Consider the following 230168-nt stretch of genomic DNA (forward strand, 5'->3'; position numbering starts at 1 on the left):
GGATTCAGACAACCGTGGACGCGCAAGGCCGTGGGCGGGCGGACAACATCGACCCCGCAGACCAGTGGGTACTCAACCCGAGCACCGGCGAATACGAACTGCGACTGACCCCTTCCGCACCGCAGTCAGGGGTACCGAGACCGCGGCGGGGCGCCCCCGCGGGAGCGCGTGCCCGCACCGCGCCCGGCCGGGACCGCGAGGTTCCCGGTCGCGAGACTCCGAGCCGCATTGTGCCGGGGCAGCGCCGCCGCCGCGCGGAGCCGCCGGAGCCCGTTCCGGGCCGCCGCCGGGGGCGTACGAAGCCCAAGAAGTCGAAGGCGAAGAAGATACTGCTGTGGACCGGCGGCACCATGGCCTTCGTGCTGGTCGCCGTCTCGGCCGCCGCGTACGCCTACCTCAAGCACCTTGAGGGCAACGTCAACACGACGGACATCGGCAGCGCGGGCAAGAAGGGCTTCAGCAAGGACGAGGCCTTCAACATCCTGATCATCGGTACGGACAAGCGCACCGGTAAGGGCAACGAGGGCTACGGCGACAAGAACAGCGTCGGGCACGCCGACACCAACATCCTGCTGCACGTCTCCAAGGACCGTACGAACGCGACCGCGATGAGCATTCCGCGCGACCTGATCGTCGATGTCCCGGACTGCCCGACCGTTCAGTCCGACGGCAGCACGAAGGTCATCGGGGGCACGCAGAACGTCCGCTTCAACACGAGCCTCGGCCAGGCGAACCGCGACCCGGGCTGCACCATGAACACGGTCAAGGCGGTCACCGGCATCGCACCGGACCACTTCATGATGGTCGACTTCAACGCGGTCAAGACGCTGACCACGGCGGTGGGCGGTGTCGAGGTCTGCGTGGCCCACGCCGTCAACGACAAGGAGTCGAAGCTCAAGCTGCCCAAGGGCAAGTCCGTTGTCGAGGGTGAGCAGGCGCTGGCCTTCGTGCGGACCCGGCACAGCTTCGGCAACCAGGGCGACCTCGACCGCATCAAGGTGCAGCAGCAGTTCATGGGCTCCCTGATGCGCAAGATGAGCTCCAGCAACACCCTCACCAGCCCCACCAAGCTGATAAAGCTGGCCGAGGCCGCCACCAAGGCGCTCACCGTGGACACCGGCATCGGCAAGGTGAGCACGCTCAAGGACATCGCCCTGGAGCTGAAGAAGGTGCCGACGAAGAACATCACCTTCACCACGGTGCCGGTGATCGACAACCCGACCGAGAAGGTCCACGCGACGGTCGTCGTGAACCCGACGACGGCACCCGAGGTCTTCGACGCCATCAAGAACGACGTCTCCTTCACCGCGGTGAAGGCGAAGGAGAAGAAGGAGAAGGCCGCGGTGGCCGCCCGCCTCAAGGGCACCCGCTCCGCCGCCGCCGACATCCGCGTCGACATCTACAACGGCGGCGCCGATGCCGGCTCCGCACAGGCAACTCTTAACTGGCTGCAGAATGATGAGGGCGTGCTCAAATCCAGCCAGCTCGGAAACGCTGACGAAACACTCAGCAAGACGACCCTGGAGTACTCTCCCGACCAGGCCGACCAGGCACGCAAACTGGCGGATCTCATGGGGCTGTCCGCTTCGGCGATGAAGCCTGGCAAGAGCGAGAAGAACTCACAGGGTCTGCCCGCGATCGTGCTGACCCTGGGCAAGGACTTCAAGGGCGCCGGGGTGTCGATGACCACCCCGACGAAGGCGCCCGACGTCGACAAGTCGACGGCGGACAAGACGGTGTGCGCCAGTTGATGACCTAACGGGTCTGTCAGGCGTCTAACAGGACGCGAGAAGCGTCCTGCCGGGCGCTGCAAGCGTCCGGCTGGGCGCGTGACGGACCCGTTTGTCAGGCGCAGGGTGGGGAGGGCGGAGAGATGGCTCAAAGCGGTGTGCGTGGGGAGGGAGCACGACCACGCGTCCGGCACGCCGGCGGGTCCGGCGGAGCCGGTGCGCACGGCTGGGACGACAGTCTTTACGACGAGAACGGTGATCCCGTTCACCGGGTGGACGACGGTTCGGTACGGACGGCCGACGGCCATGGGGCTCGGACGGCCGACGGCAACGGAGTCCGTGCGGCCGACGACACGATGCCGCTGAAGCCGCAGGGCCACGGGCGGCACGGCGGCGGTGGCGGCCGTCGGCGCGGGGGCGGGGGGCGCCCGCGTCGCAGACGTCGCATCCTGCGCTGGTCCGCGATTGTCCTGGCGGTCCTGATACTTGGCACCGCGGGTGCCGGCTATCTCTACTACCAGCACCTGAACGCGAACATCAAAAAGAAGGACCTGAACATCGGCGACCCGAAGGACCGGGCCGCCAAGTCGAAGGCGAACGCGGCGGGCCAGACCCCGCTGAACATCCTGCTGATCGGTTCGGACGCCCGGGACTCCACGGAGAACCAGAAGCTCGGCGGCGCCAAGGACACCTTCGGCACACCGGCCCGCGCGGACGTCCAGATGCTGCTGCACGTGTCGGCGGACCGCAGCAACATGTCGGTGGTGAGCATGCCGCGCGACACGCTGGTGGACATCCCCAAGTGCACGGACCCGGACACCGGCAAGGTCTACGCGGCCGAGACGAACGTGATGACGAACGACTCGCTGGGCCGCGGTGGCCCCGGCTGCACGGTCGCCACCTGGGAGAAGCTGACCGACATCCACATCGACCACTTCATGATGGTCGACTTCTCGGGTGTGGTGTCGATGGCGGACGCCATCGGCGGTGTCCCGGTCTGTGTGGACGCCAACATCTACTCGCACACCTCCACGGGCCACGGCTCCGGTCTGAAGCTGGAGGAGGGCACCACGTCCATCAAGGGCAAGCAGGCCCTGCAGTGGCTGCGCACGCGCTACGGCTTCGAGGACGACACGGACATAGCCCGCACCAAGGCCCAGCACCAGTACATGAACTCGATGGTGCGCCAGCTGCGGGAGAACGCCACGCTCGGCAACCCGGGCAAGCTGCGCAAGCTCGCGGAGACGGCCACCACCTCGCTCACCGTGGACGACGCCCTCGGAACCGTGACGAAGCTGTACGACCTGAGCAAGGAACTGAAGAAGGTCCCCACCAAGCGCATCAGCATGACGACGATGCCGTGGCAGTACGCGTCGCCCACCAGCGGCCGGGTGGTACCCAAGCCGACCGACGCGGCGAAGGTCTGGCGTCTGCTGCGCGAGGACATCGCGCTGGACGGCAAGGACAAGAAGAAGACCACCAAGGACAAGGCCTCGTCCGACCCGGCCGCGGCGGACGACGCGATCGCGGTGCAGGTGCAGAACGGCACCCGGACCTCGGCGCTGGCCCCGGTCAGCGGGCGCGCGAGCGCGGTGAGCGAGCTGCTCGTCGGCAAGGGCTTCACCCAGGCCAAGGCCGACACGACGACGGCGACCACCGAGGCCACGACGGTCATCCGCTACCCGAGCGCCGACCTGGAGGGTGACGCCCAGCGGATCGCCAAGTCCCTCGGCATCCCGTTCAGCGCGGTGAAGAAGTCGACGGACGTCTCCGGGGTCACCCTGGTCGTCGGCGCCGACTGGCGGTCGGGCACCACGTACACGGCGCCGGAGGACGACGACTCGACGCCGGCGTCCGCGAAGCTGGACAAGGGCACGGACACCAAGGCGTGCATGCACGTCGACCCGGACTACATCTGGTCCTAGCTGGCGGCAAGCACAGACGAGTGGGGCCCCTCTCGGTTTCGAGAGGGGCCCCACTCGTCAGTACAGAAGCTCAACTCATACGCGCTGAAGCTCAGTTGGAGCTGCGGAGCACCGCCGGTCGCCGCGACGCGATGACCTTCTTGGCCAGCGCCTTCGGGCTGGTGAGGAAGCCGAAGCCCCACGACATGTGCATGGTCGCGAGGGCGACGGGAATCTGGAGGCGCGCCTTCAGCGGCAGCCCCTTGCCCGCGGGCAGCGAGCCGAGCGCGATGGCCGCGAGGTAGCCGCCGGGGACGAGGAAGCCCCAGGGGGTCAGCGCGGCGCCCACGACGACACCCGCCGCGATCGCGCACACGGCGGTCGGCGGGGCGAGGTAGCGCAGGTTGATGGAGCCCTCGTGGTAGCGGGCGACGACGTGCCGCCAGCGCCCGTAGTCCTTGTACTGCTTGGCGAGGGCGCGCACGCTCGGCCGCGGCCGGTACGACACCCGCAGCTCGGGCGAGAACCAGATGAGGCCGCCCGCTTCCCGGATCCGGAAGTTCAGCTCCCAGTCCTGGGCGCGGATGAACTCCTCGTTGTAGCCGCCCTGCTGCTCCAGCGCCTCGCGCCGGAAGACACCGAGGTAGACGGTCTCGGCGGGAGCGGCCTCGCCGCCCGTGTGGAAGGCGGCGTTCCCGACGCCGATCTTCGAGGTCATCGCGGCGGCGACCGCGTGCTCCCAGTCGTTCTCGCCCTCGGCGTGCATGATGCCGCCGACGTTCTGCGCGCCGGTCTCCTCCAGGAGGCGTACGGCGGTCGCGATGTAGTTCGGCGAGAGCATGCCGTGCCCGTCGACGCGTACGACGATGGGGTGCCGGGACGCCTTGATCGCCGCGTTCAGCGCGGCGGGCGTGCGCCCGGTCGGGTTCGGCACGGTGTGCACACGCGGATCTTCGGCCACGAGCTCGGCGGCGATCTCGTCCGTACGGTCCGTGGAGGGACCGATGGCGATCACGACCTCCATCTCGCCGTCGTACTGCTGCGCCAGGATCGCTTGGACGGCCCCGCGCAGATGCCGCTCCTCGTCGAGGACGGGCATGATCACAGAAACGGCGGGGGGCCGCACGTCAGACTTCTCGCTCATCGGACGTCACGTTACCGCGAATGGGGGACACGGGCGCGCGCCGCCCGGCCTAAGGCCCGGGCTGCAGATCGTATGGGCCTACCGTGCTCACGGATCCCCACGCCCAGCCTCGCGGAACGCATCCCTCCCGCGTCCTCGCGGAACGCATCCCCCGTCCAGCCTCGCGGAGGTGTCCCCCTTGTCCACGCCGCCCCGCTCCCCCGTCCGCCCCCAGCGCCACCCGCAGCCGTCCCGCTCCCGGCGGCCACCTGTGCAGCCGCCCGTACGGCGCAAGAAGCCGCGCTGGGCCATGCGGATGGTGACCACCCTCTCCGTGGTGGTCCTCGCCTCGGCGGGCATCGGGCACGCGGTGGTCACCAGCCTGGACGCGGACATCGCCCGGGTCGACCCGTTCAAGGACATGAAGAACCGCCCCCGGGCCGGCCACGGCATGAACGTGCTCCTCGTCGGCACCGACGGCCGGGAAAAGATCACGGAGGCGGAGCGGCTGAAATACCGGCTGGGCGGCGCGCCCTGCCACTGCACCGACACGATCATGATCGTGCACATCTCGGAGGACCGGGGGCGGGCCAGCATCGTCAGCCTGCCGCGTGACTCGTACGCCGAGACGCCCGCGCACATCGACGAGACCACCGGCGAGCGGCACCGCTCCCACCCGGTCAAGCTCAACGCGGCGTACGCGGAGGGCGGCCCGAACCTGACCGTGCGGACCGTCGAGAACATGACCCACGTCAAGATCGACCACTATCTGGAGGTCGACTTCACCAGCTTCATGAAGACGGTGGACGTGCTCGGCGGCGTGCGGATCTGCACCGCGCAGCCGCTGAAGGACTCGTACACCGGACTCGATCTGACGGCGGGGACGCACGATCTGAACGGCGGGGAGGCCTTGCAGTACGTCCGCTCGCGGCACGCCGACGGGTCCTCCGACCTCGGCCGGATGCAGCGCCAGCAGCGGTTCCTGGCGGCGCTGGTCTCGCAGGCGACCTCGTCCGGGATGCTGATGAACCCGATGAGGTTCCGCGACGTGACGCGGGCTGTGCTCGGCTCGGTGCGGGCCGACAAGGGCTTCGGCACGGACGAGCTGCTGGACCTGGGCCGGGCGATGCGGAACTTCTCCCCCTCCTCGTCGGAGTTCACGACCGTGCCGATCGGGCAGATGGGATTCGCCGTGAAGGGCATCGGTTCGACGCTGAAGTGGGACCCGGCGAAGTCGCAGAAGCTCTTCCAGGCGCTGCGCGACGACAAACCGCTCGCGGTGCACAAGTCAGGACCCAGGGCCCTACGCGTCGATGTGGCCCCTCAGCAGATCCAGGTCCAGGTGGAGAACGGGACGGCCACGGCGGGCCTCGGCAAGCGGGTCGACAGCGCGCTCGCCGCCACCGGGTTCCGTACGACGCACCGGCCCACCAGCGCGGTGGACCGGACTCTGCGGCGCACCGTCGTCTCGTACGACCCCCGCTGGGACCGCTCGGCGCAGTCCCTCGCGACCGCGCTGCCCGGCGCCGAGCTGCGCGCGGTCCAGGGGCAGGGGCCGGTGCTGAAGGTGACCGCCGGGGCGGACTTCAAGGAAGTCAGGCGGGTGCGGGCGGAGGATCCGTCTCAGGGGGAGTTCGGGGTCGTGACGGGGGATCAGGTGATGTGTCCGTAGGCCTGGTGTGCACGGGCAGCCATGGCCCGGCTTGTACGGGCAACCGTCCGCAGAGCCCCGGTCTCCGTATCCCTCACGGGCGTCGCTAGTCGTCGAGGCCTTCCGCCGCGCGCTTCTCGCGCAGTTCCATGATCGCGCGGCGGCGGGCCAGGCGGTGGGTGCGGCGGATCTGGGCCTCCTGGCAGCGGCGCTCGTCGCGGTCGGTCTCCGGGAGCACCGGGGGGACGCGGCGGGGCTTGCCGTCGGCGTCGACGGCGGCGAAGACGAGGTAGGCCGAGCCGACCTGCTGGGCCGGCGCGGCCTCGTTCCAACGCTCGGCGAGGACGCGGACGCCGACCTCCATGGACGTACGTCCGGTCCAGTTGACCTGAGCCTTCACATGGACGAGGTCGCCTACGCGGACGGGTTCCAGGAAGGCCATCTCGTCCATGGAGGCGGTGACGGCGGGCCCGCCGGAGTGCCGCCCGGCCACCGCGCCCGCCGCGTCGTCGACGAGCTTCATGATGACGCCGCCGTGCACCGTTCCGAGAAGGTTGGTGTCGTTGTGGGTCATGATGTGGCTGAGGGTGGTCCGGGACGCGGAAGTCGGCTTGCCTGGAATGTCGGATTCCGGGCTGGAGGCCTGGTCTGTCATGGCGTCCACCCTATGCCGGGGCGCGCAAGGGTTGCTTTGCATCAGGTCTGCAACAGGCGTGACCCAGATCTCCCCACTCTCTTGTAAGGCTCACAGTGGTGCCCTGCACACTGGTCGGCATGAACGATTGGCCCGACGGGTGGTCCGGAGACAACCGCAGCAACGGCGGCAACGGCGGCAACCGCTACGGACGCGGCAGCGCAGGCGCACAGCCTGAGAGCGCGCGCGTCATGCGGCAGGTCCGGCGTGGTCCGGCAGCGCCCGCTCCGGGCAGCCCGGCCGCGCCGCCGCCGTCGTACGGCGGGGTGCCCCAGCAGCCGACGTACGTCGACGGGCAGGGGTACGACGACCAGTACGACTCCGGCTACAACACGGGCCAGGTGTACGGGTCCCCGAACGGGCCCGGCGGTCCGCAGGGCCCCGGCGGTGGCGGCTCGCGCGGCCCGCGCCCCGCGCCGAACTGGCGGCGCCGGATCAAGTGGACCGCGATCACGCTGGTCACGGTGATGGTCGTGGTGTCCGTGAGCACGTACTTCTGGGCGGACTCCAAGCTCCACCGTGACGTGGATCTCTCGACGGTCATCGACCGGCCCGACGCGGGCGAGGGCACGAACTATCTGATCGTCGGTTCCGACAGCCGCGCCGGCATGTCCGCCGCGGAGAAGAAGAAGCTGCACACCGGGTCCGCCGAGGGCAAGCGCACGGACTCGATGATGATCCTGCACACCGGCGACAACGGCTCGACCCTCATCTCGCTGCCCCGCGACTCGAACGTGACGATTCCCACGTACAAGGGATCCACGTCCGGCAAGACCTTCCAGGGCACGGGCCGTCAGGTGAAGCTGAACGCGGCGTACGCGGAGGACGGGCCGACGCTGCTGGTCCGCACCATCGAGGCCAACACCGGTCTGCACATCGACCACTATGTGGAGATCGGCTTCGCCGGCTTCGCGAGCATCGTCGACGCGGTCGGCGGTGTGGAGATGAACCTCGACCAGGGCTTCAAGGACAAGTACTCGGGCGCGGACTTCAAGAAGGGCAAGCAGACCCTCAACGGCGAGCAGGCCCTCGCCTTCGTCCGCACGCGGCACGCCTTCGCGGCGTCGGACCTCCAGCGCACGAAGAACCAGCAGAAGTTCCTGGCGGCCCTGGCGCACCAGGTCGCGACGCCGGGCACGGTCCTGAACCCCTTCAAGCTGTACCCGACGATGGGCGCGGGCCTCGACAGTCTCACCGTCGACAAGGACATGAGCCTGTGGGACCTGGCCGACATGTTCTGGGCGATGAAGGGCGTGACCGGCGGCGACGGCAAGTCCATGAACATGCCGGTCTCCGGCTCCACGGGCGGCAACCTCGTCTGGGACAAGGCCAAGGTGAAGACGCTGGTGAACGAGTTGCAGAACGACGAGAAGGTGACGGTCAGCAGCAACTGACGCCGTCACCGCCGCCTCGGCGGCCCCCGCCTACGCCCGCGCGCGGGCGAGCAGCGCGACGTGGGGCAGGGCCAGCCGCCCGCCCCCGTCCGCGAACTCGCCGCTCAGCCGCTCGTACTCCCGCCTGATCCGTACGATCGTCTCCGGTTCCTGCGAGGTGACGACGAGGCCGATGGTGGCGACGCCGGCCGCGGCGCCACCCCACCACTCCTCGACGGTGGCTCGGTGGTCCCACTCCAGTTCGGTGGAGTCCATCACGGTGAACGCGGCTTCCTCCAGCAGCTCCGCGAGCCCTTCCGGCGTCCGGGCGAAGTCATCGGCCGGGTCGCGGCGAGGCAGACAGGCCGGTGGTACGGCCCCGCCCGCCTCGCAGGCCCGCACGAGCAGGTCCTGCCCGGCACCGCGCCGCGCGCTCCACAGGGTCAGCGCGAGCCGGCCGCCGGGGCGCAGCACGCGCCGCAGCTCGGCGAGCGCGGCGCGTGGGCTGCCTACGTGGTCGAGGACGAAGTTGCCGACGACGGCATCGAACTCGCCGTCGGCGAAGGGAAGTTCCGGCAGGACGGCGATGCGGGCATCGACACCGCCGGAGCGTGCGGCCGCCACCATCCCCGCATCGGCGTCCACAGCACGGACGCGCGCCCCACGCCGCCGCGCCGCCATGGCCGCCGTACCCGTCCCGGTGCCGACATCGAGGACGTACGTCCCCGCAGCCACCTCCGCCGCGTCGAGCAGCGCCCCCACCGGGTACGCGCACAGTCGCGCGAAGCTTTCCGCGTAGGCCTGCGCCCGCCCGTCCCACATGTTCCGCTCAACGGCGTCGAAGGCCTCTGTCGGGCTCCTCATGTGAAGTCCGCGTAGGCCAGGTGCCGTGCACAGTGACGGCAGCGGAAGAGGTAGGCCGTGGGCCGGCCGTCGGCGTCCAGAGCGGACAGGAACTCCTCACCGAAGTCCGCTGCCAGGGCCTCCAGGACGTCCGGGTGCGGCGTCAGTTCGCGGATCCCGGCGCGGCCGAGGAAGACGGCCGCGTCCTCGCAGTGAGTCAGCCACCGCTCCTGCTGCCAGCCACCGAAGCCCGGGGTGCGCTGCTCGACCGTGCGCACGACATCCGCCGGCACGCGGCCGTCCACCTCGGTGAACTGCGCCTCGTAGCGCGCGGCGGCGCTGCCGTCCGCGAGGCACCACGGGCACAGCGCGTGGCTGAGGTCGGCGACGGCGTACACCGGGCCCGCGTACACGTAACCGCGCCGCTGCCCGCAGCACGCGCAGCGCGTGCCCGACGGCACCAGCGAGCCCGTGGTCAGCGGGTCGGGGTGGTACGGGAAGCAGGGCAGGGGTGGCGGGGCGACGGGGTCGGTCACTGCGCCATCCTGCCCCACAATGGATCAAGGACACCCGGTCGGGTGTCCTTGAGGCCGGTCAGGCAGATGTCACATCCTCGCGCCCGCCATCGCGCGGCACATCTCCGCGCAGCGGCGACAGGACTCGGCGCAGCGCATCATCTGGGGATCGTCCGGCATGGACATACACGCCTCGGCGCACATGTCGCACGCCTTGGCGCACATGGCGCACATCTCGGCCGACATGGGCGACCTGCGCATCATCATGTCGGCGCACATGCGGGTCATCTCGGAGCAGTCCATGAGTGCGCGCATGATCTGCATCTGGGCCTGTCCGCCCATCTGCATGCAGGAGCTCATGGTCTCCTCGCACATGGTGTGGCAGGACATGCACGCCTCGACGCAGTCCTGCATCTCCTTGGTCATGGCAGTCATGGTTCCGTGCTGCTGCATGGCTCCTCCTCGGAGTGGTGGGGCCCGGGTCGGGCCCGGGGTGCCCTTCCGTGGTACGCCTGCCGACCGTCCCGCGCCAACGGGCAGACGTGAACAATCCGCTACAAATACCTCACCGGCAAAGGGGCAAAAGACCCCGGAATCTCCCTGAGGGCCGCGTTGCCAATACGCCGATCGGTACCGCGGGCGGGGCGTGCCGGGGTCCGATCGGGGGCGAGGCCGTGGCCGAGTCCGTGACCGAGGCCGGGTAACTGCGCCCTGGGCGGTGGCCCGCCGGGGGCGGATGTCAGGGTGTTCCCCATGACGATCTCCCCGCCCCCGGCTCCGGCTCCGCCGTCCGGCAGACCGCCTTTCGACGCGGTGCTCTGCGACGTCGACAACGTGATCCGGATCTACGACCCGGCCCCCGTGTCCGCGCTGGAACAGGCCGCCGGACTGGCCGCGGGCACCGTCATGAAGGTGGCGTTCGCGCCGGAGACGGTACTGCCGCTGCTGGTCGGCCGGATCACGCCGGACGAGTGGGCGGAGTCGGTCGCGCGCGGCCTGACCGGCCTCGTGTCCCAGGTGACGGCCCGGGAACTAGGCACGGCGCTCGCCCGCTCCCCCTTCCGGGCCGACGGGACGGTCGTGGCCCTGCTGCGCGGGGCCCGCGCCGAGGGGCTCCGCCTGGTCCTCGTCTCCAACGCCACCGTCCAGCTGGAGGAGGACCTGGAGGTGCTGGGGCTGACGGACTTCGCCGACGACGTCGTCAGCAGCGCACGCGTCGGGATCGCCAAGCCCGACCGGCGCATCTTCGAGATCGCCGTCGAACGAGCCGGGGTCCCCGCCGAGCGGTGCCTCTTCGTGGACGACACCATCGAGAACGTGGAGGCGGCGGCCGCGCTCGGCATGCGAGCGGTCCACTACCGCGAACCGGAGGACCTGCGGCGGGCGCTGGCCGGCCTGTAACCGCGTACTCCTCAGGTGTTCGACCCGCACCGCCAACACCCCTAGCACGGCCCGCAGTTCGGCCGCCACGTCACTGTGCGGTGCGCTCCGCGATGAGCCGGCGGCACTGCTGTGCGCGGGCTGCCGGTTCGTCGTCCGTTGAGGAGAGCTCCGGCAGATGGTGACCCGCCCCTCATCTTGCCGCGCGCAAAAGAAGAGAGGCACCCTTTCGGATGCCTCTCACCTGAGCCTGCTGCCGGAATCGCGGTTACGGCAGGTTGCGGGCCATGACGATGCGCTGGACCTGGTTCGTGCCCTCGTAGATCTGGGTGATCTTGGCATCGCGCATCATGCGCTCGACCGGGTAGTCACGGGTGTAGCCGTAGCCGCCCAGCAGCTGGACCGCGTCCGTCGTGACCTCCATGGCGACGTCCGAGGCGAAGCACTTGGCCGCCGCGCCCTGGAAGGTGAGGTCCTTGTCGCCGCGCTCGGACTTCGCCGCCGCCTGGTACGTCAGGGCGCGGGCGGCCTCGATCTTCATGGCCATGTCGGCGAGCATGAACTGGATGCCCTGGAAGTCGGCGATCGGCTTGCCGAACTGCTTGCGCTCCTGGACGTAGCCCTTGGCGTAGTCAAGGGCGCCCTGGGCGATGCCGAGGGCCTGGGCCGCGATCGTGATGCGGGTGTGGTCCAGGGTCTTCATGGCGGTGGCGAAGCCGGTGCCTTCGTCGCCGATCATGCGGTCGGCCGGGATGCGGACGTTGTCGAGGTAGACCTCGCGCGTCGGGCTGCCCTTGATGCCGAGCTTCTTCTCCGGGGCGCCGAAGGAGACTCCCTCGTCCGACTTCTCGACCACGAAGGCCGAGATGCCCTTGGAGCGCTTGCTGGGGTCCGTGACCGCCATCACCGTGTAGTACTCGGAGACGCCGGCGTTCGTGATCCAGCGCTTCACGCCGTTCAGGACGTAGAAGTCGCCGTCGCGGACCGCCTTGGTCTTCATGCCCGCCGCGTCCGAACCGGCGTCCGGCTCGGAGAGGCAGTACGAGAACATGCCGTCGCCCTTGGCGAGCGGGGTCATGTACTTCTTCTTCAGGGCCTCGGAGCCGGACAGGATGACCGGGAGCGAGCCCAGCTTGTTCACCGCCGGGATCAGGGAGGAGGACGCGCAGACCCGCGCCACCTCTTCGATCACGATGACCGTGGCCAGCGCGTCGGCGCCCGCGCCGCCGTACTCCTCGGGTACGTGCACCGCGTGCAGGTCGGAGGTGACCAGCGCGTCCAGGGCCTCCTGGGGGAAACGGGCTTCCTCGTCCACCACTGCGGCGTACGGCGCGATTTTCGCCTCGGCCAGCGAGCGGATCGCGTCCCGGAGCATGTCGTGCTCCTCGGACGGGCGGTACAGGTCGAAATCAGCCGATCCGGCCAAGGTCTCTCACGCTCCAAGGATGCTGTGATGGTGGCGCTAACTACCGTTAAGTAACCCAAATTTTAGGGGCCCGCCCACGGGAGTGATACGTGAGCTTGGCGACAGAGGGAAAACAAGGGGAGAACTGCCCCGTGAGGGGGCTCCGCACGCCCCGACTATGCTCGGGCAGCGCACCTATGCCGTAGACCCCAGGAGCATCCATGGCCCTCAAGATCACCGTGATCGGCACCGGCTACCTCGGCGCCACGCACGCCGCGGCCATGGCCGAGCTCGGTTTCGAGGTCCTCGGGCTGGATGTCGTGGAAGAGAAGATCGACATGCTGCGGCGGGGCGAAGTACCGATGTACGAGCCCGGGCTCGAGGAGCTGCTGCGCAAGCATGTCGCGGGGATCGAGGGGTCCACCGGGCGGCTTCGGTTCACCATGGACTGGGCCGAGGTCGGGGAGTTCGGCGACGTCCACTTCGTCTGTGTGAACACGCCGCAGAAGCACGGTGAGTACGCGTGTGACATGTCGTACGTCGACGCCGCCTTCGAATCGCTCGCGCCGCATCTGCGCGGGGCCGCCCTCGTCGTCGGCAAGTCCACCGTGCCCGTCGGCTCCGCGGAGCGGCTGGCCGCGCGGCTCGCCGAACTCGCGCCCGCCGGTGAGGACGCCGAGCTCGCCTGGAACCCGGAGTTCCTGCGCGAGGGCTTCGCCGTGAACGACACGCTGCACCCCGACCGGATCGTGGTGGGTGTGCGCAGCGAGCGGGCGGAGAAGCTGCTGCGCGAGGTGTATGCCACGCCCGTCGAGGCGGGGTCGCCGTTCGTCGTGACCGACTTCCCGACCGCCGAGCTGGTGAAGACCTCCGCGAACTCCTTCCTCGCCACCAAGATCTCCTTCATCAACGCGATGGCCGAGGTCTGCGAGGCCGCCGGCGGCGATGTCGCCAAGCTGGCCGAGGCGATCGGGCACGACGAGCGGATCGGGAAGAAGTTCCTGCGGGCCGGGATCGGCTTCGGCGGTGGCTGTCTGCCGAAGGACATCCGCGCCTTCATGGCCCGTGCCGGTGAGCTCGGTGCGGACCAGGCGCTGACCTTCCTGCGCGAGATCGACTCCATCAACATGCGGCGCCGCGGGCAGATGGTGGAGATGGCCCGGGAGGCGCTGGGGGGCGGCTCCTTCCTCGGCAAGCGGGTCGCCGTACTCGGCGCGACCTTCAAGCCCGACTCGGACGACGTCCGGGACTCGCCCGCGCTGAACGTCGCCGGGCAGATCCACCTCCAGGGCGGCCAGGTCACCGTCTACGACCCGAAGGGCATGGCGAACGCCAAGCGGCTCTTCCCGACGCTCGGGTACGCCGACTCCGCCGTCGAGGCCGTGCGCGGCGCCGACGTCGTACTGCATCTGACGGAGTGGCGCGAGTTCCGCGAGCTGGACCCGGCGGTGCTCGGCGAGGCGGTCACGGCCCGGGTGGTGCTCGACGGGCGCAACGCCCTCGACCCCGAGGTGTGGCGCCGGGCCGGGTGGACGTACCGGGCGATGGGGCGGCCGACCGCCTGAGACTTGGCGATGGGGCGGTCCACCGCCTGAGACTTGGCGATGGGGCGGCCCAGCGCCCGAGACTTTCAAGGCGACGCCGGTCCGGCCGAGGCTCAGTCGGCCGGACCGGCGTCTGTTGCATTCTGCACCACGTCGCTGTGCGTCGAGCGGTGTCCGCCCGACTCCCCGTGACCGAGCGCTACTTGGCGCGGTATCGGCGCATCTTCGCGCGCGCCCCGCACACCGACATCGAGCACCAGCGGCCCCTGCCCGCCGGGGAGCGGTCGTAGTACGCCCGGTGGCAGTCAGGAGCCTCGCAGGCCTTCAGGCGCGGCCAGGTGCCGTCGACGAGGGACGCGGCGATCGCCGCCGCGACGCGGGAGGCGAGGGGTGCGGAGCCGGCGGGGGCGAACCCCGCGCTGCCGTCGCGTTCGTCGACCGTGATGTGCAGGGGTGCCCGGGCCAGCAGCTCACCGAGGGGGACGACGGTCCGGTGCGCCGGGTGGCCCGCGTGCGCCAGGCAGACCACGCGCAGCGACTCGCGCAGCTCGCGTGCCGCTTCCGCCTCGCCCTGCGCCAGGCCGAAGCGGGCCAGCCCCTCGGCCGTGTCCAGGGAGTCGGCGCCCGATTCGAGGTCGAGGGTGTTCACCAGGGACTGGATCAGGGCCAGGCCGCCGGGTGCGGGCGCGCGGTCATTCATGGTTGCGACGTTACCTCTTGTGCGGGAGCATGCAGTAACCGTTACCCCTTACAAGGTTCTACGGGTAACCCATCTTCCCTAGGAGGAGTCATGGCTCTCGCCAAGCTGGGTGTCGTCGTCCTGGACTGTCCCGACCCGGGTGCGCTCGCCGGGTTCTACGCCGAGGTCTTGGGCGGCACGGTCCAGGGCGAGGGCGACTGGGTCGACCTCGACGTGCCCGGCGGTCAGCCACTGGCGTTCCAGGCCGCGCCCGGTCACGTACCGCCGAAGTGGCCCGCGCCCGACGACTCGCAGCAGTTCCATCTGGACCTGACCGTCGACGACCTGGACGCGGCGGAGAAGGGCGTACTGGCGCTCGGCGCGAAGCCGCTGGACGCCGAGGACCGGTCGCGGTCCTGGCGTGTGTACACCGACCCGGCGGGGCATCCGTTCTGTCTGTGCGCCTGCTGACCCTGTCGGGACTTCCAGGTGTACGCCGATCCGGCGGGACACCCGTTCTACCTCTGCCGGATCGAGCACCCCTGAGAGACGGGTGGATCGAGCACCCCTGGGAGAGGGCCGGATCGTGCACCCCTGAGAAACGGGTGTCAGCCGTCGAGTTCCGCGATCTTCGCCGATGACGGTGCGCGGCGCTGCTGGGCGGCGCGGGCCGTGAAGTCCGCGCTGCGCAGGACCCGTTGGACATTGCCCCAGGTGAGCAGGGCGAGGTCGGTCTCGGACCAGCCGCGGGAGAAGAGCTCGGCGATCAGGTTCGGGTAGCAGGACGCGTCGGCGAGGTCCTGCGGGTGGGCGGCTCCGGAGTCGTACGTCCCCGAGAGGCCGACGCACTCCGGCCCGGCGAGGGTGCGGACGTGGTCGAGGTGGTCGGCGACGTCCCGTACGGACGGGCCCGTCTGCTCGGCCGTGAGCGGGACGAGGCACAGGCCCTTGGCGGCGCCCAGTTCGGCGAGGACGTCGTCGGGGAGGTTGGCCGGGTGGGGGCGCAGCGCGCGGGCCGCGGAGCGGGTGAAGAGGACCGGGGCCTTGGAGGCGACGAAGGCGCGGCTGATGGTGGCTTCCGAGGTGCCGGAGAGGTCGGCGAGCACGCCGAGGCGGTTCATCTCGCGCAGCACCTCCTCACCGAACCGGGTCAGGCCCGCCTCGCTCGCCCAGGAGGCACCCGCGAGGGTCAGGACGCGCAGGCCGAGCGCGTGCAGGCCGCGCAGAATACCGAGCGAGTCGCCGAGCGCGGGCGCTCCGGCGGGGCCGAGCACGACGGCGACACGGCCGCAGTTGCGGGCGTCGGTGACCGCGGAGGCGCTGCGCGTCATACGCAGGCCCTCGGGGTGCGCCTGGACCACCGTCGTCACCAGGTCCAGCTGCTCCAGGGTCGCGCCGACGGCCCGGTCCCCGGCGAGGCCCTCGGGCAGGTGCAACGACCAGAACAGCGCGCCCACATGGCCTTCCCTCATCCGGGGGACGTCCGTGTCCACAGCGCTCTCGCCCAGCTCCAGGTCGAACCAGGGCAGATGACGCAGCGCCCAGGGCAGACCGCTGTAGCCGTCGGCGACGGGGTGGCCGGCGAGGAAGGCGTGGGCCCGCTCCAGCGGGTCGGCAGCGGCGTCGGGCTCGGGCTCGGCGCTCTCAGGAAGCTCGGGGGACTTGGGGAACTCGGAGGGCTTGGCGAGCTCGGGGAGCTCGGGAAGCCTTGGAAGCTCGGGGGAAAGCTGCTCGGCCTCCGGCCAGACGGCAGCGGGCCGGTCGAGCTCTCCCACCTCCGCGGTGGTCTTCAGTTCGTCCTGCAGGTCTGCCATGACGGGACTCCGTGGGGTGGACGGTGATCTGATCGCAGTACCGTCACCGTGGCACGGAGCCCGGGGGGCTTCCTGGTGGGTGGGGCGTTCGGGGGTACGTCCCACGGGTGCACCCCCGGGTACGTCGCACGGGTACGCCCCACCCACCAGCGGGGATGTCAGCCGTCCAGCTGCTCCAGCGTCGCGTTCGACGGGGCCCGCCGCGCCTGGAGGTCGCGGGCCACGTCCTCGGCCGCGCCCAGCACCCGTACCGCGTTCTGCCAGGTCAGCTTGGCGAGGTCGGCCTTCGACCAGCCGCGGCCGTACAGCTCGGCGATGAGGTTCGGGTAGCCGGAGACGTCGTCCAGGCCGTCCGGGGTGAACGCCGTGCCGTCGTAGTCGCCGCCGACGCCGAGGTGGTCGATGCCGGCGACCTCGCGCATGTGGTCGAGGTGGTCGGCGACCGTCGAGACCGTGGCGACGGGGCGCGGGTGGGACTCCTCGAAGACGCGGTGGACCTTCATGCCCTCGGGGGTGGTGTCGAGGTGGTGGAAGCCGTTCGCCCGCATGTTGTCGTCGGCCGCGGCCGTCCAGTCGACCGCCGCCTGGAGGACGAACTTCGGCACGAACGTCACCATCGCCACTCCCCCGTTGGCGGGCAGCCGCTCCAGGACGTCGTCCGGGATGTTGCGCGGGTGGTCGCAGACCGCGCGCGCGGAGGAGTGCGAGAAGATCACCGGCGCACTGGTCGTGTCGAGCGCGTCCCGCATGGTCGTCGCCGCGACGTGCGAGAGGTCCACGAGCATGCCCTCGCGGTTCATCTCCCGTACGACCTCACGGCCGAAGGCCGTCAGGCCGCCCACGGCGGGGACGTCCGTCGCCGAGTCCGCCCACGCGATGTTGTCGTTGTGGGTGAGGGTCATGTAGCGGACGCCCAGGGCGTACAACCCCCGCAGTGCGGCGAGGGAGTTGTCGATGGAGTGGCCGCCCTCCGCGCCCATGAGCGAGGCGATACGGCCCTCCGCCCGCGCCGCCTCCATGTCGGCCGCCGTCAGCGCGGCGCGCAGGTCCGACGGATAGCGGTCGATCAACTGCCGTACGCAGTCGATCTGTTCGAGCGTCGCGGTGACCGCGCCCGGCAGGTCCGAGCGGACGTACACCGACCAGTACTGGGCGCCGACCCCGCCCGCGCGCAGGCGGGCCAGGTCCGTGTGCAGATGCGCGCTCTGGTCGGTGGCGATGTCGCGGGCGCCGAGGTCGTAACGGACCTGCTGGCGCAGCGCCCAGGGGAGGTCGTTGTGGCCGTCGACGACGGGGAACTCGGCGAGGAGCGCGCGGGCCTGGTCGAGAGGCGGCATGCGCGTCACTTCCCGAAGCCGAAGCCGCCGGCCGCGCCCTCGACCTTGGCGCGCAGCCGCTTGCCCTTCTCGGTGGCCTGATCGTTCAGTTCCTGCTGGAACTCCCGCATCCGGCCGAGGAGTTCCTCGTCGTACGTGGCGAGGATCCGGGCGGCCAGCAGGCCCGCGTTGCGCGCACCGCCGACCGAGACGGTCGCGACCGGGACACCGGCCGGCATCTGCACGATCGACAGGAGGCTGTCCATACCGTCGAGGTACTTCAGCGGGACGGGTACGCCGATGACGGGCAGCGGGGTCACGGACGCGAGCATGCCGGGCAGGTGGGCGGCGCCGCCCGCGCCCGCGATGATCGCCTTGAGCCCGCGCTCGGCGGCCTGCTCGCCGTACGCGATCATCTCGTGCGGCATGCGGTGCGCGGAGACGACGTCGACCTCGTACTCGATCTCGAACTCGTCGAGAGCCTGGGCGGCCGCTTCCATGACGGGCCAGTCGGAGTCCGACCCCATGACGATGCCTACAACGGGGCTCATTCTGTGATCGTGCCTCTCAGGTAGCCGGCTGCGTGGTGGGCACGCTCAAGGACGTCGTCCAGGTCGTCGCCGTAGGTGTTGACGTGGCCGACCTTACGGCCGTGCTTCACGTCCTTGCCGTACATGTGGATCTTCAGCTGGGGGTCGCGGGCCATGCAGTGCAGGTACGCGGAGTACATGTCCGGATAGTCGCCGCCGAGGACGTTCGCCATGACCGTCCACTTGGCGCGCGGGCGCGGGTCGCCGAGGGGGAGGTCGAGGACCGCGCGGACGTGGTTGGCGAACTGGGAGGTGATCGCGCCGTCCTGGGTCCAGTGGCCCGAGTTGTGCGGGCGCATGGCCAGTTCGTTGACGAGGATGCGGCCGTCGCGGGTTTCGAAGAGCTCCACGGCCAGGTGGCCGACGACTCCGAGTTCCTTCGCGATGCGCAGGGCGAGTTCCTCGGCCCGCAGCGCCAGCCCGTCCGCTATGCCGGGGGCCGGGGCGATGACCGTGTCGCAGACACCGTCGACCTGCCGGGACTCGACGACGGGGTACGCGACCGCCTGGCCGTGCGGGGAGCGGACGACGTTCGCCGCGAGTTCCCGTACGAAGTCGACCTTCTCCTCGGCGAGGACGGGGACGCCCGCGCGGAAGGGTTCGGCCAGGGCCGCGTCGTCGGCGGAGCGGATGAACCACACGCCCTTGCCGTCGTAGCCGCCGCGGACGGTCTTGAGGATGACGGGGAAGCCGTCGCCCTCGTCGCCGTCCGAGAGGCCCTCCGCCGCGAACGCCACGACGTCGTCGGCGTCGCTCACGATGCGGTGCCTCGGGCACGGCACGCCGATCTCGTCGAGCTTCGCCCGCATCACGCCCTTGTCCTGGGCGTGCACGAGTGCGTCGGGCCCTGGGCGGACGGGGATGCCGTCCGCCTCCAGGGCACGCAGGTGCTCGGTGGGTACGTGTTCGTGATCGAAGGTGATCACATCGCAGCCCCTCGCGAAGTCACGCAGCGTGTCGAGGTCGCGATAGTCGCCGATGACGACATCGCTGACGACCTGCGCCGCGGAATCCTGAGGGGTGTCACTGAGGAGCTTGAACTTGATGCCGAGCGGGATGCCCGCCTCGTGTGTCATACGAGCGAGCTGCCCCCCGCCGACCATGCCGACTACCGGGAACGTCACGCTCCAAGAGTATCGGCCGCGCCACGGTGGCCGGTTTCCGTGCCGGTAAGCCCGTCTTTCCGCGCCGGTAGGCCGGTCTTCCCGCGCCGGTGACCGCAGGTTTTCTTTGCCGGTGACCGCATCTTTTCTTACCTGTGAGCCCGTGCACAGGCATCGGCGAGGGCCGCTGGTTAGCATTGCTGCGTTGACGTACGTGACGTGAACGACCGACAAATCCGACCGACGGGGGCTGGCGACACCATGGGCAGTGCTTCATCGGGGGCTCATGCGAGGCCTCGCAGCGCGGTTCGCCGCCGGTTCGACCTGCTCATTCGTGAGGCCGCCAAGTTCGGTGCGGTCGGCGGGGCGGGGCTGCTCGTCAACCTGCTCGTGTTCAACCTCGTACGCAACGTCACCGGGCTGCAGGTCGTGCGGGCCAGTGTCATCGCCACCGTCGTCGCGATCATCTTCAACTACATCGGGTTCCGCTACTTCACCTACCGGGACCGTGACAAGGGTGGGCGCACCAAGGAGCTGACGCTCTTCCTGCTGTTCAGCGCGATCGGGCTCGTCATCGAGAACGGGGTGCTGTACGCGGCGACGTACGGGTTCGGGTGGGACAGCCCGCTGCAGAGCAACGTGTTCAAGTTCCTCGGCATCGGGATCGCGACGCTCTTCCGGTTCTGGTCGTACCGCACGTGGGTGTTCACGGCGCTGCCGGCGCGGGAGGCCGTGGCGAGTGCGGAATCGTTCCTTGACGCGGGGGCGGAGTCGCGGCCGCGGGCCAGGGTGAACTGAGCCTCAGCGATTCGACCGCTCCGCGCCCGACGCCTCCCGGCGCTCCGCGCCACCTCTTCGCCGCTCCGCGGCGGGGTTTTCCCACCCACCGACCCGTGCGGGTGGGGCGTGGGGCTGGGGTTTGGGGGCTGGGGCTTGGTCCAAGGCTGGGGCTTGGTCCAGGGCTGGGGCTTGGTCCAGGGCTGGGGCTTGGTCCAGGGCTGGGGCTTGGTCCAGGGCTGGGGCTGAATCACGGGGCGAGGCCGAGACCGGGGCTGGAGCTGAGATCCGGGCCGGAGCCGAGACCCAGGCTGGAGCGGAGACCCGTGCCAGGCCCCGTCGGCCTTCGCTCTACCTGACCGTTCGCTCGTCGTCCTCCGTCATCGGTGGCCTCTTCATCGGCGTGCGGGACAGGAACAGGCCGAAGACCGGAGGCTGAGCCTGGAGCATCTCCAGGCGGCCGCCGTCGGCCTCCGCGAGGTCGCGGGCTACGGCGAGGCCGATGCCCGTGGAGTTGCGGCCGCTGATGGTGCGCTCGAAGATGCGGGCGCCCAGGTCGGTGGGGACGCCGGGGCCCTCGTCCGTGACCTCGACGACCGCCTGGTTGCCGGTGACGCGGGTGCGCAGGGCGACCGTGCCGCCGCCGTGCATGAGCGAGTTCTCGATCAGCGCCGCCAGGACCTGGGCGACCGCGCCGGGGGTGCCCACCGCCCGCAGGTGCCGTTTGCCCGAGCTGACGACGGCGCGGCCCTCGCTCCGGTAGGCCGGGCGCCACTCCTCCAGCTGCTGCTTGATGACCTCGTCGAGGTCGAAGGAGACGGCCGAGCCGGTGCGGGGGTCGCGGGCGTTGGTGAGGAGTCGTTCCACCACGTCCGTGAGGCGTTCCACCTGCGTCAGCGCGATGGTCGCCTCTTCCTTCACCGTGTCGGGATCGTCGGTGAGGGTGATCTCCTCCAAGCGCATGGAGAGCGCCGTGAGAGGCGTACGGAGCTGGTGGGAGGCGTCGGCGGCGAGGCGGCGCTCGGCGGTCAGCATCCGTGCGATCCGCTCCGCGCTGCCGTCCAGGACGTCGGCGACGCGGTCCAGCTCGGGGACGCCGTACCGCTTGTGGCGCGGGCGGGGGTCGCCGGAGCCCAGCCGTTCCGCGGTCTCGGCGAGGTCGGTGAGAGGGGAGGCGAGGCGGTTGGCCTGGCGGACGGCCAGGAGCACGGCGGCGACGATCGCGAGCAGGGCGACCGCGCCGATGATCAGAAGCGTACGGCCGACTTCCCTCGTCACCGACGAGCGTGGCTCCTGGACGGTGACCGTCTCGCCCTCCTCGCCGTCGGCGGTGTAGTGGATGACCTCGCCGGTGGGCTTGGTGCCGACCTCGATGGGCGGGCGGCCGGGGATCCTGATCACGGCGTAGCGCTGGTCCGTGACCTGGTTCTTGAAGGTCTCCGCGGTGATGTTCTCGTCGCCGAGGATGCGGCTGTCCACGATGCTGGCGAGGCGGAGTGCCTCGGAGTCCACGCGTTCCTGGGCGCTGTTGCTGATCGTGCGGGTCTCGACGATGACGAGGGATACGCCGAAGACGGCGATCACGACGAGGACCACGGCGAGTGTGGACTGGATGAGACGGCGACGCACGGGGCCCTCCGGGCAGGTGGCTGGTCGTGCTCCAGTGTGCCTTGCCGCTGCGCTGGGCTGGAGCGAGTGCGTGGCCTGCGCCCCCGGGCCCCCTAAAAGATTGCGCAGTTCCCCGCGCCCCCTAAAGACGGGGTGGTTCGTCGGCTGCGGGACGGTGGGGGTTGCTCGCGCAGTTCCCCGCGCCCCTATAGGGGCGCGGGGAACTGCGCAATCTTTTAGGCGCGCCCCCACCCACCCGCAGCCAAACAGACAACCCCCACCCGCCCAACCCAGCGGAGCGGATCAGCTCTTCTCGAAGCGGAACCCGACGCCCCGTACCGTCGCGATGTACCGAGGGTTCGCCGCGTCGTCGCCGAGCTTCTTGCGGAGCCAGGAGATGTGCATGTCGAGGGTCTTGGTGGAGGACCACCAGGTGGTGTCCCAGACCTCGCGCATGAGTTGGTCACGGGTCACGACGCGTCCGGCGTCGCGGACAAGGACCCGCAGCAGGTCGAACTCTTTGGCCGTGAGCTGGAGTTCCTCGTCGCCCATCCAGGCGCGGTGCGACTCGACGTCGATCCGCACGCCGTGCGTGGCGGGCGGCTGCTGGGGCTCGGCGGCGCCGCGCCGCAGCAGCGCCCTTACGCGGGCGAGGAGTTCGGCGAGCCGGAACGGCTTGGTGACGTAGTCGTCGGCGCCCGCGTCGAGGCCGACGACGGTGTCCACCTCGTCGGCGCGCGCGGTCAGGATCAGGATCGGGACGGTGTGTCCCTCGGCGCGCAGTCGGCGGGCCACTTCCAGGCCGTCCATTCCGGGCAGGCCCAGGTCCAGGACGACCAGGTCGACGCCGCCCTGCATTCCTGCGTCGAGCGCGGTGGGGCCGTCCTCGCGCACCTCGACCTCGTAACCTTCCCGGCGCAGTGCGCGGGCCAGCGGCTCCGAGATGGACGCGTCGTCCTCGGCGAGCAGTACACGGGTCATGGGGTGATGGTAGTCCGCCTCGGACGACAGCTGTGGGGTGATCGGCCTCCGTGATTCACACCCGCCACCCGTGTGATTCTTACCTGCGGCTGTGGGATGTGATCCTGGCAAGTGCCTTCGAATGCGCGATCTTGGTTCCATGATCGCCTGTGATCCATCTCTCAAGTCCTTCCATATGCCACATTGGCATGTCGTATGGTGACCAGACGCCTGTAGCACCACACCGGGACCTTTGGCGAGCTATTGATGCTAAAGGTCTCTTTTGTGTGCGGGCTGGTGTTCGCCAGCCTTGAAAGGAATGACCTGTGGCCGGGCCCGAGCGCATCGACGCGTGACGGGCGTGGATCCCGGTGGTCGTCGTCCACCGTTTCGTAATCCGGAGCGGACTCCCCCGTGGGCGTGGGGGCGGACGATCGAATCCCGCCGGTGCCGGCCGCCCCCCACCGGGCGCGCGACGCTCAAGCAGCGCGTCCCGACCAGCAAGGAACGACCATGGCGTCCAGCCTGACGAAGGACTCGGTGACTCCGGGCACCCCCGGTTCCGAGAGGACCTTCTTCGGCCACCCCCGCGGACTGGCCACCCTCTTCATGACCGAGATGTGGGAGCGTTTCTCCTACTACGGCATGAAGGCACTGCTCCCGCTGTACCTGGTGGCACCGGGCGGCCTGCACATGAGCGCGGCCTCCGCGACCGCGATCTACTCGGTGTACCTGTCGCTGGTGTACCTGCTCGCCCTGCCGGGCGGCTGGTTCGCCGACCGTGTCCTCGGCCCCCGTAAGACGGTCGCCGTCGCGGGCATCATCATCATGCTGGGCCACCTCACGTTGGCCCTGCCCTCCGCCGGCACCTTCTACGCGGGCCTCGGGCTCGTCGCGATCGGTTCCGGTCTGCTGAAGGCCAACATCTCCACGATGGTCGGCCACCTCTACGACGGCCCGGACGACCCGCGCCGTGACGGTGGCTTCACCCTCTTCTACATCGGCATCAACCTCGGTGCCTTCGCCGCTCCGCTGATCATCGGCACCGTCGGTGAGAACGTGAACTGGCACCTGGGCTTCGCGCTCGCCGCGCTCGGCATGGCCCTCGGCCTCGCCCAGTACCTGCTCGGCAGCCGTCACCTCAGCGCGCGTTCCAGCGACATCCCCACGCCGCTGTCCGCCGAGGAGAAGGCCGCGACGCTGCGCAAGTCCGCGATGTGGGCCGCCGTCGCCGTCGTCTTCTACTGCATCGTCGGTTTCTCGGGCCACTACACGCTGAACTGGCTGCTGGTCCCGATCACGATCGCCGGTCTGATCATCCCGATCATGGTCATCGCCCGTATCAAGCGGGACAAGGACCTGAACCGCGTCGACCAGAAGAAGATGTCCGCGTACATCTGGTTCTTCGTCGCCGCGGCCGTCTTCTGGATGATCTACGACCAGGGTGGTTCGACCCTGTCGATCTTCGCCGACTCCTCCGCCGAGAACACCATCTTCGGCTGGGAGTTCCCGGTCTCCTGGTACCAGTCCGTCAACCCGGTCATGATCATGGCGCTCGCCCCGGTCTTCGCCTGGGCGTGGCTGGCGCTGAACAAGCGCGGCAAGGAGCCGAGCACGGCCACGAAGTTCGCGACGGGTCTGATCCTGATCGGCGCGTCGTTCTTCCTCTTCCTGGCCCCGCTGACGATCGCCCAGGACGGTCACAAGGCCGCCGCGATGTGGCTGGTCGCGATCTACTTCGTGCAGACCGTCGGTGAGCTGACCGTTTCCCCGGTGGGTCTGTCGGTCACCACGAAGATGGCGCCCGCGAAGTACGCCTCCCAGATGATGGGTGTCTGGTTCCTGGCCGTCACCGCCGGTGACGCCACGACCGGTCTCCTCTCCATCGCCGAGGTCGACCTCAACAAGACGGGCATCGTCGCCCTGGAGGCCACGCTCGCCGTGATCGCCGGTGTCGCGGTGTGGATGTACCGCAAGAAGGTCAAGGAGCTCATGGGCGACGTGCACTGACGCACGCGCGTAACGCTTCTCCTGCCGGAGGGCCCCGCACCACTTGGTGCGGGGCCCTCCGTAGTTCGTCGACTGCGGGCCGGTGGGGGCCGTTCGCGCAGTTCCCCGCGCCCCTAAAGGGGGCGCGGGGAACTGCGCGATCTTTTAGACCAGCCCCCACCCATCCGCACCCGACACACAACCCCTCAGCGCAGGCGTCGCCTCGGCATGAACGTGAAGACCGCTCCGCCGAGCAGAATCGCCGTGCCGGCCACAAAGCCGAGGGCCCGAAGCCCGCCGTGATCGTTCGCGCCGGTCTCGGCCAGGCCTCCGCTGGAGGAGGACGAGGAAGAGGACGAGGACGAGCCCGACGTCGTCGCGCCGGAGACGCCGCCCGCCTGCTTCTGGACGTCGAGTTCCAGTGAGACACCGGTCTTCGTCGCCTTGCAGGGGATCGTGATCGGGTCGGACCCGGCACTCAGCGTCACGACGATCGTCAGATCGCCTGGGCTGAGCGTGGCCTTGCCGTCCGCTCCGGGCTTGTACGTGCCCGTCATATCGCTGAGCGAGACCGGGTCGCCCGTGTTGAGGGCGTCCTTGTTGGCAGGGCCGTTGACCGTGACCGAGCCGCTGTCGTCGCCGCCGACCGTGATGACCATGGAGGGCTTCAGCGCGCCCGCGGGCAGCGGTGCGGGGCTGTCCATCACGCCCTCGGCGGTCTTCACCGTGAGGTCGTAACTCCCGCCGTTCTTCTTGGCGTTGATCGTCGCCGAAGAGTCGATCTTGGAGGGTCCGGGCGAGGTGCAGGCGAAGGACGTGGTCACCGTCTTGCCTTCGAAGTCGGTCTGACCGTCATCGCCGCCGGAGGTGGAACCACCGGAGGTCGAACCACTGGACGTCGTGCCACCGTCGGTCGTCGTGCCACCGTCGGTCGTGTCGCCGGTCGTGGATCCACCCGAAGTCGTACCGCTGGTGTCACCGCCCGTCGCCGTACCTCCGGAGGTGGTCGTATCGCCCGAACCGCCCCCGTCGTCCGTCACCTTGATGGTGGCGGCGGCCGGCACCGTCTCCTGGGGTGTGCACTTGGTGTCCGTCGAGTAGGCGGTGATGGTGTACGCGTCCGGGGTCAGCGTGACATCGCCCGCCGTCGTCAGCTTGATCGTGCCCTTCATGTCGGACAGCACCATGTCGCCGCCCTTGGGAATCGCCGGGTTCTCCTGCGGCCCCTCCATCGCGATGTCCTCGGTCTGCGCACCGGACGCCTTGAGGGTTCCCGTGGGCTTGACCGAGTCCTTCGGCAGGTCGATGAGGTCCGGGTTCTTGGACGCCGCCTGGGTGAACTTCCACACGACCTCGACCTCGTCACCCACCTTCGCCGTCGCCGGTGCGGTGATGTCCACCTTGGTGGTGCCCTCGACGGGGTCCAGGCCGGAGGCCGAGGGCGGTATGCACTCCGTCTTGAACGACACCTCGGCGGCCTGTGCCGGGGCCGCGGTCACACCCAGCAGGATGCCCGCGCCGCCGAGCATCAGCGCGACCCCGGCCGCGCTCAGTCTCCGTCCGGCTGCCGGTGCCACTCTCCGTTGCGTGCTCACGAATGTCCTTTCGTCGTCGGGCTGTTCTCTTGCGGTGCGGAGAGCTGACCGTTCGCCACGGTCCCCGGATCGCTGTCGGGGGTGAACCACGGCAGGGACGGGGTCGTGGAGGTCTTCGGTGACACCGGCGGGGAGGCCGGTGAGGGACTCAACTTCGGTATGCGTACGGTGAGTTCGGGCAGCCGGAAGCCACGGTGACGGCCGCCGCGCCCGTTCGGCCTGTGCGGCCGCACCCGGTCCACCACGGCCATCCCGATACGGAACACCGCGCCCGGTACGACCACGCAGAGCAGGATCCAGAAGAGGGTCACGCCCCAGGGGCGGCCCACGCCCCACGGCTGTTCGGCGAGCACCTTCCCGCCGTACTTCAGCGAGACCGTGTAGTCGCCGTGCGCCCCGGCCGACAGTTCGACCGGAAGTTTGATCTGCGCCTTGCGGCCGGGCGCGATCGTGCCGCGCCACTGCTGTTCCTCCCACTGCGGGGCGAACACCCCGTGGGAGGTGCCGACCTGGAAGACGGGGTTCTTCACGGGGGCGGTGCCGACGTTGCCGACGGTGAAGACGAGGGTGCGGGAGGGCGGCGAGCCGAACCAGGTGAGCAGACCGCTCGACCCGTCGAGGCGCGTGTCCGTCAGCACGGAGAGCCGGCCGCCGCTCTCCTCCTTCGGCAGCGGCTCGACCGAGTGCCCGGCCACCATGAAGATGGCGTCCGCGTCCGCCTTCTCCCCCGTGACCGTGGCGACATGCACCACGCACGGACACGGCTTGGGCGGCTCGGTGACCGGCAGCTGCTTGCTGAAGTTCCCCTTCGCGTCGGTGGTGACGGCCCGGCCGTCGGAGTTGGCACAGGAGTTGGTGCCGCCGATCACTCCCCGGGACGGCACGGACTGGCCGCAGATCAGCATCATCAGCAACGTCTTCGGCCGCCAGCCACTGCCGGTCACCGTGATCGAACCACCCGTCCCCGCCTGGGACTTGGACAGTTTCACGCTCGGCTTCCCGGCGGCGGACGCGGAGGACACCGGCCCCACCAGGGGGGCCAGGACGAGCGCGAGCACCGCCACGAGTGCCGCAATCCTCAGCCTGCCGTTCACGACACCGCTCACGACACCGTTCACGACACCGCTCCCGTCAACTCGACTTCCGTACGCGGCTCTTCACTCGCCCCACCGTCCGACGCGGGACGCCCGCGTCGCCGTACGCCCCATCCCGTACGACGCCTGTGACGCCGTACGGCCCACCAGGCACCCACCGCCGCGAGGCCGCCCCCGGCCCCGGCCACCGCGCCCCACGGCACGAACCGGGCCGACGAGGTCGCCGTGTCGTGCGCGCCGCCCGCCGCCGTCACCGTCAGCCGTACGTCGACCGCGTCCAGCGCCGGGGTGTCGCGCCACGGCTCGCTGAGCGTGACGCGGCGGCCCGGCAGGAGTTCGACGGGCAGGGTGCGCGGGGCGCGGTCGAGGAGCGTGCCGAAGACACCGTCGGCGTGCACCGCGAGCTTCGGGGTCAGGACGGTGGTGCCGCGGTTGACCAGTTCGTACGAGATCCGGCCGCCGCGCACGGTGACGTGCTCGACAGTGAGCGCCGACAACGTCGGTCCGCTCACCCGCAGTTGGACCCGCACCGCCGCGGACCGTCCGCCGCCGCTCGCGACGATCGCGCCGGGGTGGTCGCCGGGCGCCGCGCCCGCCGGGACGCTCAGGGTGAACGGCACGTCGGCGCGGGTGTGCGCGGGGACCCGTACGGACACCGAACGCACCGCCGCGCGCCGCCCGCCCGTCTCCCGCGCGAAGCCGATCCACGCACCCGTGTCCGTCGACTTGGTCCGTACGGTGAAGCCGCCGCCCGCGGTGTTGTCGGCGTCCGCGCCGCGCAGCCGGACGGTGAGCGGCTCGGCGCCCGGGTTGAGCACGGACACCGCGTCCTGGAGGACCGTGCCGGGCGCGCCCTCCGCGTAGACGTACGGCCGGCCGGCCGCCGCGTCCGGCGTACTCGTGGACGGCACGACGGACCAGCCGTCGTCGGCCAGGGCCGGGGTCGCCGGTGCCGTGATCGACAACATCAAGGTCAGGCCCAGCACGCGGGCAGCGGAGAGTGCGTACGGCATCGAGCGGCTCCTGATCGTCGTACCCGGAGATCTCAGCGGCGTGCCGCCTGATGCCTCCGCGTCAGCCACAGGACGCCCGCCGCGCCCGCGAGCAGTACCGTGCCGCCGAGCGTGCCGAGGGCGATCGCCGAGTCCTCGGGGCCGGTCTGCGGGAGCTGGCCGGAGTCCGATCCGCTCTGGGTCCCGCTCGTCGACGAGCCCGAACCGCCGCTCGCGGCCGTGACGTCGAGGGTCAGCGAGGGCTTGGGGCTGTTCGTAGGAGAGCACGTGGTCGTCGTACCGAGCGCCTTGATGGTGAGCACGCCCGCGGTGAAGGTGACCTTGCCGGACTTCTTCGGCGTGTAGGTGCCGCTCAAGTCACTGATTTTGATGGGGGTGTTGGCGGGGATCGCGGCCGCGTTGGCCGGTCCGCTCACCGCCACCGTGCCGCTGCCGGCGCCGCCCAGCTTGATGACGGCGCTCGGCTTCATCGCGCCCTTGCCCAGCTCGACCGGGCTGGAGGAGACGCCCTTCTGCCAGGACATGGTGAGCTTGTAGCCGCTGCCGCTCTTGACGCTCTTGATGTCGATGGGCGAGACGGCGCTCTTGTCGCCGATCGGCGTCTTGCAGTGGTAGTTGACGTTCACCACGGCGGCCTGGGCGGCGGGGGCTGCCATCAGCACCGCCGAGCCGGCCAGGGCCGCGGCGAACGCGAGCGCGGCGGTTCGTTTCTGGTACGTCCGGTACGACACCTCGAAGTCCCCTCGTCGCCGAAATCACTGACGGCATTTACTGACGGCACATCAGATTGGGCGCTCAAAGTACGCCCGGTCACTTGTGGAGGGAAGACAAAGTGCGCGCCGGATCTGAGGAGATCCGGCGCGCATACGATGACGTACGAAGAGAGATTCGAACGCTGGTCGAACCATGGGTAACCCCTGGTAGGAGTTACGTGGGGCTACGCGGGTGCCCCAAGTTCTGCCCACACGGTCTTGCCCGCGACCCCCGGAGTCCGTACGACCCCCCAGTCGAGGCACAGCCGCTGCACGATGAACATCCCGTGGCCGCCCGGGCGTCCGGCGCGGTGCGGGGTGCGCGGGGCGGGCTGGCCGGCACCCCGGTCGGAGACCTCGACGCGAAGCACCTTGCCGTCACAGGCGATCCAGAGCTCGTCCGGGCCCTCGGCGTGCAGACAGGCGTTGGTGACGAGTTCGGAGACCACCAGCAGGACGTCCTCGGCGGCGGCCCGCCGGTCGGCGCTCGCGGCGGGCAGCCAGCCCCACGCGTACAGCGCCTGACGGGCGAAGTCGCGGGCGAGCGGTACGACACCACTCGCGCCGTCGAAGCTCAGCCTGCGGGCCTGGCGGCCGGCCGAGGGTACGGCGGCGGCGCCGTCGCCCGGCTGGGGGCCGCGGTCGTCCGGCTCCGGGCCGCGGTCGTCCGGCGAGTAAGGCCGGGTGGTGCTCATCAGCGCTTCACCTCACCGATTCACCAGTTCATGATTCAAGACTCGACACTCAGTACGTATGGATCGACGGCGCGTTCGCCGCCTGGGCTGCCGGCACATGCGCTGCCGACATATTCAGGATGTCTCCTGCCCGACCGAACCGTGCGAACACCCACGTTTTCGGCACGGAACATGTGACGCGAGTAACGCGAGCAACACGAGTGATGCGCAGATCACACAGGGGCAGCCGGAGCGCGGCCGCGGCGGAGGGGTGAGCGGCCGGGGGCCGCTCAGTCGGCCAGGGCCGCTTCGAGCGTCTCGTGGACGGTGAAGACGGCGTCCACCCCGGTGATCTCGAAGACCCGGGCCACCACCGGCTGCATCCCGGTCAGATGGACCCCGCCACCCGCGGCCTCGGCCTTCAGCCGGGCGCCGAGCAGCACGTTGAGCCCGGTGGAATCACAGAACTCCAGGCGCGAACAGTCGACGACCAGACGGGCGAACCCTTTTTCCAGGCAGTCGTCGAGTGGCTCACGCAACACATCGGCCGTGTGGTGATCCAGCTCACCCGAGGGGGTCACGACGGCGCTTGAGCCCTCTTCCCTCACCTCGACAAGGAGCCGGCCCGACTGTGCGCTGCCGACCGTCCCGCGGTCCATGCCGTCCATCTCCAAAGCGTCGCGACTGCTGATGTACGCCCTCGAACACTACGCCTTCCTCACACACCCCGACACCCGAACAACCCCCCGAAAAAGGACATTTCATAATGAAACGCACTTGCGGCGACCTCGCGAAAGCGGGTAGGGCTAGTAGAGACACCTATTCACCACGACCGGCTACGGAGGCGCCGCACACCGCAGCGCACGCATTGGCATCGGCGGCCATATGCCGAGAACGATGGAGGACACCATGTCACCCCGGCTCGACGCATCGCAGACCCAGACGGCGACGTCGACACCCTCTCCGGAAGGACTTGAGGGGCTCCCGGAGATCCCCCCGTACGACGAGGTGGGGCCGGTGGACGCGCGGGCCCTGTCCAAGACACTCTTCGAGCGGCTGGAGTCCCTCGAAGAAGGCACCCACGACTACGCGTACGTCCGCAACACACTCGTCGAACTCAACCTCGCGCTGGTCAAGTTCGCCGCCTCCCGCTTCCGCTCCCGCAGCGAGCCGATGGAGGACATCATCCAGGTCGGCACCATCGGCCTGATCAAGGCGATCGACCGCTTCGAACTGAGCCGCGGCGTCGAATTCCCCACCTTCGCGATGCCGACGATCGTCGGCGAGATCAAGCGCTTCTTCCGCGACACCTCGTGGTCCGTGCGCGTACCGCGCAGACTCCAGGAACTCCGCCTCGACCTGGCCAAGGCCGGCGACGAACTCGCCCAGCAGCTGGATCGCGCCCCGACGGTGGGCGAGTTGGCGGAGCGCCTCGGCATCACCAACGACGAGGTCGTCGAGGGCATGGCGGCGTCGAACGCCTACACGGCCAGTTCGCTGGACGCCCAGCCCGAGGAGGACGACTCCGAGGGCGCGCTCGCGGACCGCATCGGCTACGAGGACCACGGGCTCGAAGGCATCGAGTACGTCGAGTCCCTGAAACCCCTGATCGCCGAACTCCCGCCGCGCGACCGGAAGATCCTCGCGCTGCGCTTCGTCGCCAACATGACCCAGTCCGAGATCGGCGACGAACTCGGCATCTCGCAGATGCATGTGTCGCGCCTGCTGTCGCGGACGCTGGTGCGGCTGCGGAAGGGTCTGACCGTCGAGGAGTGAGGGCCGTACGTCAGCTGTGCTCCGTACGTCAGTTGTGAGTCGGCCGTACGTCGTTGACCGCGTCCGGTGCCCCCATCGCCAATCGCCGGGGCACCGGACGCAGTTATGGATGGGCCTCGGACGCAATCACAGCTTGGCATCAGGCCGGGTTACTCCGGGAAACCCCTTTTCCCACAGGTTCACCTCCATCACTATGGGCACCCCCCCATACCCGCCGGTAGCTCAAGGCTCCGGCCGGCAGAGCGACGGGGATGCGAGTGCGAGGAGGCACGGGAATGGCTGGGGCCGGCCGGACCGACGCTGAGGACGAGGACGCTGGGGCCGAGGGCGGCATACACGCCACGGCGTCCGACGCTCAGCTCACCGAACTGTTGCGTGCCGACACTCCGACCGCGTATCCGGCGCTGCGCGAACTGCGCGGGCGACACCGGCCCGCGGTCCTCACGTACGCACGGCTGTGCACCGCGGACGAGACCGCCGCCCGGCAGCTCACGGCGCAGGCGTTCGCCCTCGCGGCGCGCGACACGGCGCGGGGCATCGACCCCAGGGGGCCTTGGCGGCACCAACTGCTCCTCCTGGCAGGGCAGGTGGCCGCTTCCTGGGCGATGGACGAGCGCGGCAGCCGCCTGGACCCGGGCCTGCTCACCCACCTCGCCGAGGCGGGCCCCGAGGGACGCGACCCGGTGATGCTCGACGCGTTCCAGGCGCTGCCGACCCGCATACAGGGACTGGTCTGGTACGGCGTCGTCGACGAGGAACCCGACGCCAGGACCGCGATGCTGCTCGGGGCCACACCCCAGGACGTGAGGTACGGCAAGGAGCCCGCGTTCCAGACCCTGCGCCAGGCCTGCCTGAAGGCCCGCCTCGCCCGGTCGGGCAACCCCCGCTGCCAGGACTTCCGCCGGCTGATCGAGGAGGCGGCGCACCCCGAGAACCCGCGCTACAGCGCCGACCTGCACGCCCACATGGCGCACTGCGGGCACTGCGCCGCCGCGTACGAGGAGCTGGGCGCGCTGCGGGACACCCCGCGCGAGGCGCTGGCGGAGGGGCTGCTGCCGTGGGGCGGGGCGGCGTACGTCATGACGGGGGCCGAGACCCGAACTCCCCGTGAGCCGGCGGCCGGCTGGGCCTGGCTGCCCTCGCGGCGCGTCGTCCTCGCCGCGGTCGGGCTCGGCGTCGCGGCGGCGCTGCTGTTCCTGCTGACGTCGGGCGGTTCGGAGCCCGCGCGGACGGCCGGGGTGGTCCGCACTCCGCAGGCGCCGCCCCCGGTGACGGTGACCGCGACGGTCTCGGTCACGCCGTCCCCGTCGCCGTCGCCGTCGGCCACGTCCAAGTCCCCCTCGCCCACGCACACGTCGAAGCGATCCGCGTCCCCCACGCCCTCGAAGACACCGAAACCCTCGCCGACACACACCGCCCCGCACCCCCCGAACGGCACCTTCGCCCAGGTGGTGAACGCCGGCTCGGGCCTCTGCCTGGACATCCGCGACGGCGTCATGGACCTGGGCACGGACGTCATCACGGCCCGCTGCACCTCGTCCCGCACCCAGATGTGGCGCGTCGACTCCGACCGCGGCGTCCTCCAGTCGTACGCCGACCCGGACTTCTGCCTCGACAGCCGCGGCTCCACCGACCGGGGCGTCGGCATCTGGGAGTGCAGTTCGGTCTACGGCTCCAACGGCCAGAACCTGCGCTTCACGGTCGACTCCCGCGGCGAGATCCGCCCGGGGATCGCCCCGGACCACGTGGTCACGCCGTACGGCGACGGGCTCGTGCTCGCCTATGACCAGGGGCGGGACGACCAGCGGTGGCGGGCGGGCTCCGCCGCGTGACCCCGCCTACCCGACCGGGACTCCGCGCCGCCACACCTGCGACACCAGCGGCACGCCCGGCCGGTACGCCAGGTGCACATGGCTCGGGGCGTCGAGGAAGGCCAGGTCGGCGTAGGCGCCGGGGGTGACGCGGCCGATGTCGGTGCGGCGCAGGGCCGCCGCGCCGCCCGCCGTCGCCGACCAGATCGCCTCGTCGGGCGTCATCCTCATGTCCCGTACCGCCAGCGCGATGCAGAACGGGACGGACGAGGTGAAGGACGAGCCCGGGTTGCAGTCCGTGGACAGGGCGACGGTCACGCCCGCGTCGAGGAGGCGGCGGGCGTCGGGCCATTCGGCGCGGGTGGAGAACTCGGCGCCGGGGAGCAGCGTCGCCACGGTGTTGCCGTTCGCCAGCGCGTCCACGTCGGCGTCAGTCAAGTGCGTGCAGTGGTCGGCGCTCGCCGCGTCGAGTTCGACGGCGAGCTGGACACCGGGGCCGTACGACAACTGGTTGGCGTGGACGCGCGGGTGCAGGCCCTTCGCCTTGCCGGCGGTGAGGATCGCGCGGGCCTGGTCGCCGTCGAAGGCGCCCTTCTCGCAGAAGACGTCGATCCAACGGGCGTACGGGACACAGGCGTCGAGCATCTGGCCGGTCACCAGGGCCACGTACCCGGCCGGGTCGTCGGCGTAGTCGGGCGAGACGATGTGCGCGCCGAGGTAGGTGACCTCGTCGGTGTGCGCGGCCGCGATGCGCAGGGCACGGGACTCGTCCTCGACGGTGAGGCCGTAGCCGGACTTGGTCTCGAAGGTGGTGGTGCCCTGGCGGAGGGCCTCGCCGAGATAGTGGACGAGGTTGCGCTCCAGGTCCTCGTCAGTCGCCGCCCGCGTCGCCGCCACCGTCGTACGAATGCCGCCCGCCGTGTAGCCGCGCCCCGACATACGGGCGTTGAACTCCTCGGTGCGGTCGCCCGCGAAGACGAGGTGCGAGTGGGAGTCGACGAAGCCCGGGATCACCGCGCGGCCACCGGCGTCGACCTGATTGTCAGTGGCGGGTGCTTTGCTTTTCTCACCGGTCCACGCGATGCGGTCGCCGTCGATGACGACGGCCGCGTTCTGGATCAGACCGAGAGGGGACCCGTCACCGAGGGAGGGATCGTTGGTGACCAGGCTGGCGATGTTGGTGATGAGCGTGTTCGTGCTGGTCGTACTGGTCCTGCTGCTCATGGCGTCCTCGTGGGGGCTCGGGCTGCGGCGGGCGGGGGTGAGCCGCGCGGGCGTGCTGCTGGGCGTCAGGCGCGCAGGGCGTCGATGGCGTCCGCGAGAGCGGTCGGCACCTGCGGTACGAGGGTGTGCTCGCCGTCGCGTACGACGTGCCGGCCGGCCACGACCGTATGGCGTACGTCGGCTCCCGTCGCGGCGAATACGGCCGTCTCGGCACCGAGGCGCGGCAGCGGTCCCGCTGTCCTGACCGAGTCGAGGGCGATCGTCGTGAAGTCGGCGAGCGCCCCCGGCTCCAGGATGCCCGCGTCGTCCCAGCCCAGGGCCGCGTGGCCGTCGGCGGAGGCGGCGCGCAGCAGGGCGGCCGCCGTCCAGTGACCGCGGGTGCGGGTGCGCAGGCGCTCGTTCAGCTCCATCGCGCGGGCCTCTTCGAGGAGGTCGATGACGGCGTGGCTGTCGGAGCCGAGGGAGAGGGGCGAGCCCGCTCTTTGCAGAGCGACCGCCGGGCCGATGCCGTCCGCCAGGTCCCGCTCCGTCGTCGGGCACATGCAGGTGCCCGTCCCGGAGCCGCCGATCAGGGCGATGTCCTCGTCCGTGAGGTGCGTGTTGTGGACGCCCGTCGTGCGCGGGCCGAGGACACCGTGGTCGGCGAGCAGCCGGGTGGGTGTGCAGCCGTGCGTGGCCTGGCAGGCGTCGTTCTCCGCCGTCTGCTCGGACAGATGCACATGCAGCGGGGCCCGCCGCTCCTCGGCCCAGCGCGCGACCGTCGCCAACTGCCCCGCGGGAACGGCCCGTACGGAGTGAATGGCCGCACCGATCCGTGCGTGATCCCGGTCCTTGAGAACTGAACAGCGTTCCGCCCAGGCGTCGGCCGTGCCGTCGGAGAAGCGCAGCTGGTGCTGGTTGGGCGGCTGGCCGAAGCCGGCGGAGAGGTAGGCGGTGTCGAGGAGGGTGATACGGATTCCGGCTTCGGCGGCGGCGGCGATCAGTGCCTCGCCCATCGCGTTGGGGTCGGCGTAGGGGGTGCCGCCCGGGGCGTGGTGCACGTAGTGGAACTCGCCGACGGCCGTGACGCCGGCCAGCGCCATCTCGGCGTACACGGCGCGCGCGAGCGCGTGGTAGGTCTCCGGGGTCAGCCGGTCCGCGAAGGAGTACATGATCTCGCGCCAGGTCCAGAAGGTCCCGGAGCCGACCTGGACGGTACCGCGCAGGGCGCGGTGGAAGGCGTGCGAGTGGGCGTTCGCGAGCCCGGGGAGGGTGAGTCCGCGGAGGATCTCGGCGCCCGGGGGCGGGGTGTCGACGCCCGTGCGGACGGCGGTGATGCGGCCGTCCGCCACCTCCAGGGCCACGCCCGGCTCGACGTGGGTGTCGAGCCAGGCGTGTTCCAGCCAGTACGTCTGCGTCACCTGCAGGCCAGCCCTTCGAGTACGTCGGCGAGTGCGGTCACCCCGGCCACGCAGTCGTCCTCGGCGGCGTACTCGGCCGGGGAGTGCGAGACACCCGTGGGGTTGCGTACGAACAGCATGGCGGTCGGGACGGTGCCGGAGAGGATTCCGGCGTCGTGTCCGGCACCCGTGCCCAGAACGGGGACCGTGAGTCCCGCGTGCTTGTCCTTGCCCAGGATGCGGGCGAGCTCGTCGCGCAGGGCGTGCTCGAACTCCACGACGGGGGTGAACGACTCACGGACGACGTCGAGTTCGACGCCGTGCGCCTCCGCGTACTCGCGGGCCGCCTTCTCGACGCCGGTGACGACCGTGTCGAGGGTCGGCTGGTCGGCGGCGCGGGAGTCGAGCCAGCCTCGGACGAGGGAGGGGATGGCGTTCACGCCGTTCGGCTCGACGGAGATCTTGCCGAAGGTGGCCACGGCGCCCGCGAGTTGGGCCTCGCGGCGGGCGGCCAGCACCGTCTCCGCGTACGACAGCATCGGGTCGCGGCGGTCCACGAGCCGGGTGGTGCCCGCGTGGTTGGCCTCGCCGCGGAAGTCGAACCGCCAGCGGCCGTGCGGCCAGATGGCGCTCGCGATACCGACCTGGTCACCGCTCAGGTCGAGGGCGCGCCCCTGCTCGACGTGCAGCTCCACGAAGGCCCCGATCCGGCCGAGCCGCTCGGGGTCCGGGCCGATGGTGTCGGGGTCGTACCCGGCGCGCTCCATGGCCTGCGGCAGCGTGACGCCGTCGCCGTCCGTGAGCCGGTGCGCCTGTTCGACGGTGAGCTGTCCGGCGGCGAGCCGCGACCCGACGCAGGCCAGCCCGAACCGGGCGCCCTCCTCGTCACCGAAGTTCACGATGGCGAGGGGCCGGGTGAACTCCACCTGCCGGGCGCGCAGTTCGTCCAGCGCGGCGAAGGACGACACGACCCCGAGGGGCCCGTCGAACGCCCCGCCGTCCGGCACGGAGTCCAGATGCGACCCCGTGACGACAGCGTCCCCTTCGGCGGGGTCCCCGAGCCAGGCCCACTGGTTCCCGTTGCGGTCCAGTTCGTAGGTCAGCCCGCGGGACTCGGCCTGTGCCCGGAACCATGCCCGGCAGTCGGCGTCGGCCCCGGTCCAGGCGAAGCGGCGGTAGCCGCCGGAGGCGGAGCTGCGGCCGATCGGCAGCAGCTCCGCCCACATGCTGTGGAAGGTCACGCGTCGCCGCCCTCGCGCATCGGCACGCGCACGCCGCGCTCGTCGGCGACCGACTCCGCGATGTCGTACCCGGCGTCCACGTGCCGGATGACGCCCATGCCCGGGTCGTTCGTCAGCACCCGGCGGATCTTCTCGCCGGCGAGCTTGGTGCCGTCGGCGACTGAGACCTGGCCCGCGTGGATGGAGCGGCCCATGCCGACGCCGCCGCCGTGGTGGATGGAGACCCAGGAGGCGCCCGACGCCACGTTCACCATGGCGTTCAGCAGCGGCCAGTCGGCGATCGCGTCGGAGCCGTCGAGCATGGCCTCGGTCTCGCGGTACGGGGAGGCGACGGAGCCGCAGTCGAGGTGGTCGCGGCCGATGGCCAGCGGGGCCGCCAGCTCACCCGAGGCGACCATGTCGTTGAAGCGCTCGCCGGCCTTGTCGCGCTCGCCGTAGCCGAGCCAGCAGATGCGGGCCGGGAGGCCCTGGAAGTGGACGCGCTCGCCGGCCATCTTGATCCAGCGGTGCAGGGACTCGTTCTCCGGGAAGAGGTCGAGGATCGCCTTGTCCGTCTTGTGGATGTCGGAGGCCTCGCCGGACAGGGCCGCCCAGCGGAAGGGGCCCTTGCCCTCGCAGAAGAGGGGGCGGATGTAGGCGGGGACGAAGCCGGGGAAGGCGAACGCCCGCTCGTACCCGGCGAGCTGGGCCTCACCGCGGATCGAGTTGCCGTAGTCGAAGACCTCGGCGCCGGCGTCCATGAAGCCGACCATCGCCTCGACGTGCTTGGCCATGGACTCACGGGCGCGGGTGGTGAAGCCCGCCGGGTCCTTGGCAGCGGCGTCGGCCATGTCGTCGAAGTCGATGCCGATGGGGAGGTAGGCCAGCGGGTCGTGGGCCGAGGTCTGGTCGGTCACGATGTCGATGGGGGCGCCCTCGGCCAGCATCTGCGGGAGCAGCTCGGCCGCGTTGCCGAGCAGGCCGATGGAGAGCGGCTTGCGGGCGTCGCGCGCCTCGACGGCCAGCTCCAGCGCGTGCCGCAGGTTGTCGGCCTTGACGTCGAGGTAGCGGTGCTCGATGCGGCGCTCGATGGCGCGCGGGTCGACGTCGATACAGATCGCGACGCCGTCGTTCATCGTCACGGCGAGCGGCTGGGCGCCGCCCATGCCGCCGAGACCGGCGGTCAGGGTGATGGTGCCCGCGAGCGTGCCGTTGAACTTCTTGGCGGCGACGGCGGAGAAGGTCTCGTAGGTGCCCTGGAGGATGCCCTGCGTGCCGATGTAGATCCAGGAACCGGCGGTCATCTGGCCGTACATGGTGAGGCCGAGGGCCTCCAGGCGGCGGAACTCCTCCCAGTTCGCCCAGTCGCCGACCAGGTTGGAGTTGGCGATGAGGACGCGCGGGGCCCACTCGTGGGTCTGCATGACGCCGACGGGGCGGCCGGACTGGACGAGCATCGTCTCGTCCTGCTTCAGGGTGCGCAGCGTGCGGACCATGGCGTCGAAGGAGCGCCAGTCGCGGGCGGCCTTGCCGGTGCCGCCGTAGACGACGAGCTTGTCGGGGTGCTCGGCGACCTCGGGGTCGAGGTTGTTCTGCAGCATCCGCAGGGCGGCTTCCTGCTGCCATCCCAGGGCGCTCAGTTCCGTACCGCGCGGCGCTCGTACGGGGCGGGGTCCTGACATGGTCTGCCTCCTGTGCGGACTGTTCCGGCTGATGGTGCAGCGGAGTGTTCGGAGTGTTGCAGTAGCTATTCACATCCTGACTTCTTGAATAGAGCTAGTCAATAGCTGCATGGGCCAGCGCGGCCACGTCGTGGGTGTTTGGCTGGGATGTATGGGCGCAGACAGGGACAGGACGGGGAATCCGGTGGGCGACGCGGCGGGCAGGTCCGGGGTGTCTTCGCACGGCTTGGACGAGGAGGGCTCCGACCGCGTCGCCCGGCGCGACGAAGCCGTCCGGGCCACCTTGGAGCAAGGGCTCCTCGGGCCGAGAACCCCCATCGTCGCGCTCCTCGACGTCCCCGGCATCCGGGCCTCGGCGGCCTCCCTGCGGGCCGCCTTCGACACGGTGACCGCTCCCGGCACCCCCGTGCTGCACGCCTTCGCGGTGAAGGCGACCCCGCTCGTGCCCGTCCTGCGGCTGCTGCACGAGCAGGGCATCGGCGCGGAGGTGGCGAGCCCCGGGGAGCTCGCCCTCGCCCGGGCGGCCGGGGTGCCGCCGGCCCGCACCGTGCTCGACTCCCCCGCCAAGACGCCCGCCGAACTGCGCGAGGCGCTGGCGCTGGGGATCGCGGTCAACGCGGACAATCCGCAGGAGCTGGACCGCATCGACGGCCTGGTGCGGTCCGCGAACACCCGCTCCCCCCTCGGAATCCGGGTGAACCCGCAGGTCGGCGGGGGTTCCATCGAGGCGCTGTCCACCGCCACGGCGACCTCCAAGTTCGGAGTCGCGCTGCGGGACGAGGGCGCGCGGGAGTGGATCGTCGGGGCGTACGCCGACCGCCCGTGGCTGACCCGGCTGCACGCGCACACCGGGTCGCAGGGCATGCCGCTCTCGCTGATGGCGCGGGGCGTGGCGGAGACGTACGCGCTGGCCGAGGAGATCAACCGGCGGCTCGGGCGGCGGCAGGTCGACACGATCGACATCGGCGGCGGGCTGCCGGTGAACTTCGGCTCGGAGGCGACGGGCCCGACGTACGCGCAGTACGCGCGGCTGCTCGCCGAGTCGGTGCCCGGGCTCTTCGACGGGCGGTACGGGCTGGTCACCGAGTTCGGGCGGTCGCTGCTCGCCAAGCACGGGACGGTGCTCGCACGGGTCGAGTACACGAAGTCCGCCGGGGGCCGGGCGGTCGCGGTCACGCACGCGGGCGTGCAGGTGGCGGCCCGCACGGTGTACGCGCCCGCGTCCTGGCCGCTGCGGATCGCCGCGTACGACGCGAAGGGCCGGCCCAAGGCGGGACCGGACACCGTCCAGGACATCGCGGGCCCCGCCTGCTTCGCGGGCGACCTGCTCGCCGAGGGGCGCGCGCTGCCCCTGCTCGAACCGGGCGACTACGCGGCCGCACTGGACACGGGCGCGTACTACTTCGCCCACCACTACGCGTACAACTCCCTCGCCCGGCCGGGCATTTACGGCTTCGCACCGGACGGGGAGGGCGGGGTGCGCTTCGCGGTCGTACGGGAGCCGCAGACCCTCGACGAGATCGTCGCGGAGTCGGGCGGGGCACAGCCGTCGGCACTGACGGGCCTTTAACCTCCGCCAGACGGGCACACCCTGGGCTTCGCCCCACCGGACCGGCCGCCACGGGCCTTCACCCTCCGACGGACCGGCTCCCGCGGGGCGTTGGCCCCCGACGGGCCGACTCCCACGAGCCTTCGGCCTCCGCCGGACCGGCGCACCCTTCGCCCCCGGCAAACCGCCTCCCGCAAGGCCTCGGCCTGCGACGGACGACTCCCTCGGGGCCTCGACCTCCGGCGGACGGGCGCTCTGCGGGCTTTCGCCCGTCTCCGGCGAGCCGCGCGAGCCTGTTTGCCCGCATTCCCGTTCGCGCACCCCACCGACCCGCGCTCACCCCGGCGGGCCGGCGGCGCCCGCCACGCCTCCGCGCGCCCCCGCACACCCTTGCGCGCCCACGCGCACCCCCCGGCAAGCCTTCGAAGCGGCTCGAACAGGCCAGAAAATATGGTCAGTTGACCCACCTTAGTCACCAGGGGCATGTTCCACAGGAAAATGCCAGATCCCTCACCCCTCGCGCACACGTTGCGTAACTTCGGCGTCACTCGGCCGAACCCTTGGCGGGAGGGGAGACACGGTGCCCGGAATCGACGAGTGCCTACTGGAAGCCATGACACTGCCCGGTGCCCGGGGTGCCGCGGTGGTCGACTGGACCAGCGGCCTGGCCCTGGGCACCGTCGGGGAAGCGCCGGGCGGTGATCACGAGACGACCGCGGCGGAGGCCGCCGAGCTCGCCCGGCTCGCCGCCGAACACCGCGCGTTCGCCCCGGCCGACGGCTCCGACTGGTCCGAGCAGGAGACACCGGTCGAGGACCTGATCATCAGCAACCGGGACAGCTACCACCTGCTGCGGTTCGTGCGGACGACCTTCGACAGCAGTGTGTTCCTGCATCTCTGGCTGGCCCGCGCCGACGGCAATCTCGCGCTGGCCCGCATCCGGCTCGGCGACCTGGCCGGACGGCTGGTGCTGGGATGACGACGGTCAGGACACCTCCCCCGCCCCGGCTCCCCGTCCGGGACAGAGCGGCGGACCCCTCCGGCGGCGTCTCGCCGATGCTCAGCCGGCTCGCCGCCGAGCGGGCCACCGGCGTCCTGATGCGCGAGCGCGGCACGCTCTACCTCGCCGACGGCGACGTGGTGCACGCCGAGAGCCCCGCCACTCCCGGGCTGGAGGCGCTGTTCGCCGCCCGGGGAGTGCTGGACGCCGAGGTGTGGCGGGAGGCCGTCGCCGCGGCCGGGGCGCGCCGCGAGGTCGGCCGCTTCCTGGTCGACAGCGGCCGGATCGCGGAGGGCGCCCTGGAGCTGTGCCACCTCGGCTCGCTGTACGACGCGGCGTACTTCGTGCTCGGGCCGAGCAGCACCCCGACCCGCTTCCGGTACGGGGCGGCGCACTGGCTCGGCCCCGTGCGCCCGGTACCGGTGGCCGCGCTGGAGCGCGAGACCGTGCGCCGTCGCGAACTGCTGCACCGCATCTGGCCCGACCCGGCGACGGACACCGCACCGCTGGTGCGCTCCCGGCTCGCCGCCGGGCCGCCGGTCCCGCTGCGCCAGGAAGCCGTCCTCGGCCGGGTGGACGGTGTGCGCACCGCGGCGGACGTCTCGCTCGCGCTGGGGCGGCCCGCGTTCCACACCCTGGTCGAGCTGCGACGGCTGGCCGCCGCCGGGCTCGTGACGGCGGCACCCCCGGCCGAGCCGCCTCCCGTGCCCCGTGTGCTCACGCAGTCCTCCACCGATCCCGACGTCGCGTTGCTGCGGCGGCTCAGAGACGCACTGGAGGCCCTGTGAGCCCCAACCCGCGGGAGGCCTTGTGATCCGCGCGCTACGACAGCGTGCCGAGAGGAGACTGCTGATGGCGGCGGAGCCCGAAGTCCTCGACGAACTGCACCGGCTGAGGGCCCGAGTGCCCCAGCTGACCGGGGCGCTGGCTGCCAGCGCCGACGGTCTGGTCCTCGCCCACGACACCCCCGGCGTGGAGCCGGACGGCCTGGCCGCGCTCACCGCGGCCGCGCTGGGCGTCGCCGTTCGGATGGCGGACGCCACCGGGCAGGGCGACTTCCGCGAGCTGCTGGTGCGCGGCGTCCACGGCTATGTGGCGACGTACGCGGCGGGTGCCTCCGCCGTGCTGACGCTGCTGGCCCAGGACCGGGTCAACGTCGGCCGGCTGCACCTGGAGGGGCGCCGCTCCGGCACCCGGATCGGCGAGCTCGTGGACGCCGCGACGGCGCGCGGCGAACCGGTCGCCCCGGCGCGGGCTCCCGCGAAGACCGCCTCCCCGCCCTCACGTACCCGCACGGCGCGCGGCACGGCAAGTTCCCGCGCCACCACCCAGACCCCCAACACCCCCACCACATCGGAAAGTTGAAAGGAACCGGCACCATGGCCAACACCGAAACCGCGCTCAAAGAGGCGCTCGCATCCATCGAGGGCGCGACCGGAGCCGCTCTCGTCGACTACACCAGCGGAATGGCGCTGGGCACGATCGGCGGCAGCAAGGGCTTCGACCTCACCGTCGCGGCGGCCGGCAACACCGACGTCGTACGCGCGAAGCTGCGCACCATGGAACACCTGGGGCTGAAGGGCGACATCGAGGACATCCTGATCACGCTGACCGACCAATACCACCTGATCAGGCTGATCAAGGGGCGCGGCGGCAACGGCCTGTTCCTGTATGTGGTGCTCGACGCCAAGCGGTCCAACCTGGCGATGGCCCGCCACCAGTTGCGCAGGATCGAGGCGGACCTGGAGGTGTAGCCGACAGCAGCCGCCGTCAGCGGCGCCGCGCTCCGCCGGGCGCGGCGTCGCCTGCCGAGACACCGGTGGCCCGGCAGGCCTTGACCGGCTTGCCCGCGGGGGCGCCCGCGCGCCGGCCGAGCCAGTCGACGCGGACCCAGATCAGCGCCTGCTCGGCGCGTTCGCGGCGCCCGAGCCAGCCGGCCTTCAGCCACAGCCCGACGCCCGCACCGGCGAGCATCATGCCGCCCGCGGCGGGCATCACGAACGAGCTGCCCAGCGCGGCCACGGAGGCGAGGACAAGCCACCAGCGGTGGCCTCGGCGCCAGTTGCGTACCGTCACGGCGCGGTCCTTGAGGACGTCGTGCTTGCCGGCGCGGGCGGCGGAGCGGACCAGGGCGGCGTACCGCTTCCTGTGCCAGTACGCCACCACGGCGGCCGTGACGATGAACAGCACGGCCCCGGCCATGACCCCGATCCGGCGCCCGGTCAGCCCCGGCACCAGCACTCCGATCCCGGCCGCGAACACCCCGAACCACCACAGTGGGGCCGCCCCGGCCCTCACGACGACGGCCACCCGAGCCAGCCCTTGCCCTCCGCGCGCCACGTTCCGCCTCCCGTCCAGCGTTTCCAGCGTTCTCAGCGCTTCTTACAGCGCTTCCTTCAGCGTCTTCGGGCGCGCACGCTAGCGAGGGAAGGTGAGACGAGTCTGAGAAGCACCGCCGCTCCACCGCAGGGTGACTACTCCACGAACAGGCCTCGCGCGGCGGCCCGCGCGTCGAACTCCTCCAGCCGTGCCTGCGCGTCCGGCAGGTCGTCGCACATCGCCTCCAGCAGGACGCGACCCAGCAGCATCGGGGCACAGGCCGTGTCGAAGGCGAGGCCGGTGCCGACGGCGGCGGGGAGCAGCAGGTCCGACACCTTCGCCACCGGCGCGAAGGCGGAGTCCGCGACCGTGACGACGGTCAGCCCGGCCTCCTTCGCGTACGCCAGCGAGTCCACGACCTCGCGCGGGTGCCGGGGCAGGGCGAAGCACAGCAGGGCGCTCGCCCCGGCCCGGACCGCCGCGTCGATACGGTCCTGGAGCATCGTGCCGCTCTCGTGCAGCAGCCGTACGTCGGGGTGGACCTTGGCGGCGAAGTAGGCGAAGCCGTACGCCTGGGAGGCCGCGGCCCGCAGGCCGAGCACCGGGAGCGGGCGGGACGCCGCGAGCAGCCGGCCCGCCCTGGCGACCGGGCGCGGGTCGGCGAGCACCTCCGCGAGATGCTTCAGGTTCTCGATCTCGGCCTCGACGGCCTGCTGGTACTCGTTGTACGAGGCGGTGTCCACGGCCGGTTCGGCGGGCGCGACCTCACGCAGGTGCTTGCGCAGCGCGGGGTAGCCGTCGAAGCCGAGCGCGACCGCGAAGCGGGTGACCGAGGGCTGGCTGACCCCGGCGAGCTCGGCCAGCTCGACGCTGGACAGGAACGGCACGTCGGCGGCGCGCCGCACCATGCTGTGCGCGATGCGCCGCTGGGTCGGCGTCAGCCGGTGCCCCTCGAAGAGCGCCTGAAGCCGCGCGGCGGGACTGTCCGTCACGCCCATGTCCCTGTTCCTGTCCCCGTCCACGCCCGTGCTCCTGTCCATGCTCATGACGCGCTCCCCCTCCAGATGTCCGTGAACCGGTCGAGCACTGCGGCCGCCGCCGTCACATCGTCCGTGAGCGGGCGGTCGGCCTGGTCCGGTTCGAGGACCGACTCGGCCAGCTCCAGCGCGCGGCCGGCCGGCAGTTCCGGTTCGGGCCGCAGGTCGCGCTGGCGCAGCGCCCGTACGGCGGCCACCAGTTCACAGCCGACGACGAGACGGTACGCACCGCACGCCCGCAGTGTCTGACGTGCGGCGAGCGAGGCGAAGCTCGCCTGCTCCTCGACGCCCCGGGAGAGTACAGCGTGCCCGAGCGAGGCGGGTGCGGAGAAGGCCCGCAGATCGCCGAGGGCGGCAGCGGCGGCGTACTCCAGGATCATCACGCCGGACGAGGCGGGCTCGTGGTCGGCGAGGAAGGGGCGCAGCCGGGTGTAGGCGGGTTCGTTGAGGGTGGAGAGCCGCGAGGTCGACAGACGCGCCACCTGGGTGACCGCCAGCCTGAAGTGGTCCAGGGCGAGGGCGAGTTGGGCCTGGTAGAAGCCGCCGTGGTGGTACGCGGCCATGTCCTCGGGGGAGATGAGGGGGTTCTCGGCAGCGGCATTGATCTCAATATTGAGGACCCCTTCGAGCGCGTCCGCCGCGTCGTGCGCGGGCCCGTGGATCTGCGGGACGCACCGGAAGCCGTACGGGTCCTGGATCCGCCCGAGCGGCGGCGTCGGCCGGTCCGCCGCGCCGATCAGCTCCCGCATCCGGCGGGCCACTTCGACCGAGCCCTGGTGCGGGCGGGCGGCGTGCACGGGCGCCGCGTACGCCTCGTGCGACCCGTCGACGGCCAGCAGCGACAGCGCGGCGACGACCTGGGTGGCCCCGATGAGCCCGCGCAGCTCGTGCAGCGCGAGCGCCGCCTGGCCGAGGGTGAGCGCGTTGCTGCTGATGAGCGCGAGGGCGTCGTTGTTGTCGAGGGCCTGGGGTTCGGGGGCGAGATCCTGCGGGGAACGCCCACCCTCCAGGGCGAGGTCCGCGAGGGAGTGCCCGCCCTCCGGCCCCCGCCAGGGATGCTCACCCACCAGCGCGAGGCCGACCTGCGCCAGCGCCGCGATGTCGCCCGTGCCCACGGACCCGAACTCGTTCACAACGGGATACACCCCCGCCTCCAGCGCCTCGCACAGCGCCGTCACGACGGTGGGGCGCAGGCCCGCGCCGCCCGCGAGGAGCTGGTTGGCGCGGACGGCGAGCATCGCCCGGACCTGGCGGGCGGGGAGCTCCTCGCCGATGGCGCCGGCGTGGCTGCGCAGCAGCCGCAGACCGTGCCCCGCGGCGGCCTCGGTGGGCACGTCCTCGTTCCGGTTGGCGCCGACGCCGGTGGAGCGGCCGTAGACGCGGCCGGTCGCGGCGATCTGCCGGGCCGCGTCCCAGGACTCCTCGACGCGCTTCATCGCATCGGTGCCGGGCACCGGCCGCGCGGCCCCGTCGGCGAGCCGTACGACGTCCTCGACCCCGGTGCTCTGTCCGTCCAGGACCACGAGACCGACCGACGCCGGGGGTGTCACCGCATTCGCCGTGTCCACAATTCGAGACGACATAGCGTCCAAACTCCCCTCAATCCGGACATTCGATCTTGCCTGGCGGTCATAAGTAACCGGTGATTAACACCGAACCGTTGACAACCTATTCAGGTACAGAGAACTCTGCATGACGATATGCAGACCGGGCAAGGGACACCTCATGATCCAGTTCGATACGGTCCACAAGCGCTTCCCGAACGGCACGACAGCCGTCCACGACCTCTCCCTGGAAATGCCGGAAGGCGGCGTGACCGTCCTCGTCGGATCTTCCGGTTGCGGTAAGACGACCACCCTCAGGATGATCAACCGGATGGTCGATCCGACCTCCGGCACCATCCGGGTCGGCGGCAAGGACGTCCTGGAGCAGGACGCGGCCGAGCTGCGCCGTTCCATCGGTTACGTCATCCAGCAGTCGGGGCTCTTCCCGCACCGCACGGTGCTCGACAACATCGCCACCGTGCCGCTCCTCCTCGGCTGGGGCCGCAAGAAGGCACGGGCGAGGGCGGCCGAGCTCCTGGAGACCGTCGGCCTGGCCGCCGACGCCGGGAAGCGGTACCCGCACCAGCTCTCCGGCGGCCAGCAGCAGCGCGTCGGCGTCGCCCGCGCGCTCGCCGCCGACCCGCCCGTCCTCCTCATGGACGAGCCCTTCGGCGCGGTCGACCCGGTCGTGCGCACCCAGCTCCAGGACGAACTGCTCCGACTCCAGAAGGAGTTGAGCAAGACCATCGTCTTCGTCACGCACGACATCGACGAGGCGGTACGGCTCGGCGACCAGATCGCGATCTTCCGCACCGGCGGCCATCTGGTGCAGTGCGCGACGCCCGCGGAGCTGCTGGCCCACCCGGCGGACGACTTCGTGGCGGACTTCCTCGGCGCCGAGCGCGGCCTCAAGCTGCTCTCGCTGAAGTCCCTCGCGGACCTCCCGCAGGGCCCGGCCCCCGAGGGCGGCGCCTGGACCCTCGTCCTCGACGAGGCCCGCAAGCCGCTGCACTGGGCGTCGACGTCCTCAAAGTCCTCGACGGGCACAGAACTCCCCGTACGGCCACTGAAGGACACCGACTCCCTGCTGGCGGCCCTCAACGAGTCGATCGCCTCCCCCACCGGCCTGATCGCCCGGGTCGACGCGGCCGGAGTCCTCACCGGTGTCTCGTCCCGGGACGACATCCACGAGCAGGCGGGCCGTGCCCACACGGAAGCGAGCGTGCCCGCATGACCATCGACTGGTCGTGGATAGGCGACCACACGGACGACCTCACCACGCTCACCCTCTCCCACCTCCAGGCCGCCCTCTCGGCAGTCTTCTTCGGCCTGCTGATCTCGCTCCCCCTGGCCGTCGTAGCCCACCGGGTCCGCCCGCTGCGCGGCTTCCTCCTCGGCCTCTCGAACGTCCTGTTCACGATCCCGTCGATCGCGATCTTCGTACTCCTGCTGCCGGTAAGCGGTCTCACCCGCACCACGACGGTCATCGGCCTGACGGTCTACTCCCTGGTCGTCCTCCTGCGGAACACGGTCGAGGGCCTGGACTCGGTCCCGGCCAAGACGAAAGAAGCCGCGAAGGCGATGGGCACGCGCCCTCTGCGCACCCTCCTGACCGTCGAACTCCCCCTCGCCCTCCCGGTGATCATGGCGGGAGTCCGGATCGCCACGGTCATGTCGATCTCCCTGGTCTCCGTGGCGACCTACATCGGCGACGGCGGCCTCGGCCAGCTCTTCACCGACGGCTTCCAGCGCGACTTCCCGACCCCGGTCATCGCCGGTGTCGTCCTGACCCTGCTCCTTGCCCTGGTCGCGGACGCGCTGCTGGTCGCGATCCAGTACGTACTCACCCCGTGGACGAGGCGGCGAGCCTGATGTACGAACTCTTCAAGAACCTCGGCAGCTGGCTGATCAGCGGCGACCAGTGGTCGGGCACGGACGGCATAGCGCACCGCCTGGTCGAGCACCTGGAGTACTCCCTCTTCGCCACGCTCATAGCGGCCGCCATAGCCCTCCCGCTGGGCCTGCTGATCGGCCACACCGGCAAGGGCGCGTTCCTGGCCATCAACCTCGCGTCCTTCGGCCGCGCGCTCCCCACCGTCGGTCTGGTGGTCCTGGTCTTCCTGGTCAGCGGCCTGTCCCTGTGGTCGGTGTACGTGGCCCTCGTCGTCCTCGCCGTACCGGCCATCGTCACCAACACCTACGCGGGCATGAGCGCGGTGGACCCGGAGGTGAAGGACGCGGCACGAGGCCAGGGCATGCGAGGCCACCAAGTCCTCTTCCAGGTGGAAATCCCCCTGGCCCTCCCCTTGATCATGACGGGCCTGCGCCTCTCCCTCATCCAGGTGGTGTCCACCGCCACGATCGCCGCGTACGTCAGTTTCGGGGGCCTCGGCCGGTACGTCTTCGACGGCCTGGCCCAGCGCGACCTCGTCCAGGTTCTCGGCGGCGCGGCCCTGGTCGCGATCGTCGCCGTCGTACTCGACCTGGCGCTGGCCGGACTCCAGCGCTACCTCTTCCGCCACCGCCGTACCGCAGCCCACTGAGGAGCCGAAGAACCATGAACCGTAGGACCCTGCTCGGCGGCCTCTTCGCCGCCGCCTCCGTCCCCGCCCTCGCCGCCTGCGGCAGCGGCATCACCTCGCTCGACGGCTCCGGCAGCGCGGACAGCGGCGGCTCCGGATCCAGCGCCGGCGGCGTGACCATCGGCACCGCCAACTTCACCGAGAACCAGATACTCGGCTACCTGTACGCGGGTGTCCTGGGCGCCGCGGGCATCAAGACCAAGGTCCGCCCCAACCTCGGCTCGCGCGAGATCGTCGTCCCCGCGCTCGAGGGCGGCGACATCGACCTGCTCCCCGAGTACCAGGGCAGCCTCCTCCTCTACCTGGACGAGAAGGCCACGGACACGGAGGCGGGCGCCATGCAGAACACGCTGACCACCGTGCTGCCCAGCGGCCTAGAAGTCCTCCCCTACGCGGCCGCCGAGGACCGCGACAGCTTCGCCGTCACCAAGGAGACCGCCGACAAGTACGGCCTCACCTCCCTCGCCGACCTGCGCAAGGCCAACGGCAAGCTCATCCTGGGCGCCGCCGCCGAGATGAAGAAGCGCGTCGTCGGCGTCGTCGGCCTCAAGGACCGCTACGGCGTGGAGTTCAAGGAGTTCAAGTCCCTCGACTCCTCCGGCCCGCTGGTCAAGGGCGCCCTGAAGAAGGGCGACATCGACGTCGCCAACGTCTTCACCACGGACGTCGACGTCATCGAGAACGGCTGGGTAGTCCTGACGGACCCCCTCAACCTGATCCCGTCCCAGCACATCGTCCCCCTCATCGCCTCCCGCAAGGCCGACGCCAAGGTCCGCAAGGCCCTCGCCACCCTCGGCAACGCCCTCACCTCGGAGGAACTCACCAAGCTCAACCGCCTGGTGGACAAGGACAAGAAGGACCCGGACGAGGTGGCTGCGGCCTGGCTGAAGGGGAAGAAGCTGGCGTGAGGGGTCATGAACGGGGCTGGTCACGCAGTTCCCCGCGCCTCTTAAAAGCACTAGGGGCGGGCCGGCAGTTGTTTAGAGGCGCGGGGAACGGCGCGAGCAACCCCCACCGCCCCGCACCCGAGGAACCACCCCGCATTTCAGGGGCGCGGGGAACTGCGCAATCTTTTAGCGGGGTCTGGGGGCGCAGCCCCCAGGGATGGGACGGGTAGGGGCGGCGGGGGCGAATCCCAGCAGGCCTACACCCGCACCGCCGACCCCCGCTCACTCATCCGCGGCGCACAAAGAATCCTCTTCTTCCGCACCCGCTTTCCCTCGATCGCCGCAACGGTCAACCGAGCCGCCTCCGCCGCGATCTCGGCCAACCCCCAGTCGACCGTGGTCAACGGAGGCGTAAGCACCCTCGACACCGGGTGATCATCGAAGCCGACCACGGAGACATCGCGGCCCACCTCCAGCGAGGCCTCCGCCGCGGCGGCGTACACCCCGTACGCCAGCGAGTCGGAGAAGCAGAAGACGGCGGTCGCGGGCCGCGCCCCGTCCAGCACCCGTCGCGCCACGACCGTCGCCTCGCCCAACTCCTGCGGGCAGGGGACCAGTTCGGCATGCAGCCCGAGGCGGTCGGCGGCCTCACGGACGTATACGTCGGCGGGGCGGTCGGGCGTGCTGGGCCGTGTCGGGGTCAGTACGGTCACACGGCGGTGGCCGAGGCCGTGGAGGTACTCCAGTACGGCGTCGATGCCGGCCCTGTTGTCGAAGATGACCTGTCCGGCCGTGCGGGCCGCGCTCAGGGAGTCGCCGACGGCCACCACCGGGAGCGCGTCGGCGATGGCGGCCCAGCCCTCCGCTGAGGGGTTGACGGGGGACACCAGCAGCGCGTCGACCCGCTGGTCGCGCAGCTGCTTGGCGAGGACCAGTTCGCGGTCGGGGTCGCCGCCCGCGTCCAGGATCAGCGCGTAGCGGTCGCCGGCCAGCAGTTCCCGGCCGATGGCGGCCATCAGCTGCTGCTGCCAGAGGTCCTGGAGGTCGCCCGCGAGGACGCCGACCATGCTGGTGCGGCCGCTGGCGAGGGCGCGGGCGATGGGGTCGGCCTCGTAGCCGAGTTCGGCGGCGGCCTTGCGTACCCGCTCCTCGGTCTCCTTCGAGACGTGCTTGCCGCGCAGGGCATAGGAGACGGCGGCGGTGGAGAGGCCCGTGGCCTCGGCCACCTCCCGGAGGGTGGTGCGCTTGTTGGGCCTGGCCATGCCGGGAAGCCTACCGGGACCCGTCCACATTGTGGGCACGCGGCGTCGTCCGCTCCATGGCCGCACGGTTGACAGATCGGCAGCCATACGGTTGACAGATCGGCTTGTTAACCGCTTAAGTTAACCGCATAAGTGAAGCGTTTAACCACCGTCTGACCCCGCCTCCCGAGGACCGCCGCGTGCCCACCGACGTCCACCAGCACATCTGGCCGCCCGCCTTCGTCGAGCTGCTGCGCGCCCGCACCACGCCGCCGTACCTCGACGGCTGGACCCTGCACCTGACGGGCGAGCCGCCGTACGAGGTCGACCCGGCCGACCACGACATCGCGGCCCGCACCCAGCTGGCCCACGACGACGGCCTCGACCTGGCACTGGTGTCCCTCTCCAGCCCGCTCGGCATCGAATACCTGCCGCCCGCCGAAGCCGCCCCGCTGCTCACCGCCTTCCACGACGGCGCCCTCGCCCTCCCCGCGCCCTTCGGCGTCTGGGCCTCGCCCTGTCTGTCGGCACCGGACCCCGAGGCGGTCGCACGCGAACTGAGCCGTGGCTGCGCGGGCCTCCAGCTCCCCGCCACCGCACTGCTCGACGCGGCCGGCTGGGAGCGCTGCGCCCCGCTTCTCGACGTCCTCACCGACACCGGTCACGACAAGCCGCTCTTCATCCACCCGGGCACCGCCCCGCCCACCCCCGACGCCCCGCCGTGGTGGCCCGCCCTGGTGCCGTACCTCCACCAGATGCACGCGTCCTGGTTCGCCTTCCGCGCCTTCGGCCGTGCCCGGCACTCGCGCCTGCGCGTCTGTTTCGCGGCCCTCGCGGGCCTGGCCCCGCTGCACGGCGAGCGGCTCGCGGCCCGTGGCGGAGGGCGCGGCGAGGTCGACTTCGACGCCTTCTACGAGACCTCGTCCTACGGAACACGCGCCGTCGACGCACTCGTCCGGGCCGTCGGCATCGACGTGGTCGTCAGCGGCAGCGACCGCCCCTACGCACCCCCCGTCATCCCCGACCTCGGCGCGGACGCCGCCGTCCACGCCCTGCGCACCGCCAACCCCGCCCGCCTGCTGAAGGGAGCCACCCCATGACGTACGAGGCCCTGCCGGACCGCACCCTCGACAAGCGCGAGCTCCAGGCGCTCGCCGACGACCTCGCCGCCCGCCCCGAACTCTGGCGCGCACAGGTCGCCTTCTCCGACGAGGAGCGGCACTACGCGTCGCTGTACCGCGACGAGTACGTCGACGTCTGGCTGCTGTGCTGGACCCGGCAGAACGACACCGGCTGGCACGACCACGACATCTCCTCCGGCGCGGTCGCCGTCGTCCAGGGCGCGCTGAACGAGTCCAACCCGCGCATCGGCGGCAGCCATCTGTCCGTCACCGTCGGCGCGGGCGAGTCGTTCTGCTTCGGCCCCGAGCACATCCACCGCCTCACCGGCGCGACCGACGACACGGTCTCCATCCACGCGTACTCGCCGCCGCTGTGGCGCCTCGGCCAGTACGACATCACCGAGGACGGCCTGATGCGCCGGATGTCCGTCTCGTACGCCGACGAACTGCGGCCGCTGGACATCCCGGCCGCCTGACCACCTGACCAGGGGGCGCAGGCCCCGGCTCCCGATCAAGAACCGGTATCGCGGGGGCGATGATCCGGCGATGAGATAACCAAGTGTCGCTAAACGAACACTCAGGGTGATGTGCGCGTGCGTACGGTGAATGAGCGCTACAAGCACAACTCCTGAGGGAGCGTCATGCCCTCGAACCGCAGGGCCTTTCTGGCGGCGACCACCGCCGCGCTCACCGCGACCCCGACCGCTTCGGCCGCCGCCGCACCGCATCCACATCCACATCCGTACCGGGATCCGGACCCACATCCGCATCAGCACCCGACGACCGCCCGCGGGGCGCTCGCCGAACTCCTCGCGGGCAACCGGCGGTACGCCGCCGGGCACTCCCGTCATCCGCACGAGGGGCGCTCCCGGCGGCATGTCCTCGCCGCCGAGCAGCACCCGTTCGCGGTCGTCGTCGGGTGCATCGACTCGCGTGTGCCGCCCGAGCTGGTCTTCGACCAGGGGCTCGGGGACCTGCTCTGCATAAGGACCGCCGGCCAGGTGCTGGACGAGGCGGTGCTCGGGTCCATCCAGTACGGGGTGGCGGAGCTGCACATTCCGTTGGTGCTGGTGCTTGGCCACGAGCGGTGCGGGGCCGTCGCGGCGACGCTCGCGCATCTGCGCGACGGGACGCCCGTGCCGGGGCATCTCCGGCTGCTGGTGGACGAGATCGCCCCCGCCGCGCGGCGGACCCGGGGGCTGCCCGGGGACTGGGCCGATCACACCGTGCGGGCCCACACGGCGTGGGTCCGCGATGTGATCCGGGCGGATCCGGCGTTCGCCACGGCGCAGGTCGCCGCCGCGCGGTTCGACCTCGATACCGGGCGGGTGGGTCTGCTGCCCTGAGCCCCTCTTGTCGCCACGCATCTCTCTCCCCTCCCTTTCCGTACCCCCCATCTCCGTACCCCCCATCTCCGTACGCGAAGAAGTCACGCACCCCCCATGAAGCACTCCCCCGCCCTCACCCGGGCGCTCTCCGTCCTGCCCTCCTCCGCCGACTTCCGTTCCATGACCCGCGCCCCGCGGCGCGACCTCCTCTGTGGGCTCACGGTCGCCGTGGTCGCCCTCCCCCTCGCCCTCGGATTCGGGGTCACGTCCGGGCTCGGGGCCGCCTCCGGGCTGGCGACCGCGATCGTCGCGGGGACGCTCGCCGCGCTGTTCGGCGGGTCGGCGAGACAGGTCAGCGGTCCCACCGGGGCGATGACCGTCGTGCTGGTGCCGATCGTTCACGAGTACGGCGCCGACGGCGTGCTGACCGTCGGGCTGATCGCGGGTGTGATCCTGCTGGCGCTCGCCTTCGCCCGGGCGGGGGCCGCGATGGCGTACGTGCCCGCCCCTGTCATCGCCGGGTTCACCGTCGGCATCGCCTGCGTCATCGCCTTGCAGCAGGTGCCGTCGGCGCTGGGGGTGCCCGTGCCGGGCGGTGACCAGGTCGCGGAGGTGGCGGCGCGGGCGGCCGAGGAGTTCGGGCGGGGCCCGCAGTGGGCGGCGCTCGCGCTGTCGCTGGGGTCGGCGGCGGTGATGCTGGCCGGCGCCCGCTGGAAGCCCGGGGTGCCGTTCTCCCTCGTCGCCGTGGCCGCCGCGACGCTCGTCGCGGAGGGGCTCGGCCTGCACGTGACCCGGATCGGCAGCCTGCCCGCCTCCCTCCCCGCCCCCTCACTCGCCTTCTTCGACGTCTCCCGCGTGCCCTCCCTCCTCGCACCCGCCGCCGCGGTCGCGGCCCTCGCCGCCCTGGAGTCCCTGCTCTCCGCCTCGGTGGCGGACGGCATGCGCCCGGGTGAGCGCCACGACCCCGGCAAGGAACTCTTCGGCCAGGGCATCGCCAACCTCGCGGCCCCGCTGTTCGGCGGCGTACCGGCGACGGGCGCGATCGCGCGTACGGCGGTGAACGTCCGTACCGGCGCGGCCTCCCGTCTCGCGGCGCTCACGCACGCGGTGATCCTCGCCGGGATCGTCGCGGCGGCGGCCCCGCTGGTGGCGCGGATCCCGCTGGCCGCGCTGGCGGGTGTGCTGCTCGCGACCGCCGTACGGATGGTGGAGACGGGCGCGGTACGGGCGATGGCGCGCGCCACGCGCGGGGACGCCCTCGTGCTGGCGCTCACCGCGTGCGCGACGCTCGCCCTCGACCTGGTGCGGGCGGTGCTGCTCGGCCTCGGAGTGTCCGTGCTGCTCGCCCTGCGCGCGGCCGTGCGCGGCACCCGGCTCACTCCGGCGGCCGGCGACGAGGAGCCGGGGTGCGCGGAGGTCACGTACCGCTTCGACGGGCCCCTCCTGTTCGCCGCGGCCCACCGTTTCCGGCGCAGCCTGGCGGATGTGCACGGGGTGTCGGCAGTCGACCTGCGGATGTCGGGCCTGACGGCGGTCGACGCGACGGGCGCGCTGGCGCTGAAGGACGCGGTGGGGGATCTGCGGGGCCGGGGCATCGAGGTCCGCATCACCGGGGTCGAACGGGGTCACCGCAGGGTCCTGGAGTCGCTCGGGGTGCTGCCGCCGGGGGTGCAGCCCAGTGCGAACAGGGGGGTTGTCCCCAGTGCGACGGGGGTCCCGGCTCCCTAACGTGAGCACCATGACCGGTAGGGAAGCCCACGGCGACGCCGAACTGAAGAAGGAACTCGACGCCACTCTGCATGCGCGCAGGGAGCTGGGCGACGAGTACGAGTCCGCGCTGGTCGACTCGTTCCTGGAGAAGGTCGAACAGCGCCTCGACGGCGCGGTCGACCGCCAGGTGCGGCGACAGCTCGCCGAGCAGCAGATGGTGGTGGCCCGCGGCGCGCGCTCCGCACAGGGGTCCGACACCTGGGGTGAGCGCTTCGGGTTCGGGATCGTCTCGCTCGTCCTCGCGATCCCGTTGTCCGCGATCGGCGGCGGGGTGGCGGACCTGCCCGGCCTGCTGGTCGCCTGGGCCGGGATCGTAGGAGTGAACGTGGTCCAGGCCGCGCGTCTGTCCCCGAACTTCTTCGGCCGCCGCAAGGACAAGTCGCAGGGCTCGGACTGGGACGAGTAACGGCCCGGTTCAGGCGCAACGGAAGGGCCCGGCACCTGTGTGAGGTGCCGGGCCCTTCCGACGTGTTGCGCGGGGACCGCCGCACCCCCCGTTGCCGGGAGGGCGGGACGACGGCGGTCCCCGCGAGGGACGCGTGCCGGGTCAGGGCCGGGCTTGCGCGTCCGTGGCGTCCATGGAGGTCCGGGAGCCGCTCCGGAGGTCCTTGGCGCCGTTTTGGTGTGTCGCCGGGGCGGGGAGCCGCTCCCGCCCTGCCGACACCCACTAATGTGCCGGACCCGTGTTAAGCGGGTGCTGCGCGGACGTGACACGCTCGTACCACTTCCGCGAAGTTCCCCGCCGAAACAGCCGGAAGATCCCTTTCCGTGGCGGTACTTCAGGAGATTTCTTCCTGTGGCCCGGCGTATCCCTACTGCTTGGCGCCGCCCTTGGCGAGGAAGGACAGCAGGTCCTGGCGGCTGACGACGCCGGTGGGCTTGCCCTCGACGAGGACGATCGCGGCGTCGGCGGTGCCGAGCACGGACATCAGGTCGCCGACCGGCTCGCCGGAGCCGACCTGCGGCAGCGGCGACGACATGTGCTTCTCCAGCGGGTCCTCCAGGGAGGCCCGCTTGGTGAACAGCGCGTCGAGCAGCTCGCGTTCGACGACGGATCCGATGACCTCGGCGGCCATCACGTCCGGGTGTCCGGCGCCCGGCTTCACGATCGGCATCTGCGAGACGCCGTACTCGCGCAGCACCTCGATCGCCTCGCCGACCGTCTCCTCCGGGTGCATGTGGACGAGGGAGGGGATGGAGCCGCCCGCCTTGTCGTTGAGGACGTCGGCGACGCGCGCGCTCGGGCCGGTGTCCTCCAGGAAGCCGTAGTCGGCCATCCACTCGTCGTTGAAGATCTTGCTGAGGTAGCCGCGCCCGCTGTCGGGGAGCAGGACGACCACGACATCGTCCGGCCCGAGCCGCTCGGCGACCCGCAGCGCGGCGACGACGGCCATACCGCAGGAGCCACCGACGAGCAGCCCCTCCTCCTTGGCGAGGCGCCGCGTCATCTGGAACGAGTCCTTGTCGGACACGGCGACGATCTCGTCCGCGACGGTCCGGTCGTACGCCGTCGGCCAGAAGTCCTCGCCGACGCCCTCGACGAGATACGGCCGCCCGGAGCCGCCGGAGTACACGGACCCTTCCGGGTCGGCGCCGACGACCTGGACCTTGCCGTCACTGGCGTCCTTCAGATACCGCCCCGTACCCGAGATGGTTCCGCCGGTGCCCACGCCCGCGACGAAGTGGGTGATCTTCCCCTCCGTCTGCTCCCACAGCTCGGGGCCGGTGGAGTGATAGTGCGAGAGGGGGTTGTTCGGGTTGGAGTACTGGTCGGGCTTCCAGGCGCCCGGGGTCTCCCGCACCAGCCGGTCGGAGACGTTGTAGTACGAGTCCGGGTGCTCGGGATCGACGGCGGTCGGGCAGACGACGACCTCGGCACCGTAGGCGCGCAGCACGTTGATCTTGTCGGTGGAGACCTTGTCCGGGCAGACGAAGATGCACTTGTAGCCCTTCTGCTGGGCCACGATGGCAAGCCCCACACCGGTGTTTCCACTGGTCGGCTCGACAATCGTGCCCCCCGGCTTGAGGGCGCCGCTCTCCTCCGCGGCCTCGATCATGCGCAGGGCGATGCGGTCCTTCACGGACCCGCCGGGGTTGAAGTACTCAACCTTCGCCAGGACGGTCGCCTGGATGCCCGCGGTCACGTTGTTGAGCCTCACCAGCGGGGTGTTGCCGACGAGACTGATCATCGAGTCGTGGAATTGCACCGTTGTCTCCGGAGCTGCGTTCTAAAGGGATGGTCCCGTCAGCCTACGGCCCTGGGGGACCGTTCACGCGCCGTTGAGATTGGCCGACGTACTCCACGGGGCAAGCAGTGGTTGTACGGCTACGAGGAGGTGGCGGCGACGGATGACGAGCTTGTCTAGGGCGAGGGTGGCTCGGCGCATCGCGGCGGGCGCTGCGTACGGCGGCGGCGGGATCGGCCTGGTCGGGGCGGCCACCGTCGGACTGGTGCTGGCCGAGGTGCAGCTGGCGAAACGTCACGTGGGCAACGGGCACGCGCACGCGCCGCGCGCGGACGGCCTGTACGGGTACGCGTACACCGGTCCTGGCGAACAGCCCCTCCGTCTGACGATGCTCGGTGACTCCACGGCCGCGGGCCAGGGCGTGCACCGGGCCCGCCAGACGCCGGGGGCGCTGCTGGCCTCCGGGCTCGCGGCGGTGGCCGAGCGGCCGGTGGAGCTGTGCAATGTGGCGCTGCCGGGGGCCCAGTCGGACGACCTGGACCGCCAGGTGGCGCTCGCCCTCGCGGACACCACGCGGGTGCCCGACGTCTGCGTGATCATGATCGGCGCGAACGACGTGACACACCGGATGCCGCCGACGCGCTCGGTGCGCCATCTGTCGTCGGCGGTACGCCGGCTGCGCACCGCCGGTGCCGAGGTCGTGGTCGGCACCTGTCCCGACCTGGGCACGGTCGAGCAGGTGCAGCAGCCGCTGCGGTGGCTGGCCCGGCGGGCGTCGCGTCAGCTGGCGGCGGCCCAGACCATCGGTACCGTCGAGCAGGGCGGGCGGACGGTGTCGCTGGGTGACCTGCTGGGCCCGGAGTTCGAGGCGAACCCACGCGAACTGTTCGGCCCCGACAACTACCACCCCTCGGCGGAGGGGTACGCCACCGCGGCGATGGCGATCCTCCCCACGGTGTGCGCGACGCTGGGTCTCTGGCCGGCCGAGGAGGAGCGCCCGGACGTTTCGCGCCGCGAGGGGTTCCTGCCGGTCGCCCGTGCCGCAGCCGAAGCGGCCTCGGAACCAGGCACCGAGGTCACCGCAGCCATGCCCACGGGCCCCCGAGGCCCCTGGGCCCTCCTCAAGCGCCGCCGCCGACGCCGCCTCCCGGCCACGGACCCGGCCCCGGCCACGTCCCCATAACCACCGGCCGGTTTCCTCGCCCCCGCCGCCCCTACCCGTCCCATCCTTCTGGGGCTCCGCCCCAGACCCCGTGGGCCGGTTCTTCGGCTGCGGGTGGGTGGGGGCTGGTCCAAAAGATTGCGCAGTTCCCCGCGCCCCTAAAAGCGGGGGCGGGCGGGGGATCGCGGGGCGCAGCCCCGCTTTCAGGGGCGCGGGGAACTGCGCGAGCAACCCCCACCCGCCCGCAGCCAAAAAAACCACCCAGGGGGGTCTGGGGGCGCAGCCCCCTGGGGATGGGACGGGTAGGGGCGGCGGGGGCGAAAAAAGCAAGCGCTTAGAAAAGTGCGGTCCTAGTCACACCCCGACACCCGTGACCTCGACCATACGTACGGGTAACTTCCCAACCAGCCCTGCCCAACCCCCCGTACGCCAATGGAGCCGTGATGCCCGAAGCCGTGATCGTCTCAGCCACCCGCTCCCCGATCGGCCGCGCCTTCAAGGGCTCCCTGAAGGACGTGCGCCCCGACGACCTGACCGCCACGATCATCCAGACCGCCCTCGCCAAGGTCCCCGAGCTGGACCCGAGGGACATCGACGACCTGATGCTCGGCTGCGGCCTCCCCGGTGGCGAGCAGGGCCACAACCTCGCCCGCATCGTCGCCGTACAGATGGGAATGGACCACCTCCCGGGCTGCACCATCACCCGCTACTGTTCCTCCTCCCTCCAGACGAGCCGCATGGCCCTGCACGCCATCAAGGCGGGCGAGGGCGACGTCTTCATCTCGGCGGGTGTCGAGACGGTGTCGCGCAGCATCAAGGGCACCTCCGACGGAATGCCGGACACCCACAACCCCCTCTTCGCCGACGCGGAGGCCCGCACCGTCGCCGTCGCGCAGCAGGAGGGCACCACCTGGCACGACCCGCGCGAGGACGGCCTGATCCCGGACGCGTACATCGCGATGGGCCAGACCGCCGAGAACCTGGCCCGCCTGAAGGGCGTCACCCGCCAGGACATGGACGAGTTCGGCGTCCGCTCGCAGAACCTCGCCGAGGAAGCCATCAAGAACGGCTTCTGGGAGCGCGAGATCACCCCGATCACGACCCCGGACGGCACGGTCGTCTCCAAGGACGACGGCCCGCGCGCCGGCGTCAGCCTGGAGGGCGTTCAGGGCCTCAAGCCCGTCTTCCGCCCCGACGGCATGGTCACGGCCGCCAACTGCTGCCCGCTGAACGACGGCGCCGCCGCCCTCGTGATCATGTCCGACACCAAGGCCCGCGAGCTCGGCCTCACCCCGCTCGCCCGGATCGTGTCCACCGGCGTCACCGGCCTGTCCCCCGAGATCATGGGCCTCGGCCCGGTGGAGGCCAGCAAGCAGGCGCTGCGCCGCGCCGGCCTCACCGTCGACGACATCGACCTCTTCGAGATCAACGAGGCGTTCGCCGCCCAGGTGATCCCCTCCTACCGCGACCTGAACATCCCGCTGGACAAGCTGAACGTGAACGGTGGCGCCATCGCCGTCGGCCACCCCTTCGGCATGACCGGCGCCCGCATCACCGCCACGCTCATCAACAGCCTCCAGTTCCACGACAAGCAGTTCGGCCTGGAGACGATGTGCGTCGGCGGCGGCCAGGGCATGGCGATGGTCATCGAGCGCCTCAGCTGACCGTTCCCGTAACGGTAGTTGAACCCAGCGTGACCGAATCGGCCCAGAGCCCCGCAATCACCGGGACTCTGGGCCGATTTGTGATCCAATCCCCCCCAAGATGTGACCTATCTCCCTCCGGGGAGGCATTTCCGCAGGTCAGAGCCGTTGCGCAACTAAACCCCGGGCCCAAAGTCCTGTCCCATTCGTGACGTTACGCACTGACAGCTGGATGGTTCTCCCTTCAAGCTGATGTAGGAAGTCGGGGGTCGACTTTGAACCGGGAGTACGTCAGTGAGCGCCATGCCAATTGCTTTGCTGCTCACCACCGCCGCGACCGCGGCCGTGGGCGTCGCCGTTCTGCGCACCCTGCAGGGTCTGCGCCGGCAGGTCGCGGCCCTGCACACCGAGCTCGCCGAGAGCCGCGCCACGACCGCCGCACGCGGCCTGGTGCCCGCTGCTCGCTCGGCCGCCGACGCGGACGAGATACGCGCTGCGGTGGCCGAGGCGCTCGCGGAGGAGCGGGAGCGGGAGCTTGCCGAGGCACGGGCGTTCTGGGCCGCCCAGGAGGCGCGTGACGCCTCGGACGCGCCCTCGCTGCTCGGCCTGCCCGACAGCGAACTGTTCCTGCCGCGCCACTCGGACTTCGCGGGCCTGGAGCACCTGGAGCCGGTGACCGAGGCCGGCCTGGACGCCGAGGAGTTCGCCGGGGACTCGCCCGAACTCGCCGCGGCCCGCCGCCGCCACCCCTCCCACCCGGACTTCGTGCCGGTCCAGTCACCTGTCGTGAACGACCATGAGCGCACGGTGGCCTGCCTGGAGGAACTCGCCGAGTCCCGCACGGAACTGGCGGACGTCCGCCCCGGCCCCCTCGGCACCCTCGACGTCTACGTCTTCGCCGACGGCACGACCCTCTGCATGACCCCGGGCCACCGCGAAACCGCCGAACAACTCGCCGCCGCCCTCCGCGCCGGCGAAACCCCGGTCCTCCTCGGCGGCTCCGGAGTCTCCGGCGCCTACGCCCTGACGTTCGCCTTCGGCGACCAGAACATCTACATCCTGGCGGACCGGGTCATCGCGTCCCTGTAACGAGGCGTCCTTGTAACGAGGGCCCAGCAAGAGCGCCCCGTAAGGGGCGCGGGGAACTGCGCGAACGGCCCCCACCGGCCCGCAGCCAACCAACTACCGCAGTTCCCCGGCACCACCAGCGGAGCGCCCACGCGCTGGAGTCGATCGAGAGATCAGACCCCGGCGCGTTTCTGCGCCTCCGCAACAAGCCCCACCGCGTCCGCCAGTTCCCCCTCGTCTTTCAGTACGACCGACAAATCGTGCGCGGCAACAGTGATTTGGTCCGCGGCGGCGAACATCCCCGCGTCCGGCATCTCCCGACCCTCTCCGGAAGGGTCCTCCAACCGCTGGGCACGCAGTGCCAACTCCCTGGCCAGCCCCAGCGCCTCGGCGGCAGCCCCACGCTGGAGACGGCTCTGCGGCGCGGCCCTCAACCGGTCGGCGAAATGATCCACGGCACGAGTCAAAGGCGTCGTATCAAGCACGCGGCGAGCGTACGCGCCGTACCAGGACTGTTGCCAACAACCCAACCCTCAGGCACGGTGGCGTGAAGGACCGGCTTACATCCCCTTTGCGTCCGGAGGCGCCGATGTCCCACGTCCTCTCCGAGGAGACCCACCGCAACATGCTCGCCCGAATCCCCCACTGCACCGGTCGTGAAATCTCCGACTGGCTTCGCACCGTCGACGAAGGCCCCGCCCTCTTCCGCTTCGAGGAGAAGGTCAGCTGGCTCCGCGCCGAGCACAATCTCGCGTACGGCCACGCCAAGGCGATCATTCACGAGTACGACCTGAGGAGGGCCGCGCGCAAACTGCTCTGAGCGCGCACCACCGTGACGACACAGTCATCCCACGACAAAGGGCCCGCGAACCGGTGGTTCGCGGGCCCTTCAGTTCAGTCACCAGCCCTCAGGGGCCGGCCCGTCTAGTCGTCGCCGCTGAAGATGGCGACCAGGCGCAGCATCTCGACGTAGATCCACACGAGGGTCATGGTCAGGGCGAACGCCGCGATCCAGGCCTCGTCCTTCGGCGCGCCGTACGTGATGCCGTCCTCGATCTGCTTGAAGTCGAGGGTGAGGAAGAACGCGCCGATCAGGATCGCCAGGATGCCGACGATCGCGCCGAGCGGGCCCATGCTGCGCAGTCCGCCGTCCTCGGCGACACCGAAGACGACCAGCAGCAGGTTGACCGCCATGACGACGATGAAGGCGATGGCGATGGTCATACCGATGCGCGCGTACCGCGCGGTCACGCGGATCCAGCCCGCCTTGTAGACGAGGAGGGTCGCGCCGGCGACCGCCATGGTGCCCAGGACCGCCTGGAAGGGCGCACCCGACCAGCGGCTGTTGTACATCTCGCTGATGACCCCGAGGAAGACGCCCTCGAAGGCGGCGTAGCCGAGGATCAGCGCGGGCGAGGCCGTGCGCTTGAAGTTCTGCACCATGGCCAGCACGAAGGCGACCAGGGCGGAGCCGATGGCGAGCCCGTAGCTGGTGCTGGACACCGGCAGCAGCGCCCAGGCCAGGATGGCGCCGACGGCGACGGTGCCGAGCGTCATGGCCGAGCGCATGACGACGTCGTCCATCGTCATACGGCCGGTGGTGACCGGGGCCTGCGGCGGAGCGCCGTACTGCGGGGCCTGCTGTGCGTACGGGTTCTGCGCGTAGGGGTTGCCGCCCTGCTGGGCGTACGGGTTGCCCTGGGCGTACGGATTGCCCTGGGTGCCGACAGCGGGTCCCCCGGCCTGCGGCGCCGCGTTGAAGCCCGCGTAGCCGTTGTCGCGGCTGAACCCCCGTCGCGAGAAGACCGGGTTACTGCTCCTCATTTCACTCCTCCATGGCCACCCTGAGCGGCCTTGGCCTCAAGAGTAATAGGTAGGCAAAAGATTGACCCTACTGCTTGGGGAGGATCTTTCCCTTGCGGTGCCACCGTACGCGTGTGTCCCATGCCCTGCCCGCACTGGTACGAAGCCGTGACACCGGCCTCAGCCTCCTTTTCTCACGAGTTATTCCAGGGGAAACCCCGTGTACCCCTCCGCGAGGTCGGTCTCGGCCGCCCGTGAGCTCGCGATCCGCTCCAGACGGGCCAGCTGGACGCGGTCCTCGAAGCCGGTCGCGCCGGGATCGCGGTGCAGCAGGGTCGTCATGTCGTACGAGAACCTCTCGGCCTGCCAGACCCGGCGCAGACACGTCTCGGAGTAGGCGTCGAGCAGCTCGCCGGAGCCGGTCTCCTTCTCGTACGCGAGTGCCCGCGCGAAGGTGACGACGTCGCCGACGGCGAGGTTGAGCCCCTTCGCTCCGGTCGGCGGCACTATGTGCGCGGCGTCACCGGCGAGGAAGACCCGCCCGTGCCGCATGGGCTCGTGGACGTAACTGCGCATCGGAGTGACGGACTTGGAGGTGATGGGCCCGCGCTCGAGCTGCCAGCCGTCCGTCGTCTCGAAGCGCCGGTCCAGCTCGTCCCAGATCTCCTCGTCGCTCCACGCCTGGGCGTCCGTGCCCTGGGGCACCTGGAGGTAGAGGCGGGAGACGCTGGGCGAGCGCATGCTGAGCAGGGCGAAGCCGCGGTCGTGACGGGCGTAGACCAGCTCGTCGTGCGAGGGCGGGACATCGGCGAGGATGCCGAGCCAGCCGAAGGGGTACGTCCGCTCGAAGACGCGGGAGAGCTCGGCGGGCACGGCCCCCCGTGCGACGCCCCAGAACCCGTCGCACCCGACGACGTAATCGCACTCCAGCACGTCCTCGCGCCCGTCGTACGTGAACCGCACCCGTGGCCGCTCGCTCTCGGCGTCCTCCACGGCGAGCGCCTCGGCCCCGAAGAGCAGCGGCCCGCCCTCCTTGAGCTGGAGGGCGATGAGGTCCTTGCACACCTCGGTCTGCGCGTACACCATCACGGAGCGCCCACCGGTGAGGGCCGGGAAGTCGACGCGGTGCCGCCTGCCCGCGAACCGCAGCTCGATCCCGTCGTGCCGCAGCCCCTCCCGGTCCATCCGCTCACCGGCCCCGGCGGCCCGCAGCACATCCACGGTCCCCTGCTCCAGGATCCCGGCCCGCTGCCGCTGCTCCACATACGCCCGGTCCCGGCTCTCCAGCACGACGGACTCGATGCCCGCGTTGTGCAGCAGCCGCGCCAGCAGCAGCCCGGCCGGCCCGGCCCCGATGATCCCGACGGTGGTACGCATCGGCACGCCCCTTCGCGTTCCTCTGTTCGTGTAGTGAAATTTCCTTCACCATTTCCTGAAGGGAGTCTCCGACCGCACGCGCTTGCTGTCAACGGTCGGCGACGAGGTCCTTGAGGGGCCTGGGGAGATCCCCGGGGAAGGCCGCGGCCGAAGTGAGGGGTCGGAGGTGCCCGGAACCGGACTTGAACCGGTACGCCCGCGAGGGGCAGCGAGGTTTAAGCTCGCCGTGTCTGCATTCCACCATCCGGGCAGGCCATGGGCTCCGCATCGAGGTTCCGAGCCTATCGGGGCGCGTCCCCCGAACAGCGGACGGGCGGCCCGATGTTGTCTTATTTTATTGACGTCTGAGGGTGCATCAGCCCTCGGTACGGGCCATCCGCACTTGCCAACAGCCTTTCGGACGGTCCACGGCGGCGTATACGGAATGACGGAATTTCACCGTCCGAACAGTCTCCGAACACTCCGTCCGAACACTCCGAACGAGCGGACACCACGACGCCGTACCCGGAGATCGCTCAGGGCGGCCCCGTCATCCCCAGGTATGACACGACCGCCTCTGGTCCGACCGCAGGCTGCCCCCGGAACCAGAACAGCGGCTGACTACTTCGCCCCGAACGGCAACGAGGATGGAACACGTCCCGAAAGCATCGCCGGAAACGTCGTCGTCCCGACAGGAGCACCCTCCCGTGACCACCACTCCCCTCGCCGACCGAACCACCGCCGTGGCAGCCCGTGCCTCGGAACTGTCGAAGGTCTATGGACAGGGCGAGACCCAGGTGGTCGCCCTCGACCGGGTCACCGTCGACTTCCGCCAGGCCGAGTTCACCGCGATCATGGGCCCGTCGGGGTCCGGCAAGTCCACGCTGATGCACTGTGTGGCGGGCCTGGACACCTTCTCCTCCGGCTCCGTCCGCATCGGCGAGACCGAGCTGGGCTCCCTCAAGGACAAGCAGCTCACCAAGTTGCGCCGGGACAAGATCGGCTTCATCTTCCAGGCGTTCAACCTGCTGCCGACGCTGACGGCCCTGGAGAACATCACGCTCCCGATGGACATCGCGGGCCGCAAGCCCGACAAGGAGTGGCTGGACAAGGTCATCACGATGATCGGCCTCGCCGACCGCCTCCGCCACCGGCCCTCCCAGCTCTCCGGCGGCCAGCAGCAGCGCGTCGCCGTCGCCCGCGCTCTCGCCTCCCGCCCCGACATCATCTTCGGCGACGAGCCCACCGGAAACCTCGACTCCCGCTCGGGCGCGGAGGTGCTCGGCTTCCTGCGCAACTCCGTACGGGAGTTGGGGCAGACCGTGGTCATGGTGACCCATGATCCGGTGGCCGCCGCGTACGCGGACCGCGTGATCTTCCTCGCCGACGGCCGCATCGTCGACGAGGTCCACGGCCCGACCGCCGACTCCGTCCTCGACCGCATGAAGCAGTTCGACGCCAAGGGCCGCACCAGCTGAGCCAGGGGTAGTTCGCCCCCGCCGCCCCTACCCGTCCCATCCCTGGGGGCTCCGCCCCCAGACCCCAAAAGATCGCGCAGTTCCCCGCGCCCCTTTTGGGGGCGCGGGGAACTGCGCGAGCAACCCCCACCGGCCCGCAGCCGACGAACTACCCACGGGGTCGAAGGGGCAGAGCCCCTGGGGATGGGACGGGTAGGGGCGGCGGGGGCGAAAAACGCTACGCGCAGCCACACCCTCCACCCGCCGACAGCCTCCCTCTCCTGGACTGAGAAACAATGTTCCGTACCGCCTTGCGCAACGTCCTCGCGCACAAGGCCAGGCTCCTGATGACCGTCCTCGCCGTGATGCTCGGCGTGGCGTTCGTGTCAGGCACCCTGGTCTTCACCAACACCATCTCCGACGCCTACCAGAAGAGCTCAGCCAAGGGCTTCGACCAGGTCGACGTCGCCATCCAGCCGGAGAGCCAGGCGGACAAGGGCGACACCGTCGGCAAGGACCCGAAGCTCACGCAGCCGCTGCTCGACAAGGCCGCCAAGGTCCCGGGCGCGGCCTCCGCGATCGGCGTGGTGAACGGCTTCACCGCCATCGCCGACAAGGACGGCAAGCTCATCGGCGGCGGCTTCCAGTCGCAGGGCGGCAACTACTGGGGCGACAAGGACCCCCGGTATCCGCTGACGAGCGGTCACGCCCCCAAGGGCACGGACGAGGTCGCGATCGACTCGGAGACCGCGAAGCGCGCGGGCTACAAGGTCGGCGACACCGTACGGCTGTCGGTCGACGGCCCGGTCCTCACGCCCACCGTCACCGGCATCTTCACCACCGACGACGGCAACGTCGCCGCGGGCGGCAGCCTCGCCCTCTTCGACACGAAGACCGCGCAGCAGCTCTTCGACTCGGTCGGCTCGTACGACGAGATCGACGTGAAGGCGGCGGCCGGCACCAGCCAGACGGCGCTGCGCAACGCCTTGGACGACGTCGTACCGAAGGACACGGCCTCCACCACCACCGGCAAGCAGCTCGCCGACGACCAGGCCACCATGATCTCCTCGGCGATGAGCGGCATGAAGACGGGCCTGCTGGTCTTCGCCGGCATCGCGCTGTTCGTCGGCACGTTCATCATCGCCAACACCTTCACCATGCTGGTCGCCCAGCGCACCAAGGAACTGGCCCTGATGCGCGCCGTCGGTGCCTCCCGCCGGCAGGTCACGCGTTCGGTGCTGGTCGAGGCGTTCGTGGTCGGGGCGGTCGCCGCCGTCGCGGGTCTGGCCGCGGGCATCGGCATCGGCGCCGGTATGCGCTCGCTGATGGGCACGCTCGGCGCCACCGTGCCGGACGGCCCGCTGGTGATCTCGCCGGGCACGATCGGCACCGCCCTGCTCGTCGGCATCCTCATCACGATGCTGGCCGCCTGGCTGCCGGGCCGCCGCGCCGCGAAGATCCCGCCGGTCGCCGCGATGAGCAGCGTGCACGCGAAGGCGACGACGAAGTCCCTGGTCGTACGGAACACGCTCGGCGCGCTCTTCTCGGCGGCGGGCGTCGCCGTGGTGCTGTACGCGACGACGATGGACGGCTCGGACGGCCAGGCCCCGATGGGTCTCGGCGCGGTCCTGCTCATCATCGGCGTCTTCGTCCTCACCCCGCTGCTGTCCCGCCCGCTGATCGCGGCCGCCGCGCCCGTCCTCCGTGTCTTCGGAGTCTCTGGCAAGCTGGCCCGCCAGAACTCGGTCCGCAACCCGCGCCGCACGGCCGCCACCGCCTCCGCCCTGATGATCGGCCTCACACTGATCACCGGCATGACGGTGATGGCGGGCAGCCTGCAGAAGTCGATCGACAAGATGGCCAGCTCCGCGATCAAGGCGGACTACGTCATCTCGATGGCGAACGGCAACGCGCTCTCGCCGGACGTCGCGAAGAAGCTCGCCGGCGTCGACGGGGTCACCGACACCAGCTCGCTGCGCGACGCGCCCTCGCGCATCGACCAGCAGACCGAGTACCTGACGGGTGTGAACGGCGGCTCCATCACGAAGCTCACCGACCTCACGATCGCGGACGGTGCCTTCAAGGTCGGTGGCACGCAGGTCGTCGTGGACAAGGACACCGCCAAGTCCCACCGCTGGACGGCCGGTTCGCACTTCACGGTCTCGTACGAGGACGGGAAGAAGGAGAAGCTGTCCGTCGCCGGTGTCTACGAGGGCAACCAGATGATCCACGGCATCATCGTGGACAACGCGACGCTCTCGCCCCACGAGACCGGCACCGCCTCCGACCTCCAGGTCATGGTGAAGACGGCGGGCGGCGCGTCGGACGCGGCCAAGGACAAGCTGGAGAAGGCCCTCGGCGACAACCCGGCCATCCAGGTCCAGGACAAGAAGGACATCTCCGACGGCATCGCGCAGATGTTCACGCTGATGCTGAACATGCTCTACGGCCTGCTCGCAATGGCGGTCATCGTCGCCGTCCTCGGTGTCATCAACACCCTCGCGATGTCGGTCTTCGAACGCTCGCAGGAGATCGGGATGCTGCGCGCGATCGGCCTCGACCGCAAGGGCATCAAGCGCATGGTCCGCCTGGAGTCCCTGGTCATCTCGCTCTTCGGCGGCGTACTCGGCATCGGCCTCGGCGTGTTCTTCGGCTGGGCGGCCGGTGAGCTGCTGGGCACCAAGATGTCGACGTACGAACTGGTCCTGCCCTGGGGCCGGATGGGCGTCTTCCTGCTCCTCGCGGCCACGGTCGGCGTCCTGGCGGCACTGTGGCCGGCCCGGCGGGCGGCTCGCCTGAACATGCTGACAGCGATCAAGTCGGAGTAATCGGAGTAATCGGAATAGCGCGCCTCGGCGCCTTGGTGGTACGTGAGGAGGGGCCCCGTTCAGCTGGAACGGGGCCCCTCTTCACGTACTCACTCACCTACGTCGGTCAGTTCCAGGTACGGGCCCGAAGGGGCATCCCGGCCCCGCCGGGCACCTCCGGTGTCCTGACCGCCAGCACCTGGTTGACGCCGATGCGGTTGCGCTCGAAGGCGAGCGCGCTGGCCGCCATGTACAGGCGCCAGACGCGGGCCCGGCCGGGGCTGGAGAGCTTGACGGCGCGCGGCCACTGCGCCTCCAGGTTGGTGACCCAGCGGCGCAGGGTGAGCGCGTAGTGCTCGCGGATGGACTCGACGTCGCGCACCTCGAACCCGGCACGCTCCAGCTGCGTCACGGTGGTCCCGATGGGCGCGAGCTCACCGTCGGGAAAGACGTACGCGTCGATGAACTCGTCGACGGAGTACGCCGATTCGTCCCGCTGCGGCCGCCGCGCGATCTGGTGATTGAGCAACCGCCCACCGGGCTTGAGGAGTTGGTACAGCACCTCGGCGTATTCCAAGTAGCGCTCGGCGCCGACGTGTTCGGCCATGCCGATGGAGGAAATGGCGTCGTACGGCCCGTCGGCGACGTCCCGATAGTCCTGCACGCGGATCTCGACCTTGTCCGTCAGCCCCTCGTCGGCGACCCGTTTACGGGCGTACGCGGCCTGCTCCTGCGACAAGGTCACCCCGACGACGCTCGCGCCGTGCTCGCGGGCGGCGTGAATGGCCATCGAGCCCCAGCCGCAGCCGACGTCGAGGAGCCGCTGACCGGGCTTCAGGTCGAGCTTGCCGGCGATGAGTTCGAGCTTGTCACGCTGGGCGTCCTCAAGGGTGCCACCCTCGTCCCAGTAGGCGCACGAGTAGATCATGGACGGCCCGAGGACGATCTCGTAGAAGTCGTTCCCCACGTCGTAGTGGTGGCTGATGGCTCGTTTGTCGCTGCGCTTGGTGTGCAGGTGGCGGCGCCCGCGGACCTCCTCGCGGGGCGGGGCGGGCGGCAGCGGGGATCCGGCCATCTTCACCAGCCCCCGGACGGCGGCGCGCACCTCGGGGTCGCGCAGGGCCTCGGCGACGCCCCTCGCGTCCTCGCCCCGCTCCCACAGCAGCCCGGACACCAGGTCCAGGGCGGCGTACAGATCACCCTCCACACCCAGATCACCGGCCACCCAGGCCCGGGCGAGCCCCAACTCGCCGGGTTTCCACAACAGTCGGCGCACGGCCTTTCGGTTGCGTACGACGAGGGCGGGGGCATCGGGGGGCCCTGCGACCGAACCGTCCCAGGCGCGGATGCGCACCGGGAGCGGGGTCCCCAGCAACTGTTCCACAAGGCTCTTCAGCCGCAGCGCGGCGTCCTGCATGGCGTACACCTCCGAGACAACACTCCCGAACGCTCCAACACCACGTAAACACCAACACGTCCCGCGCGCAGTCCCCCTTCCGCGTTACACCTTCGCAAAATAGATGCACCCACCACGTTTTTCGCCCCCGCCGCCCCTACCCGTCCCATCCCGTTCCTGGGGGCTTCGCCCCCAGCCCCCTAAAAGATTGCGCCGTTCCCCGCGCCCCTGAAGAGAGTCGTCTGCGGGACGGTGGGGGCTGGTCGCGCAGTTCCCCGCGCCCCTTAAAAGCACCCGGGGTGGGCCGGCGGTTTTTAGGGGCGCGGGGAACTGCGCGAGCGACCCCCACCGGCCCGCAGCCAAAGAACCGGCCTACGGGGTCTGGGGCGGAGCCCCAGGAACGGGATGGGACGGGTAGGGGCGGCGGGGGCGAAAAACCCCGAAGGGGCCGCTCGCACCACGGATGGCGAGCGGCCCCTTCGGGCAAAACGGTGACCGGAGGTCAGGAGGCCTTGGCCTTCTCCTCGGTCTTCGCGGCGGCAGCCGGAGCGGCGGCAGCAGCGGCAGGCGCCGGCTTGGCAGCCTCGTAGAACTCCTCGCGAGGAGTCTCCATGGCCCCGAGCGAGACAACCTCACGCTTCAGGAACATCGCGAGCGTCCAGTCCGCGAACACGCGGATCTTCCGGTTCCAGGTCGGCATGGCCAGACCGTGATAGCCGCGGTGCATGTACCACGCCAGACGACCCTTGAGCTTGATCTTCATCTTGCCCATGACGATCATCGCGACGCCCTTGTGCAGGCCGAGCCCCGCGACAGCACCCTTGTTGGAGTGCGCGTACGACTTCTGCGGGAAGCCCCGCATACCGGAGACCACGTTGTCGCCGAGGACCTTCGCCTGACGCAGCGCGTGCTGCGCGTTCGGCGGGCACCAGGCGTTCTCGACGCCGGCCTTGCGGGCGGCCATGTCCGGAACCTGGGAGTTGTCGCCCGCGGCCCAGATGTAGTCCGTACCGGTCACCTGCAGCTTGTCCGTGCAGTCCACGTGACCACGCGGACCGAGCGGCAGACCGAACCGGGAGAGGACGGGGTTCGGCTTGACGCCGGCCGTCCACACGATCGTGTTGGAGTCGACCTCGAGGCCGTTCTTCAGAACGACGTGGCCGTCGACGCAGGAGTCCATGGACGTGGAGAGGTAGATCTCCACACCGCGGCTCTCCAGGTGCTCCTTGCCGTACTGACCGAGCTTCGGGCCGACCTCGGGAAGGATCTTGTCCGCGGCGTCGACGAGGATGAAGCGCATGTCCTCGCGGGACACGTTGGTGTAGTACTTCGACGCGTCGCGGGCCATGTCCTCGACCTCGCCGATGGTCTCGGCGCCGGCGAAACCGCCACCCACGAAGACGAAGGTGAGCGCCTTGCGGCGGACTTCCTCGTCCGTCGTGGAGTCGGCCTTGTCGAGCTGCTCAAGGACGTGGTTGCGCAGGCCGATGGCCTCCTCGATGCCCTTCATGCCGATGCCCTGTTCGGCGAGGCCGGGGATCGGGAAGGTGCGGGAGACCGCGCCCATCGCGATGACGAGGTAGTCGAAAGGCAGCTCGTACGCCTCACCCACGAGGGGGGCGATCGTGGCGACCTTGCGGTCCTGGTCGATGGTGGTGACCCGGCCGGTGAGAACCTCCGCCTTGGGCAGCACGCGTCGCAGCGGGACGACGACATGCCGCGGGGAGATGCTGCCGGCGGCGGCTTCGGGGAGGAAGGGCTGGTAGGTCATGTACGACCGGGGGTCGACGACCGTGACGGTCGCCTCTCCGTAGCGCATCTTCTTGAGAATGCGCCGAGCTGCGTACAGGCCTACGTACCCACCGCCTACTACGAGGATCCTGGGACGCTCCGTGGTGCTCATGCCATCGAGTATCCACCCGGTCATGGGGGGTCGCTCGTGCGCCCCTTCACAAGCTCCTACGGGGGCTCTGCTACACTGCGCCGCCCACGTGACCCAGGTCATGGTGACAAAGGGGAACCACCGTGCTCCGTGGACCGTTGTCAACACCGCGTGAGCTGCCGCTCCGGCCTTTCGGACCCCTCTCGGACCGACTGGACCAGACCCTCGCCTCACCCGTCGGCGACACCCTCGGAATGCTCCTGTGAGCACGCTCCCGGACCGCCTGAGCCCTCCACGGCAACCCTTGGGGCTCAATCCTCGCCCAGCAGGGCTTTTTTCCTTGTGAAGAACTTCACGAACTTTCCCGACGGCACCTCACCGAGGGGCTTTTCAGTGCCCCTCAGGCGCGCTCATACGTTATCCGACCTGCTCAGCCGAGGGCTACCGACAAGTAGCCAAGGAGACCCAGGCCACGGCCGGAACATGGCCTGCGCCACGGCCGCACCATGGCTTACGCCACGGACCACGCGATCCCGTCGAGGATGTCGTGCTCGCTGACATCGACCTCCCGCGCCCCGATCCGCTCCATGATCGAGAGCAGCACGAGGGCGCCCGCGGCGATCACGTCGACGCGCCCCGGGTGCATGGAGGGGACGGCCGCGCGCTCGGCGTGCGTCGACGCCAGCAGCCACTCGGTGATCTCGCGGACACGGTCGTAGGAGACGCGCGAGTGGTGGATGGCCTCGGAGTCGTACTCGGGCAGGTTCTGCGCGATCGCCGACACGGTGGTGACCGAGCCGGCCAGCCCGACGAGCGTGTGCGCCTCGCGCAGCGGGACCGTCTCCTCGGCGAGGTCGAGGGCCGCCTCGATGTCGGCGCGCATCGCCGCGATCTGCTCCTCGGTGGGCGGGTCGGTCACGACGCCGTCGTGCACGAGGTGCCGCTCGGTCATCCGCACGCAGCCGACGTCCACGGAGCGCGCCGCCCGCACATGGTCGTCGCCGACGACGAACTCGGTCGACCCGCCGCCGATGTCCACCACGAGGTACGGCTTGGCGAGGTCGTCACGCCCCGTCAGCTCCTTCGTCGCGCCCGTGAAGGAGAACTCGGCCTCCTGGTCACCGGAGATGACCTCGGGCTCGACCCCGAGGATGTCCAGCACCCCGCGCACGAACTCGTCCCGGTTCTCCGCGTCGCGGGACGCCGAGGTCGCCACGAAGCGCAGCCGCTCCGCGCCGTGCTCCTTGATGATCGCCGCGTACTCCCTGCACGCCGCGAAGGTCCGCGCCAGCGCCTCGGGGGCCAGCCGGCCCGTCCGGTCGACGCCCTGCCCGAGCCGCACGATCGTCATCCTGCGGTCCAGCTCGACGAGTTCCCCCGTCTCCGGGTCCGCGTCGGCGACGAGCAGCCTGATGGAGTTGGTACCGCAGTCGATGGCAGCGACCCTGGTCATGAGCTCTGGTCTCCTGTCGTGGGTGGGGGTGCGTGGGGGTGGTTCTTTGGCTGCGGGGCGGTGGGGGCTGGTCGCGCAGTTCCCCGCGCCCCTTAAAAGCACCCGGGGCGGACCGGCAGTTGTTTAGGGGCGCGGGGCTGTGTCGATATGCGGCTCCGCCGCGTGGGCGCGACCAGCCCCCACCGGCCCGCACCCGACACACAACCGAGAGGCCCTCAGTCCCCGTCCGGCACAACCACACACGCACCCTTGCGCCACCACTCCGGCAGCATCGCGATCGCCTCGTCACCAAGGGGATTCACCCCCGGCCCCGCGGCCAGAGAATGCGCCACGAGCACGTGAAGGCACTTCACCCGGTCCGGCATACCCCCCGCACTGGGAAAGCCCTCCAGAACCTCGATGGAGTCGCGCCGCGCGATGTAGTCCTCGTGGGCAGCCCGATACGCGGCGGCCAGCTCAGGATCCGTCGCCAGCCGCTCCGTCATCTCCTTCATGACCCCGTTGGCTTCGAGCGTCCCGATCGCGGACGCGGCCCGTGGACACGTCAGGTAGTACGTCGTCGGGAACGGCGTCCCGTCGGGAAGACGCGGCGCCGTCTCGACGACGTCCGGCTGCCCGCACGGGCACCGGTGCACGATCGCGCGCAGCCCGCGCGGCGGCCGCCCGAGCTGCTGCTTGAAGGCCTCGACATCCGCGTCGGTCGGCTCGGTGCGCGGGGTGGTCGGCGGTGGCGTTTCCATGCCGTGAGTCACATGTCTTTCTGGTCAGTTCATGGTGCTGGTCAGCTCATGGGCCGTCACTGGTCGGCGGCGTCGGACTTGTCCACGCCGTCCCAGACGTTGGAGTACCAGGGACGGTCGGCCGCCCCCTGGTCGGCACGGGCCTGCTTCGCCGCGTCCGGGTCGATCACGACGTAGCCGGTCTCGCCCGGCATCACATAGTGCAGCCGCTGCCGGATCTGCTGCTCGGCGTACGCGTCGTCCTGCCAGCGTGCCTTGAGGTCGCGCAGCCGCTCGACCCGCTCGCGGGCCTGTGCCCGCTGCCGCTCCAGATCCGAGATCTCGGCGCGCTGGGACACGTACTGCCTTATCGGGTACGCGAGGGCGACGACGAGGGAGCAGAGGACGAGGGCGAGGAGCGCCGCCCGGCCGGTCAGCCGGGAGCGACGGGCTTGCCGTTTGGTCTGGGAGCGGTAGACCCGGGCCGCCGTCTGCTCGCCGAGCAGCTTCAGCCTGGTCGCGGTGGAGAACCGGTCCCGGTCCTTCACGGCCATGAATCCCGCCTCCCCAGTACAAGCCCGTCACGTGCGTACGTCCCCGCACACGGTACGGGACCGAGTACGGGGACGTACGTACGACGCTTCCTAAGCCGTTACAGCTCAGCCCTTGAAGCGGGGGAACGCCGAACGACCGGCGTACACCGCCGCGTCGTCGAGGATCTCCTCGATGCGCAGCAGCTGGTTGTACTTGGCGACGCGGTCCGAGCGGGCCGGGGCACCGGTCTTGATCTGGCCGCAGTTCACCGCGACGGCGAGGTCGGCGATGGTGACGTCCTCGGTCTCGCCGGAGCGGTGGGACATCATGCACTTGAAGCCGTTGCGCTGGGCCATCTCGACGGCGTCCAGGGTCTCGGTCAGCGAGCCGATCTGGTTCACCTTGACGAGCAGGGCGTTCGCGGAGCCCTCCTCGATGCCACGGGCCAGGCGCTCCGGGTTGGTGACGAAGAGGTCGTCGCCGACGATCTGGACCTTGTCGCCCAGCTTGTCGGTGATGACCTTCCAGCCGGCCCAGTCGTCCTCGTACAGCGGGTCCTCGATGGAGACGAGCGGGTACGCGGAGACGAGCTCCTCGTAGTACTCGGTCATCTCGGCGGCCGAGCGGGACTTGCCCTCGAACTCGTACTTGCCGTCCTTGTAGAACTCGGACGCGGCGACGTCGAGCGCGAGCGCGATCTGCTCGCCGGGGACGTAACCGGCCTGCTTGATGGCCTCGATGATGAGGTCGAGCGCGGCGCGGTTGGACTCCAGGTTCGGGGCGAAGCCGCCCTCGTCGCCGAGGCCCGTGGACAGGCCCTTGGTCTTCAGCACCTTCTTGAGGGTGTGGTAGACCTCGGCGCCCCAGCGCAGCGCCTCGGAGAAGGACTCCGCGCCGATCGGGGCGATCATGAACTCCTGGATGTCCACGTTCGAGTCGGCGTGCGACCCGCCGTTCAGGATGTTCATCATCGGAACGGGCAGCAGGTGCGCGTTCGGGCCGCCCAGGTAGCGGAAGAGCGGGAGGTCGGACGCCTCGGAGGCGGCGTGCGCGACGGCGAGCGAGACGCCGAGGATGGCGTTGGCGCCGAGCGAGCCCTTGTTGTCGGTGGCGTCCAGGTCGAACATGGCCTGGTCGATCAGGCGCTGCTCGGTGGCGTCGTAACCGACGAGCTCCGGGCCGATCTGCTCGATGACGGCGAGGACGGCCTTCTCGACACCCTTGCCCTGGTAACGGTTGGGGTCACCGTCGCGGAGCTCGATGGCTTCGAAGGCACCCGTGGAGGCACCGGACGGGACGGCGGCACGACCGGTGCTGCCGTCGTCGAGGCCGACCTCGACCTCGACCGTGGGGTTGCCTCGGGAGTCCAGGATTTCCCGGGCTACGACGACGTCGATGGACGGCACGAGCATCTCCTTCTGGGATGTGACGCGGGTAACGCGGAACCTGTGATGGCGCCGCGACATGAGCCTAACCGCCCCGGGGGGATCGGCCAGCCGGTCGCCCACCCCTTGGGCAGAACCGAGAGTAAATTGTTTCCGAACGGAACAAAAACCTGCGGCCCCGCACATGAACCCGTACATGAACCCGTACATAAAAAAGCCCCGCCCCGGTGCGTACGGGGGAAGACGCACCGGAGCGGGGAGCCCGTGGGGACGGGGGGACCCTCACGAGGCCTCCACTATGGAGACCGCGTATAGGAGAGGACTGTGGTTCAGCTGCGAGCCCGTTGTCAGCTTTCCGCCGAGAGCCGTCGACAGGCGTCAGCCGCGAACCGTTGTCAGCTCAGGTGAAGCTGCTGACCCGGGTAGATGAAGTCGGCGTCGTCGACGATGTCCTTGTTCAGCTCGAACAGTTGCTGCCAGCCACCCTTGACGTGCTTCTTCTCGGCGATCGAGCTGAGGGAGTCACCCTTGACGACCTTGTACTCGCCGTCACCCTTCTTGACCTTCTTGCCGGTCGGGGTGGTGACGGTCTTCGTGGCGGCCGGGCGCTCCGCGGAACGGGAGGCGGGCTGCTCCGTCGTCCGGGTGGTGGAGGTGGTGGTGCTCGACGGGGTGGTCGAGGCGCTGGACGAGCTGGAGGTCGTCCCACCGGTGTACGCGGCGCTGGACAGGCCCGTGCCGCAGGTCGGCCAGGCACCCTTGCCCTGCGCGGCGAGGACCTTCTCACCGATGGTGATCTGCTCCGACTTGGACGCCAGGTTGGCGGTGGAGGCGTAGGCGGTGCCGCCGTACGCCGCCCAGGTGGAGGCCGAGAACTGCAGGCCGCCGTAGTAGCCGTTGCCGGTGTTGATGGACCAGTTGCCGCCGGACTCGCACTGGGCGACGGTGTCCCACTCGGACGCGGTCGCGGCGGAGGCGTTGCCGGCCGCCATCAGCGGGGCGGCGATGGCGACACCGGTGACGCCGGCGAGCGTGGCGACACGGGCGGCCTTGGACGGGCGGCGGTGCTTGCCCTTGCTGGAAAACAGCATGGAGTGATCCCCTCACCGACGCCTGCGAGGTGAGCTGTCGGGTTCGGGCGGGTGAGTGCCCGGTCGTACGGCCTCCGTCTTCACGACGTCGGACGTACGGCTTCACCCCAAGCCACTCCCGGTGAACTACCGGGCGCGGCGCTTACCTTGGGTCCCCCGCTCCTGCCTACGGCGCTTGACGCGACGACTGTTCCCGTACGGCCGTTGGCAGGATTCGGCGTTGCAACCGTCGGGGCCCGCTGTGGCGAGCGGTCACGACCGTAAGCAGTCGATACCCGGAATTTCAAAGACGATCAGGGCTTCTGAGACTCATGTCTCACTCTCACCAAACCGGACATTCCGCAGCGAACCGTGACGCGAACTCCCGCTACTTTTCGCCCGATTCAGCACCAACTGCAAGGCTCTGACCGGGCACGATGAGGTCAGGATCGGTGCCGATCGTCTTCTTGTTCTCGGCGTACAGCCCGGCCCATCCGCCTTCGAGGTCAAGGGCATCGGCGATCGTCCAGAGACTGTCTCCGGTGCGGACGACGTACGAGCCGTCGGCGGCGTCGCGCGAGGCGCTGGAGCCGCGCGAGGCATGCCGCCCGGAAGCGCTGTCCGTACGGCCGTCGGTCACGTCCTCCGTCACACCCTCGTCGGCGGTGTCACCACGGTGACGTCCGGCACCGGTCGTCGCACTGTCGGACGCACTCGAAGAGTCGCCGTTCTGCCCGGACTTGTCCGAGTCGTCACTCTTCGCCGTCTCTGTGTCCGAGCTGTCGGAATCCTGAGAATCACTGTCGCCGGAGGAGGTGTCGGACTTCGTCGTGTTCTTGGCCGCATCCGGGGAGGAGTCGGATGATGAGGATGAATCAGATGAACTGGACGAGGATGACGAGTCCGACAAACCGGACGACTCCGAGGAGCTGGAGGAATCGGACGAGCCGGAGGAGCCCGAGGAGTCGGAGGAGTCGGAGGAGTCGGAGGAACTCGACGAGTCGTCCGCCACGCCCGTGTCGACCTCGACGGAGCCCGAGTGCTTGCTGAGCCCGGAGAGCGGTCCACAGGTGGGCCAGGCGGCGAGGCCCTGGTCGTCGAGGATCTTCTCGGCGATGGCTATCTGCTGCGAGCGGCTGGCCTGGTCGGCGCTCGGGGCGTACAGGGTGCCGCCGTACGACTCCCAGGTCTCCTGGGTCAACTGCAGCCCGCCGTAGTACCCGTTCCCGTCGTTCGCGCTCCACGATCCCGCGCTCTCGCACTCCGCGACCCGGTCCCACGTGGTGCCGTCGGCCGCGCTCGCACTGGTGGCGCCGAGCAACGGGATCGCGATCGCCGATCCGGTCACCCCTGCGGCAACGATGAGGGCCGGGGCCTGACGCGGGCGACGATGACGGCCGTTCCCGGAGAGCATGCGGAAGCCTTTCGAGTGACAGCAAGTGACAACAGCGGCCACTGCGATAGGCGGGCCGCGTTGGTGATCGAACGTATCCGCACTCGAACGCTTGTCACAAGTCGATGCAGCACAGATCACGTGAAGATCACGGAGTTGAGGGACCGTCACCTTTTCGCAGGTGGGCGCCCGTTGTCCGGCACACCGGAGGGCCGTCCTCCGGCATGCCTACCGACCTGGTGTGAACTCCACGGGAAGCGTGCGCAATCCCCGCATAATGAGCCCGCCACGCCAGCGCAAATCGGCAGAATCTCCCGCGAGTTGGAGATCGGGGAGACGGGTGAGCAGCGTGGCGAGCGCGGTCTGCCCCTCCAGGCGGGCGAGCGGCGCGCCGAGACAGTAGTGGATGCCGTGGCCGTACCCGAGGTGCTGATTGTCACGCCGCGAGAGGTCGAGCGTGTCCGGCTGCTCGAACCGCTCGGGGTCACGGTCCGCAGCCGCCAGTACGACGAGGACGGGGTCGCCGGGCGCGATGTCCTGCCCGCCGATGCGCACGGCCTCGGTCGCGAACCGCCAGGTGGCCAGTTCGACGGGACCGTCGTAGCGGAGGAGTTCCTCGACACCGGTTTCGAGGAGTCCGGTGTCCTTGGCGGCGAGCGAGGCCTGGAGGCGTGCGCGCTGCTCGGGATGGGTGAGGAGGGCGTACGTGCCGTTCCCGATCAGGTTGACCGTGGTCTCGAAGCCGGCGAAGAGAAGGATGAAGGCCATGGCGGCCGCCTCGTTCTCGCTGAGGTGCTCGCCGTGGTCCGAGGCGCGGATGAGCCCGGAGATGAGGTCTTCGCCGGGGGTGGGGTGCTCGAGCAGCGCTTCCCGCTTCCGGTGGATCAGCTCGGCGAGATAGCCGCGCATCTTCTTGACGGACCGCGCGACGCCTCCTCGGGGCCCTCCCCCGTGCCGGATCATCATCCCCGCCCAGTCCCGGAAGTCGTCCTGGTCCTCGCGCGGGACGCCGAGCAGATCGCAGATGGCGTAGATGGGGAGCGGGAACGCGAAGTCGTGGATGAGGTCGGCGGAGCCCTTGTCGGCGAACTGGTCGATGAGGTGGTCGGTGAGTTCCTGCACGCGCGGCGCGAACTCGGCCACGCGCCGGGGGGTGAAGGCCTTGGAGACGAGCCGTCGGAGCCTTGTGTGGTCCGGCGGATCGATGTTGAGCAGATGCGTCATCAGCTCGGCCTTGCGCTCACCCGGGATACCCGTCTTCCCCTTCGCGTGGGCGGGTTCGTCGTGGTGGGCGGGGTTCTTGGACAGCCGCTGGTCGGCGAGCGCCTGCTTGGCGTCCGCGTACCGGGTGACGAGCCAGGCCTCCACCCCGCTGGGGAGGCGCGTCTTGCGCACGGGGGCGTGCTCGCGGAGCCAGGCGTACGCCGGGTAGGGGTTGGTGGCGAACTCCCAGGTGAAGAGTTCGGGGGCAGGGGCGGGGGCGGCAGGGTCCTGGTGCTCGGTCACTCCTTGACGGTATCCGGAGGTCCTCGAAGCCCTGAGTCGCCGCCCCAGCTCCCCATCGGACAGCCTCCGCATCGGACAGCCTCCGCATCACGAGCGACGCGAACGGTCCCTGGCCCTCTCCCGGCCCTCCCCCTTCATCACCTCGGCAATGACGCCCTCGCTCCCGTGGCCGCCGACCCCACCAACTCCCCTTCCACCACGCCCCCTTGCCGACCGGACGCCCTGAGGCGACGGTACTCGGCAGAGGCCCTCCCGAGCCCCGCACACTTCACCCCAGGCTGTCCATAAATCGCCTGCTGTTTGACCTCACGGCTCGAAAACTCCATACATTCACGCAGTGGACCCCGAAATACTCAGATCCAGCTTCGCGGTCGTCGAGAGACGGGCCGAGTTCGCGGTCAAGTACTTCTACTCGCACCTGTTCCGGCACAACCCGGACGTCCGCGGGCTGTTTCCGCTGGACTTCCCGGAGGACATGGAGCGGCAGCGGGACAGACTGTTCGCGGCGCTCACGTATGTGATGGAGCGGCTGGAGGACCCACGGCTACCGGGGTATTTACGGGAACTCGGGCGGGACCACCGCAAATATCTTGCGGAGCCGGAGCACTACGCCGCCGTGGGGGCGAGTCTGATCGCCGCGTTCGCCGTCGTCGCGGGGTCGGCGTGGAACGCGGAGGTCGAGAAGGCCTGGGGCGAGGCATACGGGGCGATCACGAACCTGATGCTGCAGGGCGCCTGGGAGTCGCAGCACGAGGGCGAACCGCCCTGGTGGGACGCCGAGGTCACCGCCCGGACCCGGCACGGCGACGACCTCGTCGTGCTGACCCTGCGCCCACACCGCCGGCTCCACTACTCCCCCGGCCAGTACGTCACCGTCAACGTCCCCCATCTCCCAGGCATTTGGCGCCCGTACTCGCTGGCCAACGCCCCCCGCGCCGACCACACCGTCGACCTGCACATCAGCCGGGTCGCGAACGGCGTGCTCTCCACCGCCCTCGTCCGGCAGACCCGGGAGGGCGACGTCCTGCGGCTGGGCGCGCCCGGCGGCGGACTGATCCTGCGCACTCCCGCGGAACGGCCCCTCACCCTCATCGCGGCCGGCACGGGATGGGCACCCGTGAAGGCGCTGCTGGAACAGCTCGACGAGACCCACGAGGCCCGCCTGTTCCTCGTCGCCCGCGACACCTCCTACCTGTACGACCGGGACGCCGTCGAGCGACTCCAGGCCCGGCTTCCCCGGCTCGCCGTCACCTTCATCACCCCCGCGCCCGGCCGTCCCAGGGCCCAGGCGACCGAACGCCTCCTGACTGCGCTGGGCAACCGCGCCGGCTGGACCCAGCACGATGTCTATCTGGCCGGTCCGCCCAGTCTCGTCGAAGAGATCGGCGAGGCCCTCCCCACGCTCGGCACACCGACCGAGCGCATCTTCCACGACGCCCTGCCACCGACCGCTCAGGAGCGGCCCCGGCCGGTGGGCACAGCGGAATGGCTCCTCGACCGCCCCGAGCCGACCTGGCACAACCCGTCGAGCCGAGCCCCACAGGCGTAACTCCGGCCCCGATCCCTGACCGTCAGATGCCTGCCGCTCGGATTTCCGGCCCACGTCTGTCAAGCCTCCCCGGCACCCCGCCCTCAGCCCCTCAGTCCTCCGCGTCCAACTCCGCAGCGCCCTCCTCCGCAATGCCTTCCTCCGCACGAATCGCGTCCCGGTACGCCCGTCCCGCCGCCCGCAGTGCCGCCTCCGGGTCCACGCCCTCGGCCTCGGCGCGCGCGGCTATGGCGAGCAGTTCGTATCCGACTCCCTCCCCCGTCGGAAGTGGCACCTCAAGTCCCGCCGTACGCACTCGCGATGCCAGCTTGGCCGCCAGGGCGAGGCCCGGCTGGCCGAGCGGGATGCCCTCGGTGACGGACGTCCGCTGCTTTTCCTCCGCCTTCGTGCGCAGCCAGTGCTCCTTGACCTCCTCGGGGGTGGTGGCCGTCTCTTCGCCGAAGACGTGCGGGTGGCGGTGGATGAGCTTGGCGACGATGGCGCCGGCCACGTCGTCGATGGAGAAGGGGGCTTCCTCGTCCTCCTCGGCGATGCGGGCGTGGAAGACGACCTGGAGCAGGACGTCGCCGAGTTCCTCGCGCAGCTCGTCCCGGTCTCCCTCCTCGATCGCCTCGACGAGTTCGTACGCCTCCTCGATGCCGTACTTGGCCAGGCCCTTGTGGGTCTGCTGGGACGACCAGGGGCATTCGAGGCGGATGCGGTCCATGACCTGGACGAGGTCGAGGAGGCGGGCGCCCGGCAGGTCGTACGAGGCGGGGAGCAGCTCCAGGTCCGGCATCTGTATGCGGCCGGAGCCGGCCAGGCGGGCCAGGCCGTCGGTGAGCCGGGGCTCACCCTCGCCGGTGGCGACGACGACCAGGGTGCGGCCGTCGGCGCAGGCGTCGACCAGCTCCTGGGCGGAGGGGGACGCCTCGTCGACGGTGATGCCGGCCTCGCGCAGGTACGGCAGCTGCGGGTGTGCGCCGTCCGCGCACAGGACCTGGTCGGCGTCGCGGAGCGCCTGCCAGGCGGGCCAGGACAGCAGCCCGGGTGCGACGCGGTGGCTGGTGGTGAGCAGGACGATACGGCCGGGGTCGGTGGCGGTCGGGTCGCCGTCGGGGCCGGTCGTGGTCGGGTCTCCGTCGAAGCTGCTGGTTGCGTTCACCCCTCGAACGTAACCCACGCCGCCGACAGCCCCCGAAGTTATCCACAGGCCGCGTGGCCGACCCGTGGATCAGCGGGTGGGCGCGGCTTCAAAGCTCCTCGGGCCGGGGCCCGGACAGCCGCAGCAGCAGGCTGGACAGCCGCACCACTCTATCCGCGAGCCGCCCGGCCGAACCGTTTATCCACAGCCCCCGCGCCGCCCCCGTACCCGTTATGTCGTCTGCTGGGTCGCCGCCGCGGTGACTTCCCGCAGCCACGGTGTCTTCGCGTCGACGCGGCTGCTCTTCTGCACGTCCCAGGCGCCGTAGCGCGGGTTCAGGTCGACGTGGAGTTCCTTGGAGGCGGCGGACATCGCGTTCCAGAACGTGGTCTTGCCCTCGGTGGTGTTCATGTCGGCGCCGAGCGTGGCGGCCAGCTTCTGGGCCTCGATCTCGGTGCGGAGGCTGCCGTCGAGACGCGTCGGCGCCACTCCGTAGTTCTGCAGCCAGGCCGTTTCCAGCGCCTTCGCGCCGCCCGCCTGCTGTTCGAGGGCCGTGCGCATCTGCTGGGTGTCGTTGCGGGTCACGGTCACGCCCGCGTTCTTCGCGGCCCGGTCCAGGACGCGGTCGAGGACCATGCCGTGCAGGGTGTCGCGGGTGAGGCTGCCGGTCTTGGCGATGGCCTGCTCGTACTGGGCCTCGTCCTTGGTGGCGGCCCGCTGCGCCGCACGCACCTCGTTCACCCGGCTCTCCAGCTGCGCGACCGTGATCCGCTGACCGCCGACGACGGCCGCGGCGCCTGGATGCGCCCCGCCGCCGCATGCGGTGAGAAGGGGGGCCGCGGCGACGATCGCGGCGGAGAGGACGAGCGCGGTGCGACGGCGGCGGTGCAAGGAAGCCTCCCGAGGAGATTGTGCGACGGTGCACAAAGTCTTGCGGTGATCGATGGTAGGCAGTGGCCCAGCTCTCGGCCACCCTTTCGACCAACGATTCGCCCAGCCTTCAGGCACCGTCGCACCATCACATCGGCATCAACGGCATCACAGGGGCGTCAGCCCGTGATCGCCACCGGCGCGTCCCACGCGTCCCGGTCCACGGTGATCGTGTAACCGCCGCGGGTCTCCTTGCTGTTCACCATGTACTGGTGGGCGCGGCTGTGCGGGGTGAACTGGGTGGAGCTCCACGGCCAGTCCGTGGTCGTGGTGTTCGTCTTGTCCCACAGCGCGTACCAGAGGTTGCCCGGCAGGTCCGTCTTGTCGGTCGCGGTCGCGATGGCCTTGGCGCTGGAGCTGGTGAAGCCGTAGAAACCGGTGCGGTACGTCTTGGCGTGCAGCGCCTTGTCGAAGGCGCGCACGTACGTCAGCACGGCGTTGTTGCAGGTCGTGTCGGTGGTGTCGTACGCCTCCATGTCCAGGTAGACCGGGCTGCCGGCCTTCATGCCGAGCGCGGAGGCCTTGGCCACCGCGTCCGCGCCGTCGGTGGCGCCGAGCGAGGCGGCGGTGGAGGCGGTGAGCTTCTCGGGGCTGGACCCGGTCTGGCAGGACGGCTGGGCGCCGACGTACAGCGGGATGAGTTTCCAGCCGGCCGCGCTCACCGACTTCACCCAGGAGGCGGTCAGGTTGGGCTGGCTGCAGCCGCGGTTCTTCCCGCCGACGTAGACGGCGGCGGCGCCGTAGAAGCCGGTGTTCCAGGCCTTCATCGCGGAAAGCGAGGGCGCGGCGCAGGTGTCGAAGGCGCGCCCGGTGAACGTCCGCTGCGCGGGCCACGTGGTGGCGGCCATCGAGGTCTGCGCGGCGATCCCTGCTCCGGCGACCACGGCGGCGCCGGCCGCGGCCCATGCCACGTATCTGCGCTTCTTGGAATGCCGATGGCTGGACATGAAATCCCCACCCCATGGTTCAAGTGACGGGTGCGCGGGGCACGCGCGCGTGCCCCGCGCATTCGATGCGTATGCGATGCGTATGCGATGGGCGGCGTGCACGCGGGCGCGTGGCGCACAAAAACGGATCGCAACCTATCCGGCGCGCCCCCACTGTTCGGGAAACCCCGCACCTTGATCACTACAAGAATCGGCCAAGGTGACGCAAAGCTTGCGATGCCTCAAGGTTCTGACCCCCGACCCCGGACCCCGGACCCCGGACCCCGGGCCTTGGGCCTTGGACCTTGGGCTTGAGTCAGCCCCGCACCTGCCCCAGCCATTGCAGCGTCCGCCGGATCTCCGCCGCCATCGGGTGCCCGGGTCCGCGCAGCCGTTCCACGTCGTGCAGCAGCCGGACCAGCGTGTCGTGGGCGGCGCCGCGGTCGCCGAGGGCGAGCAGCAAGTGGCCGATGCGGCGGCGGACTTCGAGGGAGATCTCGGGGTCTCCGGCGACGTACTGGTTCTCGTAGTACGGCAGCAGCGCGCGGTACTCCGCGAGCGCCGCGGCTGGTTCGCCGAGTTGCTCCAGGCACTGGGCGGCCTCGTAACGGAAGCGCAGGGACTGCGGGTCGGCCTGGCCTGCCTCGGCGGCGCGTTCGTCGGCGAGACGGCGCAGTTCGGGCAGCGCGCGCCGGTACTGTCCGTCGTCCATGAGCGTGGCGGCGTACTGCTTGCGCAGGGTGCGCACAACGGGCGAGTGCTCCCCGTGCTCGGCGGCGGCCGCCGGGAGGATCGAGCCGAGGATGTCGACGGCCTGCGTGATGCGGCCCTCGCCGAGCAGCCGCTTGACCTCGTCGACGGCGCCCGCGACATCGGGTTTCTCCACGGCGGGCGCGGGCTGCGGTTGGGGCGCCGGCGTGCGCGCCCGGTCCGGCCACGGGGCGTGCGGGCGCAGGAAGGGGCGCGTGGGATCCAGAGGGGCGCCCGTGGGCATGCCGCGCGCCGGGAGCAGCGGGAGCAGTTGCTCGTACGTCTCCTGCGCGGACGCCGGCCGGTGCTGCGGGTCCTTGGACAGCAGGCGCAGGACGAGACTCTCCAGCGCGGGCGGCACCTCGGGGCGCAGACGGCGCACCGGGAGCGGCGGCTCGTAGAGGTGGCGGTGCAGCACGCCGAGCGCTGTCGAGCCGGAGAACGGCACGTCTCCGCTGAGGAGTTCGTGCAGCAGCACGCCGAGTGCGTACAGGTCGGTGTACGGGCCGACCGCGCCGCCCATCGCCTGCTCGGGGGCCATGTAGGCGGGTGAGCCGATGGGCGAACCGGTGTGGGTGAGCCGGGTCGTGTCCGTGTCCATGACGGAGGCGACACCGAGGTCGAGGACGGTGACCGTGCCGTCCTGCTTGACCATCACGTTCCGCGGCTTGAGGTCGCGGTGGACGATCGGCACGGCGTGCACGGCGCTCAGCACGGCGCACAGTTGCGCGGCGACCGCGACCGCCCACTGCCAGGGGTACGGGTCGTGTTCGGCGAGGTGGTCGGAGAGGTCGGCCCCGTCGACGTACTGCATGACGAGGAACAGCTCCTCGCCCTCGCTGCCCGCGTCGTGGACCGTGACCAGGCCGGGGTGGTCGACCTGTGCGGTGACCCGGCACTCGCGCACGAAGCGGCGGCGCAGCTCGTCGGCCTCCTGGCCCGCGACCTTGTCAGGGCGAAGGAGCTTGACGGCGACACGCCGGTCGAGGCGCTGGTCGTAGGCCGTCCAGACCTGGCCCATGCCGCCCTGCCCGATGAGCGTGGACAGTTCGTAGCGGTTCGCGACCACACGCCCCGTCGCCACGCTCACCTGCCGTCCCTGCCGTCGTCGTGATGACCGTCGTGCTTGCGGAGATAGTCACTGAGCTCGTCGAGCTCGGCGCGCACCTGGTCGATCCGCGCGGGCGCGGGCCGCTGGAGCGGCGGGGACGACACAGGCGGCACGGGCGGCTGAGCCTGGGGTATCGGCGGCACCGGGGTCTGCGGCATCTGGGCCTGAGGCATCTGGGTCTGCGGAACCGTCGTACCGGTGTACGGCTGCTGCGGCGGGTAGCCGTAGGCGGGCGCCGGGAGCTGCTGCGGGGCATATCCCGCGAAGCGGAGCTGGTGGAAGTGGCGGATGTCCGCCGCGAGGTAGTACGAGATCGCGATCACGAGCGAGCCCAGGAGCAGGGCGAGTCCCGTCCAGCCACCCGCGGTGTGGATCTCGTCGCCGGGCTCCGCGGCGAGCAGGACGAGGCTGAGTACCTCGGCCGCGATCGCGGCCACGAACAGCCCCCAGTCGAGCGACTTGCGGGTCACGATCGCCAGGCGCAGCATCATCGTCCAGGCGAGCAGGCCGAGGGTGAACACCGAGATCACCACGAAGAACACGCGCAGGAAGACCAGCCACCCGGTCGGGGGTGGCGGTTTCACCGGATGCGCCTGGCCGTGGCCTTGCATGGCTGCTCCTGGAGGCCTGATGGGGACGGACGTACGAGTTCGGAGTCCGAGCGTATAGGCCGACAAGGACAACCGGTCACGGGTTGTACCGAACCGTTGTCGTGCTGATCACTTCGCCCGTCCCACCGCCGCGTGTTCGCCCGTTCCGCCGCGGCTCCTTCGCCCGTCCCCGGGGCCTCAGTGGGGCGCGACCGTCCCGTCCGTCAGCCCGTCGTACATGCCGCGCACGAGCTGTTCGCCGAGCCGGCCCGCACGCCGGAGCGCGTCCTCGAACTCGGCGAGCGCGCGGAAACGTGCGCCATAGCGGCGCTGTTCGTCGAGCGGCAGCCGGGGCAGTTGGAGACGGCGCACGTCCAGCCGGGTGGCGGTGGACGCATAGCTGCTGGCCTGGCGGTTGTTGGCGGTGCCGCGCAGGAAGCCTGCCAGGAACCACGGGTCGAGCGCGGCGGGATCGGGGCGCAGGAGCGTGAGGTTGCGCCCCAGGGCGGCGCCCGCCGTGTTCTCGTCGACCACGCGCGCGATGGAGCCGCCTCCGAGCACCGGGACGACGACATCGCCCGTCTCGACCAGCACGGCTTCCTCCTCCCCTTCGGGGAGGCTTCCCGAGGGCGCGGTTCCCGCGAGCACGTCGTGGTCGGTGAGCACCGGCACGCGCGCGGGGGCGCCAATTCCTCCCGTGCGCAGCAAAAGCGCGCCCCCGCGCGCCAGTTCGCCGACGGTGATGAGGGGCCAGCGCGCGGGCTGCGCGCGCTGCGCCTCGGGGGGCGTGAGATCGGCGGTCAGGCGCAGGGTCTCGCCGAGGCGCTCGCGCACGCTCGCGAGCTGCTCGCTACCGCCCCCCGCGGCGGCCGGCGGCAGATGGCGTGCGGGGGCCAGATCGACGTCGTCGTCGAGGAGTTCGATGACGGGCACCGCACGGCTGAACCCCGGTTCCTCCCGCGCGCCGCCGGTGCGCTCGAAGGGCCGCCAGGCGTCGAGGACCGCGGTGCGCACCGCCGGCCAGTCGAGGCCGCCCCGGCTGTCGGTGGCCAGCGCACCGGTGTCGACGAGCAGCAACTCGGGCTGCGCGGGCGCCTTCTCGGGACGGCGCAGCACCCAGATGTGCAGCGGGATGTTGTACGGGGGTGCCGCACCGATCGGCAGGGCGATCACCGCGCGCAGGGCGCCGCGGCGCAGCAGGTCGGCGCGGATCCGGCGGCCCGAGCGCCGCGAGGCGGCGGCCGGAGGCATCAGCATGACGGCGCTGCCGCCGTCCTTGAGGTGGGCCAACGCATGCTGCACCCACGCCAGTTCGGACTCCGTACGGGCCGGGAAGCCGTACTCCCAGCGGGCGTCGTAGGCGAGTTCGTCGTGCCCCCAGTTGCGCTCGTTGAACGGCGGGTGGCACAGCACGGCGTCGGCCTGGAGCGTGCGGTGCGCGTCGGCGCGCAGGGTGTCCCCGGCGGCGGTGCGGACGGCGGCCTTCCCCTGCAGGGCGAGCCGCAGCGCGGAGAGGGCCGCCAGCTCGGGGGCGCTGTCCTGGCCGTACAGCTCCTGGTCCGGCCTGGGCGCCACGGCGCGCAGGAGTGCGCCGGTGCCGCACGCCGGATCGAGCGCCGTGCGCGCCGGTCCTGCGAGCTCGGCCATCAGCGTGGCGAGGTCGGCCGGCGTGAGCGTGTACTGGCGCGGGTTGTTGTCGAGGTGCCGCCCCAGCAGGAACTCGTACGTCTGCCGCGCCCCCAGCTCGGCGGCGAGCTCGGCGGCGCCGCGCAGGAGCGGGGCGGAGGGGAGGAGCTCGGGGCCGGTCGGGGTGTTCACAGCGCGCTCGCGGGGCGCGCCGAAGCGCGGGGTGATCACCTGGTCGAGCGCGGCGGGCAGCATCGCGGCGAGGCGTTCGTCGGAACCCGCGCTCAGCTCCAGCCAGTCGGTGGGGCGGTCGTTGATGAGCAGAAGGGCGCAGCCGGCGTGCACAAGGGCGGTGACCGGGCCCTCGGGGTGTCCGGCGAGTTGCTGCCAGACGCGTTCACGCAGCGGGACCTCGGCGAGTTTGCCCTGGTCGCGCAGCCATGCCTCGACTTCGGCGAGCGCGAAGGAGGGGCTGGTCTCAGTGCCGCCGACCGGTTTGGGGAAGTCGGCGTGGCGGCGGCGCCAGTTGCTGACGGCGGCGCGGCCGACCCCGGCGAGCCGCGCGATCCCGGCAGCGGTCACCTCTGTCGCGTTGTCCTGCACCCGCCTGGCTCCCCTCGTTCCGGCCTGCGACGCGCGTGGCTCCGTCCTGGCCTGTGACGCCCGTTGCGTCGTCTCCGGCCTGTGACGCCCGTAGCCCCGTCCACGTCTGTGACGCCGAGCATACCGACGTATGCAAGATCTACCCCTTCACATGCGTGTACACAACCTTCCGCGTGAATCGTGTTGACTCGGTTCACACGCTCTGCTGTTATTGACCCATCGAACGAGCGGTCGCCGGGAAGCGGCGGTCGCCGCCGTTGGGGAGGGGACTGTCATGGGGATGAAGGGCAAGATCGCGCTGGGGGCCGTCGTGGGCGTGGTCGTCATCGGTGTCGTCTCGGCGAACGCCGGCAGTGACAGCGGCTCCGGAGACAAGGGCAAGGACACCTCCGCCTCCGCCGACCGCGAGTCCGGCAAGAAGACCGACGCCAAGACCGGCGCCAAGGCGGACAAGGCCGAGAAGAAGGTCGCGTTCAAGGGGGACGGCGACTTCCAGGTCGGTTCGGACATCAAGCCCGGCACCTACCGGACCACGGGCAACACCGACGACATGTGCTACTGGGAGCGCGCCAAGGACGCCTCGGGCGAGGTGGACTCCCTGCTCGCCAACGACAACGTCAGCGGCACCAGTTACGTGACCATCAAGGCGAGCGACAAGCTCTTCAAGTCCAGCGGCTGCAAGGACTGGGAGGCCGTCGACGCGAAGGCGTCCGGTTCACCGGCCTCGCAGATCAAAGGCAACGGCGGTATGTACAGAGTGGGCGCGGACATCGCTCCCGGCACCTACAAGTCCACCGGCAACGCCGACGACTCCTGCTACTGGGAGCGCGACAAGGACGCCACGCACTCCATGGACTCGATCGTGGCCAACAACAACGTGACCGGCACGGCCGTCGTCACCATCAGCGCCGGCGACGGCTACTTCAAGACCACGGGCTGCGGGGACTGGAAGAAGACCGGCTGACGCCACCGCCGCCCCACCCGCGGTCCGTCCCCACCCCCCACTTCCCCCACTTCCCCACATCTCTTCACCACCTCACATCACTTCAAGGAACTCTCATGCGTCGCACCGCACTTGCCGCCCTCTGTCTCGCCGCCGCGGCCACCGCGGGCCTCACCGGCTGTCTGTCCGGCGAGAACAAGGCGGACAGCAAGCCGAAGGGCCCGTTCGCCGGGCTGACCGGGGGCGAAATCGCCGACCGCGCCGTGAAGGCCACCACGGGCGCCAACTCGCTCCGTATGAAGGGCGATGTCCCCGACGACGAGGACGGCGGCACGATCGGCATCGACATGGCCCTCAACAAGAAGGGCGAGTGCGCCGGCACGATGAGCATGGCCGGCCAGGGCAAGGCCGATCTCATCAAGACCGGCGACACCGTCTACATGAAGTACGACGAGGCGTTCCTGCGCGCCCAGGGCAAGGGCCAGTCGAAGTCCGAGACCGACGGGGTCGTGGAACTGCTGGCCGGCAAGTGGACCAAGATGTCCGCGACCGGCTCCGACGCCAAGGACATCGCGAGCTTCTGCGATCTCGACAGCGTGCTCGCCGACGCGAAGAACGTGAACTCCGACGCCACCCGCGGCAAGACCACCACCATCGACGGCACCCCGGCGATCGTCCTGCACGAGAAGGACGGCAAGGACCGCTACACCCTCTACGTCGCCACCGAGGGCAAGCCCTACCTGCTGCGGGTCGACAGTACCTCCGCCAAGGACCCGGGCACGCTCACCTTCAGCGAGTACGAGAAGCCGGTCCCGGCCGAGAAGCCCGCCGGCAAGATCCTCGACCTGGACAAGCTGGGCGGCTGAGGCCCCGCACGTCGCAAGACACGGGCGTCACAGCCGTACGTCTCACGAACGACACGTCGCACGCGCCACGCATCGCACGAACCACACATCGCACGCGCCATACGTCGAGCTCACAGGGTGTGCCGCACCCACACATTGGGCTCGACGTATACGGCGTATCCGCGCCCCGGTTCGCAGTGCACCGGCACCAGCGCGCCGGGCACCTCGATGAGGCCCTCGGTGCCGAAGGGCAGCCCTGTCCAGCCGCGCCACTCCTCCAGCGAGGCCGCCACCGTCATGGAGGCCGGCGCCACCGCCTCGATGACGCCGCCCGCCCGGACGTGGACGCGCAGCCATGGGTCGTGGGGCAGCCCGTCGGCCCGCTCCCGGAACGCGTACTCCTCCATCGGCGTGCGCGGTTCCAGGTGTTTGCCGCTGGGGCGGACGGGGGCGACGACCTCGTCGAAGCCGTGCGCCCGGGCGTTGTCCCGCATCGCGGAGAGCATCCGGGCCGACAGGCCGCCGCCCTGGGCGTGCGGGGCGACGACGATCGAGATGGCGCTCACCGTGTCGGGCGGTGTGCCGCGGCGCCGGTCGGCGAACGCCCAGGCCAGCACCTCGTCCCAGCCCCGGGCGGGCAGTTCGCCCCGGTCGTCGTCCGCGTCCGCGAGGGCGAACGGCACGCTGTACGCGTGGGCGACCACCTGTCCGTGCTCGTCCTCGGCGAACAGCACGTACTCCGGAAGCTCGGTGGCGATCCGGCCGTAGTGCGTGTCTCCCACCGGGTCGTGGAGCAGGAACTCCGGCCAGCTGTTGGCCATACCGACCACCTGCCCGAGCATCTCGGGACGCTCGGCGAGACTAGACACCTTCAGCCGCATGTCGGACACGGTAGGCGGGGAATCGGCCCGGGTGAAACGGTTTTGCCGCGTCGGCCGCCACGACATCACGGCGTCCCGGTGCCGGTTCGCGACAGGCTTCCGGGCGACAGTGGCCGGGCGACGGCTAGTTCGCGTGGAACCGCTCCGGGGCCTGTGTCGGGTTGCCGCCCGAGGGGAGCTTCTGGCCGGGGCAGCCGGAGAGCACCTTCTTCATGGCCGCCTTCTCGGCGGCGGTGACCCACAGCCCGTACTTCTGCTTCACGGCCACCTGGGAGGCGACATACGTGCAGCGGTACGCCTTGTTGGGCGGGAGCCACGTCGCCGTGTCGCCGTCGCCCTTGCTGCGGTTGGCGCTCGCGCCGACGGCACGGAGGTTGAGCGGGTCGTTGGCCAGGGCTATCCGCTTGCTCGCGTCCCAGTACTTGGCGCCCTTCTGCCAGGCGTCGGAGAGCGCGACGAGGTGGTCTATGTCCACCAGGCTGCGGCCGCGCGCGAAAGTGACGTCCTGACCGCCGTACGGGTCCGGGGCGAGAAGCCCGGAGGTCACCTTGCACTTCCCGTCGCTGAACTTCACGTCCTTCAGGTCCCGTTTGAGGATGTCGTCGCGGGTGTCGCACCGGTTCGAGTCCGTGTCGGCCCAGGCCGTGCCGAACCGCTCCCGGCTGTACCCCGTCTTGGGTGCGCGCCCCTTGACGGTCAGTGAGTCCACGGCGGTGAGCGCGGCACCGCCGGCCACCGTCTCCTCCGGACCCGCGGAACCCTTGGTCTCCTTCTTGCAGCCACTGACACCGGCACCGACGGCGAATATCACCAGCGCGGCCACAGCCGCCCCACCCCTCAGACGCAGCACGGCGCCCCTCCCCTTGCCTCCCCGGGTCCGCCCTGTACGGGCGCGTTTCCCCTGGTCCCACGGTAGCGGCCGGGAACCCTCGGCCATACCCGTCCTCAACGGGCAATCGGCGCACGCCGGGCGTATCGTCGGTGGTGAGTCACCTCCGGAAGGAGCTCTGGATGGGCATCTTCGACAGATTCAAGAGCCACGGGCACAACAAGGCCAAGGACATGTCTGACGCCGCGGAAAAGGAAGTCAACGAGAAGACGGGCAACAAGTACACGGGACAGGTCGACGACGCGCAGCAGAAGATCGAAGGCTCGATGGGCATCGATCGCGACCGGCCCGATCACTCATAGCCCGGAGACGCACGGAGGCTCGCGCCGACTGAACCACCCCTGAACCCTTTACGACGAAGGCCGTCCGCGGACATCTGTGTCCTGCGGGCGGCTTCGCTTGTTGAGCGATACTTCCGCCCTCGGGGCCCTCCCGGCGAGAAGGCGAGCAGCTCGAACGAGCCTCCTCCCTCTCCGCGTTCGCCGCCCTGGCCGACACGACCTCACAGGCCTGATCCGACAAGAAGATCGCCCAGGGAAAGCACTACACCCCGGCCCTGCCCTGCCTCGCAAGACGCCGGGTCGATGCCCTCTTCGTGATGCTCCGCGACGGAACCCGTCCCCGAACCGCGCCCTGCCCGGTCCGCCGCCCGGTGGACCTAGGCCATGGACAGGAGGTGGTCCGCGGGGCCGTAGTCAATCTTCCAGTCCGCATAGACGCCAGAGAATCCGTCCTGGACGCATCGCAAGCCCACGGTCACCCAGCGGACCGACCCGTCGTCGGCGAGCGAGAACGCGACCGCGGCCTCGAACTCCTCATTCGCGCACGGGCAGCCGGCCGCACCAGGCTCGTCGTCCTCCCAGGCTTCCGCGTTCCAGCACTCCTCGCTGTCCGCGATGAACGCACGGCTGCCACAGCCCGAACACTCCCGTTCCGCTCCGGACGCATTGACCAGCACGAAGAACAGCCGGCCATCGCACCCCCCACAGACGGAAGGGACGATCTTCACCCGACGGCCGTCGACAGCACCCCGGAGAAACACCGCGAGCTCCGCAGAGACACCCTCGCCAACCTGATCATCAGCATGCACGAGCACATCGTTCCAGGCACCCTGAACCACCTGCCGACCAGCTTGACCAAAGGCATAGGGGCTCCCCCCCCCGCCCCCTTACACCTTCCCGATCCCCAACGTCGTCTCCGAAGGCAGCAGTCCCGAGCTCAGCGCCGCAACCCAGAACTCGCCGAGCAGGTCGGCAAGGCGGGTGGTGGCGTCCGGGCCGAGGGTGCGCCAAGGGGTGGTGGCGAGTTCGTCCGTGTGCTGTTCGACCTGGCGGCGCAGTTCGTGGCCGGTGGGTGTGGCGGTGCCGTCGTCGTTCAGCAGGCCGCGGGCGGTGAGGCGTTCGCGGGCGGCCGTCCACTCTTCGGGGGTCCAGCCGCGGCTCTCGAAGCGTTCCACGGAGGCCGCGCCTATCGCCGCGAAGGAGACGAGCGACTCGACGGGGTCCAGGCCGGCGATGAGGAGTGCCGCGAGGTGGCCGTCGCCTCGGTGTTCGCGCAGGACCGTCGCCGCGTGCCACAGCTGGAGGTGGGGGGCCTCGGGCCACGCCAACTCCGCATTGGCGGCGGCGAGTGGGCGGCCCGCGGTGTTCGCGGCCTCGGCGGCGCGGCGGGCCAGCGCGGCGGCCTCGGCGAGTTCGGGGCTCGCTATGCGGTCGCCGAGTATCACGCGGTACGCCCGGTCGACGGCTCGCTCCCGGGCCCGCAGCATCTGCTCGGGGCTCGCGGTCTGCCAGGCGGACTTCATGTGTTCGGCGACCATGCGCGGGCTGAAGCTGTAGAAGGCGGAGGTCACGCGCTCGCTGCCGGCCGCCCCCAACGGCGCCGCGCGGTAAGGGAAGTAGCTCGGCCAGCGTTCCTCGGTGTCGTACCCGAGCGCGGCCGCCTCCTCGAAGGTCTCCGGCGCGTAGTAGAACACGGCGTGCAGGGGTTCCAGCAGGTGCCAGAGCTGGCGCACCCGGCCGAGGTCGACCCTCGCGCCTGCTTCTTCTTCCGTTCGACTGGTCTCGCTGACGTTCTCCGACATGACTCGACCCCTCGTCCCGTTCCGGCTATGCGCCGGACCCTCCACAACTTGACACTGACTAGATTGCCCGAGCCCGTCGAACTTGTCAATGCCTAGATTCGGCGTACGCTGCTGACCATGAACCCCGCGAAGACCAGCGGCTCCGCGCGGCCGTACCACCACGGTGACCTGCGCCGAGCGATCCTGAGCGCCGCCCTCGACGTCATCACCGCCGAAGGTCCCTCCGCGCTGAGCCTGCGCGACCTGGCCCGTCGCGCGGGCGTCTCGCACGCCGCCCCCGCCCACCACTTCAAGGACCGCACCGGCCTGCTCACGGCGATCGCCGCCGAGGGGTACGAGCTGCTCGCGGCCGCGCTCGCCACGGCCGACGATCTGCGGGACGCGGGCGTGCGCTACGTACGGTTCGCGCGCGAGCATCCCGCCCATTTCCAGGTGATGTTCTCCCCGGAGCTGCTCCGCGAGAACGACCTGGAGCTGACGACGGCCAGAACCCTCGCGGGCGAACGCCTGCGCACCGCCGTCTCCGCACTGCCCGCCGAGGGCCGCGGCCCCGACACCCGCCTCGCCGGTGTCGCCGCCTGGTCCCTCGCCCACGGCTTCGCCACGCTGCTCCTCAGCCACAACCTGGACGGCCAGGTGGGCGACGAGGACCCCGACGAGGTCTTCCACGCGCTGACGGGGATGCTCTTCCAGTCCAAGTCGCCCTGAACAAGCACTAGTTCAGGGCGACTTGGACTGGTGCCCCCAGGGTGGCAGCCAACCAGGCGCGGCGCCTCACCCGAGCAGGCGAATCACCTTGCGTGAGCAGGTACGTCACGACCCCAGGACGGACGCCAGGAACTCCCCGGTCCACCCCAGCAACTCCCGTCCCACCAACGGCTTTCCGCCGACCTTCGCCGTCTTGGGGCGGGGGACGAGGATCTGGTGGGCGGCCGGCTTGATGACGGTGCCCGGGTACAGCCGCTTCAGCCGCAGTTCCTGCGACTCCCTCAACTCCACCGGTGCGAAGCGGATGTTGGTGCCCTGCAGCACGATCTCGCCGACGCCGCACGCCCGCGCGAGCATGCGCAGGCCCGCCACCAGCAGCAGGTTCTCCACCGGCTCGGGCAACTTGCCGTAGCGGTCGACAAGTTCCTCGCGTACGGCCTTGACGTCCTCCTCCGTGTTGGCGGAGGCGATGGAGCGGTACGCCTGGAGGCGGAGCCGCTCGCCGGGCGCGTAGTCGTGGGGGACGTGCGCGTCGACCGGGAGCTCGATCTTGACCTCCAGGGGCGGCTCCTCCTCGACGCCGCCTTCCAGGGAGGCGCGGTAGTCGGCGACCGCCTCGCCGACCATACGGACGTACAGGTCGAAGCCGACGCCCGCGATGTGGCCGGACTGCTCGCCGCCCAGCAGGTTTCCGGCGCCGCGGATCTCCAGGTCCTTCATCGCCACGTACATGCCCGCGCCCATCTCCGTGTGCTGGGCGATGGTCGCGAGCCGCTCGTGCGCCGTCTCCGTCAGCGGCTTCTCCGGGGGGTACAGGAAGTACGCGTAACCGCGCTCCCTTCCGCGGCCCACCCGGCCGCGCAGCTGATGCAGCTGCGACAGGCCGAAGTTGTCGCCGCGCTCCACGATCAGCGTGTTGGCGTTGGAGATGTCGATGCCCGACTCGACGATCGTCGTGGAGACGAGCACGTCGAACCTCTTCTCCCAGAAGTCGACAACCACCTGCTCCAGGGCCGACTCCCCCATCTGGCCGTGCGCCGTCGCGATGCGGGCCTCCGGGACGATCTCCCTGAGACGCGCGGCCGCGCGGTCGATGGACTCGACGCGGTTGTGGATGTAGAAGACCTGGCCCTCGCGCAGCAGTTCACGGCGGATCGCCGCGCCGATCTGCTTCTCCTCGTACGGGCCGACGAAGGTGAGTACCGGGTGCCGCTCCTCCGGAGGAGTGGTGATCGTGGACATCTCCCGGATGCCCGTCACCGCCATCTCCAGCGTGCGCGGGATCGGGGTCGCGGACATCGTCAGCACGTCGACGTTGGCGCGCAGCTTCTTCAGCTGCTCCTTGTGCTCGACGCCGAACCGCTGCTCCTCGTCGACGATGACCAGGCCCAGGTCCTTGAACTTCGTCTCGGACGAGAACAGCCGGTGGGTGCCGATGACGACGTCCACCGAGCCTTCGCGCAGGCCTTCCAGGACCGTCTTCGCCTCCGTGTCGGTCTGGAAGCGGGACAGCGCCCGTACGTTCACGGGGAACTGGGAGTAGCGCTCGCCGAACGTCCCGAAGTGCTGCTGCACCAGCAGGGTCGTGGGGACGAGGACGGCGACCTGCTTTCCGTCCTGTACGGCCTTGAAGGCGGCGCGGACCGCGATCTCCGTCTTGCCGTAGCCGACGTCGCCGCAGATCAGGCGGTCCATCGGAACCGTCTTCTCCATGTCCTCCTTGACCTCGGCGATCGTCGTCAGCTGGTCGGGGGTCTCCGCGTACGGGAAGGCGTCCTCCAGCTCGCGCTGCCACGGCGTGTCGGAGCCGAAGGCATGCCCCGGGGCCGCCATGCGCGCGCTGTACAGCTTGATCAGGTCCGCGGCGATCTCCTTGACCGCCTTCTTGGCGCGCGCCTTGGTCTTCGTCCAGTCGGCGCCGCCCAGGCGGTGCAGGGTCGGGGCCTCTCCGCCGACGTACTTGGTGATCTGTTCCAGCTGGTCGGTGGGGATGTAGAGGCGGTCGCCGGGCTGGCCGCGCTTGGCCGGCGCGTACTCCACGACCAGGTACTCGCGGGTGGCGCCCTGGACCGTGCGCTGCACCATCTCGATGTAGCGGCCTACGCCGTGCTGCTCGTGCACGATGTAGTCGCCCGCTTCGAGGGTCAGCGGGTCGATGGTCTTGCGGCGGCGGGCGGGCATCCGCGCGCCGTCCTTGCCGGCCGCCTTCTGGCCGGAGAGGTCGGTCTCCGTCAGGACGGCGAGCTTCAGCGCGGGGTCGACGAAGCCGTAGTCGATCGAGCCGCAGGAGACGTGCACGACGGAGGGGCTGATGTCGGTGAGGTCGGTCTCGAGGCGGGCTGCGATGCCCTCGCCGCCGAGGACCTCGACGGTACGGGCGGCCGGGCCGTGCGCCTCGGTGACGTACACCGTGCGCCAGCCGTCGGCGAGCCAGCCCTTGGTGTCGGCGAGTGCGCGGGCGGTGTCGCCGCGGTAGGTCTCGGGGGCGTGCATGCCCAGCTTGAGGGTGTCCGCGTCGAGCTCTTCGTCGGCGGCGAAGGGCGACACCGACCACCACATCATGTCCAGCTCGCGCGCCCGGTCCCGTACGTCCGCGATGGACCACAGGGAGGCCGCGCCCACGTCGATGGGTGCCTCGCCGCCGCCTGCCGTGGCCGCCCAGGACGCCTGGAGGAACTCCTGTGACGTCGTCACCAGGTCCGCGGCCCGCGTCCGCACCCGCTCCGGGTCGCACACGACGGCCATCGAGCCCTCGGGCAGCACATCGAGCAGCAGCTCCATGTCGTCGACCAGGACCGGAGCCAGCGACTCCATTCCCTCTACGGCGATGCCCTCGGCGATCTTGCCGAGCAGCTCGCCCAGCTCCGGGTGCTCCTCGGCCAGGCGCGCCGCCCGCTGCCGTACGTCGTCGGTGAGCAGCAGTTCGCGGCAGGGCGGCGCCCACAGGCCGTGCTCGGCGACTTCCAGGGAGCGCTGGTCGGCGACCTTGAAGTAACGGATCTCCTCGACGTCGTCGCCCCAGAACTCCACGCGCAGCGGGTGCTCCTCGGTGGGCGGGAAGACGTCCAGGATGCCGCCGCGGACCGCGAACTCGCCGCGCTTCTCGACGAGCTCGACCCGGGAGTACGCGGCTGCCGCGAGCGCCTCGACGATCTCGCCCAGGTCGGCGGTCTGACCCGTGCGCAACGCCACCGGCTCCAGGTCGCCGAGGCCCTTGACCTGCGGCTGGAGCACGGAGCGGACGGGGGCGACGACGACCGAGACCGGGCCGGTCTCCGGGTCGTCGGGGCGGGGGTGCGCCAGGCGGCGCAGGACGGCGAGGCGGCGGCCGACGGTGTCGCTGCGCGGGCTCAGCCGCTCGTGCGGGAGCGTCTCCCAGGAGGGGTACTCGACGACTCCCTCCTCCGGGAGGAGGGAGCGGAGCGCCGCGGCCAGGTCCTCGGCCTCGCGGCCTGTCGCCGTCACCGCCAGTACGGGGCGGCCGGACTCCCGGGCCAGGGCCGCCACCGCGAAGGGGCGGGCTGCGGGTGGGCCGACCAGGTCGATGTGCATACGGTTGCCGTCTGTGGCGGCCTTCACCGCTTCCGCGAGGGCGGCGTCCTTGACGACGGCGTCGAGCAGACCGTGCAGGCTCATGAAGGGCTTCCATCCCGGGGAGTGGGCAACGCGAACCGCCCGACACGTGGGACGGGCCGGGGGGTTCCCAGCCTACGTCGCCCGGCTGCGGCGTGCCGGGCCTGTGGATAACGCCTGCCCTACCCGTCCGATCCCGTTCCTGGGGCTCCGCCCCAGACCCCGTAGGCAGGTTCGTCGGCTGCGGGTGAGTGGGGGCCGGTCTAAAAGATCGCGCAGTTCCCCGCACCCCTTAAGAGGCGCGGGGAACTGCGCGAGCAACCCCCACCGCCCCGCACCCGACAAACCACCCGGTGGGATCGAAGGGGCGGAGCCCCTGGAGGATGGGACGGGTAGGGGCGGCGGGGGCGAGACACCCACGGCGCCCGCAGAAGCCGCCCAGCCCCAGCCGCCCAAGGATCCGCCCCACGTGCACGCGCCCCTCGTCACCCCACAGGACCACGCCCCGGCAGCAGCCCACATACCCCCGCCGGTCACGGCCACCCCCGCCCGTGACCGGCGCCCCCGCGACCCGTACCTCCTGGCCGTGCTGTTGTTCCTCGCGTACGCGGCGCTGTCCCTCGGCCGGTACCGGCATCTGGCCACCAAGTCCTGGGACCTCGGCATCTTCGAGCAGGCGGTCCGCGCGTACGCCCACCTCCAGGCCCCGGTGGCCGATCTGAAGGGCCCGGGCACGAACATCCTCGGCGACCACTTCAGCCCGGTCACGGCCCTGCTCGCGCCCGTGTACCGGATCTTCCCGACCCCCGTCACCCTCCTGGTCGCACAGGCCGCACTGCTCGCCCTGTCCGCCGTACCGGTCACCCGGGCGGCGGCCGGGCTGCTCGGGCGGCACCGCGGGCTGGCGCTGGGGGTGGCGTACGGGCTGTCGTGGGGGCTTCAGCGGGCCGTCGACTTCGACTTCCACGAGGTGTGCTTCGCCGTCCCGCTGATCGCCTTCGCCCTCGAAGCGCTCCTGGCCCGGCGCTGGCGCGGGGCCCTGCTGTGGGCCCTGCCCCTGGTGTTCGTCAAGGAGGACCTGGGGTTCACGGTCGCCGCGATCGCCGTGGTCGTCGCGATGCGGGCCCGGCGCTCGTCCCGGCGGGCGGCCCTGTGCGCGCTCGGGGTCGCCGCCCTCGGCGTACTGGCCGCGGTGGTCACTCTCACGGTGGTGATACCGGCCTTCAACACCGCGGACACCTACGCCTACTGGGACAAGGTCGGCGCGCCGGGCAACCCCCTCACCGGCGGCAACCCCTTCAGCGGCAGTCACCTCCTCGACGGCATCGGCACCAAACTCCGTACCGTCGCCTGGCTGCTGATCCCCACCACCGGCCTGCTCGCCCTGCGCTCCCCGCTCCTCCTGGTCACGCTGCCGACCCTCGGCTGGCGTTTCCTCTCCTCCGACGCGCACTACTGGGGCACGGACTGGCACTACAGCGCGGTCCTGATGCCGGTCCTCTCGCTCGCCCTCGCCGACGCGCTCTCCCGCGCCCGCTACAGCCCGCGCCCGTGGCTGCGCTCGTACGCGCTGCACCTGCCCGCCGCCGTCGCCGCGGCCTCCCTCGCGCTGACGACCACCCTCCCGCTGTCCCTGCTGACCGACCCCGAGGCCTATCGCAAACCCGCGCGCGTGAGCGCCGTCGAGCGGATGCTGGCGCGCGTCCCGGACGGGGCGAGTGTCGAGGCGAACACCGGGCCGAGCAGCCGGCTCACCTCGCGCTGCCGGGTGTTCTGGGTCGGCACCGCCCACGGAATCACCCCGGACTTCATCGCCCTGGACAACACCTCCCACGGGATCCACGACGTCCAGGCGTACGCCCGTCAGCTGCACCCGCACGCCGAGTACGCCGTCGTCGGCGCCCGCTACGGCTACGTACTCCTCAAGCGCCAATAGCGGACACGCCGCGGGCCCGGTCCGAGGAGATCGACTCTCCTCGGACCGGGCCCGCGTCCCCCGCAACCCCCGTTCGCGGTGGCTGTGCGGCGGCCTCTCGGCCGCTGGTCAGTGGCGACTGTTCGGTGGCGATCAGTCGCTGGCGATCAGTCGGTGGCGATCGCGTTCAGCACATTCATCCGGCCCGCCCGGAACGCCGGGATCAGGGCGGCGAACAGGCCCACGAACGCCGAGCCGATGAAGACGCCGATGATGGTCGGCCAGGGGATCTCCAGGACCTTCAGGCCCTCCAGGGCGAGGAGCTTCTGGGCGGTGGCGCCCCAGCTCATGCCCAGGCCGAGGCCGAGGAGGGCGCCGAAGAGGGCGATGACGACCGACTCCAGGCGGATCATGCGGCGCAGCTGGCGGCGGGAGAGTCCGATGGCGCGCATCAGGCCGATCTCGCGGGTGCGCTCGACGACCGACAGGGCCAGGGTGTTCACGACGCCCAGGACCGCCACGACGATCGCGAGGGCGAGCAGGCCGTAGACCATGTTCAGGAGCTGGCCGATCTGGTCCTTCAGCTCCTGCTTGTAGTCCGTCTGGTCGCGGACCTGGTACTGCGGGTACTTCTCCATGGACTTCTTCAGGGCCGCGTACGCCTGCTTCTCCTGGCCGTCCTTGGCCTTGGCGAACATGATCGTGTTCGGCGGGACCTTGCTCGCGGGCAGGTACTTCTTCATCGTCTCGATGCTGGTGTACCGGGCGCCCTGGTCGATGGCGACGTCGTCGTCGGTGATGGCCGCGACCTTGAGCTTCGCCGTGCTGCCGCCCTTGAAGGCGACGGTCAGGGTGTCGCCGAGCTTCACGCCGTGTTTGTCGGCGTACTTCGAGCCGACCGACATGGCGTCCTTGCCGTAGGCCGCGGACAGTTCACCGGCGGTCGTCTTGCGGCGCAGGTCCTGGGCGTAGGAGGGATCGGCGGCGGTGAGCCCGTCCTCGTCGACCTTGCCGTCCGGGGAGGTCAGCTCGGCATTGAGTTCCTTGTAGCGGGTGACGTGCGCCAGGCCCGGCGTCGCCTCCATGGCCTTCTCGGCCTGGAGCACGATCTTCTGGTTGCCCTGGACGATGAAGTCCGCGCCGACGGACTTGTCGAGCTCGTCCGTCGCCGAGGCCACCATCGACGAGCCGACCACGGACAGGCAGGCGACCAGGGCCAGCCCGATCATCAGGGCCGCGCCGGTGGCGCCGGTGCGGCGCGGGTTGCGCAGGGCGTTGCGTTCGGCGAGCCGGCCTACGGGGCCGAACACCCGCAGCAGTACGGCGCTGATGACCCGGACCACGCCGCCCGCGAGCAGCGGGCCGATGATCACGAAACCGATCAGGGTGAGGACGACACCCGCGCCCAGCACCAGCGAACCGTCGGTCGCCTTGTCGGCGGTGGCCGCCAGGTAGAGCGCGAAGGCTCCGGCGCCGGTCAGCACCAGACCGATCAGACCGCGTACGAGACCGGCCTTGCCGTCCGCCGGGGTGCCGGCGTCGCGCAGCGCGGCCATCGGGGAGACCTTGCCGGCGCGGCGGGCCGGCAGGTAGGCGGCGAGGACCGTGACGACGACACCGAGGATCAGGCCGATGACCGGAGTGGTCGCCTTCACCGTCAGGTCGCGGGTCGACAGGTCCATGCCCATCGACGACATGATCTTCATCAGGCCGACCGCGAGGCCGACGCCCGCGCCGACACCGAGGACCGAGCCGAAGAAGCCGAGCAGCAGTGCCTCGACCAGCACGGAGCGGTTGATCTGCTTGCGGGAGGAGCCGATGGCGCGCATCAGGCCGATCTCGCGGGTGCGCTGGGCGACCAGCATCGAGAAGGTGTTGATGATCAGGAAGATGCCGACCAGGAACGCGATCCCGGCGAAGCCGAGCATGGCGTACTTGATGACGTTCATGAACTCGCCGACGCCCTTGCGGTTCTCGTCGGCGTTCTCCTTCTGCGTCTGGATCTTGTACGACCCGGTCAGCGCCTGGGAGACGTTCTGCTTGAGTTTCGCGTCGCTGACACCGGCCGCGGCGGCGAGGTTGACCTGGGTGAACCGGCCGGTGGCGCCGAGCAGTTCGCGCTGCGCGGTGGCGGTGTCGAAGTAGACGACCGCCGCACCCGGGTTGGTCACCTTGAAGGTGGCGATACCGACGATCTTCGCGTTGAAGTCACCGGTGACCGAGATGGTGCGCAGTTCGTCGCCCATCTTCAGGTCGTGCTTGTCGGCGGTGTCGGCGTCGACCATCACCTCGGTCGGGCCGCGCGGGGCGTGCCCGGAGGTGATCTCCATCGACCGCAGGTCGTTCTTCGTCCAGTTGCCGGCGATGGTCGGGGCGCCGTTGCTGGACCCCATGTTCTTGTTGTCGCTGTTGACGACGGTCACGTTCATCGAACTGACCGCGCCCTCGGCGGACTTGACGCCGTCCGCCTTCTTCGCCTGCTCCAGTACGGAGGCCGACAGCGACTCGGGCTTGCCGTTCTGCGGGGTGTCGTCGCTCTTGGCCGCCTTGGGCAGGACCGTCACATCGGACGAGGTGACCGCGAACAGCTTGTCGAACGTCGTGTTCATCGTGTCCGTGAACACCAGCGTGCCGCAGACGAAGCCCACCGACAGCAGGACCGCCACGGCCGACAGGGCCATACGTCCCTTGTGCGCGAAGAAGTTGCGCATCGAGGTCTTCAGGACGGTCATGACGTACGCCCCCGGGCGTCGAAGTCCTTCATCCGGTCCAGGACCTGATCGGCCGTCGGCTGGTACATCTCGTCGACGATGCGGCCGTCCGCGAGATACAGCACACGGTCCGCGTACGAGGCCGCCACCGGGTCGTGCGTGACCATCACGATGGTCTGGCCGAGGTCGTCCACGGAACGGCGCAGGAAGCCCAGCACCTCGGACCCGGCACGGGAGTCCAGGTTTCCGGTCGGCTCGTCACCGAAGATGATCTCGGGCCGGGCGGCCAGCGCACGGGCCACCGCCACACGCTGCTGCTGGCCTCCGGAAAGCTGGTTCGGGCGGTGCTTGAGGCGGCCGGCGAGCCCGACGGTCTCCACGACCTGGTCCAGCCAGCCCTTGTCCGGCTTGCGGCCCGCGATGTCCATCGGCAGCGTGATGTTCTCCAGCGCGTTCAGCGTCGGCAGCAGGTTGAACGCCTGGAAGATGAAGCCGATCCGGTCCCGGCGCAGCTGCGTGAGCTTCTTGTCCTTGAGCCCGGTGATCTCGGTCTCGTCCAGGTGGATCTGTCCGCTCGTCACGGTGTCGAGCCCGGCGAGGCAGTGCATCAGCGTGGACTTGCCGGACCCCGAGGGGCCCATGATCGCGGTGAACTGGCCCCGCGCGATGTCCACGTCGATGTGGTCCAGGGCGACGACCCGGGTCTCCCCCGACCCGTACGCCTTCACGACCTGCCGCGCCCGCGCGGCAACGGCCGTACGCCCTCCAGTGCCCCCGTGCCTGGGAATGGTCACAGCCGATGTCACGGTATATCTCCTATTTCGGTTAGCGGGTAAATCGCGAGAACTGGTTACGCCGATGAGTCTGGTCCCGCACAGGGGTCGAGCGCGCTGGTGCTCAGCGCAGTCTTTTGCTGGGGAAAACCCCACCCTCGCGGGTTCGGTGCGCCGCCCCCCAGCGGCGTAAAGCCAGGTTAAGGAGGGCATGTACGCGGTCTCCTCCTCCAGTGGGAGGAACCCGCCCCGACCCCTGGTACGGAGATCCCCCTAGGGGTCCTCCACCCTTCGGAGGAGTCCCTCTCGGGGTCGCCTCCACCCTTGAGCCCGCCGAGCGTCCACCCTCCCGCGGCGGGAGACTCAAGTGGGAGAGTGGCCTTCGGCAGATAGATGCAGGGGGAAGGAATCTCGTGGACCAGGGGGAGACCGGTATACAGGCAGCGGATACGGGCACGGTCGGCGCGTCACCTGACACCCGCCGGCGCCGCGCCGTCGTCGCCGCCCTCATGCTCGCGATGGCGCTGGCCGCGCTCGACTCCACCATCGTCTCGACGGCCGTACCGCAGATCGTCGGCGACCTCGGCGGCTTCTCCGTCTTCTCCTGGCTGTTCTCGGGATACCTGCTGGCCGTGACGGTCACGCTCCCCGTCTACGGCAAACTCTCCGACACCTTCGGCCGCAAACCGGTCCTCGTCGCGGGCGCCGCCCTCTTCCTCGCCGGCTCCCTGCTCTGTGCCACCGCCTGGAACATGGCCGCGCTCATCGCCTTCCGCATCGTGCAGGGCCTGGGCGGCGGCGCCCTCCAGGGCACGGTGCAGACGCTCGCCGCCGACCTCTACCCGCTCAAGGAACGCCCCAAGATCCAGGCCAAGCTGTCCACCGTGTGGGCGACCTCGGCGGTCGCGGGTCCCGCGCTGGGCGGAGTCCTCGCGGCGTACGCCGACTGGCGGTGGATCTTCCTCATCAATCTGCCGATCGGCGCGCTCGCGCTGTGGCTGATCGCCCGCCATCTGCACGAGCCCGTACGCGAGACGACTCACCGCCCCCGGATCGACTGGGCGGGCGCCCTCGCCGTCTTCGCCTGCGGCGGCGTCCTGCTCACCGCACTGGTGCAGGGCGGCGTCGCCTGGGACTGGCTGTCAGCGCCCTCGATCGCCCTGTTCGGTACGGGACTCGCCCTGGTCGCGGTCGTCGTGGTGGTCGAGCGGTGGGCCGCCGAGCCGATCATCCCGGGCTGGGTGTGGCGCCGCCGTACGATCGCGGCAGTGAACCTGGCGCTCGGCGCGCTGGGCCTGCTCATGGTCGCGCCCACGGTCTTCCTGCCCACGTACGCGCAAGCGGTCCTCGGCCTTGCCCCCATCGCCGCCGGATTCGTCCTCTCCGTATGGACGTTGAGCTGGCCGGTGTCCGCCGCGCTCAGCCAGCACGTGTACCGGCGCATCGGCTTCCGCAACACCGCGATGCTCGGCATCGGCACGGCCACCCTGCTCCTGCTCGCCTTCCCCTTCCTGCCCTATCCGGGCGAGCCGTGGCAGCCCGCCCTGCTGATGCTCCTGCTGGGCGGCGCGCTGGGCCTGTTCCAGCTCCCCCTGCTCATCGGCGTCCAGTCGACCGTCGGCTGGGCCGAACGCGGCACGACCACCGCGTCCGTCCTCTTCTGCCGCCAGACCGGACAGACCATGGGCGCCGCCCTGTTCGGCGCGGTCGCCAACGGGGTGCTGGCCGCGCGGCTCGGCGGCGCCGGGGATCTCGACTCGGTGACCCGCGCCCTGGACTCGGGCGTCCCCACCGAACATCTGCGCCACGCGGTCGCCGACGCCGTCCACGCCGTCTATCTGGGCGCCGCCTGCGCGGCCGCGCTCTCCTTCCTGGTCCTGCTGTTCGTCGCACCGCGCCGCTTTCCGGTGCTCAACAACCCTGGGGACTGAGGGAGTCCGAGGGAGTCATGGCCCGGGCGGTCCCGATGGCTGGGACGGCTCTTCAGACGAGGCGGTGGCCGCCGTCCGCGTGCAGCACCGTCGCGGTGATGAACCTGTTGTGCATCAGCGCCAGCAGGGCCTCGGCGATGTCGTGCGGCGTACCAACCCGGCCGACCGGCAGCCGCTGCGCCATCGCGTCGAGCCGCGCCTGCTTCCCGTCACCGGCGATGGTGTCCCAGATGGGGGTGTCGACCCAGCCCGGCGACAGGGCGTTCACGCGGATCGGCGCGAGCTCCAGGGCGAGGGCGTACGTCAGCGAGGCGAGGGCACCGTTGACCGCGGCGACCATCGAGCCGCCGGGGGCCGGACGGTAGGCGGCGATCCCCGAGGTGAAGGTGATCGATCCGCCCGAAGTGAGGTGCGGCGCGGCGTACTTGGCGAGCAGCACGGCTCCGAACAGCTTGGAGTCGACGAGCCGGCGTCCCGCCTCCAGGTCGAAGGAGGTGATCGGCTGATAGGCGCCGGTGGCGTCGGCCGCGGTGAGGACGACATGGTCGATCGCGCCGACCGTCTCCCCGACCGTCTTGAAGAGCCGCTCGGTGTCGGGCTCGCTGGTGATGTCGGCGGCGACCGCGCGCAGCCGGCCGCCCCCGCCCAACCGCCGGTCGCCCCCGCTCAACTTCCGTTCGGCCGCGGCGAGTCGCTCCGGGGACCGGCCGACGATCGTGACGTCGGCGCCACCGGCGAGCGCGCTCTCGGCCAGGGCCAGGCCCATTCCGGAACTGCCGCCGACTATGACGATGCGTTCGGGCGTGGTGTCAGCTGTGACATCGGGTGTGGCGTCAGGTGAGGGTACGGATGCAGACATGCCCGCAGGAGATCACCGGCGTCGCCCGAGCGTCCATGTCGTATTCCTGAAGTGGCGTGAGGCGCAGGCTAACGCCACTGGTCAGGAGGGTTCCACCCGGCCGCCGGACAGGGCCGCGAGGACGGCGTGCACCGCCGGGTCCCGGCTCTCGGAGTGCCAGGCGGCGGCGTATCCGACCACGAGCGGCCGCCCCCGCAACGGCCGCCACGCGAGGTCGGGCAGGGCGGCCCCGCGCGCCGAGCTCAGCCCGATCGCGGCGGGGAGCAGCGGAAGTGCCGACCGCAGCTGCGCATGGCCCATCGCGCTGTCGCTGAGTGCGATGCCGGCGCCGCCGGACCGCAGAGTCTCCAGCACCCGGTCGTGCAGGCCCGGTGCCGAGTCCCGGGGAAACAGGATGAGTTCCTGCCCCGCCAGATCGGCGAGGTCGAGGGTGTCGCGCTCCGTCAGCGGATGCCCGGCCGACATCAGCACCCCGAGTTCCTCCTCGGCGACCGGCGTCTGCCGCAGGGCGGCGGGCAGGGTCACCGGGGAGCGCAGCAGCGCCAGGTCGACCTCACCGGCGTCGAGCAGCCGCACCTGCGCGGCCGTGGTGCCGCCCGTCATGACCGTCCGGCAGCCGGACACCCGGGCCGCCAGTACGTCCTCGATCCGGGCGGGCAACCACGGCGGCACCCCGTTGAGCAGCCCGAGCCGCAGCACCGGCGCGGCGACACCCGCCGTACGCCGGGTCGCGCGCAGCGCCTCCTCCGCGGAGCGCAACACGTCCTGGGCCGCGCGCAGCAGGACCTGGCCGGCGGGTGTGAGGTCGACACCGCGGCTGTGCCGGATCAGCAGCGACGCGCCGACCTCACGCTCCACCGCCTTGATCTGCTGGCTGAGCGTGGGCGTCGAGATGTGCAGTCGCGCCGCCGCGCGCCCGAAGTGAAGCTCCTGGGCGACCGCCACGAAGTACCGCATCTGCCGGAGTTCCACCGGATCATCGTAGAAGGACCCGGCTCGACCCGGCTGCCCCACCAGCACATCGCACCCCTTCAGCCACGCGGGCGGATGAGTGTAAACGCGGGTAACACCCCAGGTCACAGAAGTAAGCGCATACCGACCACTCAGTTTGGCGAAAGCGCCGCGCATCCCGGCTACCTGCGAGTAGCGTGCGCGCTGCTCACCCCCCAGCTCCCTGCGGTCCGCACCGGGCCCGAGCCACGCAAGGAGAAACGGGATGCCAGACGCGTTCTCGTCCCCCGAGTACCAGCCACCACGCCCACCGCCGTACCGATCCCCGTCGCCACCGCCGCACAGTCCGTCGTACCGATCCTCATCACCACCGCCGTACCGCCCGCCGTCCCCACCGCCGTACCAACCGTCGTACCAGTACCCACAGTTCGCGGATTCCTCGGAGTTCCCGGAGTTCCCTGAGTCGCCGGAGTTCCCTGAGTCCCCGACCAGCTCCTCCCCCTCCTACGTCACCTATCCCTGGCAACCCCCGCCACCCGAACCCGCGAGACAGCGCCTGCCGCGCCACCACGCGCTGGGGCACCACAGCGACATCCGGCTCCTGCGCGGCGCGTACCGGTGGCAGCGGCGCGTGGCGACGCTCACCGCGCTCGGGTACTTCACCCTCTTCCTCCTCCTGTCGGCGTTCGCGCCGGCGCTGATGACGAGCACAGTGTCCGGCGGGCTGTCGACCGGGCTGCTGCTCGGGCTGCTTCAAGTGCCCGTCACCTGCCTGGCGATCGGGCTGTACGAGTACACGGCGCGCCGGCGCGTCGACCCGATCGCGGACCGGATCCGCAAGCAGGCCGAACTGGACGCGAAGCGGGAGGCGGCACGATGACGGGGTCGAACGGATTGAACGGCTTGAGCGGCTTGAACGAGTTGGCCGGCTCGAACGGGGTGACCGGCTTGAACGGGCTGACCGGGTTCAGCAGTTCCGCGCAGGCCATGTCGCTGGTGGCGTTCACGGCGGTGGCCACGATCACGCTGCTGCTGTGCGTGATGACCGGCCCCGACCGTGACGACCTGGACGAGTTCTACACGGGGTACGGATCGCTGTCGCCAATGCGCAACGGCCTTGCCATCGCCGGGGATTACATCTCCGCGGCGACCGTGCTCGGCACGGGCGGAGTGATCGCGCTGGCCGGCTACGACGGTGTCGTACTGGCGCTCAGCACGGCCCTCTCCCTCATGCTGCTGATGTTCCTGCTGGCCGAACCGCTGCGCAACGCGGGCCGGTTCACCATGGGCGACGCGCTCGCGCGACGGATGCCGGGCCGCGCCGTTCGCATCACGGCGTGTGCGGTGACCCTCGTCGCGCTGCTGCCGCTGATGCTGGTCCAGCTGGCGGGCGCCGGGGACCTGTTGGCGTTCATCCTCGGCTTCTCCAACGACTCCCTCAAGACGGGGTGTGTCATCGGGCTGGGCGCGCTGATGATCAGCTACGCGGCGATCGGCGGCATGAAGGGCACCGCCCTCATCCAGATCCTGAAGATCGTGATGCTCCTCGGTTCGGGCGCCGTCGTCGCCGTACTCGTCCTCAGCCGCTTCGACTGGAACCCGGGCGCCCTGCTGGACGCGGCAGCCCAGAACAGCGGCGTGGGCTCCGCCTTCCTCCACTCGGGCCTCCAGTTCGCGGGCGGCTCCAACCCCCGCCTGGACATGATCACTTCGGAGATGACCGTCGTGCTCGGCGGAGCCTGTCTCCCCCACGTCACCATGCGCATGTACACGGCGGGCAGCGCCCGGCAGGTGCGCCGCTCGATGTCCTGGGCGGTGCCGTGCGTGGCACTGTTCGTGCTGGTCATCACGGTCGTCGGCTTCGGCGCCACGGCGCTGATCGGGCGTGGGACGATCGCGGGCGCGGATCCGCAGGGCAACACGGCGTATCTGCTGGGCTCGCGTGCGGCGTTCGGTCCGGACGTCTCGACGTTCGAGACCCTCCTGTTCACCACCGTCACCACGGCGATCTTCCTGACGCTGCTGGCCTCGGTCGCCGGGATGATCCTCGCCTGCGCCAACTCCCTCGCCCACGACGTCTTCGCCCACAGCGGGCTGCTGCGGGCCCGCCGCCACGACGACGAGCTGTCCCCCCGGCGCGAGATGCTCCTGGCTCGCCTCTCCGCCCTGGCGGTCGGCGCCCCGACGATCCTCCTGGCCACCCTCGTCCAGCACCGCAGCCTGCAGCCCCTGGCCACCCTCTCCTTCTGCCTCGGCGCCTCCGCGATAGCGCCCGCGCTGGTCTACAGCCTCTTCTGGCGCCGCTACACCCGCACCGGCCTCCTCGCCACCCTCATCGGCGGCACCCTCACCGTCCTCCTCCTCATGCCCGGCACCAACCTCGTCTCCGGCTCCCCCACCTCCGCCTTCCCCGAAGCCGACTTCAACTGGTTCCCGTTCACCACGACGGGCCTCGTCTCCATCCCGCTGGGCTTCGCGTACGGGTGGCTGGGGACGGTGGCGTCGGGGCGGCGGAAGGCGGAGGAGCAGAGGAGGCAGTACGAGGCGGTGGAGGGGTGGATTCTGGCGGGGGCGGTGAGGAGAGGGAGTTAAGGGGGAGTTGGACGGAGCGATCCCGGCGAACCGAGTCGGCACTTGGAACGGGGTCCCATCCAGCCAACCGAGACGGGTGGGCCGGCGGGAAGCTCGCCGCGGAGCGGCGAAGAAAGGCCCGCGGAGCGGGCGGGTCCGGGGCCGCGGAGCGGGCGGGTCCGGGGCCGCGGAGCGGGCGGGTCCGGGGCCGCGGAGCGGCGAAGGCACCGGCGGCCGCCTACTCCGCGGGCGCGCGCCCCGTCAGGGCGGTGAGACTCGTCCGTACATGGTCCATATGTGCCCGTACGTCGTCCCACCGCTCCCCGTGCTCACGCAACACCCGCTCAGTCTCCCGAGCGATCCGCTCCTCGCGCACCCGCGCCTCCACCAGCACTTCCCCCGCCCGCGCCACGGCATCCTCCTGCCGCCGCCGAGCCGACTCCTCCGCCTCGGCGAACGCCCGCTCCGCCTCGGACAGCCCCGCCTCGGCACGCGCCGCCCGCTCGACATGGTGCGCGTCGAGCGCGGCCTCCCGCTCGACGGCCGCGCGTTCCGTCTCCGCCCACCGCTCGTCGTACTCCTTCTCCTGCTCACCGAGCAGCCCCTCCGTACGCTGCCGCATCTCCCGCAACGCGGCCAGCGCCTCCCCACGGCTCTCCTTGATGTCGCGGCGGGCCGAGATCCGCGCCTCGTCGGCCTCGGCACGGGCGGCGAGCATCCGCTGCCGGGCGCGTTCCTCGGCGTCGCCGCGCACCTCGTCGGCGTACGCCTGCGCGGCCTCTCGCACCCGCCGCCCCGCCGCCTCCGCCTCGTCGACGACCCGCTGGGCCTCGCCGCGCGCGGTGTCACGTACGGACGCGGCCTCCTCCTCGCCGAGTTCGAAGATCCGCCGGGCACGCTCCCCGAGCTTCTCGTACGTCTGCGGAGCGAGCCGCGCCACGACCTCGCGCAGCCGCTCCGCCTCCGCGTCCATCTCCTTGGCCAGCACGGTCAGCCGCGCGGCCCGCTCCCACGCGGCGTCGCGGTCCCGGGAGAGCGCCGCGGCGTATGCGTCGACCTGCTCGGGACGGTAACCACGCCCCCGTACGGCCATGAAGCCGTGCGGCGACATCGATGCGCTGCTCATCCTTGGACCCCTCTCCACCTGACACACACGAAATGACGAATGATTTCGCGCACATCCTGATGGATCACACGGAAGTGTTCATAACGCGACACTCCGCCCATCCATCCGACCAAGGATGAGTCATTTGAGGTCAGAAGCCGGAATCGCGCCGTCGCGAGGCACCACCGACGGGAACCGTTCGACCTTCATACGGCCCTACCACGACGACATCGCCGCCCGGGAATCCCCGCACTCATGACCACACGAACGAGGCGCCCGACCCGTCACACAGGTCGAGCGCCTCATCAACACGTCTGCCTACTTATGCCCACTCATGCCGGCGGACTTACAGCAGCCCGTCCCACATCTGCTCCAGCAGGACCGACCACCAGCTCTCCGGCGAACCGAGCGCCGCCGGGTCGAGGGAGGCGAGCTGGGCCTGGAAGTCGACGGTCCAGCGGCCCGCCTGCTCCTGGTTGAGCCCGAAGCGCAGCCGCCACATACGGCCGAGCAGGGCCAGGCAGCGCGCGAACTCGGGCAGGCCCGTGTTCACGAACTGCGGCGCCACCGGGGCACCGCCCGGCCCCGCCTCCACCGGCACGGCCACGATGTTCGCCGTGCCGTACTGCACACAGATCGCCTTGCCGAAGTCGCTGCCCATGACGAGGTACGAGCCCGCGTCCGAGGCCGGCTGCACCCCACGCTCCTGCGCCAGCTCGGCAAGCGTGGGCACCGGACGTCCCGGCTGGGCCTGCGCCCAGAAGAACGGCCCCATGTCGACCGGAAGTCCGGCCACCACCAGCGTGTGCGCCACGATGTTCGGCACACCCTGCCGCGACACCGCCGCCTGGTCGAACCGGAACACCCCCGGCCCGAACGCCGCCGCCATCTCCTGCCCGATCGCCTCCGGCGGGATCGGCGGCGCGGGCTGCACCGGCGGAATCGGCGCCCGCACCGGCGCCGGACGCGCCGGCCCGTCCGCCACCTGATGCAACTCACCCTGGTGCGCCAGCAGTTGGTGCATGCCCTGCTGACGGCTCGCGTGATCCGTACCGTACGGCGCGATGCTCGTGATCCGCGCCTGCGGCCACGTCTCCCGGATCATCCGCGCACAGTACGCGCCCGGCAGCTCACACGACTCCAACTCTGTGTGCAGCTCCAGCACTTGCTGCGGCGGCACATTCATCGCCCGCAGCTCATGCAGGATCTGCCACTCCGGATGCGGCGTACCCGGCGCCGAACGCCGAATCAACTGCTGCTCCGAACCGTCCTGCGCGCGATACCGCAGTACGGCCTGATAGCCGGGCCCGACCGTCGGCTGCCCCGCCTGCGGATAGCCGTACGCCGGCGGCTGCTGACCGGGAGGCATCGGCTGCCCCGGCATGGGCTGTCCCGGCAACGGCTGGGGGGCGCCCATCGGCATACCGGGGGCTTGCGGGGGCGGCGGCGCGCCGGGACCGCCAACGGGCGGCCCCGCCAGCATCGTCGCGGCATGGTGAACACCACCCGAAGGCGTACCCCCCGGAGGCTGCGGTGCACCAGGAGCGCCCGGCGCACCAGGCATACCCGGGGCGCCCGGCGGCAACGGCGCGCCGGGCCCACCCACCGCAGGCCCCGCCAACATCGTCGCAGCATGGTGAACACCACCCGGAGGCGTACCACCAGGAGGCTGCGGCGCACCAGGAGCACCAGGCGCGCCGGCCTGCCCCGGAGCACCAGGCACACCCGGCGCACCGGGAACACCAGGAGCGCCCGGAGGCATGGGCGCGCCCGGCGCACCAGGCATACCCGGGGCGCCCGGCGGCAACGGCGCGCCGGGCCCACCCACCGCAGGCCCCGCCAACATCGTCGCAGCATGGTGAACACCACCCGGAGGCGTACCACCAGGAGGCTGGGGCGCACCAGGAGCGCCGGGCGCCCCGGGCGCACTCGGTGCGCCGGGCGCGGAAGGCGCACCCACAAGCCCCTCGGGTCCGTCCGGACCGAGCTGCGAGACAAGCTGTGTCGGCACGTACCCGCCCGCGGGGGTGCCCGGAGCTCCGGGCCCGGACGGCGGAGGCGGCGTACTCCCCGGCCGCGCACCCGGCACACCGGGGGCGCTCGGCGGATGCGGCGCGCTCGCTCCAGCACCGCGCGCCCCCCGAGGCGGCGCCTGCGCCTTGCTGGTCGCGGCGTCGGCGATGTCACCGGCGTTGGGCGGCAGGGGGCGCGAGGGTGCGGCGGGCGGAGGTGTGCCGGGGGCGCCCGGAACCTGCGGTGCGCCGGGCGGAGGCGTACCCGGCACTCCACCCGGCCCCTGCGGGAACCCGTACGCGGGCGCACCAGGCGGAGGCGTGCCCTGCACACCACCAGAAACCGGCGCACCCGGCGGAGGCGTACCAGGGACAGCCGAACCCTGCGGAGCACCCGGCGGAGGCGTACCCGGCACTCCACCCGGCCCCTGCGGATAACCGTACGAAGGCGCACTCGGCGGCGGCGTGCCCTGCGGACCGCCGGGACCCTGCGGATAGCCGTACGAGGGCGCGACCGGCGGCGTCGCGCCCTGAGGCGCACCGGGACCCTGCATACCCGGCCCCTGCGAAGGGCCGGACGGGAGCGGCGCGTTCGGGCCGTCGACCGCGGGCGCCATCGCCGTGCGCGGAAGTTGGCTGCCCCCGGACATCAGGGCGGTCTTGGCGTCCGGCGTCGCGGCGGGCGGCGGGGTGTGGGCGTCGTCGAGATCGGTGAGCGGCGGCGCGAACACGGTCGCCGGAAGCGGTACCGAACGGTCGTCACCGGCGTCGGCGTTCGTGTCGGTCCCCGCCCACGGGGTCGCCGCGGAGGGCACACCCGGCGTCACGGCGTCCCGCGGACCCGAGCCCGGTTCGTCGGCGGCCGCGGCCGCGGGCCACGGCGTACCCCCACCGGGAGCCGAAGGCGCACCCGGCGCGGAAGGCGCAGCGTGCACACCCGGCGCGGAAGGCACCCCGTGCGCCCCCGACTGCCCAGGCACACCCGGCGCCGAACTCCCGCTCCCGGAAGCCCCGTTCACGGACCCGCCACCCAAGGACGCGTCCCCGCCCGGAACAGCACCGGCAGCGGCAGCGGCGGCAGCCGGACGAGACCCAGCCCCGTCGGACGCGCCCGCACCCGCCCGCCGATCCGGAATCCCCAACTTGTCCGCGGCCTCCTGCAGCCACTCCGGGGGACTCAACAGGAACGACGTCTGGTTCAGGTCGACCCGGGCCGGAGGCGCCGGCGCCGGTTCCGGGGACGCGTCCGGTACCCCGTACTCCTCCTCGTACCGGCGAATCACCTCACCCACCGGCAGCGCGGGCCACAGTGTGGCCTCACCGCTGTCCCGCGCGATGACGAGCCGCTGCGCGCCCCCGTCGGAGCGCGGACCGTCCACACGGTCCTCGGCCCACACCACGAATCCGAGTTCGAACTCGCGCACCCGCACCTCACGATGCTGGTACCCGGGCACATCCCCGTTGATCCACTCTTCCGCGCGCTCCTGCGCCTGCGCGAAGGTCACCATCGGAAGTTCACTCCCCCACCGAGGACGTCGAAGACACTGAAGACACCGAAGACACCGAAGACACCGAAGAGACGGGCACGGCGCGCGCGAAGCCGCCGTCCACCATCAGGTTCGCCACCGTCTCCAGCTCCGGCGGATTGCCCGCGAGCCGGGACAGGAACTGGTCGAAGTCGTCACCGCAGCGCAGCAACAGCCGCTGCACCCGCTCCGCCGGCGCCCAGGCGTCCTGGTCGCGGGCATCGTCGTACGCGCAGAACCAGACCGACCCGATCGAGTCGCCCTTCACCTTCACGGCCAACAACCCGCCCTGGACGAAACCAACACCCAAGTAGTCCTTGGTCAGATGGTCGCGCAGGCACTTGTTGACATAGACGAGGTCATTGACGGCCGCCTCGTCGCGCACCGTGAAGAACGGCTGATCCACCAGCAGCCCCAACTCGGCATCGAGAGCGGCACCGACCGGCGCACACCCGCCCGCCGCCTTCAGGAAGGACCGATAGGCACCCGGCAGCCGATAGCCGAGATCCTCCTCGACCCCCAGCACCTGCTGCTCGGTCACCGCGACCGACGCCTTCGGCAGCCCGAAGTGCGCGGGCCGCGTCTCCTGCAACGGCCGCGTACCCCGCTTGTTCTGGTCCACAGCCGAGGTCGCGATACCGCCGTGATGCCGCAGCAACGCCTTCACCTCGACGGGCACCAGCTCCACCCGCCGCGTCCCCGGCACGTGGTGCCAGGTCCAGCCGTGCGGGGTCGCCACCGACGGAATCGTGTCCCACAAGTCATGCCCGGTGGCGGCCAGCGCGGCGTTCGCCGAGACATAGTCGGTCAACCGCAACTCGTCGACACCGAAGCCCTCAGGGGGCTCGGCGATCTCCGCCGCGGCACGCGCGTAGAGCGAGAAGTCGGGGTAGCCGTGCTCGTCGATCCGCACACCTCTGGGGTGGCGGGCGGCCCGGACCGGATCCGGGAAATGCACGACCTGCCCGGCGTAGGCCGCGTTCGGCGGCGCGGCTTGCTGCCCGAGCCGACCTGTCGTCATGGCGGTTGCCCCCTGCGGCGTTCTCAATAGCGGTATGGATCGTGGATGTCGACAGCCTATGCGGTAGGACGACACCGGTCACCGGGCCTCCGGTTCCGTGACCTGCCGTCACCCCGCCGTGACGGTACGACGAAGACCGGGCGTGTCGCACCGCCCCAGCTTCCGCACCCGCCACGCCATTTGGCAGTCTGTCTCCGCACCGGGGGATGCATGGGAGGGAAGAACGATCATGAACGCGACGCATACGGGCACGTCCGGGGACCCACGGGTCGGCTGGAGCAGCGCCGAGGCACCCCATGCCCCCACCCTCCTGCACCGCCGCGACGGCATACTTCCCACCGTCGCCGCCGCCCTCTCCGTACGCGGCGCGACCCTCACCGGCACAGCGGCCCGCGGCGACCAGCCCCCTGCCCTCCACCCGCTGGTGCAGGACTTCCTCGACACCCTCACCAGCGCACAGCGCGACCGCTTCACCGGCCGCTGCGCCGAGGCCATCCTCATCTCCCGGCACATCGCCTCCGTCGACGCCGCCCGTAGCAAACGCGCCGCCCGCAAGCCGATGACCAACGGCGAGGCCCGCAAGGCACTCAAGCAGGCCAAACTCACCGCCCGCCGCATCCGCGAGGACGGCGACCCCCTGCACGGCAGCTTCGCCGCACCCTGCCGCTCCTGCACGGCACTCAGTGACCACTTCGGCGTACGCATCGTCGACCCGGCAGCCCCGGACGCCTGACACCCACTCACGCACGACTACGACGGCGTCCCGCCACGCCGATGTCCCAACCCTCGACGAACGAAGGGCAGATGCACGCCGACCGCTCCTCCTCCACACGCTTCTCCGTCCCCGTGGACGCCGCGCTGCGCTCCGCGGGATGGCAGCCCGGGCGCTGGGACATAAAGCAGGCCGAGTACTGGGCCGACGCGCTGCGCGGACACGCGTCGCCGGCCGGGCACCGGCACTCGGTGTTCCCCGCGGCCGTGGAAGCGTGGGCGGAGTTCGGCGGCCTCCGGGTCACCGCGCAGGGCCCCGGCCGTCAGGTCGCCCCTGCCGCCCTCCATCTCGACCCCCTGCACGGCCTCCACATGGCCCGCACCCTCGGGGACCTCGGCCGCGCCCTGGACACCGAGGTGTGCCCTCTCGGCGAGGAGCCCGACACCCGCGCACTCCTCGCCATCGACGCCGAGGGGCGCGTCTACACCCTCGACCACACCGGCGACTGGTACCTCGGCCCCGACATCGACACCGCCCTCACCACCCTCCTCTCAGGCATAGAACCGCCCCGCCTCACCGCCGGCTGACCCCACAGACTTCCTTCGCCCCCGCCGCCCCTACCCGTCCCATCCCGTTCCTGGGGGCTGCGCCCCCAGCCCCCCCTAAAAGATTGCGCAGTTCCCCGCGCCCCTGAAAAGACCGGGGTTGTTCGTCGGCCGCGGGACGGTGGGGGCTTGTCGCGCAGTTCCCCGCGCCCCTGAAAACACGACCCCGCACCCGGCGACGCACAGGGCCCCACCCACCCCCAGCCAAGACGGCGGCGCAGTCGGCGACGCAGCGAAGGGGCCGTGCCGGTACGTCCAGCCCGTCGCATACGTGGTTATGGCCAAGTTCATGCCATGGCAGCAAACAGCAATGCCCACCGGCGACGGGCTGGACGTACCGGCACGGCCCCGACCCACAACGGACGAACCGCCGAACCGCCCCACCAGCGGAGCGCCTACGTCGGGATCACCGCAGACACCCGAAACCCACCCCCATCAGTAGGCCCGGACACAAACACGCCCCCCAACGCGGCAACCCGCTCCTTCATCCCCAGCAGGCCGTTCCCCCCACTGGGCAGATGCACCGACGACACCGCCCCCGGCTCCGGCGGACACTCGTTCTCCACCTGCATCGCGATCTCGGAAACCCGATGAGCCAGCCGGACATGCGTCTTCGCACCCGCCGCGTGCTTGTGGACGTTCGTCAACGCCTCCTGCACCACGCGGTACGCCGTCTGCTCGACCTCCGGCGCATAGGCCCGCGCATCACCCTCCACCGACAGATCAACCACCATCCCCGCAGCCGCCGACTGCCCGATGAGCTCGTCCAGCTCAGCAAGGCACGGCCCCTCCGCGGACCCGGAATCACCGGCCGCCCGAGACGCCGCCGCAGCGGCAGCCACCCCCACCGCCGCCAGCGGCACAGAGGGCACGGACGGCACAGACGGCACCGGCTGCACCCGCACCGCCGACCCCGCCCCCGCCCCGTCCCCCGTACGCAAAACCCCCAACATCTCCCGCAACTCGGTCAGCGCCTGCCGCCCCATGTCCCCGACCAGCGCCGCGTTCCTCACGGCCTTCTCGGGATCCTTCCGAGCCACGGCCTGCAACGCCGCCGCATGCACCACCATCAGACTCACCCGATGCGCGACCACGTCATGCATCTCACGAGCGATCCGCGTCCGCTCCTCGTTCCGCGCCCACTCCGCCCGCTCCTCCGCCCGCTCGGCAAGCAGCATCAGCTCCCGCTCCAACGAGTCCGCCCGCTCCCGCAAGCTCTCCATCAGCCGCCGCCGCGCCCCCATGTACAGCCCGAGCAGAACGGGCGGAGCCGTCATCCCGATCGCGGTCGTCAGAGAAGCGAAGGGGACGAACCAGTCCCCCATGGTCACGTCCCCGCGCACCACACCCTGATGCGCCCGCACGAACGTCACGATCAGCATCCCGGCGAAGGACATCCCCGCCAGCGCCCCGATGATCCGCCGCGGCAGCTCGGACGCGGCGAGCGTGTACAGCCCGACGAGGCCCATGAGGTACCCCATCTGGGCGGGCGTGATGGCGATGGACACCAGCACAACAGCGATCGGCCACTTCCGCCGCAGCAACAGCACGGACCCGGCGACAACCCCGAACCCCACCCCCACCGGAACGGGCAGCCCCGCGTCATGGGCGAACCGAATCCCCTCGGCCGCGCACTCGACCGCCGACGCCAGCGCCAGACTCGCGTCGAGCACCGCACTGCGCCACCTGACCCACCACCACGGCCCGGTCCCGGCCGCGGTGTGCTCTTCCCCCGTCGTGGTCATGCCTCCAGCCTACGGTCGGCCCCCGCCCCTTTTCCGGTGAGTTTCGGCTACTGGCCTACACCACGCTCCGCAATCGAACAGAAGCGAAACCTGCCGGTATCCCTCGAACTGCTGAATCGCTCACCGTTCGACCCCGGAAGCCTCCATTCCGCCCGGGCGGAATGCCTTTGGCCCACACACAGGGCAAGCATCCGGATTTCGAGGGGTCTACGTTCGCCAGGGTGCCGATCTGTACCGTCGCATTGAAGGCGCCTGGTACGGCATAGTGTTGGGTGCCGACTCGGCGGCCTGACCAAATATCCGGTTTAGTCGAGCTTCATCCCCCGTGGTGTAATTGGCAGCACTGTGGCTTTTGGTGCCATCTGTCCGGGTTCAAGTCCTGGCGGGGGAGCCACGCTCAATTCGGGCCCTGACAGCTCTGTCAGGGCCCGCTCTCATGTCACCCCTGATGCGCCCCGGTATCCTGCGGATGTCCACACCCCAGCCATCCGAAGCCGAAGGGCATACCCGTGAGCGCCAATCGCCCGGCAGCCGTCGTCGTTCTCGCAGCGGGTGAGGGCACCCGTATGAAGTCGGCCACACCCAAGGTCCTGCACGACATCTGTGGCCGCTCCCTCGTCGGCCATGTACTCGCCGCCGCGCGCGCGTTGGACCCCGAGAACCTGGTCGTCGTGGTGGGCCACGCCCGCGAGAAGGTCGTCGCGCATCTCACGGAGACCGACTCGGGCGTACGGACGGCCGTGCAGGCCGAGCAGAACGGCACCGGTCACGCCGTACGCATGGCCCTGGAGGAGCTGGGCGGCACCGTGGACGGCACCGTCGTCGTGGTCTGCGGCGACACCCCGCTGCTCAGCGGCGAGACCTTGCGGAGGCTCGCGGCCACCCACACGACCGACGGCAACGCCGTCACCGTGCTGACCGCCGAGGTCCCCGACGCCACCGGCTACGGCCGCATCGTGCGGGACGGTGCCAGCGGCGCGGTCACCGCGATCGTGGAGCACAAGGACGCCGGCGAGTCGCAGCGCGCGATCCGGGAGATCAACTCCGGGGTGTTCGCCTTCGACGGGCAGCTCCTCTCGGACGCCCTCGGGAAGGTGCGGACGGACAACAGCCAGGGCGAGGAGTATCTGACCGACGTCCTCGGGATTCTGCGCGAGGCCGGGCACCGCGTCGGCGCGGCCGTGGCCGCCGACCACCGTGAGATCGCCGGCATCAACAACCGGGTGCAGCTCGCCGAGGCCCGCCGCATTCTCAACGACCGGCTGCTGGAGCGGGCGATGCTCGCCGGGGTGTCGGTCATCGATCCGGCCACCACCTGGGTCGACGTCACCGTCACCTTCGAGCAGGACGCGATCGTGCACCCGGGGACCCAGCTCCAGGGCAGGACGCACCTGGGTGAGGGCGCCGAGGTCGGCCCCAACTCCCGTCTGAAGGACACCAGGGTGGGCGCGGGGGCCCGTATCGACAACTCGGTCGCCGACGGCGCCGAGGTCGGGCCGCGGGCGAACGTGGGGCCGTACGCGTATCTGCGGCCGCGCACCCGCCTCGGCGTGAAGGCCAAGATCGGTGCGTTCGTCGAGACGAAGAACGCGCGGGTCGGCGAGGGCACGAAGATCCCGCATCTGTCCTATGTGGGCGACGCGACGATCGGCGAGTACACCAACATCGGTGCCGCCAGCGTCTTCGTGAACTATGACGGACAGGACAAACACCACACGACGGTCGGCTCGCACTGCCGTACCGGTGCGGACAACATGATTGTGGCTCCTGTCACGATCGGGGACGGCGCGTACACCGCGGCGGGCTCGGTCATCACCAAGGATGTGCCGCCCGGTTCGCTGGCCGTGGCCCGTGGCCAGCAGCGGAATATCGAGGGTTGGGTGGCCCGTAAGCGTCCGGGGAGCGCGGCCGCGAAGGCGGCGGAGGAGGCTTCCCGGGAGCCGGAAGGCGAAGCCTGACCGGAAACAGGTGCGTCTGACACGGCGTACCGTGATAAGTGCACACCCGCACCCCCCAGCTGAGAAGGCCTCTCGCACTCCAGTTGAGAAGGCCTCTTCATGCACCGGCTGAGACACCTCTGAGGAGACAGTGCTGTGACCGGGTTCAAGACGACCGGCGAGAAGAAGATGATGTTCTTCTCCGGCCGCGCCCACCCCGAGCTTGCCCAGGAGGTCGCCCACAAGCTGGGTGTCGGGGTTGTCCCGACGAAGGCCTTCGACTTCGCGAACGGCGAGATCTACATCCGCTACCAGGAGTCCGCCCGCGGCGCCGACTGTTTTCTGATGCAGAGCCACACAGCTCCCATCAACAAGTGGATCATGGAGCAGCTGATCATGATCGACGCGCTGAAGCGCGCGTCGGCCCGCTCCATCACCGTGATCGTGCCCTTCTACGGTTACGCCCGTCAGGACAAGAAGCACCGTGGGCGTGAACCGATCTCGGCGCGTCTGATCGCCGACCTGATGAAGACGGCGGGCGCGGACCGCATCCTCACCGTCGACCTGCACACCGACCAGATCCAGGGCTTCTTCGACGGTCCGGTCGACCACCTCTTCGCGCTGCCGATCCTCGCGGACTACGTGGGCGCGAAGGTCGACAGGGCGAAGCTCACGGTCGTCTCCCCGGACGCCGGCCGTGTGCGCGTCGCCGACCGCTGGTGCGACCGTCTCGACGCGCCCCTCGCGATCGTGCACAAGCGCCGCGACAAGGACGTCGCCAACCAGGTCACCGTCCACGAGGTCGTCGGTGACGTGAAGGGCCGCGTCTGCGTCCTCGTCGACGACATGATCGACACCGGTGGCACGATCTGCGCGGCCGCCGACGCCCTGTTCGCGCACGGCGCGGAGGACGTCATCGTCACGGCCACGCACGGTGTCCTCTCCGGCCCGGCCGCCGACCGTCTGAAGAACTCCAAGGTCAGCGAGTTCATCTTCACGGACACCCTGCCGACGCCGGGCGAGCTGGAGCTCGACAAGATCACGGTGCTGTCCATCGCGCCGACGATCGCGAACGCGGTGCGTGAGGTCTTCGAGGACGGTTCGGTGACGAGCCTCTTCGAGGAGCAGTAAGCCTCCGCTCCTCCCGCTCCACCGGTCGATCCCGTAGATCGATTTCTGGTACGGCCTCCCCGCCGAGTAAGCTGTCACAGTTGCTCGGCGAGGGAGGCCGTACCGCTTTACGAGGCGGGTACGGCGGTCCGTTATCGACGCGCTCTTCGTAGCAGGCCGATTGTTTTTGGCCGGGTGACCACCTTCCCCAACTGATCTACGAGGAGTGAACATGTCCGAGGTCAAGCTCGCCGCCGAGACCCGCACCGAGTTCGGCAAGGGCGCCGCCCGCCGCATCCGCCGCGAGAGCAAGGTTCCCGCGGTTGTCTACGGCCACGGCACCGAGCCGGTCCACATCGCGCTGCCGGGCCACGAGCTGCAGCTCGCCCTGCGTACCCCGAACGTCCTGCTCACCCTGGACATCGAGGGCAAGACCGAGCTCGCGATCCCGAAGGCCGTCCAGCGCGACGCCATCAAGGGCTACCTCGAGCACGTCGACCTGCTCCTCGTGAAGCGCGGCGAGAAGGTCACCGTCGAGATCTTCGTCCAGACCGAGGGCGAGCTGGCGCCGGGCTCCTTCCTGGTCGAGCACGTGCTGAACACGCTGACGGTCGAGGCCGAGGCCACCCACATCCCGGAGTCGGTCACCGTCTCCATCGCGGGTCTTGAGGCCGGCGCGTCCATCCTCGCCAAGGACGTCCCGCTCCCCGCGGGCACCACGCTGGCGATCGACGAGGACGCGGTCGTCCTCCAGGTCCTGGCCGCCCAGGCGGAGGAAGCCCCCGCCGAGGGCGAGGCCGAGGCCGGCGCCGAGGCCTGATTCCCCCGGGAATCTTCATCCGTGTCAGCCGCCGCTCCGACCGGGAGCGGCGGCTGCCGCGTATCAAGGACACGGCCCGTTTCAGGCGCCCGGGCGAGGACATGGCCCGTTTCAAGGACACGGCGCGTATCAAGGACACATGGGAGACACGGACGTGACGACCGATGCCAATGCCCCCTGGCTGATCGTGGGCCTCGGCAACCCCGGCCCCGAGTACGCCATGAACCGGCACAACGTGGGCTTCATGGTGGCCGACCTGCTGGCGGAGCGGATCGGCGGCAAGTTCAAGCGGGCCGGCAAGGCGCAGGCGCAGGTGATCGAGGGCCGTATCGGCCCGCCCGGTCCGGCGAACCGTCGGGTGATCCTGGCCAAGCCGATGTCGTTCATGAACCTGTCCGGCGGTCCGGTGAACGCGCTGCGGGAGTTCTACAAGGTGCCGGTGGCGAACATCGTCGCCGTCCATGACGAGCTGGACATCGACTACGGCGTGCTGCGCCTGAAGCTGGGCGGCGGCGACAACGGCCACAACGGCCTGAAGTCCATGACGAAGGCGATGGGCCCGGACTATCACCGGGTGCGGTTCGGCATCGGGCGCCCTCCGGGCCGTATGCAGGTCGCGGATTTCGTTCTGAAGGACTTCGCGTCGGCGGAGCGCAAGGAGCTCGACTACTTCGTGGACCGCGCGACGGACGCCGTGGAGGGTCTCGTGATCGACGGCTTGGAGCGGGCGCAGGGCACGTACAACTCGTAGCCGGTCGATACAAGTCGTAGCCGGCCGAAGCAGCCGGCCGATACCACTCGCGGCCGGTCGAAGTACGCGCACAACTGCCGACTTGTCCCCCACCGGAGTTGACCGGGTGCACGGCCATGGCCAATGATCCCCGCCATGCCTGCCGTCACCTCAAGTCAAGGCTCCCGTCAGGGCGCGTACGCGGCGCTGCGGTTCGGGCGGCTCGCGGCGATGGGCGCGGTCGCCGGGCTGATTCTGATCGCGGGCGTCTGGGCCTCCTGGGGCACCGCCCAGCACGTGATGCTGAGCAAGGGCCGCGAGCAGGGCACGATGGCGGTGAAGGCGTGCTCGAAGGGGGTCTGTACGGGTCCGTACACCCCGGCGTCCTCGGGTTCGAAGGCGCGGGCGCGGGTGCGTATCGAGCAGTCGGTGGCGGTGAAGAAGGGCCAGGTCTACACGGTCACCGTGAAGCCCGGCAGCGATGACGTCGTCCGCTCCGGCCCGGCCGGGATCCTCTTCGCCTGGGTCCCTCTCGCGGGCGCCCTGCTGCTCGCCTCGGTGGTGGTCGCGGGGGGTCTGCGGATGACCCGGGTGGCCTGGGTGCTGGGCGGGGCGGGGCTGGCGCTGCTGACGGTGACGTTCCTGGCGCTGTGACCTGGGGTACGTCCGCATGTCACTGCGTCCGCATGTCCGGCATCCACATGCTCATGGGAAACCTGTGCGTTCTCTGATTGTTATGCGCGATTACAGGGGCGATCCGCAACGCATGGTGCACGGGGGACGTTCTGCCGCTTGACCCGTCCCCATCGGAAATGGATGCTGAGCCGCCCCCTCCACATCTTCCGTTTCCCCGCTCGAAGATGGACTGCCCATGCGTACCCTCACTCGCGCCGGCGCGCTTGTCGCCGGCATCTCCGCAGCGCTGCTGATCGCGCCCACCGCCGCCCACGCCACCGTTCCCGGCGACAACGGCACCGTCAAGATCCACGACGCCACCACCGGCGACGAGCTCCGCAAGAACGAGCCGCACGTCTGCACGTTCTATCTCGACGCGTTCGGCTTCGACGGCGTCCAGGAGGTCGACTGGCACATCGAGGCCTGGGCTCCGACCGCCGACTCCAAGGGCGAGACCGTGAAGTCCGGCGAGATCACCCTCGACGCCGAGGGCCACGGCCGTACGAACGACCTGTCGCTGCCCGACGGCCACTACAAGCTGTTCTGGAACTTCGACGGCGAGAAGGGTGCCGCCAAGCACAAGGTGTTCTGGACGGACTGCGAGGACTCGGGTGGCGGCGGCAGCACGCCGTCGACGTCGGCCACGCCGTCCGCGTCGGCCTCGCCGTCGAGCACGGTCGGCGAGAGCGCTTCCCCGACCCCGTCGGCGTCCTCCGGTGAGACGGCGCCCTCCGTCTCCTCGTCCCCGTCCGCCCAGGGCGGCGGCGACCTCGCGGAGACTGGCAGCAGCGCCCCGGTCGGTCTCCTCTCGGCTGCCGCTGCCGCGCTGGTCGGTGCGGGCGGCTACCTGGTGTTCCGCCGCCGCAAGGCCGGCCAGAACTAGCCACAGCCGTGAAACGGGCGGTGCCCCCATGCTTCGTACGAGCATGGGGGCACCGCCCGTTTGCGGAGGGGGTGCTCAGCCGGTGTTGCGCAGGCCCGCCGCCACGCCGTTGACCGTCAGGAGCAGGGCCCGCGAGAGCAGCGGGTCGGGCTCGGCGCCGGCGGCAGCCTCGTCGCGCTGGCGCTTGAGGAGGGCGACCTGGAGGTAGGAGATCGGGTCCAGGTAGGCGTCGCGGATGGAGAAGGTCTGCTGGAGGACGGGGTGGGTGTCCAGCAGCTTTTCGCCGCCCGTCACGCGCAGTACCTCGCGGACGGTCAGCTCGTGCTCGGCGCGGATGGTGTCGAAGACGTGCTTGAGCTCGTCCGGCACCAGGGTGTCGACGTAGTGCGTGGCGATCCGCAGGTCGGTCTTCGCGAGGGTCATCTCGACGTTGGAGATGAAGTTCTGGAAGAAGTGCCACTGCTCGTGCATCTCGTCGAGCACGGTGTCCAGGCCCGCTTCGCGCAGCGCCTTGAGGCCGGAGCCGACGCCGAACCAGCCCGGCACGATCTGCCGTGACTGGGTCCAGCCGAAGACCCACGGGATGGCCCGGAGTCCGTCGAGACCCGCGCCCGAGTCCGGCCGGCGGGAGGGCCGCGAGCCGAGGTGCAGGTCGGCCAGCTGGTCGACGGGGGTGGCGGCGAAGAAGTACGAGGGCAGGTCCGGGTCCTCCACCAGCCTGCGGTAGGCGGAGTGGGCGGCGTCGGACACGACGTCCATGGCCGCGTCCCAGCGGGCCAGGGCCTCGTCGGACTGCCGGGGGGCGGTGTGCAGGGCGGACGCCTGGAGGGTGGCGGCGACCGTCAGTTCCAGGTTCTCGCGGGCCAGCGAGGGCACGAGGTACTTGTCGGAGATGACCTCGCCCTGCTCGGTCACCTTGATCTCGCCCTCCAGCGTGCCCCAGGGCTGCGCGAGGATCGCGTCGTGGGAGGGGCCGCCGCCGCGGCCGACGGTGCCGCCGCGGCCGTGGAAGAGCCGCAGCCGTACGCCGTAGCGGTGGGCGACGTCGCGCAGGCGCCGCTGGGCGCGGTGGATCTCCCACTGGGACGTCGTGATGCCACCGAACTTCGACGAGTCCGAGTACCCGAGCATGACCTCCTGGACGTCCCCGCGCAGCGCCACGAGACGGCGGTACGACGGGTCCGAGAGCATGTCCTCAAGGATCGTGTCGGCGGCCTTGAGCTCGTCGGTGGTCTCCAGCAGCGGCACGATGCCGATCTTCGCCCAGCCGCCGTGCAGGTCGAGGAGCCCGGCCTCGCGGGCGAGGACGGCGGCGGCGAACACGTCGTCGGCGCCCTGGCACATCGAGATGATGTACGACTCGATGACCTCGGGTCCGAAGATCTCCAGCGCCTTCTTGACCGTCTGGAAGACGCCGATGGTCTTCTCGCCGGCCGCGTCGACCGGCGCCGGGGTCGGTCCCAGCGGGCGCCGCGAGCGCAGTTCCTTGGCGAGCAGCTTGGCGCGGTACTCGCGCGGCATGTCCGCGTAGCGCCACGACTCCTCGCCGAGGCGGTCGAAGAGCTGGCCGAGCGCGTGGTGGTGGGCGTCGGCGTGTTCGCGTACGTCCATGGTGGCGAGCTGGAGGCCGAAGGCGGCGAGCGTACGGATCGTACGGTTCATGCGGCCGTCGGCGAACAGGGCGCCGCGGTGCTCGCGCAGTGACGTCTGGATCAGCGTCATGTCGTGGAGCAGCTCGCCGGTGCCCAGGTAGTCCCGGCCGGCCTCGTGCGGGGTGCCCTTGGCCAGGCGCTGCTTGGTGTTCTCCAGCTTCTGCCGGACGCAGGTGGCCTTGAGGCGGTAGGGCTCCTCGGCGTTGAGGCGCTTGTAGCGGGGGCTGATCTCGGGGAGGAGCTCCAGGTCGGTCTGGAGGGATTCCAGGAGTTCCTCGGTGGCGCCGGTGTAGCGGATGGAGTTCGACAGGAAGCCGCGCAGCTCGTCGATGAGTTCCAGGGCGTCGTTGATGCCGTGCTCGTGCTGGAGGATCAGGACGTCCCAGGTGACGGCGGGGGTGACGTTGGGGTTGCCGTCGCGGTCGCCGCCGATCCAGGTGCCGAAGGTGAGCGGGCGGGCCTCGGCCGGGAGGACGACGCCGACGCGCTCCAGTTCGGCGGTCAGGTCCTCCAGTACGTCGCCGACGGCGCCGGCGTGCAGCTCGTCGAGGTAGTAGATGGCGTTGCGGGCCTCGTCGGTGGGCTCGGGGCGGACGACGCGCAGTTCGTCGGTCTGCCAGACGAGGTCGATGTTCTCGGCGAGGCGGGTGTCGTAGCGGCGGCGGTCGGCCTCGATGACCGGGGTCTCCAGGAGCGCGGCGATCCGGCGGAGCTTGTTGAGGACGGAGCGGCGCGCGGCCTCGGTCGGGTGCGCGGTGAAGACCGGGCGGACGTTGAGGTTCTTGACCGTCTCGCGCAGGTGTTCGGGGTCGGCGTCCTTGAGCCGGTCGGCCGTACGGGCGAGGAGTCCGCCCTCGGCGGCGCGCTTGGCGCGCAGCTCGCGGCCGCGGTGCACCTGTTCGGTGACGTTCGCCAGGTGGAAGTAGGTCGAGAAGGCGCGGACCAGCTTGGCCGCGGTCTCCAGTTCGGTGCCGCGCAGCAGCTCGGCGGCGGCCTCGCCGTCCTCACGGGTCAGGCGGCGGACCTTCTCGACCAGTTCCAGGAGCTCGGGGCCCTCCTGCCGGACGAGGGTCTCACCGAGCAGATCGCCCAGGCGGCGGATGTCGGCGCGCAGCTCGCTGCTGGTCGTCGTGGTCTGGTCGTCGGCACTGCTCACAGGTGCGGCTCCTTGCAGTGTGGAAGCTCGTCTGAAGAGTTCTGAAGAGTCTGGAATCTCGTCTGAAGGCTCGTCTGGGAGGGAACCCGGGTGGCGACCGAACGGCGGGTGCCGCTTAGGGGACGTGGCATCCGGGAAGAATTCAGAACGGACCGCGCTGTCCGACCGACTCCAAGGATAGGTGTCCATGCGGACGCGCAGGCTCACGGGCTCTTGCCGCCGGGCTACGCGCTGCCATACTTACGACGCCGTAGGTTACGGACCCGTAGGTCTTCCCGTCAGACGCCGGGAGGACCGTGGAATCCCGCACCCGGCCACTCTCCGCACCCTCGAACCCCACAGGGGACGCCCATGACCACGAGCTCCGATGTGATCGACGACGCCCCGCGGGCGCAGGACGACGGCACTCCGCTCCCGTCCGCCACACTGGGCGGCGAGAAGAAGGGGTCACTCGAACAGATCACGCTTCTCCTCTTCATCACCGCCCCGTTCCTGGCGCTGCTCGCGGCGGTGCCGCTGGCCTGGGGCTGGGGGGTGAGCTGGCTGGATCTCGGCCTGATGGTCTTCTTCTACTACCTCGGCTGCCACGGCGTCACGATCGGCTATCACCGCTACTTCACGCACGGTTCGTTCAAGGCGAAGCGCCCCCTGCGGATCGCGCTGGCGATCGCCGGTTCGATGGCCGTCGAGGGGCCGCTGGTGCGCTGGGTCGCCGATCACCGCAAGCACCACAAGTTCTCCGACGCCGAGGGTGACCCGCATTCGCCGTGGCGTTATGGCGAGACGGTTCCGGCGCTGATGAAGGGCCTGTGGTGGGCCCACATCGCCTGGATGTTCGATGAGGAGCGGACGCCGCAGGAGAAGTACGCGCCGGATCTGATCAAGGACCCGGCGATCCGTGCGATCTCACGCCATTTCATCTACTGGACCATGCTCTCGCTGGCCCTTCCGCCGCTGATCGGCGGTCTGGCGACGATGTCGTGGTGGGGCGCGTTCACGGGTTTCTTCTGGGGCTCACTCGTTCGAGTGGCGCTGTTGCACCACGTGACCTGGTCGATCAACTCGATCTGCCACGCGGTGGGCAAGCGCCCCTTCAAGTCGCGTGACCGTTCGGGCAACGTGTGGTGGCTGGCCGTGCTGTCCTGCGGCGAGTCCTGGCACAACCTGCACCATGCCGACCCGACGTCCGCGCGGCACGGTGTGATGCGTGGCCAGGTGGACTCCTCGGCGCGGATCATCCGCTGGTGCGAGCAGCTCGGCTGGGCCTCTGACGTGCGCTGGCCATCACGCTCGCGTATCGATTCCCGCCGGAACACCGACGGGAGCGGCTCCCGAGGCAAGACGGAAACCGCCGACGCGGCATGATTGAAGGCGTGGCGACCGACTCCAGCAGCACCCCGAGCAGCAATGAAAAGCCGCGGCGTGCTCGCCGCACCCGCATGACCGGTGCCGAGCGCCGTCAGCAGCTGCTGGAGATCGGCCGCACCCTGTTCGCGGCCAAGGGGTTCGAGGGCACGTCGGTGGAGGAGATCGCGGCGAAGGCAGGCGTCTCGAAGCCGGTGGTGTACGAGCACTTCGGCGGCAAGGAGGGCCTGTACGCGGTGGTGGTGGACCGCGAGATGCGCCGCCTGCTGGACGGCGTGACGGGTTCCCTGACGGCGGGCCACCCCCGCGAACTCCTCGAACAGGCCGCGTTCGCCCTCCTGGACTACATCGAGGAGTACACGGACGGTTTCCGCATCCTCGTCCGCGACTCCCCGATCCCCCAGTCGACGGGTTCCTTCGCGTCGCTGATCTCGGACATCGCGACGCAGGTGGAGGACATCCTGGGCCGCGAGTTCAAGAGCCGCGGCTTCGACCCGAAGCTCGCCCCGCTCTACGCCCAGGCCCTGGTCGGCATGGTCGCCCTGACCGGCCAGTGGTGGCTGGACGTCCGCAAGCCCCGCAAGGCGGAGGTCGCCGCCCATCTGGTGAACCTGGCGTGGCACGGCCTGGACGGCATGGAGCCGAAGCCGCGGCTGATAGGTCACCGGAAGAACTGAGCGACGGTCCTGCTGTCGAGGTCGGATCAGCCCTGCGCCTCGGGCTTCCTTACAGCGGCTCCAGGAACTCCAGCCGGTTGCCCACAGGATCCTCGGAGTAGAACCGCCGGTGGCCGGGCAGGTTGTCGTCCCAGGTGACGGGGGCGTCCAGGGCTTCGAGCCGGGCGGCGTACGCCTCGATGGCGGTGACGCGCAGCCCGGGGTGGGCCTTCTTGGCGGGGCAGAAGTCGGTCTCGATCCCCAGGTGCAGCTGCACGGCGCCTGCCCGGAACCAGCAGCCTCCGCGGGCGGCGAGGACGGGCGGCTTGGGTATCTCGGTCATGCCGAGGACATCGACGTAGTACGTACGCAGCCGGTCCTCGGAGCCGGGCGGGGCGGCGAGCTGCACATGGTCGACGGCGGCGAGCATCAGGCGGCCTTTCTGGCTACGGCGAACAGGCGCTGGAACGGCAGTACCGTGCCGTACGGCTGCGCCGGGTAGGCGTCGCGGAGCAGTTCCCGGTACTCGGCGACGAAGGCGTCGCGGTCCGCCGGCCGGTCGGCGAGTGCGGTGAGGACGGGCCGCAGCCCCGTGCCCTTCGCCCAGTCCAGGACCGGGTCCTCGCCGGCCAGCAGCTGCATGTACGTCGTCTCCCAGACGTCCACGTCGCAGCCGAGCCGGGTCAGCCGGTCCAGGTAGACGAGCGGGTGGTGGACCGAGTCCTCGTGGCGCAGGACGCCGTCGAGGAGGTCCTTCCAGCGGGCGGTGGCGGCGAGTTCGCGCATCAGGGCGTGCAGGGGCGCGTCGATGTTGTCGGGGACCTGGAAGGCGAAGGTGCCGCCGAGGGCGAGCGCGTCGAGCCAGGCCGGGAAGGACTCCAGGTGCCCCGGCACCCACTGGAGCGCCGCGTTCGAGACGATCAGGTCGTACGTGTCCGCCGGCGCCCATCTCGTGAGGTCGGCGTGGGCGAAGTCGAGGCGGCCGCCGCCGGTCGTGGGGCCCGCGTGCTCCTCGGTCCTGGCGAGCATCTCCGGGGAGTTGTCGTAGCCGGTGATGTGCGCGGCGGGCCAGCGCTCGGCGAGCTGGGTGGTGACGTTGCCGGGGCCGCAGCCGAGGTCGGCGATGCGGGCCGGGTCGCGGGGCAGTCGCGGGACGCGGGCGAGGAGGTCGGCGAAGGGTCGGGCGCGGTGCTCGGCGTGACGCAGGTACTGGCTGGGGTCCCAGGTGGGGTTGGTGCTGGCAGGCATGGGGGGCCTCCTCGAATGTCACGTCACCGGCGTCGTGGGAGTGATGGCCCGTTCGGGCCTCCACTCCCGCCACTCTCACAGCAAACTATCTCGACGTCAAGACTCTCTATATCAAGAGACTTCATGTCGACACAACCACTACACTGATCGTCATGGAGGACGAGGTCGATCGGCTGGTCGCAGCATGGCGCCGGGAGCGCCCGGACCTCGACGTGGAACCACTAGAGGTGCTCAGCCGGGTGAGCAGACTGGCCCGGCATCTGGACCGTGCGCGCCGTCTGGCGTTCTCCGAGCACAGCCTGGAACCCTGGGAGTTCGACGTCCTGACCGCGCTGCGGCGCGCGGGATCCCCGTACCAGCTCTCGCCGGGTCAGCTGCTGACGCAGACCCTGGTCACCTCGGGCACGATGACGAACCGCATCGACCGGCTGACGAAGAAGGGCCTGGTGGAGCGCCTCCCCGACCCGAGCGACCGCAGGGGCGTGCTCGTACGCCTCACGGAAGAGGGCCGCGACCGCGCCGACCAGGCGCTGGCCGGTCTCCTCGACCAGGAGCGCGCGATCCTGGCGGAGCTCAGCAGGGCCCAGCGAGGTGAACTGGCGGGTCTGCTACGCCAGTTGACCGCCCCGTTCGACAACATCCCCGGTTAGGTCGACGGGACCGACCCCGGCCCGCCGGGCGAGCGCCACGGCGGCGAGGGTCGAGTGCACACCGAGCTTCCCGAGGACGTTCTGCATATGCGTCCGTACGGTGTGCGGCGAGAGGAAAAGCCTCTCCGCGACGGCCTTCCGCCCCAGCCCGGCGACCATGCACCGCAGCACTTCACGCTCCCGGGGCGTGAGCGACTCGACGAGCCGCTCGCTCTCGGTGCGGTGCTTGCGCGCGGCGGTGAGCTCGCGCAGCACCCCGGTGAGCAGGGCGGGCGGTAGATGCGTCTCGTCCCGCAGCACCCCCCGTATGACGGTGAGCAGCCGCGACAGCGAACAGTCCTTGGCGACCCAGCCGGAGGCACCGGCCTGCAGCGCCAGAGCCGCCCGCCGGGGATCGTCCTTCTCGGCCAGCACGACGGTCCGTACGCTCGGCTGCCCGGACCGCACCCCTGCGACCAGGGAGATCCCGTCCACCAGCCCGTCCTCGTTGCTCTCCTGGACGGGCACCGCCGGACGCATGCCGGGCAGATTGCCGCCCAGGTCCGCGTCGACGAGCAGCACATCGAATCTGCGGCCTTCCGCCGCCGCGCGCTCCAGGCAGCGCAGCGCGGCGGGACCGCTGCCCGCTGCGGACACGTCGACGTCGGGCTCGGCCGCGAGGGCGGCAGCGAGCGACTCGGCGAAGATGCGGTGGTCGTCGACGACCAGTACTCGGATGCGAACCACTCTGAAACCCCCACTGTCGGGGGACGGCCGGTGCGGGTACGGCGCCCGAAGTGATCCCGAGCCGTTGACGACTCGGAAAGCAGGGTGCCGCAGCCACACGGCCGCCGCCGTGCTGGAACTGCTACCCCCACTACGGGCGTCGTACCCGACTGTCTCGCCCCCTGATCAGCACCGGCCCCCACCGGTGCTGTTCATCAGGGTAAGGCCGGGGGCGGGGAGCGGAAGGTAATTTGCAGAACTGATTGGCCAGCGCGTTTATGGTGAGCCGTATGTTTCGTATTGAGACAGGAGACGACAAGGACCGCCGCGATCTGCTCCGCAAGCGACTGCGGGACACCAACACGGCGGCGTCTCCGATCCTCCGCGCCCTGCGGGGAACCCCCGGTGAACGCGAACTTCCGCTCCATATCTGGGCGTTGGACGAGGCAGGCGCCCTCGCCGGCGGCCTGGTGGGACACACCTGGGCGACCTGGCTCCACGTGACGTACCTCTGGGTGGACGACCTCCACCGCGGCGCGGGCCTCGGCTCCCGGCTCCTGTCCCACGCGGAACACTTGTCCCACCAGGAACGCGGCTGCCTCAACTCCCGCCTGGAAACCTGGGATTTCCAGGCCCCGGAGTTCTACAAGAAACAGGGCTACGAGGTGGTGTGCGTGATTCCCGACTATCCACCGGGGGTTACGGAGTACACCCTGACAAAACACCTGCCCTGACCAGGACTTTCCTCGCCCCCGGCCTCAGCTCAGGCGGCGGGCCCCGGCCGACGGCACCGCCGGGAACACCCGCGGCGCCGTGAAGCCCGCCGCCGCGAAGGCCTCCGTCACCGCCTTGGTGACGGTGTCCACGTCGCCGGACTCGACCAGGACGATCGCCGAGCCACCGAAGCCACCCCCCGTCATACGCGCGCCGAGCGCACCGGCAGCGTTGGCCGTGGAGACGACCAGGTCCAGCTCGTCGCAGGAGATCCGCAGATCGTCCCGGAGGGAGACGTGGCCATCGGTGAGGACGGGCCCGATGGCCCGGACGTCACCCGCGTCCAGCAGCGCGATGACCTGATCGACACGGTGGTCGTCGGAGACGACATGGCGCACGTAACGGCGCACGCGCTCGTCCGCCAGGCGCGCGAGGGCCGCGTCGAGCCCCTCGTACGCAACGTCGCGCAGGTGCGACACCCCGAGCTGCCGCGCGCCCTCCTCGCACCCTTCGCGCCGCTCGGCGTACGCCCCGTCGCCGAGCGCGTGCTTCACGCGGGTGTCGACGACCAGCAGTTCGAGCCCCTGGGCGGCCAGGTCGAAGGGGACCTGGCGGATGGACAGGTCACGGCAGTCGAGGTGCAGGGCGTGCCCCTCGGTGCAGCACGCGGACGCCGTCTGGTCCATGATCCCGCAGGGCACGCCGACGAAGTCGTTCTCGGCGCACTGGGCCAGGCGGGCCAACTCGGGGCGGGTGAGGCCGAGTTCGTACAGGTCGTTGAGGGCGAGCGCCGTCACGACCTCCAGGGCGGCCGAGGAGGACAGGCCCGCGCCGGTCGGCACCGTCGAGGCCAGGTGGATGTCCGCGCCGGTGACGGCGTGGCCCGCCTCGCGCAACGCCCACACCACACCCGCCGGATACGCGGCCCAGCTGGTGTTCGTCAGCGGCACCAGCTCGTCCACGTGCAGTTCGACGACCGGTCCCTCGATGTCCGCCGAGTGCAGGCGCAGGACCCCGTCGGCGCGCCGCGAGACCGCCGCGAGCGCCGTGTGCGGCAGCGCGAGCGGCATCACGAAGCCCTCGTTGAAGTCGGTGTACTCACCGATCAGGTTGACCCGGCCGGGCGCGGCCCAGATCCCCTGGGGCGCGGCCCCGTACAGCTCCTCGAAGCCCTCACGAATACCGGCCTGCCCGACGCCCTGCTGCCCCACGTGCCCCACCTGTTCGCTCCTCGGTCCCTAGTCCCTGTTCTGCGCGAACGCCCACGCGTCCGCGACGATCCCCGCGAGATCCGCGCGGGACGGGTTCCAGCCGAGCCGCTCCCGGGCGGCCTCCGCCGAGGCCACCAGGATCGCCGGGTCGCCGCCGCGGCGCGGCGCGACGACCTCGGGGATCGGGTGCCCGGTCACCTGGCGCACCGTCTCGATGACCTCGCGGACGGAGAACCCGTTGCCGTTGCCGAGGTTGCAGATCAGGTGCTCGCCCAGGGACGCGGCCTCGACCGCCAGCAGGTGGGCCTCGGCCAGGTCCGCGACGTGGATGTAGTCGCGGATGCAGGTGCCGTCGGGCGTCGGGTAGTCGTCGCCGTAGATCGAGATCGCGTCACGGCGGCCCTGCGCGACCTGGAGGACCAGCGGGATGAGGTGCGACTCGGGGTCGTGGCGCTCGCCGCACTCCCCGTACGCGCCCGCCACGTTGAAGTACCGCAGGGACACCGCGCCCAGTCCGTGCGCCGCCGCCTCGCCGGTGATCATGTGGTCGACGGCGAGCTTGGAGGCGCCGTACGGGTTGGTGGGCTTGGTCGGCGCGGTCTCGACGATCGGGGTCGTCTCCGGCTCGCCGTACGTGGCGGCCGTGGAGGAGAAGACCAGCTTGCGGACGCCCGCCTCGCGCATCGCGGCGAGCAGCGCCATGGTGCCGCCGACGTTGTTGTCCCAGTACTTCTCGGGTTTCACGACCGACTCGCCGACCTGCGAGAACGCGGCGAAGTGGAGCACGGCGTCGAACGAGGAGTCCAGCCATTTGGCGGCATCGCGGATGTCGCCCTCCACGAAGGTCGCCCCGGCGGGCACACCCTCGCGGAAGCCGGTCGACAGGTTGTCGAGGACCGTGACCTCGTGACCGGCCTCGATCAGATGCTGCGCGACCACGCTGCCGACATATCCCGCGCCGCCGGTGACCAGGTACTTCCCACTCATGAACTCGCTACCTCTCGCAGTCGCTGGGCCGCGGTCTCCGGCGGCACGTCGTTGATGAACACGCTCATGCCGGACTCGGAACCCGCGAGGAACTTCAGCTTGCCGGAAGTGCGGCGAATGGTGAAAAGCTCGAGGTGGAGCGCGAAGTCGTCCCGGTTGACGCCTTCGAAGTCCTCCAGCGGCCCGAACGGCGCCTGGTGCCATCCGGCGATGTACGGCGTCGGGGGCTCCCCTTCACCGAAGATCCGGTCGAAGCGCCTCAAGAGTTCCAGATAGACCTTGGGGAACTCTGTGCGCGCTGCCTCGTCCAGGCCGAGCAGATCCGGCACGCGGCGCCGCGGGTAGAGGTGGACCTCGTACGGCCAGTGCGCGGCGTACGGCACGAAGGCCACCCAGTGGTCGGTCGACAGGACGATCCGGGAGCCGTCCGCCTCCTCGCGGGCGACGACCTCGTCGAAGAGGTTGCCGCCGCCGGTGGCCTCCTTGTGCACGGCGATCGAGCGCAGCATCAGGGCCGTACGCGGAGTGGTGAAGGGGTAGGCGTAGATCTGCCCGTGCGGGTGGCCGAGGGTGACGCCGATCTCGGCGCCGCGGTTCTCGAAGCAGAACACCTGCTCGACGGAGGGGAGGTGCGACAGCTCGGCCGTCCGGTCCGTCCACGCGTCCAGGACGAGGCCCGCCTGCTCCTCCGTGAGGTCGGCGAAGGACGAGTCGTGGTCGGAGGTGAAGCAGACGACCTCGCAGCGGCCGGAGTCGCCGGCCAGCGAGGGGAAGCGGTTCTCGAAGACCACGACGTCGTACGAGGAGTCGGGGATCTCGCTGAGCCGGTCACCGGAGGACGGGCACAGGGGGCATTCGTTCGCCGGCGGGTGGTACGTGCGGCCCTGGCGGTGCGAGGCGATCGCGACCGAGTCGCCGAGCAGCGGGTCCCGGCGTACCTCCGAAGTGGTGACGGTGGGGTCGAGCGGGCGCCGGTCCACCGCGTCGCGCACGACGTCGTCGCGTGAGTCGTAGTAGATGAGCTCACGACCGTCGGCCAGCCGGGTCGAGGTCTTCTTCACAGTCGGACTCCCCATCCGCACCCATTCAAACCTTCAAACAGAACCGAACACAACAAACCACAATGCAACAGCGACGTCAATGCCTGCGGTGGTTTGGGGGGTGTCTGTGGAGCTTGAGCAGCCTTCCGGGACCCATGGGGCATAGATACGGGCATGCAAACCCCCGCATACACGGCCAACCAGCTGGCCGGCACTCTGGCCGAGGGACTCCGGCTCCCCACGAACGGGCTCGACTACACGATCCTCGGCATCTACTTCGTCGTCGTGCTGGGCATCGGCTTCGCCGCCCGCCGCTCGGTGAAGACGAGCCTCGACTTCTTCCTGTCCGGGCGCTCACTGCCCGCCTGGATCACCGGCCTCGCGTTCATCTCGGCCAACCTGGGCGCCACGGAGATCCTGGGCATGGCCGCGAACAGCGCGCAGTACGGCGTCTACACCGTGCACTGGTACTGGATCGGCGCCATCCCGGCGATGGTCTTCCTGGGCCTGGTGATGATGCCCTTCTACTACGGCTCGAAGGTCCGCTCGGTCCCGGAGTTCCTGCTGCTCCGGTTCGACAAATGGGCGCACCTGCTGAGTTCGATCCTGTTCGCCTTCGCCGCGATTCTGATCGCCGGTGTCAATCTCTACTCACTGGCGATCGTGGTCGAGGCGCTCCTCGGCTGGCCGCAGTGGGTGGCGATCGTGGTGGCCGGCTTCTTCGTCCTCGCCTACATCACGCTCGGCGGCCTCTCCTCGGCGATCTACAACGAGGTGCTGCAGTTCTTCGTGATCCTCGCCGCGCTCATCCCGATCGCCGCGCTCGGTCTGAAGCGGGTCGGCGGCTGGGACGGCCTGACGCACTCGCTCGACCAGACCCACGGCGCCGACTTCACCACCGCCTGGGGCGGCACGGGCATCGGCAGCGACAACCCGCTCGGCGCGAACTGGCTGACCATCGTGCTCGGCCTCGGCTTCGTGCTCTCCTTCGGCTACTGGACGACGAACTTCGCGGAGGTGCAGCGCGCCCTGTCCGCGAAGAACCTGTCGGCGGCCCAGCGCACCCCACTGATCGCCGCATACCCGAAGATCTTCATCGTCTTCCTGGTGATGATCCCGGGCCTGGTGGCGGCCGTCCTGGTCCCGAAGATCGGCACGAGCGGCTCGGACCTCCAGTACAACGACGCGATCCCGTACCTGATGCAGGAGCTCCTGCCCAACGGCGTACTCGGCATCGCGGTGACGGGCCTCCTCGCGGCCTTCATGGCAGGCATGGCGGCCAACGTCTCGTCCTTCAACACGGTCTTCACGTCGGACATCTGGAGGAAGTACGTGGTGACCGACCGGGAGGACACCTACTACGTCCGCTTCGGCCGCCTGATCACGGTGGTCGGCGTAGTGGCGTCGATGGGCACGGCGTTCCTGGCGTCGTCCTTCTCCAACATCATGAGCTACCTGCAGACGCTGTTCTCCTTCTTCAACGTGCCGATGTTCGTGGTCTTCATCGTGGGCATGTTCTGGAAGCGCGCGTCGGTGAAGTCGGGCTTCTGGGGCCTGCTGGCAGGCACGACGGCGGCGATGGTGAACTACTTCGTCCTCTACAAGCGGGACATCATCGGCTTCCCCTCCGACCAGGGCGCCAACTTCGTCTCGGCGATCGCGGGCTTCGTGGCCGGCGCGGTCGTGATGGTGGCGGTCTCGCTCGTCACAGCCCCCAAGCCGGCGGAGGACCTCGAAGGCCTGGTGTACGGCACCCGCTCCCCCGGCATGGCCGAGCCGCCCGCCGCCGGCGACGACGCCTGGTACCGCAGGCCGGCGCTGCTGGGCTGGGGCGCGCTGATCCTGGCGGCTGCCTGCTACATCCCGTTCTCGTTCTGATCGCGCCTGATCCCATCTGACGAGGGAGGATTGATCAACCATGTCCGACCATTACTCGGACCGCGACGTCCAGCGCGAGGTCACCGAGCTGGAGAAAACGTCCGCGACCGCCACGCGCCTCTTCGACATCCGCCTCATGATCGGCGGCCTGTTCGTGGTCTACGGCATCATCGTCACGATCGCCGGCATCACCGTCTCCGACGCCAACCTGGAGAAGGCCGGGGGCGTCAACATCAACCTCTGGACGGGCCTGGGCATGCTGGCGTTGGGGCTTTTCTTCCTGGGGTGGCTGTGGCTGCGGCCGCTGGCGCCACCGGTGCCGATGTCCGACGGGGAGGAGCCGCCGTCGGAGTAACGCCCTCGGGAGGGGCCGGAGTCCTTGAGGGGACTGCGGCCCCGTACGGCTAATCGGGCTCTACGGCTATTCAGGCTGTGCGGAGAACAGGTCCTCGGCGTCGGTCACGTGGAGGGCCCGTTCCAACCAGGCCTTGAGCTGGTCCAGGTCAGAGCACGCCTCTACCCGGAGCCGGACGGACTCGGGGACTTGGAGGCCGCGCAGCTCCAGGATCCTCAGAGTCATCGCGACGCGCTCTTCAACTCGCCCTTCAACTCGCCCTTCAACGCGCCCTTCATCGCGCGTCCGTTCGGCCACCAGGTGCCTGAAGAAGTAGTTCACCGGTGACATCAGGTCCCTCCAAATCCCCTTCGCCTGGTCATCCACCAGGCCAGACGTCAAACGAGCTACGCGGCAGCAAGGTCGCACCACACGTACTTGCCTGTGTCGCCGCCCTGCCGCAGCGGATGCCAGCCCCAGTTGTCAGCGCAGGCCCGCACGAGGGTGAGGCCGCGGCCCGCCTCCGCGTCGGGGGTCAACGTCAGTTCGTACGGCGGTGGTTCGGGGTTCGCGTCCCACGCGCCGATGCGCAGGACTCCGTCCCGCCAGTGCAGCCGCAGGGCCGCGGGGCCCTTCGTATGCCGTACGGCATTGGAGACCAGCTCCGCCGCGAGCAGCTCGGCGACGTCGGCGAGGCGGATCAGGCCGTGCAGGGTGAGGATGAGGCGGACGGTGCGGCGGCAGACGGTGACGGCGCGAGCGTCGTGGGGGATGTGGAGGGCGTACTCCCAGGGAGCGGGTTCGGGTTCGAGCTCGATTTCTGGTTTGGGCATGACTGAACTCCGTTCGTGGGGTGGGGAGTTGGGGGGCATCTGCGGATGTCGGGCGGTGGCATGTCACGGCCGTCGTGGCAGGACGGAGTGGTGCGCTTCCGGTGATCCCGTGGTTCCGCAGCGTGTGCGTCGCGTCACTGACGGTAGGTCTGAAAATTGCTACCACGCAAGTCGTTCGCGTAATCTCGCACCCGAACGGGGCATCCCGGAGTGCAAGTTGAACCAGGGAGCTGCACATGGCAACACGGCGAAATCCCACGGCACGGCAGATGCGCCTGGGCGCCGAGCTGCGCAAACTTCGGGATGCCGCAGGGCTGAAGGCCACCGAAGCGGCGACCCTACTGGGGGTGAACTCCGCCCAGATGAGCCAGATCGAATCCGGAGTCGCAGGCGTCAGCGAGGAACGTGTGCGGCGCCTGGCCGCCCAATACTCTTGCGCTGACGAAGAGTTGATCGACGCGCTGGTGGCGATGGCGACCGATCGGACCCGCGGTTGGTGGGAGAAGTACCGAGGGCTGCTACCTATGCCATTCCTGGATCTCGCCGAGTTGGAGTACCACGCCACCTACCGGCACAACGTGGAGTTCCTGTACATCCCCGGCCTGCTTCAGACAGAGGACTACGCCCGCGCCATCTTCTCGTACAAGGTCCCCGAACCGCCCTACGGCGAGCTTGAGTTGCGCGTCCGCCATCGGATGGACCGGAAGGTTGCCATCGAGGGCCCCAACCCGGTCCTGTACAAAGCAGTGATCCACGAATCGGCGCTGCGTATCAGAGTCGGCGATCGAGCCGCTTCACGTACGCAGCTCGCCAACATCCTGGAACTCTCCGAAGCAGATCACATCACCGTACGCGTCATCCCCTTCGACCTGGACGGCTTCGCCGGCGCCGCAAGCGCCATGACGTACGTGGGCGGGACCGTACCCAAGCTGGACACCGCCTTGCGCGACACACCCCATGGCACGGCCTTCATCGACTCCGAGCCTCAACTCCACGCCCTTCGAACGCTTTTCCGTAAGGTGGAAGCTGTGTCACTCGAGCCCGAACGTTCGCGTGACTTCATCCACAGGCTGACGAAGGAATTGTGAGGCGTGCCATGACGACCCCCGACAACTGGCAGAAGTCGTCCTACTCAGGCTTCGGCGACGGCAACGACTGCGTGGAAATAGGCACCACCGACCCCCGCTCCCTCCACCTCCGCGAGAGCGACACCCCAGCCACTCACCTCACCACCACCCCCACCCCGCTCGCCGCACTCCTCCACCACATAAAGTCCGGCACGCTCACCGCGTGATCATTTGTCAGGCACGCCATGGCGACCCGTGTCGGCCTCCTGCACGGCAGCCGAGCGCGCCGCCTCGGCCACAGCCCGAAGCGCGTCGAGATGGGCGGCCAGTGCGTCGCGCCCCTCGGGAGTCAGGGAGAGCCACGTACGGGCCCTGCGGCTGACGCGCCCCTTGCGGACGTCGACGTAGCCGGCCTCTTCCAGCGTTCTGGTGATCTTGCTCAGCGCCGAGTCGGACAGTTCGCACCGGTCGCGTACGAGTGCGAAGTCCGCCTCGACGCAGCCGGAGAGGAAGGCCAGCACGGCCAGTCGGCTCGGGTGGTGGATGAGCTCGTTGAAGCCCGCTTGGGACAGGCCTCCCTCAGCGGGCATGGTCCCTCCTGGCGTCAGGCGACTGGGAACGGTTGCGGCGGGCGAACACGGCCCAAGCCCCTGCGGCACCCACGACGGCGGGGACCACGACGCACGCCATGTCACCGGCACCGCCGAGTCGGCACACCGCCCAGACGGCGACGCTCAACGCCATGAGCCCCAACGCCTCGCTCATGCGCCGTACGTTGCGGAGGCGCTGGGAGAGCGCAACCTGCACCCCGGTCACCTGAACGTTCATCCGAACGAACATCCATGCGATGCAGCAGGTGAACACCGCCACCGGCAGCGCCAGGAGCCGCTCCTCCTGCATGGCGGCCCACCCCGCCACGTCCAGACCGAAGACCAGACCTCCCACCGCCGGGAACCACCCCGGAGCCCGCCACCCCCGCACCCCGGCCCGTACCGACTCCACCTGAGCCAGCGTGTCGGTCGCCTGCGCCGGGGACACCCCCACCCGCTCCGCACCGCCGTCATGAGCACCAAGAGACACGAGACCGCTACCTTTCCGGCCGACAAGACCCTGAGGTTGCCAGCATGGCACACACTTTCCTACACGGAAAATGTGTGCTCGATTCGCAAGCAAGGCCCGCCCATTGGTGACGTCGACGAGCGTTGGCACGTACCACCGCATACCGTGCCAAGAGCACCCCTCCGGGTGCCCAACATCGTGCAGGGGCCGTCAGCAGAAGGAGTTCGTCCGTGGCGAAGGCATACCTGGTGGGCAGCGGCGTCGCCGCGCTGTCGGCGGCGGCTTTTCTGATCCGCGAGGGCGGGTTCGCGGGGTCCGACATCGTGCTCCTGGAGGAGCAGGACCGGGAGGGCGGCAGTCTGGACGCCGCAGGGTCACCCGAGACCGGGTACACCATGCGCGGTGGCCGTATGTTCGAGGTGCACTTCGACTGCACGTACGACCTGCTCGGCTCGATCCCCTCCCTGGACGATCCCTCGAAGTCGGTCACCGAGGACACCTTCGCCTTCCACGACGACTTCGCCTGGAACGATCACGCCCGGCTGGTCGACGCGTCGGGCACCGTGGTCGCGTCGCACTCGATGGGCTTCACGGAGCGCGACCGCGTGGAGCTCGTGAAGTGCGTGGCCACGCCCGAGGGGCAGTTGGACGGCAAGCGGATCACCGACTGCTTCAGCCCGGAGTTCTTCACCACCAACTTCTGGTGGATGTGGTGCACCACCTTCGCGTTCGAACCGTGGCACAGCGCGATCGAGTTCCGCCGCTATCTGAACCGGTTCGTGCATCTGTTCAAGACCTTCGACACCATGTCCGGGATCTACCGGACACGCTTCAACCAGTTCGACTCGATCGTCCGCCCGATGATGAAGTGGCTCACCGAGCAGGGGGTGACCTTCCAGTTCGGCACGCGGGTCACCGACCTGCGGCTCGCCGACGGCGACGCGCTCACCGTCACCGCGCTCACCCTGACGCGCGGCGGCCGCACCGAGGAGATCACGCTCGGCCCCGACGACCTGGTGATGGTCACCAACGGCTCGATGACCGCCGACTCCACCCTGGGCTCCACCGACACCGCACCCGTCCTGGACACCTCCGGCTCCAGCGGCGCCTGGGCCCTGTGGGACACCCTCGCGGCCAAACGCCCCGGCAGCCTGGGCAACCCGGCCGTGTTCCACTCGTCCGTCCAGGACTCCACCTGGGCGTCCTTCACCGTCACCACCCAGGACCCCACCTTCTTCAAGCTGATGGAGGACTTCAGCGGCAGCGAGGCGGGCAAGGGCGGCCTGATCACCTTCAAGGACTCCAACTGGCTGCTGACCATCGTCCTCAACCACCAGCCGCACTTCCGTGACCAGCCCGAGGACACCTTCGTGTGGTGGGGATACGGCCTGTTCCCGGACAAGGAGGGCGACTTCGTCAAGAAGCCCATGCGGCACTGCACCGGCCGCGAGATCCTCGACGAGGTCCTGGAGCACCTGCGCTTCGAGCAGGCCCCGCAGATCCTCGACAACTCGATCGTCGTCCCCGCCCTGATGCCGTACATCACCAGCCAGTTCCTGGTGCGCGGCGCGGGTGACCGGCCGCCGGTGGTGCCCGAGAAGTCGACCAACCTCGCCTTCATCGGCCAGTACGCGGAAGTCCCCGACGATGTCGTCTTCACCGTCGAGTACTCCGTGCGCACGGCCTGGACCGCGGTGGCCGGGCTGCTCCACCTCGACAGGCAGCCACCGCCGGTCTACAAGGGCCAGCACAATCCGAGGGTTCTCGTCGAAGCACTGGAAACGCTGCACCGACGCTGAGCGCCCCGCCCGTGCCGCTTAACGCTTCACCGGCGCCGAACGCTCCGCCGGCGCCGGACCTGCTCGCCGTTCACTCCAGCGGCCGGGGCTCCTGAGGTCCGGGCGAATGTGCCGCCACGGGCCCCGCCCGGTCCAGCAACCCCGTCCGCGCCGCCAGCGCGGCCGCCTCCAGCCGCGACCCCACCCCCAGCTTCATCAGCACCCGCTGGACATGGGTCCGGGCAGTCGACGGAGCGATCCCCATCCCGGCGGCGATCAGCCTCGTATCCTCACCGTCCGCGACCCGGACCAGGACCTCGACCTCCCTCGGCGTCAGCATCTGGAGCAGTCGCTGGCCCTCGTCGTCCGGCTGGGCGGCGGGGTTGAGGAGTTCACTGAAGGCGCCCTGGAGCAGTTGCGGGGCCACGGCCGCCTCGCCCGCGCGGGCCTTCATGATCGCGCGCTCGACTCCCTCTATGCGTTCGTCATGGCGTACGTAGCCCGAGGCGCCGGCGGCGAACGCGGCGGCGATGCCGCGTGGGTTCGGTACCGGGCCCAGGACCAGGACCGCCACCTGCGGGCGCTCCCGTTTGATCCTCACCACCGGGTCGAAGATTCCCGGCTCGGCGGGTGTCGCCGTACCGATCAGGCACACCTCGGGTGCCCGTGTGATCACCAGCTCCGCCGCTCCAGCGGCGGGCGCCGCCGCGGCGAGCACGCGGTGCCCTCGCAGCTTCAAGGCCGAGGCCAAGGCCTCGGCGAGCAGTCGGTGGTCGTCGACCACCATGAGCCGCACTCCCATCAGGCAACCCCCCAGTCCCCCCAAGCATCCCCACTGGTTCCCCGTGGATTAGGAGCCCCCCGGCTCTCCATCCCCCGGAAGCTACACGCTTGTTCGACGTTGCGCTTCCCCTACTGGAGAGAAGTGCCCCGGAATATCGAAATCCCTACCATTCGGGAGTGATGAGGGGTACGCGCACGGCCCCGCCCCTGAACAGGGACGGGGCCGTGGGAGACGTAGGAGAGAGAGATCCAGAGGCTCAGCCTCGGCTACTTCGCTCCGAAGGCGATCGCCAGGTACTCCTTGTCGTCCGACGCCGACAGCTTGCTGGCGTAGGGCGCGGACATATACAGGTGGCCGTCCTTGTAGATGACCTCCGCGTACTCCGGGAGCATGCTCGTCTCCACGTCGCGGGTCGCCTCCGTCGACGGGTTCTCCAGGAGCTTGGTCTCCTTGAAGGACGTGCCGTCGATGCTGACGATCTGCCCGCCCTTGTCGTACGGCGGAGACTTGTACGCGAGGAGGTTGCCGCCGTCCATGCGCAGCGGGGTGATGGAGTAGCCGTCACCCGCGTCGGCGCGCTGGCCGGTCTGCTTTCCGGTCGCCAGGTCGAATGCGATGATCTCGTTGGTCCGGCTGTAGTCGCCGGAGCCGTCGTGCTCCTCGGTCGGGATGTAGAGCTTGTCGTTGCCGACGGCGAGCGAGAAGCAGTACTCGATCCTGGTGATGCCGTCGCACCGGGCGGCGTACGTCTTCCCGGGCGCCGAGATCTTCGTACGCAGCTTGCCGGTCTTGCTGTCGATGGAGAAGAAGTCCGAGATGCCGCTGCCGTCACCGGCGGAGTCGCCGACGTCGGCCGCGACGACCAGCGGGTTCGTCGACACGACGCTCGCGTACTCGATGCCGGGCGACATCTTGTACTCGGAGATCACCGTCCCGGACTTCGGGTCGATGGTCTGGATGTGCAGCTGACGGGTGCTCCCGTACTCACCGCACTTGCGGACCGCGACCAGCTTGTCGCCGCCGCCGTACCCGGCGTCGTAGCAGCTGTCGGTCGGCTTCGGCGCCCACAGCTGCTTGCCGGTGGAGATGTCGAACGCGGCGCCGCCGCTGGTGCTGCCCGCGGCGACCGTGTTCGCGCTCACGGTGACGTTGTCGAGGCTGATGTCCTGGTCACCGGACTTGACCGTCTTGGTCCACAGCTTCGTGCCGGTGTCGAGGTCGAGGGCGGCGAGCTGGCTGCAACCGTGGGAGGGGTCCTCCTTGGTCGGCATGGCGGGCTCGTAGATGATCGCCGTCCGGTTGGCGTCGGTGCTGTGCCGGCTGGCCTGGCACACCGGGCCGGGGAGCTTGATCGTCCACAGCTTCGCGCCGGACTCGGGGTCGTAGCCGTCGACCTCGGCGTTGCCGCTCTTGGCGTACACCTTGTCGGTGAGCCAGGAGCCGACCGTGGTGACGCTGCTGTCGTCCTTGTTCACGGCGGGCGCGGGGATCTGGAACAGCACCGAGGAGCCGGTGTTGGACGGGACCTTCTCCTTGCCGGTGGAACCGGTGGTCTTGCCGTCGTCCTTGCCGTCCTTGCCGCCGGTGCCGCCGCTCGCACCGGCGGAGGTGTTCTTGCTGTCGTCCTCGCCGGACAAGCCCGCGTACCAGATACCGCCGCCGACGATCAGCGCGACGGCCACCACGGCCGCCACGATGATGACCATCTGGCTGTTGAACTTCCGCCCGCCGCCTCCCCCTTGGGGAGCCTGCGGCTGCATCGGCATGGTCTGCGGCTGCGGGTAGCCGTACGGGGTCTGCTGACCCGGAGCGCCATACGGCGGCTGCTGGCCCGGGGCACCGTACTGCGGCTGCGGCTGCTGGCCCGGGTAGCCGTAGCCGGGCTGGGCCGGGGGCGGCGGCGTCTGCGGGTAGCCGTACGGCTGCTGGGGCTGGCCCTGCGGCGGGGTGGGCGGGGGCGACTGCGGAGCCGCGGGCGCCTGCGGAGGCGGGGGCGTCTGCGGGTAGCCGTAGCCGGGGCCCTGCGCGGGCGGCGGGGGTGTCGGGGCGCCGAAACCGCCGGGGGGCGGGTCCTGCGGGGCACCGAAACCACCCGGCGGCGGGTCCTGGGGCGCGCCGAAACCGCCCTGCGGGGGCTGGTTCGGCGGCGGCGGGGGCGGCGGCTGACTCATGACGTGTGTACCTCGGATACGAAGGGGCCGAACGGGACGGAGGTGCGGTGGGCCCGGAGAGTGAAGAACCGGACGGGAGGGAGAAGCGGCGACGGCAGCGGCGGCAGAGGCAGCGGCAGCGGTCGGCTCACTTGCCGTAGGCCAGCATCAACTTCTCCTTCGCCTCGTCATTGCCCGTCAGCCGGGTGGTGGAGATGTAGAAGCGCCCGTCCACGTAGTCGACCGCCTTCGAGAAGAAACCGTTCTCGATGTCGGCGGTGCCCTGCGGGTTCTGCAGCAGCTTCGTCGTCGTGTGGCTGCTGCCGGTCGTCGGGATCGACACGATCCGGCCGCCGGCGTCGTACGACGGCTCGACGTACGCGATGAGGTTCGTACCGTCCATCTTCAGCGGCATCATCGACTCGTCCGCCGGGGACTTGACGCGCCACTTCTCCTTGCCGGTCTCCAGGCTGAACGCGACGACCTCGTTGGCGCCGCTCTTCGCCTCGGTCGGCAGATAGAGGGTGTTGGCGTCGGCGACGGCACCCTGGCAGCCGGTCAGATCGCGGTCGAGGATGGCGTAGCCGCACTCGGGCGCGAAGGTGTCCTGGCTCTTGAGCTGCGAACGGACGTCGCCGTTGTTCTTCAGCGCGGTGACGTTGACCGTCTTCTTGTCGTCGTTGGTCATGTAGAGGACGACGGGGTTGACGGAGTACGTGCGCTCGACCCGCCAGCCCTTGGGGATCTTCGTGGTCCACTTGGTCTTGCCGGTGACCGGGTCCAGCTCCTGCACCTCGTCGTGCTCGGTGTCGCTGCCGGCCCCGCAGGACGCCACGGACACCAGCTTGGCACCGCCCGCGAACCCTGCCGGGTAGCAGCTCGAACCGTACTTCTCCTTGTCCCACAGCTTCTTGCCGCTGCTGACGTCGTACGCCGTACCGGACATCGAGCGGCCGGCCACCAACGTGTCACCGGCGATGGACAGTTCGAGGGAGAGCGTGCTGTCGAAGAGCGCGCCGTCGGCGACCTTCCCGCTCCAGCCCTTGGCGCCGGTGTCGAGGTCGATCTGCTGGAGCTGGTTGCACTTGGCGCTGTCACTGGAACCGCTCATGTACGCCACGACGACCTTGTCGTCCGACGTCTTCTGCGGAGTGGCCGCGCAGATCTTCTGCGGGAAGGTGATCGCGTCCCAAGTGGGCTTTCCATCCCCGACGTTGTACGCGAAGACCTGCTTGTACGCCGCCTTCACCGCGGCCTTGCCGGTGATCCACAGACCGGGGGCGTCGGCACCCGAACCGGGCGCGTCCGGCGCCTCCTTGTACCAGAGCACCTTCGCCTCACCGGCCTGGCGGCCCTCGTTGAGGTTCTGCGGGTCCTCACCGCCGTTGCCGCTGCCGTCACCGGGGTTGACCGGATCGTCCGAGGCAGAAGCCTTCGGGCTCTGGCTCGGGCTCTGGCTCTTGTCCGCGCTGGACTTCTTGCCGTCGTCACCACTGCTGCCGACGGCCCATACGGTGCCGCCGACCACGAGCAACGCGGCCACGGCGGCGCCGATGACCACGGCGGGCTTGCCCTTGAAGGGGTTCTTGGAACCACCGCCGGGCCCACCGGGCGGCGGGGTGCCGGGCGCGCCCGGGTACTGCGCCTGGGGCGGATATCCGTACCCCGGCTGCGACTGCCCATAGGGACCGGGCTGGCCGTACGGCCCCGGCTGCGGCGGCTGTTGCGGCTGCGCGTACGGGCCCGGCTGGGCGTAGGGGCCCGGCTGCTGGGGGTATCCGTAACCGGGCTGCGGCTGCGATTGCGGAGGACCGGCGGGCGGAGCCTGCGGGGGCGCGGGCGCCTGGGGCGGCTGCGCGGGCGGAGGGGGCGTGCCCTGGGGCGCGTGGGGCGAGTTGGGGGGCGCGCCCTGCGACCGCGGGTCCTGCGGTGCGTTGGGGGGCGCGCCGAATCCGCCTTGCGCCCGCGGGTCCTGCGGCGCGCCGAAACCCCCCGCCGGCGGCTGATCCTGTGGTGCTCCAAAGCCGCCCTGCGGCGGCTGATTGGGCGGCTGACTCATCAGCGGCTCCCCCTCTTCACTGATGTGGCGCCCCACCGGCGGCGCTGGATTCGCGCCACGGCCAGTGGTTCTCAGACTGTTCTCAGACGGCTCTTTCTATCACTCCGGCGCACAGGAACAGGGGGTCGGTCCTTTCCCTGTTCCCAAGGGAGAACCGGCCCGTGATGCCGTCGTTACGCGCCTTCACGCGCCCTTCACCCACGCGCGCGCCGCACGTTCATGCGCTGTGCGCGGCACGGTCGTTGGGCGTGCACGGCTCGCACGTGGGACGTACCGCGGCTCGCACGTGGGGCGTGCGCGCTGTACTGGTGGGCGTGCGCGCCCTGTTCGTGGGGCGCGAGGTGGGCGTGTGGCGCCGTCGCAGGGCGCGGGTGTGCCGTGGCTTGAGTGACATACGCGTGTGGCTTGCGCGCCGTGCACGTATGGCTTGCGCAGGGCGCGCGTTGACTTCAGAGGGGCGCGTTTCCCACGTACGAGCTCATCCACGCGCCGTGCACCCAGTGGCTGACGCGCCGCCCGCTCACCTCGCTGCGCGCCGTCCATCTCGCTTACGCGCCGCCCAACTCCCGCCGCGCCGCCCGCCTAGTGACGGGCGCGCGCCCGCCCAGCTACGCGCCGCCCGCCCAACTGCGCGCCGCCCCCTCGCTTACGCGTCCTCCGCGAGCTCCAGCCAGCGCATCTCCAGCTCCTCGCGCTCCCCGGCCAACTCGCGCAACTCGGTGTCGAGTTTGGCGACCCGGGCGAAGTCGGTGGCGTTGTCGGCGATTTGGGCGTGCAGCTTGGTCTCCTTCTCGGAGATCTTGTCGAGCTGCCGTTCGATCTTCTGGAGCTCCTTCTTGGCGGCGCGGGCGTCGGCGGCGGACGCGGCCTTGGCGGGCGCGGGCGCGGCGGCGAGTACGGCGGCCGCGGCGACCTCCTCCATGCGCTTGCGCCGCTCCAGGTACTCGTCGATGCCGCGCGGCAGCATCCGCAGGGTGCCGTCGCCGAGCAGCGCGAACACGTTGTCCGTCGTGCGCTCGATGAAGAACCGGTCGTGGGAGATCACGATCATCGAGCCGGGCCACCCGTCGAGCAGGTCTTCCAGCTGGGTGAGGGTCTCGATGTCGAGGTCGTTGGTGGGCTCGTCGAGGAAGAGGACGTTGGGCTCGTCCATCAGCAGGCGCAGCAGCTGGAGGCGCCGCCGCTCACCACCGCTCAGGTCCCCCACGGGCGTCCACTGCTTCTCCTTGTTGAAGCCGAACGTCTCGCAGAGTTGCCCCGCGGTCAGTTCGCGCCCCGTGCCGAGGTCGACGCGGTCGCGGACGGCCTGGACGGCCTGGAGCACACGCCAGGTCGGGTCGAGTTCGGCGACTTCCTGGGAGAGGTAGGCGAGCTTGACGGTCTTGCCGGTGGAGATGCGCCCGGCGACCGGCTGCTGCTCGCCCTCGCTGCGGGCGGCCTCGGCCATGGCGCGCAGGAGGGAGGTCTTGCCGGCGCCGTTCACACCCACGAGCCCGACGCGGTCGCCGGGGCCGAGCTGCCAGGTGAGGTGCTTGAGCAGGACCTTCGGGCCCGCCTGCACGGTCACGTCTTCGAGATCGAACACGGTCTTGCCGAGCCGTGAGCTGGCGAACTTCATCAGCTCGCTCTTGTCGCGGGGCGGCGGCACATCCGCGATGAGTTCGTTGGCGGCCTCGACGCGGAAGCGCGGCTTGGAGGTACGGGCGGGGGCGCCGCGCCGCAGCCAGGCCAGTTCCTTGCGCACGAGGTTCTGCCGCTTGACTTCCTCCGTGGCGGCGATGCGCTCCCGCTCGGCGCGCGCGAAGACGTAGTCGGAGTACCCGCCCTCGTACTCGTACACCGCACCCTTCTGCACGTCCCACATGCGGGTGCAGACCTGGTCGAGGAACCACCGGTCGTGGGTGACGCACACCAGCGCGGAGCGGCGCTCGCGCAGGTGCTGGGCGAGCCAGGCGATGCCCTCCACGTCCAGGTGGTTGGTGGGCTCGTCGAGGATGATCAGGTCCTGCTCCTCGATGAGCAGCTTGGCGAGCGCGATGCGGCGGCGCTCACCGCCGGAGAGCGGACCGATGACGGTGTCGAGCCCCTGCGGGAACCCCGGCAGATCGAGCCCGCCGAACAAGCCCGTCAGTACGTCCCTGATCTTGGCGTTGCCCGCCCACTCGTGGTCGGCCATGTCGCGGATGACCTCGTGCCGGACGGTGGCCGTGGGGTCGAGGGAGTCATGCTGCGTCAGTACCCCCAGGTGCAGGCCGCCGGAGTGCGTGACGCGGCCGGTGTCGGCCTCCTCCAGCTTGGCGAGCATCCGGATGAGCGTCGTCTTGCCGTCGCCGTTCCGGCCGACCACGCCGATGCGGTCACCCTCGCTGACGCCGAGGGAGACTCCGTCGAGCAGGGCACGGGTGCCGTACACCTTGCTGACGGACTCGACATTGACCAGGTTGACGGCCATTTCTCTCCTGACGAGGGGGACGATCGACCCTCAAGGGTAGTCCGCGCGCCACAGGAGCCGAGCCGCGAGGTTTTTCGCCCCCGCCGCCCCTACCCGTCCCATCCCGTTCCTGGGGGCTGCGCCCCCAGACCCCCCTAAAAGATTGCGCAGTTCCCCGCGCCCCTGAAGAGAATCGTCTGCGGGACGGTGGGGGCTGGTCGCGCAGTTCCCCGCGCCCCTAAACAACCGCCGGCCCGCCCCGGGTGCTTTTAAGGGGCGCGGGGAACTGCGCGACCAGCCCCCACCCACCCGCAGCCGAAGAACCCACCCCCGGGGTCGAAGGGGCGGAGCCCCTGGGGATGGGACGGGTAGGGGCGGCGGGGGCGAACCCCAAGGCCCGCACCCCCGCCGGCCAGGCGCTACGCCCCGTTGCCAGAAAGCCTCTGCCGAGGGATCAGTGCCGACGCCGGAGCCAAGGAACGGCCCCGCCCCTGTACGCCCCCTTCGGCGACCGCACGGTCATGCACCGGCATGTCGTCACGGAGCAGCTGCTCGGGGATGAGCACCGCCGCGGTGACGCCACCGTTCGGCGACTGCCTCAGCTCCACCCGCAGGCCCTGCCGCTCGGCCAGCCGGTTCACCACGAACAGACCGATCTGCTTGGCGTCGAGCAGGTCGACCTTCTGCGCCTGGATCTTCCGGTTGGCGTCGGCCATGGCCTCGTCGTTCATACCGAACCCGCTGTCCTCGACCTCGATGAGGACACCGTCCCGCATCCGCGCGGCCCGCAGCTGCACCTTGGTGCTGGGCGGCGAGAAGGCGGCGGCGTTCTCGACGAGCTCGGCGAGGAGGTGGATCACGTCGGCGACCGAACCGCCGGCCACCGAGACCCGCGGTACGGCCCAGATCTGGACCCGTGTCGCGTCCTCGATCTCCGCGACGGCGGCGCGCAGCACGTCCGCGAGGGGGATCGGGGTGCGCCAGCTACGCCCGGGCGCGATGCCGGAGAGGATGAGGAGGCTCTCGGAGTGGCGGCGCATACGGGTGGCGAGGTAGTCGACCCGGTAGAGGTCCTGGAGTTCGAGAACGTCCTGCTGGCGCTGCTCCATCGTCGAGAGCAGGTCCAGCTGGCGGTGGAGCAGCACCTGGCTGCGGCGCGCGAGGCTGACGTACACGCCGGAGATCCCGCTCAGCAGTTCGGCGCGCTCGGACGCGGCCTTGAGCGCGGCCCGCTGCACGGCGGTCAGGGCGGTACCCACCTGTGCCAGTTCGTCGCCCACCAGTCGCCGCATGGGCGCCTCGAGGTCGATGTCGACGCCCTGCCCGGCATGCAGTCGCCGCATGGCCTGCGGCAGCCGTCGCCCGGCCACCTCCAGCGCGGAGTTCCGCAGATCCAGCAGTTCCACGATCAGCCCGCGGCCGACGAGCACGGACACCAGCAGCGACAGCAGCACACCGACGAGGCCTAGCACCACCGCGATGCCGGACGCGCCGAGCGTGTCCCAGCCGAACGGGTTCGCCTTCGCGGCGGCCGCGGTCCCGGCCCCCGCCTCGGCCTTGGTCAGGCCCTTCAGCACGGCCGAGACGGAGCCGTCCCAGCCCGCGACGAGACCCGCGGACACGGCGGAGGCCCCCGGCCCGGCGCTGCGTACACGGTTCTCGACGGCCTGGAGCCGCGTGTAACTGTCGCTCTCCAGGACGGAGTTGTACGCCGCCCGGTGCTCGCTCTTCAGATCGGCGACCGCGGGCTTCAGCAGCGACCGCTGCGTGGCGACGGCCCCGGCGAACAGCGCGTACTGGTTCGTGGTCAGCGTCCCGGTCCCCCGCCCGGCGGTCAGCAGGGCCTGCTCCTGGGAGACGGCCTCGCGGGCGCGGGAGAGTTCGAGGACGACGCGGGCCTCGCTGGTCGCGTCGGTGTTCTGGTCACCGGTGAGCGCCCCGGTGACGGAGAAGCCGTGCTCGATGATCGCGGAGTACTTCGTGAACGCGGCGGAGGATGCCGCGCCCTTCACGCCGACCTCGGTACGCAGGGCCGGAAGGCCGCCCGCGTCGTTCTGGAGGCGGGTGATGCGGGCGGGCAGTCCGGTGTCCAGCAGCGCTGCGTCGGAGCTGGACGCGTTGACGCCGTCGAGGAGCGCGGAGGCGGCCTTGTCGGTGGTGGTCCGCGCGGTCTTGAGGGCGGCGAGACCGCTGCCGCTCGGCGCGGCCACGTACCGCAGCGTGGCGGACCGCTCGCCCTGGAGGGCGGTGACGAAGTCGCCGACGGGCGCGAGGAGTTCGGAGTTGACGTCCTTGGCCGTCTCCAGCGCGCCGATGCTGGAGGCAGTGGTCACGGCGGCGAAGCCCCACAGCGCCATGAGGGACACGATGGGCAGCATGAGCAGGGCGACGATCTTCGCGCGAACCGATCTGGGACGCAGCCGGTCGGGCGTGCGGGGGACACGCATGGGGGGACCTCGTTCAGTGAGGGAGTTGCGGAGAAGGAGTTACGGGGGGAGGACGTACGGACGGCACGGGCGGCACGGGCGGCCGCAGTTGCCGACGGACGGCCGTAACGGCGGCCGCGGGGACGTGAACGACCGGAACGGCGGGCTCAAGGCCGTAAGAGGAGAGGAAGTGAACGCACGAGGCCACCTGGGGGAAGTCGTACGACTCAGGCCGTGGAGAGCTCGACCTGACGCAGCAGTTCGACGGCGGCGGCCGACTCGTCCCGCTTCCCGGTCGGGGACAGCGCGACGTACGCGGAGGTCAGGAAGAGGAACGAGCCGAGCACCACGGCGAGCGGGAAGATGAACTCGGTGGCCGTGGCCCCGGACAGCGACGCGCTGCTGGGCGCGAGGCTGATGCTGACGGCCCACATGCCGGTGTAGTGCATGCTGACGACCGCGAGGCCCATGACGAGCGCGGCGGCGGTGGCGAGGATCGGCCCGCGCACGATGAGGGTGAGCGTGAGCGCGGCGGTCGCGGCGACGACGGCGATGATGACGGAGGCGATGACGAGGGTGGGGTCGTAGTTGACCTCGCCGTGCAGGTTGAGCGCGGCCATGCCGGTGTAGTGCATGGCGGCGACGCCGACGCCGGTACCGAGCCCGCCGAGCAGCACGGCCCGTACGGGAGACCGTCCGAACCCGGCGGTGAAGACGCCCGCGCCGACGACCGCGATCGACATCAGCAGGCTGAGCACGGTGAGCGGGACGTCGTAACGGATGGGCGTCCCTTCGACCGAGAAGCCCATCATGGCGATGAAGTGCATGGTCCAGATGCCGGACCCGATGGCGATGGAGGCCAGCAGCAGCCAGTTGCGCTTCGAGGCGCCGTCGGCCTCAAGGGCCCTGACCGTGCACCTCAGTCCGAGTGCCGAGCCGACGCAGGCCATCGCGTAAGAGAGGACGGGAGTGACCCATCCTGCGCTGAAGTGGTCCATGTGTCCCATGGGGAAACCCCTCTCGCCGTCGCGCGGGCATGGCCGCGCACACGGAAGTACCGCCGGTAACAAGAGACCGGGGACGGCTGATCATGCCAGCACCACCTGAGGAGCAGACGGCGCGAAAGGGACCATGGGGGTGATAGATGAGAATTAAATTACGGTGACGTAGGTTACACCCGCGTTGCATACTTATGCAGCGACAGACGTCCTCGCCCCGCCCGCTCCACCAGCAGCCACCCCACGAGCGTCATCGCCACGGCCACCGGAGCCGTCACCCGCACCGCGATCAGCATCGCCGTACGGCCTTCCAGAAGCCCCCCGAAGCCGACCATGGACAGCCCGAGCACACCGAAGAGGCAGAGGGCGACACCGACCGCGGCAGCCGGGCCCGCTCCACCGGAGAGGACATCCGCGGACACTTCTGGGGAGACCTCCGGGGATGCCTCCGGAGAGGCCTTCAACTTCCCTCCCGCAGAAGATCGTTCGAACCGCCGGAACGCCGCGACGAGCACCCCCGTGACCACCATCGCCGCCGCGATCCGCAGCGGCACCTGCGCCCACCAGCCCCCCGTCGCAGGCTCCGGCAGCCGCGCCCCCGCGGCAAGCAGCACCCCGTACACGCCGAGCATCGCCGTGAGGTGCCACAGGAAGGCCGTCATGGACACACCGTTGGCGGCGACGACGGTCCGCCACACCCGCGGCCGGCGCAGCCACCGCCCCGCGGGCTCCCGCAGCAGCTCCACCGCGCCGACCAGCCACAGCCCGTGACACAGCAGCGCGAAGGTCGGCGGTGCCATGTTGGAGATCCTCTCGCCGGGCATCCCGACCATCGACAGCGGATACGGCCCGTACGCCACCAGCAGCGCGGCCCCCGCGAGTCCGGCGCCCGCGAGGACGTACGGCCGCCCCAGCCGCCCGTCCGCGCGCAGGAATCCGAGCTGGTGGACCGCGAGCCAGACGAAGGCGAAGTTGAGGAACTCGACGTACGGCACCCCGAACGCGAACCGCAGCACGTCCACGGACGCGGCCGCCGCGACCAGCCCGCCGAACGCGCCCCAGCCGTACCGCTCGTGCAGCCGCAGCAACGGCGGCGTGAAGGCCACCATCGCCAGATAGATCCCTATGAACCACAACGGCTGCGCCACCAGGCGAAGCGACACGTCCAGCAATCCGCCGCCCTCACCCGCGAGTTGCAGCGCGAGAGCGCCCGCGCCCCACACCCCGATGAACACGACGGTCGGCCGCAGCAGCCGCTGCAACCGAGCGCGCAGGAACACGGAGTAGACCGGGGAACCCTCCGACCGCCTCCGCAGCGAGCGGTACGACAGCGCGTGCGAGAAGCCGCCCACGAAGAAGAACACCGGCATGATCTGCAGCACCCAGGTGAGCAGTTGGAGCCCCGGCTCCACCGCGAGCAGATTGCCGACCTCGGCCCGCCCGTCGTCCCCGACGGTCACGGCGGCCATCAGCCAGTGCCCGAGCACCACCGTGCCGAGCGAGGCGACCCGCAGCAGGTCGATGTACTTGTCGCGCGAGGCGGGTGTGGCCGCGGCGAGCTCATGAGCGCTTGATCCCATACGGGTACGGTGGCGCCGCACACCCGGCGGGCGGCAGCGCTCCCGTACTCAACTCACTTCTGAGTACCTGCCGTCACAGCACCGTCGCGCCCGGCGCGGGGCTCTCGGTGACCCGTACCGAACGGCAGGTGCTCGAGGCCAGCAGCGTCTCGGCGACCGTGTGCGCGGACTCCGCGTCCGGCGCGAGGAAGGCGGTGGTCGGGCCCGAGCCTGAGACGAGCGCGGCGAGGGCGCCGGCCGCGCGGCCCGCGGCGAGGGTGTCGGCGAGGGCCGGGAAGAGGGAGAGGGCGGCGGGCTGGAGATCGTTGGAGACGGCGCGCGCGAGGGCTCCGGCATCCCCCTTGGCCAGGGCGTCGAGCAGCTCCTGCAAGGCGACCGGCTCGGGGATCCGCACCCCCTCGTTCATCCGGTCGAACTCCCGGAAGACCGCGGGAGTCGAGAGCCCCCGCTCGGCCATCGCGAAGACCCAGTGGAAGGTGCCGCCGACCTCCAGCGTCCGCAGCTGCTCGCCCCGCCCGACGCCGAGCGCCGCCCCGCCCACCAGGCTGAACGGCACGTCGCTGCCCAACTCGGCGCAGATGTCGAGGAGTTCCTCGCGCGAGGCCCGCGTACCCCACAGGGCGTCGCAGGCGAGCAGCGCACCGGCTCCGTCCGCACTGCCGCCGGCCATGCCGCCGGCGACGGGGATGTCCTTGGCGATGTGGATGTGGACGGCGGGGTCGAGGTCGTACCGCCGGGCGAGTTCGAGGGCCGCGCGGGCCGCGAGGTTCGTACGGTCCAGGGGCACCTGCGCGGCGTCCGGCCCCGCACAGGTGATGCGCAGCTCGTCCGCCGGCGTGACCGTCACCTCGTCGTACAGGCCGACGGCGAGGAAGACATTGGCCAGGTCGTGGAAGCCGTCGGGGCGGGCGCCGCCCACCGCGAGCTGGACGTTGACCTTGGCAGGGACGCGGACCGTCACCGTCACGGCTGGCTTGACTCCTTGTTCTCGGCCTTGTCCTCGCCCTTGCTCTCGGCCTTGTTCTCGGCGATACGGGCGAACTCTTCCACCGTGAGCGACTCCCCGCGGGCCTGTGGCGAGACACCGGCGGCGACGAGTGCGACCTCGGCGGCCGCGGCGGATCCCGCCCACCCGGCGAGGGCGGCGCGCAGGGTCTTCCGCCGCTGGGCGAAGGCGGCGTCGACCACGGCGAACACCTCGCGCTTCGTCGCCGTCGTCTTGAGGGGCTCGGCGCGCCGGGTGAGCGCCACCAGCCCGCTGTCGACGTTGGGCGCCGGCCAGAACACGTTCCGCCCGATGGAACCGGCCCGCTTCACGTCGGCGTACCAGTTCGCCTTCACGGAAGGGACGCCGTACACCTTCGAGCCGGGCGGGGCCGCGAGCCGGTCCGCGACCTCCGCCTGCACCATCACCAGCGTGCGCTCGATGGTCGGGAAGGTGTCGAGCATGTGCAGCAGGACGGGTACGGCGACGTTGTACGGGAGGTTGGCGACGAGTGCGGTGGGGGCGGGGCCGGGCAGTTCCCGCACCTGCATCGCGTCGGAGTGCACGAGCGCGAACCGCTCCGCGCGCTCCGGCATGCGGGCGGCGATGGTCGCCGGCAGCGCTCCGGCGAGCACGTCGTCGATCTCCACCGCCGTGACCCGGTCGGCGACCTCCAGCAGAGCCAGCGTCAGGGAGCCGAGGCCGGGGCCCACCTCCACGACCACGTCGTCGGGCCGCACCTGCGCGGTACGCACGATGCGGCGCACCGTGTTCGCGTCGATGACGAAGTTCTGGCCGCGCTGCTTGGTGGGCCGCACGCCGAGCACATCCGCGAGCTCGCGGATGTCGGCGGGGCCCAGGAGGGCGTCGGGGGTGGGGCTGGTCACGGACCAAGGGTACGGGTGCGGTGGGCCGGCGGATGTTTTCGCCCCCGCCGCCCCTACCCGTCCCATCCCGTTCCTGGGGGCTCCGCCCCCAGACCCCCTAAAAGATTGCGCAGTTCCCCGCGCCCCTGAAGAGAGTCCGTCTGCGGGCCGGTGGGGGTTGCTCGCGCAGTTCCCCGCGCCCCTTAAGGGGCGCGGGGAACTGCGCAATCTTTTAGGCGCGCCCCCACCCACCCGCACCCGACACCCAACCGAACGGGGTCGAAGGGGCGGAGCCCCTGGAGGATGGGACGGGTAGGGGCGGCGGGGGCGAAAACCCCTCAGCTGTGCAGCCGCATCCCGCAATGCGGCCAAGGGCTCGCCCCCCGCCGCACATACAGCTTCTTCGCCCGGAACGTCTGCTCGGCGGCAGGCGCGTCCTGGGGCCGCCCGGAACCCCCAAGGGCATGCCACGTCCGGCCGTCGAACTGGTAGAGGCCCCCGTACGTGCCGGACGGATCCACGGCCCCAGGACGCCCCCCGGACTCGCACGCCGCAAGACCGGACCAGTTCAAGTGATCGGCCCCGGCGACGGACGGCGGATGGGGCTTCGTACCGACCTTCACCAGCTGGGCCCCCGGCTGACGCACCACCTCGGACTTGATCCGCCGGGGCCTCTGCTTGACCCCGTTGACGGTCCGCAGCGAGTACGTGACCCGCCGGGCCCCCAGCTGCCCGGCCCGCTCCACGACCTCGGTGCCCTTGAACAGCGAGGGATCCAGCGTCCGCTCCACCTCGAACGGAATCACCTCCTCGCGGACCTCCTTGGTCCCGGTGATCCGCATGACAGTCACCGTCTGCCCGTCGCGCGGAAAACTCCCCGGCGCGACGGACGTCGTGTCCTGCCCGCGCAGGGTGATCCCGGCCTCCTCGACGGCCTCCCGCACGCTCGCCGCGTTCGTACGGATCGTGCGCGCCCGCCCGTCCGCCATGATCGTCACCGTGCGCTCGGTGCGCACATCGAGCGCGAGGCCCTCACGCCCGATGCGCTGGGAGCGCGAAGTCGACACGTACGCGCCCTCCGCGCGCACCCCCAGCTGCCTGAGCGCCCCGTCCACGGTGTGCGCCGTCGTCCACACCTTGCGCCGGTGCCCGTCGAGGGTGAGGTGCACAGGGCGCCCGTAGTGAACCGCGACCTCATCGCCACTGGCGAGCGCCGTGCCGGGGGCGGGCGCCACCACGTCGTGCGCCCCCACCCGCACTCCCTCGTCGGCGAGCAGCTCGGTCACGTCGTCGGCGAAGGTGTGCAGGGTGCGCGGCTTCCCGTCGACGCTGAGCTCGATCGCCTTGTCGTTGGCGACGAACGCGGAGGTGCCGCCGGCCAGGAACGCCACGACCAGCGCCTGCGGGAGCAGCCGCCGCAGGGGGTCGGGACGCTCGGTGCCGCGCTTGCGCCGCGCCCCGCGCCGGGCGGCGGCGCGACCGCCGGGCGTGGGCGCCCCAGGCGCCGGCGCACCATGCTCCGCGCGCGCCCCTCCCAGCCCGTACGCCTCTCCCGCCCTGTACGCCCCGAACACCGGCGCACCACGCTCTTCGTGCGCCCCTCCCGGCGTTCCGTACGCGTCGTACGCCCCGTAGGCCACCTCCACCCCCTCCGCCTGCCGCGGGAGCCCCCGCCCCGGCCCGGGCTCCGCCGGGACCTCGGGCTCGGGCGCGCGCGCCTCGTACGCGGGCTGGTACGTGTCCGGATAGCCATGGCCGTTCGGCGACGCATAGGCCTCGTTGGGCTCGTAGTCCTCGTACGACGTTCCCGTCGCACCAGTGACACCAGTGACACCAGCCGGTCCATACGTCTCGTACTGCGAGCTGCTCACGACGACACGCTCCAGGGTTGCCGGATCGGGCGACCAGAACCTAGCGGAGCGGTCGTCACTCTCCAAAGCAACGCGGCTACGCTGTGTCGCGACACTCCCCTGAGGTGCGCCCCCGGAAATACCCCGGAACCGTTATGCGTCAGTAATCGAATGCGCGCGCGGTGTTCGCTGCGATCGAGGTCGCCAGCGCGTCCTCGTCGATGCCCCGTACAGCTGCCATGGCGCGAACCGTGACCGGAATGAGATACGGGGCGTTAGGCCGTCCGCGGTACGGCGCGGGGGTCAGGAAGGGCGCGTCGGTCTCGACGAGGACGAGTTCCAGGGGCGCGACGGCGAGCGCGTCGCGCAGCGGCTGGGCGTTCTTGAAGGTCATGTTGCCGGCGAAGGACATGAAGTAGCCGGCCTCGGCGCAGAGCTCGGCCATCGCGGCGTCGCCGGAGTAACAGTGGAAGACGGTCCGCTCGGGGGCGCCCTCTTCCTTGAGGACGCGCAGCACATCGGTGTGGGCGTCGCGGTCGTGGATGACCAGGGCCTTGCCGTGCCGCTTGGCGATCTCGATGTGGGCGCGGAAGGACCGTTCCTGCGCGGCCTTGCCCTCGGGTCCCGTACGGAAGTAGTCGAGCCCGGTCTCGCCGACGCCCTTGACGTGCGGGAGGGCGGCGAGGCGGTCGATCTCCGCGAGCGCCTCGTCGAGGGCGGCGTCCCCGCCCGGCTGCCGCGCGCCCTGCCGGGACCAGCCGTCGGGGTCGCCGTGGACGATGCGCGGGGCTTCGTTGGGGTGCAGCGCGACCGTCGCGTGGACGGCGTCGTACGCGGCCGCCGTCTCGGCCGCCCAGCGCGAGCCCTTCACGTCACAGCCGACCTGGACGACCGTAGTCACCCCGACCGACGCGGCCTTGGCGAGGCCTTCCTCGACCGTGCCGGACTGCATGTCGAGATGGGTGTGCGAGTCGGCGACGGGCACACGCAGCGGCTCGGGCAGGGGCGGGGCTTCGGTCTTCTCGGAGGGCATGCCCCGATCCTACGAAAGGGGCATGCCACGCCTCACCCGAGTTACCTCACCAGGCCTTGCGGCGCCTCACCGGAGCAGGCGCCCCACCTGAGCAGGCGCCTCACCGGAGGAAGGCGGTCATCCCGCCTTGCGGTGGTGGAACGGATGCAGCAGATCCGAGAGGTGCCAGTGATGCGGCTCCCTGGGCTCGGCCTGGGGCTCCGCGAGGGCCTCCTCGGACGGGCGGGACGGCACCGGACGGGGGGTGCGGTGCATGGAGTCGAGGACGGAGGACACCTGGCCGGCGCGCATGATGCGCACCACATGGCTGTCGCAGTTCAGGCAGTTGGGCCGACTCAGCGGCGACGGCACGACCTGGCCGTTCGCCACGTACATCACGAACTCGCTGCCTTCGGCGTCGAGGTGGTGCTCTATCTCGTACGACTGCTCCCAGCCGTGCCCGCAGCGCATACAGGCGAAGGAATACGACTCATGGACGACGGCGGTCGCCGCGCTGCGATGCCCGGTCTGTCCTGCGATCTCACTCATGCCAGCTCCTCTGTCCGCTGGACAAGCGCCTCCGCCGACGGGATTCCCGCTGAAGCCGTCAGCCGACCGCCGACAGCCGAAATCCCACCGAACACCGAAGCTCCGAAATCCGAAGGTCCGAAACTCCGAAGGCGAGGGACGGGTGCGTCCCTTCAACCAGTGGACGCTTCTCCCGGCGAGAACGCATCAGGCCTGTCGACTATTGGAGTCGTTTTGGTCTTTCCTTGTCGGAAGGCTCCCGCTACCCGGCCTGAGCTTTGCCTTTCGCGACAGTCCTTTGCTCTTCTATGGGGCGCTTCGTGCGGCATTCTTTGCCGCGACCACGGCATCGAAGACGTCACGCTTGGGAATTCCCGCCTCCGCGGCGACGGCGGCGATGGCCTCCTTGCGCCGCTCCCCCGCCTCTTCGCGCACCTGCACTCTGCGCACCAGTTCGGTGGCGTCCAGTTCCTCGGCGCCCTTGTCGGCGGCGCCCTCGACGACGACGGTGATCTCACCGCGTACACCCTCGGCGGCCCAGGCGGCCAGCTCGCCCAGCGGGCCGCGCTTGACCTCCTCGTACGTCTTCGTCAGCTCGCGGCAGACGGCGGCGCGCCGCTCCGCGCCGAACACCTCGGCCATCGCGGCGAGCGTGTCGTCGAGCCGGTGGGGCGCCTCGAAGTAGACGAGGGTGCGCCGCTCGTCGGCGACATCGCGCAGGCGCGACAGGCGCTCGCCCGCCTTCCTGGGCAGGAAGCCCTCGAAGCAGAAGCGGTCGACGGGCAGCCCGGACAGCGCGAGCGCGGTGAGCACGGCGGACGGGCCGGGTACGGCGGTGACCTTGATGTCCTTCTCGACGGCCGCCGCGACCAGCCGGTACCCGGGGTCCGAGACGGACGGCATCCCGGCGTCGGTCACCAGCAGCACCCGCGCCCCGCCGGCCAGCGCCTCGACCAGCTCGGGCGTACGGGCCGCCTCGTTGCCCTCGAAGTACGACACGACGCGCCCGGCCGGCTGCACGCCCAGCGCCTGGGTGAGCCGGCGCAGCCGCCGGGTGTCCTCGGCGGCGACGACATCGGCCACCGCCAGCTCCTGGGCCAGCCGCGGAGGCGCGTCCGCGATATCGCCAATGGGGGTGCCTGCGAGTACGAGAGTTCCCGGCGTTCCTGTCACGGTTCCATCCTCGCAGGGCCCAGGCACGGGACTCCCACAGACGTGTTCCCTACGATGGCGCGGTGACCAGTACCGCGTCCTCCACGGACACCCGGCAGGGCCAGGCCGCCGAAGAGCAGCGGCCGTCGTGGCAGCAGCGGCTGCGCCGCTTCGGATATTCGGCGCCGCCGAGAAGCGATGTGCGCGACCGGCTGGTGCCGCCGTACGCCGAGCCCGGGCCGCGCGTCTGGGCGGCGCTCGGGCTGCGCCACGAGGTCGCCGAGCGCGTCACGCGCTGGTCGGGCTGGGGCGGCCCGCTCCTGGTGACGCTGCTGGCCGGGCTGCTGCGGTTCTGGAACCTGGGCAGCCCGAAGGCGGTGATATTCGACGAGACGTACTACGCCAAGGACGCCTGGGCGCTCATCCACCGCGGCTACGAGGTCAATTGGGCGAAGGACGCCAACGACCTGATCCTTCAGGGCAACGGCAACGTGCGGATCCCGAGCGACGCCGCCTATGTCGTGCACCCGCCGGTGGGCAAGTACATCATCGGGCTCGGCGAGTGGATGTTCGGGTTCAACCCGTTCGGCTGGCGCTTCATGACGGCGGTGCTCGGCACGCTGTCGGTGCTGATGCTGTGCCGGATCGGGCGCCGGCTGTTCCGTTCGACGTTCCTCGGCTGCCTGGCGGGCGCGCTGATGGCGGTGGACGGCCTGCACTTCGTGATGAGCCGCACCTCGCTGCTCGACGGCATCCTGATGTTCTTCGTGCTGGCCGCGTTCGGCTGCCTGGTCATCGACCGCGACAAGGCACGGGCCCGGCTCGCGGCCGCGCTGCCGCAGGACGAGGACGGGGTCGTACGCCCCGACGCGCACATCGCCGAGACGACCCGTATGGGCTGGCGCCCGTGGCGCTGGACGGCCGGCCTGATGCTCGGCCTGGCCCTCGGCACCAAGTGGAGCGGCCTCTACGTCCTCGCCGCGTTCTGCCTGATGGCGGTCCTGTGGGACGTCGGCTCCCGCCGGGTCGCGGGCGCGCGTCAGCCGCACCTGGCGGTGCTCAAGCACGATCTGGGCTGGGCGTTCCTGGCGACGGTCCCGGTCGCCATCGCGACGTACATCGTCTCGTGGACGGGATGGATCCTCTCCTCCACCAACGGCTCCGGCGGCTACTTCCGCAACTGGGCGGCGGGCGACGGCAAGAACAGCAACTGGTCCTGGCTGTTCCCCGACTGGTGGCGCAGCCTGTGGCACTACGAGCACGAGGTGTTCGAGTTCCACGTCCACCTCTCCTCGCCTCACACCTACCAGTCCAACCCGTGGAGCTGGATCGTCCTGGGCCGGCCCGTCTCGTACTTCTACGAGTCCCCGGCGCCCGGCAAGGACGGCTGCCCCGCCGACGCCGGCGAGAAGTGCGCCCGCGAGGTCCTGGCCCTCGGTACCCCGCTCCTGTGGTGGGCGGCCTGCTTCGCGATCGCCTATGTGCTGTGGCGCTGGGCGTTCCGCCGCGACTGGCGCGCGGGCGCGATCGCCTGCGGCATCGCGGCCGGCTACCTCCCCTGGTTCCTGTACCAGGAGCGCACGATCTTCTTCTTCTACGCCATCGTCTTCGTGCCCTTCCTCTGCCTGGCCGTCGCGATGATGATCGGCGCGATCCTCGGCCCACCCGGCGCCAGTGAACGCCGCCGTGTCATCGGTGCGGCGGGCGCGGGCGTCCTGGTCCTGCTGATCGTCTGGAACTTCATCTACTTCTGGCCGCTGTACACGGGCACGGCGATCCCGATCGACCAATGGCGATCACGGATGTGGCTGGATACCTGGGTCTAGCCGGCGGCACGTGCGCGGGGCGGGGCGGGTCCGGCCGCGTATGCGTCGGCCGGGCTCACTCTCACCCGGCCGGCTGTCCGGCCCCCTCACCACGCGCACAGCCACGCGCACAGCCACTCTCACCGTCCAGCATCCCGACCGGCGTTCATGGATGTGACGGAGTGCGCCGGGGCCTAACAATTCGGAGAACCTCCGCCCCATGAGCCCCACCCGCGCCTACAGTGCGGTGTAGACCAACTTTTCTGAACGCGTTCAGAAGTTCGGGGGAGGGTCCACGGGGAGGGATTCGCGCGATGCGCAAGGGGGCAAAGGCAGCCGTCATCGGTGGTGTGTTCGCCGTGATGGTGGGGGGCGCCGGGTACGGCGCGTACAACGTGGTGACCGCGATCAGCGGGGACGGCGGCACAGGTGCGTCCGGGCCCGCGGCGGTGAAGACCGGGCCGCCGAGCAGCGGCGAGGTCAAGGAGACCAGCGCCAAGTTCTTCGCGGCGTGGGAGAAGGGCGACGCGGCCAAGGCGGCGGCGTACACCAACTTCGCGTCGAAGGCCGAAGGACTGCTGGGCGGTTACCGCACCGACGCACACCTCACCGGCGTGAAGATCACGCCGGGCACGCCGTCCGGGGCGACCGTGCCGTTCTCGGTCAAGGCAACGGTGTCGTACGACGGGAAGAGCAAGCCCTTCTCGTACGACTCCGAACTGACCGTCGTGCGCGGGGACACCACCGGCAAGGCGCTGGTCGACTGGAAGCCGTCGGTCGTCCACCCGGAGCTGAAGGACGGGGACACGCTGGTCACGGGCGAGTCGGCGAGTCCGGCGATCGAGGCCGTGGACCGCAACAACGTTGTCCTGACGAAGGAGAAGTACCCGTCGCTCGGGCCCATCCTGGACGCGCTGCGCGAGAAGTACGGCGACACGGCGGGCGGCTCACCCGGCATCGAGCTGGCGATCCGGCACGGGAGCGAGGAGACGGCCGACACGACCCTCGTCACCCTCGCCAAGGGGCAGGCGGGCAAGGTCCGTACGACACTCAGCGCCACCGCGCAGGCCGCCGCGGAGAAGGCGGTCACGCAGTACTCCGAGTCGTCCGTGGTGGCGGTGAAGCCGAGCACCGGCGAGGTGCTGGCGGTCGCCAACCACCGGGAGGACGGGTTCAACGCGGCGTTCCTCGGCAAGCTCGCGCCCGGCTCCACGATGAAGATCGTCACCGCGGCGATGTTCATCGACAACGGCGTGACCACGATGAACGGCCCCGCGCCCTGCCCGCAGACCGCGACCTGGCAGAGCCAGACCTTCCACAACCTGACGGGCATGGTCCCGAACGAGAACGCCAGCCTCGCCAACAGCTTCATGCGGTCCTGCAACACGGCCTTCGTGAAGCTCATCGACGGCACCGACAAGGCGCCGCTCACCGACGAGTCGCTCACCACCGAGGCGCAGACACGGTTCGGCCTCGGCCAGGACAACTGGAAGACCGGCATCCCGTCCTTCGACGGCAGTGTCCCCGCCTCCGGCGGCCCGGACCGCGCGGCGAACGCGATCGGCCAGGGCCAGGTCCAGCTGAGCCCGCTGAACATGGCGTCGGTGACGGCGACCGCCATCACCGGCACGTTCCGCCAGCCGGTCATCGTGCCCCTGAAGCTCGACGACCGGGTGCCGGCCCAGGCGAAGGGCCTGCCGGCCAACACCTCCGCGCAGCTCAAGCAGATGATGCGGCTCACCGCGACGAGCGGCACCGCCGCGCGCGTGATGGCCGGGCTCGGCGGGGACGTCGGCGCCAAGACCGGCTCCGCCGAGGTCGACGGCCAGACCAAGTCCAACAGCTGGTTCACCGGATACCGCAACGACATCGCGGCCGCCGCCATGACCCAGGAGGGCGGCCACGGCGGGGACGCCGCCGGTCCTATCGTCGCAGCTGTGCTACGAACTGGTGGCTGAAGTCACCCCTCACAGGGCGGGACCCTAGGCTGATGCTTCTCGTTGAGCAGTCCGAGCAGCGTGAGGCACGGGGGCATCAGGGGACAGCGGAGGACTTGGAGCTGTGGGCAAGAGAAGGCGCGTCGCCGAGCGACGGAAGACGAAGCGGCCCGCCGTGCTCGGCGGGCTGATCGCCGTGGTCGTCGCCGGCGGGGCGTTCGGCGCCTACAGCCTGTACGGCGGCGGTGCGGCGGCCGACGACCGTACGACGACGACCGCCGACCACAAGGCCGTGAAGACCGGCCCGCTCTCGGCGGCCGAAGTGCGCACCACGGCCGCGGCCTTTCTCACCGCCTGGCAGAGCGGCGACGTCGCGAAGGCGGCCGCCGCCACCGACGACTCGGCCGCCGCGACCACCGCGCTGACCGGCTACGGCAAGGACGGGCACATCAGCGGCGTGACCCTGACGAGCGGCAAGCGGTCGGGCACCGCCGTCCCGTTCACCGTCAAGGCCACCGTCACGTACAAGGGCAAGAGCAAGCCGCTCTCGTACGCGTCGAAGCTGACGGTCGTGCGGCGGGCCAAGGACGGTGTCGCGCTGGTCGGCTGGAAGCCGTCCGTCGTGCACCCGGACCTCCAGGACGGCGACCGGCTCGTCACCGGCGCGTCGGGCACGCCCCCGGTCACCGCCCTGGACCGGAACGGCGGGGAGCTGACCACCGCCAAGTACCCCTCCCTGGGCACGGTCCTCGACGGACTGCGCGAGAAGTACGGCAAGACGGCCGGCGGCAAGGCGGGCATCGAGTTGCGCGTGGTCCGCAAGGCCGCGAAGAAGGGCTCCCAGAAGACTCCCGACAAGACCCTGCTGACGCTCAGCGAGGGCACCCCGGGGACCGTGAAGACGACCCTCAGCCCGACCCTCCAGGCGGACGCCGAGCAGCAGGTGGCCGCCAAGGCGAAGGCGTCGGTGGTCCTGATGCGCCCCTCGACGGGCGAGATCCTCGCCGTCGCGAACAGCAGCCACGGCTTCAACACCGCCTTCCAGGGCTCCCTCGCCCCCGGCTCCACGATGAAGGTCATCACCGCGTCGCTGCTCTTCGACAAGGGGCTGGCCTCCGCCGACAAGGCGCACCCGTGCCCCAAGACCGCGAAGTACGGCGGCTGGACGTTCCACAACGACGACGACTTCCAGATCAAGAACGGCACGTTCAAGCTGAGCTTCGCGCGGTCCTGCAACACGGCCTTCATCACCCAGGCGAAGAAGCTGGAGAACGCCGACCTGACCAAGCAGGCCCAGCAGGTCTTCGGGCTGAGCATGAACAACTGGGCCATCGGCGTCCCGACCTTCGACGGCTCGGTACCGGTGCAGAGCGCCGCACAGATGGCGGCGTCCCTCATGGGCCAGGGCGGCGTCCGCATGAACCCGCTGAACATGGCGTCGGTCGCCTCCACGGTCCAGTCGGGCACCTTCCACCAGCCCTACCTGGTGTCCCCGACGGTCGACCACCGCACGCTGGCCACGGCGTCCCGCACCATGTCCGCGTCCACGCTCTCCCAGCTCCGCGAAGTCATGCAGTACACGGCGGCGTACGGCACCGCCGCCGAGGCCATGTCCGGGCTCGGCCCCAACTACGGTGCCAAGACCGGCTCCGCCGAGGTCGACGGCCAGGACAAGCCCAACGGCTGGTTCACGGCCTGGAAGGGCGACCTCGCGGCTGCGGGCGTCGTGCAGCAGGGCGGCCACGGGGGCGACACGGCGGGGCCGATCGTGGCGGCGCTGCTGAAGGCGGGGAGCTAGGTGTTGCGGGTCAGGACGTTGGTGACGTGAGTTGTTGGCAGATCAGTTGGTGAGCAAGTTGCGCCGTCGCGAGCAGGTCCTCGCGAGCCGTGTCGACGTTGGACCGCACTCCAGGGCATGCGCCTCCAAGTGGGTCAACCGGTACCGTCGTCATGGTGAGCTCGGCCTGCACGACCGGTCCTCCACACCCCACCGCCAACCCACAGCCACACCGGGCGAGGTAGTGGAGCGGATTGAGCAGATGCGCCGAAACCACAAGTGGTCCGCAGGACGGATCGCCTTCGAACTCAGCCAAACCACGCACGCCGTGAGCCGTCGCACCGTCACCCGGCACCTCGCCCATCTCGGTCTGAGCAGACGACGATTCATCGACCCCGACGGCCACACCACGCGGAAACCACGCACAATCACCGCTCGCCGACCGGGCCACATGGTGCACATCGACGTGAAGAAGGTCGGACGGATACCTGACGGCGGCGGATGGCGCGCCCACGGCCGAAACAGCGATCACTCCCGGGCAGTCAGCCGGAACAAGAAGAAGACCGGCCGTGGAGGGTACGTGTACCTGCACTCGGCGATCGACGGACACACCCGCCTCGCCTACACCGAGCCCTTGCCGGATGAGAAAGCCTCGACGGCGATTGCGTTCCTGCACCGGGCCAGGGCGTGGTTTGCCGTACACGGCATCACCCGGATCGAACGGCTCGTCACCGACAATGGCGCCTGCTACCGGGCAGATGCGTTCACCCGCGCCCTACTCGGCTCACGGCACCAACGGATCCGACCGTACACGCCCCGGCACAACGGGAAAGTGGAACGGTACAACCGGATCCTGGCCGAAGAGTTCCTGTACGCGCGTACCTGGACCTCCGAAACACAGCGCGCCCAGGCGCTGGCGGTCTGGAACATCCACTACAACTACCACCGACCCCACACCGCCCTCGGCGGACAACCACCCGCAGCAACACTCGGGCAGACTGTCACCAACGTCATGTCCTCATACAGCTAGGCCGCGAGTTGGGCCGGGAGCCAGGCGAGGTGTTGGGCGGGGAACTGGGCGCGGGGGCGATGTCAGTGGGGAGTTCTACTCTCCACCCATGACGTTCTCGCTGCCCGAAGGACTTCCGGCCGGCCACTTCGTGCCGGACGGCTCGCCGGTCATGTGGTACTCCGACCAGCCCCCGGCGGACCCGTCGGCCGCGTGGAGCGGACACCAGCGGCAGCAGCACGTCACCGGTCTGCTGCCGCTCCTGTGCTACTCCGACGTCCGGCCGGCCCCGTTCGACCTCGCCGCCGTCGACGCCTTCGACCTGGAGGGCGAACTGGAGGAGGCCTGGCGCACCCATCGCCGGCGCCAACTCGCCCGGCTCGCCGCGCCGCCCGAGCCGGTGGACTGCCCCGAGGACATCGAGCCGTGGGAGGACGACCCCGGCCCACCGTTCGAGCAGTGGCCCGGACTGGCGCCCGCCACGCTCCCCTCGGCCGGCGTCGACCCGGACGAGGCCGCGCGGTCCGCCTTCGCCCTGCTCGCGAAGGAATGGCCGTACGAGCTGTGGGACGGCCGTCTCGCACTCGTCGCCGCCCGGCGGAGCGCCGACATACCCGCCGTCGTCGGCTGGGACCGCGGCGCCCCTCTCCCCCTGCTCTGCGCCCTGCTGCGCAGTTGGGAGGACCGCTTCGGCGCCCGCGTCCTCGCCGCCGTGGGAGCGACGCTGTACGTCTCCGTCGCGAGCCCGCCGCGGACCGCGGAGCAGGCAAGCCACGTCGCCCTCGAACACCTCCTGACCACGGCCGACAACATCGTCAACGACCCCCCGACCCCCTTCCCCCGGTACGCGGCATCCCTCGTCAACGCCCCGCTGTGGCGCTTCTGGTGGGACTAGGAACTCGGTCGCGTGCCTCGTACACCGACCGCTAGCGTGCCGTTCATGACCGCCACCGAGCCGAACGCCGCCGAAGAACACTCCCCTGCGGAGAACGCCGACACCGAGAACGCCCCCGCCGAGAGGGCCACTACCGAGAAGGCCACTACCGAGAACGCGGCCCACCCCCGTTTCGCCGAGGCCCTCCAAGAGCTGGGCCTCGACGAGGTGACCGGGCGCGTCCGCCGCTTCCCCGACGCGACCCGCACCGCCGCCGAGGCCGCCGCCGCGATCGGCTGTGAGCTGAGCCAGATCTGCAAGTCGCTGATCTTCGCGGCGGACGGGGTGCCGGTGCTGGTGCTGATGGACGGCGCGTCACAGGTCGACCTGGAGCTCGTACGGCGGGAGCTGGGCGCCGAGAAGGTGACGCGGGCCAAGGTGGACCTGGTGCGGGAGACGACGGGGTACGCGATCGGTGGCGTACCGCCCTTCGGACACCGCACCAGAACCCGTGTCCTGGCGGACCGTTCGCTGCTCGACCACGACACGGTATGGGCCGCGGCGGGCACGCCGCACGCCGTCTTCCCGATGGACCCGAAGAGCCTGATCGCCCACGCCGGCGGCACCCTGGTGGACGTGCGCGAGCGAACGGCGTGACGCCGCTCGTCACCGCGGCGGTGCTGCTCGCCGCGGTCACCCACGCCAGCTGGAACGCGCTCGCGCACCACATCGAAGACAAGCTGGTCGGCTTCACGCTGATCGCGGGCGGCGGCACGCTGATCGGCCTCGCCATGGTGCCGTTCGTGGCGGTCCCGGCGTCGGGGGCCTGGCCGTACCTCATGGTGTCGGCCGTGATCCACGTCGCGTACTACGTCCTGCTGATGCGCTCGTTCCGGCTCGGCGACTTCGGGCAGGCATATCCGATCGCCCGCGGGACCGCTCCGCTGGTCGTCACGGCGCTGGCGGCGGTCTTCGCGCACGAGGTGCCCGACGGGTGGGCGGCGTCCGGGATCGCGCTGTCCTGCGCGGGGCTGACGGGCGTCGCCCTGTGGGGGCTGCGCGGGCGGCGCCCCCACTGGGCCGCGATCGGGGCGGCGTTGGCGACCGGCGTATCGATCGCCGCGTACACCGTCGTGGACGGTCTGGGCGTACGCGCCTCAGGCTCCTCTCTCGGCTACACCGCCTGGCTGATGGCCATCGAGGGTGTGGCGATCCCGGTGTACGCGGGGTACCGCTGGCGCCGCGAGTTCGTGCCCGTCCTACGGCCGTACGCCGCCGTGGGCCTCCTCGGCGCGGCGCTCTCCGTGTCGGCGTACGGCCTGGTCCTGTGGGCCCAGACGCGGGCCGAACTGGCACCGATCGCCGCCCTGCGCGAGTCCTCGATCATCGTCGGCGCGGCCATCGGGGCGGTGTTCTTCAAGGAACGGTTCGGGGCACCGCGGATCGCGGCGGCGGGGCTGCTGGTGGTGGGGATCGGGCTGATGCTGCACGCGGGATAGCGGGTTGGCGCGTTGGCAGGGGAGCCGTCGCGACCCGCCCCCGCTCCCGCTCCGGCTCCCGTCCCCGCCGTCTCCTCCGGCTACGCGTCGATCGCCGTCCGTACCGCCCGTACCAGCGCCTGCGCCCGTGCGTCCGCCGTCACGCTCTTACGGAAGCCGTTGGTCACGTACCCGAGGGAGATCCCCGACTCGGGGTCGGCGAAGCCGAGGGCGCCGCCGCGGCCGGGGTGGCCGAAGGAGCCCGGGGAGAGCAGGGGCGAGGCCGTGCCGTGGAGCATGTAGCCGAGGCCGAAGCGGGTGTTGACGACCAGGACGCGGTCGGGGCCCGCGGACTGTTCCGCGCGGGCCAGTTCGACGGTGTCCGGCGTGAACAGCCGCACGCCGTCGACCTCTCCGATCAGCGCGGCGTAGAAGCGGGCCAGGCCCTCCGCCGTGGCTATGCCGTTGGAGGCGGGCAGGACCGCCGCCCGGTACGCCGGGTCGTTCTCGTCGGGCATCGGGGTGATCGCGGCGAAGGCACGGCGGGTGAGGCTGTCCGGATCCGCGTACGCCTCGGAGACCGCCCGCTTCGGCCGGGTCTTCAGGCCGCCCGGCGCCGACGGGGCCTCGATCTGCGCGACCCGCCCCACCCGGCCCGTCTCCGCCGCCGGCAGCCCGACCCACAGATCCAGCCCCAGCGGCCCCGCGATCTCGTCCGCGATCCACTCGCCGATCGAGCGCCCGGTCACCCGCCGGACCAGCTCACCGGTCAGCCAGCTGTACGTCTGCGCGTGATAGCCGTGGTCCGCGCCCGGCTCCCACACCGGCGCCTGCGCGGCCACCGTCGCGGCCGCAAGGCCGGGGTCCGCCGCCTCGGCGAGGGTGAGCGGACGGTCGAGAACGGGCACCCCGGCCCGGTGCGCGAGCACATGCCGGACGAGCGTCCGTTCCTTGCCCGCCGCCTTGTACTCCGGCCAGTAGCGGCCGACCGGAGCGTCCAGGTCGAGTTCCCCGCGCTGGGCGAGCATCAGGAGTACGGCGGCGGCGACGCCCTTGGTCGCCGAGCGCACGATCTGCGCGGTGCCGTGCCGCCAGGGCTCGGTGCCGTCGACGTCCCGCGTGCCGGCCCACAGGTCGACGACCTTGTGCCCGTCGCGGTACACGGTGACGGCGGCGCCCCGGTCCCCGAGCACCTCGAAGTTGCGTACGAACGCTTCCCCGACCGGCTCGAAGCCCTCGGCCACTGTGCCGTTCACGTCCACGCCCGCGCTCCTTGTCGCCTCACCTGTGCCAACGGTGAGTGCAACACGCACGTACCGGCGTCGATTCCGGCAGGGCCTAACCCAGCAGGATCGTGACCTCGATGTTGCCGCGGGTGGCGTTCGAGTACGGGCAGACTTCGTGGGCCGCGTCCACGAGCTTCGTCGCGACGTCCTGGTCGACGACGGGGAGCGACACGCTCAGAGCGACCGCGAGGCCGTAGCCGCGCTGCTTGTTCGGGCCGATCCCGACCTTCGCGGCGACCGTGGAGCCGGAGAGGTCGAACCCGGCGCGGCGGCCCACCAGCACCAGGGCGTTGTGGAAGCAGGCGCTGTAACCGGCCGCGAACAACTGCTCCGGGTTCGTGCCGTTGCCGTCGCCACCGAGCGCGGGCGGCATCGCGACCTTCAGCTCCAGCTGGCCGTCCTGACTGGTCACATAGCCGTCCCGGCCACCATGCGCGGTGGCCTCGGCAACGTACATGATCTTCGTCGGGCGGGTGTCGACAACGGTGCCATCGATCACGGCAGGACCTCCCCCAGGGCGTACAACACGACGGGCACAACGGCGGGTACAGCAGCAGGTGCGACTGCGGACAAAACGCCACGCAACACAGAAGTGTGCAAGTACATCGTGCACAAGGTACCCGCCGGTACGGAGGTCTGTATTACCAGGGGGTAGAAACCGTGGGTAACCCCGGCGCGCCTCAACGCCCCCGCGCCGCCGCCCCCTCCGCGCGCTCCGCCAAACGCCACAGTTCCTCCCGGAGGCGCGCGACGTCGGCGCTGTTCACCCCGGTGGCCGTCAGCAGCGCCTCCGGCACGGTCTCCGCGCGCTCCTTGAGCAGTTCGCCGCGCCCGGTGAGCGCGACGAGCACGGAGCGTTCGTCGTGCGCCGAGCGCTCACGGCGCACGAGCCCCGCGGACTCGAGCCGCTTGAGCAACGGCGACACCGTGCCGTAGTCGAGGTGCAGCGCGGTCGCCAGTTCCTTGACCGTGGTCTCGCCGCGCTCCCAGAGGACCAGCAGGACGAGGTACTGCGGGTAGGTGAGACCGAGCTCCTCCAGCAGCGGGCGGTACGCGGCCGTCACCGCGCGCTGGGCGGCGTACAAGGCGAAGCACAGCTGGTCGTCGAGCAGCAGCGACCCGGTCGGCCCGACGTCCTCTTGTTCTGTCACGCGCCCATTGTCACGGAGCGCGGGTCGAAGCCGAAGGGGAGCTCCAGACGGTGGGTGCGCATGAGGGCGTCGTCGGAGAGGAGTTCGCCGGTCCTGCCGTCGGCCGCGATCACGCCGTCGCTCAGGACGAGCGACCGGGGGCACAGTTCGAGGGCGTACGGCAGGTCGTGCGTGACCATGAGGACGGTGACGTCCAAGGACCGCAGGATGTCGGCGAGTTCGCGCCGCGAGGCGGGGTCGAGGTTGGACGAGGGCTCGTCGAGGACCAGGATCTCCGGCTCCATCGCCAGGACCGTCGCGACCGCCACCCGGCGCCGCTGCCCGAAGGACAGATGGTGCGGGGGCCGGTCGGCGAAGGCCTCCATGCCGACCTGTTCCAGGGCGGTCCGGACGCGTTCCTCCAGCTCGGCGCCCTTCATCCCCGCCGCGGCCGGGCCGAAGGCGACGTCCTCGCGCACGGTCGGCATGAACAGCTGGTCGTCGGGGTCCTGGAAGACGATGCCGACCCTGCGCCGGATCTCCGCCATGTGCCGCTTGCCGACCGGGAGTCCGGCCACCATGACGGTTCCGGTGCCGCCGCTCAGGATGCCGTTGAGGTGCAGGACGAGGGTGGTCTTGCCGGCGCCGTTCGGGCCGAGCAGCGCGACGCGTTCGCCGCGCGCGACACGGAAGTCGACGCCGAAGAGGGCCTGGTGCCCGTCGGGGTAGGCGAAGGCGAGGCCGGAGACCTCCAGAGAAGCTGTCACAGCGTCCATCCCAACAGACATACGACAAGGGCGGCGAAGGGGAGGGCGAGGGCGTACGACCACTGCGCCCGGGACGCGGTCACCTCGTCGATGACCGGCATCGAGCCGGCGTACCCCCGGCTCACCATGGCGAGATGCACGCGCTCCCCGCGTTCGTAGGAGCGGATGAACAGCGCGCCCGCCGACTTCGCGAGCACCCCCCAGTGCCGTACGCCGCTGGCCTCGAACCCGCGCGACTCCCGCGCGATCCGCATCCGCCGCATCTCGTCCGTGATGACATCGCCGTACCGGATCATGAAGGAGGCGATCTGCACGAGGAGCGGCGGGAGCTTCAACCGCTGGAGACCGAGGAGCAGTTCACGCAGTTCGGTCGTCGAGGCCAGCAGGACGGACGCGGCGACGCCCAGTGTCCCCTTGGCGAGCACGTTCCACGCGCCCCACAGACCGTTCACGCTGAGCGACATGCCCAGCACGTCCACCCGTTCGCCCTCCGCCACGAACGGCATCAGTACCGCGAAGGCGACGAACGGGATCTCGATGAGCAGCCTCTTCAGGAGGAAGCCCGCCGGTACGCGCGCCTTGTGCGCCACCGTCGCGAGCAGCGCGGCGTACAGGGCGAACGCCCACATCGCCTCGCGCGGGGTGGAGACGACCACGACCACGAAGGCGAAGGCCGCGGCGAGTTTGGTGTGCGGCGGCAGGGCGTGCACGGGCGAGTGCCCGTGCCGGTACAGCTTGTGCGCGTGACCGGCGCCCACGTCAGACGCCTTCGGGGAGGGAGACGGGCGAGGTGTCGGCCGTACGGCGCCTGCGGATCGCCCAGAACACGCCGGTGCCCGCGACGATCGTGACGCCGACGCCGATCACGCCCGCGAGACCGCCGGAGATCCGGGCGTCGGAGATGTCCCTGACGCCGTATCCGGCGAGCGGGGAGTCCTCCGTGGCGTGCTTCTCGGCCTTCTGGTCGATGCCCTTGTCCTTGGCGATCTTCTCCAGGCCGTCGGGGCTGGCGGAGGCGTAGAAGCTGACGAACCCGGCGAGGACGAGGGAGGTGACGAGGCCGGTGATCCACACCTTGCGGTGCGAGGAGCGGGCGGCGACGGGGACGGCGGCCGTGGGGGCGTCGACGAGCTCCCCGTTCACGCGCAGCTTGAGCCGCTGCTGGAGGCCGCGTGCGCCGTACACGAGATCCGGTCGTACGGCGATGACGGCGCCGACCGTGAGCGCGGTGATCGCGGCCTCGCCGATGCCGATGAGGACGTGCACGCCGATCATGGCCGTGGCGACCTTGGAGATCGCGACGTCGGTGGTGCCGCCGATCGCGTAGATGAGGGTGAAGGCGACGGCGGCGGCCGGGACCGACAGCAGCGCGGAGACGAAGGCGGCGACGGTGATGGAGCGCCGCTTGCGGGGCAGCACCTTCACCAGGCCGCGGAAGAGGGCGTAGGAGACGACCGTGGTGACGATCGCCATGTCGGTGATGTTGACGCCGAGCGCGGTGAGGCCGCCGTCCGCGAAGAGGATGCCCTGCATCAGCAGGACGACCGAGACGCAGAGGACCCCTGTGTAGGGGCCGACGAGTATCGCGGCCAGGGCACCGCCGAGCAGATGTCCGCTGGTCCCGGCGGCGACCGGGAAGTTGAGCATCTGTACGGCGAAGATGAAGGCGGCGACCAGGCCGGCGAGCGGCGCGGTCTTCTCGTCGAGTTCGCGGCGGGCGCCGCGCAGGCTCACCGCGATCGCACCGGCGGCGACCGCTCCGGTGACCGCGGAGACCGGGGCGTTGATGAATCCGTCAGGCACATGCACCGTTCGATGATAGTGCCTTGTTGCGAACGACTTGCAAGAGCGATGCGCCTACGAACAACGCGTGGGAGGCATTCGGCCGCCATGGACCGCCGGAGAGCGGTTTCCGTGGAATGTGCGACATTGGAAAGGTGACGGATTCACAACTTCCGCACAGGTAACGCAGCGTAAGGAGTCGGTTCATGTACGCCGTCGAACAGTACGCACGTGCCCATATCGTCACCGACACCGCCGACTCCCCGGACGACGAGCGCCGAGCCGTCCCCGTCGCCCTTCGCTACGACCCCGAGACCGATCCCCGCCAGGTGCACATCACGCTGCCCGGCCCCCATGAGTGGGTCTTCGCCCGCGAGCTGCTGGAGCAGGGGCTGCGGGTCCCGGTCAGCAACGGCGACGTGCGCGTCTGGCCGTGCGGCCGGGTGCAGGCGGTCATGGAGTTCCACTCTGCACAAGGGGTGGCGGTCGTGCAGGTCGACTCGAAAGCCCTGATGCGCTTCCTGCGTCGTACGTACACGGCCGCCACCCCGGTGGCTCACTGAACTCGGTGTGAACCAGGGCCAGTCCTGCGGTTCTTCCTTCGGATCAGCCCTGGTCCGAGGACCTGGAGGACCTAGACGCGGGCCAGCTCCCGGTCGTCGTCCTCGTCCTTCCGCTTCGCGTCCAGCGCGCGCAGGCCCTCACCCTCGACGTCCACGTTCGGCAGGGCGCGGTCCAGCCACTTCGGCAGCCACCAGGCCTTCTTGCCGAGCAGCGCCAGGACGGCCGGGACGATCGCCATGCGCACGAGGAACGCGTCGAAGAAGACGGCGATCGCGAGGCCGAAGCCGATCATCTTGATCATCGACTCGCTGGAGCCGATGAAGCCGGAGAACACCGCGATCATGATGACGGCCGCCGCCGTGACGACCCGCGCGCCGTGCTTGAAGCCGGTCACGATCGCCTGGCTGGGCTTCTCGCCGTGGACGTACGCCTCGCGCATCCGGGTCACGAGGAAGACCTCGTAGTCCATGGCGAGACCGAAGACGACACCCACCATGAAGATCGGCATCATCGACATGATCGGGCCGGTCTCCTCGACGCCGAACAGGCCGGACAGCCAGCCCCACTGGAAGACCGCGACGACGGCGCCGAGCGCGGCCATCACCGAGAGCAGGAAGCCGAGGGCCGCCTTCAGCGGGACCAGGATCGAGCGGAAGACCACGATCAGGAGCAGGAAGGCCAGGCCGACCACCAGCGCGAGATACGGGACCAGCGCGTCGTTGAGCTTCTGCGAGAAGTCGATGTTCATCGCCGTGGTGCCGGTGACCAGCACGGTGGCGTCGGTGTCCGTCTTGATGCCGCCGCCCGCGTCACGGATGCCGTGGACCAGGTCCTCGGTCTTGACGCTGGACGGCTTGGAGTCCGGGATGACGGTGATCGTCGCGGTGTCGCCGGCCTTGTTGAACGCCGCCGGGGTGACCGTCACGACGCCCTTGAGGTCCTTGATCTTGTCGGACACCTCGGTGGCGGCGCCCTTCGGGTCGTCGCTCGCCTTGGCGTCGACGACGACCATCAGCGGACCGTTGAAGCCGGGCCCGAAGCCGTCCGACAGCAGGTCGTACGCGCGGCGCTGCGTGGTCGACACCGGCTGCGAACCGTCGTCGGGCAGGCCCAGTTCGAGCGAGCTCGCCGGGAGCGCGGCCGCGCCCAGGCCCACCACGCCGAGCAGCAGGACGGCGAGCGGACGGCGGACCACGAAGCTGGCCCAGCGGGTGCCCATGTTGGGCTTGCCGGCGTTCTTGGCGGCGCGGCCGCCGCCGAGCAACTTGCTCTTCTGGCCGGCGGGCTGGACCTTGCGGCCCGCGTATCCGAGCAGGGCCGGGATCATCGTCAGGGCGATGAGTACGGCGATGGCGACCGTGCCCGCCGCCGCGACACCCATCTTCGTCAGCATCGGGATGTTGACGACCGAGAGGCCGACCAGCGCGATCACGACGGTCAGACCGGCGAAGACCACCGCGGAGCCCGCCGTGCCGACGGCCCGTCCGGCCGCTTCCTCGCGTTCGCGCCCTTCGGCCAGTTCGGCGCGGTAGCGGGAGACGATGAACAGCGCGTAGTCGATGCCGACCGCGAGGCCGATCATCATCGCGAGCGTGGAGGTGGTGGTGCCGAGGTCGAGCGCGTTGGCCAGGGCGGTGATGGTGGAGACGCCGATGCCCACGCCGATCAGCGCGGTCAGCAGCGGCAGCCCGGCCGCGATCAGCGAACCGAAGGTGATGACGAGGACGACCGCGGCGATCGCGATACCGATGACCTCGGAGGATCCGGTCTCGGGCGTCGCCGTGAGCGCGTCACCGCCCACCTCGACGGTCAGCCCGGATGCCCGCGCGTCCTGCGCGGCCTCCTTCAGGGCGTCCTTCGAGGAGTCCTGCAACTCCATCCCGGAGACCTTGTACTTCACCGAGGCATAGGCGACCGAGCCGTCCTTGCTGACGGCGTTCGCCTTGAACGGGTCGGTGACGGACGTGACTTCGGAGCCGTCGCCGAGCGCCTTGACGGTCTTCTTGACGGCGGCCTTGTTGGCCTTGTCCGCCATCTTCTCGCCGCTGGGCGCCTTGAAGACGACGCGCGCGGTCGCTCCGTCGGCACTCATGCCGGGGAAGCGCTGTTCCAGCAGGTCGAAGGCCTTCTGCGCCTCGGTGCCGGGGATCGAGAAGGAGGACGAGCCCGCGGTGGGCGCGGAGGCGGCGCCGACACCCGCGAGCGTCAGCAGTGCCACCCAGATCAGGGCGACGAAGTGCCGTCGCCTGAAGGCGAGTCGGCCGAGTTTGTAGAGGAACGTGGCCACGAGGGCGAACTCCCGGTCAGGTCGTGTGGATGGCAGGGGCTGGCGTGATCACCCGAGTGGGGGCAGGGGGGATCAGCCCGACGACGTGAGCGGTCGCGTCAGGTGCAATTACAGGGATGTGCTGAGGACTTTGAGGGGTTGAGGTTTCAGGCGCCGAGAGCGGGGAGGATCACGGCGTCGATGTACGAGGTGAGGAAGGCCTGGGTCGGCGGCTGTTGGTCGATGAGGCTGCGGACCGCGAAGGCGCCGACCAGCATGTGCAGCACGAAATCCTTGGCAGGGTTGTCCGGACGGATCTCACCCCGGTCGACGGCGCGCTGGAGCATCGCGCGCAGCTCCTCCTGCTCCGGCTCGATGATCAACTCCCGGAAGGCGCGCAGGAGGTCGGGGTTCCCGTGCACGGCCGTGGCCAGACCCCGCATCAGCGCGGAGTTCTGTTCCATGTGGCAGTCGTCCTCGCGCCGCACCATCGCGTGGAAGTCTCCCCGCAGGGACCCGGTGTCGACACCAACGGCGGACGGCTTCTGGTGCCGGATCGCCTTGGCGACGAGCTCGGCCTTGCCGCCCCACTGGCGGTAGAGGGTGGCCTTGCTGGACTTGGTGCGGGCGGCGACCGCGTCCATAGTCAGGGCGTCGTAGCCGACTTCCCGGAGCAGGTCGAGCACGGCCGTGTACAGCTCGGCCTCGCGCTCGGGCGTGATCCGACTGCGACGCACCGTTGCGGCTTCAGCCATCCCACTCACCTTCTTCTGCTCCGGATTCTTCTACTCCGGACGACACGGCTTCGTACGACTCTGAAGATACCCTGAGAAGAAACGAAACGAAACCGTTTCGTACGTGTCTTGTGTCACGCGAACGTTTTCACAAGCTGCCGGTGGCTTCACGAGCTGCCGTTGGCTTCACGAGCTGCCGTTGGCGGCGATTCACAAGTTGCCGGGGGTCGCTGAGCGGAAAAGCATGAGGAGGTGAGCGACGAGTACGAGAAGGCGACCAAGGGCAAGCCGACGACGGACCGGACGACCACGGACAGGGCGACGACGGGTCGGACGGGCACGGACGGGGCGACCACGGACAGGACGACGGCGGATCGGGAGACGACGGACCGGAAGGCGAGTGCGGACCGGGAGGCGAGCACCGACCGGGAATCGAGCACGGACCGGGAAGCGGCAAGCCAGGCGACCACGGCCCGGGCGGCCGGCGGCCAGGCGGCCACCGGCAGTGGCGCGCCCGGATACCTGCGCTTCCCGCACCTCAGCGGCGACCTGCTCTGCTTCGCGGCCGAGGACGATCTGTGGGTGGCCCCCCTCGACGGGCCGGGCCGCGCCTGGCGGGTCACCGTGGACCGCACCAAGGTCGGCCACCCGCGCTTCTCGCCCGACGGCCGCCACATCGCGTACACGAGCTGGCGCAGCTTCGTGCCGGAGATCCATGTGGCGCCGGTGGACGGCGGTCCCGGCAAGCGGCTCACCTACTGGGGCAGCGCGGACACCCAGGTCTGCGGCTGGTCCCCCGACGGCGACATCCTCGCCGTCGCCTCGCACGGTCAGCCCTTCTCGTACTTCACCTGGGCCTACAAGGTCCCCACCGACGGCGACCCCGGCGGCAAGCTCCCCTGGGGCCCGGTCTCGCACATCGCGACCACCGACATCGACGGCGAGCGCAAGACCCTGCTGCTCACCGGCACCCCGCCGCACGAACCGGCCGCCTGGAAGCGGTACCGGGGCGGGGCCACGGGCCGGCTCTGGCTGCACGGGCAGCAGTTGGTCTCCGACCTCGACGGCCATCTCGACTCCCCCATGTTCGTCGGCGGCCGGATCGCCTTCCTCTCCGACCACGAGGGCATCGGAAACCTGTACTCGTGCGCGTACGACGGCTCCGACCTGCGCCGCCACACCGACCACGACGCCTTCTACGCACGCCATGCCTCGTCGGACGGCACCCGTGTCGTCTACCAGTGCGCGGGCGACCTGTGGATCGTCGACGACCTGTCCCCGCAGTCGGTCCCGCGCCGTCTCGACGTGCGGCTCGGCGGGCCGCGTGCGGGACGCCGTACGTACCAGGTGCCGGCGACCCAGCACATCGACGGGATCTCGGTCGACGAGACGGGCCGGGCCAGCGCCGTCGTCGTACGCGGCAGTCTGTACTGGCTCACGCACCGGGACGGGCCCGCGCGCACCATCACGGACACCCCGGGCGTACGCGTCCGGCTCCCCGAGATGCTCGGCTCGGGCGGTCAGGTCGCCTACGTCACGGACGCGGAGGGCGAGGACGCCGTCGAGATCGCCTACCTCCCGCGCGCGACCGGCGACCGCGCACCGCGCCGCCTCGCCTCCGGTGAGCTCGGCCGCGTACAGGAACTGGTGTCGGACCCACAGGGCGAGCGCCTCGCGATCGCCGCGAACGACGGGCGGCTGCTCCTCCTCGACACGACGGAGGAGTCTGGGGGCACCTCCCGGACGGAGTCTGGGGGCAGCTCCCGGACGGAGTCCGGGGGAGGGGAGGTCACGGAGCTCATTCGGTCCATCAACGGGCCGGTGCGTGATCTCGCCTTCTCGCCGGACGGAGCGTGGCTGACGTGGTCGCATCCGGGCATCGGGCGGTCGCTCAGGCAGATCAAGATGGCGCGGATAAAGGACCGCCTGATCGTCGACGTCACCAACGGGCGCTTCGAGGACGAGAACCCGGTGTTCACGCGGGACGGCCGGTATCTGGCCTTCCTGTCCTGGCGCGGCTTCGACCCGGTGTACGACGTGCACACCGGGGACCTGTCCTTCCCGCTGGGCTGCCGCCCGTACCTGGTGCCGCTGTCCTCCGCGACCCCCTCCCCCTTCGCCCTGAACCCCGACGGGCGTCCGGTCGCCGGCGGTCTGGACCCGGTCGAGGAGGAGGCGGGCGAGGACGGCGGCGCCGCGACCGTCGAACTCGAAGGCCTGGAGAGCCGGGTGACGCCCTTCCCGGTCACCGCTTCCAAGTACTCGGCGCTCCACCCGGTCGCGGGCGGCGGTCTGGTCTGGCTGCGCTGGCCGATCTCGGGCGCGCTGGGCGAGACCTTCGCCAATCCCGACGACACGACCGGGCGGCCGACGCTGGAGTTCTTCAACATCACCAAGGCGAAGAAGTCCGAACTCGTCGCGCATCTGGACTGGTTCGCGATCAGCGGCGACGGATCCCGGCTGGTGGTCGTGGACGAGGGCGACCTGCGCGCCGTCCCCTCCACCGAGTCCGGCGACAGCGACTCGACCGTCTGGATCGACCTGCGCCGCATCATCCACGAGGTGGACCCGCCCGCCGAATGGCGCCAGGCGTACGCGGAGGCCGGCCGCATCATCCGCGCCTACTACTGGGAACCCGACATGTGCGGCATCGACTGGGACGCGGTCCTTGAGCAGTACCGGCCGCTGGTCGAACGGGTCGCCTCGCCGGACGAGTTCGCGGACCTGCTGCGCGAGGTGGTGGGCGAACTGGGCACATCGCACGCGTACGTCACCCCGGCACGCCGCAACGAGGGCCCGGCCCACTATCAGCGCTGGCAGGGCCTGCTGGGCGCCAACCTGGTTCGCCGTGACGGCAGTTGGATGCTCAAGCGGATCCTCCCCGGCGACTCGTCCGACTCCAAGGCCCGCTCCCCCCTGGCCGGTACGGGGATCCGCGAGGGCGCGGTGCTCACCCACGTCGACGGGCGTCCGGTGCACCCGGTCACGGGCCCGTACCCGTTGCTGGCGGGCGCGGGCGGTACGACGGTGGAGCTGACGTTCACCCCGGCGGAGGGCGAGGGCCCGTCGAGGCGGGTGGCGGTGGTCCCGCTGATCGACGAACGGCCACTGCGGTACCAGGACTGGGTGGCCAAACGCCGCGAAGTCGTACGGAAGTTGAGCGGCGGCCACTGCGGCTACCTGCACATCCCGGACATGGGCGGCTCGGGCTGGGCGCAGTTCAACCGCGACCTGCGCATGGAGGTCTCGCGCCCCGCACTGATCGTCGACGTGCGCGGCAACGCGGGCGGCCACATCAGCGAGCTCGTCGTCGAGAAGCTGACCCGCAAGATCCTGGGCTGGGACCTGACACGCAACGCCCAGCCGGTGTCATACGCGTCGAACGCGCCGCGCGGCCCGGTGGTCGCCCTCGCGGACGAGGCGACGTCGTCGGACGGCGACATGATCACGGCCGCCTTCAAGCTTCTGAAACTCGGCCCGGTCGTCGGCCAGCGCACCTGGGGCGGCGTCGTCGGCATGACCGGCCGCCACCGCCTCGGCGACGGCACGGTGATCACGGTCCCCATGAACGCGGCCTGGTTCGACGCGTACGGCTGGACCGTCGAAAACCGCGGCGTCTCCCCGGACTTGGAGATCCTCCGCACCCCCCTGGACTGGGCGGAGGGCCGCCACGCCCAGCTCGACGACGCGGTTCAGCTGGCCCTGGACCTGCTGAGCACCCAGCCGGCCGCGTCTCCTCCGGACTACTCGTACGTCCCGGACAGGACTCGACCGAAACTGCCACCGAGGACGGCGGGTTAGCCGATCCGGAAAAGAGCGGTAACAGCAACAGCAACAGCAAGAAGTGGGGCGCCCTCTTGAGAGAGGGCGCCCCACTCCGGCGCAAGCCAAGTGCAACGATCAGACGTCGTAGTCCTGGTCGAAGCGCTCCTGGGCCTCACGCTGAGTGCGCTCCGTGTCCTGCATGGCACGGTCACGACCCTGCGGAGTGCGCTCACCCTGGGGGGTGCGCTCACCCTGGGGGGTGCGCTCGCCCTGCGGGGTGCGCTCGCCCTGGGGGGTGCGCTCGCCCTTGGGGGTGCGCTCGCCCTTGGGGTCGCCCATCTTCTTCTTCTTGGCCTGCTGCTTCAGCTGCTCGGCCTTGTCCTTGAACTGGTCCTGCATGCCCATGAGATTTCACTCCCGTTGTGGGTGAGGGGGATCGGGGCTCGACCAGACTTACACGCAGGGACAGAGCACGCATTTCGATCAGTAACTCACCGTGAGCGACAACGGATCACTTCACTGCGACGACCCTTGCCGCTCCTGCTCATCGGCCGCCCCACCGGCCCCGACCAACCCGGTACGCACACTCGCCAGCCGAGGCTCGAACCGTCGCATCTCCCGCTGCCCGACCGCCCCGATGATCCCGGGCAGATAGCCACGGACGCCCTGCATCCCCCGCAGCCACCACTGCGCGTACACATGACTCGATCGCCGCTCGATCCCCGCCACGATCCGGTCGACGGCCGGCCCCAGCGGATACGTCTTGTTGGACGGCCACGGCAGCCGCTCCCTCAACTCGCGCATCACCTCGTCCTGGTCGGCGCCGCGCACCATGTCCGTGTCGGTCCACGACAGATACCCGACCCCGACGCGCACGCCCTTGTAGCCGACCTCGGCGCGCAGACTGTGCGCGTACGCCTCCACGCCCGACTTGGACGCGCAGTACGCCGTCATCATGGGAGCGGGAGTGATCGCGGCCAGCGACGCGATCTGGAGCAAGTAGCCCCGGCTCTCCATCAGCGCCGGCAGAAACGCCCGCGCCGTCACCGCCGACCCGATCAGATTCACCTCGATCACCCGCCGCCAGGCGACGGGGTCGGAGTCGACGAACGGCCCACCGCTGGCGACCCCGGCGTTCGCGACGACGATGTCGACCTTCCCGAACCGCTGCTTGACCTCCTCGGCGACCCGCGCCATCGCCTCGTGGTCGGTGACATCGGCGTACCAGTGGTCGCTGTCGCTGTGCAGCCGCTCCGATACCTGCTTGAGCGCGTCCGCCTCCAGTCCGACGAGCGCTACCTTCGCGCCCCGCGCGGACAGCTTGCGCGCCAGGAGCTCGCCGACACCGCGCGCCGCCCCCGTGACAACCGCGACCTGCCCTTCCAGGCTCACCCTGCTCATGCGCCCTCCTTGATCTCTACGGCTTGTGCGGCCGCTGCGGCTTCTTCCGTCCGGGCGGCGTGCGTGTACGTGGTGACGAGTTCGCGTATGCGGGAGGTCACGAGCTCGGGCGCCTCCACCGGCGTCATGTGCCCGAGCCCCGGCAACTCGGTGACACCGACACACTGCGGCAGCGCCGCCACGAGGGCGCGCGCGTGCACGACGGGCGTCAACCGGTCCGCCGTCCCCACGACGACCGCCGTCGGCACCTTCAACTCCCGTACGCCGTGATCGAGATCGAGCATCTCCAGGACGACCGACCAGGCGTGGCGCACCTTGCGCGGACAGGCGTGCACGATCCGCGCGCACGCCTCCACCATCCCGGGCGACGAACCGGGGCCCATGGTCGCGTACTTGAGGATCCGCCGGGCGAGCGGTGTGACCGGCCCGAGCGGGGCGCGCGATCCGAGCACGGACTTGGTGATACGGGTCCGCAGCCGCCCAGCGCGCAACGGCACCACACGCGCCTCCGCGACCAACCGCGAGCTCCCCGTACTGCACAGCAGCGCGGCCGCCGCGTGCTCCCGGAAACGCGCCCTCGTCGAGGCCGCCATGAGCGTCATCCCACCCATGGAGTGCCCCACGAGCACAGCCTTCTCACCCGGCGCGAGCGTCGCGGCGAGCACCGCCTCCAGGTCGTCGGCGAGCGCCTCCGTGCTGCACGTGGCGCTCGCGGGACTGCGCCCGTGTCCGCGCTGGTCGTACGCGATGACCCGGTGGTCGGCGGCCAGGTCCCGTATCTGCGCCGCCCAGAAGGCGGTCGAGCAGGTCCAGCCGTGCGCGAGGACGACGGGGGGCGCGTTCTCGGGCCCGTGCACCTCGACGTGCAGACGCGCGCCGTCGGCGGAGACTACGGTCAGCTCGCGCGCCGGCGCAGGCGGCGCGTACGCCCCGTGCGCCACATGCATCAGTCGGCTCATGCCCCGGCCTCCGCCTTCTTCTTACGCGTGTTCTTCGTCCGCGACGAGGACGCGGACTCGGTTGCGGGCTCGGTTGCGGACTCGGCTGCGGACTCGCTTGCGGGCTCCGGCGCGCGCAACACCTCGTACTCCCCGAGGTCCACACGCCGTGTGGCCGTGCGGAACTCGCTCGTCGTGCCCGGCCAGACGGTGGTGTTCACTCCGTTGGCGTCGAGGTACCAGCTGTTGCAGCCGCCGGTGTTCCACACCGTGCGCTCCATGCGCTCCTGCACCTTGTGGTTCCAGGCGTCCACGGCGCGGGGGCGCGCGTCGAGGGCAGCGCGCGCCCCGAGCACGTCCAACTGCCTCACGAAGTCGGCCATGTAGTTGAGCTGGGACTCGATCATCAGGATCATCGACGAGTTCCCGAGACCGGTGTTGGGCCCGATGATCGTCATCCAGTTGGGGAAGCCGGCCGCGGTGGCGCCGCGCAGCGACTTCATGCCGGTCCGCCACGCCTCGGCGAGCGTCTTGCCCTCCGCCCCGACGACCCGCTCCGCGATCGGCATGTCGGTGACATGGAAGCCCGTACCGAAGACGATCGCGTCGACCTCGGCGGTGCTGCCGTCGGCGGCGACAAGGGTGGAGCCGTCGATCTCGGCGAGCCCGGAGGCCACCACGTCGACATTCGGCCGGGTGAGCGCCGGGTAGTACGTGTTGGACAGCAGGATCCGCTTGCAGCCGATCCGGTAGTCCGGCGTGAGCTTGGCCCTCAGCGCCGGGTCCTTGACGGCGCGCGCCATGTTCCGCTTGGCCAGCTGCTCGACCATGCCGAGCTCGTTGGGCCGCTTGGTGAACGCCTGGACCTGCAACTCCCGGATGCCCCACAGGAGTCCGCGCCGCGCCTGCGTCGTGAACGGCAGCTGCCGGTGCAGCCACCGCTCGGCCCCGCTGATGGCCCGGTCGACGCGCGGCATCACCCATGGCGGAGTGCGCTGGAAGAGGGTCAGCCTGTCGACGTCCGGCTGGATCGACGGCACGATCTGGATGGCCGAGGCCCCCGTGCCGATCATCGCGACGCGCTTTCCGCGCAGGTCGTAGTCGTGGTCCCAGCGCGCCGAGTGGAAGACCTTGCCGGGGAAGGTGTCGATCCCCGGGATGTCCGGGATCTTGGGGTCGGACAGCGGCCCGGTGGCGGAGACGACCACATCCGCCGTGAGGAACCCGCTACTGGTCTCGATCCCCCAGCGCAGCTTCTCCGCGTCCCAGGTCATCATCTTGACCTCGGAGTTGAAGCGCAGGTGCGACCGCAACCGGAAGACGTCCGCGACGTGCTCCAGGTACGCGCGGATGTGCTCCTGCCCGGAGAAGGTGCGCGGCCAGTCGGGGTTGGGCGCGAACGAGAACGAGTACAAGTGGGACGGTACGTCGCAGGCGCACCCGGGGTAGCTGTTGTCCCGCCACGTGCCGCCCACGCTGTCGGCTCGCTCCAGGACGACGAAGTCGGTGACCCCTTCACGGCGCAGCCGCACGGCGGCCCCCAGACCGCCGAAGCCGGACCCGATCACCGCCACTCGTACATGCTCGTGCTCGGTCATCCCGACGCCTCCCTAGCCGCACGACCCTGCCAGTGAACACTGGCGCAATGGGGAGAGTAGAGCAGCCGCGTACTGATGGGTAGGGGTCGCGACCGGGAAAGTTACCGGGGGTACGACGTAGGGTGCGCACGTGGCCGAGGGATCAGGAAAGCGGGGCGCGAAGGCGCGGGGGCGCGCGAGCGGGGCGCGCGACCAGAGCGCGGGGGCGCGCGAGCACGGCAGTGCACCGGAGCCCGGCAAGCGCGAGTACCGGATGGAGGAGCTGGCCGAGGAGGCCGGCATCACCGTGCGCACCCTGCGCTTCTACCGGGAGCGCAAACTCATCCCGCCACCCCGGCGCGAGGGCCGTATCGCCTGGTACGACGACACGCACCTGACGCGCCTGCGCACGATCTCTGCGCTCCTGGAACGCGGCCACACCCTCAGCGGCATCGCCGAGCTCGCCGAGGCCTTCGACCACGGCCGCGACGTGGGCGAACTGCTCGGCCTGGGCGAACCCACCGAGGAGACCCCCGTCCGCATCTCCCCCGAGGAACTCGCCGACGTCTTCGCGGGCCAGGCGACGCCGGAGAACCTCGCCGCCGCCCTCGATCTCGGCTACCTCGCCACCGACGGCGGCGAGATCGTCCACATCAGCCGGCGCCTGCTCGACGTCTCGGCCGCCCTGGTCCGCGAGGGCATCCCGCTCGCGGACGTCCTGACGACCGCCCGGCGCGTACGTGATCACGCCGACGCGCTCGCCGAACTCTTCACCACCCTCGTCCTCGCCGAGGACCGCACGGCCGAGGACCTCCAGCGCCTGCGCCCGCTCGCGAAGAGCGTGGTGGAGGCGGAACTGTCGATGGCGCTGGACCGACACCTACGGGATCACCGGGATCACCCGTCATAGGCCGATCCAGGCGACCGGCAGCGCTGGGATCGCCGGTGGGATCACCGGTCGTAGACCGACACGGCTACGGGATCAGCGAGAGCGACGGGCTCACAGGTCGTAGACGACAGTCACGGGCGCATGGTCGGACCAGCGCTCCCCGTGCGTCGCCGCGCGCTCCACGAACCCCTTGACCGCCTTGCCCGCGAGCCCCGGCGTGGCGACCTGGTAGTCGATGCGCCAGCCAGTGTCGTTGTCGAAGGCCCGCCCGCGGTACGACCACCACGAATACGGCCCTTCGGCGTCCGGGTGCAGGGCGCGCACGACATCGACGTAGCCGCCGTCACCTTCGTCGAAGACCTGGCCCATCCACGCCCGCTCCTCGGGCAGGAAGCCGGAGTTCTTCTTGTTGCCGCGCCAGTTCTTCAGGTCGGCCTCCTGATGGGCAATGTTCCAGTCACCACACACGACGACCTCACGCCCGTCGGCGGCGGCCCGCTCGCGCAGCCCCTTCAGGTGGGCGAGGAACTCCCCCATGAACCGAACCTTCTCGTCCTGCCGCTCGGTCCCGACCTCACCGGAGGGCAGATAGAGACTGGCGACGGTGACACCGGGCAGATCGGCCTCCACGTAGCGCCCACTGGAGTCGAACTCCTCCGACCCGAACCCGACTCGCACGCGATCCGGCTCACGCCGGGTGTACAGCGAGACCCCCGCGCGCCCCTTGGCGGCAGCGGGAGCGTGCACGACATGCCACTCCTCGGGCGCCCGCACATCCTCGGGGAGCTGCCCGGGCTCGGCCCGCACCTCCTGGAGGCACAGCACGTCCGCGGAGGTCCCCGCGAGCCACTCCACGAAGCCCTTCTTCGCGGCGGCCCGGAGCCCGTTCACATTCACAGAGGTCACAGTCAGCACTCGGGCACGATACTTAATCGGTACCGCCGATCAGAACTCGATCACTACCACCAACCCAACGCATAGATGTACGGTTATCTGCATGAATATCCACTCGGTCCCGTTCGACCACCCCGACGCCGTCAAGCTCAACGACCAGGTGCAGGCCGAATACGCCGAGCGCTACGAGGACGAGGGCGACGCCACGCCCCTCGACGCGTCGATGTTCGCCCCACCACTCGGCCTCTACCTCATCGCGTACGACGAGCAGGACCGCCCCGTAGCCACGGGCGGCTGGCGCACCCAGGATGAGAACGACGAGGGGTACTCGGACGGCGACGCCGAGCTCAAGCGCATGTACGTGATACCCGAGGCCCGCGGTCTCGGCCTCGCCCGGCGCATGCTCGCCACCCTGGAGACCGACGCCCGCACGGCCGGCCGCACCCGCATGGTCCTGGAGACCGGCTCCAAGCAGCCCGAGGCGGTCGCCCTCTACGCGTCGAGCGGCTACGAGCCCTGCCGTAAGTTCGGCCACTACCGCTTCCACGAACTGAGCCTCTGTTACGCCAAGGCGCTCTAGTGGGTCGGTAGCAGCCCCCATCGCGCCGTAGCAGCGGGCACGGGCGGCAGGTACGAGCAGCGGACGGCAGGCGGCGCGCACGAGCAGCGGTCGGAAGGCGTGGAACGACGGCGGAACCCTGTACTGGCTGATCCGCCCGCAGGACCTGGCCGAACGCCGTTCCGACCGGGCGCTGTTCACCTGGCAGTGCTCCTGATGACCGCGCGCCGGCCCGTCCCAAGCTCGACGGGCCGTCCCACACTCGACAGGCCGTCCTTGCTCGGCAACTGCAGCCATCGCTGCTCGGCAACTACCGCTTCTGTGCCCGGTAACGCTTGAGGAGAGCCGTGATCCTCTCGCTGCGCGCCGCCCCGTTGAGCTCGGTCAGCAACTCGTCAGGACAGAGCTCATAGAGATCGCCCCACCATCGGCGCCCCGTGTTGTCCCAGATCCGATACCCACCCGGCACCCCTCTGGCCACGTAACGTCTCCTGCTCACGGTCCCCCCTCCTCGGCTTCCACCGTAGGCGCTCGCTTCCCGGTGCCGGCCTGATCATTTCCCGTGAGGCGGTTGACGCGGTAGACGTCCGGGACGCAGAGGTTGAGGACGGCAGCGGCGGCGATGAGTCCCGCGCACGCCATGAGCACGGTCCGGTTGTCCCAGGTGTGGGCCGCGAGAGCGGTGATGAGGTAGCCGAGGGGGATCGCGAGGCGCTCCCCCACGCTGTTGAACGCGCTCATGCGCCCCATTTCGGCTTGGGGCACGTGCTGCTGGAAGGCGGTGGTCCACGCGACGATCGCGACGTCGAGCCCGACGCCCGCGAGCAGGGCGGCCAGGAGCACTCCGGGCAGTGGCAGGCCCCATCCCAACGCGGTCAGGGGAAGGAGCAGCGCCGAACTGGCCACGACCGCCACGGCCAGCAGCCGGTACGGCCTCCAGCGCAGGCACACCAGTGTCCCGGCCAGCAGCCCGGCAGCGAAGGCCGCCTGAACCAGCCCCCAGTCACGCGCGCCGCCGTACCGTTCGGCGGCCACGACGGGCCCAAGGAGCTGGAAGCCCGCCAGCCAGGCGGCGACGAGAACGGTTCCGGCGGCCGTGTAGGTCCACAGCCAGGTGCGCGACCAGAAGCCGGTCCATCCTGCCCGCAGATCGCCCAGCGCGCTGCCGGGGGTGAAGGGAGCGTCCAGGCGCAGGCCGAGCAGCAGGAGGGCCGCGGCGACGAAGGTGAGTGCGTCCCAGGCCAGCGCCCAGGACGGGCCGCCGACTGCCACGACGAGTCCACCGATCACGGGGCCGAGCACCCTGATGGCGTTGCTCGGGAGTCTGAGCAGGGCATTGGCCTGTTGCAGCTGCTCCGTGGGAACGATCTGGGCGACGGCACCCTGGGCGGCGGGCACGGTGAAGGCCACGGCGGTTCCCGAGGCGAAACCGCAGACGGCAATGGAGGCTGTCGTCGCGTGGCCGGTGGCCACGATCGCGGCCAGTACGCCCTGCGCGGCGGCTGCCAGCAGGTTGCCGAGGAACAGGATCCGGCTGCGGGACAGACGGTCCGCGAGGACTCCGCCCGCGAGGAGGAAGGCGATCGTGGGGACGGTGTTCGTAGCGAGCACCACGCCGAGGGCCCCCGTTCCCCCGCCCTGCTCGATCACGGAGTAGGCCAGTGCCAGGGGAGCCATGGCGGATCCGGTGGCCGAGATCAGATTCGCCAGCACGAATCGCCGGAAGGCCGCGACCCTGAGCGGCGCCGTACGGATCGTCGTTACATCTGCCCCGGTCTTCATCGTCTCCCTTGTGCTCGGCGCGGCGAGGACCCTAGTGCAGTGCATGCCTTCCGAGGCACCGCTCCACGATCGAAGTGACGCGTAACCGCCGGTCTTTGGCGGGCAACGGGCGCAAGGGGCCCAACTTGCCGGTGGAGCACCGGCGACCACACGAAGTCGTCGCGCTGGAGGCAGTACTGGCTGTAGGCGACGTGCCGAGCATCCGTGGTGTATCGCGCGCAGCGCATGCGACGCATCCTGCCGGACGGCACTGACACTGCCTTCACACCGAGGAGTTGGATACGTTCCCCTGCGCCTGTCCGAGCAGAATGGCCGTACGCGGTCCACGCGCGCGTACCGCCTCATTACTCCCGCCGACTCGACGCACCGCCGCACGCCTCCGGCGCGAACAAGCCCAGGAAAACCAAAGATCCCGCCCGATCAAAAGATCGGACGGGATCTCGTCAACTGTCCCCGAGCTAACTCAAGAACAGCTGCTGCGTGGACCTGAGGGGATTCGAACCCCTGGCCCCCTCGATGCGAACGAGGTGCGCTACCGGACTGCGCCACAGGCCCTTGCAACGAGAGAAACTCTAGCATCCTCACCGAGGTGCTCGGAAATCCGTTCCTGGCTGGTCAGCCAGGGGCTCCCGGGCCTCCGTCGCCCCACCCGTCACTCGTTGGCCGCGCGCGGCCGTCCCCCGTCCTCGTACTGGTCGAAGAGCGGCGTGCGACCGCGCTCGCGGGCGCGCCGGGCGGACGCGGCGCGACGCGCGTCACTGCGACCGTCGTCGGCGGTCTCCGCACCGTCGGGCTGCTCCTCGGCGACCATGTCCGCCTCCGGCGCACTCGGCTCCACGGCGCTGGACCGCGCGGAGCTCCACGTGTCGGGCGCCCCCAGGTCGACGCTGGGCGTGGCCCGGGGCGCGACCGGCGCGGTCACGTACGTCGGCAGCGGAACCGGCACCGGATCCCAGCTGTCGCCCCGGCCGGGCCCGCGCTGGCGCTCGCGCTGCTGGTCGACCCACTCCGCGTGGTCGGTCTGCTCGACGAGCGCGCGGCGGTCGGCCGCGAGCGCGGAGAGGCCGGGGTCGGTCTCCGGCTCTGGTCCCTCGTCCGGCTCGTCGGCCCCGGGGTCGAGGGTCGGGCGCCGGCGCGGCTGCCGCTCACGCAGCCGCTGCGCCGCGGCCTCGGCCCGGCGCCGGTCCATGGTGTAGGTGAAGCGCCGCTTCTCCTGGGCGCGCAGGTACACGATGTACGCGCTCAGCATCACGGCGGGCACGCCGGGGGCCCACAGGAACGCGAGCCCGCCCACGGCCGCCACGATCGCGCCGAGCGTGAAGGCGAGGAAGATCATCACCGTCGTACGCCGCCGGCGCGCGAGCACCTTCGAGCGCCGGGCGCGCGCTGCGGCCTCCGCCGAAGACTCACGCCGCGCGCCCGGCACCTGCCGGGACGCGGAGCTGGAGGGCGCTTGGGGCGCGGACTTGGCCGACGGCTTCGGCGCCGGCTTCGCCGACTGCTGCGGTACGGGCCTGGCGGCGCCCGGGGCCTCGTGCGCGCCCCCCTGTCTGACGGCCGCCTGGGGCGCCGGCTCCGGCTGTGCCGGCGCCGGCGGCTGAACCCGCTCCTGCACGTGCGGCCGGTGCTGGGCCTGCGCCTGGGGCCGGGTCGGGGGCATGGCGAAGGCCCGGACGTCCACCGAATCGGTGACGCCGTCCGGGTCGGCGCTGGACTCCCCCTCGTCGGCGGAGCGCGCCCGCAGGTCCTTGGCGTATCGACGCTCCATACCCGCCCGTCCGGACAGCAGCCGGATGGCGGTGCTGAAGCGTTCCGTCGGACGGGCTTCGTTCAGCTCGTCCTGCCTACGGAGCCACATCGGCACCAAGTAGGCGGCCCAGGCCCCGACGATGACTGCGTAGATGAGGCCGCTGCTGCTCACGCCTCACACGGTAGAGGGGTTTGCGTGAGGCCATCTGCCAATTGCGCCGGTGTGTCGCACGATCTGGCTGATATTTCGAGCTTTTTTTGTGACCGATGTGATCAGCAGGCCGTCGGGACCGCGAATTTAATGCCCCGAGGCGATCGCCGACCGATCAATTTCGAACACCTATTTCATTTACCGGCGTTGCCGGGCTTGCTCGAGTTCTGCGAGCCGGCTTGCTCCGATCCCACCTGCTCCGAGCGCGTCTGCGACGAGCGCGCCCGGCGCCAGCGTCCGAGCAGTCCTTCGGGCACCTCTTCGGCGGTGAGCGCGAAGACGAGATGGTCGCGCCAGGCCCCGTCGATGTGGAGATAGCGTGGACGAAGCCCTTCCTCGCGGAATCCGAGTTTCTCCACGACCCTGCGGCTGGGCCCGTTCTCGGGGCGAATACAGACTTCGATGCGGTGCAGTCCGACGGTGCGGAAGCAGTGGTCGGTCACCAGCGCCACGGCTGTCGGCATCACTCCGCGGCCCGCGACCGACTGGTCCACCCAGTAGCCGACGTGCCCGGAGCACATCGATCCCCAGGTGATGCCGGCGACCGTCAGTTGCCCGACGAGCCGCCCCTGGTACTCGATCACGAAGGGCAGCATCCGGCCCGCGTTGGCCTCGGCACGCAGATGCCGGACCATCTGGCGGTAGGTGGGCCGGTGCGCGATCGGGCCGCTGGGCGTGGGCGGCGGGATGGTCGCCTCCCACGGCCGCAGCCAGTCCCGGTTGCGCCGGTTCACCTCGCGCCAGGCCCGCTGATCGCGCACCTTTATGGGCCGGAGGACGACATCGCCGTCCACCAGCTCGACGGGCCAGGATGGGCTGTTCAGCTCGCACCCCCATTGCCGCTGGGTCTGGGGTGGTCGCCGCCGCGGATCTGGTCGACGGCGTGGATCAGTAGGGGCTCCAGAACGGCCAGGCCGTCCTTCACCCCGCCGGTGGAGCCCGGCAGGTTGACGATCAGCGTCCGTCCCGCGACTCCGGCGAGCCCCCGGGACAGCGCCGCCGTCGGCACCTTCTCTCTTCCGAACGCCCTGATGGCCTCGGGAATGCCCGGCACCTCGTGGTCGAGCACCCGCCGCGTCGCCTCCGGCGTCCGGTCGGTGGGCGAGATCCCGGTGCCGCCGGTGGTCACGATGACGTCGTATCCGGCGTCGGCGCCCGCGCGCAGGGCGGCCTCCACCGGGTCGCCGTCGCGGACGACCTGGGGCCCGTCGACCGCGAAGCCGAACTTCGCCAGCCCCTCGGCGATCAAGGGCCCGCCCTTGTCCTCGTAGACACCCGCGGCGGCCCGGTTGGAGGCCGTGACCACCAGGGCGCGATAAGACGATGCCGTCATGCCCGGCTCCAGTCGCCCGACTTCCCGCCTGTCTTCTCTTCCACCCGTACGTCCGTGATGACCGCCCCCTTGTCAACCGCCTTGACCATGTCGATCACGGTGAGGGCCGCCACGCTGACCGCGGTGAGGGCTTCCATCTCGACGCCCGTACGGTCAGTGGTCTTCACGGTGGCGAGGATTTCGACGGCGTCGTCCGCGACCGACAGATCAATCTTGACACCCGACACCGACAACGGGTGGCACAGCGGGATCAGGTCCGGCGTGCGCTTGGCTCCCATGATGCCCGCGATGCGCGCGGTGGCGAGGGCATCGCCCTTGGGGACCCCCTCGCCGCGCAGCAGCTCGACCACACGAGGTGAGACCAGGACGCGGCCGCTGGCGCGGGCGGTGCGCGCGGTCACGTCCTTCCCGGATACGTCGACCATGCGGGCGGCGCCCGCTTCGTCGATGTGCGTCAGTCGGTCCTGCGTGCTCATGTGCGTGGCCGCTCCCGGTCAGGGCCCGTCGCGTTGCGGCGCGTGGGCCTGTTGTGCGCGACACGGTACCGCCAACTCGGGGTGTCCAGCGGAGCAGGCTCCTTCCGGCCCGGCCGCTCAGCCGAGCAGGACCACCTCGACCTCCGCGCCGGGCTCGACCGACGTGTCGTCCTCGGGGACGACGATCAGCGCGTCGGCGTGCGCGAGGGCCGCGACCAGGTGGGATCCGGCGCCGCCGACGGGCGTCACCTCGCCGTCCGCGTACGTCCCCCGCAGGAACTGCCGACGGCCCGCGGGCGAGGTCAGCGCCTTGTCCGCGTTCAGCGTCGCCCTGGTCGTGGGCCGGTGGACGTCCTTCAGGCCCATCAGGGCGCGGATCGCGGGGCGCACGAACAGCTCGAAGGAGACGTACGACGACACCGGGTTGCCCGGGAGCGCGAGCAGCGGGGTGTGGTCGGGGCCGATGGTGCCGAAGCCCTGGGGCTTGCCGGGCTGCATGGCGAGCTTGCGGAACTCGATGCCGCTGCCCGCTTCGTCCTCGTCACCCACGGAGGACAGCGCCTCCTTGACGACGTCGTACGCGCCGACACTCACGCCACCCGTCGTGACCAGCATGTCCGCGCGGATGAGCTGGTCCTCGATGGTGGAGCGGAGCGTCTCGGCGTCGTCGGCGACCGCGCCCACGCGGTAGGCGATGGCCCCGGCGTCGCGGGCGGCCGCGCAGAGGGCGAAGCTGTTGGAGTCGTAGATCTGGCCGGTGCCCAACTCCTCGTCGGGCTGGACGAGTTCGCTGCCGGTGGACATGACGACTACGCGCGGGCGCGGGCGCACGCGTACGGTGCCGCGGCCGATCGCGGCGAGCAGGCCGATCTGCGGCGGGCCGAGGATCGTGCCGGCTTCGAGGGCGCGGTCGCCGGCCTTCACATCGCTGCCCTTCGCGCGCACGTGCGCGCGTGCCTGCGCCGGGCGGTGGACCTGTACCTGGCCGGAGGCACCCTCGGGGGCGGTGCTGCGGGCGCGCATCCCGGAGACCGGGCCCTCGCCCAGGCCGCCGTCGGTCCACTCCACGGGCACGACGGCCTCGGCGCCGGGCGGCAGCGGGGCACCGGTCATGATGCGGGCGGCCTGGCCGGGGCCCACGTAGGGCTGCTCGGCCTGGCCGGCCGCCACATCGCCGACGACCGTCAGGACGGCCGGGTACTCCTCGCTCGCGCCCGCGACATCGGCGACCCGGACCGCGTACCCGTCCATCGAGCTGTTGTCGAACGGCGGCAGAGAGACCGGCACCGTGACGTCCTCGACCAGGACGCAGCCCTGGGCGTCGAGGAGTTGCAGCTCGATGGGTTCGAGGGGGCGGACGGTCGCGAGGATGTCCTCCAGGTGATCGTCCACCGACCAGAGGTGATCCTGGCCGGTGGCGCGGGTCGCGGCGCTGCTCAAAGTCCCTACATCTCCTCGGCTACGTAACTGCGAAGCCAGGCCCGGAAGTCCGGGCCCAGGTCTTCACGTTCGCACGCGAGTCTGACAATGGCACGCAGATAGTCGCCACGGTCCCCGGTGTCATAGCGGCGGCCCTTGAAGACGACACCGTGCACGGGGCCGCCGACCTTCTCGTCACTGGCGAGCTGCTGGAGGGCGTCGGTGATCTGGATCTCACCGCCGCGGCCCGGCTCGGTCTTGCGCAGTATGTCGAAAATGTGCGGGTCGAGGACGTAGCGCCCGATGATCGCGTAGTTGCTGGGCGCGTCCGCGGCGTCCGGCTTCTCGACCAGGTCCGTCACCTTGACGAGGTCGCCCTCGCCGGTGGGTTCGACGGCGGCGCACCCGTAGAGGTGGATCTGCTCGGGCGCGACCTCCATGAGCGCGATGACGCTGCCGCCGTACTGCTCCTGAACCTCGATCATGCGCGCGAGCAGGGGGTCGCGCGGGTCGATCAGGTCGTCGCCGAGGAGCACCGCGAAGGGCTCGTGGCCGACGTGCGGAGCCGCGCACAGGATGGCGTGCCCGAGGCCCCTGGGGTCGCCCTGACGCACGTAGTGCATGGTGGCGAGGTCGCTGGATTCCTGGACCTTGGCGAGCCGGTCGGCGTCGCCCTTCTTCTGAAGGGCCGATTCGAGCTCGTAGTTGCGGTCGAAGTGGTCCTCGAGGGGGCGCTTGTTGCGGCCGGTGATCATCAGGACGTCGTCAAGACCCGCCGACACGGCCTCTTCGACCACGTACTGGATCGCCGGCTTGTCGACGACCGGCAGCATCTCCTTGGGAGTGGCTTTGGTAGCCGGCAGGAACCGGGTGCCGAGACCTGCTGCGGGGATGACAGCCTTGCTGATCCTGGGGTGCGACTCAGTCATGCCCGCAACCATATCCGGTGGCTATGTGTGGAACATGTGGCTCCGGTTAATTCGCTCTCATATGAGCGCATTAGGAAGAGTACGGGAGCATCCTGTGAGCGACCTCGGACGTGAACCAGAGCCTGACAAGCGAATGTTGCGGCGAGGATTCCTTGCGGTGAGAAACGGGTTGACGGCCGATGACGTGCGGAAAACGGCCGCGGCTCTCGCCGCACGCGCCCTGGAGCTGCCCGAACTGGCGCACGCGCGCACAGTGGCGGCGTACGTCTCCGTCGGGAGCGAGCCCGGCACCCTCGCGCTCCTGGACGCGCTCCTCGCGCGCGGGGTACGCGTACTGCTGCCGGTCCTGATGGCGGACAACGACCTGGACTGGGGCGCGTACGCCGGGGCAGGCTCCCTCGTACGCGTCCAACACGGCGGAAAGATGGCCCTCTTGGAGCCGGCGGGCGCGCGGCTGGGACCGGAGGCCGTCCAGGACGCCGACGCCGTCCTGCTGCCCGGTCTCGCCGTCGACGCGCGCGGCATGCGCCTGGGGCGCGGCGGGGGCTCGTACGACCGCGTACTGGCCCGTCTGGAGCGCGCGGGAGCCGATCCCGCGCTGGTGGTGCTCCTGTACGACGCCGAGGTCGTCGAGCGGGTGCCCGAGGAGGCGCACGACCGCCCCATCCACGCGGTGGTGACCCCCTCCGGCGTGCGCCGCTTCCGCTGACGCCCGCCCCGCATACGCGCGCCACTCCGTACACGCGAAGTGGCCCTCCACGCACGCGCGTGGAGGGCCACTTTCACGAGGCCTCGGCCTCAGTGCTTCCTGACGTCACAGGACCGTCGGAGCGTCACGGCTTCAGGACCAGTGTGTCGCTCGTCTTCTTGTCGACGGCCTTCTCCGAGAAGGCCCAAGGCAGCAGTTCACCCTTGGCCCACTTGTCCGTCTGGTCGGTGTAGTGGGCGCTGTAGGCGTGCCCGGAGGCGCCGGAGAGGTTGATCCACTTGGACTTGTCGAGGTCCCCGAGGTTGACCACCATCCGCATGGACGGCACCCAGACCACTCCGTAGCCGCCCGCCGCGTTCCAGCCGGTCGCGTTGACCGTCGCCTCGCCGCCGCTGAGCTTCCAGGGACCGCGGTTGAGCATGTACTTCAGGAACGCGGGGCCGTCGGTGCCCAGGGTCTGGTTCTTCAGGAACAGGCGGTGCAGCCGGCCCCAGCTCCAGGTGTCGATGTCCTTGCCGAGCTTGGCGGTCAGCTCCCAGCGGGCGTCCTTCATGGCCCGCTCGAACAGCCCGTCGCGATCGGTGACCGCGAGGTCGGTGCGCGTCTTGGGCGCCGACCACCAGTCGTTCTTCGGGTCGTCGATGATCTTGCGGACGACCTCGAACCAGCGGTCGCCGCCGTCCGGCTGCGCCTGGTCCGCGTCGCGCTGGCCGCACTCGCGGACCTTGTTGCCGTCGTCGTCCACCGGACCGGTGGTGTCGACCGGGTCGACGTACACGCACTGGCCCTTGACCCGCAGCTCCTTGGGCAGCTTGTTGCCGAAGGCGAGCTTGAGGATGTTGCGCCAGGTCGCGTTGAAGTACGCGGCCGCCGCGGAGTCGGCGTCCTGGGTGTAGTCCCAGCCCTCGAGGAGCTTCTGCGCCTCGCGGACGTTCTTGTCGTCGACGTCGATCTTGAGCAGCTTGGGCACGATCAGCTTGGCGATCTCGCTGCTGTTGTCGAGCTGCATCTGGCGCATGTCGTCGGTCGAGATCTTGCCGCCGCCCTTGATCTTCGACTCGATCAGGTCGGTGATCCGCTGGCTGCGCGTGCCGTAGCCCCAGTCCGTGGTGAGCGTGTAGGGGTACTTGTCCTTGTCGACGACGGCCTGGTTGGCGGTCACGATGTAGCCGCGCTTGGGGTTGTACTCGTAGGGCAGCTCGGCCTGCTTGATGAAGCCGGTCCAGTTGTACTTGGAGTCCCAGCCCGGTGACGGGAGCGAGCCGTCGCCCTCGCCGCGGGTGGGGATCCTGCCCGGGAGCTGGTAGCCGATGTTGCCCTCGGTGTCGGCGTAGACCAGGTTCTGGGAGGGCACGTCGAAGGACGCGGACGCCTTGCGGAACTCGGTCCAGTTCGACGCCTTGTCCATCTCGAAGACGGCGTCCATGGAGTTGCCCGGGTCCAGCGCGGTCCAGCGCAGCGAGATGCCGTAGCCGTCGCCCCGGTCGGGCGCCGCGGTGTCGACGGTGGCCTTCTTGCCGACCTTGACGAGCTCGTCGTCGCGGTCGGACAGCAGAGGGCCGTTGTTGGTCTCCCGGACGACGATCTTCTTGGACGCGGCGCCCGCGATCTTGATCGTCTCCTTGCGGGTCGTGAAGGGCACGACCCTGCCGTCGTACTGGTAGCCCTCGCCGGTGAGCTTCTCCAGGTAGAGGTCGGTGACATCGACCCCGGAGTTGGTCATGCCCCAGGCGATGTCCTGGTTGTGGCCGATGACCACGCCGGGCATGCCCGCGAAGGTGTAGCCGGAGACGTCGTACTGGCACTTGGTGGAGACGGTGCGGCAGTGCAGGCCCATCTGGTACCAGACCGACGGCAGCGAGGCCGACAGGTGCGGGTCGTTGGCCAGCAGGGGCTTGCCGGTGATGGTGTGGTCGCCGTCGACGACCCAGGAGTTGGAGCCGATGCCGTTGCCATTCACGCCGACGGCCGTGGGGAGGTCGTCGAGGACGTCGTAGAGCCCCGACAACTGGCTCTGCAGGCTGGAGGGCGCCGTGGCGTTGTCCGTGAGCCCGGTGCCCGCCGTGGACGTCGTGGAGGCGGTGCTGGAGCTGCCCCGGACGTACGACCCGGTGACGCTGTCGTACTCGCCCTCCTGGACGATCGTCTTGTTCCGGCTGTACGGGTACTCCGGGTAGAGGTCGGCGATCTGCTTCGGGCCGAGACGGCTCGTCATCAGCGAGCGGTCGATCTCCTCCTGCATGTTGCCGCGCAGGTCCCAGGCCATCGCCTTGAGCCAGGCCACCGAGTCGACCGGGGTCCACTCCTGTGGCTTGTAGTCGTTGGTGAAACCAAGGGCCGCATACTCCAGGGAGATGTCCTTGCCGTCCTTGCCCTTCAGGTAGGCGTTGACTCCCTTGGCGTACGCCTGGAGGTACTTCTTAGTGGAGGCCGACAGCTTGGTGTCGTACTCCTTCTTCGCGACCCGGTCCCAGCCCAGGGTGCGCAGGAACTCGTCGTTCTTGACCTGGCTCTTGCCGAACATCTCGGACAGTCGGCCCGAGGTCATGTGGCGGCGCACGTCCATCTCGTAGAACCGGTCCTGCGCCTGGACGAAGCCCTGCGCCATGAACAGGTCCTCGTCGGACGAGGCGTAGACCTGCGGGATCCCGTAGCCGTCGCGCTTGACGTCGACGGGCCCCGACAGCCCGTCGAGCGTGATCGAACCCTTGGTCTGCGGGAACGAGGCGCGCACGGTGCTGATGCTCCAGTACGCGCCGAAGGCGACGCCTCCGATGATCGCAAGAACCAGGACAATCAAGAACAGTCGGGCTTTGCGCCCCTTCTTCCTGCCGGACTTGCCGGGCTTTTGGCCGGAAGAGGCGGTGGTGTTGGGGGGCATCGCTGTCCTTGCTGTCCTAACGCGAGCGGCAGGCGGTCCTGGAGTGCTGGAGCAACCATAGGCGCAGGGCCCAACGCGCCTTGACGCGGAGTGGGGTACCCGAGCGCACGAGAGTTCGATCTTGCCCACTGGAGTGTCAAGAAAGCGTCAAGAGTTAGGTAAGGTAACGAAGTACTTGGACTGACGTACCAATGTCCGGTGTTCGGATCGACGTGTTCGGATCCCGTGCCCGGATTGGCGAGAAGGGAACGGCCACTGACTGTCCACCACCTCAACCAGCTCCTGCTCGTGTGCTCGCTCGTCCTGCTCGTCGCGGTGGCAGCGGTCCGGGTCTCTTCGCGCAGCGGGCTCCCCACGCTGCTCGTGTACCTGGGCATCGGCGTCGCTATGGGCCAGGACGGGATCGGCGACGTCCACTTCAACAATGCCGAGCTGACCCAGGTCATCGGGTACGCGGCCCTGGTCGTGATCCTGGCCGAGGGCGGTCTGGGCACGAAGTGGAAGGAGATCAAGCCGGCGCTTCCGGCCGCCTCCTCGCTGGCGCTGGTCGGTATCGCGGTGAGCGTCGGTGTCACGGCCGCGGGGGCCCACTATCTGATCGGTCTCGAGTGGCGGCAGGCGCTCATCATCGGGGCGGTGGTGTCCTCGACGGACGCGGCGGCGGTCTTCTCGGTGCTGCGGAAAATCCCCCTCCCCGCGCGCGTGACGGGCATCCTGGAGGCCGAGTCGGGCTTCAACGACGCTCCAGTGGTCATCCTCGTCGTCGCATTCTCCACGGCGGGCCCTGTCGAGCACTGGTACGCGCTGCTGGGCGAGATAGCCCTGGAGCTGGCCATCGGCGCGGCCATCGGCCTCGCGGTGGGCTGGCTCGGCTCGTACGGGCTGCGGCATGTGGCGTTGCCCGCCTCCGGCCTCTACCCGATCGCCGTGATGGCGATCGCGGTCGTCGCGTACGCCGCCGGAGCGCTGGCGCACGGCAGCGGCTTCCTCGCCGTCTATCTCGCCTCGATGCTGCTCGGCAACGCGAAGCTGCCGCACTGGCCCGCCACGCGCGGTTTCGCCGAAGGACTCGGCTGGATCGCCCAGATCGGCATGTTCGTCCTGCTCGGCCTGCTGGTCACCCCGCACGAGATGGGCGACGACATCTGGCCGGCGCTCGTCATCGGCCTGGTGCTGACCATGGTGGCGCGGCCACTGAGCGTCGTCGTCAGCCTGCTGCCGTTCCGTATTCCGTGGCAGGAGCAGACGCTGTTGTCCTGGGCAGGGCTGCGCGGCGCCGTGCCCATCATCCTGGCGACGATCCCGATGGTGAGCGGTATCGCGGAAAGCCGCCGGATTTTCAACATCGTCTTCGTCCTGGTCGTCGTCTACACCCTCGTCCAGGGGCCCACACTGCCCTGGCTGGCCCGGAAACTGCGTCTGGGCGAGCCCGCGGGGGCCTCCGACCTCGGCATCGAATCGGCACCCCTGGAGCGGCTGCGCGGCCATCTGCTGTCCGTCGCGATCCCCGAGGGGTCGCGCATGCACGGCGTCGAGGTCAACGAGCTGCGACTGCCCGCGGGCGCCGCCGTCACGCTTGTCGTGCGCGACGGGAAGTCCTTCGTACCGCTGCCCACGACCGTGCTGCGGCGCGGCGACGAGCTGCTCGTGGTGGCCACCGATCCGGTCCGGGACTCGGCGGAGAAGCGGCTCCGCGCGGTGGGCCAGGGCGGCAAGCTGGCCGGCTGGCTGGGGACGTCGGGCAACGGAACGGGACAGCAAACGGGACATTAAGGGGCGATGGGCATTCGCAGGCGAACGCTGCTGTGGTGCTCGTTTTCACAGGCACTGGCGCCGCCCTCCCTGTACGATGAAGGCACACCTTGATCGAACCAACTCTGCCTGACGCAGAGCTGGCGCCGACCGTATGGCGGCCGTGACGCTCTCCCCGCAGTGGGCGCCGGTATCTACCGCAGTTCCGCGCAAGAGGACAGCTCTCGGCGCCCCCGCACGGGCGCGCTACCAGGCGGCAGAAAGGCACGGGCCGTGGCATCCACGGTCACCTCCCGCCCTGGATACGGACAGCTGCTGCGCACCCGCGGCGCCTGGACGTTCCTGCTTCCCGGCTTCGCCGCACGCCAGCCGTTCGCGATGCTCACCATCTCCATCGTGCTGCTCGTGCAGCACACCACCGGCTCGTACGGGACTGCCGGCGCCGTCGCCGCCGTCACCGGTGTCTCCATGGCACTGTTCGCGCCCTTCACGGGGCGCCTCGCCGACCGCCTCGGGCAGCGGGCCGTCCTGCTGCCCGGCGTCCTGGTGCACGCCCTGTCGGGCCTCTCCTTGACGGCGCTCGCACTGGCGGACGCCCCCTTGTGGGCCCTTTTCGTCGCCGCCGTGCCGACCGGCGCCTCGGTGCCGCAGATCGGCCCCATGGTGCGCGCCCGCTGGGGCGTGAAGCTGCAGGGCTCGCCCCTGATGACCACCGCCGCGGCCTTCGAGTCCGTCACGGACGAGCTGACCTTCGTGTTCGGCCCCCTGCTCGCCACGGCGCTGTGCACGGCCGTGAACCCGGCCGCGGGCCTGCTCACCGAGGCGGCGCTGACCCTGATCGGCGGCCTCCTCTTCGCCGCGCAGAAGAGCACGCAGCCCTCCGTCGCTTTCGACGGCCACGCACGCGTGGAGCGCGGTTCCGCTCTGCGGGTCCCCGGAGTGCGCGTTCTGATCGTCACCTTCCTGGGCATCGGCTCCGTCTTCGGCGGCATGCAGGTCTCCCTCGCCGCGTTCAGCGAGTCGATCGGCGAGCCTGGACTGAACGGCGTCCTGTACGGCGTCTTCGCCGCGGGCAACATGCTCTCCGGCATCGTCTGCGGCGCCATCGCCTGGAAGGTGGCCCCGCAGCGACGACTCGTCCTCGGGTACGCCGCCCTGGCGCTCACCGCCTCCGGGCTGTGGGCCGCCCACTCCGTGGTCGTGCTCGCCGGGATCGGTCTCCTGGTCGGCATGTGCATCGCTCCGGCCCTGATCACCGGCTACACCCTGGTCGAGGGCCTGGTGCCCCAGGCCGCCCGTACCGAGGCCTTCACCTGGCTGACCGGCGCGGTCGCGCTCGGCCAGGCGGCGGCCGTCACGGTCGCCGGACAGATGGAGGACCGCCTGTGGGACGGTGCCGGTTTCCTGGTGCCGATGGCCGGTACGGCACTGGCTCTGGTGACCCTGGTGGCCCTGCGGTCACGGCTGGCGACGCGGGCCCCGAGTCGCACCGTCGCACGTGGCGTCGGTCACCGAGTGCCGGTGACAGTGGACTGATCTCTCGGAATACGTCACTATGGACCGTCGTTAGCACTCATTGAGTGAGAGTGCCAGGAGGAAGACAAGTGCCGACCTACCAGTACCAGTGCACCGAGTGCGGCGAGGGCCTCGAGGCGGTGCAGAAGTTCACCGACGATGCCCTGACCGAATGCCCCAACTGCGGTGGCCGCCTGAAGAAGGTGTTCTCGGCCGTCGGCATTGTCTTCAAGGGCTCCGGCTTCTACCGCAACGACAGCCGCGGCTCCTCGTCGAGCAGCTCGCCGGCTTCGTCGAAGCCGTCGACCTCTTCTTCGACCTCGTCGTCGACGACCTCGTCGTCGTCCTCGGACTCGAAGTCGTCGGGCACGGGCTCGTCCAGCAGCTCCGCCGCGTAAGGCTTCATAGGACTCGTTCTTGCCGAAGACCCTGCCGTCGCACGACGGCAGGGTCTTCGGCGTTCCCCGGCCCGGCTAGGGTGCGGTCCATGGCGAACACGGAGATTCCACAGAGCCCGGACGGGGAGCAGACGACGGACAGGGCCGAGATCGGCGTCATCGGCGGCTCGGGCTTCTACTCCTTCCTCGACGACGTCACCGAAATACAGGTGGACACCCCCTACGGGTCGCCGAGCGACTCCCTGTTCCTCGGCGAGATCGCCGGGCGGCGGGTCGCCTTCCTCCCCCGCCACGGCCGTGGCCACCATCTGCCGCCGCACCGCATCAACTACCGGGCCAACCTGTGGGCGCTGCGTTCCGTCGGCGCACGCCAGATCCTCGGGCCCTGCGCGGTGGGCGGACTGCGCGCGCAGTACGGCCCGGGAACGCTGCTCGTGCCGGACCAGGTGGTGGACCGTACGAAGGCGCGGACGCAGACGTACTTCGACGGGATGCCGCTGCCGGACGGCACGGTGCCGAACGTGGTGCATGTGTCGCTGGCCGACCCGTACTGCCCCGTCGGGCGCAAGGCTGCCCTCGAAGCGGCGCGTGGTCGGGACTGGGAGCCGGTGGACGGCGGCACGCTCGTAGTGATCGAGGGCCCGCGGTTCTCCACCCGTGCCGAATCGCTCTGGCATCAGGCGCAGGGTTGGTCCGTGGTGGGCATGACCGGCCATCCCGAGGCCGTGCTCGCCCGCGAACTGGAGCTCTGCTACACGTCGTTGACCCTCGTCACCGACCTCGACGCGGGTGCCGAGACCGGCGAGGGCGTCTCGCACGACGAGGTGTTCAAGGTGTTCGCTGCGAATGTGGACCGGCTGCGGGGCGTGCTCTTCGACGCGGTCGCGGGGCTGCCGGCGAACGAGACGCGGGACTGTCTGTGCACGACGGCGCTGGGCGGGATGGATCCGGGGTTCACGCTGCCGTGACGGCGGCCAGGGCATAGGGAACTTCCCGTTCGGGTGAGGGAGTTTTCCACAACTCGCGAGTAGTCCACCGGCTCCAGCGGACTTCGCCGCGACGCCTCATCGTGGGATCGCAAACCGATCTCTCGTGGCAGGTGGTGGTCACCATGGCTCAGCTCTCCCCTCTCGTACGCCCACCCGGCGCGGACGCGCCGCCGACATGCGAGGTGCCGCACTTCGCTCCCGTACGCGTGCGCGGCGGGCGGTATCAACTGCGGCGCCTCGCGCGGCACAGGAGGCGGGCCGTGGCCGCGGGGCTCGCGGTCACGGCGGCGGCCCTCGTGGCGGCGGGCCCACGTGACGCTGAGCGGACGCGGGGACATCCGCCGGCAGCCTCCACCACTGCGTCCTCTCCTGTGCGCGAGCGGCGCGCCGTCGAGACGGTGGCGGCGCCGGTGCGGATCTCCGACGGCGCCACGGTGCGGCTGTTGCGTCCGGGTGACCGGGTCGATGTCGTCGCTGCGGACAGCGGCGGCGAGGCACGGGTGGTCGCGGCCGGGGCACGGGTCACCGACGTGCCGGACGTCAGCGCCACCGAGACCGGGGCGCTGGTCGTCCTCGCCGTCCCGCGGGCCACGGCGGCACGGCTGGCCGGCGCGAGCGCCACCTCACGGCTGGCGGTGACGCTGTGCTGAATGACGAATCGGTGTCAAGTCCCTCGATCGAGCTACCGAATTGGACAGGCCCGGCATGCCCTGCCGTAGGTTGCGGAGCTGTTTGTTCCACAACTTGTGCAGAGGGGCCTCTTGGCGAGCGAGAAGAAGCAACCCGGCGTCTGGGAAGGCTTCAAGGCCTTTCTGATGCGTGGCAACGTCGTCGATCTGGCCGTCGCGGTGGTCATCGGCGCGGCCTTCACCAACATCGTCAACTCGGTGGTGAAGGGCGTCATCAGCCCGCTGGTGGGCGCGTTCGGGACCAAGGACCTCGACAAGTACAGCTCGTGTCTGAAGTCGCCGTGCAAGTTCGACGAGGCGACGGGCACGGCCACGAGCGGCATCCCCATCCTGTGGGGCACGGTCCTCAGCGCGACACTCACGTTCGTGATCACGGCAGCCGTCGTCTACTTCCTGATGGTCCTGCCGATGTCCAAGTACCTGGCGGCGCAGGCAGCCCGGCAGAAGGCGAAGGAAGGCACGCAGGAGGTCATCGAGGTGTCCGAGCTGGAGGTGCTGAAGGAGATCCGCGACGCCCTCGTGGCGCAGCGCGGTTCGGGGCACAGCCAGGAGTGACGGCGAGCCTCTGGGCCGGGGCCCAGAGGCTCGGGGATCTGGCTCAGAGGTGGTGGGGCGGCTTCTCGTCGAGGAAGCGCTTCAGGTCGGCCGCGCTGTCGCTGCTGGTGTCGGCCCGCTCGCCCCACCCGCGGTCCGTGTCGTCCGAGGACTGCTGGCTCAGCGGGTCGTCGAAGACCAGCGCCGACTTCGGATCGCGCGGTTCGGGGGCGGGGGCGGTACTCATGCCTCCAGGGTACGCCGAGGGGGTGGCGGCCCGACCCGGCTCAGCTGGGGGCCTCGGCGCCGGGGCGGGCGTAGAACCACCAGCAGACGACGAGGCACGTCGCGTAGAAGCCGATGAACAGCCACAGCGCGCTGGTGACGGAGATGTTGGCGAACATCGCGGGGATGAAGAAGAAGCCGTAGGCGGCGATCGCCGCGGAGAAGCCACTCACCGCTCCCGCTTCCATCTCGGCCTGCTTGAGCGCGGCCTGTTGCGCCTGCAGGCTCTGGCCCTCGGCCTGCTTCAGATGCTGGTCCCGGAAGATCACCGGGATCTGGCGGAAGGTCGAGCCGTTGCCGACGCCGGAGAAGGCGAACGCGCACAGGAAGCCGACGTAGAAGGCCCAGAAGCTGCCCTGGTCGCTGCCGGACGGCAGTGCGCTGATCACCACGACCAGCGACGCGGCCATGCCGACGAACGACACCAGGGTCACCCGGGCCCCGCCGATCTTGTCGGAGAGCCAGCCGCCCGCCCAGCGCATGAGGGCGCCGATGAAGGGGCCGATCCAGGCGTAGGTGGTGGCCTGGTAGCCCTGGTCGGCGAAGTTGTTCTTGATCAGCATCGGCAGGGCGGCGGCGAAGCCGATGAACGAGCCGAAGGTGCCGACGTAGAGCCAGGTCATGAGCCAGTTGTGCTTGCTGGAGGTAGATGTCGAGGAAGGCGTCGATGCGGCCGATCGACATGGCGGCGCCGTTCTGTTCCTTGACGGCGGCGAGGTAGGCGAAGTACAGCCACTGGACGGCCTCGCGGCCGGTGGTGGCGGGCCCGGAGATGTCGTATCCGTAGGAGCGGGCCATGGACTCGAGTTCGGCGAGGGCCCGGATCTGCTCGGAGACTTCCTCGCGTTCCTGAATGACACGCTCAGTCGGCCACTCGGCGGCGAGGAGGTCCTTGTCGGCCTGCTTGGCGGCGATGAGGCGGTCGACACCGTAGAGGGCGACGCGGCGGTAGTCGCCGATGATGCGACCGCGGCCGTAGGCATCGGGCAGCCCGGTGATGATGCCGGAGGAGCGGCAGGCGCGGATCTCAGCGGTGTACGCGTCGAAGACACCGTCGTTGTGGGTCTTGCGCAGGTGGGTGTAGATGTCACGGACCTCGGGGTCGGCCTCGTAGCCGTAGGCGTTCAGGGCGCCCTCGACCATCCGCCAGCCACCGTTGGGCATGATGGCGCGCTTGAGCGGGGCGTCGGTCTGGAGACCGACGATGAGGTCGAGGCCGGGGTCGATGTATCCGGGCGCAAAGGCGTCGATGCGGGACGGGGTCTTCACGTCGACGTCGTGGATGCCGCGCTCGATCTCGGTGGGGAACATCGCGAGGAGCTTGTTCCAGACCTCGGTGGTGCGTTCGGTGGGGCCGGCGAGGAAGGAACCGTCGCCCTCGTACGGGGTGTAGTTCCGCTGGACGAAGTCACGGACGTCGATGGCGTCCCGCCACAGCCCGCCCTCGAAACCGTCCCAGGCCCGCGCCTCCGCGGGAGCGCCGGCCGTCTTTTCCGCAGGAGTGGCAGTCATCGCGCGCACCTTCCGCCTCGCTCTTTCGCTTCTCCTCCATTGCACGCCCGGAGTGAGGGGCTGACCGGCCGCATTGGTCCCCGATCGGAGACCGAAGGTCCTCCTGCCCGACGGGCTCGGCTCCCCTTGGTCCGTCTGACCTGGTCATCCCTTCGGGACCTTCGACCCAGGGGCGCTTGTGAACGCATTCACAAGAATTTCCGGGACTTTTCTGCTGTGCTTGGCCGTATGACGTCCAGTTCCACTTCCGAACCGGCTGCGACGCCACGGCCCGCCGGCCGCGGTGTGCTGCGCAGAATGACCGCTCGCGGTCGCGACGAGACGCACCGGGTCGCGTCGCCGCTGGAGCTCTTCTTCGACCTGTGTTTCGTCGTGGCCATCGCCCAGGCGGGCATCCAGCTGGTGCACGCCGTGACCGAGGGGCACGCGGGTGAGGGCATCCTCAACTACGCGATGGTCTTCTTCGCGATCTGGTGGGCCTGGATGAACTTCACCTGGTTCGCCTCGGCGTACGACAACGACGACGCGCTCTACCGGGTCGTCACGCTCGTGCAGATCGGCGGTGTGCTGGTGCTCGCGGCCGGGGTGTCGCGGGCGTTCGAGGACCACGATTTCGTGGTCGTCTGGCTCGGCTACGCGATCATGCGGTTCGCAATGATCGCGCAGTGGCTGCGGGTGGCGCGCTCCACCGAGGGGGCCGAGAGAACCATGGCGCTGCGGTACGCGGGCGGCGTACTGCTGTGCCAGATCGGCTGGCTGGGGCTGGTGCTCCTGCCGGAGTCCGGCCGCCCGTGGGTGTTCCTGGTGGTGGCGGTCGCCGAGCTGTGCGTCCCGGTGTTCGCGGAGAAGGACTTCACCACCTCCTGGCATCCGCACCACATCTCCGAGCGGTACGGCCTGTTCACGATCATCGTGCTGGGCGAGACGATCGCCGCGGCCACGGTCGCCGTGAAGTCGGCCGTGGATGAGCACGACGCGCTGGGCGAGCTGCTGCCGATCGCCGCGGGCGGGCTGCTGATCGTCTTCTCCGCCTGGTGGATCTACTTCGTTGTGCCGATCCACGGGCATCTGCGGTCCAACGCGCAGGCGTTCCTGTGGGGGTACGGCCACTACCTGATCTTCGCCTCGGCGGCCGCGATCGGTGCGGGCCTGGAGGTCGCGGTCGAGCAGGCGGTCGGCAAGGCGCACATCTCGACGCTCGCGGCGTCCGCCGCGGTGACGCTGCCGACCGCGCTGTACTTCCTCACCGTGTGGGTACTGCACTCCCGCCACTTCAAGGTGGGCATCGCGCAGCAGCTCGTCCTGCCGACCACCGCGTTGCTGGTCATCCTGTGCACGTTCCTGGGCAACTGGGCGGTGCTCGCGGCGGGCATCGTCTCGGCGCTGGCGGTGGCGGTCGGGGTGACGTTGACGGCGCGGATGGTCGTGAGGGAGGGAGCGGGGCCTGCATAGGAAGGTGCGGGAGCTCGCAGGAAGGAGCCGTGCACCCCCACGCGCCCTGTGCGCTGCGTGCGCCTCCCGAGCTCTGCGGCTACTGAGGCGTGCGGCTGCTGAAGCGCACGACCAAGGAACACTGGGGGGCATGACAGTTGACGCTCTGACAGATGTCGCGGGCCTGCGAGTGGGGCACGCGACGCGTTCCGGCGACGGTTGGCTCACTGGCACCACCGTGGTGCTCGCCCCTCCGGGCGGTGCGATCGCGGCCGTCGACGTACGTGGCGGCGGCCCCGGAACCAAGGAGACCGACGCGCTGGATCCGCGCAACCTCGTGCAGAAGGTCGAGGCGGTCGTGCTGACCGGCGGCAGCGCGTACGGGCTGGACTCGGCGTCGGGCGTGATGGCGTGGCTGGAGGAGCGGGGGCGCGGGGTACGGGTGGGTCCCGACCCGGCGCACGTCGTGCCGGTCGTGCCTGCTGCCTGCGTCTTCGATCTGGGGCGCGGCGGAGACTTCCGGGCCAGGCCGGACGCGTCCACGGGACGGGCCGCGGTCGAGGCGGCCGATGCGAGTGAGCCGGGCGCGCCGGTGCGCGAGGGGTGCGTGGGCGCCGGTACGGGGGCGGCGGTCGGCCGGTTCAAGGGCGGAGTCGGGACGGCGAGCGCCGTGCTGGAGTCCGGCATCACGGTGGCGGCGCTGGTGGTGGCCAACGCGGCGGGTTCGGCGGTGGAACCGGAAACGGGGGCGCTGTACGGCGAGTTGCTGCGGGGACGTACGACGCTCCCGGCGGCCGAGGTGCACGAGGCGGCGCAGCGGCGGCTCGCAGAGGCGGCCGCGAAGAATGCTCCTCCCCCGCTGAACACCACGCTCGCCGTTGTCGCCACTGACGCCGATCTGACGCGCGCGCAGGCGCAGAAGCTGGCGGGGACGGCGCACGACGGCATCGCGCGCGCGGTGCGGCCGGTGCATCTGCTGAACGACGGGGACACGGTGTTCGCTCTGGCCACGGGCGCCCGGGCGCTCGCCACCGAGAGCCCCCTGGCGCTCAACGAGATCCTCGCGGCGGGCGCGGACCTGGTGACGCGCGCGATCGTGCGGGCCGTGCGCGCGGCCGAGTCGGTGGACGGGCCGGGCGGGGTGTGGCCGTCGTACGAGGAGCTCTACGGGGGCCACTAGTTGGGCGATTGTCCCGGTTCTGTCACGTGATGCCGTTCGGTGCGGGTCACGGGAACCCTTCTCACCGCGGCTCGCTCTTTCTCCACGCACTGGAGCGGATCACGCACATCATGAGAACTGGGAGCAGCCCGTGACAACGCCGGACACAACAGCGCGGCGCGCACTGGGGGCCTGTGCCGCCCTGATGGTCGGCGCCCTCACCCTCACCGCCTGCGGCGGCAACGCCAATGCCGACAGCAAGAGCGGCAAGGACGGCAAGAACGCGGCGAAGACGTCCACGGCGAAGATCGTCATCTCGGCCAAGGACGGTTCGACGGGCGCGTCGATCAATGCGACCGGAGTGAAGGTCAGCGACGGCAAGCTGACCGACGTGAAGATGACGGTGGCCGGGACCGGGACTGCCGTATCCGGGGCGATATCCGCGAACGGCGGCTCCTGGAAGCCGAAGGAGCAGCTGGAGCGGGGAACGAAGTACCAGATTTCGGTCACGGCGAAGGATGCGAGCGGGCGGACGTCGGCAGCCAACTCCATCTTCACCACGGTCTCTTCGAGCAACAGCTTCATCGGTACGTACACGCCCGACAACGGCACCACCGTCGGTGTCGGCATGCCGGTCTCCTTCACCTTCGACAAGACGATCAGCAACAAGAAGGCCGTCCAGTCGCACATCACGGTCTCCTCCAGCAGCGGGCAGCAGGTGGTGGGGCACTGGTTCGGGGCGCAGCGGCTCGACTTCCGGCCCGAGGAGTACTGGAAGGCCGGCTCCAAGGTCACGATGAAGATCGACCTTGACGGGGTAGAGGGCACGAACGGCGTCTTCGGAGTGCAGAAGAAGACGGTCACCTTCACCATCGGGCGCTCCCAGGTCTCCACTGTCGACGTCAACACGCAGACCATGACGGTCGTGCGGGACGGCAAGACCCTCAAGACGGTCCCGATCTCGGCCGGCAGTCCGCAGCACACCACGTACAACGGGCAGATGGTGATCTCGGAGAAGTTCGTCCAGACGCGGATGAACGGCTCGACGGTCGGTTACGGCGGCGAGTACGACATCCCGGATGTCCCGCACGCGATGCGCCTGACGTCGTCGGGGACGTTCATCCACGGCAACTACTGGTACAACCGAGGGAATCCGCCCTTCGGCCGGGAAGGCGCCAGCCACGGCTGCGTGGGACTCGCCGACGTGCAGGGCGCCCAGGGGGACACGACCGCCAAGTGGTTCTACGACAACTCCCTCATCGGGGACGTCGTGACGGTCAAGAACTCGCCCGACAAGACGGTCTCGCCGGACAACGGGCTCAACGGCTGGAACATGTCGTGGAGCGCGTGGACCGCGGGAAGTGCCGTCTGACGAGGACCTTTTGACTCCTGTGCGGGCCGCGTGGGAACTTGCCGCGCGGCCCGCCCGTTTTCCGTCCGTACGTTTTCTCGGTTCGCGGACATGATGTCCGACCGAGGGGCTACGGTATGCACCCACAAGGTGACATGCAGCAACGCCGGGAGAAACCTTGAGCGTTCCGTACGAGACAGCAGCGTACGAACCACCCGAGTCGCCCGAGTCTCCGGAGGAGCATCTCGCGCGACTCCTCGGTCGCGCCCTGAACTCCTTCGAGCTGCCCGACGAGACGATACGGCGACTCGACTGCGCGCTGGCGCACGACAGTTCGCTGCACTCCGCGCACCACAGCGCGGGGCTGCACCGCGAGACGTATCGGCACACGTGGCTGCTCGCCGACGGCTCGGCGGTCACGCTGTGGGAGCTCGTGCACAACACGGCGCCCGGCAGGGACCCGCAGCACGAGGTGTACGTCGACGAGGAGGAGCTGCGCGCCGCCACGGCCCGGCTCCCGCTGCCGCCGGACGCCCCGGACTTCGAACTGCCGGTGCTCGTCCAGCTGTCGCCGATCCCCGAGCCGCGCCACGCCTACGTGCCCGACGACTCGGCGGACCACGCGCGCCGGCTCCTGCGACGGGCGGAGAACCCGGACCGGCCGGGGGCCGACATCACGTCGCTCCTGCTGTGCGAGGCGTTCGCCCACCAGATCACCCAGGCCTTCGGCCGCCCTTGCCGCGCCGGTCAGGCGGGGCTGTGCTTCTCGCTCTACGAGCACGCGTTCCTGCTGCGCGACGGGCGGGAGATCTCCCTGTGGGAGGTCGAGCACACGGCGACGCCGGACCGACGCCACATGTGCGAGGTCTACGCGACGGAGGACGCCGCGCGGGACGCGATGGAACGGCGCGCGGCGCGCCTCGGCTGACATCGGGGCGCCTCGTTCGACACCGGCGCGCCTCGGTCGACACCGGCGCACGCGGCTCCGGGTACGCCCGGGGCGCGGGACTTTGCACACTCGCCCCGGCGCCCGTGGCCTTGCACGCGCCAGGGCAGCGGGGTGAGACTCGCGCGTGCGGCGGCCGGCCACGAGCAACCCGCCAGTTGTGGGCAGCGCACTGGCTGAGCGGGGCGCCAGTCTTGAGCGCCGGGCTTGAGCGCCGGGCTTGAGCGCCGGGCTTGAGCGCCGGGCTTGAGCGCCGGGCTTGAGCGCCGGGCGCAGGCTACGGGCGGCTGTCGCTGAACTGGCGTACCAGGCCCGCGAAGGCTGCGTGTTCCTCGGGGGTGAGTTCGACGGACTCCGCGACGGGGCCCGACTGGCGCTGGTGGGGAATGCTCCGGAGCATGTCGCCATGGCGCCATACCGCGACCTCGAAGCGGTCGCGGCGCAGGAGGCGCACCAGGCCGACGACCCAGATGACGGTCGCCAGGGCGAGTGCGGCCACGCCTACCAGCTGGAGGATCGACACGTGCTCAGGCATGCGCTCCAGTAGACACCACGGTCCGGGACCTTGGTCCCGGACCGTGACGCATCTCGCAGATGCGGTGAACAACTCACAGGTGCCCTAAAGGGGCAGAGGGTTGGCCATTCAGGCCGCGACGGGCTCCTTCGACTCGACCATGGTGGATATCGGAGCGTCGGCCGCTGCCGTGGTGGCGCCGCCCTCGGGTGCCTGCTTGCGCAGGCCCTTCAGGGTGACGACCAGAGCCGTGGTGACGCAGACGCCCGCGGCGATGGCGATCAGGTAGAGGAAGGGGTTGCCGATCAGCGGGACCACGAAGATTCCGCCGTGCGGGGCGCGCAGGGTGGCGCCGAAGGCCATCGACAGGGCGCCGGTGACCGCGCCGCCCACCATGGCGGAGGGGATGACGCGCAGGGGGTCGGCTGCCGCGAACGGGATCGCGCCCTCCGAGATGAAGGAGGCGCCGAGGACCCAGGCCGCCTTGCCGTTCTCGCGCTCGGTCTGGGTGAAGAGCTTGCCGCGCACGGTCGTCGCGAGGGCCATGGCCAGGGGCGGGACCATGCCCGCCGCCATCACGGCCGCCATGATCTTCATCGCCGAGTCACTGGGGCTCGCGACGGCGATACCGGCGGTGGCGAAGGTGTACGCGACCTTGTTGACCGGGCCGCCGAGGTCGAAGCACATCATCAGGCCGAGGAGCATGCCGAGGAGGACGGCGTTGGTGCCGGTGAGGCCGTTGAGCCAGTCGGTCATGCCCTTCTGGGCGGAGGCGATGGGCTTGCCGATCACCACGAACATCAGGAACCCGACGATCGCCGCGGAGATCAGTGGGATCACCACCACCGGCATGATGCCGCGCAAGGCCGCCGGGATCTTGACCTTCTGGATCCCGATCACCACGCCACCGGCGATGAGACCGGCGGCCAGACCGCCGAGGAAGCCCGCGTTGATGGTGAGGGAGATCGCGCCGCCGACGAAGCCGGGCACGAGGCCTGGCCGGTCCGCCATGCCGTAGGCGATGTAGCCGGCCAGGACCGGGACGAGGAAGCCGAAGGAGACGACGCCGATCTGGAAGAACAGCGCGCCCCAGCTGTCCATCTGGGTCCACAGGAAGTGGTCCATGACCGACGGCGCCTTGTTGATCTTGTAGCCGCCGATCGCGAACCCGAGGGCGATGAGGAGACCGCCCGCGGCGACGAACGGGACCATGTAACTGACGCCGGACATCAGCCACTTGCGGAGCTTGGTGCCGTAGCCCTCGCCGGACTCACCGGCGCGCTCCACCGGTGTGCCGGGCGCGGCGCCCGCGCTGACCTCGCCGCGTGCGGCCTTGTCGCGCACCTGCGCGATCAGCTCGGTGGGCTTGTTGATGCCCGCCTTCACGCCGACGTCGACGGTCGGCTTGCCGGCGAAGCGGTCCTTGTCCCGTACGGGCACGTCGTGGGCGAAGATCACGCCGTCCGCGGCCGCGATGACCGCCGGGTCGAGCCGGGTGAAGCCGGCCGAGCCCTGCGTCTCGACGACCACCTCTACGCCTGCCTCGCGGCCCGCGTTCTCCAGCGACTCGGCAGCCATGTAGGTGTGTGCGATGCCGGTGGGGCAGGAGGTGACGGCGACGATGCGGAACGGCTGACCACCATCGGTGGCGCCCGGCGCCGGGGCGGGTCCGTCCTCGACGGTCGCACCCGGCACCGGGGCCGCGCCGTCCGTGGCGGAGTCGGCGGAGGCCGCCGCATTCGACTCCGCCACGGCGTTCTCGGGGGCGCCCGCGGGCGCCGGGGGCTCGTCCCCGCGGATGAGCGCGGACGCGGCCGCCGCGTCGTCCACGGCCCGCAGCGCGGACGTGAACTCGGCGTTCATCAGCTGGCGTGCGAGGGACGACAGGATCGTGAGGTGGGCGTCGTCCGCGCCGGCCGGGGCGGCGATCAGGAAGATCAGGTCGGCGGGCCCGTCCGGCGCGCCGAAGTCGATCCCGGCCGCGCTGCGTCCGAAGGCGAGCGTCGGCTCGGTGACGTGTTCGCTTCGGCAGTGCGGGATGCCGATGCCGCCGTCCAGGCCGGTCGGCATCTGGGCTTCGCGGGCGGCCACGTCGGCGAGGAAGCCGTCGAGGTCGGTGACCCGACCCTTGGCGACCATGCGCTCGGCGAGGGCGCGCGCCGCCGCTTCCTTCGTATCGGCGGACAGGTCGAGGTCGACCAGGTCCGCGGTGATCATCTCGCTCATCGCGGGCTCCTTCGCACGCGTATCGCCCGGGGGAAGTGGTGGGCGAGGGTGGGGACGGGGGTGTTGCGCTCAGATGGGGCAGGTAGGGCCGATAGGGCAGAGGGGACAGGGGTGAGGTGAGTCGAAGAGGCGGGGCCGGGGAAACCCCGCCTCTCCTCGGCGGCGGGATCGGGGAGACCCCGCCTCCGTATGGCTGCGGCGGGGAAGGGGAGGCCCCGCCGCTTCAGGGCCTGTTCAGGGGGCGTACGGGACGGGCGGGCCGCCGGGCTCGCAAGACCCGTACGCGATCCGGCGTGCGCGGCGCACAAGCCGTAGTGAAGTGAGCCACGCGCGCCGCCACGAAACGAGCCGCACGCGCCGTCGTGACGTGAACCGCACGCGCCGTCGTGACGTGAGCCGGACGCGCCGTCGTGACGTGATCCACGCGCGCCGGGGAGATGCGAGCCGTGTGCGCCGTTGCGGCGTGATCCGGTGTTCATGACACGGGCTCCGTCAGTACGAGATCCACCGGTATGTCCGACGTGACCGTCACGGCGGAGGGGTCGAGGTCGGCCGGGCCCGGCATCACGCTGCCGGGGAGTTGGACGGCCGCGGCGCCGTGGGCGACGGCGGAGGCGAGGGCCTCGGGGCCGTTGCCGCCGGCGATCAGGAAGCCGGCGAGGGAGGAGTCGCCGGCGCCCACGTTGCTGCGTACGGCATCCACGCGCGCGCTGCCGAACCAGGCGCCCGCGCCGTCCACGAGCAGCTGCCCGTCGGCGCCCAGGCTCGCGAGGACGGCGCGCGCGCCCAGCTCGCGCAACTCCTCGGCCGCCTTCACCGCGTCACCCACCGTGGCGAGGGGGCGCCCGACGGCTTCCGCGAGCTCCTCGGCGTTGGGCTTCACCACGTCGGGCCGCTCGCGCAGCGCCGCGAGAAGCGCCGGACCGGAGGTGTCGAGTGCGATCCGGGCGCCCGCCGCGTGCGCCCGCGCGACCAGATCGGCGTACCAGGAGGGCGCGAGCCCGCGCGGCAGGCTGCCGCAGCAGGTGATCCAGTGGGTGTCGCCGGAGCGGTACTGCTTGCGGACTGTCTCCAGGAGGAGTTCGGCCTCAGCGGCGGAGAGTTCGGGTCCGGGCGCGTTGATCTTCGTCAGGGTGCCGTCGGGTTCGGCGACCGAGATGTTCGAGCGGGTGGCTCCGGCGACCGGGACCGGCGCGACCTCGATGCCCTGCGCGTCGAGCAGGTCGGCGACGAGTGCGCCGGGCGCACCACCCAGGGGCAGGACGGCGACCGTGCGCTGCCCGGCGGCCGCGACCGCGCGCGAGACGTTCACGCCCTTGCCGCCCGGGTCCATGCGTTCGCCGGTGGCCCGGATGACCTCGCCGCGGTCGAGCGACGGGACCTCGTACGTACGGTCGAGGGAGGGGTTGGGGGTGACGGTGAGGATCATGCGCACTCGTTTCTCAACACGTTCTCAGGACACGGCACTTGCGTGTCGCGTCCTACACACACAGCACTTCGGTGCCGCCGCGCTCGATGGCGGAGACGTCTTCGGGGCTCAGCCCGCGGTCGGTGATCAGCAGGTCCACATCGCTCAGGTCGCCGAAGCGGGCGAAGTGTTCCTGGCCGTTCTTGGAGGAGTCGGCGAGGAGCACCACGCGGCGCGCGGCGCGCATGGTCGCGCGCTTGACGGCGGCCTCGGCGAGGTCGGGGGTGGTCAGTCCGTAGGAGGGGGAGAATCCGTTGGCCGCGATGAAGAGGACATCGGCGCGGATCTCGCTGTACGCGCGGAGCGCCCAGGCGTCCACGGCGGCGCGCGTGCGGTGTCGTACGCGCCCCCCGACCAGATGGAGTTGGATGCCGGGGTGGTCCGCGAGGCGGGCGGCGATCGGAAGGCTGTGGGTGACGACGGTGAGCGTCGCTTCCAGCGGGAGCGCCGCGGCGAGCCGGGAGACGGTCGAGCCGGCGTCCAGGATCACCGTGCCGTCGTGGGGCAGTTCGGCGACCGCGGCCTCGGCGATGCGGTCCTTCTGGTCGGCCGCGGTGGACTCGCGCTCGGCGAGATCGGGCTCGAAGTCCAGGCGCCCGGCCGGAATCGCACCACCGTGCACACGGCGTACGAGACCCGCGCGGTCCAGGGCCTTCAGGTCCCGGCGGATGGTCTCCGCGGTGACCTGGAACTCCTCGGCCAGGGAGAGCACGTCCACCCTGCCGCCGTCACGGGCGAGCCGGAGGATCTCCTGCTGCCGCTCCGGTGCGTACATGTCCGTTCGCCTCCGACTGATGCCCGAACCTGTGGTTTCACTCGGAGGCTACGCCCGGATTTCCGGAAAGTAAACAGGTTCGGGCCCGATGTGGGCACAAACGGGCTTCGCATGCTTGGCAGGGGCGGAGGGTGAAACGACGGTGGGGGCAGGCCGCATGAGCGGTCTGCCCCCACCGTCGTTTCACCGGATCAGGAAACCAGCACCGGCTCCTCCTCGCCCTCCTCCTCCTTGGTCGCCTCCGGCGCACCCGCACCCGCACCTTCACCCTCGCCCGCACCCTCCGCGTGCTGCGTCGGCCGCTTCGGCAGGGCGAACATCAGCAGGAAGATGACCGCCATCACCGCCGCGACCCAGCCCAGCGCGTACTGGAAGGCATTGACGAAGGCGGGGCCGACCTGGTCCCGGGTCAGCCGGTCGCCGATCTGGCCGAAGAAGAGGACCGACACCAGCCCGAGCCCCAGCGCGTTGCCCATCTGCTGCACGGTGTTGATGAGCCCGGACGCCGAACCGGAGTGCTCACGCGGGACCTCCGACAGCACCGCGTCCGTCAGCGGGGCCACGATGAAGCCCATGCCCGCGCCCATGACCACCAGCGGAAGCGCCATCTGCCAGGAGGCGATGGACATGCCGTACCGGTCGGACTCCCAGATGTAGAGGAGCACGCCGAGCCCCATGAGCAGGGCGCCCGCCTGGAGCACCTTGCGTCCGAAGCGCGGGACCAGCAGCTGCACGGACATGCCCGCCGCGGCCGAGACCGCGATCGAGAACGGCACCCCGGTGAGTCCCGCCCGCAGCGGGCTCCAGCCCAGCCCGGTCTGCATGTACAGCGTCCAGACCAGGAAGAAGATGCCGAGCGCGACGCCGAAGACGGTCTGTACGGCGATGCCCGCCGCGAAGCTCGTCACCTTGAACAGCGACAGCTCGATCAGCGGCGAACCGTCCCGCGCCGTCTTCCGCTTCTCGTACGCCACCAGCGCCGCGAAGACGACGAGGGAGCCGGCCATCGACACGTACCCCCACAGCGGCCAGCCCAGCTCACGGCCGCGGGTCAGCGGGTAGAGCAGCATCAGCAGGCCGAGGATGACGAGGGTGACGCCGACGAGGTCGAGCTTGAGGGCGCGCGGGGCCTTGGACTCGCTGATGAACCGGCGGCCCAGGATCAGCGCGGCGACACCCACCGGCAGGTTGATGAGGAAGATCGGCCGCCACTCCAGGCCGAAGAGGTTCCACTCGGTGAGCAGCGCGCCGAGGAGGGGACCGGACACGGCCCCCAGGCCGACGATCGCGCCGAAGAGACCGAAGACCTTGCCCCGCTCGTGCGCCGGGAAGGTGGCGTGCACGATCGACAGCACCTGCGGCACCATCAGCGCGGCCATCCCGCCCTGGAGGATGCGCGAGGCGACGAGCATCTCCGGGTTCGCGGCGAAGCCGCACAGCGCCGACGCGACCGTGAAGCCGGCTATGCCGATGAGGAAGACGCGCTTGCGGCCGTGGATGTCGCCGAGCCGCCCGCCGGTGATGAGCCCGGCGGCGAAGGCCAGCGCGTAGCCCGCCGTGATCCACTGGATCTGGCTGAACGAAGCGCCCGCGTCCCGCTGGATCGACGGGATGGCGATGTTGACGATCGTCACGTCGACCAGGTCCATGAAGGCCGCGGTCATGACGATGGCGAGGGCGAACCAGCGCCGCCGGTCGGCCACGGCGGCCGCGGCCAAGCTGTTACGAGTGGTCTCGGTGGAGGTCATGCAGCAAAGCTAAGGCCCCATTAGGTCAGATCGTGTCCTAGATGTGCGGCACCCTGGAAAACATGACAACGGATACGCCGGCCCGGCTTCTCCAGCTCCTCTCCCTCCTCCAGACGCCCCGCGAATGGCCCGGCGGTGAGCTCTCCGAGCGGCTCGGGGTGTCCCGTCGTACGGTCCGCCGGGACATCGACCGGCTCCGGGAGCTGGGCTATCCGGTGCAGGCGACCAAGGGGTCCGACGGCGGGTACCGGCTGGTGGCGGGGAAGGCGATGCCGCCGCTCGTGCTCGACGACGAGGAGGCCGTGGCGATCGCGGTGGGGCTGCGGGCCGGCGCCGGGCACGCCGTCGAGGGCGTGGACGAGGCGTCCGTACGGGCGCTCGCCAAGCTGGAGCAGGTGCTGCCGTCCCGGCTGCGCCACCGGGTGTCCACCCTCCAGGCCGCGACCACCCCGCTGACCAGCGGGGACGGGGCGACTATCGCGCCCGAGACGCTGACCGTGATGGCGTCGTGCGTCGCCGGGCGGGAGCGGCTGCGGTTCGCGTACCGCTCCGGGGACGGGACGCCGTCGCGGCGGCTGACCGAGCCGTACCGGCTCGTCTCCACCGGCCGCCGCTGGTACCTCGTCGCATACGACCTCGATCGCGAGGACTGGCGTACGTTCCGCGTCGACCGGGTCGCCGAGCCGCACGCGACGGGAGCGCGGTTCACGCCGCGTGAGCTGCCGACGGGGAGCGCGGCGGAGTTTCTGCGGCAGTCGATGTTCCGGCGGCAGGAGACGTACGCGTTCGACGTCACGTTCGCCGCGCCCGCCGAGTTCGTCGCGGCGCGTCTGCCCGCCTGGCTGGGCGCGCCCGAGCCGATCGACGAGCACAGTTGCCGGCTGCGTTCCTCCGCCGGCGACTCCGTGGAGTGGCTGGCGGTGCGGATCGCGATGGTCGACTGCGAGTTCGTGGTGCGGGAACCCGCTGAACTGGTGGGTTATGTACGGGACTTGGGTGAGCGTCTGACGCGAGCGGGGGGCGGTTCGGCGGAGAGCGGCGGTTCCGCGGAGAGCGGAGGTTCGGTGGAGGGCGGCGACTCGGGGGACGCCGGCCTCACTGGCCCGTCACGTACTTGACCGTCGGGCCCGCCGACCAGCCGCCGTCCACGGCGAGTTCGGCGCCGGTGACATACGCGGAGTCGTCGGAGAGCAGGAAGACGACGGCCTTCGCAATCTCGTGGGTCTCGCCGACCCGCCCCATGGGGCTGTTCGGGAAGTGGCCGTCGCCCTGCTGGATGCCGATGTTCGCGGTCATCGGCGTGTACGTCACGCCCGGGTGGACGGAGTTGACGCGGACCTTCGCCGTGCCGAGCTCCACCGCGGCGACCTTGGTCAGGCCGCGTACGCCCCACTTGGAGGCGCCGTAGCTGGACGTGGTGGCGACGGCGGTGAGGCCCGCCATGGAGGAGATGTTGACGATGGAGCCGCCGCCGTTGTCCCGCATCGCCGGGATCACGGTCTTCATGCCGATGAAGACGCCGGTGAGGTTGACGTCGAGGACCTGACGGAAGTGGTCCACGGTCTCGGTCTCCAGTAACTGGCCTGTGGCGATACCGGCGTTGTTCACCAGCCCCTCGATGCCGCCGAACTGCGTCCGCGCGAAGGCCGCGGCCCGCTGCCAGGCGGTCTCGTCCGTCACGTCGAGGCGTATGAAGCGGGCGGCGTCGCCCAACTCCCCCGCCAGGGACTGGCCTTCCTCCGCCAGTACGTCGCCGAGCACGACGTTCGCTCCGGCGGCGACGGCGGTACGGGCGATCTCGGCGCCGATGCCGCGGGCGCCGCCGCTGATCAGGACGGTCTTTCCGGTCAGGTCGTTGCTCATTCGGCACTCCAGGGAAAGCCGCGAAGGGCTTCGAGATGGCGCAGCGCGAGCGCGACGGGGCCGTCCGGTCCGTCGGCCGCGTCGTCCGTGGCGGCCCAGGCTTCCACCGCGACGCGGACCGCTGCGCTGGCTGTGGCGGCGGTGAGGCGGAGCTTGGGGGATGGGGTGGGGGAAGGGGTGGGCAAAGGGACGGGCGAAGCTTCCGTCGTCGCCACCGCACTCGTCGCCGCCCTCGTCGCCACCTCACTCGTCGCCACCTCACTCGCGGCCACCGCCCTCGCCGCCAGCACCCCCGCCAGCGTCCGCTCCGCCGTCTGGCATGCCTCGCCCCACACCCTCAGCAGGGCCGGGTTCGCCTCGGCCAGGCGGAGGAGGGCGCGGACCCAGTCCAGGGACTCGGGTCTGACACCGACGCCCGGGGTCAAGGTGGCGACGATCGCGTGGCGGAGGGCTTCGGGTACCGGCAGTTGGGCCGGGGCGTCGCGGACGGCCTCGGCCCACTTCTGGCTGCCGGCGGCGAATACGGGGCCGAGGGATTCCTCCTTGGTCGCGAAGTACCGGTAGAAGGTGCGTGGCGCGACCCCGGCCGCCCGGGCGATGTCCTCGGCACGGGTGGCGCGCAGGCCGTTGCGCATGAAGAGCCCCGCTGCCGCCCGGGAGATGTCCATGCGGGTGGCCGCCTTGCGTCGCTCGGTCAGCGAAGGAACAGTACGGGGGGTGCCGTTGGCGGAGCCAGGGGCTGGGGCTGGGGCAGAGGTTGGGGCTGAGGCAGGCGCCGCTCGGCCTGCGGAGGTGCGCACCACGCGTTCGGTACCGGTCACGGACGGCAGGTTATGCCCCTGTGGCAGAATCTGCCATTCGGGTCACCCCGGGGTTCAGGTTCGGGGTGGCCCGACAATGACCTGCGCGGAAACCGTCGCGGGTGGGCTCCGCCGCGGGTGGGTTGTGCCGCTGGCCCCCGGCCCGCGTGGTCCGCCCCTTCGACCCTGCCAGGGGCTTCGCCCCTGGACCCCGGGTGAGTTCTTTTGCCGCGGGACGGTGGGGGCTGGTCGCGCCCCGCGGCGGAGCCGCAGATGTCACAGCCCCGCGCCCCTTATGGGGCGCTCCCCCTCACCCTCTTACGAAGGCGCCCCCAAGCCCAACCCCCACCCCAAAAACAACATGGAGCCGGGCCCCGGCGCCAGGGGGGGAAGGCGCCGGAGCCCGGCTCTGGGAGAGTCCCGGCGCGGGGGGGTGTGCGTCGGGACTCGGTTCTGGTGGGGGCGCGTGCCTATGCCCCGGGTGGAACCCTGAACCCTGGGCCCTGAAGTCTTGTTCCCAGAGCCCGGCAGGTTAAGCGGCCTTACATGGCCATGTCTGGTCGACTTGTGGCCAACGTGGCCGGCGTGTCCGTCATGGACTCACGCCGCCGCGTCGAACCCGGTGTCACGGGCCAGCTTCTTCAGTTCGAGAAGCGCGTGCTTCTCGATCTGGCGGATGCGCTCGCGCGTGAGGCCGTGCTCCTTGCCGACCTCGGTGAGCGTGCGCTCCCGGCCGTCATCGATGCCGTACCGCATCTTGATGATGGAGGCCGTGCGCTGGTCGAGGCGGCCGATCAGGTCGTCCAGTTCCTCGCTGCGCAGCAGGGTCATGACCGACTGCTCGGGGGAGACCGCGGAGGTGTCCTCCAGCAGGTCGCCGAACTGGGTGTCGCCGTCGTCGTCCACCGCCATGTTCAGCGAGACCGGGTCGCGGGCCCAGTCCAGGACGTCCGTCACGCGCTCCGGCGTCGAGTCGAGCTCGGCGGCGATCTCCGCGTGCTCGGGCTCGCGCCCGTTCTTGCGGTTGAACTCGCGCTGTACGCGCCGGATCCGGCCCAGTTCCTCGACCAGGTGGACGGGGAGGCGGATCGTGCGCGACTGGTCGGCGATGGAACGGGTGATGGCCTGACGGATCCACCAGGTCGCGTACGTCGAGAACTTGAAGCCCTTGCGGTAGTCGAACTTCTCGACGGCGCGCACCAGACCCGCGTTGCCCTCCTGGATCAGGTCGAGCAGGGGCAGGCCGCTGCGCGGATAGCGCCGGGCGACAGCGACGACCAGCCGGAGGTTCGAGCGGATGAAGATGTCCTTCGCTCGCTCGCCCTCGGCGACCAGCGCCTCGAGCTCCTCGGGGGACGCGTCCGCCTTGGCCGCAGCCTCGCCGTCGAGGATCTGCCGCGCGAACACACCCGCCTCGATGGTCTGGGACAGCTCGACTTCCTTGGCGGCGTCGAGCAGTGGCGTACGCGCGATCTCGTCGAGGTACATGCCGACCAGGTCGCGGTCGGCGATCTCGCCGCCTACGACGCGAACACTGCGTGCCGCGTCGCTGGTCTCGCCGGTGGCGGACTTACGACGGGCGACGGCACGGGTTGCCATGCGTGCTCCCTTGCGATGGTGGGCTGGCTGGTGGTCGCTGAACACTGGGTAGCTCACCCTCCCGGGTACCCGGCATCCGAAGGAAACAACGACTGGAATCCGGACAGAATTCCCAACCTGCCCCTCGATTTTTCTGATCATGCAGTACCCTGTCCCGCCACAGGAGGTGGGCAGATGGTGCCGGAACGTATAGATGTGCAGGTCAGGCCGGGAGTCGAGAGTGACCTCGACGCCCTCACCGACATCTACAACCACTACGTACGTGAGACGCCCATCACATTCGATACCGCTGTCTTCACGCCGGAAGAGCGTCGCTCGTGGCTGCTCTCCCACCCTGAAGACGGACCGCACCGCCTGATGGTTGCCACGGACGCGGACTCACAGGCGATTCTTGGGTACGCCGCATCCAGCGCCTTTCGTGTGAAGGCCGCGTACGACACCTCCGTGGAGGTCAGCGTCTACCTCGCCCCGGACGCCGGTGGCCGTGGCGTCGGCACCCTCCTCTACGAGGCTCTCTTCGAAGCCCTCGCCGGCGAGGATCTCCACCGCGCCTACGCCGGCATCGCCCAGCCGGAGGGAAACGAAGCGTCCGTGCGGCTGCACGAACGCTTCGGGTTCCGGCATGTCGGCACCTACCGGGAGGTGGGCCGCAAGTTCGGCCGGTACTGGGATGTGGCCTGGTACGAGAAGGAGCTCACCCCGGCCCGGTGAAGAACAGGTCAGCCGAACTGCACCGACCGCTTGGCCATCCCCATCCAGAAACCGTCGATCACCGACTTCTGCCCGTCAAGCTCACCGGCCGCGTCCGCCGCGCCCATGGTCACGAAGAGGGGGGCGAAGTGCTCGGTGCGCGGGTGGGCGAGACGGCCGGCCGGGGACTTGCGCTCGAAGTCGAGGAGCGCGTCCACGTCACCGGCGTCCAGGGCGCGGTGGCCCCAGTCGTCGAACTCGCTCGACCAGGCCGGGACTCCCCCGCCGGTGTGCCGCAGGGCCGCGAGGTTGTGGGTGAAGAAGCCGGAGCCGACGATCAGGACGCCCTCGTCGCGCAGTGGCGCCAGCTTGCGGCCGATCTCGAAGAGGCGGACCGGGTCGAGGGTCGGCATGGAGATCTGCAGGACCGGGATGTCGGCCTCGGGGAACATCTCCACCAGCGGCACATACGCGCCGTGGTCGAGCCCGCGGTCCGGGATGTCCTGCACCGGCGTACCGGGCGCGCGCAGCAGTTTCCGTACGGACTCGGCGAGTTGGGGGGCGCCGGGAGCCGCGTACGTCACCTGGTAGTAATGCTCGGGGAAGCCCCAGAAGTCGTAGACGAGCGGTACGGTCTCGACCGCGCCGAGGGCGAGCGGGGCCTCTTCCCAGTGGGCGGAGACCATGAGGATCGCCTTGGGGCGCGGCAGGTCGGCGGACCATGCTGCGAGCTGGCCGGGCCAGATCGGGTCGTCGGCGAGCGGCGGGGCACCATGGCTCAGGTAGAGGGCGGGCATGCGCCCAAGTGCGGGACGCTCCTCGGTGGCGGCGGACATGGCGGCTCCCTCCAGAGGGTTCAATCGTACGGCGCGGGTGCTTGATACTTGAAGTTTATTGCTTGAAGTCTCAAGCTCCCAGCCGCCGAGCTTACGCCTGGTTTGTTTAACTTTCAAGAAGGGGCTCGTACAGTGGAGTACATGAACACGGCACCCGCTGAAGAGACGCGTTGGCTCACCGACGAGGAACAGCGCATCTGGCGTGCGTACATGCACGCCACCACCCTCCTTGAGGACCATCTCGACCGCCAGCTCCAGCGTGACGCGGGCATGCCGCACATCTACTACGGCCTGCTCGTCCAGCTCGCCGAAGCGCCGCGCAGGCGGCTGCGGATGACCGAGCTGGCCATGAACGCGAAGATCACCCGCTCGCGGCTCTCGCACGCGATCGCGCGCCTGGAGAAGAACGGCTGGGTGCGGCGTGAGGACTGTCCCTCCGACAAGCGGGGACAGTTCGCGGTCCTGACGGACGACGGTTACGAGGTGCTGCGGCGCACCGCGCCTGGCCATGTGACCGCCGTACGGCAGGCCCTGTTCGACCGGCTCACCGCGGACCAGCAGAAGGCCTTCGGCGAGGCCATGCGGATCGTCGCCGAGGGGCTCCAGCCGAAGGACGCGGGAGCCGACCTGCCCTGGTTGCGTTAGGGCTCCGGCGCCGCGGTGAGAGCTCACTCGTGGAGGGCTCTCGCTCCGCCGGCCCCGGACGCGGGTCCGCCCCGGCTCCATTGAACTCGGAGCCGGGGCGGACCCTGGGATTCGTACGAACGAGGCGTCCCCACCCCGCGTCCGTACGCGAAGTATCCGGAGTACCCGTGGTGCGGGTGATCAGTGGGCGATCACCGGGATCTTCACCTCGTCCTCGACGCCCTCGCCGGAGGCGACGACCGGGTCGGAGCCCTGCGTGCCGGCGTTGACGAGGACCGAGACGATCACCGCGGCCGCTACCAGCATGCCGACGGCGAACCAGATGGCGTTGGTGTAGCCGTGCACCTGGCCCTGCAGCTGGACGAGCTGCTGCTGGGTCTTGGAGGAACCGGCGCCGGCGATGTGGTCCTTGATGTAGGCGGTCGTCGCGGAGGCGGCGATCGTGTTCAGCAGGGCCGTGCCGATCGCGCCGCCCACCTGCTGCGAGGTGTTGACCATCGCGGAGGCGACACCCGCGTCGCGGGGCTCGACGCCCAGGGTGGCCAGGGACATGGCCGGCATGAACGCCGTACCCATGCCGAGACCGAGCAGCAGCATCGCCGGCAGGATGATCGAGGCGTACGACGAGCCGATCTCCAGCTGGGTCATCAGCAGCATGCCGACCGCGGCGACCAGGAAGCCGGGGCCCATCAGCAGACGGGCCGGCAGGCGGGTCATCAGGCGGGTGCCGATCTGGGTCGAGCCGACCATCATGCCGACGATCATCGGCATGAAGGCGAAGCCGGTCTTGATCGGCGAGAAGCCCTTCACGACCTGGAGGTAGTAGGTCAGGAACAGGAAGGTGCCGAACATCGCGATGATGGCGATGCCGAGCGAGAGGTAGATACCGCCGCGGTTGCGGTCGGTGATCACGCGCAGCGGCAGCAGCGGGGCCTTGACCTTCGCCTCGACGACGACGAACGAGACCAGCAGAACGGCCGACGCGATGAAGAGCGCGACGGTCGAGGAGTCGCCCCAGCCGTTGGACTCGGCGCGGGTGAAGCCGTAGACGAGCGAGACCAGGCCGAGGGTGGACAGGAGCACGCCCGGGATGTCGAGCGGGTTGCGGTTGCGGCCGCCCTCCGGCTCACGGATGACGAAGTAGGCACCGAGGGCCGCGACGATCGCGAACGGGATGTTGACGAAGAACGTCCAGCGCCAGTCCAGGTACTCGGTGAGCACGCCGCCGAGGATGAAGCCGACGGCGCCGCCACCACCGGCGATCGCACCGTAGATACCGAACGCCTTGGCGCGCTCCTTGGCGTCCGTGAACATCACGGCGAGCAGGGAGAGCGCGGCGGGCGCGAGCAGGGCGCCGAACGCACCCTGGAGGGCACGGGCGCCGAACATCATGGCGCCGGAGGTGGCGAGACCGCCGAGCGCGGACGCGGCGGCGAAGCCGGTCAGGCCGATGACGAAGGCGCGCTTGCGCCCCCACAGGTCGGCTATACGGCCGCCGAAGAGGAGGAGTCCGCCGAAGGCGAGGGCGTAGGCCGTGACGACCCACTGCCGGTTGCCGTCGGAGATGCCCAGGTCGGTCTGGGCGGACGGAAGGGCGATGTTCACGATGGTCGCGTCGAGGACGACCATCAGCTGGGCGAGCGCGATGAAGGCGAGCGCTTTCCAGCGGTTGGAATGTGCGTCGGTGTCGGACATTGCTGTCGACTTTCCTGTTGCAGACATGGGGGTACCCACTCCGGGACTTCGTAGCGAAAAAAGGTGAGGGAAAGGGACGGCTCGTCTCCGGTGACGGCCGGAAGCTTCGTGCGCGTTCTGACTGGTGCTGGGCGCTGAACTAATCGGTCAGGTGGACGGCGTGGTCACTCACGCGCGCCGCAGGTCCTCCACGGTGGCGGCCACTCCGGGCAGTTCGGAGCGGGCCGGGGCCCGCATACCGTCCAGGAACAGCTGCAGATGACGGTGTACGAAGCGGTCGATGCCCTGGCACGCGGTGCCGGGCAGCGGCCTGGTGAGCTGGCTGACCGCGATCATCAGGTCACCGAACTCGACGTCGGGGCGCAGCTGTCCGTCCTCGCGGGCGCGGTCCATCAGCTGCTCGATCAGGACGGTGATCCGGTCGCGCGCGGCGACGAGATCCGGGTGGTTCTGGTCGAAGGAGTGGGAGAGCATCGGGCACAGGGCGCCGATCCGCTCATCGGCGGCGAAGTGCACGAAGCCGCTCAGCGCCTCG

At 70.3% G+C, this 230168-nt stretch carries 199 protein-coding genes, 3 tRNA genes, 3 pseudogenes and 1 riboswitch (1 of these 206 only partly in view); of the genes and pseudogenes, 84 read left to right on the forward strand and 121 right to left on the reverse strand.

Features of this window, described 5'->3' with window-relative positions; translation table 11 throughout:
* Positions 1–14: 14 nt before the first annotated feature.
* Positions 15–1751, forward strand: a complete 1737-nt coding sequence (locus OG975_RS19305; RefSeq protein WP_406330523.1) for an LCP family protein — start codon at positions 15–17, stop codon at positions 1749–1751.
* A gap of 122 nt (positions 1752–1873) precedes the next feature.
* Positions 1874–3655 (forward strand): LCP family protein, encoded by a 1782-nt coding sequence (locus OG975_RS19310; protein ID WP_406330524.1) that lies wholly within the window; start codon positions 1874–1876, stop codon positions 3653–3655.
* A gap of 91 nt (positions 3656–3746) precedes the next feature.
* On the opposite strand, the gene OG975_RS19315 is transcribed toward OG975_RS19310, so the two are convergent.
* Positions 3747–4778: a glycosyltransferase family 2 protein gene (locus OG975_RS19315; RefSeq protein WP_406330525.1), complete on the reverse strand. Its 1032-nt coding sequence runs from the start codon at positions 4776–4778 to the stop codon at positions 3747–3749.
* 169 nt (positions 4779–4947) lie between these two features.
* Here OG975_RS19315 and OG975_RS19320 point away from each other — a divergent pair, with 169 nt between their 5' ends.
* The gene (locus OG975_RS19320; RefSeq protein WP_406330526.1) at positions 4948–6429 is read left to right on the forward strand and encodes an LCP family protein; all 1482 of its coding nucleotides are present in this window, start codon (positions 4948–4950) and stop codon (positions 6427–6429) included.
* Between the two features lie 85 nt (positions 6430–6514).
* On the opposite strand, the gene OG975_RS19325 is transcribed toward OG975_RS19320, so the two are convergent.
* A complete protein-coding gene (locus OG975_RS19325) occupies positions 6515–7063 on the reverse strand; it encodes an acyl-CoA thioesterase (protein ID WP_406330528.1) in 549 nt (182 codons plus the stop codon).
* Between the two features lie 119 nt (positions 7064–7182).
* Here OG975_RS19325 and OG975_RS19330 point away from each other — a divergent pair, with 119 nt between their 5' ends.
* Positions 7183–8496: an LCP family protein gene (locus tag OG975_RS19330; RefSeq protein WP_406330529.1), complete on the forward strand. Its 1314-nt coding sequence runs from the start codon at positions 7183–7185 to the stop codon at positions 8494–8496.
* 30 nt (positions 8497–8526) lie between these two features.
* Here OG975_RS19330 and OG975_RS19335 read toward each other — a convergent pair whose 3' ends face one another.
* From OG975_RS19335 to OG975_RS19345, 3 genes are all read right to left on the reverse strand, one after another.
* Entirely contained in the window at positions 8527–9339 is an 813-nt protein-coding gene (locus OG975_RS19335) for a class I SAM-dependent methyltransferase (RefSeq protein ID WP_406330530.1), read from the reverse strand.
* On the reverse strand, positions 9336–9854 hold the full coding sequence (locus OG975_RS19340) for a CbrC family protein (protein ID WP_406330531.1): 519 nt from the start codon (positions 9852–9854) through the stop codon (positions 9336–9338). Before OG975_RS19340 ends, OG975_RS19335 begins: the two co-directional genes overlap by 4 nt.
* 69 nt (positions 9855–9923) lie before the next feature.
* On the reverse strand, positions 9924–10286 hold the full coding sequence (locus OG975_RS19345; RefSeq protein WP_406330532.1) for a four-helix bundle copper-binding protein: 363 nt from the start codon (positions 10284–10286) through the stop codon (positions 9924–9926).
* 300 nt (positions 10287–10586) lie between these two features.
* Between OG975_RS19345 and OG975_RS19350 the strand changes: the two genes are divergently transcribed.
* Positions 10587–11234: an HAD family hydrolase gene (locus OG975_RS19350; RefSeq protein WP_406330533.1), complete on the forward strand. Its 648-nt coding sequence runs from the start codon at positions 10587–10589 to the stop codon at positions 11232–11234.
* 247 nt (positions 11235–11481) lie between these two features.
* On the opposite strand, the gene OG975_RS19355 is transcribed toward OG975_RS19350, so the two are convergent.
* Entirely contained in the window at positions 11482–12639 is a 1158-nt protein-coding gene (locus OG975_RS19355) for an acyl-CoA dehydrogenase (protein WP_406330534.1), read from the reverse strand.
* A gap of 200 nt (positions 12640–12839) precedes the next feature.
* On the opposite strand from OG975_RS19355, the gene OG975_RS19360 reads away from it, so the two are divergent.
* Entirely contained in the window at positions 12840–14183 is a 1344-nt protein-coding gene (locus OG975_RS19360; protein WP_406330535.1) for a UDP-glucose dehydrogenase family protein, read from the forward strand.
* Positions 14184–14361: 178 nt separating this feature from the next.
* Here the strand turns inward: OG975_RS19360 and OG975_RS19365 are convergent, their stop codons facing one another.
* Positions 14362–14862, reverse strand: a complete 501-nt coding sequence (locus OG975_RS19365; RefSeq protein ID WP_406330536.1) for a CGNR zinc finger domain-containing protein — start codon at positions 14860–14862, stop codon at positions 14362–14364.
* Positions 14863–14952: 90 nt separating this feature from the next.
* On the opposite strand from OG975_RS19365, the gene OG975_RS19370 reads away from it, so the two are divergent.
* Positions 14953–15312, forward strand: a complete 360-nt coding sequence (locus OG975_RS19370) for a VOC family protein (protein ID WP_327429228.1) — start codon at positions 14953–14955, stop codon at positions 15310–15312.
* A 137-nt stretch (positions 15313–15449) separates the two neighbouring features.
* Here the strand turns inward: OG975_RS19370 and OG975_RS19375 are convergent, their stop codons facing one another.
* From OG975_RS19375 to OG975_RS19390, 4 genes are all read right to left on the reverse strand, one after another.
* Positions 15450–16655, reverse strand: a complete 1206-nt coding sequence (locus OG975_RS19375; protein ID WP_406330538.1) for a dipeptidase — start codon at positions 16653–16655, stop codon at positions 15450–15452.
* Positions 16656–16813: 158 nt separating this feature from the next.
* A complete protein-coding gene (locus OG975_RS19380; protein WP_406330539.1) occupies positions 16814–17992 on the reverse strand; it encodes a dipeptidase in 1179 nt (392 codons plus the stop codon).
* Between the two features lie 5 nt (positions 17993–17997).
* Positions 17998–18522, reverse strand: a complete 525-nt coding sequence (gene purE, locus OG975_RS19385) for a 5-(carboxyamino)imidazole ribonucleotide mutase (RefSeq protein WP_369259940.1) — start codon at positions 18520–18522, stop codon at positions 17998–18000.
* On the reverse strand, positions 18519–19685 hold the full coding sequence (locus OG975_RS19390) for a 5-(carboxyamino)imidazole ribonucleotide synthase (RefSeq protein WP_406330541.1): 1167 nt from the start codon (positions 19683–19685) through the stop codon (positions 18519–18521). The genes purE and OG975_RS19390 overlap by 4 nt, the downstream gene beginning before the upstream one ends.
* Before the next feature lie 240 nt (positions 19686–19925).
* Between OG975_RS19390 and OG975_RS19395 the strand changes: the two genes are divergently transcribed.
* Positions 19926–20462 (forward strand): GtrA family protein, encoded by a 537-nt coding sequence (locus OG975_RS19395; protein WP_406330542.1) that lies wholly within the window; start codon positions 19926–19928, stop codon positions 20460–20462.
* A 330-nt stretch (positions 20463–20792) separates the two neighbouring features.
* On the opposite strand, the gene OG975_RS19400 is transcribed toward OG975_RS19395, so the two are convergent.
* Complete coding sequence (locus OG975_RS19400; protein ID WP_406330543.1) at positions 20793–22070, reverse strand: ATP-binding protein; 1278 nt, start codon at positions 22068–22070, stop codon at positions 20793–20795.
* Between the two features lie 282 nt (positions 22071–22352).
* Complete coding sequence (locus OG975_RS19405) at positions 22353–23030, reverse strand: response regulator transcription factor (RefSeq protein ID WP_018566970.1); 678 nt, start codon at positions 23028–23030, stop codon at positions 22353–22355.
* Between the two features lie 492 nt (positions 23031–23522).
* Here OG975_RS19405 and OG975_RS19410 point away from each other — a divergent pair, with 492 nt between their 5' ends.
* Complete coding sequence (locus OG975_RS19410) at positions 23523–25019, forward strand: oligopeptide:H+ symporter (RefSeq protein ID WP_406330545.1); 1497 nt, start codon at positions 23523–23525, stop codon at positions 25017–25019.
* 185 nt (positions 25020–25204) lie between these two features.
* On the opposite strand, the gene OG975_RS19415 is transcribed toward OG975_RS19410, so the two are convergent.
* From OG975_RS19415 to OG975_RS19440, 6 genes are all read right to left on the reverse strand, one after another.
* Positions 25205–26527, reverse strand: a complete 1323-nt coding sequence (locus OG975_RS19415; protein WP_406336342.1) for a hypothetical protein — start codon at positions 26525–26527, stop codon at positions 25205–25207.
* Between the two features lie 62 nt (positions 26528–26589).
* Positions 26590–27687, reverse strand: coding sequence for a hypothetical protein (locus OG975_RS19420; RefSeq protein WP_406336344.1), 1098 nt, complete (start codon positions 27685–27687; stop codon positions 26590–26592).
* Between the two features lie 20 nt (positions 27688–27707).
* Positions 27708–28700 (reverse strand): hypothetical protein, encoded by a 993-nt coding sequence (locus tag OG975_RS19425; RefSeq protein ID WP_406330546.1) that lies wholly within the window; start codon positions 28698–28700, stop codon positions 27708–27710.
* 32 nt (positions 28701–28732) lie between these two features.
* Positions 28733–29431, reverse strand: a complete 699-nt coding sequence (locus tag OG975_RS19430; RefSeq protein WP_406330547.1) for an LPXTG cell wall anchor domain-containing protein — start codon at positions 29429–29431, stop codon at positions 28733–28735.
* A 206-nt stretch (positions 29432–29637) separates the two neighbouring features.
* Complete coding sequence (locus OG975_RS19435; RefSeq protein WP_406330548.1) at positions 29638–30147, reverse strand: ATP-binding protein; 510 nt, start codon at positions 30145–30147, stop codon at positions 29638–29640.
* A 269-nt stretch (positions 30148–30416) separates the two neighbouring features.
* Positions 30417–30785, reverse strand: coding sequence for an STAS domain-containing protein (locus OG975_RS19440; RefSeq protein WP_406336346.1), 369 nt, complete (start codon positions 30783–30785; stop codon positions 30417–30419).
* A 250-nt stretch (positions 30786–31035) separates the two neighbouring features.
* Here OG975_RS19440 and OG975_RS19445 point away from each other — a divergent pair, with 250 nt between their 5' ends.
* Together OG975_RS19445 and OG975_RS19450 are read left to right on the forward strand one after the other, a co-directional pair.
* Positions 31036–31902: an RNA polymerase sigma factor SigF gene (locus OG975_RS19445; protein WP_406330549.1), complete on the forward strand. Its 867-nt coding sequence runs from the start codon at positions 31036–31038 to the stop codon at positions 31900–31902.
* 275 nt (positions 31903–32177) lie between these two features.
* Positions 32178–33734, forward strand: a complete 1557-nt coding sequence (locus OG975_RS19450) for a ricin-type beta-trefoil lectin domain protein (protein ID WP_406330550.1) — start codon at positions 32178–32180, stop codon at positions 33732–33734.
* A gap of 6 nt (positions 33735–33740) precedes the next feature.
* Here the strand turns inward: OG975_RS19450 and hutI are convergent, their stop codons facing one another.
* From hutI to hutU, 4 genes are all read right to left on the reverse strand, one after another.
* Positions 33741–34937, reverse strand: a complete 1197-nt coding sequence (hutI, locus tag OG975_RS19455) for an imidazolonepropionase (RefSeq protein ID WP_406330551.1) — start codon at positions 34935–34937, stop codon at positions 33741–33743.
* Between the two features lie 65 nt (positions 34938–35002).
* Positions 35003–36337 carry a formimidoylglutamate deiminase gene (locus OG975_RS19460; RefSeq protein ID WP_406330552.1) on the reverse strand — a complete coding sequence of 445 codons (1335 nt, stop codon included), beginning with the start codon at positions 36335–36337 and terminating at the stop codon, positions 35003–35005.
* Complete coding sequence (locus OG975_RS19465) at positions 36334–37557, reverse strand: allantoate amidohydrolase (protein WP_406330553.1); 1224 nt, start codon at positions 37555–37557, stop codon at positions 36334–36336. Before OG975_RS19465 ends, OG975_RS19460 begins: the two co-directional genes overlap by 4 nt.
* Complete coding sequence (hutU, locus tag OG975_RS19470; protein ID WP_406330554.1) at positions 37554–39218, reverse strand: urocanate hydratase; 1665 nt, start codon at positions 39216–39218, stop codon at positions 37554–37556. Before hutU ends, OG975_RS19465 begins: the two co-directional genes overlap by 4 nt.
* Positions 39219–39369: 151 nt before the next feature.
* On the opposite strand from hutU, the gene OG975_RS19475 reads away from it, so the two are divergent.
* The 5 genes from OG975_RS19475 (at position 39370) to OG975_RS19495 (ending at position 43521) form a co-directional block, all read left to right on the forward strand.
* A complete protein-coding gene (locus OG975_RS19475) occupies positions 39370–40788 on the forward strand; it encodes a diaminopimelate decarboxylase (protein WP_406330555.1) in 1419 nt (472 codons plus the stop codon).
* Positions 40789–41347: 559 nt separating this feature from the next.
* Positions 41348–41746 (forward strand): hypothetical protein, encoded by a 399-nt coding sequence (locus OG975_RS19480; RefSeq protein WP_406330556.1) that lies wholly within the window; start codon positions 41348–41350, stop codon positions 41744–41746.
* Positions 41743–42555, forward strand: a complete 813-nt coding sequence (locus tag OG975_RS19485; protein ID WP_406330558.1) for a hypothetical protein — start codon at positions 41743–41745, stop codon at positions 42553–42555. The genes OG975_RS19480 and OG975_RS19485 overlap by 4 nt, the downstream gene beginning before the upstream one ends.
* A gap of 64 nt (positions 42556–42619) precedes the next feature.
* Positions 42620–43132 carry a roadblock/LC7 domain-containing protein gene (locus OG975_RS19490; RefSeq protein ID WP_330305064.1) on the forward strand — a complete coding sequence of 171 codons (513 nt, stop codon included), beginning with the start codon at positions 42620–42622 and terminating at the stop codon, positions 43130–43132.
* A 14-nt stretch (positions 43133–43146) separates the two neighbouring features.
* Positions 43147–43521 carry a hypothetical protein gene (locus tag OG975_RS19495; RefSeq protein WP_406330559.1) on the forward strand — a complete coding sequence of 125 codons (375 nt, stop codon included), beginning with the start codon at positions 43147–43149 and terminating at the stop codon, positions 43519–43521.
* Between the two features lie 16 nt (positions 43522–43537).
* On the opposite strand, the gene OG975_RS19500 is transcribed toward OG975_RS19495, so the two are convergent.
* The 3 genes from OG975_RS19500 to OG975_RS19510 all read right to left on the reverse strand — a co-directional run bounded on the left by OG975_RS19500 (position 43538) and on the right by OG975_RS19510 (position 46706).
* A complete protein-coding gene (locus OG975_RS19500) occupies positions 43538–44107 on the reverse strand; it encodes a hypothetical protein (RefSeq protein ID WP_406330560.1) in 570 nt (189 codons plus the stop codon).
* Positions 44108–44241: 134 nt separating this feature from the next.
* Positions 44242–45126: a MurR/RpiR family transcriptional regulator gene (locus tag OG975_RS19505; protein WP_406336348.1), complete on the reverse strand. Its 885-nt coding sequence runs from the start codon at positions 45124–45126 to the stop codon at positions 44242–44244.
* A 2-nt stretch (positions 45127–45128) separates the two neighbouring features.
* Positions 45129–46706 (reverse strand): aromatic amino acid ammonia-lyase, encoded by a 1578-nt coding sequence (locus tag OG975_RS19510; protein ID WP_406330562.1) that lies wholly within the window; start codon positions 46704–46706, stop codon positions 45129–45131.
* A 142-nt stretch (positions 46707–46848) separates the two neighbouring features.
* On the opposite strand from OG975_RS19510, the gene OG975_RS19515 reads away from it, so the two are divergent.
* Genes OG975_RS19515 through OG975_RS19530 form a run of 4 tightly spaced genes read left to right on the forward strand, consistent with a single transcriptional unit; the run spans position 46849 to position 50157 of the window.
* Complete coding sequence (locus OG975_RS19515) at positions 46849–47901, forward strand: ABC transporter ATP-binding protein (RefSeq protein WP_406330563.1); 1053 nt, start codon at positions 46849–46851, stop codon at positions 47899–47901.
* A complete protein-coding gene (locus tag OG975_RS19520) occupies positions 47898–48539 on the forward strand; it encodes an ABC transporter permease (RefSeq protein ID WP_327429259.1) in 642 nt (213 codons plus the stop codon). The genes OG975_RS19515 and OG975_RS19520 overlap by 4 nt, the downstream gene beginning before the upstream one ends.
* A complete protein-coding gene (locus OG975_RS19525; RefSeq protein ID WP_406336350.1) occupies positions 48539–49210 on the forward strand; it encodes an ABC transporter permease in 672 nt (223 codons plus the stop codon). Before OG975_RS19520 ends, OG975_RS19525 begins: the two co-directional genes overlap by 1 nt.
* 14 nt (positions 49211–49224) lie before the next feature.
* Positions 49225–50157: an ABC transporter substrate-binding protein gene (locus OG975_RS19530; RefSeq protein ID WP_406330564.1), complete on the forward strand. Its 933-nt coding sequence runs from the start codon at positions 49225–49227 to the stop codon at positions 50155–50157.
* Positions 50158–50393: 236 nt separating this feature from the next.
* Here the strand turns inward: OG975_RS19530 and OG975_RS19535 are convergent, their stop codons facing one another.
* Complete coding sequence (locus OG975_RS19535) at positions 50394–51398, reverse strand: LacI family DNA-binding transcriptional regulator (RefSeq protein ID WP_327429262.1); 1005 nt, start codon at positions 51396–51398, stop codon at positions 50394–50396.
* Between the two features lie 179 nt (positions 51399–51577).
* Between OG975_RS19535 and OG975_RS19540 the strand changes: the two genes are divergently transcribed.
* The 5 genes from OG975_RS19540 (at position 51578) to OG975_RS19560 (ending at position 56002) form a co-directional block, all read left to right on the forward strand.
* Complete coding sequence (locus OG975_RS19540; RefSeq protein ID WP_406330565.1) at positions 51578–52477, forward strand: amidohydrolase; 900 nt, start codon at positions 51578–51580, stop codon at positions 52475–52477.
* Positions 52474–52974: a cysteine dioxygenase gene (locus tag OG975_RS19545; protein WP_406330566.1), complete on the forward strand. Its 501-nt coding sequence runs from the start codon at positions 52474–52476 to the stop codon at positions 52972–52974. The genes OG975_RS19540 and OG975_RS19545 overlap by 4 nt, the downstream gene beginning before the upstream one ends.
* 165 nt (positions 52975–53139) lie before the next feature.
* Positions 53140–53844, forward strand: coding sequence for a carbonic anhydrase (locus tag OG975_RS19550; protein ID WP_406330567.1), 705 nt, complete (start codon positions 53140–53142; stop codon positions 53842–53844).
* A gap of 96 nt (positions 53845–53940) precedes the next feature.
* The gene (locus OG975_RS19555; protein ID WP_406330568.1) at positions 53941–55554 is read left to right on the forward strand and encodes a SulP family inorganic anion transporter; all 1614 of its coding nucleotides are present in this window, start codon (positions 53941–53943) and stop codon (positions 55552–55554) included.
* 10 nt (positions 55555–55564) lie between these two features.
* Positions 55565–56002, forward strand: coding sequence for a hypothetical protein (locus OG975_RS19560; protein ID WP_406330570.1), 438 nt, complete (start codon positions 55565–55567; stop codon positions 56000–56002).
* Between the two features lie 406 nt (positions 56003–56408).
* Here OG975_RS19560 and OG975_RS19565 read toward each other — a convergent pair whose 3' ends face one another.
* Positions 56409–57803, reverse strand: a complete 1395-nt coding sequence (locus tag OG975_RS19565) for a cystathionine beta-synthase (protein ID WP_327429268.1) — start codon at positions 57801–57803, stop codon at positions 56409–56411.
* A 142-nt stretch (positions 57804–57945) separates the two neighbouring features.
* Between OG975_RS19565 and OG975_RS19570 the strand changes: the two genes are divergently transcribed.
* The 3 genes from OG975_RS19570 to OG975_RS19580 all read left to right on the forward strand — a co-directional run bounded on the left by OG975_RS19570 (position 57946) and on the right by OG975_RS19580 (position 61676).
* Positions 57946–58965 (forward strand): SGNH/GDSL hydrolase family protein, encoded by a 1020-nt coding sequence (locus OG975_RS19570; protein ID WP_406330571.1) that lies wholly within the window; start codon positions 57946–57948, stop codon positions 58963–58965.
* 422 nt (positions 58966–59387) lie between these two features.
* Positions 59388–60608, forward strand: coding sequence for an acetyl-CoA C-acetyltransferase (locus OG975_RS19575; protein WP_406330572.1), 1221 nt, complete (start codon positions 59388–59390; stop codon positions 60606–60608).
* A 282-nt stretch (positions 60609–60890) separates the two neighbouring features.
* Positions 60891–61676 (forward strand): hypothetical protein, encoded by a 786-nt coding sequence (locus OG975_RS19580; RefSeq protein WP_406336352.1) that lies wholly within the window; start codon positions 60891–60893, stop codon positions 61674–61676.
* A 152-nt stretch (positions 61677–61828) separates the two neighbouring features.
* Here the strand turns inward: OG975_RS19580 and OG975_RS19585 are convergent, their stop codons facing one another.
* On the reverse strand, positions 61829–62140 hold the full coding sequence (locus OG975_RS19585; RefSeq protein WP_406330574.1) for a hypothetical protein: 312 nt from the start codon (positions 62138–62140) through the stop codon (positions 61829–61831).
* Positions 62141–62244: 104 nt separating this feature from the next.
* On the opposite strand from OG975_RS19585, the gene OG975_RS19590 reads away from it, so the two are divergent.
* A complete protein-coding gene (locus tag OG975_RS19590; RefSeq protein ID WP_327429272.1) occupies positions 62245–62475 on the forward strand; it encodes a DUF4287 domain-containing protein in 231 nt (76 codons plus the stop codon).
* A 104-nt stretch (positions 62476–62579) separates the two neighbouring features.
* Here the strand turns inward: OG975_RS19590 and OG975_RS19595 are convergent, their stop codons facing one another.
* The 3 genes from OG975_RS19595 to OG975_RS19605 all read right to left on the reverse strand — a co-directional run bounded on the left by OG975_RS19595 (position 62580) and on the right by OG975_RS19605 (position 65085).
* Positions 62580–63479, reverse strand: a complete 900-nt coding sequence (locus OG975_RS19595; protein ID WP_406330575.1) for a Bax inhibitor-1/YccA family protein — start codon at positions 63477–63479, stop codon at positions 62580–62582.
* 180 nt (positions 63480–63659) lie between these two features.
* Positions 63660–64835, reverse strand: coding sequence for a 4-hydroxybenzoate 3-monooxygenase (locus OG975_RS19600; protein WP_406330576.1), 1176 nt, complete (start codon positions 64833–64835; stop codon positions 63660–63662).
* 167 nt (positions 64836–65002) lie between these two features.
* A tRNA-Leu gene (locus tag OG975_RS19605) sits at positions 65003–65085 on the reverse strand.
* Between the two features lie 436 nt (positions 65086–65521).
* Here OG975_RS19605 and OG975_RS19610 point away from each other — a divergent pair.
* Positions 65522–66292, forward strand: coding sequence for an ABC transporter ATP-binding protein (locus OG975_RS19610; RefSeq protein ID WP_406330577.1), 771 nt, complete (start codon positions 65522–65524; stop codon positions 66290–66292).
* A 275-nt stretch (positions 66293–66567) separates the two neighbouring features.
* Positions 66568–69099 carry an ABC transporter permease gene (locus OG975_RS19615; RefSeq protein WP_406330579.1) on the forward strand — a complete coding sequence of 844 codons (2532 nt, stop codon included), beginning with the start codon at positions 66568–66570 and terminating at the stop codon, positions 69097–69099.
* A 106-nt stretch (positions 69100–69205) separates the two neighbouring features.
* Here the strand turns inward: OG975_RS19615 and OG975_RS19620 are convergent, their stop codons facing one another.
* From OG975_RS19620 to OG975_RS19660, 9 genes are all read right to left on the reverse strand, one after another.
* Positions 69206–70495, reverse strand: a complete 1290-nt coding sequence (locus OG975_RS19620) for a class I SAM-dependent methyltransferase (RefSeq protein WP_406330580.1) — start codon at positions 70493–70495, stop codon at positions 69206–69208.
* A gap of 481 nt (positions 70496–70976) precedes the next feature.
* Positions 70977–72377: an NAD(P)/FAD-dependent oxidoreductase gene (locus OG975_RS19625; RefSeq protein ID WP_406330581.1), complete on the reverse strand. Its 1401-nt coding sequence runs from the start codon at positions 72375–72377 to the stop codon at positions 70977–70979.
* Positions 72378–72867: 490 nt separating this feature from the next.
* A complete protein-coding gene (locus tag OG975_RS19630) occupies positions 72868–73809 on the reverse strand; it encodes an exopolyphosphatase (protein WP_406330582.1) in 942 nt (313 codons plus the stop codon).
* Between the two features lie 215 nt (positions 73810–74024).
* Positions 74025–74549, reverse strand: coding sequence for a DUF501 domain-containing protein (locus tag OG975_RS19635; RefSeq protein WP_406330583.1), 525 nt, complete (start codon positions 74547–74549; stop codon positions 74025–74027).
* A gap of 56 nt (positions 74550–74605) precedes the next feature.
* Entirely contained in the window at positions 74606–75082 is a 477-nt protein-coding gene (locus OG975_RS19640; RefSeq protein ID WP_406330585.1) for a septum formation initiator family protein, read from the reverse strand.
* A 105-nt stretch (positions 75083–75187) separates the two neighbouring features.
* A complete protein-coding gene (gene eno / locus OG975_RS19645) occupies positions 75188–76474 on the reverse strand; it encodes a phosphopyruvate hydratase (RefSeq protein WP_327429282.1) in 1287 nt (428 codons plus the stop codon).
* Positions 76475–76842: 368 nt separating this feature from the next.
* Positions 76843–77538, reverse strand: coding sequence for a transglycosylase family protein (locus tag OG975_RS19650; protein WP_406330587.1), 696 nt, complete (start codon positions 77536–77538; stop codon positions 76843–76845).
* A 4-nt stretch (positions 77539–77542) separates the two neighbouring features.
* Positions 77543–77722, reverse strand: a riboswitch (cyclic di-AMP (ydaO/yuaA leader).
* Positions 77723–77905: 183 nt separating this feature from the next.
* The gene (locus OG975_RS19655; protein WP_406330588.1) at positions 77906–78931 is read right to left on the reverse strand and encodes a transglycosylase family protein; all 1026 of its coding nucleotides are present in this window, start codon (positions 78929–78931) and stop codon (positions 77906–77908) included.
* 207 nt (positions 78932–79138) lie between these two features.
* Complete coding sequence (locus OG975_RS19660; protein WP_406330589.1) at positions 79139–80416, reverse strand: cytochrome P450; 1278 nt, start codon at positions 80414–80416, stop codon at positions 79139–79141.
* 337 nt (positions 80417–80753) lie between these two features.
* Here OG975_RS19660 and OG975_RS19665 point away from each other — a divergent pair, with 337 nt between their 5' ends.
* Entirely contained in the window at positions 80754–81965 is a 1212-nt protein-coding gene (locus tag OG975_RS19665) for a globin domain-containing protein (protein ID WP_406330590.1), read from the forward strand.
* Positions 81966–82056: 91 nt separating this feature from the next.
* Here OG975_RS19665 and OG975_RS19670 read toward each other — a convergent pair whose 3' ends face one another.
* The 6 genes from OG975_RS19670 to OG975_RS19695 all read right to left on the reverse strand — a co-directional run bounded on the left by OG975_RS19670 (position 82057) and on the right by OG975_RS19695 (position 89624).
* Positions 82057–83109: a nucleoside triphosphate pyrophosphohydrolase gene (locus OG975_RS19670; RefSeq protein ID WP_406330591.1), complete on the reverse strand. Its 1053-nt coding sequence runs from the start codon at positions 83107–83109 to the stop codon at positions 82057–82059.
* A 210-nt stretch (positions 83110–83319) separates the two neighbouring features.
* Positions 83320–83979: a SurA N-terminal domain-containing protein gene (locus OG975_RS19675; RefSeq protein WP_406330592.1), complete on the reverse strand. Its 660-nt coding sequence runs from the start codon at positions 83977–83979 to the stop codon at positions 83320–83322.
* Positions 83980–84137: 158 nt separating this feature from the next.
* Entirely contained in the window at positions 84138–84965 is an 828-nt protein-coding gene (locus OG975_RS19680; protein WP_406330593.1) for a glycoside hydrolase domain-containing protein, read from the reverse strand.
* Positions 84966–85260: 295 nt separating this feature from the next.
* Positions 85261–86742 carry a protein kinase domain-containing protein gene (locus tag OG975_RS19685; RefSeq protein ID WP_406336354.1) on the reverse strand — a complete coding sequence of 494 codons (1482 nt, stop codon included), beginning with the start codon at positions 86740–86742 and terminating at the stop codon, positions 85261–85263.
* A 38-nt stretch (positions 86743–86780) separates the two neighbouring features.
* On the reverse strand, positions 86781–87416 hold the full coding sequence (locus OG975_RS19690; protein WP_406330594.1) for a hypothetical protein: 636 nt from the start codon (positions 87414–87416) through the stop codon (positions 86781–86783).
* A 177-nt stretch (positions 87417–87593) separates the two neighbouring features.
* Positions 87594–89624, reverse strand: a complete 2031-nt coding sequence (locus OG975_RS19695; protein WP_406330595.1) for an N-6 DNA methylase — start codon at positions 89622–89624, stop codon at positions 87594–87596.
* 274 nt (positions 89625–89898) lie between these two features.
* On the opposite strand from OG975_RS19695, the gene OG975_RS19700 reads away from it, so the two are divergent.
* Both OG975_RS19700 and OG975_RS19705 read left to right on the forward strand, forming a co-directional pair.
* Positions 89899–90588: a hypothetical protein gene (locus OG975_RS19700; RefSeq protein ID WP_406330596.1), complete on the forward strand. Its 690-nt coding sequence runs from the start codon at positions 89899–89901 to the stop codon at positions 90586–90588.
* Positions 90589–90683: 95 nt separating this feature from the next.
* Positions 90684–91433, forward strand: a complete 750-nt coding sequence (locus tag OG975_RS19705; protein ID WP_406330597.1) for a hypothetical protein — start codon at positions 90684–90686, stop codon at positions 91431–91433.
* A 110-nt stretch (positions 91434–91543) separates the two neighbouring features.
* Here the strand turns inward: OG975_RS19705 and OG975_RS19710 are convergent, their stop codons facing one another.
* Positions 91544–92293 (reverse strand): GNAT family N-acetyltransferase, encoded by a 750-nt coding sequence (locus OG975_RS19710; RefSeq protein WP_406330598.1) that lies wholly within the window; start codon positions 92291–92293, stop codon positions 91544–91546.
* A gap of 124 nt (positions 92294–92417) precedes the next feature.
* Entirely contained in the window at positions 92418–93143 is a 726-nt protein-coding gene (locus tag OG975_RS19715) for an HNH endonuclease family protein (protein WP_406330599.1), read from the reverse strand.
* 161 nt (positions 93144–93304) lie between these two features.
* On the opposite strand from OG975_RS19715, the gene OG975_RS19720 reads away from it, so the two are divergent.
* Positions 93305–93484 (forward strand): Rv0909 family putative TA system antitoxin, encoded by a 180-nt coding sequence (locus OG975_RS19720; protein ID WP_406330600.1) that lies wholly within the window; start codon positions 93305–93307, stop codon positions 93482–93484.
* Positions 93485–93840: 356 nt separating this feature from the next.
* Here the strand turns inward: OG975_RS19720 and OG975_RS19725 are convergent, their stop codons facing one another.
* Together OG975_RS19725 and OG975_RS19730 are read right to left on the reverse strand one after the other, a co-directional pair.
* Positions 93841–94272 carry a hypothetical protein gene (locus tag OG975_RS19725; RefSeq protein WP_406330601.1) on the reverse strand — a complete coding sequence of 144 codons (432 nt, stop codon included), beginning with the start codon at positions 94270–94272 and terminating at the stop codon, positions 93841–93843.
* A 78-nt stretch (positions 94273–94350) separates the two neighbouring features.
* A complete protein-coding gene (locus tag OG975_RS19730) occupies positions 94351–95265 on the reverse strand; it encodes an SCO6745 family protein (RefSeq protein ID WP_406330603.1) in 915 nt (304 codons plus the stop codon).
* A 117-nt stretch (positions 95266–95382) separates the two neighbouring features.
* Here OG975_RS19730 and OG975_RS19735 point away from each other — a divergent pair, with 117 nt between their 5' ends.
* Entirely contained in the window at positions 95383–95973 is a 591-nt protein-coding gene (locus tag OG975_RS19735) for a TetR/AcrR family transcriptional regulator (RefSeq protein ID WP_406330604.1), read from the forward strand.
* Between the two features lie 105 nt (positions 95974–96078).
* On the opposite strand, the gene mfd is transcribed toward OG975_RS19735, so the two are convergent.
* On the reverse strand, positions 96079–99609 hold the full coding sequence (mfd, locus tag OG975_RS19740; protein ID WP_406330605.1) for a transcription-repair coupling factor: 3531 nt from the start codon (positions 99607–99609) through the stop codon (positions 96079–96081).
* Positions 99610–100015: 406 nt separating this feature from the next.
* On the opposite strand from mfd, the gene OG975_RS19745 reads away from it, so the two are divergent.
* Entirely contained in the window at positions 100016–101482 is a 1467-nt protein-coding gene (locus tag OG975_RS19745; RefSeq protein ID WP_406330606.1) for a DUF2079 domain-containing protein, read from the forward strand.
* A 146-nt stretch (positions 101483–101628) separates the two neighbouring features.
* Here OG975_RS19745 and OG975_RS19750 read toward each other — a convergent pair whose 3' ends face one another.
* Positions 101629–104193 (reverse strand): ABC transporter permease, encoded by a 2565-nt coding sequence (locus tag OG975_RS19750; RefSeq protein ID WP_406330607.1) that lies wholly within the window; start codon positions 104191–104193, stop codon positions 101629–101631.
* Positions 104190–104978 carry an ABC transporter ATP-binding protein gene (locus OG975_RS19755; protein ID WP_406330608.1) on the reverse strand — a complete coding sequence of 263 codons (789 nt, stop codon included), beginning with the start codon at positions 104976–104978 and terminating at the stop codon, positions 104190–104192. The genes OG975_RS19750 and OG975_RS19755 overlap by 4 nt, the downstream gene beginning before the upstream one ends.
* A gap of 401 nt (positions 104979–105379) precedes the next feature.
* Here OG975_RS19755 and OG975_RS19760 point away from each other — a divergent pair, with 401 nt between their 5' ends.
* Positions 105380–106876, forward strand: coding sequence for an MFS transporter (locus OG975_RS19760; RefSeq protein WP_406336356.1), 1497 nt, complete (start codon positions 105380–105382; stop codon positions 106874–106876).
* A 52-nt stretch (positions 106877–106928) separates the two neighbouring features.
* On the opposite strand, the gene OG975_RS19765 is transcribed toward OG975_RS19760, so the two are convergent.
* Both OG975_RS19765 and OG975_RS19770 read right to left on the reverse strand, forming a co-directional pair.
* Complete coding sequence (locus OG975_RS19765) at positions 106929–107735, reverse strand: SDR family oxidoreductase (protein ID WP_406330609.1); 807 nt, start codon at positions 107733–107735, stop codon at positions 106929–106931.
* Positions 107736–107816: 81 nt separating this feature from the next.
* The gene (locus tag OG975_RS19770) at positions 107817–108707 is read right to left on the reverse strand and encodes a LysR family transcriptional regulator (RefSeq protein WP_406330611.1); all 891 of its coding nucleotides are present in this window, start codon (positions 108705–108707) and stop codon (positions 107817–107819) included.
* Between the two features lie 244 nt (positions 108708–108951).
* Between OG975_RS19770 and OG975_RS19775 the strand changes: the two genes are divergently transcribed.
* Both OG975_RS19775 and OG975_RS19780 read left to right on the forward strand, forming a co-directional pair.
* Positions 108952–109566 carry a DUF485 domain-containing protein gene (locus tag OG975_RS19775; RefSeq protein ID WP_406330612.1) on the forward strand — a complete coding sequence of 205 codons (615 nt, stop codon included), beginning with the start codon at positions 108952–108954 and terminating at the stop codon, positions 109564–109566.
* Between the two features lie 77 nt (positions 109567–109643).
* The gene (locus OG975_RS19780; protein WP_406336357.1) at positions 109644–111278 is read left to right on the forward strand and encodes a cation acetate symporter; all 1635 of its coding nucleotides are present in this window, start codon (positions 109644–109646) and stop codon (positions 111276–111278) included.
* Positions 111279–111495: 217 nt separating this feature from the next.
* Here the strand turns inward: OG975_RS19780 and OG975_RS19785 are convergent, their stop codons facing one another.
* From OG975_RS19785 to OG975_RS19795, 3 genes are all read right to left on the reverse strand, one after another.
* Positions 111496–112383, reverse strand: coding sequence for a cellulose-binding protein (locus OG975_RS19785; protein WP_406330613.1), 888 nt, complete (start codon positions 112381–112383; stop codon positions 111496–111498).
* A 325-nt stretch (positions 112384–112708) separates the two neighbouring features.
* The gene (locus OG975_RS19790; protein ID WP_406330614.1) at positions 112709–115882 is read right to left on the reverse strand and encodes an SUKH-4 family immunity protein; all 3174 of its coding nucleotides are present in this window, start codon (positions 115880–115882) and stop codon (positions 112709–112711) included.
* A 7-nt stretch (positions 115883–115889) separates the two neighbouring features.
* Positions 115890–116921, reverse strand: coding sequence for an SMI1/KNR4 family protein (locus OG975_RS19795; protein WP_406330615.1), 1032 nt, complete (start codon positions 116919–116921; stop codon positions 115890–115892).
* A gap of 229 nt (positions 116922–117150) precedes the next feature.
* Between OG975_RS19795 and OG975_RS19800 the strand changes: the two genes are divergently transcribed.
* Positions 117151–117654: a YwqJ-related putative deaminase gene (locus tag OG975_RS19800; protein WP_406330616.1), complete on the forward strand. Its 504-nt coding sequence runs from the start codon at positions 117151–117153 to the stop codon at positions 117652–117654.
* Between the two features lie 71 nt (positions 117655–117725).
* The gene (locus tag OG975_RS19805; protein ID WP_327435061.1) at positions 117726–118220 is read left to right on the forward strand and encodes an SUKH-3 domain-containing protein; all 495 of its coding nucleotides are present in this window, start codon (positions 117726–117728) and stop codon (positions 118218–118220) included.
* A 413-nt stretch (positions 118221–118633) separates the two neighbouring features.
* Here the strand turns inward: OG975_RS19805 and OG975_RS19810 are convergent, their stop codons facing one another.
* Entirely contained in the window at positions 118634–119983 is a 1350-nt protein-coding gene (locus OG975_RS19810; protein ID WP_406330617.1) for a sensor histidine kinase, read from the reverse strand.
* Positions 119984–120302: 319 nt separating this feature from the next.
* Here OG975_RS19810 and OG975_RS19815 point away from each other — a divergent pair.
* The 7 genes from OG975_RS19815 to OG975_RS19845 all read left to right on the forward strand — a co-directional run bounded on the left by OG975_RS19815 (position 120303) and on the right by OG975_RS19845 (position 126138).
* Positions 120303–120377: transfer RNA gene (locus OG975_RS19815), tRNA-Gln, on the forward strand.
* Positions 120378–120492: 115 nt separating this feature from the next.
* On the forward strand, positions 120493–121941 hold the full coding sequence (gene glmU / locus OG975_RS19820; RefSeq protein WP_406330618.1) for a bifunctional UDP-N-acetylglucosamine diphosphorylase/glucosamine-1-phosphate N-acetyltransferase GlmU: 1449 nt from the start codon (positions 120493–120495) through the stop codon (positions 121939–121941).
* A gap of 135 nt (positions 121942–122076) precedes the next feature.
* Complete coding sequence (locus OG975_RS19825; protein ID WP_327429314.1) at positions 122077–123051, forward strand: ribose-phosphate diphosphokinase; 975 nt, start codon at positions 122077–122079, stop codon at positions 123049–123051.
* A 211-nt stretch (positions 123052–123262) separates the two neighbouring features.
* Entirely contained in the window at positions 123263–123850 is a 588-nt protein-coding gene (locus OG975_RS19830) for a 50S ribosomal protein L25/general stress protein Ctc (protein ID WP_406330619.1), read from the forward strand.
* A 139-nt stretch (positions 123851–123989) separates the two neighbouring features.
* Complete coding sequence (gene pth / locus OG975_RS19835) at positions 123990–124601, forward strand: aminoacyl-tRNA hydrolase (protein ID WP_406330620.1); 612 nt, start codon at positions 123990–123992, stop codon at positions 124599–124601.
* A gap of 123 nt (positions 124602–124724) precedes the next feature.
* A complete protein-coding gene (locus OG975_RS19840) occupies positions 124725–125234 on the forward strand; it encodes a hypothetical protein (RefSeq protein ID WP_330305120.1) in 510 nt (169 codons plus the stop codon).
* Between the two features lie 217 nt (positions 125235–125451).
* Entirely contained in the window at positions 125452–126138 is a 687-nt protein-coding gene (locus OG975_RS19845) for an LPXTG cell wall anchor domain-containing protein (protein WP_406330622.1), read from the forward strand.
* Positions 126139–126213: 75 nt separating this feature from the next.
* Here the strand turns inward: OG975_RS19845 and ppc are convergent, their stop codons facing one another.
* On the reverse strand, positions 126214–128946 hold the full coding sequence (ppc, locus tag OG975_RS19850) for a phosphoenolpyruvate carboxylase (RefSeq protein ID WP_406330623.1): 2733 nt from the start codon (positions 128944–128946) through the stop codon (positions 126214–126216).
* A gap of 351 nt (positions 128947–129297) precedes the next feature.
* Between ppc and OG975_RS19855 the strand changes: the two genes are divergently transcribed.
* Positions 129298–130311 (forward strand): acyl-CoA desaturase, encoded by a 1014-nt coding sequence (locus tag OG975_RS19855; RefSeq protein ID WP_406330624.1) that lies wholly within the window; start codon positions 129298–129300, stop codon positions 130309–130311.
* Entirely contained in the window at positions 130308–130988 is a 681-nt protein-coding gene (locus tag OG975_RS19860) for a TetR/AcrR family transcriptional regulator (protein ID WP_330305124.1), read from the forward strand. Before OG975_RS19855 ends, OG975_RS19860 begins: the two co-directional genes overlap by 4 nt.
* A 49-nt stretch (positions 130989–131037) precedes the next feature.
* Here OG975_RS19860 and OG975_RS19865 read toward each other — a convergent pair whose 3' ends face one another.
* Both OG975_RS19865 and OG975_RS19870 read right to left on the reverse strand, forming a co-directional pair.
* Complete coding sequence (locus OG975_RS19865; protein WP_406330625.1) at positions 131038–131397, reverse strand: glyoxalase; 360 nt, start codon at positions 131395–131397, stop codon at positions 131038–131040.
* Positions 131397–132215: a trans-aconitate 2-methyltransferase gene (locus tag OG975_RS19870; RefSeq protein ID WP_406330626.1), complete on the reverse strand. Its 819-nt coding sequence runs from the start codon at positions 132213–132215 to the stop codon at positions 131397–131399. The genes OG975_RS19865 and OG975_RS19870 overlap by 1 nt, the downstream gene beginning before the upstream one ends.
* A 152-nt stretch (positions 132216–132367) precedes the next feature.
* Here OG975_RS19870 and tamR point away from each other — a divergent pair, with 152 nt between their 5' ends.
* Positions 132368–132865, forward strand: coding sequence for a MarR family transcriptional regulator TamR (tamR, locus tag OG975_RS19875; protein WP_362519295.1), 498 nt, complete (start codon positions 132368–132370; stop codon positions 132863–132865).
* On the opposite strand, the gene OG975_RS19880 is transcribed toward tamR, so the two are convergent.
* On the reverse strand, positions 132824–133591 hold the full coding sequence (locus tag OG975_RS19880) for a response regulator transcription factor (protein WP_351859695.1): 768 nt from the start codon (positions 133589–133591) through the stop codon (positions 132824–132826). The genes tamR and OG975_RS19880 overlap by 42 nt on opposite strands.
* 257 nt (positions 133592–133848) lie before the next feature.
* Here OG975_RS19880 and OG975_RS19885 point away from each other — a divergent pair, with 257 nt between their 5' ends.
* Positions 133849–134304, forward strand: a complete 456-nt coding sequence (locus OG975_RS19885) for a GNAT family N-acetyltransferase (RefSeq protein ID WP_406336359.1) — start codon at positions 133849–133851, stop codon at positions 134302–134304.
* 24 nt (positions 134305–134328) lie between these two features.
* On the opposite strand, the gene galK is transcribed toward OG975_RS19885, so the two are convergent.
* Genes galK through galT form a run of 3 tightly spaced genes read right to left on the reverse strand, consistent with a single transcriptional unit; the run spans position 134329 to position 137543 of the window.
* Positions 134329–135504 (reverse strand): galactokinase, encoded by a 1176-nt coding sequence (gene galK, locus OG975_RS19890; RefSeq protein WP_406330627.1) that lies wholly within the window; start codon positions 135502–135504, stop codon positions 134329–134331.
* Positions 135505–135522: 18 nt separating this feature from the next.
* Entirely contained in the window at positions 135523–136482 is a 960-nt protein-coding gene (gene galE, locus OG975_RS19895; RefSeq protein WP_406330628.1) for a UDP-glucose 4-epimerase GalE, read from the reverse strand.
* Positions 136479–137543: a galactose-1-phosphate uridylyltransferase gene (gene galT, locus OG975_RS19900; protein WP_406330630.1), complete on the reverse strand. Its 1065-nt coding sequence runs from the start codon at positions 137541–137543 to the stop codon at positions 136479–136481. Before galT ends, galE begins: the two co-directional genes overlap by 4 nt.
* A gap of 153 nt (positions 137544–137696) precedes the next feature.
* Here galT and OG975_RS19905 point away from each other — a divergent pair, with 153 nt between their 5' ends.
* Positions 137697–139400 carry a sodium:solute symporter family protein gene (locus OG975_RS19905; protein ID WP_406330631.1) on the forward strand — a complete coding sequence of 568 codons (1704 nt, stop codon included), beginning with the start codon at positions 137697–137699 and terminating at the stop codon, positions 139398–139400.
* Positions 139401–139440: 40 nt separating this feature from the next.
* Positions 139441–139755 carry a hypothetical protein gene (locus OG975_RS19910; RefSeq protein ID WP_406330633.1) on the forward strand — a complete coding sequence of 105 codons (315 nt, stop codon included), beginning with the start codon at positions 139441–139443 and terminating at the stop codon, positions 139753–139755.
* Positions 139756–139821: 66 nt separating this feature from the next.
* Here OG975_RS19910 and OG975_RS19915 read toward each other — a convergent pair whose 3' ends face one another.
* The gene (locus OG975_RS19915; RefSeq protein WP_406330634.1) at positions 139822–139980 is read right to left on the reverse strand and encodes a hypothetical protein; all 159 of its coding nucleotides are present in this window, start codon (positions 139978–139980) and stop codon (positions 139822–139824) included.
* A 161-nt stretch (positions 139981–140141) separates the two neighbouring features.
* Positions 140142–140567: an ATP-binding protein gene (locus tag OG975_RS19920; protein WP_406330636.1), complete on the reverse strand. Its 426-nt coding sequence runs from the start codon at positions 140565–140567 to the stop codon at positions 140142–140144.
* Between the two features lie 236 nt (positions 140568–140803).
* Here OG975_RS19920 and OG975_RS19925 point away from each other — a divergent pair, with 236 nt between their 5' ends.
* Both OG975_RS19925 and OG975_RS19930 read left to right on the forward strand, forming a co-directional pair.
* Positions 140804–141655 (forward strand): helix-turn-helix domain-containing protein, encoded by an 852-nt coding sequence (locus tag OG975_RS19925; protein ID WP_406330637.1) that lies wholly within the window; start codon positions 140804–140806, stop codon positions 141653–141655.
* A gap of 8 nt (positions 141656–141663) precedes the next feature.
* Positions 141664–141861 (forward strand): DUF397 domain-containing protein, encoded by a 198-nt coding sequence (locus OG975_RS19930; RefSeq protein WP_406330638.1) that lies wholly within the window; start codon positions 141664–141666, stop codon positions 141859–141861.
* Here the strand turns inward: OG975_RS19930 and OG975_RS19935 are convergent, their stop codons facing one another.
* Positions 141862–142224, reverse strand: a complete 363-nt coding sequence (locus tag OG975_RS19935) for a winged helix-turn-helix domain-containing protein (protein ID WP_406330639.1) — start codon at positions 142222–142224, stop codon at positions 141862–141864.
* Positions 142214–142714 (reverse strand): hypothetical protein, encoded by a 501-nt coding sequence (locus tag OG975_RS19940; protein ID WP_406330640.1) that lies wholly within the window; start codon positions 142712–142714, stop codon positions 142214–142216. Before OG975_RS19940 ends, OG975_RS19935 begins: the two co-directional genes overlap by 11 nt.
* Before the next feature lie 209 nt (positions 142715–142923).
* Between OG975_RS19940 and OG975_RS19945 the strand changes: the two genes are divergently transcribed.
* Positions 142924–144492: an oleate hydratase gene (locus tag OG975_RS19945; protein ID WP_406330641.1), complete on the forward strand. Its 1569-nt coding sequence runs from the start codon at positions 142924–142926 to the stop codon at positions 144490–144492.
* Positions 144493–144562: 70 nt separating this feature from the next.
* Here the strand turns inward: OG975_RS19945 and OG975_RS19950 are convergent, their stop codons facing one another.
* From OG975_RS19950 to rsmI, 13 genes are all read right to left on the reverse strand, one after another.
* Entirely contained in the window at positions 144563–145273 is a 711-nt protein-coding gene (locus OG975_RS19950) for a response regulator transcription factor (protein WP_327429342.1), read from the reverse strand.
* Between the two features lie 248 nt (positions 145274–145521).
* Positions 145522–147426: a PQQ-binding-like beta-propeller repeat protein gene (locus OG975_RS19955; protein ID WP_406330642.1), complete on the reverse strand. Its 1905-nt coding sequence runs from the start codon at positions 147424–147426 to the stop codon at positions 145522–145524.
* Between the two features lie 127 nt (positions 147427–147553).
* Entirely contained in the window at positions 147554–149464 is a 1911-nt protein-coding gene (locus OG975_RS19960) for a PQQ-binding-like beta-propeller repeat protein (RefSeq protein ID WP_406330643.1), read from the reverse strand.
* 646 nt (positions 149465–150110) lie between these two features.
* Positions 150111–151916 (reverse strand): ABC-F family ATP-binding cassette domain-containing protein, encoded by a 1806-nt coding sequence (locus tag OG975_RS19965; protein ID WP_406330644.1) that lies wholly within the window; start codon positions 151914–151916, stop codon positions 150111–150113.
* Positions 151917–152314: 398 nt separating this feature from the next.
* The gene (locus OG975_RS19970; protein WP_406330646.1) at positions 152315–154342 is read right to left on the reverse strand and encodes a nitrate- and nitrite sensing domain-containing protein; all 2028 of its coding nucleotides are present in this window, start codon (positions 154340–154342) and stop codon (positions 152315–152317) included.
* A 206-nt stretch (positions 154343–154548) separates the two neighbouring features.
* Positions 154549–155328 carry an MHYT domain-containing protein gene (locus tag OG975_RS19975; RefSeq protein WP_406330647.1) on the reverse strand — a complete coding sequence of 260 codons (780 nt, stop codon included), beginning with the start codon at positions 155326–155328 and terminating at the stop codon, positions 154549–154551.
* Between the two features lie 164 nt (positions 155329–155492).
* On the reverse strand, positions 155493–156899 hold the full coding sequence (locus OG975_RS19980) for an acyltransferase (protein WP_406330649.1): 1407 nt from the start codon (positions 156897–156899) through the stop codon (positions 155493–155495).
* Between the two features lie 73 nt (positions 156900–156972).
* Positions 156973–157866, reverse strand: coding sequence for a 4-(cytidine 5'-diphospho)-2-C-methyl-D-erythritol kinase (locus OG975_RS19985; RefSeq protein ID WP_406330650.1), 894 nt, complete (start codon positions 157864–157866; stop codon positions 156973–156975).
* A complete protein-coding gene (rsmA, locus tag OG975_RS19990) occupies positions 157863–158771 on the reverse strand; it encodes a 16S rRNA (adenine(1518)-N(6)/adenine(1519)-N(6))-dimethyltransferase RsmA (protein ID WP_406330652.1) in 909 nt (302 codons plus the stop codon). The genes OG975_RS19985 and rsmA overlap by 4 nt, the downstream gene beginning before the upstream one ends.
* 317 nt (positions 158772–159088) lie before the next feature.
* On the reverse strand, positions 159089–160621 hold the full coding sequence (locus tag OG975_RS19995) for a ubiquitin-like domain-containing protein (protein WP_406330654.1): 1533 nt from the start codon (positions 160619–160621) through the stop codon (positions 159089–159091).
* A 139-nt stretch (positions 160622–160760) separates the two neighbouring features.
* Positions 160761–161633 carry a TatD family hydrolase gene (locus OG975_RS20000; protein ID WP_406330655.1) on the reverse strand — a complete coding sequence of 291 codons (873 nt, stop codon included), beginning with the start codon at positions 161631–161633 and terminating at the stop codon, positions 160761–160763.
* 117 nt (positions 161634–161750) lie between these two features.
* Positions 161751–162161: a hypothetical protein gene (locus tag OG975_RS20005; protein ID WP_406330656.1), complete on the reverse strand. Its 411-nt coding sequence runs from the start codon at positions 162159–162161 to the stop codon at positions 161751–161753.
* A gap of 285 nt (positions 162162–162446) precedes the next feature.
* Complete coding sequence (gene rsmI / locus OG975_RS20010; protein WP_330305146.1) at positions 162447–163313, reverse strand: 16S rRNA (cytidine(1402)-2'-O)-methyltransferase; 867 nt, start codon at positions 163311–163313, stop codon at positions 162447–162449.
* A gap of 62 nt (positions 163314–163375) precedes the next feature.
* On the opposite strand from rsmI, the gene OG975_RS20015 reads away from it, so the two are divergent.
* The 7 genes and pseudogenes from OG975_RS20015 (at position 163376) to OG975_RS20045 (ending at position 172193) form a co-directional block, all read left to right on the forward strand.
* Positions 163376–165118, forward strand: coding sequence for a dolichyl-phosphate-mannose--protein mannosyltransferase (locus tag OG975_RS20015; protein WP_406330658.1), 1743 nt, complete (start codon positions 163376–163378; stop codon positions 165116–165118).
* Positions 165119–165411: 293 nt separating this feature from the next.
* The gene (locus tag OG975_RS20020) at positions 165412–167055 is read left to right on the forward strand and encodes a penicillin-binding transpeptidase domain-containing protein (protein ID WP_406330659.1); all 1644 of its coding nucleotides are present in this window, start codon (positions 165412–165414) and stop codon (positions 167053–167055) included.
* Between the two features lie 103 nt (positions 167056–167158).
* Positions 167159–168832: a penicillin-binding transpeptidase domain-containing protein gene (locus OG975_RS20025; RefSeq protein WP_406330660.1), complete on the forward strand. Its 1674-nt coding sequence runs from the start codon at positions 167159–167161 to the stop codon at positions 168830–168832.
* Positions 168833–168941: 109 nt separating this feature from the next.
* Positions 168942–169841 (forward strand): annotated as a pseudogene (locus tag OG975_RS20030) (IS481 family transposase); the annotation flags it as partial.
* A gap of 88 nt (positions 169842–169929) precedes the next feature.
* The gene (locus OG975_RS20035; protein ID WP_406330662.1) at positions 169930–170715 is read left to right on the forward strand and encodes a DUF4253 domain-containing protein; all 786 of its coding nucleotides are present in this window, start codon (positions 169930–169932) and stop codon (positions 170713–170715) included.
* 45 nt (positions 170716–170760) lie between these two features.
* A complete protein-coding gene (locus tag OG975_RS20040) occupies positions 170761–171351 on the forward strand; it encodes a YbaK/EbsC family protein (protein ID WP_406330663.1) in 591 nt (196 codons plus the stop codon).
* Positions 171348–172193: an EamA family transporter gene (locus OG975_RS20045; RefSeq protein ID WP_406330664.1), complete on the forward strand. Its 846-nt coding sequence runs from the start codon at positions 171348–171350 to the stop codon at positions 172191–172193. The genes OG975_RS20040 and OG975_RS20045 overlap by 4 nt, the downstream gene beginning before the upstream one ends.
* An 80-nt stretch (positions 172194–172273) precedes the next feature.
* Here OG975_RS20045 and OG975_RS20050 read toward each other — a convergent pair whose 3' ends face one another.
* The 6 genes from OG975_RS20050 to OG975_RS20075 form a co-directional block, all read right to left on the reverse strand.
* On the reverse strand, positions 172274–173434 hold the full coding sequence (locus OG975_RS20050) for a serine hydrolase domain-containing protein (protein WP_406330665.1): 1161 nt from the start codon (positions 173432–173434) through the stop codon (positions 172274–172276).
* Positions 173435–173510: 76 nt separating this feature from the next.
* On the reverse strand, positions 173511–173915 hold the full coding sequence (locus OG975_RS20055) for an organic hydroperoxide resistance protein (RefSeq protein WP_406336361.1): 405 nt from the start codon (positions 173913–173915) through the stop codon (positions 173511–173513).
* A 223-nt stretch (positions 173916–174138) separates the two neighbouring features.
* The gene (locus OG975_RS20060) at positions 174139–174609 is read right to left on the reverse strand and encodes a MarR family winged helix-turn-helix transcriptional regulator (RefSeq protein WP_406330666.1); all 471 of its coding nucleotides are present in this window, start codon (positions 174607–174609) and stop codon (positions 174139–174141) included.
* On the reverse strand, positions 174606–175364 hold the full coding sequence (locus OG975_RS20065; RefSeq protein WP_406330668.1) for an energy-coupling factor ABC transporter ATP-binding protein: 759 nt from the start codon (positions 175362–175364) through the stop codon (positions 174606–174608). Before OG975_RS20065 ends, OG975_RS20060 begins: the two co-directional genes overlap by 4 nt.
* On the reverse strand, positions 175352–176113 hold the full coding sequence (cbiQ, locus tag OG975_RS20070) for a cobalt ECF transporter T component CbiQ (protein WP_406330669.1): 762 nt from the start codon (positions 176111–176113) through the stop codon (positions 175352–175354). Before cbiQ ends, OG975_RS20065 begins: the two co-directional genes overlap by 13 nt.
* A gap of 1 nt (position 176114) precedes the next feature.
* On the reverse strand, positions 176115–177164 hold the full coding sequence (locus OG975_RS20075; RefSeq protein WP_406330670.1) for an energy-coupling factor ABC transporter permease: 1050 nt from the start codon (positions 177162–177164) through the stop codon (positions 176115–176117).
* Between the two features lie 179 nt (positions 177165–177343).
* On the opposite strand from OG975_RS20075, the gene OG975_RS20080 reads away from it, so the two are divergent.
* On the forward strand, positions 177344–177700 hold the full coding sequence (locus OG975_RS20080) for an SsgA family sporulation/cell division regulator (protein WP_330305157.1): 357 nt from the start codon (positions 177344–177346) through the stop codon (positions 177698–177700).
* A 71-nt stretch (positions 177701–177771) separates the two neighbouring features.
* On the opposite strand, the gene OG975_RS20085 is transcribed toward OG975_RS20080, so the two are convergent.
* Both OG975_RS20085 and OG975_RS20090 read right to left on the reverse strand, forming a co-directional pair.
* Positions 177772–179988, reverse strand: coding sequence for an MMPL family transporter (locus tag OG975_RS20085; RefSeq protein WP_406330672.1), 2217 nt, complete (start codon positions 179986–179988; stop codon positions 177772–177774).
* 146 nt (positions 179989–180134) lie between these two features.
* Positions 180135–180722 (reverse strand): TetR/AcrR family transcriptional regulator, encoded by a 588-nt coding sequence (locus OG975_RS20090; RefSeq protein ID WP_406330673.1) that lies wholly within the window; start codon positions 180720–180722, stop codon positions 180135–180137.
* Positions 180723–181223: 501 nt separating this feature from the next.
* On the opposite strand from OG975_RS20090, the gene OG975_RS20095 reads away from it, so the two are divergent.
* Positions 181224–184502, forward strand: a complete 3279-nt coding sequence (locus OG975_RS20095; protein ID WP_406336363.1) for a S41 family peptidase — start codon at positions 181224–181226, stop codon at positions 184500–184502.
* Positions 184503–184601: 99 nt separating this feature from the next.
* Here OG975_RS20095 and OG975_RS20100 read toward each other — a convergent pair whose 3' ends face one another.
* From OG975_RS20100 to OG975_RS20115, 4 genes are all read right to left on the reverse strand, one after another.
* Positions 184602–184871 (reverse strand): hypothetical protein, encoded by a 270-nt coding sequence (locus tag OG975_RS20100; RefSeq protein WP_406330674.1) that lies wholly within the window; start codon positions 184869–184871, stop codon positions 184602–184604.
* 111 nt (positions 184872–184982) lie between these two features.
* Positions 184983–185867 (reverse strand): SDR family oxidoreductase, encoded by an 885-nt coding sequence (locus tag OG975_RS20105; RefSeq protein WP_381260517.1) that lies wholly within the window; start codon positions 185865–185867, stop codon positions 184983–184985.
* Positions 185864–186826, reverse strand: coding sequence for an alpha/beta fold hydrolase (locus OG975_RS20110; RefSeq protein WP_406330675.1), 963 nt, complete (start codon positions 186824–186826; stop codon positions 185864–185866). The genes OG975_RS20105 and OG975_RS20110 overlap by 4 nt, the downstream gene beginning before the upstream one ends.
* Positions 186823–188403 (reverse strand): flavin-containing monooxygenase, encoded by a 1581-nt coding sequence (locus OG975_RS20115; RefSeq protein WP_406330676.1) that lies wholly within the window; start codon positions 188401–188403, stop codon positions 186823–186825. Before OG975_RS20115 ends, OG975_RS20110 begins: the two co-directional genes overlap by 4 nt.
* Before the next feature lie 253 nt (positions 188404–188656).
* Here OG975_RS20115 and OG975_RS20120 point away from each other — a divergent pair, with 253 nt between their 5' ends.
* Positions 188657–189292, forward strand: a complete 636-nt coding sequence (locus tag OG975_RS20120; protein WP_406336365.1) for a MerR family transcriptional regulator — start codon at positions 188657–188659, stop codon at positions 189290–189292.
* A gap of 90 nt (positions 189293–189382) precedes the next feature.
* Here OG975_RS20120 and OG975_RS20125 read toward each other — a convergent pair whose 3' ends face one another.
* Positions 189383–190186, reverse strand: coding sequence for an exodeoxyribonuclease III (locus tag OG975_RS20125; RefSeq protein WP_406330677.1), 804 nt, complete (start codon positions 190184–190186; stop codon positions 189383–189385).
* A gap of 82 nt (positions 190187–190268) precedes the next feature.
* On the opposite strand from OG975_RS20125, the gene OG975_RS20130 reads away from it, so the two are divergent.
* A complete protein-coding gene (locus OG975_RS20130) occupies positions 190269–190745 on the forward strand; it encodes a GNAT family N-acetyltransferase (RefSeq protein ID WP_406330678.1) in 477 nt (158 codons plus the stop codon).
* Positions 190746–190848: 103 nt separating this feature from the next.
* A pseudogene (locus OG975_RS20135) lies at positions 190849–190941 on the forward strand (DUF1963 domain-containing protein); the annotation flags it as partial.
* A gap of 93 nt (positions 190942–191034) precedes the next feature.
* Here OG975_RS20135 and OG975_RS20140 read toward each other — a convergent pair.
* From OG975_RS20140 to galU, 9 genes are all read right to left on the reverse strand, one after another.
* Complete coding sequence (locus OG975_RS20140) at positions 191035–191223, reverse strand: hypothetical protein (protein WP_330305166.1); 189 nt, start codon at positions 191221–191223, stop codon at positions 191035–191037.
* Positions 191220–192506, reverse strand: a complete 1287-nt coding sequence (locus tag OG975_RS20145; protein ID WP_406330680.1) for an MFS transporter — start codon at positions 192504–192506, stop codon at positions 191220–191222. Before OG975_RS20145 ends, OG975_RS20140 begins: the two co-directional genes overlap by 4 nt.
* Before the next feature lie 481 nt (positions 192507–192987).
* Positions 192988–193061, reverse strand: a tRNA-Ala gene (locus OG975_RS20150).
* A 97-nt stretch (positions 193062–193158) separates the two neighbouring features.
* Complete coding sequence (glpR, locus tag OG975_RS20155) at positions 193159–194427, reverse strand: gephyrin-like molybdotransferase receptor GlpR (RefSeq protein WP_406330681.1); 1269 nt, start codon at positions 194425–194427, stop codon at positions 193159–193161.
* A 173-nt stretch (positions 194428–194600) separates the two neighbouring features.
* A complete protein-coding gene (locus OG975_RS20160) occupies positions 194601–195263 on the reverse strand; it encodes a GNAT family N-acetyltransferase (protein ID WP_406336367.1) in 663 nt (220 codons plus the stop codon).
* Positions 195264–195286: 23 nt separating this feature from the next.
* On the reverse strand, positions 195287–195799 hold the full coding sequence (locus OG975_RS20165; RefSeq protein ID WP_406330682.1) for a molybdenum cofactor biosynthesis protein B: 513 nt from the start codon (positions 195797–195799) through the stop codon (positions 195287–195289).
* A complete protein-coding gene (gene moaC, locus OG975_RS20170) occupies positions 195796–196275 on the reverse strand; it encodes a cyclic pyranopterin monophosphate synthase MoaC (protein ID WP_327429384.1) in 480 nt (159 codons plus the stop codon). Before moaC ends, OG975_RS20165 begins: the two co-directional genes overlap by 4 nt.
* Before the next feature lie 117 nt (positions 196276–196392).
* A complete protein-coding gene (gene glp / locus OG975_RS20175) occupies positions 196393–197715 on the reverse strand; it encodes a gephyrin-like molybdotransferase Glp (protein ID WP_406330683.1) in 1323 nt (440 codons plus the stop codon).
* Between the two features lie 5 nt (positions 197716–197720).
* Entirely contained in the window at positions 197721–198623 is a 903-nt protein-coding gene (galU, locus tag OG975_RS20180; RefSeq protein ID WP_330305171.1) for a UTP--glucose-1-phosphate uridylyltransferase GalU, read from the reverse strand.
* 133 nt (positions 198624–198756) lie between these two features.
* On the opposite strand from galU, the gene OG975_RS20185 reads away from it, so the two are divergent.
* Entirely contained in the window at positions 198757–199332 is a 576-nt protein-coding gene (locus OG975_RS20185) for a 5-formyltetrahydrofolate cyclo-ligase (RefSeq protein ID WP_406330684.1), read from the forward strand.
* A 124-nt stretch (positions 199333–199456) separates the two neighbouring features.
* Here OG975_RS20185 and OG975_RS20190 read toward each other — a convergent pair whose 3' ends face one another.
* On the reverse strand, positions 199457–202213 hold the full coding sequence (locus OG975_RS20190; RefSeq protein WP_406330685.1) for a penicillin acylase family protein: 2757 nt from the start codon (positions 202211–202213) through the stop codon (positions 199457–199459).
* A gap of 225 nt (positions 202214–202438) precedes the next feature.
* Here OG975_RS20190 and OG975_RS20195 point away from each other — a divergent pair, with 225 nt between their 5' ends.
* The 6 genes from OG975_RS20195 (at position 202439) to mscL (ending at position 208111) form a co-directional block, all read left to right on the forward strand.
* Positions 202439–203986 carry a potassium/proton antiporter gene (locus OG975_RS20195; protein ID WP_406336369.1) on the forward strand — a complete coding sequence of 516 codons (1548 nt, stop codon included), beginning with the start codon at positions 202439–202441 and terminating at the stop codon, positions 203984–203986.
* A 252-nt stretch (positions 203987–204238) separates the two neighbouring features.
* Positions 204239–205501, forward strand: coding sequence for an MFS transporter (locus OG975_RS20200; protein ID WP_406330686.1), 1263 nt, complete (start codon positions 204239–204241; stop codon positions 205499–205501).
* Between the two features lie 68 nt (positions 205502–205569).
* Complete coding sequence (locus OG975_RS20205; protein ID WP_381260491.1) at positions 205570–205878, forward strand: FmdB family zinc ribbon protein; 309 nt, start codon at positions 205570–205572, stop codon at positions 205876–205878.
* Positions 205879–205967: 89 nt separating this feature from the next.
* On the forward strand, positions 205968–206846 hold the full coding sequence (locus tag OG975_RS20210; RefSeq protein ID WP_406330688.1) for an S-methyl-5'-thioadenosine phosphorylase: 879 nt from the start codon (positions 205968–205970) through the stop codon (positions 206844–206846).
* 143 nt (positions 206847–206989) lie between these two features.
* Positions 206990–207517, forward strand: coding sequence for a hypothetical protein (locus tag OG975_RS20215; RefSeq protein ID WP_406330689.1), 528 nt, complete (start codon positions 206990–206992; stop codon positions 207515–207517).
* A 111-nt stretch (positions 207518–207628) separates the two neighbouring features.
* Positions 207629–208111: a large conductance mechanosensitive channel protein MscL gene (gene mscL / locus OG975_RS20220; RefSeq protein ID WP_406330691.1), complete on the forward strand. Its 483-nt coding sequence runs from the start codon at positions 207629–207631 to the stop codon at positions 208109–208111.
* 43 nt (positions 208112–208154) lie between these two features.
* On the opposite strand, the gene OG975_RS20225 is transcribed toward mscL, so the two are convergent.
* The 3 genes and pseudogenes from OG975_RS20225 to OG975_RS20235 form a co-directional block, all read right to left on the reverse strand.
* Positions 208155–208337 carry a hypothetical protein gene (locus OG975_RS20225; protein ID WP_406330692.1) on the reverse strand — a complete coding sequence of 61 codons (183 nt, stop codon included), beginning with the start codon at positions 208335–208337 and terminating at the stop codon, positions 208155–208157.
* Positions 208338–208377: 40 nt separating this feature from the next.
* Positions 208378–208998, reverse strand: a complete 621-nt coding sequence (locus OG975_RS20230; RefSeq protein ID WP_406336791.1) for a hypothetical protein — start codon at positions 208996–208998, stop codon at positions 208378–208380.
* A pseudogene (locus OG975_RS20235) lies at positions 208934–209887 on the reverse strand (pyruvate formate lyase family protein); the annotation flags it as partial. The pseudogene OG975_RS20235 and the gene OG975_RS20230, both read right to left, overlap by 65 nt.
* A 228-nt stretch (positions 209888–210115) precedes the next feature.
* On the opposite strand from OG975_RS20235, the gene OG975_RS20240 reads away from it, so the two are divergent.
* The 4 genes from OG975_RS20240 (at position 210116) to OG975_RS20255 (ending at position 214756) form a co-directional block, all read left to right on the forward strand.
* On the forward strand, positions 210116–211339 hold the full coding sequence (locus tag OG975_RS20240; protein WP_406330693.1) for a low temperature requirement protein A: 1224 nt from the start codon (positions 210116–210118) through the stop codon (positions 211337–211339).
* Positions 211340–211469: 130 nt separating this feature from the next.
* Positions 211470–212498, forward strand: a complete 1029-nt coding sequence (locus OG975_RS20245; protein ID WP_406330694.1) for a P1 family peptidase — start codon at positions 211470–211472, stop codon at positions 212496–212498.
* 130 nt (positions 212499–212628) lie between these two features.
* Positions 212629–213849: an Ig-like domain-containing protein gene (locus OG975_RS20250; RefSeq protein ID WP_406330695.1), complete on the forward strand. Its 1221-nt coding sequence runs from the start codon at positions 212629–212631 to the stop codon at positions 213847–213849.
* A 157-nt stretch (positions 213850–214006) separates the two neighbouring features.
* The gene (locus tag OG975_RS20255) at positions 214007–214756 is read left to right on the forward strand and encodes a DUF6227 family protein (protein ID WP_327429402.1); all 750 of its coding nucleotides are present in this window, start codon (positions 214007–214009) and stop codon (positions 214754–214756) included.
* A gap of 295 nt (positions 214757–215051) precedes the next feature.
* Here OG975_RS20255 and OG975_RS20260 read toward each other — a convergent pair whose 3' ends face one another.
* The 5 genes from OG975_RS20260 to OG975_RS20280 form a co-directional block, all read right to left on the reverse strand.
* Positions 215052–215309 carry a hypothetical protein gene (locus OG975_RS20260; RefSeq protein ID WP_406330696.1) on the reverse strand — a complete coding sequence of 86 codons (258 nt, stop codon included), beginning with the start codon at positions 215307–215309 and terminating at the stop codon, positions 215052–215054.
* Positions 215310–215417: 108 nt separating this feature from the next.
* On the reverse strand, positions 215418–217514 hold the full coding sequence (locus OG975_RS20265; protein WP_406330698.1) for a fructose-specific PTS transporter subunit EIIC: 2097 nt from the start codon (positions 217512–217514) through the stop codon (positions 215418–215420).
* Between the two features lie 475 nt (positions 217515–217989).
* Positions 217990–218943, reverse strand: a complete 954-nt coding sequence (gene pfkB, locus OG975_RS20270; protein ID WP_406330699.1) for a 1-phosphofructokinase — start codon at positions 218941–218943, stop codon at positions 217990–217992.
* A 52-nt stretch (positions 218944–218995) separates the two neighbouring features.
* Positions 218996–219757, reverse strand: coding sequence for a DeoR/GlpR family DNA-binding transcription regulator (locus OG975_RS20275; protein ID WP_327429406.1), 762 nt, complete (start codon positions 219755–219757; stop codon positions 218996–218998).
* Positions 219758–219948: 191 nt separating this feature from the next.
* Complete coding sequence (locus tag OG975_RS20280) at positions 219949–221505, reverse strand: MFS transporter (protein ID WP_406330700.1); 1557 nt, start codon at positions 221503–221505, stop codon at positions 219949–219951.
* A gap of 62 nt (positions 221506–221567) precedes the next feature.
* Here OG975_RS20280 and OG975_RS20285 point away from each other — a divergent pair, with 62 nt between their 5' ends.
* Positions 221568–222623: a helix-turn-helix transcriptional regulator gene (locus OG975_RS20285; RefSeq protein ID WP_406330701.1), complete on the forward strand. Its 1056-nt coding sequence runs from the start codon at positions 221568–221570 to the stop codon at positions 222621–222623.
* On the opposite strand, the gene OG975_RS20290 is transcribed toward OG975_RS20285, so the two are convergent.
* The 3 genes from OG975_RS20290 to OG975_RS20300 all read right to left on the reverse strand — a co-directional run bounded on the left by OG975_RS20290 (position 222601) and on the right by OG975_RS20300 (position 225767).
* On the reverse strand, positions 222601–223368 hold the full coding sequence (locus OG975_RS20290; RefSeq protein ID WP_406330702.1) for a glucose 1-dehydrogenase: 768 nt from the start codon (positions 223366–223368) through the stop codon (positions 222601–222603). The two genes, OG975_RS20285 and OG975_RS20290, sit on opposite strands and share 23 nt — an antisense overlap.
* On the reverse strand, positions 223365–224036 hold the full coding sequence (locus OG975_RS20295) for a TetR family transcriptional regulator (protein WP_406330703.1): 672 nt from the start codon (positions 224034–224036) through the stop codon (positions 223365–223367). The genes OG975_RS20290 and OG975_RS20295 overlap by 4 nt, the downstream gene beginning before the upstream one ends.
* Before the next feature lie 732 nt (positions 224037–224768).
* Positions 224769–225767: an RNA polymerase sigma factor RpoD/SigA gene (locus OG975_RS20300; RefSeq protein WP_406330704.1), complete on the reverse strand. Its 999-nt coding sequence runs from the start codon at positions 225765–225767 to the stop codon at positions 224769–224771.
* A 174-nt stretch (positions 225768–225941) separates the two neighbouring features.
* Between OG975_RS20300 and OG975_RS20305 the strand changes: the two genes are divergently transcribed.
* Positions 225942–226478, forward strand: coding sequence for a GNAT family N-acetyltransferase (locus OG975_RS20305; protein ID WP_406330705.1), 537 nt, complete (start codon positions 225942–225944; stop codon positions 226476–226478).
* An 8-nt stretch (positions 226479–226486) separates the two neighbouring features.
* On the opposite strand, the gene OG975_RS20310 is transcribed toward OG975_RS20305, so the two are convergent.
* On the reverse strand, positions 226487–227293 hold the full coding sequence (locus OG975_RS20310) for a dioxygenase (RefSeq protein WP_406330707.1): 807 nt from the start codon (positions 227291–227293) through the stop codon (positions 226487–226489).
* Between the two features lie 141 nt (positions 227294–227434).
* On the opposite strand from OG975_RS20310, the gene OG975_RS20315 reads away from it, so the two are divergent.
* Positions 227435–227938: a MarR family transcriptional regulator gene (locus OG975_RS20315; RefSeq protein ID WP_327429414.1), complete on the forward strand. Its 504-nt coding sequence runs from the start codon at positions 227435–227437 to the stop codon at positions 227936–227938.
* A gap of 180 nt (positions 227939–228118) precedes the next feature.
* Here OG975_RS20315 and OG975_RS20320 read toward each other — a convergent pair whose 3' ends face one another.
* Together OG975_RS20320 and OG975_RS20325 are read right to left on the reverse strand one after the other, a co-directional pair.
* On the reverse strand, positions 228119–229633 hold the full coding sequence (locus tag OG975_RS20320) for an MFS transporter (RefSeq protein ID WP_406330709.1): 1515 nt from the start codon (positions 229631–229633) through the stop codon (positions 228119–228121).
* A gap of 168 nt (positions 229634–229801) precedes the next feature.
* Positions 229802–230168, reverse strand: the 3' portion of a protein-coding gene (locus OG975_RS20325) for a TetR/AcrR family transcriptional regulator (protein ID WP_406330710.1). Its footprint extends 278 nt past the window's final position; the window shows 367 of its 645 coding nt (coding positions 279–645); the start codon falls outside the window, past its right edge; the stop codon is at positions 229802–229804.

The sequence above is a fragment of the Streptomyces sp. NBC_00203 genome (assembly GCF_045206325.1).
GTDB classification, from domain to species: Bacteria; Actinomycetota; Actinomycetes; order Streptomycetales; family Streptomycetaceae; genus Streptomyces; species Streptomyces lutosisoli.

What these genes read in the sequence shown, in the direction of transcription:
- OG975_RS19310 (WP_406330524.1), top strand. Translation starts at nt 1,874, where the DNA reads ATGGCTCAAAGCGGTGTGCGTGGGGAGGGAGCACGACCACGCGTCCGG.
- OG975_RS19315 (WP_406330525.1), bottom strand. Translation starts at nt 4,778, where the DNA reads ATGAGCGAGAAGTCTGACGTGCGGCCCCCCGCCGTTTCTGTGATCATG.
- OG975_RS19325 (WP_406330528.1), bottom strand. Translation starts at nt 7,063, where the DNA reads ATGACAGACCAGGCCTCCAGCCCGGAATCCGACATTCCAGGCAAGCCG.
- OG975_RS19330 (WP_406330529.1), top strand. Translation starts at nt 7,183, where the DNA reads ATGAACGATTGGCCCGACGGGTGGTCCGGAGACAACCGCAGCAACGGC.
- OG975_RS19335 (WP_406330530.1), bottom strand. Translation starts at nt 9,339, where the DNA reads ATGAGGAGCCCGACAGAGGCCTTCGACGCCGTTGAGCGGAACATGTGG.
- OG975_RS19345 (WP_406330532.1), bottom strand. Translation starts at nt 10,286, where the DNA reads ATGCAGCAGCACGGAACCATGACTGCCATGACCAAGGAGATGCAGGAC.
- OG975_RS19350 (WP_406330533.1), top strand. Translation starts at nt 10,587, where the DNA reads ATGACGATCTCCCCGCCCCCGGCTCCGGCTCCGCCGTCCGGCAGACCG.
- OG975_RS19360 (WP_406330535.1), top strand. Translation starts at nt 12,840, where the DNA reads ATGGCCCTCAAGATCACCGTGATCGGCACCGGCTACCTCGGCGCCACG.
- OG975_RS19365 (WP_406330536.1), bottom strand. Translation starts at nt 14,862, where the DNA reads ATGAATGACCGCGCGCCCGCACCCGGCGGCCTGGCCCTGATCCAGTCC.
- OG975_RS19370 (WP_327429228.1), top strand. Translation starts at nt 14,953, where the DNA reads ATGGCTCTCGCCAAGCTGGGTGTCGTCGTCCTGGACTGTCCCGACCCG.
- OG975_RS19375 (WP_406330538.1), bottom strand. Translation starts at nt 16,655, where the DNA reads ATGGCAGACCTGCAGGACGAACTGAAGACCACCGCGGAGGTGGGAGAG.
- OG975_RS19380 (WP_406330539.1), bottom strand. Translation starts at nt 17,992, where the DNA reads ATGCCGCCTCTCGACCAGGCCCGCGCGCTCCTCGCCGAGTTCCCCGTC.
- purE (WP_369259940.1), bottom strand. Translation starts at nt 18,522, where the DNA reads ATGAGCCCCGTTGTAGGCATCGTCATGGGGTCGGACTCCGACTGGCCC.
- OG975_RS19395 (WP_406330542.1), top strand. Translation starts at nt 19,926, where the DNA reads ATGGGCAGTGCTTCATCGGGGGCTCATGCGAGGCCTCGCAGCGCGGTT.
- OG975_RS19405 (WP_018566970.1), bottom strand. Translation starts at nt 23,030, where the DNA reads ATGACCCGTGTACTGCTCGCCGAGGACGACGCGTCCATCTCGGAGCCG.
- OG975_RS19410 (WP_406330545.1), top strand. Translation starts at nt 23,523, where the DNA reads ATGGCGTCCAGCCTGACGAAGGACTCGGTGACTCCGGGCACCCCCGGT.
- OG975_RS19415 (WP_406336342.1), bottom strand. Translation starts at nt 26,527, where the DNA reads ATGCTCGGCGGCGCGGGCATCCTGCTGGGTGTGACCGCGGCCCCGGCA.
- OG975_RS19425 (WP_406330546.1), bottom strand. Translation starts at nt 28,700, where the DNA reads ATGCCGTACGCACTCTCCGCTGCCCGCGTGCTGGGCCTGACCTTGATG.
- OG975_RS19435 (WP_406330548.1), bottom strand. Translation starts at nt 30,147, where the DNA reads ATGAGCACCACCCGGCCTTACTCGCCGGACGACCGCGGCCCGGAGCCG.
- OG975_RS19440 (WP_406336346.1), bottom strand. Translation starts at nt 30,785, where the DNA reads ATGGACCGCGGGACGGTCGGCAGCGCACAGTCGGGCCGGCTCCTTGTC.
- OG975_RS19445 (WP_406330549.1), top strand. Translation starts at nt 31,036, where the DNA reads ATGTCACCCCGGCTCGACGCATCGCAGACCCAGACGGCGACGTCGACA.
- OG975_RS19450 (WP_406330550.1), top strand. Translation starts at nt 32,178, where the DNA reads ATGGCTGGGGCCGGCCGGACCGACGCTGAGGACGAGGACGCTGGGGCC.
- hutI (WP_406330551.1), bottom strand. Translation starts at nt 34,937, where the DNA reads ATGAGCAGCAGGACCAGTACGACCAGCACGAACACGCTCATCACCAAC.
- hutU (WP_406330554.1), bottom strand. Translation starts at nt 39,218, where the DNA reads ATGTCAGGACCCCGCCCCGTACGAGCGCCGCGCGGTACGGAACTGAGC.
- OG975_RS19475 (WP_406330555.1), top strand. Translation starts at nt 39,370, where the DNA reads ATGGGCGCAGACAGGGACAGGACGGGGAATCCGGTGGGCGACGCGGCG.
- OG975_RS19485 (WP_406330558.1), top strand. Translation starts at nt 41,743, where the DNA reads ATGACGACGGTCAGGACACCTCCCCCGCCCCGGCTCCCCGTCCGGGAC.
- OG975_RS19490 (WP_330305064.1), top strand. Translation starts at nt 42,620, where the DNA reads ATGGCGGCGGAGCCCGAAGTCCTCGACGAACTGCACCGGCTGAGGGCC.
- OG975_RS19495 (WP_406330559.1), top strand. Translation starts at nt 43,147, where the DNA reads ATGGCCAACACCGAAACCGCGCTCAAAGAGGCGCTCGCATCCATCGAG.
- OG975_RS19505 (WP_406336348.1), bottom strand. Translation starts at nt 45,126, where the DNA reads ATGGACAGGAGCACGGGCGTGGACGGGGACAGGAACAGGGACATGGGC.
- OG975_RS19510 (WP_406330562.1), bottom strand. Translation starts at nt 46,706, where the DNA reads ATGTCGTCTCGAATTGTGGACACGGCGAATGCGGTGACACCCCCGGCG.
- OG975_RS19515 (WP_406330563.1), top strand. Translation starts at nt 46,849, where the DNA reads ATGATCCAGTTCGATACGGTCCACAAGCGCTTCCCGAACGGCACGACA.
- OG975_RS19520 (WP_327429259.1), top strand. Translation starts at nt 47,898, where the DNA reads ATGACCATCGACTGGTCGTGGATAGGCGACCACACGGACGACCTCACC.
- OG975_RS19525 (WP_406336350.1), top strand. Translation starts at nt 48,539, where the DNA reads ATGTACGAACTCTTCAAGAACCTCGGCAGCTGGCTGATCAGCGGCGAC.
- OG975_RS19530 (WP_406330564.1), top strand. Translation starts at nt 49,225, where the DNA reads ATGAACCGTAGGACCCTGCTCGGCGGCCTCTTCGCCGCCGCCTCCGTC.
- OG975_RS19535 (WP_327429262.1), bottom strand. Translation starts at nt 51,398, where the DNA reads ATGGCCAGGCCCAACAAGCGCACCACCCTCCGGGAGGTGGCCGAGGCC.
- OG975_RS19545 (WP_406330566.1), top strand. Translation starts at nt 52,474, where the DNA reads ATGACGTACGAGGCCCTGCCGGACCGCACCCTCGACAAGCGCGAGCTC.
- OG975_RS19550 (WP_406330567.1), top strand. Translation starts at nt 53,140, where the DNA reads ATGCCCTCGAACCGCAGGGCCTTTCTGGCGGCGACCACCGCCGCGCTC.
- OG975_RS19555 (WP_406330568.1), top strand. Translation starts at nt 53,941, where the DNA reads ATGAAGCACTCCCCCGCCCTCACCCGGGCGCTCTCCGTCCTGCCCTCC.
- OG975_RS19560 (WP_406330570.1), top strand. Translation starts at nt 55,565, where the DNA reads ATGACCGGTAGGGAAGCCCACGGCGACGCCGAACTGAAGAAGGAACTC.
- OG975_RS19570 (WP_406330571.1), top strand. Translation starts at nt 57,946, where the DNA reads ATGACGAGCTTGTCTAGGGCGAGGGTGGCTCGGCGCATCGCGGCGGGC.
- OG975_RS19575 (WP_406330572.1), top strand. Translation starts at nt 59,388, where the DNA reads ATGCCCGAAGCCGTGATCGTCTCAGCCACCCGCTCCCCGATCGGCCGC.
- OG975_RS19580 (WP_406336352.1), top strand. Translation starts at nt 60,891, where the DNA reads ATGCCAATTGCTTTGCTGCTCACCACCGCCGCGACCGCGGCCGTGGGC.
- OG975_RS19590 (WP_327429272.1), top strand. Translation starts at nt 62,245, where the DNA reads ATGTCCCACGTCCTCTCCGAGGAGACCCACCGCAACATGCTCGCCCGA.
- OG975_RS19595 (WP_406330575.1), bottom strand. Translation starts at nt 63,479, where the DNA reads ATGAGGAGCAGTAACCCGGTCTTCTCGCGACGGGGGTTCAGCCGCGAC.
- OG975_RS19600 (WP_406330576.1), bottom strand. Translation starts at nt 64,835, where the DNA reads ATGCGTACCACCGTCGGGATCATCGGGGCCGGGCCGGCCGGGCTGCTG.
- OG975_RS19615 (WP_406330579.1), top strand. Translation starts at nt 66,568, where the DNA reads ATGTTCCGTACCGCCTTGCGCAACGTCCTCGCGCACAAGGCCAGGCTC.
- OG975_RS19620 (WP_406330580.1), bottom strand. Translation starts at nt 70,495, where the DNA reads ATGCAGGACGCCGCGCTGCGGCTGAAGAGCCTTGTGGAACAGTTGCTG.
- OG975_RS19625 (WP_406330581.1), bottom strand. Translation starts at nt 72,377, where the DNA reads ATGAGCACCACGGAGCGTCCCAGGATCCTCGTAGTAGGCGGTGGGTAC.
- OG975_RS19630 (WP_406330582.1), bottom strand. Translation starts at nt 73,809, where the DNA reads ATGACCAGGGTCGCTGCCATCGACTGCGGTACCAACTCCATCAGGCTG.
- OG975_RS19635 (WP_406330583.1), bottom strand. Translation starts at nt 74,549, where the DNA reads ATGGAAACGCCACCGCCGACCACCCCGCGCACCGAGCCGACCGACGCG.
- OG975_RS19640 (WP_406330585.1), bottom strand. Translation starts at nt 75,082, where the DNA reads ATGGCCGTGAAGGACCGGGACCGGTTCTCCACCGCGACCAGGCTGAAG.
- eno (WP_327429282.1), bottom strand. Translation starts at nt 76,474, where the DNA reads ATGCTCGTGCCGTCCATCGACGTCGTCGTAGCCCGGGAAATCCTGGAC.
- OG975_RS19650 (WP_406330587.1), bottom strand. Translation starts at nt 77,538, where the DNA reads ATGCTGTTTTCCAGCAAGGGCAAGCACCGCCGCCCGTCCAAGGCCGCC.
- OG975_RS19655 (WP_406330588.1), bottom strand. Translation starts at nt 78,931, where the DNA reads ATGCTCTCCGGGAACGGCCGTCATCGTCGCCCGCGTCAGGCCCCGGCC.
- OG975_RS19680 (WP_406330593.1), bottom strand. Translation starts at nt 84,965, where the DNA reads ATGTCCAGCCATCGGCATTCCAAGAAGCGCAGATACGTGGCATGGGCC.
- OG975_RS19690 (WP_406330594.1), bottom strand. Translation starts at nt 87,416, where the DNA reads ATGCAAGGCCACGGCCAGGCGCATCCGGTGAAACCGCCACCCCCGACC.
- OG975_RS19700 (WP_406330596.1), top strand. Translation starts at nt 89,899, where the DNA reads ATGGGGATGAAGGGCAAGATCGCGCTGGGGGCCGTCGTGGGCGTGGTC.
- OG975_RS19705 (WP_406330597.1), top strand. Translation starts at nt 90,684, where the DNA reads ATGCGTCGCACCGCACTTGCCGCCCTCTGTCTCGCCGCCGCGGCCACC.
- OG975_RS19710 (WP_406330598.1), bottom strand. Translation starts at nt 92,293, where the DNA reads ATGCGGCTGAAGGTGTCTAGTCTCGCCGAGCGTCCCGAGATGCTCGGG.
- OG975_RS19720 (WP_406330600.1), top strand. Translation starts at nt 93,305, where the DNA reads ATGGGCATCTTCGACAGATTCAAGAGCCACGGGCACAACAAGGCCAAG.
- OG975_RS19730 (WP_406330603.1), bottom strand. Translation starts at nt 95,265, where the DNA reads ATGTCGGAGAACGTCAGCGAGACCAGTCGAACGGAAGAAGAAGCAGGC.
- OG975_RS19735 (WP_406330604.1), top strand. Translation starts at nt 95,383, where the DNA reads ATGAACCCCGCGAAGACCAGCGGCTCCGCGCGGCCGTACCACCACGGT.
- mfd (WP_406330605.1), bottom strand. Translation starts at nt 99,609, where the DNA reads ATGAGCCTGCACGGTCTGCTCGACGCCGTCGTCAAGGACGCCGCCCTC.
- OG975_RS19750 (WP_406330607.1), bottom strand. Translation starts at nt 104,193, where the DNA reads ATGACCGTCCTGAAGACCTCGATGCGCAACTTCTTCGCGCACAAGGGA.
- OG975_RS19765 (WP_406330609.1), bottom strand. Translation starts at nt 107,735, where the DNA reads ATGTCTGCATCCGTACCCTCACCTGACGCCACACCCGATGTCACAGCT.
- OG975_RS19775 (WP_406330612.1), top strand. Translation starts at nt 108,952, where the DNA reads ATGCCAGACGCGTTCTCGTCCCCCGAGTACCAGCCACCACGCCCACCG.
- OG975_RS19785 (WP_406330613.1), bottom strand. Translation starts at nt 112,383, where the DNA reads ATGAGCAGCGCATCGATGTCGCCGCACGGCTTCATGGCCGTACGGGGG.
- OG975_RS19790 (WP_406330614.1), bottom strand. Translation starts at nt 115,882, where the DNA reads ATGGTGACCTTCGCGCAGGCGCAGGAGCGCGCGGAAGAGTGGATCAAC.
- OG975_RS19795 (WP_406330615.1), bottom strand. Translation starts at nt 116,921, where the DNA reads ATGACGACAGGTCGGCTCGGGCAGCAAGCCGCGCCGCCGAACGCGGCC.
- OG975_RS19800 (WP_406330616.1), top strand. Translation starts at nt 117,151, where the DNA reads ATGAACGCGACGCATACGGGCACGTCCGGGGACCCACGGGTCGGCTGG.
- OG975_RS19805 (WP_327435061.1), top strand. Translation starts at nt 117,726, where the DNA reads ATGCACGCCGACCGCTCCTCCTCCACACGCTTCTCCGTCCCCGTGGAC.
- OG975_RS19810 (WP_406330617.1), bottom strand. Translation starts at nt 119,983, where the DNA reads ATGACCACGACGGGGGAAGAGCACACCGCGGCCGGGACCGGGCCGTGG.
- OG975_RS19830 (WP_406330619.1), top strand. Translation starts at nt 123,263, where the DNA reads ATGTCCGAGGTCAAGCTCGCCGCCGAGACCCGCACCGAGTTCGGCAAG.
- pth (WP_406330620.1), top strand. Translation starts at nt 123,990, where the DNA reads ATGGGAGACACGGACGTGACGACCGATGCCAATGCCCCCTGGCTGATC.
- OG975_RS19840 (WP_330305120.1), top strand. Translation starts at nt 124,725, where the DNA reads ATGATCCCCGCCATGCCTGCCGTCACCTCAAGTCAAGGCTCCCGTCAG.
- OG975_RS19845 (WP_406330622.1), top strand. Translation starts at nt 125,452, where the DNA reads ATGCGTACCCTCACTCGCGCCGGCGCGCTTGTCGCCGGCATCTCCGCA.
- OG975_RS19855 (WP_406330624.1), top strand. Translation starts at nt 129,298, where the DNA reads ATGACCACGAGCTCCGATGTGATCGACGACGCCCCGCGGGCGCAGGAC.
- OG975_RS19860 (WP_330305124.1), top strand. Translation starts at nt 130,308, where the DNA reads ATGATTGAAGGCGTGGCGACCGACTCCAGCAGCACCCCGAGCAGCAAT.
- OG975_RS19865 (WP_406330625.1), bottom strand. Translation starts at nt 131,397, where the DNA reads ATGCTCGCCGCCGTCGACCATGTGCAGCTCGCCGCCCCGCCCGGCTCC.
- OG975_RS19870 (WP_406330626.1), bottom strand. Translation starts at nt 132,215, where the DNA reads ATGCCTGCCAGCACCAACCCCACCTGGGACCCCAGCCAGTACCTGCGT.
- tamR (WP_362519295.1), top strand. Translation starts at nt 132,368, where the DNA reads ATGGAGGACGAGGTCGATCGGCTGGTCGCAGCATGGCGCCGGGAGCGC.
- OG975_RS19885 (WP_406336359.1), top strand. Translation starts at nt 133,849, where the DNA reads ATGGTGAGCCGTATGTTTCGTATTGAGACAGGAGACGACAAGGACCGC.
- galE (WP_406330628.1), bottom strand. Translation starts at nt 136,482, where the DNA reads ATGAGTGGGAAGTACCTGGTCACCGGCGGCGCGGGATATGTCGGCAGC.
- OG975_RS19905 (WP_406330631.1), top strand. Translation starts at nt 137,697, where the DNA reads ATGCAAACCCCCGCATACACGGCCAACCAGCTGGCCGGCACTCTGGCC.
- OG975_RS19910 (WP_406330633.1), top strand. Translation starts at nt 139,441, where the DNA reads ATGTCCGACCATTACTCGGACCGCGACGTCCAGCGCGAGGTCACCGAG.
- OG975_RS19915 (WP_406330634.1), bottom strand. Translation starts at nt 139,980, where the DNA reads ATGACTCTGAGGATCCTGGAGCTGCGCGGCCTCCAAGTCCCCGAGTCC.
- OG975_RS19920 (WP_406330636.1), bottom strand. Translation starts at nt 140,567, where the DNA reads ATGCCCAAACCAGAAATCGAGCTCGAACCCGAACCCGCTCCCTGGGAG.
- OG975_RS19925 (WP_406330637.1), top strand. Translation starts at nt 140,804, where the DNA reads ATGGCAACACGGCGAAATCCCACGGCACGGCAGATGCGCCTGGGCGCC.
- OG975_RS19930 (WP_406330638.1), top strand. Translation starts at nt 141,664, where the DNA reads ATGACGACCCCCGACAACTGGCAGAAGTCGTCCTACTCAGGCTTCGGC.
- OG975_RS19935 (WP_406330639.1), bottom strand. Translation starts at nt 142,224, where the DNA reads ATGCCCGCTGAGGGAGGCCTGTCCCAAGCGGGCTTCAACGAGCTCATC.
- OG975_RS19950 (WP_327429342.1), bottom strand. Translation starts at nt 145,273, where the DNA reads ATGGGAGTGCGGCTCATGGTGGTCGACGACCACCGACTGCTCGCCGAG.
- OG975_RS19955 (WP_406330642.1), bottom strand. Translation starts at nt 147,426, where the DNA reads ATGAGTCAGCCGCCGCCCCCGCCGCCGCCGAACCAGCCCCCGCAGGGC.
- OG975_RS19960 (WP_406330643.1), bottom strand. Translation starts at nt 149,464, where the DNA reads ATGAGTCAGCCGCCCAATCAGCCGCCGCAGGGCGGCTTTGGAGCACCA.
- OG975_RS19965 (WP_406330644.1), bottom strand. Translation starts at nt 151,916, where the DNA reads ATGGCCGTCAACCTGGTCAATGTCGAGTCCGTCAGCAAGGTGTACGGC.
- OG975_RS19970 (WP_406330646.1), bottom strand. Translation starts at nt 154,342, where the DNA reads ATGCGTGTCCCCCGCACGCCCGACCGGCTGCGTCCCAGATCGGTTCGC.
- OG975_RS19975 (WP_406330647.1), bottom strand. Translation starts at nt 155,328, where the DNA reads ATGGGACACATGGACCACTTCAGCGCAGGATGGGTCACTCCCGTCCTC.
- OG975_RS19980 (WP_406330649.1), bottom strand. Translation starts at nt 156,899, where the DNA reads ATGGGATCAAGCGCTCATGAGCTCGCCGCGGCCACACCCGCCTCGCGC.
- OG975_RS20000 (WP_406330655.1), bottom strand. Translation starts at nt 161,633, where the DNA reads ATGCCCTCCGAGAAGACCGAAGCCCCGCCCCTGCCCGAGCCGCTGCGT.
- OG975_RS20005 (WP_406330656.1), bottom strand. Translation starts at nt 162,161, where the DNA reads ATGAGTGAGATCGCAGGACAGACCGGGCATCGCAGCGCGGCGACCGCC.
- OG975_RS20020 (WP_406330659.1), top strand. Translation starts at nt 165,412, where the DNA reads ATGCGCAAGGGGGCAAAGGCAGCCGTCATCGGTGGTGTGTTCGCCGTG.
- OG975_RS20035 (WP_406330662.1), top strand. Translation starts at nt 169,930, where the DNA reads ATGACGTTCTCGCTGCCCGAAGGACTTCCGGCCGGCCACTTCGTGCCG.
- OG975_RS20040 (WP_406330663.1), top strand. Translation starts at nt 170,761, where the DNA reads ATGACCGCCACCGAGCCGAACGCCGCCGAAGAACACTCCCCTGCGGAG.
- OG975_RS20055 (WP_406336361.1), bottom strand. Translation starts at nt 173,915, where the DNA reads ATGTACGTTGCCGAGGCCACCGCGCATGGTGGCCGGGACGGCTATGTG.
- OG975_RS20065 (WP_406330668.1), bottom strand. Translation starts at nt 175,364, where the DNA reads ATGGACGCTGTGACAGCTTCTCTGGAGGTCTCCGGCCTCGCCTTCGCC.
- OG975_RS20080 (WP_330305157.1), top strand. Translation starts at nt 177,344, where the DNA reads ATGTACGCCGTCGAACAGTACGCACGTGCCCATATCGTCACCGACACC.
- OG975_RS20090 (WP_406330673.1), bottom strand. Translation starts at nt 180,722, where the DNA reads ATGGCTGAAGCCGCAACGGTGCGTCGCAGTCGGATCACGCCCGAGCGC.
- OG975_RS20100 (WP_406330674.1), bottom strand. Translation starts at nt 184,871, where the DNA reads ATGGGCATGCAGGACCAGTTCAAGGACAAGGCCGAGCAGCTGAAGCAG.
- OG975_RS20105 (WP_381260517.1), bottom strand. Translation starts at nt 185,867, where the DNA reads ATGAGCAGGGTGAGCCTGGAAGGGCAGGTCGCGGTTGTCACGGGGGCG.
- OG975_RS20110 (WP_406330675.1), bottom strand. Translation starts at nt 186,826, where the DNA reads ATGAGCCGACTGATGCATGTGGCGCACGGGGCGTACGCGCCGCCTGCG.
- OG975_RS20115 (WP_406330676.1), bottom strand. Translation starts at nt 188,403, where the DNA reads ATGACCGAGCACGAGCATGTACGAGTGGCGGTGATCGGGTCCGGCTTC.
- OG975_RS20120 (WP_406336365.1), top strand. Translation starts at nt 188,657, where the DNA reads ATGGAGGAGCTGGCCGAGGAGGCCGGCATCACCGTGCGCACCCTGCGC.
- OG975_RS20130 (WP_406330678.1), top strand. Translation starts at nt 190,269, where the DNA reads ATGAATATCCACTCGGTCCCGTTCGACCACCCCGACGCCGTCAAGCTC.
- OG975_RS20145 (WP_406330680.1), bottom strand. Translation starts at nt 192,506, where the DNA reads ATGAAGACCGGGGCAGATGTAACGACGATCCGTACGGCGCCGCTCAGG.
- OG975_RS20165 (WP_406330682.1), bottom strand. Translation starts at nt 195,799, where the DNA reads ATGACGGCATCGTCTTATCGCGCCCTGGTGGTCACGGCCTCCAACCGG.
- moaC (WP_327429384.1), bottom strand. Translation starts at nt 196,275, where the DNA reads ATGAGCACGCAGGACCGACTGACGCACATCGACGAAGCGGGCGCCGCC.
- galU (WP_330305171.1), bottom strand. Translation starts at nt 198,623, where the DNA reads ATGACTGAGTCGCACCCCAGGATCAGCAAGGCTGTCATCCCCGCAGCA.
- OG975_RS20185 (WP_406330684.1), top strand. Translation starts at nt 198,757, where the DNA reads ATGTTGCGGCGAGGATTCCTTGCGGTGAGAAACGGGTTGACGGCCGAT.
- OG975_RS20190 (WP_406330685.1), bottom strand. Translation starts at nt 202,213, where the DNA reads ATGCCCCCCAACACCACCGCCTCTTCCGGCCAAAAGCCCGGCAAGTCC.
- OG975_RS20210 (WP_406330688.1), top strand. Translation starts at nt 205,968, where the DNA reads ATGGCGAACACGGAGATTCCACAGAGCCCGGACGGGGAGCAGACGACG.
- OG975_RS20215 (WP_406330689.1), top strand. Translation starts at nt 206,990, where the DNA reads ATGGCTCAGCTCTCCCCTCTCGTACGCCCACCCGGCGCGGACGCGCCG.
- OG975_RS20225 (WP_406330692.1), bottom strand. Translation starts at nt 208,337, where the DNA reads ATGAGTACCGCCCCCGCCCCCGAACCGCGCGATCCGAAGTCGGCGCTG.
- OG975_RS20230 (WP_406336791.1), bottom strand. Translation starts at nt 208,998, where the DNA reads ATGACCTGGCTCTACGTCGGCACCTTCGGCTCGTTCATCGGCTTCGCC.
- OG975_RS20240 (WP_406330693.1), top strand. Translation starts at nt 210,116, where the DNA reads ATGACGTCCAGTTCCACTTCCGAACCGGCTGCGACGCCACGGCCCGCC.
- OG975_RS20245 (WP_406330694.1), top strand. Translation starts at nt 211,470, where the DNA reads ATGACAGTTGACGCTCTGACAGATGTCGCGGGCCTGCGAGTGGGGCAC.
- OG975_RS20260 (WP_406330696.1), bottom strand. Translation starts at nt 215,309, where the DNA reads ATGCCTGAGCACGTGTCGATCCTCCAGCTGGTAGGCGTGGCCGCACTC.
- OG975_RS20265 (WP_406330698.1), bottom strand. Translation starts at nt 217,514, where the DNA reads ATGAGCGAGATGATCACCGCGGACCTGGTCGACCTCGACCTGTCCGCC.
- pfkB (WP_406330699.1), bottom strand. Translation starts at nt 218,943, where the DNA reads ATGATCCTCACCGTCACCCCCAACCCCTCCCTCGACCGTACGTACGAG.
- OG975_RS20275 (WP_327429406.1), bottom strand. Translation starts at nt 219,757, where the DNA reads ATGTACGCACCGGAGCGGCAGCAGGAGATCCTCCGGCTCGCCCGTGAC.
- OG975_RS20280 (WP_406330700.1), bottom strand. Translation starts at nt 221,505, where the DNA reads ATGACCTCCACCGAGACCACTCGTAACAGCTTGGCCGCGGCCGCCGTG.
- OG975_RS20285 (WP_406330701.1), top strand. Translation starts at nt 221,568, where the DNA reads ATGACAACGGATACGCCGGCCCGGCTTCTCCAGCTCCTCTCCCTCCTC.
- OG975_RS20290 (WP_406330702.1), bottom strand. Translation starts at nt 223,368, where the DNA reads ATGAGCAACGACCTGACCGGAAAGACCGTCCTGATCAGCGGCGGCGCC.
- OG975_RS20295 (WP_406330703.1), bottom strand. Translation starts at nt 224,036, where the DNA reads ATGGACATCTCCCGGGCGGCAGCGGGGCTCTTCATGCGCAACGGCCTG.
- OG975_RS20300 (WP_406330704.1), bottom strand. Translation starts at nt 225,767, where the DNA reads ATGGCAACCCGTGCCGTCGCCCGTCGTAAGTCCGCCACCGGCGAGACC.
- OG975_RS20305 (WP_406330705.1), top strand. Translation starts at nt 225,942, where the DNA reads ATGGTGCCGGAACGTATAGATGTGCAGGTCAGGCCGGGAGTCGAGAGT.
- OG975_RS20310 (WP_406330707.1), bottom strand. Translation starts at nt 227,293, where the DNA reads ATGTCCGCCGCCACCGAGGAGCGTCCCGCACTTGGGCGCATGCCCGCC.
- OG975_RS20315 (WP_327429414.1), top strand. Translation starts at nt 227,435, where the DNA reads ATGAACACGGCACCCGCTGAAGAGACGCGTTGGCTCACCGACGAGGAA.
- OG975_RS20320 (WP_406330709.1), bottom strand. Translation starts at nt 229,633, where the DNA reads ATGTCCGACACCGACGCACATTCCAACCGCTGGAAAGCGCTCGCCTTC.